The 220,621-nt window shown below is 61.9% G+C and carries 228 protein-coding genes, 2 tRNA genes and 1 riboswitch (1 of these 231 cut by a window edge); of the genes, 101 read left to right on the plus strand and 129 right to left on the minus strand.

The window, feature by feature from the left end:
• Positions 1–246 precede the first annotated feature (246 nt).
• The gene (locus tag ACNOHI_RS06365; protein WP_420473828.1) at positions 247–1,473 is read right to left on the minus strand and encodes an HD-GYP domain-containing protein; all 1,227 of its coding nucleotides are present in this window, start codon (positions 1,471–1,473) and stop codon (positions 247–249) included.
• Here ACNOHI_RS06365 and ACNOHI_RS06370 point away from each other — a divergent pair.
• The 4 genes from ACNOHI_RS06370 to ACNOHI_RS06385 all read left to right on the plus strand — a co-directional run bounded on the left by ACNOHI_RS06370 (position 1,441) and on the right by ACNOHI_RS06385 (position 5,298).
• On the plus strand, positions 1,441–3,066 hold the full coding sequence (locus ACNOHI_RS06370) for a tetratricopeptide repeat protein (protein WP_420473829.1): 1,626 nt from the start codon (positions 1,441–1,443) through the stop codon (positions 3,064–3,066). The genes ACNOHI_RS06365 and ACNOHI_RS06370 overlap by 33 nt on opposite strands.
• Positions 3,067–3,068: 2 nt before the next feature.
• Positions 3,069–3,677: a sensor histidine kinase gene (locus ACNOHI_RS06375; protein ID WP_420473830.1), complete on the plus strand. Its 609-nt coding sequence runs from the start codon at positions 3,069–3,071 to the stop codon at positions 3,675–3,677.
• An 83-nt stretch (positions 3,678–3,760) separates the two neighbouring features.
• The gene (locus ACNOHI_RS06380; protein ID WP_420473831.1) at positions 3,761–5,041 is read left to right on the plus strand and encodes an EAL and HDOD domain-containing protein; all 1,281 of its coding nucleotides are present in this window, start codon (positions 3,761–3,763) and stop codon (positions 5,039–5,041) included.
• 50 nt (positions 5,042–5,091) lie between these two features.
• Positions 5,092–5,298 (plus strand): hypothetical protein, encoded by a 207-nt coding sequence (locus ACNOHI_RS06385; RefSeq protein ID WP_420473832.1) that lies wholly within the window; start codon positions 5,092–5,094, stop codon positions 5,296–5,298.
• A 4-nt stretch (positions 5,299–5,302) separates the two neighbouring features.
• On the opposite strand, the gene ACNOHI_RS06390 is transcribed toward ACNOHI_RS06385, so the two are convergent.
• From ACNOHI_RS06390 to ACNOHI_RS06405, 4 genes are all read right to left on the minus strand, one after another.
• Positions 5,303–5,863, minus strand: a complete 561-nt coding sequence (locus ACNOHI_RS06390) for a DNA-3-methyladenine glycosylase (RefSeq protein WP_420473833.1) — start codon at positions 5,861–5,863, stop codon at positions 5,303–5,305.
• Positions 5,863–9,165, minus strand: a complete 3,303-nt coding sequence (locus ACNOHI_RS06395) for a carboxyl transferase domain-containing protein (RefSeq protein WP_420473834.1) — start codon at positions 9,163–9,165, stop codon at positions 5,863–5,865. Before ACNOHI_RS06395 ends, ACNOHI_RS06390 begins: the two co-directional genes overlap by 1 nt.
• A 98-nt stretch (positions 9,166–9,263) precedes the next feature.
• The gene (locus ACNOHI_RS06400; protein ID WP_420473835.1) at positions 9,264–9,785 is read right to left on the minus strand and encodes a CHRD domain-containing protein; all 522 of its coding nucleotides are present in this window, start codon (positions 9,783–9,785) and stop codon (positions 9,264–9,266) included.
• Between the two features lie 150 nt (positions 9,786–9,935).
• Positions 9,936–10,196, minus strand: coding sequence for a hypothetical protein (locus tag ACNOHI_RS06405; RefSeq protein WP_420473836.1), 261 nt, complete (start codon positions 10,194–10,196; stop codon positions 9,936–9,938).
• Between ACNOHI_RS06405 and ACNOHI_RS06410 the strand changes: the two genes are divergently transcribed.
• Positions 10,180–11,472: a family 1 glycosylhydrolase gene (locus ACNOHI_RS06410; RefSeq protein ID WP_420473837.1), complete on the plus strand. Its 1,293-nt coding sequence runs from the start codon at positions 10,180–10,182 to the stop codon at positions 11,470–11,472. The genes ACNOHI_RS06405 and ACNOHI_RS06410 overlap by 17 nt on opposite strands.
• 6 nt (positions 11,473–11,478) lie before the next feature.
• On the opposite strand, the gene ACNOHI_RS06415 is transcribed toward ACNOHI_RS06410, so the two are convergent.
• The 5 genes from ACNOHI_RS06415 to ACNOHI_RS06435 form a co-directional block, all read right to left on the minus strand.
• Entirely contained in the window at positions 11,479–12,600 is a 1,122-nt protein-coding gene (locus ACNOHI_RS06415; protein ID WP_420473838.1) for an acyl-CoA dehydrogenase family protein, read from the minus strand.
• A gap of 9 nt (positions 12,601–12,609) precedes the next feature.
• Positions 12,610–13,806 (minus strand): acyl-CoA dehydrogenase family protein, encoded by a 1,197-nt coding sequence (locus ACNOHI_RS06420; protein ID WP_420473839.1) that lies wholly within the window; start codon positions 13,804–13,806, stop codon positions 12,610–12,612.
• Between the two features lie 111 nt (positions 13,807–13,917).
• Entirely contained in the window at positions 13,918–15,096 is a 1,179-nt protein-coding gene (locus ACNOHI_RS06425; RefSeq protein ID WP_420473840.1) for an acyl-CoA dehydrogenase, read from the minus strand.
• A gap of 13 nt (positions 15,097–15,109) precedes the next feature.
• On the minus strand, positions 15,110–16,315 hold the full coding sequence (locus ACNOHI_RS06430; RefSeq protein ID WP_420473841.1) for a 3-oxoadipyl-CoA thiolase: 1,206 nt from the start codon (positions 16,313–16,315) through the stop codon (positions 15,110–15,112).
• Positions 16,316–16,318: 3 nt separating this feature from the next.
• Positions 16,319–17,860, minus strand: coding sequence for a 3-hydroxyacyl-CoA dehydrogenase (locus ACNOHI_RS06435; protein WP_420473842.1), 1,542 nt, complete (start codon positions 17,858–17,860; stop codon positions 16,319–16,321).
• Between the two features lie 167 nt (positions 17,861–18,027).
• On the opposite strand from ACNOHI_RS06435, the gene ACNOHI_RS06440 reads away from it, so the two are divergent.
• The 4 genes from ACNOHI_RS06440 to phbB all read left to right on the plus strand — a co-directional run bounded on the left by ACNOHI_RS06440 (position 18,028) and on the right by phbB (position 22,977).
• The gene (locus ACNOHI_RS06440; RefSeq protein ID WP_420473843.1) at positions 18,028–18,843 is read left to right on the plus strand and encodes an IclR family transcriptional regulator; all 816 of its coding nucleotides are present in this window, start codon (positions 18,028–18,030) and stop codon (positions 18,841–18,843) included.
• A gap of 148 nt (positions 18,844–18,991) precedes the next feature.
• Complete coding sequence (locus tag ACNOHI_RS06445; RefSeq protein WP_420473844.1) at positions 18,992–20,662, plus strand: methyl-accepting chemotaxis protein; 1,671 nt, start codon at positions 18,992–18,994, stop codon at positions 20,660–20,662.
• 325 nt (positions 20,663–20,987) lie between these two features.
• Entirely contained in the window at positions 20,988–22,163 is a 1,176-nt protein-coding gene (locus tag ACNOHI_RS06450) for an acetyl-CoA C-acetyltransferase (protein ID WP_420473845.1), read from the plus strand.
• A gap of 73 nt (positions 22,164–22,236) precedes the next feature.
• Positions 22,237–22,977, plus strand: a complete 741-nt coding sequence (gene phbB / locus ACNOHI_RS06455; RefSeq protein ID WP_420473846.1) for an acetoacetyl-CoA reductase — start codon at positions 22,237–22,239, stop codon at positions 22,975–22,977.
• Between the two features lie 147 nt (positions 22,978–23,124).
• On the opposite strand, the gene ACNOHI_RS06460 is transcribed toward phbB, so the two are convergent.
• Positions 23,125–23,784 carry a DsbA family protein gene (locus ACNOHI_RS06460; RefSeq protein ID WP_420473847.1) on the minus strand — a complete coding sequence of 220 codons (660 nt, stop codon included), beginning with the start codon at positions 23,782–23,784 and terminating at the stop codon, positions 23,125–23,127.
• A 247-nt stretch (positions 23,785–24,031) separates the two neighbouring features.
• Between ACNOHI_RS06460 and ACNOHI_RS06465 the strand changes: the two genes are divergently transcribed.
• Positions 24,032–24,742 carry a hypothetical protein gene (locus ACNOHI_RS06465; protein ID WP_420473848.1) on the plus strand — a complete coding sequence of 237 codons (711 nt, stop codon included), beginning with the start codon at positions 24,032–24,034 and terminating at the stop codon, positions 24,740–24,742.
• A 13-nt stretch (positions 24,743–24,755) separates the two neighbouring features.
• On the opposite strand, the gene ACNOHI_RS06470 is transcribed toward ACNOHI_RS06465, so the two are convergent.
• Positions 24,756–25,766 carry a hypothetical protein gene (locus ACNOHI_RS06470; RefSeq protein WP_420473849.1) on the minus strand — a complete coding sequence of 337 codons (1,011 nt, stop codon included), beginning with the start codon at positions 25,764–25,766 and terminating at the stop codon, positions 24,756–24,758.
• Between the two features lie 323 nt (positions 25,767–26,089).
• Here ACNOHI_RS06470 and phaP point away from each other — a divergent pair, with 323 nt between their 5' ends.
• Entirely contained in the window at positions 26,090–26,638 is a 549-nt protein-coding gene (gene phaP / locus ACNOHI_RS06475; RefSeq protein WP_420473850.1) for a TIGR01841 family phasin, read from the plus strand.
• Positions 26,639–26,682: 44 nt separating this feature from the next.
• Here phaP and ACNOHI_RS06480 read toward each other — a convergent pair whose 3' ends face one another.
• Positions 26,683–27,234 (minus strand): carboxymuconolactone decarboxylase family protein, encoded by a 552-nt coding sequence (locus ACNOHI_RS06480; protein ID WP_420473851.1) that lies wholly within the window; start codon positions 27,232–27,234, stop codon positions 26,683–26,685.
• A 94-nt stretch (positions 27,235–27,328) separates the two neighbouring features.
• Here ACNOHI_RS06480 and ACNOHI_RS06485 point away from each other — a divergent pair, with 94 nt between their 5' ends.
• Entirely contained in the window at positions 27,329–27,679 is a 351-nt protein-coding gene (locus tag ACNOHI_RS06485; protein ID WP_420473852.1) for a winged helix-turn-helix transcriptional regulator, read from the plus strand.
• On the opposite strand, the gene ACNOHI_RS06490 is transcribed toward ACNOHI_RS06485, so the two are convergent.
• The 7 genes from ACNOHI_RS06490 to ACNOHI_RS06520 form a co-directional block, all read right to left on the minus strand.
• Complete coding sequence (locus tag ACNOHI_RS06490; RefSeq protein WP_420473853.1) at positions 27,667–28,944, minus strand: exonuclease domain-containing protein; 1,278 nt, start codon at positions 28,942–28,944, stop codon at positions 27,667–27,669. The two genes, ACNOHI_RS06485 and ACNOHI_RS06490, sit on opposite strands and share 13 nt — an antisense overlap.
• A gap of 16 nt (positions 28,945–28,960) precedes the next feature.
• Positions 28,961–29,176: an RNA-binding S4 domain-containing protein gene (locus ACNOHI_RS06495; protein WP_420473854.1), complete on the minus strand. Its 216-nt coding sequence runs from the start codon at positions 29,174–29,176 to the stop codon at positions 28,961–28,963.
• Position 29,177: 1 nt separating this feature from the next.
• Positions 29,178–29,453 carry a hypothetical protein gene (locus ACNOHI_RS06500; protein ID WP_420473855.1) on the minus strand — a complete coding sequence of 92 codons (276 nt, stop codon included), beginning with the start codon at positions 29,451–29,453 and terminating at the stop codon, positions 29,178–29,180.
• Between the two features lie 40 nt (positions 29,454–29,493).
• A complete protein-coding gene (locus tag ACNOHI_RS06505; protein ID WP_420473856.1) occupies positions 29,494–30,354 on the minus strand; it encodes a neutral zinc metallopeptidase in 861 nt (286 codons plus the stop codon).
• A 97-nt stretch (positions 30,355–30,451) separates the two neighbouring features.
• Positions 30,452–31,816: a tRNA 5-hydroxyuridine modification protein YegQ gene (gene yegQ, locus ACNOHI_RS06510; RefSeq protein WP_420473857.1), complete on the minus strand. Its 1,365-nt coding sequence runs from the start codon at positions 31,814–31,816 to the stop codon at positions 30,452–30,454.
• 82 nt (positions 31,817–31,898) lie between these two features.
• A complete protein-coding gene (locus tag ACNOHI_RS06515; protein WP_420473858.1) occupies positions 31,899–32,873 on the minus strand; it encodes a GGDEF domain-containing protein in 975 nt (324 codons plus the stop codon).
• Positions 32,873–33,283 carry a SirB2 family protein gene (locus ACNOHI_RS06520; protein ID WP_420473859.1) on the minus strand — a complete coding sequence of 137 codons (411 nt, stop codon included), beginning with the start codon at positions 33,281–33,283 and terminating at the stop codon, positions 32,873–32,875. The genes ACNOHI_RS06515 and ACNOHI_RS06520 overlap by 1 nt, the downstream gene beginning before the upstream one ends.
• Positions 33,284–33,510: 227 nt before the next feature.
• On the opposite strand from ACNOHI_RS06520, the gene ACNOHI_RS06525 reads away from it, so the two are divergent.
• The gene (locus ACNOHI_RS06525; RefSeq protein ID WP_420473860.1) at positions 33,511–33,762 is read left to right on the plus strand and encodes a hypothetical protein; all 252 of its coding nucleotides are present in this window, start codon (positions 33,511–33,513) and stop codon (positions 33,760–33,762) included.
• 101 nt (positions 33,763–33,863) lie between these two features.
• Here the strand turns inward: ACNOHI_RS06525 and ACNOHI_RS06530 are convergent, their stop codons facing one another.
• From ACNOHI_RS06530 to ACNOHI_RS06545, 4 genes are read right to left on the minus strand one after another with little or no spacing between them, the layout of a single operon-like run.
• Positions 33,864–34,478, minus strand: a complete 615-nt coding sequence (locus ACNOHI_RS06530) for an alpha-ketoglutarate-dependent dioxygenase AlkB family protein (protein WP_420473861.1) — start codon at positions 34,476–34,478, stop codon at positions 33,864–33,866.
• A 12-nt stretch (positions 34,479–34,490) separates the two neighbouring features.
• Complete coding sequence (locus ACNOHI_RS06535; RefSeq protein ID WP_420473862.1) at positions 34,491–34,712, minus strand: DUF1653 domain-containing protein; 222 nt, start codon at positions 34,710–34,712, stop codon at positions 34,491–34,493.
• Positions 34,709–35,131 (minus strand): PaaI family thioesterase, encoded by a 423-nt coding sequence (locus tag ACNOHI_RS06540; RefSeq protein WP_420473863.1) that lies wholly within the window; start codon positions 35,129–35,131, stop codon positions 34,709–34,711. The genes ACNOHI_RS06535 and ACNOHI_RS06540 overlap by 4 nt, the downstream gene beginning before the upstream one ends.
• A 33-nt stretch (positions 35,132–35,164) precedes the next feature.
• Positions 35,165–35,599: a MarR family winged helix-turn-helix transcriptional regulator gene (locus ACNOHI_RS06545; protein WP_420473864.1), complete on the minus strand. Its 435-nt coding sequence runs from the start codon at positions 35,597–35,599 to the stop codon at positions 35,165–35,167.
• 143 nt (positions 35,600–35,742) lie between these two features.
• On the opposite strand from ACNOHI_RS06545, the gene ACNOHI_RS06550 reads away from it, so the two are divergent.
• Positions 35,743–36,807: an alpha/beta fold hydrolase gene (locus ACNOHI_RS06550; protein WP_420473865.1), complete on the plus strand. Its 1,065-nt coding sequence runs from the start codon at positions 35,743–35,745 to the stop codon at positions 36,805–36,807.
• Here ACNOHI_RS06550 and ACNOHI_RS06555 read toward each other — a convergent pair.
• Positions 36,804–37,718 (minus strand): helix-turn-helix domain-containing protein, encoded by a 915-nt coding sequence (locus tag ACNOHI_RS06555; protein ID WP_420473866.1) that lies wholly within the window; start codon positions 37,716–37,718, stop codon positions 36,804–36,806. The two genes, ACNOHI_RS06550 and ACNOHI_RS06555, sit on opposite strands and share 4 nt — an antisense overlap.
• Before the next feature lie 196 nt (positions 37,719–37,914).
• Here ACNOHI_RS06555 and ACNOHI_RS06560 point away from each other — a divergent pair, with 196 nt between their 5' ends.
• Positions 37,915–38,805: a DMT family transporter gene (locus tag ACNOHI_RS06560; RefSeq protein ID WP_420473867.1), complete on the plus strand. Its 891-nt coding sequence runs from the start codon at positions 37,915–37,917 to the stop codon at positions 38,803–38,805.
• Here the strand turns inward: ACNOHI_RS06560 and ACNOHI_RS06565 are convergent.
• Positions 38,802–39,428, minus strand: a complete 627-nt coding sequence (locus ACNOHI_RS06565; protein ID WP_420473868.1) for a general secretion pathway protein GspB — start codon at positions 39,426–39,428, stop codon at positions 38,802–38,804. The genes ACNOHI_RS06560 and ACNOHI_RS06565 overlap by 4 nt on opposite strands.
• Before the next feature lie 3 nt (positions 39,429–39,431).
• Entirely contained in the window at positions 39,432–41,114 is a 1,683-nt protein-coding gene (locus ACNOHI_RS06570; protein WP_420473869.1) for an AAA family ATPase, read from the minus strand.
• 135 nt (positions 41,115–41,249) lie between these two features.
• On the opposite strand from ACNOHI_RS06570, the gene ACNOHI_RS06575 reads away from it, so the two are divergent.
• Positions 41,250–41,777 carry a DUF3617 domain-containing protein gene (locus tag ACNOHI_RS06575; protein WP_420473870.1) on the plus strand — a complete coding sequence of 176 codons (528 nt, stop codon included), beginning with the start codon at positions 41,250–41,252 and terminating at the stop codon, positions 41,775–41,777.
• Positions 41,778–41,784: 7 nt separating this feature from the next.
• Positions 41,785–42,111 carry a hypothetical protein gene (locus ACNOHI_RS06580; protein ID WP_420473871.1) on the plus strand — a complete coding sequence of 109 codons (327 nt, stop codon included), beginning with the start codon at positions 41,785–41,787 and terminating at the stop codon, positions 42,109–42,111.
• Here the strand turns inward: ACNOHI_RS06580 and ACNOHI_RS06585 are convergent.
• Positions 42,108–43,322 (minus strand): CHRD domain-containing protein, encoded by a 1,215-nt coding sequence (locus ACNOHI_RS06585; protein WP_420473872.1) that lies wholly within the window; start codon positions 43,320–43,322, stop codon positions 42,108–42,110. The two genes, ACNOHI_RS06580 and ACNOHI_RS06585, sit on opposite strands and share 4 nt — an antisense overlap.
• 132 nt (positions 43,323–43,454) lie before the next feature.
• Positions 43,455–44,333: a LysR substrate-binding domain-containing protein gene (locus ACNOHI_RS06590; protein WP_420473873.1), complete on the minus strand. Its 879-nt coding sequence runs from the start codon at positions 44,331–44,333 to the stop codon at positions 43,455–43,457.
• A 64-nt stretch (positions 44,334–44,397) separates the two neighbouring features.
• Here ACNOHI_RS06590 and ACNOHI_RS06595 point away from each other — a divergent pair, with 64 nt between their 5' ends.
• Together ACNOHI_RS06595 and ACNOHI_RS06600 are read left to right on the plus strand one after the other, a co-directional pair.
• The gene (locus tag ACNOHI_RS06595; protein WP_420473874.1) at positions 44,398–45,570 is read left to right on the plus strand and encodes a YbfB/YjiJ family MFS transporter; all 1,173 of its coding nucleotides are present in this window, start codon (positions 44,398–44,400) and stop codon (positions 45,568–45,570) included.
• A 20-nt stretch (positions 45,571–45,590) separates the two neighbouring features.
• Positions 45,591–46,202, plus strand: a complete 612-nt coding sequence (locus tag ACNOHI_RS06600; protein WP_420473875.1) for a carboxymuconolactone decarboxylase family protein — start codon at positions 45,591–45,593, stop codon at positions 46,200–46,202.
• Here ACNOHI_RS06600 and ACNOHI_RS06605 read toward each other — a convergent pair.
• Positions 46,174–46,842, minus strand: coding sequence for a hypothetical protein (locus ACNOHI_RS06605; RefSeq protein WP_420473876.1), 669 nt, complete (start codon positions 46,840–46,842; stop codon positions 46,174–46,176). The two genes, ACNOHI_RS06600 and ACNOHI_RS06605, sit on opposite strands and share 29 nt — an antisense overlap.
• 174 nt (positions 46,843–47,016) lie before the next feature.
• On the opposite strand from ACNOHI_RS06605, the gene ACNOHI_RS06610 reads away from it, so the two are divergent.
• Positions 47,017–47,379, plus strand: coding sequence for a hypothetical protein (locus ACNOHI_RS06610; RefSeq protein ID WP_420473877.1), 363 nt, complete (start codon positions 47,017–47,019; stop codon positions 47,377–47,379).
• Positions 47,380–47,819: 440 nt separating this feature from the next.
• Positions 47,820–49,052, plus strand: a complete 1,233-nt coding sequence (locus ACNOHI_RS06615) for a malic enzyme-like NAD(P)-binding protein (protein WP_420473878.1) — start codon at positions 47,820–47,822, stop codon at positions 49,050–49,052.
• 10 nt (positions 49,053–49,062) lie between these two features.
• Here ACNOHI_RS06615 and ACNOHI_RS06620 read toward each other — a convergent pair whose 3' ends face one another.
• The 5 genes from ACNOHI_RS06620 to ACNOHI_RS06640 form a co-directional block, all read right to left on the minus strand.
• On the minus strand, positions 49,063–51,285 hold the full coding sequence (locus ACNOHI_RS06620) for an EAL domain-containing protein (protein ID WP_420473879.1): 2,223 nt from the start codon (positions 51,283–51,285) through the stop codon (positions 49,063–49,065).
• A 277-nt stretch (positions 51,286–51,562) separates the two neighbouring features.
• Positions 51,563–52,720, minus strand: a complete 1,158-nt coding sequence (locus tag ACNOHI_RS06625; RefSeq protein ID WP_420473880.1) for a diguanylate cyclase — start codon at positions 52,718–52,720, stop codon at positions 51,563–51,565.
• Positions 52,721–52,784: 64 nt separating this feature from the next.
• Positions 52,785–53,765 carry a tripartite tricarboxylate transporter substrate binding protein gene (locus tag ACNOHI_RS06630; protein ID WP_420473881.1) on the minus strand — a complete coding sequence of 327 codons (981 nt, stop codon included), beginning with the start codon at positions 53,763–53,765 and terminating at the stop codon, positions 52,785–52,787.
• 135 nt (positions 53,766–53,900) lie between these two features.
• A complete protein-coding gene (locus tag ACNOHI_RS06635; protein WP_420473882.1) occupies positions 53,901–54,521 on the minus strand; it encodes a class I SAM-dependent methyltransferase in 621 nt (206 codons plus the stop codon).
• A 109-nt stretch (positions 54,522–54,630) separates the two neighbouring features.
• Positions 54,631–55,482 (minus strand): SMP-30/gluconolactonase/LRE family protein, encoded by an 852-nt coding sequence (locus ACNOHI_RS06640; protein ID WP_420473883.1) that lies wholly within the window; start codon positions 55,480–55,482, stop codon positions 54,631–54,633.
• 232 nt (positions 55,483–55,714) lie between these two features.
• Here ACNOHI_RS06640 and ACNOHI_RS06645 point away from each other — a divergent pair, with 232 nt between their 5' ends.
• From ACNOHI_RS06645 to ACNOHI_RS06660, 4 genes are all read left to right on the plus strand, one after another.
• Complete coding sequence (locus ACNOHI_RS06645; RefSeq protein WP_420473884.1) at positions 55,715–56,875, plus strand: ATP-grasp domain-containing protein; 1,161 nt, start codon at positions 55,715–55,717, stop codon at positions 56,873–56,875.
• Positions 56,876–56,991: 116 nt separating this feature from the next.
• Positions 56,992–58,137 (plus strand): HD-GYP domain-containing protein, encoded by a 1,146-nt coding sequence (locus ACNOHI_RS06650; protein WP_420473885.1) that lies wholly within the window; start codon positions 56,992–56,994, stop codon positions 58,135–58,137.
• An 86-nt stretch (positions 58,138–58,223) separates the two neighbouring features.
• The gene (locus ACNOHI_RS06655; RefSeq protein WP_420473886.1) at positions 58,224–58,625 is read left to right on the plus strand and encodes a nuclear transport factor 2 family protein; all 402 of its coding nucleotides are present in this window, start codon (positions 58,224–58,226) and stop codon (positions 58,623–58,625) included.
• A gap of 75 nt (positions 58,626–58,700) precedes the next feature.
• Positions 58,701–58,880, plus strand: coding sequence for a hypothetical protein (locus ACNOHI_RS06660; protein WP_420473887.1), 180 nt, complete (start codon positions 58,701–58,703; stop codon positions 58,878–58,880).
• 32 nt (positions 58,881–58,912) lie between these two features.
• On the opposite strand, the gene ACNOHI_RS06665 is transcribed toward ACNOHI_RS06660, so the two are convergent.
• Positions 58,913–59,095, minus strand: a complete 183-nt coding sequence (locus tag ACNOHI_RS06665; RefSeq protein WP_420473888.1) for a hypothetical protein — start codon at positions 59,093–59,095, stop codon at positions 58,913–58,915.
• Between the two features lie 213 nt (positions 59,096–59,308).
• Between ACNOHI_RS06665 and ACNOHI_RS06670 the strand changes: the two genes are divergently transcribed.
• The 4 genes from ACNOHI_RS06670 (at position 59,309) to ACNOHI_RS06685 (ending at position 62,291) form a co-directional block, all read left to right on the plus strand.
• Entirely contained in the window at positions 59,309–60,499 is a 1,191-nt protein-coding gene (locus ACNOHI_RS06670; RefSeq protein WP_420473889.1) for an acetyl-CoA C-acyltransferase family protein, read from the plus strand.
• Between the two features lie 611 nt (positions 60,500–61,110).
• Complete coding sequence (locus ACNOHI_RS06675; protein ID WP_420473890.1) at positions 61,111–61,335, plus strand: hypothetical protein; 225 nt, start codon at positions 61,111–61,113, stop codon at positions 61,333–61,335.
• Positions 61,336–61,339: 4 nt separating this feature from the next.
• Positions 61,340–61,942 carry a hypothetical protein gene (locus ACNOHI_RS06680; protein ID WP_420473891.1) on the plus strand — a complete coding sequence of 201 codons (603 nt, stop codon included), beginning with the start codon at positions 61,340–61,342 and terminating at the stop codon, positions 61,940–61,942.
• A gap of 151 nt (positions 61,943–62,093) precedes the next feature.
• Positions 62,094–62,291, plus strand: coding sequence for a hypothetical protein (locus tag ACNOHI_RS06685; protein WP_420473892.1), 198 nt, complete (start codon positions 62,094–62,096; stop codon positions 62,289–62,291).
• Positions 62,292–62,299: 8 nt separating this feature from the next.
• On the opposite strand, the gene ACNOHI_RS06690 is transcribed toward ACNOHI_RS06685, so the two are convergent.
• The 3 genes from ACNOHI_RS06690 to ACNOHI_RS06700 all read right to left on the minus strand — a co-directional run bounded on the left by ACNOHI_RS06690 (position 62,300) and on the right by ACNOHI_RS06700 (position 63,865).
• Positions 62,300–62,701, minus strand: a complete 402-nt coding sequence (locus tag ACNOHI_RS06690; RefSeq protein WP_420473893.1) for a polyhydroxyalkanoate granule-associated phasin — start codon at positions 62,699–62,701, stop codon at positions 62,300–62,302.
• A 182-nt stretch (positions 62,702–62,883) separates the two neighbouring features.
• Positions 62,884–63,564 (minus strand): glutathione S-transferase family protein, encoded by a 681-nt coding sequence (locus tag ACNOHI_RS06695; RefSeq protein WP_420473894.1) that lies wholly within the window; start codon positions 63,562–63,564, stop codon positions 62,884–62,886.
• A 64-nt stretch (positions 63,565–63,628) separates the two neighbouring features.
• Complete coding sequence (locus ACNOHI_RS06700; protein WP_420473895.1) at positions 63,629–63,865, minus strand: hypothetical protein; 237 nt, start codon at positions 63,863–63,865, stop codon at positions 63,629–63,631.
• A gap of 145 nt (positions 63,866–64,010) precedes the next feature.
• On the opposite strand from ACNOHI_RS06700, the gene ACNOHI_RS06705 reads away from it, so the two are divergent.
• Together ACNOHI_RS06705 and ACNOHI_RS06710 are read left to right on the plus strand one after the other, a co-directional pair.
• Entirely contained in the window at positions 64,011–64,691 is a 681-nt protein-coding gene (locus ACNOHI_RS06705; RefSeq protein WP_420473896.1) for a dienelactone hydrolase family protein, read from the plus strand.
• 127 nt (positions 64,692–64,818) lie between these two features.
• Entirely contained in the window at positions 64,819–65,778 is a 960-nt protein-coding gene (locus ACNOHI_RS06710; protein ID WP_420473897.1) for a chemotaxis protein, read from the plus strand.
• Here ACNOHI_RS06710 and folE read toward each other — a convergent pair whose 3' ends face one another.
• On the minus strand, positions 65,779–66,378 hold the full coding sequence (folE, locus tag ACNOHI_RS06715) for a GTP cyclohydrolase I FolE (protein WP_420473898.1): 600 nt from the start codon (positions 66,376–66,378) through the stop codon (positions 65,779–65,781).
• 2 nt (positions 66,379–66,380) lie between these two features.
• Entirely contained in the window at positions 66,381–67,106 is a 726-nt protein-coding gene (locus ACNOHI_RS06720; RefSeq protein ID WP_420473899.1) for an RNA polymerase sigma factor, read from the minus strand.
• 158 nt (positions 67,107–67,264) lie between these two features.
• Here ACNOHI_RS06720 and ACNOHI_RS06725 point away from each other — a divergent pair, with 158 nt between their 5' ends.
• The 4 genes from ACNOHI_RS06725 to ACNOHI_RS06740 all read left to right on the plus strand — a co-directional run bounded on the left by ACNOHI_RS06725 (position 67,265) and on the right by ACNOHI_RS06740 (position 70,128).
• Positions 67,265–67,684: a VOC family protein gene (locus ACNOHI_RS06725; protein ID WP_420473900.1), complete on the plus strand. Its 420-nt coding sequence runs from the start codon at positions 67,265–67,267 to the stop codon at positions 67,682–67,684.
• Between the two features lie 63 nt (positions 67,685–67,747).
• Complete coding sequence (locus tag ACNOHI_RS06730; RefSeq protein WP_420473901.1) at positions 67,748–69,004, plus strand: hypothetical protein; 1,257 nt, start codon at positions 67,748–67,750, stop codon at positions 69,002–69,004.
• A gap of 92 nt (positions 69,005–69,096) precedes the next feature.
• Positions 69,097–69,621 (plus strand): hypothetical protein, encoded by a 525-nt coding sequence (locus tag ACNOHI_RS06735; protein ID WP_420473902.1) that lies wholly within the window; start codon positions 69,097–69,099, stop codon positions 69,619–69,621.
• 21 nt (positions 69,622–69,642) lie between these two features.
• The gene (locus ACNOHI_RS06740; RefSeq protein WP_420473903.1) at positions 69,643–70,128 is read left to right on the plus strand and encodes an AAC(3)-I family aminoglycoside N-acetyltransferase; all 486 of its coding nucleotides are present in this window, start codon (positions 69,643–69,645) and stop codon (positions 70,126–70,128) included.
• 4 nt (positions 70,129–70,132) lie between these two features.
• Here ACNOHI_RS06740 and ACNOHI_RS06745 read toward each other — a convergent pair whose 3' ends face one another.
• Positions 70,133–70,606 (minus strand): SRPBCC family protein, encoded by a 474-nt coding sequence (locus ACNOHI_RS06745; protein ID WP_420473904.1) that lies wholly within the window; start codon positions 70,604–70,606, stop codon positions 70,133–70,135.
• Between the two features lie 188 nt (positions 70,607–70,794).
• On the opposite strand from ACNOHI_RS06745, the gene ACNOHI_RS06750 reads away from it, so the two are divergent.
• Both ACNOHI_RS06750 and ACNOHI_RS06755 read left to right on the plus strand, forming a co-directional pair.
• A complete protein-coding gene (locus tag ACNOHI_RS06750; RefSeq protein WP_420473905.1) occupies positions 70,795–71,337 on the plus strand; it encodes a M15 family metallopeptidase in 543 nt (180 codons plus the stop codon).
• The gene (locus ACNOHI_RS06755) at positions 71,334–71,915 is read left to right on the plus strand and encodes a restriction endonuclease (protein ID WP_420473906.1); all 582 of its coding nucleotides are present in this window, start codon (positions 71,334–71,336) and stop codon (positions 71,913–71,915) included. The genes ACNOHI_RS06750 and ACNOHI_RS06755 overlap by 4 nt, the downstream gene beginning before the upstream one ends.
• Here ACNOHI_RS06755 and ACNOHI_RS06760 read toward each other — a convergent pair whose 3' ends face one another.
• Positions 71,916–72,479, minus strand: a complete 564-nt coding sequence (locus tag ACNOHI_RS06760; RefSeq protein WP_420473907.1) for a hypothetical protein — start codon at positions 72,477–72,479, stop codon at positions 71,916–71,918.
• 222 nt (positions 72,480–72,701) lie between these two features.
• Here ACNOHI_RS06760 and ACNOHI_RS06765 point away from each other — a divergent pair, with 222 nt between their 5' ends.
• Entirely contained in the window at positions 72,702–73,253 is a 552-nt protein-coding gene (locus tag ACNOHI_RS06765; protein WP_420473908.1) for a hypothetical protein, read from the plus strand.
• 141 nt (positions 73,254–73,394) lie between these two features.
• On the opposite strand, the gene ACNOHI_RS06770 is transcribed toward ACNOHI_RS06765, so the two are convergent.
• Complete coding sequence (locus ACNOHI_RS06770; RefSeq protein WP_420473909.1) at positions 73,395–74,300, minus strand: LysR substrate-binding domain-containing protein; 906 nt, start codon at positions 74,298–74,300, stop codon at positions 73,395–73,397.
• A gap of 185 nt (positions 74,301–74,485) precedes the next feature.
• On the opposite strand from ACNOHI_RS06770, the gene ACNOHI_RS06775 reads away from it, so the two are divergent.
• From ACNOHI_RS06775 to ACNOHI_RS06785, 3 genes are all read left to right on the plus strand, one after another.
• Positions 74,486–74,851 (plus strand): DUF2917 domain-containing protein, encoded by a 366-nt coding sequence (locus ACNOHI_RS06775; RefSeq protein WP_420473910.1) that lies wholly within the window; start codon positions 74,486–74,488, stop codon positions 74,849–74,851.
• Between the two features lie 85 nt (positions 74,852–74,936).
• Positions 74,937–76,001 carry an HDOD domain-containing protein gene (locus ACNOHI_RS06780; protein ID WP_420473911.1) on the plus strand — a complete coding sequence of 355 codons (1,065 nt, stop codon included), beginning with the start codon at positions 74,937–74,939 and terminating at the stop codon, positions 75,999–76,001.
• A 104-nt stretch (positions 76,002–76,105) separates the two neighbouring features.
• Positions 76,106–76,318 (plus strand): hypothetical protein, encoded by a 213-nt coding sequence (locus ACNOHI_RS06785; protein ID WP_420473912.1) that lies wholly within the window; start codon positions 76,106–76,108, stop codon positions 76,316–76,318.
• Here ACNOHI_RS06785 and ACNOHI_RS06790 read toward each other — a convergent pair.
• Complete coding sequence (locus ACNOHI_RS06790; protein ID WP_420473913.1) at positions 76,312–76,845, minus strand: lipase secretion chaperone; 534 nt, start codon at positions 76,843–76,845, stop codon at positions 76,312–76,314. The genes ACNOHI_RS06785 and ACNOHI_RS06790 overlap by 7 nt on opposite strands.
• 25 nt (positions 76,846–76,870) lie before the next feature.
• Positions 76,871–78,232, minus strand: a complete 1,362-nt coding sequence (locus ACNOHI_RS06795; RefSeq protein WP_420473914.1) for an esterase/lipase family protein — start codon at positions 78,230–78,232, stop codon at positions 76,871–76,873.
• Positions 78,233–78,686: 454 nt separating this feature from the next.
• Between ACNOHI_RS06795 and ACNOHI_RS06800 the strand changes: the two genes are divergently transcribed.
• Together ACNOHI_RS06800 and ACNOHI_RS06805 are read left to right on the plus strand one after the other, a co-directional pair.
• A complete protein-coding gene (locus ACNOHI_RS06800) occupies positions 78,687–78,941 on the plus strand; it encodes a hypothetical protein (protein ID WP_420473915.1) in 255 nt (84 codons plus the stop codon).
• 194 nt (positions 78,942–79,135) lie between these two features.
• Positions 79,136–79,483: a hypothetical protein gene (locus ACNOHI_RS06805; protein ID WP_420473916.1), complete on the plus strand. Its 348-nt coding sequence runs from the start codon at positions 79,136–79,138 to the stop codon at positions 79,481–79,483.
• A gap of 35 nt (positions 79,484–79,518) precedes the next feature.
• Here the strand turns inward: ACNOHI_RS06805 and ACNOHI_RS06810 are convergent, their stop codons facing one another.
• Positions 79,519–81,396: a glycosyltransferase family 2 protein gene (locus tag ACNOHI_RS06810; RefSeq protein ID WP_420473917.1), complete on the minus strand. Its 1,878-nt coding sequence runs from the start codon at positions 81,394–81,396 to the stop codon at positions 79,519–79,521.
• A 192-nt stretch (positions 81,397–81,588) separates the two neighbouring features.
• On the opposite strand from ACNOHI_RS06810, the gene clsB reads away from it, so the two are divergent.
• Positions 81,589–82,818 (plus strand): cardiolipin synthase ClsB, encoded by a 1,230-nt coding sequence (clsB, locus tag ACNOHI_RS06815; protein WP_420473918.1) that lies wholly within the window; start codon positions 81,589–81,591, stop codon positions 82,816–82,818.
• Positions 82,815–83,810 carry a lysylphosphatidylglycerol synthase domain-containing protein gene (locus ACNOHI_RS06820; RefSeq protein WP_420473919.1) on the plus strand — a complete coding sequence of 332 codons (996 nt, stop codon included), beginning with the start codon at positions 82,815–82,817 and terminating at the stop codon, positions 83,808–83,810. Before clsB ends, ACNOHI_RS06820 begins: the two co-directional genes overlap by 4 nt.
• A gap of 266 nt (positions 83,811–84,076) precedes the next feature.
• Here the strand turns inward: ACNOHI_RS06820 and ACNOHI_RS06825 are convergent, their stop codons facing one another.
• The gene (locus ACNOHI_RS06825) at positions 84,077–84,547 is read right to left on the minus strand and encodes a hypothetical protein (RefSeq protein WP_420473920.1); all 471 of its coding nucleotides are present in this window, start codon (positions 84,545–84,547) and stop codon (positions 84,077–84,079) included.
• Positions 84,548–84,622: 75 nt separating this feature from the next.
• On the opposite strand from ACNOHI_RS06825, the gene ACNOHI_RS06830 reads away from it, so the two are divergent.
• The 3 genes from ACNOHI_RS06830 to ACNOHI_RS06840 all read left to right on the plus strand — a co-directional run bounded on the left by ACNOHI_RS06830 (position 84,623) and on the right by ACNOHI_RS06840 (position 87,132).
• Complete coding sequence (locus tag ACNOHI_RS06830; protein WP_420473921.1) at positions 84,623–84,901, plus strand: hypothetical protein; 279 nt, start codon at positions 84,623–84,625, stop codon at positions 84,899–84,901.
• An 18-nt stretch (positions 84,902–84,919) separates the two neighbouring features.
• Positions 84,920–86,233, plus strand: coding sequence for a cytochrome P450 (locus tag ACNOHI_RS06835; protein WP_420473922.1), 1,314 nt, complete (start codon positions 84,920–84,922; stop codon positions 86,231–86,233).
• Positions 86,234–86,316: 83 nt separating this feature from the next.
• Positions 86,317–87,132: an FRG domain-containing protein gene (locus tag ACNOHI_RS06840; protein WP_420473923.1), complete on the plus strand. Its 816-nt coding sequence runs from the start codon at positions 86,317–86,319 to the stop codon at positions 87,130–87,132.
• 2 nt (positions 87,133–87,134) lie between these two features.
• Here the strand turns inward: ACNOHI_RS06840 and ACNOHI_RS06845 are convergent, their stop codons facing one another.
• The gene (locus tag ACNOHI_RS06845; RefSeq protein ID WP_420473924.1) at positions 87,135–87,881 is read right to left on the minus strand and encodes a dienelactone hydrolase family protein; all 747 of its coding nucleotides are present in this window, start codon (positions 87,879–87,881) and stop codon (positions 87,135–87,137) included.
• Positions 87,882–88,005: 124 nt separating this feature from the next.
• The gene (locus ACNOHI_RS06850) at positions 88,006–88,206 is read right to left on the minus strand and encodes a hypothetical protein (RefSeq protein WP_420473925.1); all 201 of its coding nucleotides are present in this window, start codon (positions 88,204–88,206) and stop codon (positions 88,006–88,008) included.
• A 74-nt stretch (positions 88,207–88,280) separates the two neighbouring features.
• Between ACNOHI_RS06850 and ACNOHI_RS06855 the strand changes: the two genes are divergently transcribed.
• Both ACNOHI_RS06855 and ACNOHI_RS06860 read left to right on the plus strand, forming a co-directional pair.
• Complete coding sequence (locus tag ACNOHI_RS06855; protein WP_420473926.1) at positions 88,281–88,586, plus strand: hypothetical protein; 306 nt, start codon at positions 88,281–88,283, stop codon at positions 88,584–88,586.
• 105 nt (positions 88,587–88,691) lie between these two features.
• A complete protein-coding gene (locus tag ACNOHI_RS06860) occupies positions 88,692–88,973 on the plus strand; it encodes a DUF4242 domain-containing protein (RefSeq protein WP_420473927.1) in 282 nt (93 codons plus the stop codon).
• 15 nt (positions 88,974–88,988) lie between these two features.
• Here ACNOHI_RS06860 and ACNOHI_RS06865 read toward each other — a convergent pair whose 3' ends face one another.
• Positions 88,989–89,339, minus strand: a complete 351-nt coding sequence (locus ACNOHI_RS06865; protein WP_420473928.1) for a HopJ type III effector protein — start codon at positions 89,337–89,339, stop codon at positions 88,989–88,991.
• Between the two features lie 112 nt (positions 89,340–89,451).
• Here ACNOHI_RS06865 and ACNOHI_RS06870 point away from each other — a divergent pair, with 112 nt between their 5' ends.
• The 3 genes from ACNOHI_RS06870 (at position 89,452) to ACNOHI_RS06880 (ending at position 91,560) form a co-directional block, all read left to right on the plus strand.
• Entirely contained in the window at positions 89,452–90,099 is a 648-nt protein-coding gene (locus ACNOHI_RS06870; protein ID WP_420473929.1) for a DsbA family oxidoreductase, read from the plus strand.
• A 175-nt stretch (positions 90,100–90,274) separates the two neighbouring features.
• Positions 90,275–90,808 carry a hypothetical protein gene (locus tag ACNOHI_RS06875; protein ID WP_420473930.1) on the plus strand — a complete coding sequence of 178 codons (534 nt, stop codon included), beginning with the start codon at positions 90,275–90,277 and terminating at the stop codon, positions 90,806–90,808.
• Between the two features lie 71 nt (positions 90,809–90,879).
• Positions 90,880–91,560, plus strand: a complete 681-nt coding sequence (locus ACNOHI_RS06880; protein WP_420473931.1) for a UdgX family uracil-DNA binding protein — start codon at positions 90,880–90,882, stop codon at positions 91,558–91,560.
• 202 nt (positions 91,561–91,762) lie between these two features.
• Here ACNOHI_RS06880 and ACNOHI_RS06885 read toward each other — a convergent pair whose 3' ends face one another.
• Positions 91,763–92,593: an HDOD domain-containing protein gene (locus ACNOHI_RS06885; protein WP_420473932.1), complete on the minus strand. Its 831-nt coding sequence runs from the start codon at positions 92,591–92,593 to the stop codon at positions 91,763–91,765.
• A 142-nt stretch (positions 92,594–92,735) separates the two neighbouring features.
• On the opposite strand from ACNOHI_RS06885, the gene ACNOHI_RS06890 reads away from it, so the two are divergent.
• Positions 92,736–93,176 (plus strand): hypothetical protein, encoded by a 441-nt coding sequence (locus tag ACNOHI_RS06890; RefSeq protein WP_420473933.1) that lies wholly within the window; start codon positions 92,736–92,738, stop codon positions 93,174–93,176.
• Here the strand turns inward: ACNOHI_RS06890 and ACNOHI_RS06895 are convergent.
• The 7 genes from ACNOHI_RS06895 to ACNOHI_RS06925 all read right to left on the minus strand — a co-directional run bounded on the left by ACNOHI_RS06895 (position 93,173) and on the right by ACNOHI_RS06925 (position 98,913).
• The gene (locus ACNOHI_RS06895; protein ID WP_420473934.1) at positions 93,173–94,066 is read right to left on the minus strand and encodes an RNA polymerase sigma-70 factor; all 894 of its coding nucleotides are present in this window, start codon (positions 94,064–94,066) and stop codon (positions 93,173–93,175) included. The two genes, ACNOHI_RS06890 and ACNOHI_RS06895, sit on opposite strands and share 4 nt — an antisense overlap.
• 37 nt (positions 94,067–94,103) lie before the next feature.
• Positions 94,104–94,568: a carboxymuconolactone decarboxylase family protein gene (locus tag ACNOHI_RS06900; protein WP_420473935.1), complete on the minus strand. Its 465-nt coding sequence runs from the start codon at positions 94,566–94,568 to the stop codon at positions 94,104–94,106.
• A gap of 205 nt (positions 94,569–94,773) precedes the next feature.
• Positions 94,774–95,055 carry a KTSC domain-containing protein gene (locus ACNOHI_RS06905; RefSeq protein WP_420473936.1) on the minus strand — a complete coding sequence of 94 codons (282 nt, stop codon included), beginning with the start codon at positions 95,053–95,055 and terminating at the stop codon, positions 94,774–94,776.
• Between the two features lie 32 nt (positions 95,056–95,087).
• Positions 95,088–95,318 (minus strand): hypothetical protein, encoded by a 231-nt coding sequence (locus ACNOHI_RS06910; RefSeq protein WP_420473937.1) that lies wholly within the window; start codon positions 95,316–95,318, stop codon positions 95,088–95,090.
• An 18-nt stretch (positions 95,319–95,336) separates the two neighbouring features.
• A complete protein-coding gene (locus ACNOHI_RS06915) occupies positions 95,337–96,041 on the minus strand; it encodes an alpha/beta fold hydrolase (RefSeq protein WP_420473938.1) in 705 nt (234 codons plus the stop codon).
• A 51-nt stretch (positions 96,042–96,092) separates the two neighbouring features.
• Positions 96,093–96,458, minus strand: a complete 366-nt coding sequence (locus ACNOHI_RS06920; protein WP_420473939.1) for a response regulator — start codon at positions 96,456–96,458, stop codon at positions 96,093–96,095.
• Position 96,459: 1 nt separating this feature from the next.
• Positions 96,460–98,913, minus strand: coding sequence for a response regulator (locus ACNOHI_RS06925; protein ID WP_420473940.1), 2,454 nt, complete (start codon positions 98,911–98,913; stop codon positions 96,460–96,462).
• A 179-nt stretch (positions 98,914–99,092) separates the two neighbouring features.
• Here ACNOHI_RS06925 and kefC point away from each other — a divergent pair, with 179 nt between their 5' ends.
• A complete protein-coding gene (gene kefC / locus ACNOHI_RS06930; RefSeq protein WP_420473941.1) occupies positions 99,093–100,865 on the plus strand; it encodes a glutathione-regulated potassium-efflux system protein KefC in 1,773 nt (590 codons plus the stop codon).
• Here kefC and ACNOHI_RS06935 read toward each other — a convergent pair.
• Both ACNOHI_RS06935 and asd read right to left on the minus strand, forming a co-directional pair.
• Positions 100,862–101,281 carry a secondary thiamine-phosphate synthase enzyme YjbQ gene (locus ACNOHI_RS06935; protein ID WP_420473942.1) on the minus strand — a complete coding sequence of 140 codons (420 nt, stop codon included), beginning with the start codon at positions 101,279–101,281 and terminating at the stop codon, positions 100,862–100,864. The genes kefC and ACNOHI_RS06935 overlap by 4 nt on opposite strands.
• A gap of 7 nt (positions 101,282–101,288) precedes the next feature.
• Positions 101,289–102,128 (minus strand): archaetidylserine decarboxylase, encoded by an 840-nt coding sequence (gene asd, locus ACNOHI_RS06940; RefSeq protein WP_420473943.1) that lies wholly within the window; start codon positions 102,126–102,128, stop codon positions 101,289–101,291.
• Positions 102,129–102,203: 75 nt separating this feature from the next.
• Here asd and ACNOHI_RS06945 point away from each other — a divergent pair, with 75 nt between their 5' ends.
• The gene (locus tag ACNOHI_RS06945; protein ID WP_420473944.1) at positions 102,204–102,761 is read left to right on the plus strand and encodes a histidine phosphatase family protein; all 558 of its coding nucleotides are present in this window, start codon (positions 102,204–102,206) and stop codon (positions 102,759–102,761) included.
• Here ACNOHI_RS06945 and ACNOHI_RS06950 read toward each other — a convergent pair.
• From ACNOHI_RS06950 to ACNOHI_RS06960, 3 genes are all read right to left on the minus strand, one after another.
• Entirely contained in the window at positions 102,758–103,108 is a 351-nt protein-coding gene (locus ACNOHI_RS06950) for a hypothetical protein (protein ID WP_420473945.1), read from the minus strand. The genes ACNOHI_RS06945 and ACNOHI_RS06950 overlap by 4 nt on opposite strands.
• A gap of 100 nt (positions 103,109–103,208) precedes the next feature.
• Positions 103,209–103,661, minus strand: coding sequence for a c-type cytochrome (locus ACNOHI_RS06955; RefSeq protein WP_420473946.1), 453 nt, complete (start codon positions 103,659–103,661; stop codon positions 103,209–103,211).
• A 6-nt stretch (positions 103,662–103,667) separates the two neighbouring features.
• Positions 103,668–104,876, minus strand: coding sequence for a DUF2863 family protein (locus ACNOHI_RS06960; protein WP_420473947.1), 1,209 nt, complete (start codon positions 104,874–104,876; stop codon positions 103,668–103,670).
• A gap of 196 nt (positions 104,877–105,072) precedes the next feature.
• Between ACNOHI_RS06960 and ACNOHI_RS06965 the strand changes: the two genes are divergently transcribed.
• Positions 105,073–105,750 (plus strand): peroxiredoxin, encoded by a 678-nt coding sequence (locus tag ACNOHI_RS06965; RefSeq protein WP_420473948.1) that lies wholly within the window; start codon positions 105,073–105,075, stop codon positions 105,748–105,750.
• Between the two features lie 6 nt (positions 105,751–105,756).
• Here ACNOHI_RS06965 and ACNOHI_RS06970 read toward each other — a convergent pair whose 3' ends face one another.
• Both ACNOHI_RS06970 and ACNOHI_RS06975 read right to left on the minus strand, forming a co-directional pair.
• A complete protein-coding gene (locus ACNOHI_RS06970; RefSeq protein ID WP_420473949.1) occupies positions 105,757–106,554 on the minus strand; it encodes a 2-keto-4-pentenoate hydratase in 798 nt (265 codons plus the stop codon).
• A gap of 38 nt (positions 106,555–106,592) precedes the next feature.
• Positions 106,593–106,841, minus strand: a complete 249-nt coding sequence (locus ACNOHI_RS06975; RefSeq protein WP_420473950.1) for a hypothetical protein — start codon at positions 106,839–106,841, stop codon at positions 106,593–106,595.
• Positions 106,842–107,072: 231 nt separating this feature from the next.
• Between ACNOHI_RS06975 and ACNOHI_RS06980 the strand changes: the two genes are divergently transcribed.
• Both ACNOHI_RS06980 and ACNOHI_RS06985 read left to right on the plus strand, forming a co-directional pair.
• Positions 107,073–109,502, plus strand: coding sequence for a penicillin-binding protein 1A (locus tag ACNOHI_RS06980; protein ID WP_420474348.1), 2,430 nt, complete (start codon positions 107,073–107,075; stop codon positions 109,500–109,502).
• Positions 109,503–109,539: 37 nt separating this feature from the next.
• A tRNA-Arg gene (locus ACNOHI_RS06985) sits at positions 109,540–109,616 on the plus strand.
• 101 nt (positions 109,617–109,717) lie between these two features.
• On the opposite strand, the gene ACNOHI_RS06990 is transcribed toward ACNOHI_RS06985, so the two are convergent.
• The 9 genes from ACNOHI_RS06990 to ACNOHI_RS07030 all read right to left on the minus strand — a co-directional run bounded on the left by ACNOHI_RS06990 (position 109,718) and on the right by ACNOHI_RS07030 (position 118,683).
• Positions 109,718–110,650: an ACP S-malonyltransferase gene (locus ACNOHI_RS06990; RefSeq protein WP_420473951.1), complete on the minus strand. Its 933-nt coding sequence runs from the start codon at positions 110,648–110,650 to the stop codon at positions 109,718–109,720.
• 13 nt (positions 110,651–110,663) lie between these two features.
• Positions 110,664–111,596 (minus strand): triphosphoribosyl-dephospho-CoA synthase MdcB, encoded by a 933-nt coding sequence (gene mdcB / locus ACNOHI_RS06995; RefSeq protein WP_420473952.1) that lies wholly within the window; start codon positions 111,594–111,596, stop codon positions 110,664–110,666.
• The gene (mdcG, locus tag ACNOHI_RS07000) at positions 111,581–112,261 is read right to left on the minus strand and encodes a malonate decarboxylase holo-[acyl-carrier-protein] synthase (protein WP_420473953.1); all 681 of its coding nucleotides are present in this window, start codon (positions 112,259–112,261) and stop codon (positions 111,581–111,583) included. Before mdcG ends, mdcB begins: the two co-directional genes overlap by 16 nt.
• Positions 112,245–112,961: a biotin-independent malonate decarboxylase subunit gamma gene (gene mdcE / locus ACNOHI_RS07005; protein ID WP_420473954.1), complete on the minus strand. Its 717-nt coding sequence runs from the start codon at positions 112,959–112,961 to the stop codon at positions 112,245–112,247. The genes mdcG and mdcE overlap by 17 nt, the downstream gene beginning before the upstream one ends.
• A 2-nt stretch (positions 112,962–112,963) precedes the next feature.
• The gene (locus ACNOHI_RS07010; protein WP_420473955.1) at positions 112,964–113,866 is read right to left on the minus strand and encodes a biotin-independent malonate decarboxylase subunit beta; all 903 of its coding nucleotides are present in this window, start codon (positions 113,864–113,866) and stop codon (positions 112,964–112,966) included.
• Positions 113,863–114,177 (minus strand): malonate decarboxylase acyl carrier protein, encoded by a 315-nt coding sequence (gene mdcC, locus ACNOHI_RS07015; protein ID WP_420473956.1) that lies wholly within the window; start codon positions 114,175–114,177, stop codon positions 113,863–113,865. The genes ACNOHI_RS07010 and mdcC overlap by 4 nt, the downstream gene beginning before the upstream one ends.
• A gap of 7 nt (positions 114,178–114,184) precedes the next feature.
• A complete protein-coding gene (gene mdcA / locus ACNOHI_RS07020) occupies positions 114,185–115,852 on the minus strand; it encodes a malonate decarboxylase subunit alpha (protein WP_420473957.1) in 1,668 nt (555 codons plus the stop codon).
• Positions 115,853–115,959: 107 nt separating this feature from the next.
• Entirely contained in the window at positions 115,960–117,402 is a 1,443-nt protein-coding gene (locus ACNOHI_RS07025) for an SLC13 family permease (RefSeq protein ID WP_420473958.1), read from the minus strand.
• 366 nt (positions 117,403–117,768) lie between these two features.
• Positions 117,769–118,683: a LysR family transcriptional regulator gene (locus ACNOHI_RS07030; protein ID WP_420473959.1), complete on the minus strand. Its 915-nt coding sequence runs from the start codon at positions 118,681–118,683 to the stop codon at positions 117,769–117,771.
• 758 nt (positions 118,684–119,441) lie between these two features.
• Here ACNOHI_RS07030 and ACNOHI_RS07035 point away from each other — a divergent pair.
• Together ACNOHI_RS07035 and ACNOHI_RS07040 are read left to right on the plus strand one after the other, a co-directional pair.
• Positions 119,442–120,008 (plus strand): hypothetical protein, encoded by a 567-nt coding sequence (locus tag ACNOHI_RS07035; protein WP_420473960.1) that lies wholly within the window; start codon positions 119,442–119,444, stop codon positions 120,006–120,008.
• Positions 120,009–120,102: 94 nt separating this feature from the next.
• Positions 120,103–120,633, plus strand: a complete 531-nt coding sequence (locus tag ACNOHI_RS07040) for a hypothetical protein (RefSeq protein ID WP_420473961.1) — start codon at positions 120,103–120,105, stop codon at positions 120,631–120,633.
• 79 nt (positions 120,634–120,712) lie between these two features.
• On the opposite strand, the gene ACNOHI_RS07045 is transcribed toward ACNOHI_RS07040, so the two are convergent.
• Positions 120,713–121,456, minus strand: a complete 744-nt coding sequence (locus ACNOHI_RS07045) for a sterol desaturase family protein (protein ID WP_420473962.1) — start codon at positions 121,454–121,456, stop codon at positions 120,713–120,715.
• 218 nt (positions 121,457–121,674) lie between these two features.
• On the opposite strand from ACNOHI_RS07045, the gene ACNOHI_RS07050 reads away from it, so the two are divergent.
• The 4 genes from ACNOHI_RS07050 (at position 121,675) to ACNOHI_RS07065 (ending at position 124,827) form a co-directional block, all read left to right on the plus strand.
• On the plus strand, positions 121,675–122,100 hold the full coding sequence (locus tag ACNOHI_RS07050) for a CopG family transcriptional regulator (RefSeq protein ID WP_420473963.1): 426 nt from the start codon (positions 121,675–121,677) through the stop codon (positions 122,098–122,100).
• An 18-nt stretch (positions 122,101–122,118) separates the two neighbouring features.
• On the plus strand, positions 122,119–123,315 hold the full coding sequence (locus tag ACNOHI_RS07055) for an alpha/beta hydrolase family esterase (RefSeq protein ID WP_420473964.1): 1,197 nt from the start codon (positions 122,119–122,121) through the stop codon (positions 123,313–123,315).
• 26 nt (positions 123,316–123,341) lie between these two features.
• Positions 123,342–123,785, plus strand: coding sequence for a hypothetical protein (locus tag ACNOHI_RS07060; RefSeq protein WP_420473965.1), 444 nt, complete (start codon positions 123,342–123,344; stop codon positions 123,783–123,785).
• 226 nt (positions 123,786–124,011) lie between these two features.
• Positions 124,012–124,827 (plus strand): class I SAM-dependent methyltransferase, encoded by an 816-nt coding sequence (locus tag ACNOHI_RS07065; protein WP_420473966.1) that lies wholly within the window; start codon positions 124,012–124,014, stop codon positions 124,825–124,827.
• On the opposite strand, the gene ACNOHI_RS07070 is transcribed toward ACNOHI_RS07065, so the two are convergent.
• The 4 genes from ACNOHI_RS07070 to ACNOHI_RS07085 all read right to left on the minus strand — a co-directional run bounded on the left by ACNOHI_RS07070 (position 124,822) and on the right by ACNOHI_RS07085 (position 127,456).
• A complete protein-coding gene (locus ACNOHI_RS07070) occupies positions 124,822–125,661 on the minus strand; it encodes a dienelactone hydrolase family protein (protein WP_420473967.1) in 840 nt (279 codons plus the stop codon). The two genes, ACNOHI_RS07065 and ACNOHI_RS07070, sit on opposite strands and share 6 nt — an antisense overlap.
• Before the next feature lie 163 nt (positions 125,662–125,824).
• On the minus strand, positions 125,825–126,097 hold the full coding sequence (locus tag ACNOHI_RS07075; RefSeq protein ID WP_420473968.1) for a hypothetical protein: 273 nt from the start codon (positions 126,095–126,097) through the stop codon (positions 125,825–125,827).
• 55 nt (positions 126,098–126,152) lie between these two features.
• A complete protein-coding gene (locus tag ACNOHI_RS07080; protein WP_420473969.1) occupies positions 126,153–126,758 on the minus strand; it encodes a hypothetical protein in 606 nt (201 codons plus the stop codon).
• A 74-nt stretch (positions 126,759–126,832) separates the two neighbouring features.
• A complete protein-coding gene (locus tag ACNOHI_RS07085) occupies positions 126,833–127,456 on the minus strand; it encodes a LysE family translocator (RefSeq protein WP_420473970.1) in 624 nt (207 codons plus the stop codon).
• 92 nt (positions 127,457–127,548) lie between these two features.
• Between ACNOHI_RS07085 and ACNOHI_RS07090 the strand changes: the two genes are divergently transcribed.
• Positions 127,549–127,992, plus strand: a complete 444-nt coding sequence (locus ACNOHI_RS07090) for an Lrp/AsnC family transcriptional regulator (RefSeq protein WP_420473971.1) — start codon at positions 127,549–127,551, stop codon at positions 127,990–127,992.
• Between the two features lie 89 nt (positions 127,993–128,081).
• Here ACNOHI_RS07090 and ACNOHI_RS07095 read toward each other — a convergent pair whose 3' ends face one another.
• The 5 genes from ACNOHI_RS07095 to ACNOHI_RS07115 form a co-directional block, all read right to left on the minus strand.
• Positions 128,082–128,453 (minus strand): hypothetical protein, encoded by a 372-nt coding sequence (locus tag ACNOHI_RS07095; protein WP_420473972.1) that lies wholly within the window; start codon positions 128,451–128,453, stop codon positions 128,082–128,084.
• A gap of 49 nt (positions 128,454–128,502) precedes the next feature.
• Positions 128,503–128,751 (minus strand): hypothetical protein, encoded by a 249-nt coding sequence (locus ACNOHI_RS07100; protein WP_420473973.1) that lies wholly within the window; start codon positions 128,749–128,751, stop codon positions 128,503–128,505.
• 84 nt (positions 128,752–128,835) lie between these two features.
• Positions 128,836–131,112: a putative bifunctional diguanylate cyclase/phosphodiesterase gene (locus tag ACNOHI_RS07105; protein ID WP_420473974.1), complete on the minus strand. Its 2,277-nt coding sequence runs from the start codon at positions 131,110–131,112 to the stop codon at positions 128,836–128,838.
• Between the two features lie 149 nt (positions 131,113–131,261).
• Positions 131,262–132,059 carry a type IV pili methyl-accepting chemotaxis transducer N-terminal domain-containing protein gene (locus ACNOHI_RS07110; protein ID WP_420473975.1) on the minus strand — a complete coding sequence of 266 codons (798 nt, stop codon included), beginning with the start codon at positions 132,057–132,059 and terminating at the stop codon, positions 131,262–131,264.
• A complete protein-coding gene (locus ACNOHI_RS07115; RefSeq protein WP_420473976.1) occupies positions 132,056–132,310 on the minus strand; it encodes a hypothetical protein in 255 nt (84 codons plus the stop codon). Before ACNOHI_RS07115 ends, ACNOHI_RS07110 begins: the two co-directional genes overlap by 4 nt.
• A 23-nt stretch (positions 132,311–132,333) precedes the next feature.
• On the opposite strand from ACNOHI_RS07115, the gene ACNOHI_RS07120 reads away from it, so the two are divergent.
• The 3 genes from ACNOHI_RS07120 to ACNOHI_RS07130 all read left to right on the plus strand — a co-directional run bounded on the left by ACNOHI_RS07120 (position 132,334) and on the right by ACNOHI_RS07130 (position 134,222).
• On the plus strand, positions 132,334–132,726 hold the full coding sequence (locus tag ACNOHI_RS07120) for a PA2779 family protein (RefSeq protein ID WP_420473977.1): 393 nt from the start codon (positions 132,334–132,336) through the stop codon (positions 132,724–132,726).
• Positions 132,727–132,750: 24 nt separating this feature from the next.
• Positions 132,751–133,695: a PA2778 family cysteine peptidase gene (locus ACNOHI_RS07125; protein WP_420473978.1), complete on the plus strand. Its 945-nt coding sequence runs from the start codon at positions 132,751–132,753 to the stop codon at positions 133,693–133,695.
• A 101-nt stretch (positions 133,696–133,796) separates the two neighbouring features.
• Complete coding sequence (locus ACNOHI_RS07130) at positions 133,797–134,222, plus strand: hypothetical protein (RefSeq protein WP_420473979.1); 426 nt, start codon at positions 133,797–133,799, stop codon at positions 134,220–134,222.
• A 41-nt stretch (positions 134,223–134,263) separates the two neighbouring features.
• On the opposite strand, the gene ACNOHI_RS07135 is transcribed toward ACNOHI_RS07130, so the two are convergent.
• The 12 genes from ACNOHI_RS07135 to ACNOHI_RS07190 all read right to left on the minus strand — a co-directional run bounded on the left by ACNOHI_RS07135 (position 134,264) and on the right by ACNOHI_RS07190 (position 144,503).
• Positions 134,264–134,340: transfer RNA gene (locus ACNOHI_RS07135), tRNA-Met, on the minus strand.
• A 63-nt stretch (positions 134,341–134,403) separates the two neighbouring features.
• Entirely contained in the window at positions 134,404–134,643 is a 240-nt protein-coding gene (locus ACNOHI_RS07140) for a hypothetical protein (RefSeq protein ID WP_420473980.1), read from the minus strand.
• A 68-nt stretch (positions 134,644–134,711) separates the two neighbouring features.
• Positions 134,712–134,942, minus strand: coding sequence for an oxidoreductase-like domain-containing protein (locus ACNOHI_RS07145; protein WP_420473981.1), 231 nt, complete (start codon positions 134,940–134,942; stop codon positions 134,712–134,714).
• Between the two features lie 31 nt (positions 134,943–134,973).
• Complete coding sequence (locus ACNOHI_RS07150; protein ID WP_420473982.1) at positions 134,974–136,089, minus strand: M48 family metallopeptidase; 1,116 nt, start codon at positions 136,087–136,089, stop codon at positions 134,974–134,976.
• Between the two features lie 16 nt (positions 136,090–136,105).
• Positions 136,106–136,555 carry a dUTP diphosphatase gene (gene dut, locus ACNOHI_RS07155; RefSeq protein WP_420473983.1) on the minus strand — a complete coding sequence of 150 codons (450 nt, stop codon included), beginning with the start codon at positions 136,553–136,555 and terminating at the stop codon, positions 136,106–136,108.
• A gap of 60 nt (positions 136,556–136,615) precedes the next feature.
• A complete protein-coding gene (coaBC, locus tag ACNOHI_RS07160) occupies positions 136,616–137,806 on the minus strand; it encodes a bifunctional phosphopantothenoylcysteine decarboxylase/phosphopantothenate--cysteine ligase CoaBC (RefSeq protein WP_420473984.1) in 1,191 nt (396 codons plus the stop codon).
• A gap of 41 nt (positions 137,807–137,847) precedes the next feature.
• The gene (lspA, locus tag ACNOHI_RS07165) at positions 137,848–138,357 is read right to left on the minus strand and encodes a signal peptidase II (protein ID WP_420473985.1); all 510 of its coding nucleotides are present in this window, start codon (positions 138,355–138,357) and stop codon (positions 137,848–137,850) included.
• Positions 138,358–138,422: 65 nt separating this feature from the next.
• The gene (gene ileS / locus ACNOHI_RS07170) at positions 138,423–141,272 is read right to left on the minus strand and encodes an isoleucine--tRNA ligase (RefSeq protein ID WP_420473986.1); all 2,850 of its coding nucleotides are present in this window, start codon (positions 141,270–141,272) and stop codon (positions 138,423–138,425) included.
• Positions 141,273–141,330: 58 nt separating this feature from the next.
• Positions 141,331–142,308 carry a bifunctional riboflavin kinase/FAD synthetase gene (locus tag ACNOHI_RS07175; protein WP_420473987.1) on the minus strand — a complete coding sequence of 326 codons (978 nt, stop codon included), beginning with the start codon at positions 142,306–142,308 and terminating at the stop codon, positions 141,331–141,333.
• Between the two features lie 80 nt (positions 142,309–142,388).
• A complete protein-coding gene (locus tag ACNOHI_RS07180; RefSeq protein ID WP_420473988.1) occupies positions 142,389–143,219 on the minus strand; it encodes a zinc-dependent peptidase in 831 nt (276 codons plus the stop codon).
• A gap of 37 nt (positions 143,220–143,256) precedes the next feature.
• Positions 143,257–143,676, minus strand: a complete 420-nt coding sequence (locus tag ACNOHI_RS07185) for a YidB family protein (protein WP_420473989.1) — start codon at positions 143,674–143,676, stop codon at positions 143,257–143,259.
• A 101-nt stretch (positions 143,677–143,777) separates the two neighbouring features.
• Positions 143,778–144,503, minus strand: a complete 726-nt coding sequence (locus ACNOHI_RS07190; RefSeq protein ID WP_420473990.1) for a 16S rRNA (uracil(1498)-N(3))-methyltransferase — start codon at positions 144,501–144,503, stop codon at positions 143,778–143,780.
• Positions 144,504–144,751: 248 nt separating this feature from the next.
• Between ACNOHI_RS07190 and tkt the strand changes: the two genes are divergently transcribed.
• Both tkt and gap read left to right on the plus strand, forming a co-directional pair.
• Positions 144,752–146,746 (plus strand): transketolase, encoded by a 1,995-nt coding sequence (gene tkt / locus ACNOHI_RS07195; protein ID WP_420473991.1) that lies wholly within the window; start codon positions 144,752–144,754, stop codon positions 146,744–146,746.
• Positions 146,747–146,767: 21 nt separating this feature from the next.
• On the plus strand, positions 146,768–147,778 hold the full coding sequence (gene gap, locus ACNOHI_RS07200) for a type I glyceraldehyde-3-phosphate dehydrogenase (RefSeq protein ID WP_420473992.1): 1,011 nt from the start codon (positions 146,768–146,770) through the stop codon (positions 147,776–147,778).
• Positions 147,779–147,849: 71 nt separating this feature from the next.
• Here gap and ACNOHI_RS07205 read toward each other — a convergent pair whose 3' ends face one another.
• The 3 genes from ACNOHI_RS07205 to glnE form a co-directional block, all read right to left on the minus strand.
• Positions 147,850–151,053, minus strand: coding sequence for an EAL domain-containing protein (locus tag ACNOHI_RS07205; RefSeq protein WP_420473993.1), 3,204 nt, complete (start codon positions 151,051–151,053; stop codon positions 147,850–147,852).
• A gap of 38 nt (positions 151,054–151,091) precedes the next feature.
• The gene (locus ACNOHI_RS07210) at positions 151,092–151,286 is read right to left on the minus strand and encodes a hypothetical protein (protein WP_420473994.1); all 195 of its coding nucleotides are present in this window, start codon (positions 151,284–151,286) and stop codon (positions 151,092–151,094) included.
• Between the two features lie 135 nt (positions 151,287–151,421).
• Positions 151,422–154,157, minus strand: coding sequence for a bifunctional [glutamate--ammonia ligase]-adenylyl-L-tyrosine phosphorylase/[glutamate--ammonia-ligase] adenylyltransferase (glnE, locus tag ACNOHI_RS07215; RefSeq protein WP_420473995.1), 2,736 nt, complete (start codon positions 154,155–154,157; stop codon positions 151,422–151,424).
• 152 nt (positions 154,158–154,309) lie between these two features.
• Here glnE and ACNOHI_RS07220 point away from each other — a divergent pair, with 152 nt between their 5' ends.
• The 4 genes from ACNOHI_RS07220 to aroG all read left to right on the plus strand — a co-directional run bounded on the left by ACNOHI_RS07220 (position 154,310) and on the right by aroG (position 162,238).
• On the plus strand, positions 154,310–158,491 hold the full coding sequence (locus tag ACNOHI_RS07220; RefSeq protein ID WP_420473996.1) for a YhdP family protein: 4,182 nt from the start codon (positions 154,310–154,312) through the stop codon (positions 158,489–158,491).
• Positions 158,492–158,499: 8 nt separating this feature from the next.
• Positions 158,500–159,309 (plus strand): carbon-nitrogen hydrolase family protein, encoded by an 810-nt coding sequence (locus ACNOHI_RS07225; RefSeq protein ID WP_420473997.1) that lies wholly within the window; start codon positions 158,500–158,502, stop codon positions 159,307–159,309.
• Between the two features lie 122 nt (positions 159,310–159,431).
• Positions 159,432–160,892, plus strand: coding sequence for a metalloprotease TldD (gene tldD / locus ACNOHI_RS07230; protein WP_420473998.1), 1,461 nt, complete (start codon positions 159,432–159,434; stop codon positions 160,890–160,892).
• Positions 160,893–161,176: 284 nt separating this feature from the next.
• Complete coding sequence (aroG, locus tag ACNOHI_RS07235; protein ID WP_420473999.1) at positions 161,177–162,238, plus strand: 3-deoxy-7-phosphoheptulonate synthase AroG; 1,062 nt, start codon at positions 161,177–161,179, stop codon at positions 162,236–162,238.
• Between the two features lie 54 nt (positions 162,239–162,292).
• Here the strand turns inward: aroG and ACNOHI_RS07240 are convergent, their stop codons facing one another.
• Together ACNOHI_RS07240 and ACNOHI_RS07245 are read right to left on the minus strand one after the other, a co-directional pair.
• Complete coding sequence (locus ACNOHI_RS07240; RefSeq protein WP_420474000.1) at positions 162,293–162,925, minus strand: retropepsin-like aspartic protease family protein; 633 nt, start codon at positions 162,923–162,925, stop codon at positions 162,293–162,295.
• A gap of 14 nt (positions 162,926–162,939) precedes the next feature.
• Positions 162,940–163,425, minus strand: a complete 486-nt coding sequence (locus ACNOHI_RS07245; RefSeq protein WP_420474001.1) for a YajQ family cyclic di-GMP-binding protein — start codon at positions 163,423–163,425, stop codon at positions 162,940–162,942.
• 144 nt (positions 163,426–163,569) lie between these two features.
• On the opposite strand from ACNOHI_RS07245, the gene murB reads away from it, so the two are divergent.
• Positions 163,570–164,598, plus strand: coding sequence for a UDP-N-acetylmuramate dehydrogenase (gene murB, locus ACNOHI_RS07250; protein WP_420474002.1), 1,029 nt, complete (start codon positions 163,570–163,572; stop codon positions 164,596–164,598).
• A 68-nt stretch (positions 164,599–164,666) separates the two neighbouring features.
• On the opposite strand, the gene ACNOHI_RS07255 is transcribed toward murB, so the two are convergent.
• From ACNOHI_RS07255 to ACNOHI_RS07280, 6 genes are all read right to left on the minus strand, one after another.
• Positions 164,667–164,987 (minus strand): pyrimidine/purine nucleoside phosphorylase, encoded by a 321-nt coding sequence (locus tag ACNOHI_RS07255; RefSeq protein ID WP_420474003.1) that lies wholly within the window; start codon positions 164,985–164,987, stop codon positions 164,667–164,669.
• 24 nt (positions 164,988–165,011) lie between these two features.
• Positions 165,012–166,349: an argininosuccinate synthase gene (gene argG, locus ACNOHI_RS07260; protein ID WP_420474004.1), complete on the minus strand. Its 1,338-nt coding sequence runs from the start codon at positions 166,347–166,349 to the stop codon at positions 165,012–165,014.
• A gap of 39 nt (positions 166,350–166,388) precedes the next feature.
• Complete coding sequence (argF, locus tag ACNOHI_RS07265) at positions 166,389–167,303, minus strand: ornithine carbamoyltransferase (protein WP_420474005.1); 915 nt, start codon at positions 167,301–167,303, stop codon at positions 166,389–166,391.
• Positions 167,304–167,421: 118 nt separating this feature from the next.
• Positions 167,422–168,312: a ribosome small subunit-dependent GTPase A gene (gene rsgA / locus ACNOHI_RS07270; protein ID WP_420474006.1), complete on the minus strand. Its 891-nt coding sequence runs from the start codon at positions 168,310–168,312 to the stop codon at positions 167,422–167,424.
• Positions 168,313–168,315: 3 nt separating this feature from the next.
• Positions 168,316–168,666, minus strand: coding sequence for a 4a-hydroxytetrahydrobiopterin dehydratase (locus tag ACNOHI_RS07275; RefSeq protein WP_420474007.1), 351 nt, complete (start codon positions 168,664–168,666; stop codon positions 168,316–168,318).
• Positions 168,667–168,688: 22 nt separating this feature from the next.
• The gene (locus ACNOHI_RS07280) at positions 168,689–169,948 is read right to left on the minus strand and encodes a M48 family metallopeptidase (RefSeq protein WP_420474008.1); all 1,260 of its coding nucleotides are present in this window, start codon (positions 169,946–169,948) and stop codon (positions 168,689–168,691) included.
• 43 nt (positions 169,949–169,991) lie between these two features.
• Here ACNOHI_RS07280 and orn point away from each other — a divergent pair, with 43 nt between their 5' ends.
• From orn to ACNOHI_RS07300, 4 genes are all read left to right on the plus strand, one after another.
• Positions 169,992–170,579 (plus strand): oligoribonuclease, encoded by a 588-nt coding sequence (gene orn / locus ACNOHI_RS07285; RefSeq protein ID WP_420474009.1) that lies wholly within the window; start codon positions 169,992–169,994, stop codon positions 170,577–170,579.
• Between the two features lie 57 nt (positions 170,580–170,636).
• A complete protein-coding gene (locus ACNOHI_RS07290) occupies positions 170,637–172,307 on the plus strand; it encodes a peptide chain release factor 3 (protein ID WP_420474010.1) in 1,671 nt (556 codons plus the stop codon).
• 294 nt (positions 172,308–172,601) lie between these two features.
• Positions 172,602–173,177 (plus strand): hypothetical protein, encoded by a 576-nt coding sequence (locus ACNOHI_RS07295; protein WP_420474011.1) that lies wholly within the window; start codon positions 172,602–172,604, stop codon positions 173,175–173,177.
• A gap of 83 nt (positions 173,178–173,260) precedes the next feature.
• Positions 173,261–174,607, plus strand: a complete 1,347-nt coding sequence (locus ACNOHI_RS07300) for a TAXI family TRAP transporter solute-binding subunit (protein WP_420474012.1) — start codon at positions 173,261–173,263, stop codon at positions 174,605–174,607.
• Here the strand turns inward: ACNOHI_RS07300 and ACNOHI_RS07305 are convergent.
• Positions 174,587–175,039 (minus strand): rhodanese-like domain-containing protein, encoded by a 453-nt coding sequence (locus ACNOHI_RS07305; RefSeq protein WP_420474013.1) that lies wholly within the window; start codon positions 175,037–175,039, stop codon positions 174,587–174,589. The two genes, ACNOHI_RS07300 and ACNOHI_RS07305, sit on opposite strands and share 21 nt — an antisense overlap.
• A 398-nt stretch (positions 175,040–175,437) precedes the next feature.
• Here ACNOHI_RS07305 and glnA point away from each other — a divergent pair, with 398 nt between their 5' ends.
• The 4 genes from glnA (at position 175,438) to ntrC (ending at position 180,290) form a co-directional block, all read left to right on the plus strand.
• Positions 175,438–176,853 carry a type I glutamate--ammonia ligase gene (gene glnA, locus ACNOHI_RS07310; protein WP_420474014.1) on the plus strand — a complete coding sequence of 472 codons (1,416 nt, stop codon included), beginning with the start codon at positions 175,438–175,440 and terminating at the stop codon, positions 176,851–176,853.
• Positions 176,854–177,027: 174 nt separating this feature from the next.
• Positions 177,028–177,522: a DUF4124 domain-containing protein gene (locus ACNOHI_RS07315; RefSeq protein WP_420474015.1), complete on the plus strand. Its 495-nt coding sequence runs from the start codon at positions 177,028–177,030 to the stop codon at positions 177,520–177,522.
• A gap of 63 nt (positions 177,523–177,585) precedes the next feature.
• Positions 177,586–178,659, plus strand: coding sequence for a nitrogen regulation protein NR(II) (glnL, locus tag ACNOHI_RS07320; protein ID WP_420474016.1), 1,074 nt, complete (start codon positions 177,586–177,588; stop codon positions 178,657–178,659).
• A 56-nt stretch (positions 178,660–178,715) separates the two neighbouring features.
• On the plus strand, positions 178,716–180,290 hold the full coding sequence (gene ntrC / locus ACNOHI_RS07325) for a nitrogen regulation protein NR(I) (protein WP_420474017.1): 1,575 nt from the start codon (positions 178,716–178,718) through the stop codon (positions 180,288–180,290).
• Positions 180,291–180,494: 204 nt separating this feature from the next.
• Here the strand turns inward: ntrC and ACNOHI_RS07330 are convergent, their stop codons facing one another.
• A complete protein-coding gene (locus ACNOHI_RS07330; protein ID WP_420474018.1) occupies positions 180,495–181,493 on the minus strand; it encodes a hypothetical protein in 999 nt (332 codons plus the stop codon).
• Between ACNOHI_RS07330 and cls the strand changes: the two genes are divergently transcribed.
• Positions 181,486–182,712 carry a cardiolipin synthase gene (gene cls, locus ACNOHI_RS07335; protein WP_420474019.1) on the plus strand — a complete coding sequence of 409 codons (1,227 nt, stop codon included), beginning with the start codon at positions 181,486–181,488 and terminating at the stop codon, positions 182,710–182,712. The genes ACNOHI_RS07330 and cls overlap by 8 nt on opposite strands.
• Position 182,713: 1 nt before the next feature.
• Here the strand turns inward: cls and ACNOHI_RS07340 are convergent, their stop codons facing one another.
• Entirely contained in the window at positions 182,714–182,899 is a 186-nt protein-coding gene (locus tag ACNOHI_RS07340) for a DUF1289 domain-containing protein (RefSeq protein WP_420474020.1), read from the minus strand.
• Positions 182,900–182,937: 38 nt separating this feature from the next.
• Between ACNOHI_RS07340 and ACNOHI_RS07345 the strand changes: the two genes are divergently transcribed.
• Positions 182,938–183,579, plus strand: coding sequence for a glutathione S-transferase family protein (locus tag ACNOHI_RS07345; RefSeq protein WP_420474021.1), 642 nt, complete (start codon positions 182,938–182,940; stop codon positions 183,577–183,579).
• Positions 183,580–183,721: 142 nt separating this feature from the next.
• On the opposite strand, the gene prpR is transcribed toward ACNOHI_RS07345, so the two are convergent.
• Positions 183,722–185,326: a propionate catabolism operon regulatory protein PrpR gene (gene prpR, locus ACNOHI_RS07350; RefSeq protein ID WP_420474022.1), complete on the minus strand. Its 1,605-nt coding sequence runs from the start codon at positions 185,324–185,326 to the stop codon at positions 183,722–183,724.
• Between the two features lie 213 nt (positions 185,327–185,539).
• On the opposite strand from prpR, the gene prpB reads away from it, so the two are divergent.
• From prpB to ACNOHI_RS07375, 5 genes are all read left to right on the plus strand, one after another.
• Complete coding sequence (gene prpB, locus ACNOHI_RS07355; protein WP_420474023.1) at positions 185,540–186,430, plus strand: methylisocitrate lyase; 891 nt, start codon at positions 185,540–185,542, stop codon at positions 186,428–186,430.
• Between the two features lie 18 nt (positions 186,431–186,448).
• Positions 186,449–187,603 carry a bifunctional 2-methylcitrate synthase/citrate synthase gene (gene prpC / locus ACNOHI_RS07360; protein ID WP_420474024.1) on the plus strand — a complete coding sequence of 385 codons (1,155 nt, stop codon included), beginning with the start codon at positions 186,449–186,451 and terminating at the stop codon, positions 187,601–187,603.
• A 64-nt stretch (positions 187,604–187,667) separates the two neighbouring features.
• On the plus strand, positions 187,668–190,268 hold the full coding sequence (acnD, locus tag ACNOHI_RS07365; RefSeq protein ID WP_420474025.1) for a Fe/S-dependent 2-methylisocitrate dehydratase AcnD: 2,601 nt from the start codon (positions 187,668–187,670) through the stop codon (positions 190,266–190,268).
• 141 nt (positions 190,269–190,409) lie between these two features.
• Positions 190,410–191,597, plus strand: a complete 1,188-nt coding sequence (gene prpF / locus ACNOHI_RS07370) for a 2-methylaconitate cis-trans isomerase PrpF (RefSeq protein ID WP_420474026.1) — start codon at positions 190,410–190,412, stop codon at positions 191,595–191,597.
• Positions 191,598–191,773: 176 nt separating this feature from the next.
• The gene (locus tag ACNOHI_RS07375; RefSeq protein ID WP_420474027.1) at positions 191,774–193,660 is read left to right on the plus strand and encodes a propionate--CoA ligase; all 1,887 of its coding nucleotides are present in this window, start codon (positions 191,774–191,776) and stop codon (positions 193,658–193,660) included.
• 77 nt (positions 193,661–193,737) lie between these two features.
• Here ACNOHI_RS07375 and ACNOHI_RS07380 read toward each other — a convergent pair whose 3' ends face one another.
• The 6 genes from ACNOHI_RS07380 to ACNOHI_RS07405 form a co-directional block, all read right to left on the minus strand.
• Positions 193,738–195,432, minus strand: a complete 1,695-nt coding sequence (locus ACNOHI_RS07380) for an AMP-binding protein (protein WP_420474028.1) — start codon at positions 195,430–195,432, stop codon at positions 193,738–193,740.
• A 183-nt stretch (positions 195,433–195,615) separates the two neighbouring features.
• The gene (xth, locus tag ACNOHI_RS07385; RefSeq protein ID WP_420474029.1) at positions 195,616–196,386 is read right to left on the minus strand and encodes an exodeoxyribonuclease III; all 771 of its coding nucleotides are present in this window, start codon (positions 196,384–196,386) and stop codon (positions 195,616–195,618) included.
• A gap of 70 nt (positions 196,387–196,456) precedes the next feature.
• Positions 196,457–196,789 carry an HPF/RaiA family ribosome-associated protein gene (locus ACNOHI_RS07390; protein WP_420474030.1) on the minus strand — a complete coding sequence of 111 codons (333 nt, stop codon included), beginning with the start codon at positions 196,787–196,789 and terminating at the stop codon, positions 196,457–196,459.
• Positions 196,790–196,900: 111 nt separating this feature from the next.
• Entirely contained in the window at positions 196,901–197,641 is a 741-nt protein-coding gene (locus tag ACNOHI_RS07395) for a phosphatase PAP2 family protein (protein WP_420474031.1), read from the minus strand.
• Positions 197,642–197,702: 61 nt separating this feature from the next.
• Positions 197,703–199,214 (minus strand): CoA-acylating methylmalonate-semialdehyde dehydrogenase, encoded by a 1,512-nt coding sequence (locus ACNOHI_RS07400; RefSeq protein WP_420474032.1) that lies wholly within the window; start codon positions 199,212–199,214, stop codon positions 197,703–197,705.
• An 18-nt stretch (positions 199,215–199,232) separates the two neighbouring features.
• The gene (locus ACNOHI_RS07405) at positions 199,233–200,558 is read right to left on the minus strand and encodes an aspartate aminotransferase family protein (RefSeq protein ID WP_420474033.1); all 1,326 of its coding nucleotides are present in this window, start codon (positions 200,556–200,558) and stop codon (positions 199,233–199,235) included.
• A gap of 96 nt (positions 200,559–200,654) precedes the next feature.
• On the opposite strand from ACNOHI_RS07405, the gene ACNOHI_RS07410 reads away from it, so the two are divergent.
• Positions 200,655–201,599 (plus strand): LysR family transcriptional regulator, encoded by a 945-nt coding sequence (locus ACNOHI_RS07410; RefSeq protein ID WP_420474034.1) that lies wholly within the window; start codon positions 200,655–200,657, stop codon positions 201,597–201,599.
• A 43-nt stretch (positions 201,600–201,642) separates the two neighbouring features.
• Here the strand turns inward: ACNOHI_RS07410 and ACNOHI_RS07415 are convergent, their stop codons facing one another.
• Positions 201,643–203,151, minus strand: a complete 1,509-nt coding sequence (locus ACNOHI_RS07415; RefSeq protein ID WP_420474035.1) for a leucyl aminopeptidase — start codon at positions 203,149–203,151, stop codon at positions 201,643–201,645.
• Positions 203,152–203,192: 41 nt separating this feature from the next.
• Here ACNOHI_RS07415 and lptF point away from each other — a divergent pair, with 41 nt between their 5' ends.
• The 3 genes from lptF to ACNOHI_RS07430 are packed head-to-tail and all read left to right on the plus strand — an operon-like array spanning position 203,193 to position 205,827.
• Positions 203,193–204,326, plus strand: a complete 1,134-nt coding sequence (gene lptF, locus ACNOHI_RS07420; RefSeq protein ID WP_420474036.1) for an LPS export ABC transporter permease LptF — start codon at positions 203,193–203,195, stop codon at positions 204,324–204,326.
• The gene (gene lptG, locus ACNOHI_RS07425; protein ID WP_420474037.1) at positions 204,323–205,450 is read left to right on the plus strand and encodes an LPS export ABC transporter permease LptG; all 1,128 of its coding nucleotides are present in this window, start codon (positions 204,323–204,325) and stop codon (positions 205,448–205,450) included. Before lptF ends, lptG begins: the two co-directional genes overlap by 4 nt.
• An 8-nt stretch (positions 205,451–205,458) precedes the next feature.
• Positions 205,459–205,827: a sirohydrochlorin chelatase gene (locus ACNOHI_RS07430; protein WP_420474038.1), complete on the plus strand. Its 369-nt coding sequence runs from the start codon at positions 205,459–205,461 to the stop codon at positions 205,825–205,827.
• Positions 205,828–205,829: 2 nt separating this feature from the next.
• On the opposite strand, the gene cobA is transcribed toward ACNOHI_RS07430, so the two are convergent.
• From cobA to ACNOHI_RS07465, 7 genes are read right to left on the minus strand one after another with little or no spacing between them, the layout of a single operon-like run.
• Positions 205,830–206,558 (minus strand): uroporphyrinogen-III C-methyltransferase, encoded by a 729-nt coding sequence (gene cobA, locus ACNOHI_RS07435; RefSeq protein ID WP_420474039.1) that lies wholly within the window; start codon positions 206,556–206,558, stop codon positions 205,830–205,832.
• 8 nt (positions 206,559–206,566) lie between these two features.
• Positions 206,567–207,889, minus strand: a complete 1,323-nt coding sequence (locus ACNOHI_RS07440; RefSeq protein WP_420474040.1) for a sulfate adenylyltransferase subunit 1 — start codon at positions 207,887–207,889, stop codon at positions 206,567–206,569.
• On the minus strand, positions 207,889–208,830 hold the full coding sequence (cysD, locus tag ACNOHI_RS07445; RefSeq protein WP_420474041.1) for a sulfate adenylyltransferase subunit CysD: 942 nt from the start codon (positions 208,828–208,830) through the stop codon (positions 207,889–207,891). Before cysD ends, ACNOHI_RS07440 begins: the two co-directional genes overlap by 1 nt.
• A gap of 3 nt (positions 208,831–208,833) precedes the next feature.
• The gene (locus tag ACNOHI_RS07450; RefSeq protein ID WP_420474042.1) at positions 208,834–209,553 is read right to left on the minus strand and encodes a phosphoadenylyl-sulfate reductase; all 720 of its coding nucleotides are present in this window, start codon (positions 209,551–209,553) and stop codon (positions 208,834–208,836) included.
• A complete protein-coding gene (locus ACNOHI_RS07455; RefSeq protein ID WP_420474043.1) occupies positions 209,550–210,074 on the minus strand; it encodes a DUF934 domain-containing protein in 525 nt (174 codons plus the stop codon). The genes ACNOHI_RS07450 and ACNOHI_RS07455 overlap by 4 nt, the downstream gene beginning before the upstream one ends.
• On the minus strand, positions 210,067–211,761 hold the full coding sequence (locus tag ACNOHI_RS07460) for a nitrite/sulfite reductase (RefSeq protein WP_420474044.1): 1,695 nt from the start codon (positions 211,759–211,761) through the stop codon (positions 210,067–210,069). The genes ACNOHI_RS07455 and ACNOHI_RS07460 overlap by 8 nt, the downstream gene beginning before the upstream one ends.
• Before the next feature lie 15 nt (positions 211,762–211,776).
• The gene (locus ACNOHI_RS07465) at positions 211,777–212,550 is read right to left on the minus strand and encodes a sulfite exporter TauE/SafE family protein (RefSeq protein ID WP_420474045.1); all 774 of its coding nucleotides are present in this window, start codon (positions 212,548–212,550) and stop codon (positions 211,777–211,779) included.
• Positions 212,551–212,686: 136 nt separating this feature from the next.
• Between ACNOHI_RS07465 and ACNOHI_RS07470 the strand changes: the two genes are divergently transcribed.
• From ACNOHI_RS07470 to ACNOHI_RS07480, 3 genes are all read left to right on the plus strand, one after another.
• Positions 212,687–213,628 carry a CysB family HTH-type transcriptional regulator gene (locus ACNOHI_RS07470; protein WP_420474046.1) on the plus strand — a complete coding sequence of 314 codons (942 nt, stop codon included), beginning with the start codon at positions 212,687–212,689 and terminating at the stop codon, positions 213,626–213,628.
• The gene (locus ACNOHI_RS07475) at positions 213,625–214,419 is read left to right on the plus strand and encodes an HAD family hydrolase (RefSeq protein WP_420474047.1); all 795 of its coding nucleotides are present in this window, start codon (positions 213,625–213,627) and stop codon (positions 214,417–214,419) included. Before ACNOHI_RS07470 ends, ACNOHI_RS07475 begins: the two co-directional genes overlap by 4 nt.
• A 31-nt stretch (positions 214,420–214,450) precedes the next feature.
• Positions 214,451–214,629, plus strand: a riboswitch (yybP-ykoY riboswitch).
• Positions 214,630–214,634: 5 nt separating this feature from the next.
• Positions 214,635–215,204, plus strand: coding sequence for a TMEM165/GDT1 family protein (locus tag ACNOHI_RS07480; protein ID WP_420474048.1), 570 nt, complete (start codon positions 214,635–214,637; stop codon positions 215,202–215,204).
• Here the strand turns inward: ACNOHI_RS07480 and ACNOHI_RS07485 are convergent.
• Positions 215,201–216,052: an IclR family transcriptional regulator gene (locus tag ACNOHI_RS07485; RefSeq protein ID WP_420474049.1), complete on the minus strand. Its 852-nt coding sequence runs from the start codon at positions 216,050–216,052 to the stop codon at positions 215,201–215,203. The two genes, ACNOHI_RS07480 and ACNOHI_RS07485, sit on opposite strands and share 4 nt — an antisense overlap.
• A 100-nt stretch (positions 216,053–216,152) precedes the next feature.
• Between ACNOHI_RS07485 and ACNOHI_RS07490 the strand changes: the two genes are divergently transcribed.
• From ACNOHI_RS07490 to ACNOHI_RS07500, 3 genes are read left to right on the plus strand one after another with little or no spacing between them, the layout of a single operon-like run.
• Complete coding sequence (locus ACNOHI_RS07490) at positions 216,153–217,151, plus strand: fumarylacetoacetate hydrolase family protein (RefSeq protein ID WP_420474050.1); 999 nt, start codon at positions 216,153–216,155, stop codon at positions 217,149–217,151.
• Positions 217,152–217,171: 20 nt separating this feature from the next.
• Positions 217,172–217,735 (plus strand): VOC family protein, encoded by a 564-nt coding sequence (locus ACNOHI_RS07495; RefSeq protein WP_420474051.1) that lies wholly within the window; start codon positions 217,172–217,174, stop codon positions 217,733–217,735.
• A gap of 6 nt (positions 217,736–217,741) precedes the next feature.
• The gene (locus tag ACNOHI_RS07500) at positions 217,742–218,128 is read left to right on the plus strand and encodes a nuclear transport factor 2 family protein (RefSeq protein WP_420474052.1); all 387 of its coding nucleotides are present in this window, start codon (positions 217,742–217,744) and stop codon (positions 218,126–218,128) included.
• A gap of 66 nt (positions 218,129–218,194) precedes the next feature.
• Here the strand turns inward: ACNOHI_RS07500 and ACNOHI_RS07505 are convergent, their stop codons facing one another.
• The gene (locus ACNOHI_RS07505) at positions 218,195–220,024 is read right to left on the minus strand and encodes a chemotaxis protein CheA (RefSeq protein ID WP_420474053.1); all 1,830 of its coding nucleotides are present in this window, start codon (positions 220,022–220,024) and stop codon (positions 218,195–218,197) included.
• Positions 220,024–220,621, minus strand: the 3' portion of a protein-coding gene (locus ACNOHI_RS07510; protein WP_420474054.1) for a protein phosphatase CheZ. 185 nt of this gene lie beyond the right edge of the window; only the last 598 of its 783 coding nucleotides appear in the window; its start codon lies beyond the right edge, outside the window; it ends in the stop codon at positions 220,024–220,026. Before ACNOHI_RS07510 ends, ACNOHI_RS07505 begins: the two co-directional genes overlap by 1 nt.

Here is a 220,621-nt window from a genome sequence, read left to right on the forward strand (position 1 = left end):
CTTCTCGTCCATCGGTTTGACATCCTTCCAAGGCATGGCTCTCTCCAGCAATGAAGATAGCCATAGGGTAAAAAACTGTTACCCATGTGCTTGAATTAATGTGTTACCGATCAGAGTAAACCGTACCGGTCGCTTTTCTTTGCTTACTTTCTTTGGCGAAGCAAAGAAAGTGAGTGGCCCGCCGGGGCCGGACCCGGCAAGCATCCACGGAGCGACCACAGAATCGGGTCACCGAAGAAAAGAACACTAAGCCCGAGCATCCTCTCCCCAAACCTGCCACATCCGAAACCGCACCCCCGCCTGCTCCCCACTCAACATCTCCCGCACGCCAAACCCGGCAACCCCGGTATCACGCCGCAAAGGCGCCGCCAGCAATACCCCATCCACACCAACCAGCACCTGCACGGCAGGCGCAGTCGAATCACTCCCTTTCCCCGCCACGACCCCAATCTCCCCGCTGGCCAGCCGCACAACCGCCCCGGTCGGATACATCCCCGCCACGCGAATAAAGCAGGCAGTGAGCATCGGATCCACAATCTGGTGATCCGCCAGCAAAATGTCGCGCAGGGCTTCAATCGGCAGCAGCGAGCGCCGGTAGCTGCGCGAGGAAACCCGCGCGCAGTAGCGGTCGGCGAGGGCGATGATCTTGACGTTGAGCGGAATGTCGTCGCCGGAACGCCCGAACGGATAACCGCTGCCGTCTTCGTTCTCATGGTGCAGCAGCACGCAATCCAGCCATTCCTCGTCCGTGATGCCTGCGCGCCGGAGAATATCGACCCCCTCCTGGGGGTGCGCATGGATGGCGGCGAGTTCGTCGTTGGAGATCGCGTTGAGACGGCCCTGCAACTGCTCGTGCTTGTGCAGCATGCCGATGTTCATCGTCAGCGCGCCGGCGACGATGGCCAGGATCTGGTGCGGCAGCTTGTCGAGCGCGCGAGCGACCAGCATGGCGACCACGGCCGTGTCGATGCAGTGGCGGACCGCATAGCTGCCTTCGTCCTGGTTATGCAGGATGGCGGCGAGGGCAATGTCCGGACCGTCCTCGACGGCGGCGATCAGCTTGCCGGCGACGTCGAGGAAACGCGCTTGGGCATCGGCTTCGCGGTCGACGTTGAACAGCAAATACTCCAGCGCGCGCTGCGCTTCGTTGATGCGCCGCAGGACGGGCTGGCGGGAGGGAGGGGCGACGGTTGTTTCGTCGGGCATCTCGATCGGGCGCTGCTCCATGGTTTTCCTTTCTGGGCGCATTGTCAAAACGGAAATGGCTACCGCCGACACTGCTGGATCGGGGAGAAATCCTTGCACCCCATTGTAGGGGCGCGTTGGAAGGATTTCATCAATTTGTTGAAATTGAGAAATTTTTGCGAAGAACGTTGTTTCCATCAAGCAATTTCTGGCGCGATGGCGGTATGATGAAACCGTTTTCATCATCAGCAAGCCATGGCGACCATCATCAACCAGCGTCTGGCCCACCTGCGCTCGCTCGTCGTCGACGACATGGCGACGATGCGGCAGAACATCCGGACCCAGCTAGGCCAACTCGGCATCCCCCACGTCGACCAGGCTTCCACGCCGGACGAAGCGATCAGCTGCATCCGCAGGAATGCCTATGACGTCATCATCTGCGACTACAACCTGAACCGGGAAACCAACGGCCAGCAGATGCTGGAGTTCCTGCGCGCGCAGAACATCCTGCCGGCTTCCACCATGTTCATCATGGTGACGGCCGAGACCAGCTATGACCTGGTCGCGAGCGCCGCCGAATTCCAGCCCGATGCCTACATGGTCAAGCCGCTCACCGGCGGCAAGCTGCTGGAGCGGATCGAACGGCTGCTCGACAAGCAGAACGCGCTGCGCCAGATCGTCGGCCGGCTCAATCTGAAGGACATCGCCGGCGCCGTGGCCGAATGCGACCGCGCCTTGCAGGCGCAGCCGAAGTGGGCGGTGGACATCGTCAAGATCAAGGCCAATGCGCTGCTCGAACTGGGCAAGCCGGAAGAGGCGCGTGCCGTGTACGAATCCGCGCTGAAGCTGCGCGATGACCTGGTGTGGGCACGTTACGGCGTTGCCCGCTGCCACTTTGCCGCCGGTCAGCTGGAAGAGGCGAAGGCCGTCGCGCAACAGGTCCTGGAAGGCAATGCGCAGTACGTCGTCGCGTATGACCTTCTCGCCAGGGTGGCCGAGGCGCAGGGCAACGAACAAGAGGCGCTGGAGGCGCTCAACCGCTCCTATGAAGTGATCCCATCGGCGCGGCGCAGCCGCATGGTGGGCGACGTCGCCTATCGTACGGGGGACCTGGAGCAGGCGCGCACCGCCTTCGACCGGGCGGTAAAGCATACCAAGGGCTCGCTCACGGCGCAGCCGTCCGACCTGCTGTCCCTGGCGCAGGTGCATGTGGATGCCGGTGACGCGCAGGAGGCCTTGCAGGTCCTGTCGACCGCGCCGAAGCATTACGTCGAATCGGACGCCTTTGCCGCCACGCAGGCCGCGGTGCAGGCGCAGGCGCACATCAAGATGGGCGACCTGGAATCCGCGCAGCATGCATTCGAGCGCGCCAAAGGCCTGGCGGATGCAACGCGGGCCGACGGCGCGGCATTGGCCCTTGCCAAAGCGGCATTTTCGATCGGGCGCGAGGACGAAGGCGCGGCGATCCTTTCGAGGGCAGTGCGGGCGGACCACGAAAACACGCGCCTCGTTTCCCTGGCCCGCAAAGTCCTCAAGGACAGCGGCAAGGAAGAATTGGCGGCCGAGGTGGTCGACCGCGCGCTCGACCAGGTCAATGCGATCGTCGCCGAAGCCAGCGCGCTGATGCGCAAGGCGCAGTTCGACGAGTCGTTGCAGAAGCTCGAGGAAGCCCTCGAGGGCATGCCCGAAAACACCGGCGTGCTGCTCGCCGCGGCGCAGCTGCACCTGCTGTGGATGAGCCAGAAGGGTTTGAACCTTGACTACGTGGCGCGGGTGAACAATTACCTCGCCAAGCTGGATGTCCTCATTCCCGGGAACGAACGGGTCGCGAAGATGTACCGCTTCATGCGCGAGACTTTGAGCCGCGCGAGCAAGGGATAGGCATGGACACCGAGCTGACGGCAGCCGTCGTACACGACATCAAGAATGCCCTCGGCGTCCTTGAAGGCATGCTGGCGGGACTGGTTCAGGAGCCGACGCGCGAGCAGGCCGTCTCGGCGCAGGACATGTGCACGTCGTTGCGCGAGCGGCTGATTGGTTTCCTGACGCTGTACAAGGCATCCTCCCAGGGACTGGTCGCGCGCATCGATGCCGTCAACCCCGAGGATTTCCTGAACGCCGTCGTGCGTGACAATCCGTCCGGCAGGGCGGAGCTGAAGGTGACGGTGAATACGCAGGATATGCCTGTACTCGGTTTTTTCGACGAAAACCTGGTCGGACTGGCAATGGCCGCGGCATTGCAAAACGCGACCCGCTTTGCGCGCTCGGCCATCGAACTTGGTTGCGTGACGGAGGCGTCGGGCGAGCTGGTGTTTTCCGTGCGCGACGACGGGCCGGGACTGGGCGCGCAGGAAAACAAGCCGTCCACGGGTTTGGGCACGGCCCTCTGCGCGGCCATCGCGCAGGCCCATCAAAAAGGCGGCCGCCACGGCACGGTTTCACTGCAGGATCATCAGCAAGGCGGCGCCCTGTTCACCTTGCGCCTGCCCTGATGCTGCACTGCACATATCGCACTGCTCAAGCTTTCCCGTAATCTTGTCGATATACAACATACGGACAAGATGCGAGGACAGCCATGAGTATCAGCGTAACCTTCAATAGTGCGCACAGGATACTGCTCGCCTCCGACTTTTTCATGGCACGGCGCCCCGTGCTGGACAGGGAGCAGCACCTCGTTGCGCATGAGCTGATGTTCTTCAGCGATGACCGCCCGGCACCCGACGTGAGCGATACCGCCGAACAGCCGGCTTCCACAACAGTCATCGGCGACGTCTACCAGCACGGCATGGGACGCGTGATCGGCGATCTGATGGGCATCCTGTACGTCGATCCGCAAACGATCATGAGCAACGTCTTCGATTTCCTGCCGCCGGAGAAGCTGGTACTGGAAATCGCCGAGGTCCACGAGGTCACGCCCGCGCTCCTCGAACGTCTTGCCGAACTGAACCAGAAGGGATTCCACTTCGCGCTGGTGGACAACGGGGGCGCGGTCGACCTGTCCGGGCTGCTGCCCTTCGTCGAAGGCGTGCGGATCGACGTGACGGGGAAGAGCGAATCCGACCTTGCACGCCTCTGCGCCGCGTACGCACCGCTGGGAAAACAGCTGCTGGCCGAAAAGGTGGACACGCACGAACAGTTTCAAACGTGCCACAAGCTCGGCTTCGACTATTTCCAGGGCTATTACTTCACGCTGCCCGTGTTCGCCGAGGGCCGGAAGCTCGCGCCTTCCAATCTCGCCATCACGTCGGTGCTGGCGCTGATCGTCTCCGATGCGGACAACTCCGTCATCGAAGACAGGATCAAGGGCAATGTCTCGCTCGGCCTGAACCTGCTGCGGCTGGCGAACACCCCCGCCTTCAGCACGCATCGCATCGACTCCCTCCGGCAGGCGCTGATGGTGCTTGGCCGTAACCAGCTTCAGCGCTGGCTGCAGGTGATGCTGTATGCCGACAATGGCGCCCATGGCGGTATCTCCATGCCCCTGCTTGACCTCGCCACCACGCGCGGACGGCTGATGGAGTTGCTGGCGCAGAAACTCAAGCCGGGCAACCGCGGCATCGCCGATACCAGCTTCACCGTCGGCATCATGTCGCTCATGGATTCCCTCTTCGGTATGCCGATGGAAAAAATCCTGGAACAGATTCCGGTCGTGGAGGAAGTCAGCGACGCCCTGCTGCACCGCCAGGGCTACTACGGACAGCTGCTGCGCCTGGTCGAGTACACCGAATGGCATGCGAAAGTCGACGCGCCGTTGCTGCAGGCAATCGGCGAGCTGCGCCTGACCCACAACGACATCTATCTCCTGCAACTGGCCGCTTTCGAGTGGAGCGACCACGTCACGCGCAGCATGCGGTAGAACTAAATCCTTCGACGGACATCCTAGGCTCAACACAAGGAGTGTCGGCCATGGGAAACAATTCATCCGGAGTGCAGCGCGCGAACGAGGAATCGGACAAGCGCCGTGAAGAGGCAAGGAAGCAGGGTCTTGCCGAGCAGAATGTGACCGGCGCATCGCCGCCGGAACTCGACGATATCGACGAAGAGTCCGAAACGACCGGCTTTGCCGGACACCGGGTGCCCCAGTCGCCAGGCAATATCGCCTCAAGGCGCTGAGGGCTCACTTCTTCGAAATGAAGGCATTGCCCTGCACGTAGAACCGCAGCGGCGCATCGGCCCACTCACCCGCATAGGCGACACCGATGCGAGGGCGCACGGCAATTGCGAACGCTTCCTCCCGTGCCGGTGCGGCGACATGGAAATCATCGCTCAGCATGTCGTGTCCGTTCAGCCGGCGGTCGATACCCAGCGCCCGGCAGAGCAGGCCCGGGCCTTTGGTATTGCCTTCGACATTCATCACCGGCTCCACCGCACGGATCAGCACCGCCGAGCCGTTGCCTTCCGGTTCGGTGACGATGTTCATGCAGTGGTGCATGCCGTAGATCAGGTACACGTAAGCATAGCCGGGCGGTCCGTACATGACGGCAGTCCGCGGCGTCACGCCCTTCGACGAATGCGCCGCAAGGTCGTGCGCGCCGAGGTAGGCTTCCACCTCGACAATGCGCGCGCGCCGTTCCACCCCGCCATCGACATGCACGAGATGCTTGCCGAGCAGGTCGCGCGCGACTTCCTCTGTCGGGCGCAGGTAGAAGCTGCGGGGCAGCCTGTTGCGCTCGCTCATTACCAGGTATCGATGCAGGGACGCTTCTTGCCGTTGCGTGGCATGGCCGGCGGTGCCGACCGCAGGCCGCGCATGACCCAATGCCGCGTCTCGACCGGATCGATGACATCGTCGATCTCGAGGAAGGATGCCATGTTGATGGCTTTGCCCTTCTGGTAGGACTCCGCCACCATCTTGTTGAAGGCCTCGGCTCGTTGGGCCGGGTCCTCGATGGCTTCCAGCTCCTTGCGGTAGCCGAGCCGCACCGCGCCTTCCAGTCCCATCGCGCCGAATTCGCCGCTTGGCCAGGCAACGGTAAAGAAGGGTGCGTGGAAGCTGCCGCCCGCCATCGCCTGCGCGCCAAGTCCGTAACCCTTGCGCAGCACGACGGTGAAGAATGGAACGCTGATACTGCCCGCCGTCACGAACATGCGCGAGACGTGCCGCACCATCGCGGTCTTTTCTGCATCGGGGCCGACCATGAAGCCGGGCGTGTCGCACAGCGACAGGATGGGCAGGTCGAAGGCGTCGCAGAGCTGCATGAAGCGCGCGGCCTTGTCCGCCGCGTCGGCATCGATTGCGCCGCCGAGATGCAGGGGATTGTTGGCCATCAGCCCAAAGGGCCGGCCCTCGATCCGGATCAGTGCCGTGATGATGCCGGTACCGAAGCTGCGGCGCAGTTCAAGCACGGAATCCTTGTCAGCAAGCGTGTCGACGACCGCGCGCACGTCGTAGGAGCGGAGCCGGTTCTCGGGCACGAGACGGCGCAGTTCACGCTGGTCCGCACACTCCCATTGCGTGACCGGACCCTGGAAGTAGGCGAGGTAGCGCTTCGCCGCGCGCACCGCTTCTTCTTCATCCTTCACCACGATGTCGATTACGCCGTTCGGCGCTTGCATGCTGACCGGGCCTACCTGTTCCGGTTCGAACACGCCCAGCCCGCCGCCCTCGATCATTGCCGGACCACCCATGCCGATGGTCGCATTCTCCGTCGCGATGATGACATCGCAGCAGCCGAGGAAGGCCGCGTTGCCGGCGAAGCAGCGGCCCGAGACGATCCCCACGCGCGGCACCAGGCCGCTCAGCCTGGCGAAGTTGATGAAGGACATGACATCGAGCCCGGCAACCAGCATCGCGTCCGTATCGCCGGGTCGTCCGCCGCCGCCTTCGGCGAAGATGACGACGGGCAGCTTCCATTGCTCGGCGAGCTGGAACATGCGGTCGGTCTTCTTGTGGTTCATCATGCCCTGCGTGCCGGCGAAGACGGTGTAGTCGTAGGCCAGCACCATGCAGCGGGACTTGCTGTCGTCGAACAAGGTGCCGTTGACGCTGCCGATCCCGGCCATGAGGCCGTCGGCGGGGCTGATGCGGATCAGTTCTTCTTCCGAACGGCGTCGACGCTGCGCGGCGATGGCCAGCGCGCCATATTCGATGAAGCTGTCCGCGTCGCACAGGTCGGCCACGTTTTCGCGCGCGGTGCGCTGGCCGGTCTTGCGGCGTTTGGCGACGGCGTCGGGTCGCGCCGCATCAAGCCCGATCTCGTGGCGTTGCAAGGTTTCGGCGAGATCCGGACGGATCGCGTCGAGGTCGACGCCCTCCGTCATTTCGGCCTCCAGCGCATCGACGTCCGCGGGTTCAACGTGGATAAGCGGATGGTCGCGGAAGATGACGTCGCCCTGTCGCACATCGATCGTCCTGACGATGCCGCCGATGGGGGAGGCGACCACATGCTCCATCTTCATGGCCTCGATGACGGCAAGCTGGCGCCCGGCATTCACGAGGTCGCCTTCCTTGACATCGATGGAGACGACCGAGCCCTGCATGGGAGCACGCACGGGAACGCTTCCCTCCGGCGTCTCGCGCGCGACGGCGCGTTCGTCAACGGTGTGCGCCGCTGTATCCGGATACAGCTTCTGGTGGGCGCCGCTTTCTGGTTCCACCAACGCCGCGATGTGCTCTTCGACGAAGCGCGTATGCACGCGGTTGGCGACCACGTCGGGACGGGTCAACAGGTTCTGCAGCAGTCCGATGTTGGTGTCCACGCCTTCGATCCGGAATTCGCAGAGGGCGCGGTAGGCATGCGCGATGGCGTCGGGATAGCGGCCGGAAGAGGTGGACGCGATCAGCTTGGCCAGAAGGGAATCGAAGTTCGGATTGGTGACGTAGCCGGTGTAGCCGTAGGTGTCGACGCGGACGCCCGGGCCGAAGGGCAGGTCGAATGCGGTCAGGTGTCCGCCCGAAGGCTGGGTGTTTCCGTCCGCATCCATCGTCTCCATGTTGATGCGCAACTGGACGGCAAATCCGCGCGATGCGGGAACTTCTTGCTGGGTCAATCCGATCTGCGCCAGCGAGGCGCCGCCTGCCAGGTGCAATTGCGCCTTGACCAGGTCGACGCCGGTGATTTCCTCGGTCACGGTGTGCTCGACCTGCAGGCGCGGATTGGCTTCAATGAAATAGAAGCCGGCGCGGTCCGTATGGTCGGTTGCATCCACCAGGAATTCAAAGGTGCCCAGGCTGCTGTAGCGCACGTCCTGCGCGAGGCGGACGGCCGCATCGATGATGCGCTTCTGCACGGGATGCGGAAGGGTGGGGCTGGGGGCGACCTCGATCAGTTTCTGGTTGCGGCGCTGCAAGGTGCATTCGCGCTCCCACAGGTGCGTCACGTTGCCGCTGCCGTCGCCGATGACCTGAACCTCGATGTGCCGCGCGCTGGAGACCAGCTTTTCAACGTACACCTCGCCACTCCCGAACGCGGCCCGGGCTTCCGACCTGCAGCGCGCATAGGCCTCGGGCAACGCCTCGGCGTGGTGAACGGCGCGCATGCCGCGACCACCGCCGCCGGCGATGGCTTTGATCATCATCGGTGCGCCGTCCAGGGAGGCGAGGAACGCAGTTGCCTCCTCCAGGCTCGTTGCCCGGTTGATGCCGGGAATGACCGGAATGCCGTGTTGTTCCGCACGTTCGCGGGCACGCACCTTGTCACCGAACAGGTCGAGCACTTCCGGCCGCGGTCCGACAAAGACCAGTCCTTCCTCCGCGCATCGGCGCGCGAAGGCCGCATTCTCGCTCAGGAATCCGTAGCCCGGATGAATGGCATCGCAGTCTGCCGCCTTGGCTGTCGCCACGATTTGCGCGATATCGAGATAGGCCGCCGCGCCGGTTCCCTTGAGACCGCGGCGCTCGTCCATCCGGCGCACATGCAGCGAGGCGGCATCGTCCTCGGAATACACGGCGACCGCGTGGATGCCGAGTTCGGCCGCGGCGCGGGCAATGCGAATGGCGATTTCGCCGCGGTTGGCGATCAGCAGGCGGGTGACGGCCATGGGAGTCCTTGTCTCGTGGTTTCTAATCGTTCTGGTGCCGGCTGTTTTAGCACGTGCGTACGATTATTGTCCACGATTTTGGACTCCGGTATCGCCGGTCACTCCTCGGGGATCTGCCCTCGAATCTCGCCGTTCGGGAATGCCGCGCTGTGCACGTTGATGTAATAGCGCTCATTCAGCAGCGCGGTCATCTGGGCTTCGGTCAACTGTCCGCTCACCGTCCAGACACCGCTTCCCGGTAACGTTTCCCGCATGGGAAATACCACCGGTCCGGTATCGGTTGCCGCGCCTTCGTGAATATGCGCAGCGGTTCCGACGATACCCGTGGTCGTCGCCGTTGCCGTGAATTGCTGCGTGGTCGGGTGAATGGTGACGACTGCTCTGCCCAAGGCCGTGCTGTTGGTCGGCGGAACTTCCTTCGCGCCGGACAGTTCCAGGTTGATCGTCAGCGGGGCGATGTTCGTCCCCGATGGCGTTGCTCCGCTTGCGGTAGGCGTGGTCGCGGCCGGCGCGGCGTCGACGGGGGCTGGATCGCTGTCCCCGCCGCAGGCAGCCAGCGAGGCCAGCACCGCAGCCGACACGAGACGGATGAACGACGAGCGCGAGTGTGTGGATCCCATATCAGCACCTCTTCTATGTGCAACAGCATGATCCTTCCCTGAGGCTCGCCGCCGGCAGTGGCGGCCGGCGTCGACTTTCGCCGCGCGGCATGGGCGACAGCGTATTCTGGGACGACTGACGAAAAAGCGTGCCTGTCCAAAGCAAGGGTGTTACAGGTAGATTAGCCAGACCTCCTGTGCGGCCAATGATTTTTGCCAAATCTTTACACCAAAACCGCAACCAAGAGTGTGCGTACTCGCGCGTGGCGCCCGGATCACCGGAACCATTTCCCCACGGCGTCCGCCAAACAGGCATGTCCTGGCGCTTGCTTTGAGCCGGTCATGTTGACCGTTGTTACGTTTCCCGCGGTCGGCGATTGATTCATCCTTCCCTTGTTGCTGCGCCAGAAAAACCATGTCGCCCGGCTTCATCTTTGCCACAGGCATCGAGAACAGCATTCCGACGATCGCGGGCGGCCGCGTGCGTATGGATGAGATGGAGAAATGCGGACATTACGATCTCTGGCGCGAGGATTTCGACCTGGTGCAGCAACTCGGCATCAGCTTCCTGCGCTACGGTCCGCCGTTGCATACGACGCTGATCGGACCGGAACGCTACGACTGGAGCTTTGCGGACGAAACCTTCAACGACCTGCGCTCGCGCGACATCGTCCCCATCGTCGACCTTTGTCACTTCGGCCTGCCGGACTGGCTCGGCAATTTCCAGAATCCAGACTTCCCGGCGATTTTCGCCGGCTATGCCAGGGTCTTTGCCCAGCGCTATCCTTGGGTGCAGCTCTATACGCCGGTGAACGAAATGTTCATCTGCGCCCTGTTTTCCGCCTTGTACGGCTGGTGGAACGAGCAGCTGCGCGACGACCGCGCGTTTGTCACCGCGCTCAAGCACCTGGTCAAGGCGAATGTGCTGGCGATGCGTTGCATCCTTGACGTGCGACCTGATGCCTTGTTCATCCAGAGCGAATCCACCGAATACTTCCATGCCGAAAACCCGGCGGCCATCCGTCCGGCCGAGCTCGCCAACGCGCGTCGCTTCCTGTCGCTGGATCTCAACTATGGCAGGCGCGTCGATTCCGAAATGTATGAGTATCTGATGGACAACGGCATGACCCGCGCCGAGTATCGCTTCTTCATGCACAACAACCTGCGTCACCACTGCATCATGGGCAATGATTACTACGTGACCAACGAGCACCTCGTGCACGCGGACGGCAGCATGGAAGCCTCGGGCGAGATCTTCGGTTACGCCGTGATTACGCGCCAGTACTATGACCGGTTCCGCCTGCCGGTCATGCACACTGAAACCAATCTGATGGCGGGAAAGCGCGGCGATGAAGCGACGCGCTGGCTACGCAAGGAGTGGGCGAATGTACTGCGCGTGCGGAATGACGGCGTGCCGGTGGTGGGATTCACCTGGTACTCGCTCACGGACCAGGTCGACTGGGACAGCGCGCTGCGGGAGAACAACGGCTGCGTCAATCCGCTCGGACTGTTCGACCTGAACCGCAATATCCGGCCGGTTGGAGAAACCTATTGCCGGCTGATCCGGGAATGGCGGCAGGTGCTGCCGACGCAAAGCGTCTGCTTGCAGCTGCCGATTGTCATGCCAAGCGAGGCCAACAAGGACTGGGCCGTGCGGCAGCGCGAACAGGCCTACCGCACGCCACACCGGAACGACACCGCGGAATAGGCAAGCTCACGCCAGTTGCGCGGCGTACGCCTCGAGATGCGTGTCCGTACTGCCGAACTGCAATTCGATCGCCATGAGCCGCTTGAAGTAATGGCTCACGTCCAGCTCGTCGGTCACGCCCATCCCCCCGTGCAACTGGACCGCCTGCTGGCCGACGAAGCGGCATGCCTGGCCGATGACGACCTTGGCCGCCGAGAGCGCCTTGCCGCGTACCGACGGATCCGGATCGTCGCAGCGCACCGCCGCCAGATAGCTCATCGATCGCGCCTGCTCGATGTGCAGCACCATGTCCGCCATGCGGTGCTGCAAGGCCTGGAACTTGCCGATCGGCTGGCCGAACTGCTTGCGGTTGCGTGCATATTCGACGGTGGCGGCGAGCAGTCTGTCGAGCGCGCCCACAGCTTCCGCGCAGACGGCGGCGAGACCGACATCCAGCACTTCGGCAAGCCGGGACTCCGCGTCGCCGTCCAGCAGGGCATTGGCCGGAACGAATGCCTGGTTGAACCACACTTCGCTTGCCGGAATGCCGTCCACCGTCTTGAACGGCACGAGGCGCACGCCCGCAACGTCGCGCGGCACGAGGAAAACACCAATGGCGTCAGACTGTGCGATACGCGCCGTCACGACCAGCACGTCCGCCGACGCGCCGTGCACGACCACGCTCTTGTGGCCGGTAATAACGTAGCCGTTGCCGACCGGCCAGGCGCGTGATTCGATTGCCATGCGGTCGAAGCGCGATGCATGCTCATCATGGGCAAGGGCCGCGATCTTTTCGCCGGCGGCCAGGGCCGGAAGGAGCTCGCCGCGCTGCACGTCGTTGCCCATCAACGCAATCGCTTTCGTCGACAGTACCGCGCTCGCCAGATAGGGCTCCAGCAGCAGGCCTTCGCCTATGGCGTTCATGACGAGCATGGTGTCGACAGGAGAACCGCCAAGTCCGCCATCGGCTTCCGGCACGTTGATCGACAGCAGGCCGATGTCAGCCAGCGCCTGCCATGCCTCACGGCTGAAACCGTCCGCCGATTTTTCGCGGATTTTCTGGCGTGCCTCGAAGTTGTAATCCTTGGATACGAAGCGCCTCGTGGTATCGAGGAGCATTTGCTGTTCTTCGGTAAACGTAAAGTCCATCGTGTGCTCCTACAGGCCGAGGATCATCTGCGAGATGATGTTCTTTTGAATTTCGTTGGAACCGCCGTAGATCGACAGTTTGCGCATGTTCAGATAGTTGGGTCCGAGCGGTACCGAATAGAACGGCCCCACCGGATCGCCCTGGTAACCCGCCGCCATCGCTTCGCGGCGCAGCTGCAGCGCATAGGGTCCCGCGACCTGCACCAGCAGTTCGGTGATGGCCTGCTGGATTTCCGTTCCCTTGATCTTGAGGATCGACGCCTCGGGGCCGGGCGCGCGCCGCTCCGCTTCGGCGGCAAGCACGCGCAGGTTGGTGATTTCCAGCGCGGTCAGGTCGATCTCGACCTGGGCGATGCGTGTAGCGAACAACGGGTCCTTGATCAGCGGCTTGCCGTTCTTGGTCTCGATGGACGCAAGCCGCTTCAGGCGGGACAACTCGCGTTTGGCGATGCCGATGCCGGCGATGTTGGTCCGCTCATGTCCGAGCAGGAACTTGGCATAGGTCCAGCCGGCGTTCTCCTCGCCGACGAGATTTTCGACCGGCACCTCGACGTTTTCCAGCCAGACTTCATTGACTTCATGCGCGCCATCCATCGTGATGATCGGCCGCACCGTCACGCCCGGACTGCGCATGTCGATCAGCAGGAAGGAAATGCCGCGCTGCGGCTTGGCTTCCGGATCGGTGCGCACGAGGCAGAAGATCCAGTCGGCATATTGCGCCTGCGTAGTCCATGTCTTCTGGCCGTTGACGATGTAGCGGTCGCCGTCACGTACCGCACGTGTCTTGACCGAGGCGAGGTCTGAGCCCGAGCCGGGTTCGGAGTAGCCCTGGCACCACCATTCGTCCGCCGACAGGATTTTCGGCAGGAAGCGGTCCTGCTGCTTCGGCGAGCCGTATTGCATGAGGACCGGCGCAACCATCTTCAAACCGAAGGGGATGGCGCGCGGAGCGCCCGCTGCGGCGCATTCTTCCTCGAAGATGTATTGCTGTACCGTGCTCCAGCCCGTGCCGCCAAAATCCTTCTTCCAGGCCGCACCGCCCCAGCCCTTGGCGTGCAGGATCTTTTGCCAGCGCACATAGTCGTCGCGGCCGAGGATCAGGCCGTTGATGACTTTGTGCCGGATGTCGGCGGGGAGGGAGGCGGCGACGAAGTCGCGGACTTCCTGGCGGAACGCGAGTTCTTCGGGAGTGAAGTTCAGGTTCATGAAGGGTCTCTGGTGTGGTGCGTGTCAGTGGTTGTCTTTGTGTTCGGTTGCGCTTGCGAGCGGGAGATGCGTTGTTAATTTCGTTTCACTTCTCCCCGTCATTCCCGCGCCTCAAAACGCCGCAATCCCCGTCTGTTCGCGCCCAAGAATCAGCGCATGAATGTCGTGCGTCCCTTCATAGGTGTTCACCACTTCCAGGTTCACCATATGCCGGATCACGCCGAACTCGTCCGAAATGCCATTCCCGCCCAGCATGTCGCGCGCCATGCGTGCCACGTCCAGTGCCTTGCCGCAGGAATTGCGCTTCATGATGGAGGTGATGGCGACAGCAGCCGTGCCTTCATCCTTCATGCGGCCGAGGCGCAGGCAACCTTGCAGACCGAGCGTGATTTCGGTCTGCATGTCGGCGAGCTTTTTCTGGATCAGCTGGTTCGCGGCAAGTGGCCGGCCAAACTGCTTGCGGTCGAGCACATACTGGCGCGCGATGTGCCAGCAGGATTCCGCCGCGCCAAGTGCGCCCCAGGCAATGCCGTAGCGCGCCGAGTTCAGGCAGGTAAAGGGGCCCTTCAAACCGCGCACGTCGGGGAAGGCATTCTCGTTCGGGCAGAACACCTCATCCATCACGATCTCGCCGGTGATTGATGCGCGCAGGCCGAACTTGCCGTGGATGGCCGGAGCGGACAAACCCTTCATCCCCTTCTCGAGGATGAAGCCGCGAATGTCGCCTTCGTCGTCTTTGGCCCACACGACAAACACGTCGGCGATCGGTGAGTTCGAGATCCACATCTTGCTACCGCTGATCTTGAAGCCACCTTCCACCTTCTTCGCTCGCGTCACCATCGAACCGGGATCGGAACCATGGTTCGGTTCGGTCAGGCCGAAGCAGCCGATCCATTCGCCCTTGGCGAGTTTCGGCAGGTACTTGTGCTTTTGCTGCTCGGTACCGAATTCAAAGATCGGCACCATGACCAGCGAGGACTGCACGCTCATCATCGAGCGGTAGCCGGAATCGACACGCTCCACTTCGCGCGCAATCAGGCCGTAGCTGACGTAGTTCAGGCCGGGCCCGCCATACTGTTCGGGAATGGTCGGGCCAAGTAGACCGAGTTCGCCCATCTCGCGGAAGATCGCGGGATCGGTCTTTTCGTGCCGGAAGGCTTCCAGCACGCGCGGTTGCAGGCGTTCCTGGCAGTACGCGTTCGCCGCGTCACGCACCATACGCTCTTCGTTTGTCAGCTGCTGTTCGAGCAGCAGCGGATCGTCCCAGTGGAATTGCACCTTCTGTTTCATCTTGTCTCCGGTCTTATTGTGTGCGTTCAATCACGACGGCGAGGCCCTGGCCGACGCCGATGCACAGGCTGACGACGGCATAGCGGCCGTTACGGCGGGCCAGCTCGCGGCTGGCCGTCAGGGCGAGGCGCGCGCCGGAGGCTCCAAGCGGATGGCCAAGCGCGATCGCGCCGCCGTTCGGGTTGACGCGTGTGTCCTTGAAATCGATGTCGAGCAGCTTCAGGCAGCCGAGCACCTGGCTGGCGAAGGCTTCGTTGATCTCGATGATGTCCATGTCCTTGAGTGACAGGCCGGCGCGGGCGAGGGCCTTCCGGATGGCGTACACGGGGCCGAGGCCCATGACGCGCGGCTCGACGCCGGCTACCGCTGCGGACAGGATGCGCACCATCGGCGCTTTGCCAACCTTCTCTCCGGCGGCACGGCCGCCGATCAGCAACGCGGCTGCGCCGTCATTGATGCCGGAGGCGTTGCCTGCGGTGACGACACCGCCTTCAAAGAGCGGCTTGAGCTTTTCCAGGGAAGCGGCGGTTGTTTCGGGACGCGGATGCTCATCCTTGTCGACGACATTTGGAGGCGTCTTGCGACCGGTAGGAACACTGATCGGGTGGATTTCGCCGGCAAAGAATCCGTCCTGCAGAGCGGCGTGGTATTTCATCTGCGATGCCAGGGCGAACGCGTCCGCCTGCTCGCGCGTGACGCCGCATTCCTGCGCCACGTTGTCGCCGGTTTCCGGCATGGTATCGGCGCCATACTGCGCGGTCACCTTGGGATTGGGGAAACGCGCGCCGATGGTGGTGTCGAAGACCTTGAAGTCGCGCGAGAAGGCCGATTCCGACTTGGCCATGACGAAGGGCGCGCGGCTCATGCTTTCCACGCCGCCGGCAATGAACAGGTCACCTTCGCCGCAGGTCACGGCGCGGGCGGCATCCATCACGGCCGCCAGGCCGCTGGCGCAGAGACGGTTGACGGTCTGGCCGGCAACCGTGACGGGCAGGCCGGCGGCGAGAAGGGCGTTGCGCGCGATGTTGCGCGCGTCTTCACCCGCCTGGTTGGTGTCGCCGAGGATCACGTCTTCGATCTGTTCCGGCTTCCACGGATTGCGTGCGACGACGGCGCGCATGACTTCCGCGACGAGGTCGTCCGGACGGACCGGGGACAGCGCGCCGGCATGGCGGCCGAAGGGGGTACGCAGGCCGTCGTAGATATAAGCGTCGAGCATGGATCAGATCTCCTTGTGATGTAGCGAAAGGCCGAGCATCGCGCGGCGCTGCAGCCAGGGGCTGGGCCGGTAGCGGGTGTCTCCGGTCTGGTGTTCGAGGTTCTTGAGGATGGCCAGCACAGTCGCTGCGCCGACTTGGTCGCCCCAGGCCAGCGGGCCGATGGGGTAGCCGAGGCCGAGCACGACCGCGCGGTCGATGTCCTGCGGATCGGCGATCTGCTGCTGAGCGATTTCGCAGGCGATGTTGACGATGTGGGCGACGACGCGCTGCGTCACCAGTCCGGCGCTGTCGCGGATGACGCTGACAGGGATGCCGGTGGCACCGAACAGGCCGCAGGCCATGGCGAGGGTTTCCGCGCCGGTCGCCGGATTCGTCATCACCACGCGGCGGCGGGTGAGGTCGAGCAGGCTTTCGACGGCAACGGTTCTCGTTGCATCCAGGTTTTCGCGCACGCAGCAGGTGGTGGCGTCCTCCCCGAGCGGCGTGACGATGCACAGTGCGCGGTCGCTGGGTCGCGCGCCGGATTCGACCTGCACGCCGGCAGCGGCGACGAGGACGGAAATGCGCTCGGCCAGCTCAGGCCGCTCCTGGCTCAGCCAGACGCTTTCCGGACGCTGGCTCGCCTGGACGGGTTCCGCGATGGCTTCTTTCTTTCCGTCCGCGCCGTAGCGGTAGAAGCCGTGGCCGACCTTGCGGCCGAGTGCACCGGCGGCGAGCATCTGGCGCGTCAGCACCTGCGGACGGAAACGCGGCTCTTCGTAATACTGGCGGTAGATCGATTCCATCACCGGATGCGACACATCCAGCCCGGTCAGGTCGAGCAGTTCGCAGGGGCCGAGGCGGAAGCCGGCCGTGTCGCGCAGGATAGCGTCCAGGGCCGGCACGCTGCAGATGCCTTCGTTCAGCAGCCGCAGACCCTCGGTGCCGTAGCCGCGCCCAGCATGGTTGACGATGAAGCCGGGCGTGTCCTTGGCGAGGACGGCCGTGTGGCCCCATTGCCTGCCCAGCGCGAGGAGAGTGTCGGTGACGTCGGGCCGGGTCATGAAGCCGCCAATGACTTCGACGATCTTCATCAGCGGCACCGGGTTGAAGAAGTGGAAGCCGGCGACGCGCTCGGGATGCTGCAGGCCTGCCGCGATGGCGGTGACGGAAAGCGACGAGGTATTCGACGCGAGGATGGCCTCGGCATCGACGATGCCCTCCAGCGTGGCGAAGAGCGACTTCTTCGCCGCGAGGTCCTCGACAATCGCCTCGACCACCACGTGGCAGGGTCGGAGCGCGTCCAGTCCCGTGCAGGCAATCATCCTGCCGCCCGCCGCGTCCGCCGCGGCAGCATCGAGCTTGCCTTTCTCGACCAGCTTGCCGAAGGTCGCAAGCAGTTCTTCGCGTGCTGCCTGCGCGGCGCCCTCGCGGCTGTCCGCCATATATACCGTCGCGCCGGCCAAGGCGGCGATCTGGACGATGCCGCGTCCCATGACGCCGCAGCCGATGACGCCCACATTCAGTTCCTTAGCGCCCGGGGGCGGTGGAAATCCGTTTTGCATCCTCACTCTCCAACTCGTTTTAATTCTGCACAGTGGAATTAAATGCTCTAAAATGGAATTGTGGTCATTTCAAAAGCCGGTGTCAAGCGTCGTCCGCAAGCAAGAGGACTCGCAAGGGATGCCGGGTTTGTCGGATAATCCCGCAGTCGAATCAAGAGAGCAGTCACATGGCGCAGGAACATTACGAAGACCAGGAAGATTCCGTTTCCGAGGCGAAGCAGTCCAATGCAAAGGAAGACCGGCATTTCGTCACCGCCCTCGCGCGCGGCCTGGATGTGCTGTCCTGTTTCCGATCGGGCGAGAAGACGCTGGGCAACCAGGAGCTCGCCGAGCGGACCAAATTGCCCAAATCCACCATTTCGCGCCTGACCTACACCCTGACCAAGCTGGGCTATCTCGATTACGACGACCATATCGGCAAGTACCGGCTCGGCACCGCCAGCCTGGCGCTGGGCAGCGCGATGCTCTCCAAGCTCGACATCCGGCAGTACGCCCGTCCCTACATGCAGGAGCTCGCCGATTTTTCGCGGGCGACGGTCTCGCTCGGCATGCGCGACCGCCTCAGCATGATCTATATAGAGAACTGCCGCAGCGAGGCGGCACTCACTCTGCGGCTCGACGTGGGCGCGCGCATCCCGATCGCGCAGACTGCCATGGGCCGTGCCTACCTTGCGGAAACGACGCCCGCCGAGCGCAACGACATCCTCGACCACGTGCGCGAACAGGATGAAACCAAGTGGCCCTCCGTCCGCGACGGCGTCATGCGCTCCATCGAGGAATATTCGACACTCGGTTGCTGCACCTCGTTCGGCGACTGGCAGCCCGACGTGAACGCCATTGCCGTCGCATTCCGCCCGGCCAACGGCGGGGCCATCCTCAGCATCAATTGCGGCGGTCCGGCCTTCAACCTCGCACCGGATTTCCTTCTCGGCGAAGTGAAGCCTCGCTTGCTCACGCTTGTCGACCGGCTGCAGCGCGGCTGATCTCGTCCGGAACTGTTTCCTGCGCCGAACAATTGTCGGCGCTGGGCCCGTTTTTTCACGCAATCTCCTGCCACGGCACTGCTAGAGTCCATTCTCGCGCGGCAAATCTTGCCGTCGGACAACAAACACACAGCATCTGGGAGACCGCATGAAGCTTCGCAGCCTGCGTATCGGTACGCGCCTTGCCATCGGATTCGGAATCATCCTCGCGATGCTGGTCATCGCCCTCGGTGCGGACAGTGTGGTCAGCGCCCGCAACCGCGACGCGATGATCGCAGGGCTGGAGAACAGCAATGCCAAGAGTGCGCTCGCCGGCGACATCAAGGGTGCCCTGCTCGAAGGCGGCATCGCCATGCGCAACATCGGTCTTCAATCCGACCTCGGTGCCATGAAGAAGGAAGAGCAGAAGGTCATGGCCCTGCGCAAGCGTTTCTCCGACGCGCGCGACAAACTGACCGCCCTCGGCCTCGACGATACCGAAAAGAAGATCCTCGCCGACCTGAGCCGCCTGGAGCTGGAAACCGATGCGCCCTTCAAGGAGGCGATCCGCCTGGTCACGGCCTTCAACAGCGAAGATGCGATCAAGCTGATCACGACCAGGATCGACCCCCTCAACCAGCAGGCGCTGGCGGAAATCAACAAGCTGGTCGATATCCAGCAGGCGACGTCGCACCGCGTGCTGGACAGCACGGTGGCGTCCGGCAGGCAATTGATGATCATGCTGTTTGTCATCGGTACGGTCGCCGTGGCCATCGGCGGCGCCTTCGCATGGATGCTGGCGCGCAGCATCATTCTGCCGCTGCAGGATGCGGTGCTGGTAGCCCGGCGCGTGGCGGCGGGCGAACTCGCGTCGCGGGTGGACGTGACCGGCTCCGACGAAATCAGCCAGCTGCTGCAAGCGCTGCAGGAGATGAACGGCAGCCTGCAAAAAATTGTCGGCGAAGTGCGCACCGGTACCGATTCGATTTCTGTCGCTTCGCGTGAAATCGCGTCCGGCAATGCGGACCTGTCCTCACGCACGGAAATGCAGGCAAGCGCCCTGCAGGAAACGGCCAATTCCATGGGGCAATTGACGAATATCGTCAAACAGAATGCGGGAAGCGCGCGCGAGGCCAACCAGCTCGTCATCTCCGCGTCCGGCATCGCCGCAAAGGGGGGCGAAGTCGTCGGTCAGGTGGTCGGCACCATGGGGTCGATCAAGGATAGTTCGCGCAAGATCGTCGACATCATTGGCGTCATCGATGGCATTGCCTTCCAGACGAATATCCTGGCGCTCAACGCCGCCGTCGAAGCCGCACGTGCCGGCGAGCAGGGTCGCGGTTTCGCGGTCGTGGCGGCCGAAGTGCGCAGCCTGGCCCAACGCTCGGCCGGCGCCGCGAAGGAGATCAAGCAGCTGATCAGCGATTCGGTGGAGAAGGTCGATACCGGCGGTAGGCTGGTCGACCAGGCCGGCAGGACGATGGACGACATCGTGCATGCGGTGACGCAGGTCGCCGACCTCATGCGCGAAATCACCGCCGCCAGCGAAGAGCAAAGCGCCGACATCGAAGAGGTCAACCGCGCCATCACACAGATGGACGAGATGACCCAGCAGAACGCGGCGCTGGTCGAGCAGGCCGCGGCCGCCGCGCAGAGCATGCAGGACCAGGCATCCGTGCTTGAGAAGGCTGTCGCGGTATTCAAGGTCGACGCCGCTGGCGCACCTGTCGCCGGGGCTGACGTCGTGTCGCTCGTGCCGCAGCCTATCCTGCGCAGGCTTCCCGTTGCAGTCGCGCAGGGCAAAGCCTTGCCTCTCGCGTCAAGCGCGGCACACGGATAAAGTTGCCGTACGGCACAACTTCTCTCCGGGCTTCATCGGGCTCTCATCCCGCGTGAAAATTATGCAGGCCTTGCGCCTGCATTTTCATTTCCGCTGGGCGTGCTTCTTGCTATAGTGGCCATAGACCCGGCACGCATTCCCCTACCATTTCGAGAACCTGCGTTCACACTTTGGCCTCTCTGAACGCATTGAGTAAGATCAAACGAAACTCAAGGGGGCGGCGCTATCATGAACGGCCTTTCAGCTTGGCTTGTCCAAGCTCATTACGCCATGCAGATGCCAGACAGGCGTGCTGTATTTTTGTTGTCCTCAAGGGAGATTTGAAATGAATGAAGTCGTCATCGTCGCAGCTGGCCGCACTGCTGTAGGCAAGTTCGGTGGGTCGCTGGGCAAGATCGCTGCGGCAGACCTGGGTGCGCACGTAATCAAGAACCTGGTCGCCAAGACCGGCATCGCCCCGGAACTGATCAGCGAAGTGATCCTCGGTCAGGTGCTGACCGCCGGCGTGGGCCAGAATCCGGCACGCCAGGCAGTGATCAAGGCAGGCCTGCCCGACATGGTGCCTGCGATGACGATCAACAAGGTTTGCGGCAGCGGCCTCAAGGCGACGCACCTCGCAGCGCAATCCATCCTCTGCGGCGACGCCGAGATCGTGATCGCCGGCGGCCAGGAAAACATGAGCGCCTCCCCGCACGTGCTGAACAACTCCCGTGACGGCTTCCGCATGGGCGACGCCAAGCTGGTCGACACCATGATCGTCGACGGCCTGTGGGACGTCTACAACCAGTACCACATGGGCATCACCGCCGAGAACGTCGCGAAGAAGTACGGCGTCTCCCGCCAGGAGCAGGACGAGTTCGCCGTCGCCTCGCAGAACAAGGCAGAAGCCGCGCAGAAGGCCGGCAAGTTCAAGGACGAGATCATCCCCCTCGAAATTCCGTCCAAGAAGGGCGCGATCGTGTTCGACACCGACGAGTTCATCAAGCCGGGCGTCACCATTGATTCCCTGTCCGGCCTGAAGCCGGCATTCGCCAAGGACGGCACCGTCACCGCGGGTAACGCTTCCGGCATCAACGACGGCGCCGCTGCCGTGATCATGATGTCCGCCAAGAAGGCAGACCAGCTCGGCCTGAAGCCGCTGGCCCGCATCAAGGCCTACTCCTCCGCAGGCGTCGACCCGACCATCATGGGCATGGGCCCGGTCCCCGCATCGCAGCTCTGCCTGAAGAAGGCCGGCTGGACGCACCAGGACGTCGACCTGATGGAAATCAACGAAGCCTTCGCAGCGCAGGCAATCGGCGTCAACAAGGAAATGGGCTGGGACACCAGCAAGATCAACGTCAATGGCGGCGCAATCGCTATCGGCCACCCGATCGGCGCGTCCGGCTGCCGCATCCTGGTGACGCTGATCCACGAAATGATCCGTCGTGATGCGAAGCGCGGCCTCGCCAGCCTGTGCATCGGCGGCGGCATGGGTGTTGCGCTGGCAATCGAGCGTTAATAAGAAATACGGCTGCCCGCAAGGGCAGCTGCTGGGGAAGTTTCAACCAATCTTCAATAAGAGAGAATAGAACATGGCACGAGTTGCATTGATTACTGGCGGTATGGGCGGTCTGGGGGAAGCGATCTGCATCAAGATGGCGGCACTCGGTTACCAGGTAGTGACGACGTACTCGCCGGGTAATACCAAGGCGGCGGAGTGGCTTGAATCGATGGAAAAGCAGGGCTTCAAGTTCCGCGCCTATCCGTGCGACGTGGCCGACTTTGAATCCGCACAGAAGTGCATCAAGCAGATCGCCGATGAAATCGGCCCGGTCGACGTCCTGGTCAATAATGCCGGTATCACCCGTGACATGACCTTCAAGAAGATGGACAAGGCCAACTGGGATGCGGTCATGAAGACCAACCTGGATTCCGTCTTCAACATGACCAAGCCGGTATGCGACGGCATGAGCGACCGTGGCTGGGGCCGCATCATCAACATCTCCTCCGTGAACGGCCAGAAGGGCGCATTCGGCCAGACCAACTACTCGGCCGCCAAGGCCGGCATGCACGGCTTCACCAAGGCGCTGGCGCTGGAAGTCGCGCGCAAGGGTGTGACGGTCAATACCATCTCCCCGGGTTACATCGGCACCAAGATGGTCATGGCGATCCCGACGGAAGTGCTGGAAAGCAAGATCATTCCCCAGATCCCGATGGGCCGCCTGGGCAAGCCGGAAGAAGTCGCAGGCCTGGTTGCCTACCTGGCTTCGGATGAAGCTGCCTTCCTGACTGGCGCCAACATCGCCATCAACGGCGGCCAGCACATGTACTGATGCAAGGAAGATCGCCCGCGGGCGATCCCGAAATGGCGCAGACGACCGCACGGTTTCTGCGCCATTTTTTTTGCGTCGCCCTATGCCAGTGCAAAAACAAACGGGGCCTTCAGGGCCCCGTTGTGTTGCCGACGGCAGGAATAACGCTCAGGCCGGTTTGGCGTTCGCGTCCTTGCCCTCTTCAACCAGTTCCAGCAGCAGCTCGATGAGCCGTGGCATCGCAACATAACCCGTCGTCACCAGATCCAGTTCCGTGCCGCGTTCCAGCACGAGCGTCGGGAAACCCTTGAGCTCCCATTTTTCGGTGAGCAGGAAATCGTCGTTGGTTCCCTTGACCGCAATGTCCGAGTTCCAGGTGGCAAGGAAGGTCGCCTCATCGACCGGATAACCTTCCTCCGCGAGTGCCTTGCACGCAATGGAAGCGAGGACTTCAGGCTGCGTCGTATCCTTGCCCTCGGAGAAGAACATCCGCTGGATTTCATGGAACACGTACAGGCTGGCCTGCGGCGCAAGCTTGCGCGCAGCGACGACCGCCCGGCACGCGGGTTCGGTGTCGTAGGCAAAGTTTTCCTTGGACAGGATGTCAAGGTTGAACGGCAGTCCGGTTTCCCGCGCCACCTGTTCCCACTGCGCCTTCAGTTCCGCGCGGCGCTCCGGCGAAACCACATTCTTGTTGTAGGGCCGCAAGCCGCCGACCACCACATCCACCGGCAATCCCGGAACGCCTTCCAGCAGCGCGGCGAGCTCCGGGCCGAAGCCGTAGGACCATGCGCACATCGGGTCAGCTATGTAAATCAGCCTCGACATAGTTTTTCTCTCTTGAGTTTGGTTGTTGGGCAAGAATAGCAAGCCTCGATGTTATCCCGCAGCCGACCGCCGGCGAGCACCGAGCAACCGTCGATTTACAGGCCATTTCTCGGGATGCCGCGCAATTGCCTGAACTTATCAACCGCGAATTGCTCTATCCGCGGTGACATCTTGATATGCCCCCTGTTCTTTTGCAGGCCGGGTTATACACTGAGAACATTGGTTCATCCCGTTTTCGGAGAGTTCTATGCGGAGCGACTACTTCCAGAAATTTGGTTCAGGAGACGACGAGGCGTTCGAGAAGCAGCGCAGGGATGCGATGCGAACGATAGAAGGGCACGGCAAGCGCGACGCCGCCGAACTGGCCGAGATGAAGGAAGGCGAACGCGCCAAGTGGCTGCTCTGGAACCTGCATGAAAACCTGGAAGAGTTCCGCAAGCTGGAGCCCACGCTGATCGGCCAGGTCATGTGCACGCAGCTCACGGTCACCGACGGCCTGTCGATGGCCACCGAAAAGGTCGGGATGGAAAAGAAGATCGAGCTCAACTGCCGCTGGCATTTGCGGCTGGCCTATTCCACCTACAAGAACGAAGAGGCCTACCTGATCGGTGACGGTTTGGTGGATCTGTCCGTCTCCAATACGCTGCCGTCGCATCCGCCGCTGCAGAAAAACCAGAAGGGTTACCTCGACTCCGACAGCTCGCTGTATCCCAACCAGCTTTACCTGTACGGCTGGGTGACCGAGCCGGTTTGGGAAGAGATCAAGCAGCACCTCTACCAGCCCACCCCCAACTGCCACACCGACCTGGTCCTGCGGGACAACTGCCTGTTCCCGGTGAAGACCGGCTTCAGCTTTGTCGCCGGCCCGCCCGGATCCGTAGGCATCACCAATGTCGAGTTCCGCGTGTCGTCGCACTCGATGGAGCGCCGGCAGAATCGGCGCGCCGAAACGCTCTGACGCAAGCGCGCTTTCACGCCGCCGGAAGGAACCGCCCCTGCAGCAGCAGGACGACCGTCCTCAGCACGAGGAAGGCAATCGCCGCACTTGCCGCCAGCAGGGCCGCGACACCAATCCATAGCGGCCAGCCGCCGCGATGTACCGCTTCGAGCACGACACTGGCCAGGGCCGCGAGCGGGAAGGAGAACGACCAGAAGCCGATGGAGAAGGGGACATTGCGCCACCAGTGGTAACGGGCCATCACGCCGACGAAGGGGGCGATGCAGACGCCCAGTCCGATCATCAGCACCTCGGCCGGCAGTTGCGGCCAGATCACCGCGGCCGTCAGCGTGGCGATGGCGGGCGGCGCGAGCTCAACGCCGATCGTGGGTCGCAGCGGTTCCGGCATCGGACCTTCGAAGAGCTTGCTGAGGATGCGTGCCTCCAGCAGTGCCCAGCCGGATAGTCCCGTCCCGAACAGCATGGCGGCCCATCCGGATAGGCCGAGCGTGGCCAGGGTCATGCCGCCCACGAGCGCACCGCCGACGACCGGCAGGTAGAGCGCTGGCGTGATGGCATTGGCGGGCATTTGCCCGGTCGCCAGCGTCGCTACCACACGCAGGGCGATCAGCACGTGCAGGCCCAGCGCCGCGAGCGCGAGAACGAGCCAAACGCCCTGTGTCGGCTGCTGGAACTGAATGACGGCGAGGAGGACGGACAAGGGGAGCAGCGCCTGAAGCGATCCCTTTACGGGGTGGTGGTATTCGCCCTTGACGGCTTGCGGATGCCGCTTGCACTTGAGCGCATACAGGATGAGCGATGTGATCCAGATGGCCGCCACCGGCCAGATCAGGACCGAAGCGACGCTGGCTGCGATATTCCATCCGAAGGCGGCGGCCCGACGCCATGCGCCGACCAGTCCGAACAAGCCAACCGAGATCGCAAAGATACCGGCAGGCAGCCGCGCCAGCCATGATGAACCCTGCGGGTTCTGGTTCGTGCCGAAGAGGTAGTACAAGCGCGCGCGTGGATTCTCGTTATCCATCTGTCTTTTTCCTCAATCGATCCCGGACGCCGGAGTCGTTCCCGTGCACGCCTCCTGGTCGGACAATATGAATTTCATATTAGCCCGAATTTGCCTGCTTGGCTGGAAAAGCAGGCAAGGGTGCCGTGATGGACCAAGCATGGTTCTTGATCGGGAATAGGAAGTTTTTCATTTTGTTACGGCCTTTGCGCTTTTTTTCTGCGACGCACAAATCAAGGCTTGAACTCATCGCTCGGCATCTCTAAAATAGTCGATGTTGCTTCGCAACAAATTTGGCAAGACTTTTTGTCACCGCCGCCCGAATTCCGTTTTTTGGAGATGCCATGTTCCCGATTCAAGACCAGATTTCCGTAGCAACCAAGGCCAACCTCGAAGCCAACCTCGCGTTGGTCAGCTCGCTGACCAACAAGACGCTTGAAAGCGTTGAAAAGCTGATCAGCCTGAACCTGACCGCTGCGCGTTCTTCGATGGAAGAGACCCAGGCTGCTACCCGCCAGATCCTGGCCGCGAAGGACCCGCAGGAATTCTTCTCCCTCTTTGCCGCCCAGGCAAAGCCGAACCTCGAAAAGGTCGTTGCCTACGGCGGCCACCTGACCACCATCGCCAACAGCACCCAGGCTGAATTCACCAAGGCCGCCGAGTCGCAGATGGCGCAGTTCAGCCGCAAGGTCTCCGAACTCGTGGAAGAAGCATCGCAGAAGGCGCCGGGCGCGGACGGCGTGTTCGCAATCTTCAAGAACGCCATGGGCAATGCGACCAGCACCTACGAGCAGTTCACCAAGACCGCCAAGCAGGCGGCTGAAGCCATGAACGCCAGCGTCAACGGCACCGTGACCCAGTTCGCACAGGCTGCGACGGCACAAACCAAGTAAGCATCCGGCTGGAAGAAAAGGCGGGCCCATGCGGCCCGCTTTTTTTATGCCTTGGCGAAGCGCGCCGCGTACGGTTCGGGCGCCAGGCGGCACGCGTTGACCATGATTGAAATGGTTCGGTAGTAGCCGGCGAGGGCGATCAATTCGAGCAATTGCTCGTCGCTGAAAACTTCTGTCAGTGCGCTCCACAAGACGTCTGACAACGAAGCCTTGTCGTGCAGTTCGTCGGCCATCCGCAGTACGAGATGGTCACGTGCACTCCAGCAATCCGTTCCGGCGTCATTCACCGATGCCGCGATTTGCGTTTCCGTCAATTCCGCCTTCTGTGCAAAGAAGGTTACGTGTACTCCCCATTCATACTCTGCGCCGCACCGTGCGCACGTGCGCAGGATCATCAGTTCGCGGTCGCGAAATGTAATCGCGCCTTTGTCCAGCAGGCTGCCGGCAAACATGCGCTGCAGGACGCGCGGATTGCGCGCCATGGTGCGGAACAGGGTGAGCGGCTCGACACCCCGTGGCATGATGCGACCGAATGCTTCGGCGATTGACGGTTCATAGGGCGGCTGCGCGGGGGAGATGCGTGGTTCGGTCATCATCTTGCTCCTTGATGTCATTGGGATTGGCATCCTTCTGGACCGGATGCTACGTTTACTGTAGCATATTGCTACTTTATCTGTAGCGGAGAACATTATGGCTTTGCCGAAACCGGGAATGCCGGTCAGGGGATCGAAAACAGGCCGGCCGATCATGGCCCTGCTCGACCTGCTGGGACGCCGATGGGTATTGCGCATCCTCTGGGAGCTGCGCGATGTTCCGCTGACGTTTCGTGAACTGCGCGAACGCTGCGACGCCATGTCGCCTACCGTGCTCAACCAGCGCTTGCGCGAGCTGCGCGATGCGGAGATCGTGGTGCTGGAAGAACCGTCGGGCTATGCGTTGAGCAAGCAGGGCAGGCAGTTATTGGAGGCGCTGATGCCGTTGCAGCGCTGGTCGGAACAATGGCAGAAGAAGCTGGCGGCGAAGGTGGATCAGGACAGCTGACGGACTTCCACCTTCCCTTGCGCGATGGCGCGCGAGAGGATGCGGTAGGTATCGAACTCGAATGAGGCGTGTCCACGTTGGTCGGGCAGGGCACCGCTGTCGAACCAGTGCCAGTTGTCGACGAGATACCGGTCGTCGCGGCCGTCGTCACCCTGTTCGACGATGACGACCGGCCCGTCATAGGGCCAGTTCACCAGGGGCAGTGACGAAAGCGCGCGTTGCAGGCGCTCGCTGTCGAGCGTCCTGGCCCCCATGTAAATTCCATTCTTCTCACCCAGCGCCGCCAGGGCCATTTCCGCTTTCTGCCTGGAAGTGAACACGCCATAGCATGGCGCTCCGGTTGCAAAGCCGGGCTCGTCGGCAAAGACCAGCCCAGGCTTTCCATCGACGATGCGCCATGCGCATACGTCCTCTTCGGTCGGCCTGCCGATGCTTGACGGTGGCTGCAACTGTCGCATCAGGCGCGCTTCAAGCAGCTGTGCGCCGATATCGCCGGCCGTTTCAAACCATTCGAACCGGCGCGCTTCCTTCGCCAGGTCCGCATCCTTCTTCGACGGCTGCTCGCCGTGGAAATGGGCCAGGACGCGCTGGCGAAGCTGAGCAGCGCGTGCGATATAAAGCGCCTTGTCCTCGGCGCCATAGAAGACGTACACGCCCGGCGTATCCGGCAGGTCGTCGAACATGTCCGGATCGAGATGGACCGGCAGGTTGGGCCGCTGCAGCAACTGGCGCGCGATCTCCCTCAGCCTGTCGCCGGCGATGGTCCGTTCGAGCAGCTGCCAGTATTGCCACAGGACTTCGGCGTCGCCCAGCGCGCGGTGCCGCGCCTCGGTCGTCAGTCCGTGACGCTCGACCAGCGCATCGAGGCCGTGGCTGATGATGTCGGGGAAGAGCTTGCGCGAGAGCTTGAGCGTGCACAGCACTTCGCAGCGGAAGGTCTTGCCCAGGCGTTTGAATTCATTGCGCAGGAAACCGTAGTCGAAGCGCGCATTGTGCGCGATGAACAGGCCGCCCTGCAGGCGCCGCAGCAGCTCCTCCTGGACTTCCGCAAAGACGGGCGCGTCCTTCACCATCTCGTCCGAGATGCCGGTGAGTCCGACGATGAAAGGAGGAATCGGTACCTGCGGATTCACCAGCACGGACCATCGCCGCACCCCATCCTTGCCGGCTTCGACGATGCCGATCTCGGTGATGCGGTCGGTCATCGGATTCGGCCCGGTGGTTTCCAGGTCGATGAAGATCAGTTTGCCATATTGCTCGATCATGGCAGGACGCGAGTCCTTATTCCTGCACGCGGATGCGGATGTCGCCGATCGTGACGGTCTGGCCGTTGCGGATCTTGGCAGTCTTGCGCAGCTCCTGCTTGCCGTCCACCGATACCTCGCCGGCGGCGACGATGGCCTTGCCCGCGCCGCCGCTGTCGCAGATGCCGACCAGCTTGAGCAGTTGGTTCAGTTCGACGTATTCGCCATCCAGTTCGAATTTGACGTTTTGCATGTCAGGCTCCCAGGGTTTGTGTCGCCTTGTCCAGCCATACGGACAGGTTGGCCTGCAGGTCTTCCTGGCTGAAGGAGCAGCTTTCCTCGGTGAACAGACTGCCGGCCTCCATGCGGCCGAGCAGGTCTTCCATCACCTGGCCGTAGCGCTGCGGCAGCGCGGAGACCAGGGCGGATTGCGCGCGCCACGCCTGGCAGAAAGCCTGGATGGTGATGCGCTTGTGCTGCAGGTCGTCAAGCGAAGTCCGAAGAGTCTGGAGGGCGAGCGTGTGGGGCATGGATAGGCGGGGTTGAATTGAATGCCTGCATTGTATCGGATCAGAGCTGCCGCGCCTCGAAGGTATTGCAGTCAGTGACCTGTCCGCTCTTGATCCCGGTGGTGAACCAGCGCACACGCTGCGCGGAAGTGCCGTGCGTGAACGAATCGGGAATCACCTCGCCCTGCGACTGCCGCTGTAGCGCATCGTCACCGATGGCGCTGGCGGCATTGAGAGCCGCCTCGACGTCGCCCGATTCCAGGATGCTGCGCGCGCGGTCGGCATGATGCGCCCAAACCCCCGCGAAGCAATCGGCCTGCAATTCCAGCCGTACCGACAGCGCATTTCCCTGCGCCTGGGACATGCGGCGGCGCGCCCCGTCGACCTTGTCGGAAATGCCCATCAGGTGCTGCACGTGGTGCCCGACTTCATGCGCGATCACATACGCCTGGGCGAATTCGCCCGACACCTTGAAGCGTTGCTGCATCAGGCGGTAGAAGCTGAGATCGATGTAGATTTTCTGGTCGCCGGGGCAATAGAAGGGGCCGGATGCAGATTGCCCGGTGCCGCAGGCCGTCGGCGTGCTGCCGGAAAACAGGACCAGCTTCGGACGCGCGTAGGACGCGCCCTGCGAACGGAAGAGTTCCGTCCAGGTGTCTTCGGTATCAGCCAGCACCGTGGAGACAAACTTCGCCATCTGGTCCGTTTCCGGCGGACGCTGCGCCGGCACTTCCTGCACCGACGAGGGCATGCCGCCGCCAGTGAGGATGTTCAGGATGGTCGTCGGGCTGACGCCAAGGAAATATGACGCGACGAGCGCAACGACAACGGTTCCCAGGCCAACCGACCTGCCACCGAATCCTCCGCCGGCGCCGCGGCGGTCTTCCACGTTATCGCTTTCGCGATTGCCTTCCCATCTCATGTCGCACCTCCGGAGTTTTTCGAAGAGGGAAAGCAATAAGCATACGCGCCCCGGACACGGGGCGCATAGCGGGGAGGGTAATCAGCGAGGGAAAAACTTACAGCAGGCGTGCAAGCAATGCCTTCTCGAAGCGCGCGTCCAGGGGAATGCGGACACGGTGCCCGCTGCCGGCGGCAACGGTGAGTGGCGTGCCGTCTTCGGCAAGCATCTGCTCGAGGGTGACAACTTCGTTGCCGCCCGGATGGATCACTTCGATGCGGTCGCCGACGGAGAATCGGTTCTTTACTTCCACTTCGGCCCATCCATTCCGCACGGATTGCACGTCGCCAACATAGTGGCTGCGATGTACTTCGGAAACGCCGCTCATGTAATTCTGGTATTCCTGCGTGTGATGGCGCTGGTAGAAGCCGTCGGTGTAGCCACGGTTCGCCAGGCCTTGCAGTTCGCCAAGAAGCTGCGTGTTGAACGGACGCCCGGCCACCGCGTCGTCGATCGCGCGGCGATAAACCTGGGCGGTGCGCGCAACGTAGTAGAGCGACTTGGTACGGCCTTCGATCTTCAGCGAATCGACGCCGATCTTCACCAGGCGCTCGATGTGCTCGACCGCGCGCAAGTCCTTTGAATTCATGATGTAGGTGCCGTGCTCATCCTCGAGGACGGGCATCAATTGTCCCGGACGTCCCGCTTCCTCGATCAGGTAGGGGCGGTCGGCCAGCGGATGGCGCGGTGCGTCGCCGAGCGCGGAGAAGGACTGGTTGGCCTCTTCCAGCGCCTGCTGGTAGTTGAACTTGATCGTCTCGACCGGCACGCGCGCGATGTCGCCGGAGGCGTCTTCCGACGCGTTCATCACCTTGTAATCCCAGCGGCAGGAGTTCGTGCAGGTGCCCTGGTTGGCGTCGCGGTGGTTGAAGTAGCCGGACAGCAGGCAGCGGCCGGAATAGGCGATGCACAGTGCGCCGTGCACGAAGACTTCCAGTTCCATGTCGGGGCACTGCTGGCGGATCTCTTCGATCTCGTCGAGCGAGAGTTCGCGCGACAGGATCACGCGCGTCAGGCCCATGCGCTGCCAGAACTTGACGTCCGCCCAGTTGACCGCGTTCGCCTGCACCGACAGGTGGACCGGCACGTCCGGCCATTTATCGCGCACCATCATGATCAGTCCGGGATCGGCCATGATCAGCGCGTCCGGCTTCATCGCGATCACCGGCTCCATGTCGCGCAGGTAGGTCTTCAACTTGGCGTTGTGGGCAAAGATGTTGCTGGCGACGAAGAACAGCTTGTTGCGTGCGTGCGCCTCGCTGATACCCGTCGCCAGCGCGTCCAGCGTCGAGAATTCGTTGTTGCGCGCGCGCAGGCTGTAGCGCGGCTGTCCTGCGTAGACCGCATCGGCGCCGTAGTCGAAGGCGGTGTGCATCTTGGCGAGGGAGCCGGCGGGGAGCAGGAGTTCGGGAGAGCGGGACATGGCGGATCGTGCGGTGGGTGCAGAACCCGCCATTATACTGAACGCTCCTCCGATAACCGGGGATGTTGCCTGTCTGGCAAAGCTATAAAGCCACGCGGTTGCGGCCGTCTTCCTTTGCCCGGTACAAGGCCGCGTCGGCGGCCGAAATCAGCGCTTCCGCATTCTGGTCCGGCTCCAGCGTGGCTACGCCGAAAGACGCGGTGATGTGCGGCAGCGGCCGGTGCATTTCGCTGAAGACGACGGCCTGCCGCAGGCGTTCGCACAGGCGCTGTGCGACCATGAGCGCGCTGGTTTGCTGTGTGTTGGGAAGGAGCACGATGAGCTCTTCGCCGCCAAACCGCGCGGCAAAGTCGGTCGGACGCAGTCCTGCGCCGATCACCTTCGCCGCCACCTGCAAGGCGTGATCGCCGGATACGTGGCCGTGCTGGTCGTTGAACTGCTTGAAGTGGTCCAGGTCCATCATGACGATCGACAGCGGGCTGTTCACGATATGCGCGCTGTCGATCATGCGCGGCAGATTGTCATTGAGCCAGGCGCGGTTTTGCAGCCCGGTGAGGCCATCGACCATGGATAGCTGGCGATAGAATTCGCCAACCTTCTGGCGGCGGCGCAACTGGGCATTGGCCGCGCGCACGCGGAAGGACAGCAGGCGCAGCAGGTTGCGGGCGACATTGTTCGACTCGTCGACCAGTTTCCAGAGGATGTCCGCCTCGATCACCAGCACATCCGATTCGACGCGCGCCGTGATCTGCTCCGACGAGGCTTCTTCGTCCAGTACCGACAGCTCGCCAACGCACTCCCCGGGAAGGACCTTCGTTGCCGCGCCGTCGAGACGTGCGTCGCGCGTGTCGACGTGGGTGACGTCCAGCGCGCCGCGCAGGACGATGAACAATCGTCCGCCCTTGTGCGACCAGTCCTGCATGGCCTTGTGCGCACCGATGCGGACGACCGGGCAGTTGGCGAGCAGCGTCGCTATCAGGTCGTTCGAGGCGCCCTGGAAAAGCTGGATATCGGCAATGCTGTAAGTCGATGCGCCGAAGGTGGTGATCTGTTCCACTATGCGACCTGCTTGGTGAGCGCCAGCTTGATGATGTAGCCGAAGATCAGCAGCGCGGTGATGAAAGCGCCGGCACGGATGCCCTTGGTCTTGCCGCGCCTGAGTGCGACCGCACCGACGACGATGTAGGCGATGACGGCGATCACCTTGGCGGTGAGCCATGGCACGACGAAGGGATATTGCGCGCTCCACACCACCATGGTCAGCGCGCTGGCGAGCAGTATCGTATCGATGATATGGGAGCTGCGGTCCAGCAGGGTCTTCGGCGCGGGAACGCCGTCCGCACGCCGCAGCATGAGGACGCCGCGAATGAGGAAGAGGGCGCCGCTCAGCGCGGCAAAGCTCATGTGAAGGTGTTTCAGCGCGAGATAACTCATTGTCGTGGGCAGCAGCCGCTTGCCAAATGCCAAAAAATCCTTCGCATTCTATCAACGTCTGCCTGAAGTCTGCCCCTGACGAGAGAAAAACGGACAGAAACCGACATGACGAAGGCCGCAACTTTCCCGCTTGCATTGAGATAGGGAAATTCCAATATTCACGAGTCGAATGTCAGTTATCCGAAATCGCAATTGGAATAATATCTGGCCCGTACCTACACTGTGTCCATGCAAGAATTTTTTATTGAGAGGAATGAATCATGGCAACCCTGACAATCGCAACCCCGGCCGCTGGTACCGTCGGTTCGAGCTATGCACAGAACGTCGGCCGTGCCGCGCGTGCACTGCTGGCTGCGTTGTTCACCGTCACCCCGCGCGTTGAGCAGCCGGCGACCGTTCGCAAGGCTACCGCAGACTCGTCCCTGATGCGCCTGTACCGCATGTCCGGCTCCGACTCCGTGATGCCGAACCTGGCACAGGAACTGGACATGATCGCCAAGCGCCAGGCGTAAGTTTTACCCGTCGTCTTGCCACCCAGTGAGCGACGCTCCAGAAGCAAGTGGTTTAGGCACTGTTTGCTTCCCGTAAATTAGCGGCCCTCGGGCCGCTTTTTTTATTGCCTGATTGTCCTGAACGTCAGGTTGATGCGCGGTCCGCGCGCAGCGCGTTCCTTCATCACGGCATGCTGCCAGCAATGCTGGGTTTTGCCTGCCATCAGGAGCAGGCTGCCGTCGGTGAGGTCGAGGAGCAAGGGTTTCAAGTCCTTGCGCGTCCGGTGGCGGAGGCGGAAAGTGCGTTGCTCCCCCAGCGAGAGCGAAGCGATGACCGGGCAGCTTCCCAGTTCCGGTTCGGCGTCGCTGTGCCATCCCACGCTGTCGTTCTCGTCACGGTACAGGTTGAGGAGGACACTGTTGAAGCGGCTGTCCGTCGCCGCTTCCACGTCCGTCTTGATGCGCCGGAGTGTCTCAGTCCAGGGATGTGGGGCCAGTACGACACCGGAGTAGGAATACCCGCTGCCCGGATCGCCGTACCATGCCGACAATCTTGGCTGGAGGTGTTGCTTTCCCCACAGCGTGATCGTCTCCTGTTGCCACGGCGTCTCATCCAGCAAGCGCTGCATGAAGGTGTGCGACTCCGGTTTGCGATAAAAGCCCGTCAATACACGCAGGTCGGCATCGAGGGCAGGGATTGTTTCCCACTCGCCGGGGGTGTCGAACAGGGTGTCCATCCTTGTTTCCAGTCAGCCGATCTTGCGGAAGCGCGGCATCTGCCTGCCGTCCACCCTGACAGACTCGAAGAACATCGTCGCGTTCCGGTGCACGAGCTGCGGCCAGTCGGTTTCGTACAGCGGGCGGTAGACCACGCAGACTTCGTTTGTTTCTGTATTGCGCGACAGGCCGAGGACGAAATATTTCTTGCCCTTGTAGTGCTCATAGATGCCGGGGCTGATGTCGGTCATCATGCGCGCGGATACAGGATCATCTGGGTGCAGCGGAAGGTCGCCATCAGCTTGCCGGTATCGCGATGCTTCACCAGCGCATCCCACACCTGGGTGTTGCGCCCGCCGTGCACCAGTTTCGCCTCGCACTCGATGATGCCTTCGCGGGCCGTGCCGAGGAAGTTGCTCTTCAGTTCGATGGTGGTGAAGCTCGTCGCGCCTTCCGGCAGGTTTGCGATGCAGCCGTATCCGCAACTCGTGTCCGCCAGCGTGACGACGGTGCCGGCATGCAGGTAGCCGTTCGGTGCGAGGTGGTGCTTCTGCACGGAGAGCTCGGTCTGAAGGACGTTCTTGTCCACGCTGTTGACCTTAATTCCGAGCAATTCGGGCAGGTAGCCGGTGCCGCGCTGGTTGAAGGATTCGGCGTCGAGTGTATGTCCCATGCAGTGTCCTTGTTGTTTGAAGAAGGGCCCGGATCAGTCGACGGCCTCGGTCGATTTCTGGACCAGTTGGAATACGGACTGGGTAAGCTCGTCGAGGTCGACGCCGCTCATCTTTTCCGCGAATTCTTTCTGCGCGCTTTTCCATAGCGGGACCGCCTCCTGCAGGCGCGCCTGGCCTTCGCCCGTCAGCGCCCAGTGCCGCTCGCGCTTGTCTTCGCCGGGCGTCGATGCGATCCATTTGCTGTCGTGGATGATCTTGAGCGTGCGCGTGAGCGTCGTGCTGTCCATCACCAGCGCCTCGGCCATCTCGCCGGTCGTCAGGCCGGGGAAGCGCGAGAGCAGGCGCAGGATGCTGAACTGGGTAATTTTCACGCCGGACGGCTTGAGCGCCTTGTCATACATCTGCGTGACAACACGCGAGGCCTGGCGGATAGACCCGCAGTAACAAGGGAGCTTGAGGGGTTTCACGGGAACTCGGCAAATAGGTGTGGCTTCAATATATATGCATATACATTTACCTGTCAAATTGCGCTAACTTGTGGAAACAACATTGAACTTCCCGCGGACCGTGTGCTTCCAACAACTCCACTCAATTGCAGGAGGAATAAGACATGCGCTATGCGACCCGAGAAGAAATGCGATATGACACAAGGCAATCCCAGGTGCGTGCCCGCAACAGGCCTCGCCGCAATACCACTCTGCTAGCTGCGGGCGCCGCACTCGCCGCCGCAGCCTACGTCGTCCGCCAGCGCACGCGTGAAGTCGAGAGCGACAACCCGCCAGCCGGAAAGTTTGTGGAAGTCGATGGCATCCGCCTGCACTATGTCGAGCGCGGATCCGGTCAACCCGTCGTCCTGTTGCATGGCGACGGAAGCATGGTCCAGGATTTCGAAATCAGCGGGCTGATCGACCTGGCCGCGAAAAACTACCGTGTCATTGCCTTCGACCGCCCGGGCTACGGCTACAGCGACCGTCCGCGTACCACCATCTGGACGCCGCAGGCACAGGCAACGCTGCTGCATCACGCACTGGACCAGATCGGCGTGTCTCAACCGATCGTCGTGGGCCACTCCTGGGGATCGCAGGTGGCAGTCGCCCTGGGACTCGATTACCCCGACGATGTCAAGAGCCTGGTACTCATCTCCGGTTACTACTATCCGACGCCGCGCCTCGACGTGCCGCTGCTGTCGCCGCCGGCGATACCGGTGATCGGCGACCTGTTGCGATATACCGTTTCACCGCTGATCGGCCGCATGATCTGGCCGATGATGAAGAAGCGCATCTTTGCGCCGGCGGAAGTGCCGCACAAGTTCGACGCACGTTTTCCCGTGTGGATGACGCTGCGTCCTTCATCGCTGCGCGCATCCGCGGCAGAGACCGCGTTGATGATTCCGGCCGCGTTCGCCCTGCGGCAGCGTTACCATGAACTGACCATGCCGGTCGTAATCATGGCCGGCGATGGCGACGCTCACGTGAACAGCAGCGTCCAGTCCGAACAACTGCACCGGGAGCTGCCCCACAGTACCTACCATGTCACGCACGGGGCTGGCCACATGCTGCATCATTTCGCTCCCGACGAAGTCATGAGCGCGATCGACCAGGCAGCGACAGCGCTGGGCGCCGAGCGGCGCGGTGAGCACAGGCATATCTTCCCCGCGCCTGCACAGGCGATTTAATGTGAAATGATCTGGCGATACTGTCGGGGCGAAACGCCGACCGACGCGCGGAAGCGATGGCTGAAGTGGCTCAGGTCGGCGTAGCCGCAGGCGTCTGCCACCAGCTGCAGCGGCAGGCCGGTTGCCTTCAGCAGTTGCCGCGCGCGGTCGAGGCGCCGCTCGGCGATCCAGGCATGCGGCGGCATGCCGAAGGAGATGCGGAACATGCGCGCGAAGTGGTACTCGGACAATCCCGCTATGTCGGCGAGCGTGCCGAGCGTGATGTTTCCATCAAGATGGGCGTCGATGTATTCCGCCAGCCGCCGCCGCACGCCGGGCGCGACACCGCCTTTCATGGACGTGCTGTGCAGCGCCCTTGACTGCGAGCGCAGCAGGTGGCTGAGGGTTTCGTGCACGGTTTCGTTTGCGCGCAGCAGGTCGTCAGGGCCGTTCCACGACACCCGTTCAAGCGACGCGCACAGATGCGCAATCTGCGCGTGTTCGAAGTAGGTGCGATCGGCAAGCGTCAGCTCGCGCGGTTCGCGGTCGAGCTCCTGGATCGCGCGGCGCGTGAAATGCTCGGGCAGGAAATACACATGCAGGAAGCGCAGGCGGTCGCGCACGACCCAGCGTGATTCGTGGTCGTCGGGGAGGGTGCAAAGGCGTCCGGGACTGCCGTACATGCCGGGCAGTTCATTCCGTTCGGTGCGATAGCCGCCGCCTAGATAATACGAAAGGGTATGGTGGCCGGGGCGGATGTAGGCTGTCTCTTCTTCCGTCGTCTGTCGATGCCAGATGGCGATCGCAAGATCGTCGCCCAGCCAGGCAAAACGCTCCAGCTCCGCATTTGTGCCGCGCAGCGTATTGAACACGGCGTGCGAGATGCGCGTGGGCGGTGTTTCGGGAGCGTAAAGTCGGGGGCGGTCGGACATGACTGCGCAAGGTCGATTTTCAGGAGTGCACTTTATCATTTCCCGCCGATCGCTGCGGGCGGCTGGCTGGCGTGATCGAAAAATGCGCAAGAACAGACAAGTTTGGAGCGTTAACAGGGAGGATTCCGCAAATCCGGACAAGTCGTCCCGGGCCGAAGGCGTAATCATGGCGCCATCTAACTCCGCAGGACGCCACATGAACACTTTCCTTTACACGCTGACCGTCCTCATCTGGGGCTCCACCTGGATTGCCATCAAATGGCAGCTCGGCGTCGTCCCGGCGCCGGTATCCATCGCCTATCGATTCTGGATCGCGGCAGTCGTCCTGCTCCTGGTGCTGGCTGCCATGCGCAAGCCGGTGATGCCGCCGTCGCGCGCGTGGCGCTACCTGCTGGCGCAAGGCGTAGCGCTGTTCTGCTGCAATTTCCTGTGCTTCTATTACGCCAGCCAATGGGTGCCGAGCGGACTGGTCGCTGTCGTGTTCTCGACTGCGCCGTTGTGGAACGCTGTCAACGGCCGGATCTTCCTCGGCAGGGCCCTGCAGCCGCAGGTCGTCGTCGGCGCCTTGCTCGGGCTGGCTGGGATCGCGATGCTGTTCCTGCCGCAAATGCGCGGACATTGGGGCGACGGCGCAATGCTGCAGGGGCTCGGCCTCGCACTCCTGGGAACGCTGTTCTTCTCAACCGGGAACCTGCTCTCCAGCCGCATGCAGGCCATCGGCCTGACGCCATGGCTCACCAATACCTGGGCGATGTTCATCGGCGCCAGCGTGCTCACGCTCATCGGGATCCTGCTCGGGATGCCCTTTGAGATCGAACCGACCGCACGCTACATCGGCTCGCTGCTCTACCTCGCGATTCCGGGATCGGTGATCGGCTTTACCGCCTACCTGCTGCTGGTGGGAAGGATGGGGCCGGACAAGGCCGCGTATTGCACGGTGCTGTTCCCGGTGGTGGCGCTGACAATCTCGACGGTGTTCGAAGGCTACCAGTGGAATGCGCTGGCCTTCGCCGGGCTCGCCTGCGTGCTGGCTGGGAACCTGCTGGCATTCCTGCCGGTGCGGCCGCGTCTGCGCGTCGCGGCCTAATATCCCCGGCGGTAACGGTAACCCTTGTAGTTGAGGACCATCCCCGACGCCGTCATCTTCTCCAGCACGAGGCCGGGCGCGGCTTCGTCGCCTTCATGCAGCAGGCGGTTGTTGACCAGCACGGAGCGGTCCGCCTTGTTGCCGGAGTAGATGTAGCCGCCCACGGCAAGGGACGGAATTTCACGCTGGATCTGGACGGGAAGGTCCTGCAGCGAACCGACCGCCGGTTCCGGTGCGGGCGCCTTGGCCGTCTTCGGTTCCTCGGGCGGTGGAGGGCGCTTCTTTTCCGCGGCCTTCTTCGGAGCTGGCTTTTCCTTCGGCTTTTCCGGCTCGGCGACCGCCGGTTCGGGTTCGGCAGGCGGTACCACTGCGGCGACCGGGGCCGGGACCGGCGCAGGCGCAGGCGGCAACGGTTGCGGCGGTGCGTTGCTGCTCACCGAGAACCATGCGGCACACGCCAGTGTCACCGCCAGTGCCGCCAGCGCGGCCACGGGCAGGGGACGGCGCCAGGGAGGCGGCGTCTTCGATTTCGTTGCAAGCGGCGGTAGCAGCGGAGCCGCCTTGTGGACCGCGCCGTTGCGTTCGGCTTCTGCTTTCTTCAGCGCTTCGAGGATGTAGGACACGCGTTACTCCCCTGACGTGCGTTCAACGAGGCGCGGCTCGTCGACGCCGGCTGCCCGGTTGATATGCATGGCCGTGACCGGGCCGATCACACCGTCCACGAACAGGCCGTGCGCCTGCTGGAAGTGCTTCACCTGCTTGAGCGTTTTCGGCGCGAAGGGCTGGTTGGGGCCGGGTGCGCTGCCTCCGCTGAGTTTGGCGAGTTCGCTCGCGAACCAGTCGACGGCCGGACCGCGGTCGCCGGTTTCCACCGTGTTCTCGAATCCGTCCGGTGCGCGCCAGAGCGTGATGAATTCACCGCGAAAGAAGCGGGCAAGCGACACCAGTCCCAGCTCCTGCCGCGCATCTCCTGCACGCAGGCGGGCGGCGTTGTCGGAAAGCGCGGTCAGCATTACGTAGAAGGGGCGATTGCCCTGGTCGTAGAGTTTGAGCATCGCCGGCCGGTCGAGCTGGCGCAATTCGGCGATGCCGCCGCTGCTTCGATGGCAGTGGATATGCTGTGTGCGAGCGGACTCGCAGGGATTTTGTTCTGCCAGTGACAGGCCCCACAGCTTGCCGAGCTGGCGAATGGCATCCGCTTCATCGCGCAGCGCGTTCCGCGACGCGCCCGTTTTCTCCACAAGAACGCCCTGTGCGGGTTCTGGTGCCGGTTTGGCGGTAACGGTATCCGGTGCGCGGTCTTCATTCATGCGGACCGCGGGCGCCGTGTCAGCAGCAACAGCCTGGGTGGAAGGCGCGGCCGCGACAGTCCACTTCGTACGCACCGACTTCAGCCAGCCGCCGTCATTCAGCATCCACGCGGTGGCGACGAGAGCCATGCCGGTAACGAGCGACACGATCGAGGGCCACACCCGTATTGCCTTGGGCTCCGCCTGCTGATGGATGAACAGTTCGCCGGCGGCCTCCTCCACCGTTTCGCGATCGACCTCATGCGTTCCCTTCGCATAGGCGCCGAGCAGCGCACGGTCGCAGAGCAGGTTGATCCTGCGCGGGATGCCGGCGCTCAGACGATGGATATGCTTCATCAGCGGCTGCTGGAAAGGCGACGCCGTGGTCAGGCCGGCCGTGGCCATCCGGTGCTGGACGTAGCTCGCCGTTTCATCTTCCGACAAGGCCGTCAGGTGATAGTGCGCGATGACCCGCTGCGCGAGCTGTTCGAGTTCCGGGCGCGCGAGCATGGCGCGCAATTCCGGCTGGCCGATCAGGATGATCTGCAACAGCTTGCGCTCATTCGTTTCGAGGTTGGTCAGCAGGCGCAGCTGCTCCAGCACGTCGGCCGACAGGTTCTGCGCCTCGTCGATGACGAGCACGCTGTTGCGGCCGTCCGCGTGGGCGCCGAGCAGGAAGCGGTTGAGCGCGTCGATGTAATCCTTCACGCCGGCGGCGGGTTTGTCGAGCGGGACGTGGAATTCTTCGCACACCGATTGCAGCAGTTCGGCGACGGTCAGCTTGGGATTGAAGATGTAGGCGACGCTGCAGTTGGCCGGCACCTGCTCGAGGAAGCAGCGGCAGATGGTGGTCTTGCCCGTGCCGATGTCGCCGGTCAGCAGCACGATGCCGCCGCCCGCATCCACGCCGTACAGCAGGTGCGCCAGCGCCTCGCGGTGACGCTCGCTCATGAACAGGTAACGCGGGTCGGGCGAGATCGAAAACGGGGCCTGTGCCAGCCGGAAGAATTTGGTGTACATGGCGACGCATTATGAATCGTGGGCCAAGGCTACCACAAGTGCCCGCGAGGCAATCTGAGCGGCAACAAGGCGGCTTTCGGTCCCTGCTAGAATGACTCGTCGCATTCCCTCAACCCGCATTGCCCAGGAGACTCCATGCGCAAGACCGCCATTCCGCTGCTGCTGTTTTCGATGCTGTCCGCTTCCGCATTCGCCGCGAACCAGATGAAGCCCGGCTTGTGGGAAATGACGATGAAATCCGACGCGATGAAGAACATGCCGAAGATTACTCCCGAGCAAATGGAACAGATGCGCAAGATGGGCATGAACGTGCCGCAGATCCAGGACGGCGCGATGGTCCACAAGGTCTGCATCACGAAGGATATGACGGACAGCAAGTTGCCGCCCGGCGCCGAAAAGAACGAGATGGGCTGCGAGACGAAGAACATGCAGCAGAGCGGCAGCAGCTACAGCGCCGATGTGGTGTGCAACAGCGCGCAGATGAAGGGCGAAGGCAAGGTCAAGGGTTCGTTTTCCGGCGATACCGCGTTCAGCTCCACCTACGATTTCAAGGGCATGATGCATGGCCAGCCGGTCAACCAGCGCCACGAGAACAGCGGCAAATGGCTGAGCGCCGATTGCGGCAAGGTGCCGCCGGCGGGCGGCATGATGCCGAAGAAGTGATTCCCCCATGGCGCGCCGCTGGCACTACAACGTCTACGTGGTCGAGCTGTCGAAAGACGTGTTGTACGAGGCGCGCTTCAGGAAGGCCAATCCGGACTACGTGACGGGCAAGCCCTGCGTCTACGTGGGGATGACGGGCATCGACCCGGACGTGCGCTTCGACAAGCACAAGGCAGGCATCCAGTCGAACCGCTTCGTGAAGGACTTCGGATTGCGCCTGCTGCCCGAACTCTATGCCATGTACAACCCCATGCCGTACGACGGCGCGCGCGACATGGAGGTTGAACTGGCGATCGGACTAAGGGAAGCCGGCTACGGCGTGTGGCAGGCCTAGAAGGCGAGTCCGGCGGAGGCGCCCGCGCCGGTGGTCGTCATGCCTGTTCCTGTAGACCCCGTGCCTGTCAGGCCGGTACCAGTCGTACCCGTCAATCCCGAGCCCGTCGTCCCGATTCCTGTCGTGCCCGTCAGCCCCGAATCGGAAATCCCGGTACCCGTCAAGCCCGACCCCGTAATTCCCGTCGTTCCCCCTGCCGGCGTGCTCGTTGCACCCGTGCGGCCCGCCGCGCCCGTGATGAATTCAAGCGAGATGGTTTGCGGCAGGATTTGCCCGCGGATTTCCCCGTTCGGGAATGCCGTGCTGTGCACGTTGAAGTAAAGGTTCCCGGCCAGCAATGCGTTGAATTGCGACTCGGTAAGGACAGTGTTCGCGGTCCATATGCCGCTTCCGGTCACCGATTCAGCGAGCGGAATGATGATGGGGCCGCTCACTCCTGGCGCGGCTTCATGGATATGCGCAGCCGTGCCCGTCAGGCCCGAAGTGGTCACGCCTGCAGTGAGCTGACGGTTGACGGGGTTGACGAGGACGGTCCCCGAGCCCAGCGCTGCGCTTACCGTCGGCGGCACTTCCTGCGATCCGCGCAATGCCGAGAGGAAGTTCGCGGTGGACGTGACGAAAGGATTGAGTCCGGCGCTCGTGACGGTCGTGCCTGTATTGGCGCCGGTGGTGATGGCAGTCACCGGCGTGGTGCCCGGCTGCTGGGACAGGATCTGTCCGCGGATCTCGCCTTCCGAGAAGTTGGTGCTGCGCACGTTGAAATAGAAATCGCCGGCACGGAAGGCATTGAATTGCGCCTCGGTCAGCACCGCGCGCGCCGTCCAGATCCCGCTGCCACGCGAGGTTTCGGTCATCGGAAAAACAACCGGGCCATTCAGGCCCGCCTGTGCCTGCTGGATATTCGCCTCGGTGCCGGCGATGCCGGTCGTCGTCAGCGTCGCCGTCATCAGCCGCGTGGCGGCCTGGATCACCACCGTGCCGGAAGCGGTCGCACTGCTGGCGCGCTGCGGCACTTCCTGTGCGCCCGTCAGCGTTGCCGCAAAGGCGTCGGCCAGTTCGGAGACGGCGGCTTGTGTCGAGGCCGGCGTCAGACCGTTGGCAGAGGAGGACGTGGCGCCGCTGCTGCCGCCGCCTCCACCGCAGGCTGCGAGGAGCGTCCCGGCAAGCACAGCGAGCCACATGCGGTTCAATCCGATGGGAATGAATTTCATGATCGAATCTCCTGTCTTGGGTTGGGGCGGCAGGACAGGGGAGGGATGCAGCGTTCATGCCAGCAGGGGCATGCCGCAGTCGGGGAGGGAAGGCCGCTGCCTGCGTAAGAAATACGCAGGCAAAGGAAAAAACTACCGTGCGCGGTTCTGTTTCTGCAGCTCGTCGCGCAGCGAGTCGAGCGCCACCGACTGATGCCCGGCACGCCAGACGAGGAAGGTCTTCGCCCTGGCGACACGTTCCGGCAAGGGATAGGCGGCAACTTCGTCTTCCGCGTGGACGACCGCGAGCACCGAGCGCGGCACGATAGCGATGCCTGAGCCGGCGGCGACGCAGGCCACGATGGCATGGTAGGACCCCAGCTCCAGCACGCGGTCCGGCACGACCGAGGACATTCCCAGCCAGTCCTCCAGGATACGACGGTAGGAGCAGCCCGTGGTGAAGGCGATCAGCGTGTGCTTGCGCAAGTCCTTCGGTGTTTTTACGGGCGGTGCGTTGCGGGGCGTGATCAGCACCAGTTCCTCGCGGAAGGCTTCCTGCATTTCAAGGTCGGTCGCGGTGAAGGGCTCGGCGACGAACGCCGCCTCGACCTCGAAACGGTGCACCCGCCCGATCAGTGCGCCCGACGTGCCCGTCACCAGTTCGATCTGGACTTCGGGATAATGCTGGTGATAACGCGACAGCAGCGGCGGCAGGCGCGCCGCGGCGGTGCTTTCCATGGTGCCGATGCGCAAGGTGCCGCGCGGCGTGCCCTTGCGCAGCGAGGCTTCGGCCTCGGACGCCAGGCGCAGCAGCCGGTCGGCGTAGGACAGGAGCTGGGTTCCCTCCGGCGACAGCACCAGCTTGCCGCCCTGGCGCTGGAACAGTTTCACACCGAGCCGGTCTTCCAGGTTCTTGACGCGGGTCGTGATGTTGGATTGGACGCGGTTCAGCTGGCTGGCGGCCTTGGTGATGCCGCCGTAGTCCACGACCGCCTTGAAAATGTGCAGGGAATCCAGGTCGATGTTTCTCATTTTGAGAACCTCCTTTCTCCATTATTCATTTTTCAGAATGGGTTGGTCAAGGTAGACTGCTTTCATGATCGAACAATCTTCCCCCTCCGCCGCCGTGCGCGCTGAAGCCGGCCCGATCGCCAAGGCGCTTGCCGGTCTCGCCGCGCTGGCTGTGGCCATGGGCATCGGCCGCTTCGCCTTCACGCCCATCCTGCCCATGATGCTGCAGGATGCCGGGCTCTCGATTGCCTCCGGCGGCCTGCTCGCATCGGCCAACTATGTCGGTTACCTGCTTGGGGCGCTGAGCGCCATGGTGGTGAAGATCCGGCCCGAGCACGCGATCCGCGGCGGCCTGCTCGCCATTGCCGCCGTGACATTTGCCATGGGTTGGCCGCTGCCCTTTTCCGCCTGGCTCGTCTTGCGCATGCTGGCAGGCGTAGCGAGCGCCTGGGTGCTGATCTCGGTCTCCGCGTGGTGCATGGAATCGTTGGCGCGTTACCGTCGGCCTTTCCTCAACAGCCTCGTGTTTGCTGGCGTCGGCACGGGCATCGCGACCGCCGGGCTGATGTGCCTCTCGCTGATCAGCGTCGACGCGCATTCGCCGCAGGCCTGGGTATCCATGGGCCTGTTGTCTTTGGCGGTCACGCTAGTCGTGTGGCGCTTCTTCCGCACATCTTCCACTGTCGCCTCGGCAAAAGCGGGGCAAGGGCGCTACCGCTGGAATGCCGATGCCGTGCGGCTTGTACTCTGCTACGGCGTGTTCGGTTTCGGCTACATCATTCCCGCAACCTTCCTCCCGGTCATGGCGAAGAATGCGCTGCAGGGTTCGGCGCTCTTCGGATGGTCCTGGCCGGTGTTCGGCATGGCCGCCGCGCTGTCCACGCTGTGCGTCGCCTTCCTTGTCGGACGCATGGGCAACCGCCGCGTGTGGCAGGTCAGCCATTTCGTAATGGCCGCGGGCGTCGTGCTGCCGGTCCTCCTGCCGGGCCTGCTGTCCGTCTTCGTGGCCGCCCTGTGCGTTGGCGGCACCTTCATGGTCATTACGCTGGCCGCGCTGCAAGAGGGCAAGCGGATTGCGGGCAGCAGCGCGACCGTGCTGATCGCCGCCATGACCTCGGCGTTCGCGGCAGGGCAGATTATCGGACCGCTGACCGTCTCCGCGGGGAGCGGCAACGGCAGCTTTTCCTCGGCACTTGTGATCGCGGCGGTACTGCTGGCCGGCAGCGCCTTGATGCTCGGGCGCGGACAACACAAATAACTGGAAAGAAAGGAAGCGACATGAGCGACGCAACGACAAAACTCGACCCCACCAACTGCATGCCCGGTCCCGAACGCATGCCCGCGCTTGCGATGGATGCGATGGACGATGCCCAGAAAGCCGCGGCGCAGGAGCTCATCAACGGACCGCGCGGTGCGGTGTTCGGTCCCTTCATTCCGCTCATGCGCAGCCCCGAGCTGATGAACCGCCTGCAGAAGGTCGGCGAATACATCCGCTACCACAGCGCGCTCGACACGCGGATCAATGAATGGGTGATGCTGATCGTGTCGCGCCACTGGACGCAGCAGTTCGAGTGGTGCATGCATTATCCGCTGGCGCTCAAGGCCGGCATGAAGCAGGAAATCCTCGACGCTCTCGCGGAAGGACGCCGTCCCAAAGGCATGGCGGAAGACGAAGAAATTGCCTATGACCTGTGCGACGAGCTGACGCGCACGCACGGCGTGTCGGACGATACCTACCAGCGTGCGGTGGCATGCTTCGGCGAGCGGGGCGTCGTGGACATGGTCGGGCTGGTCGGCTACTTCACCACCGTATCGATGGTGATGAACGTGGCCCGCACACCGCCGCAGAAGGAGACGACGGTTACGCCGCTGTCGCCGTTCCCGCGTTGACTGTTGACCGCCGGCTCGCCCACCACGCGGCAACGGTGAGGGCGAGATAGGCGGCGAGCAGTTGCAACGCCACGGCGGACGGCTCCGCCGGCTGTTTCATGAGGCTGAACACTTGGAGGCCGGTCATGGCCACTGCCAGAACCAGGTAACGGCGGCGGTTTTCGCCCGCCACGCAGAGGCAGGCGAGCACGCTTCCCCACAGCAGGGCGAGTTCCAGCAGGAGCGCAAACGTCCGGTAATTCCACCATCCCAGGCCCACCTTCATGCTGTCGAACCACAGCGGCAGGTCGGGCACATGCACCAGCAGGTCCAGCATCCAGTGCGCGGCAACCGTCACCCCGATGGCTAGCGCACAGCGCGTCCTCTGCGCAATCCCCGGCGTGCATGCCCAGAAAAGCAGCGCCGCGCCAACCGACCAAAGTACCGCCGAGGACAGGCTGTGCGTATACGGCATGAAATACAGGTCCAGGCCGTTGGAGCGGGTGAAATCGGGAATGACGCGCAACTTCTCGACCCCGAGCAGCACCAGTCCGCCCCAGAACAGGTCGATGAGCTGGCAGGTCACGAAAAACACGGGTAGCGGAACGGCGGGCGCAACCCGCTTGGCGAGGAAGGCTGCGGAGTAGTGGCCGACGAACATCGTTCCTCCTAAAAAGTTGCTATTTCGCAATATTACTCAGGACTGGCGACTCAGGCGAGGGAAAAATTGAGATTCGGCAATAGTCCGGTACGGCAATATTTATGGCATATTCCTGAGCATAAATCGTGGCCGGGCAAGGACCGGGCCGCGGCAACTGGAGAGGAAGAGGGCGTTATGTTATTTCTGAAGAGTACGTCGGCACCGATCGCACCCGGTGTCTTTGCAGTCGATGTAGCGGCCAAGCCGCCGGGCAAGACCTTCATGGTGTATGTCGCCGTGGACGCCGTCGAGACGCCCTCCGGTTTCATCCAGGCAGTCGAGGGGCTCGGTTTCAAGCAGGTGTTCACGAAGCCTTACACCCATCACGACGGCAAGAAGATCGTCGACATCCATTTCCAGAAGGCCGGCACCGACATCTTTGAAGGCTGGACCGCCGCCGAAAAGGAATCCAACCTGCAGCGACTGGACGAAGTCCTCGCCGGCTACAACATCAAGATCACCCCGCGCGTCATGTCCCTGGCGGAAGCCTTCCGCTGATAAGTGTTGTCCGTAATACCATCCCGGTAGCCATCGGATTATGCTAGTCTTACGCCTCCCTGCGGCAGGGCCCGAAATCTACGGGACCGCGGCGGGGTGACGTGTTTGCTCCTTCCTCTTTATCAACGGGGGAAACCGGAACGCACCTGGCTTAAGCAGCCACGCGCGCGCCGCACACGACGGAGAGAACACCTGCACGAGTGACCCCTGTGCATCGTCCGGAAGCCGGACAGTTCTACCCCGCCCGACGCCTGGAGGCGTTCGATAAATCACAACGAGACAGCCATTGCTGCGCCCAACGGACGGCGCGGCAGGCATTTGCCATAGAGTCCGCTCGACAACCGAGGTGCGCCGTACGATCCGCGCCGGGCCGCTGCATGCCGCACGCGGTTGTCGAACGGACTCTTCCGGATCAACCAAAAACAGAAAGCAATACGACGATGACCACGCTGGAACAACAAGCCCTCGAATACCATGCCGCTGGACAGCGCGGCAAGATCGCCATCTCGGTGACCAAGCCGGTCGCCAGCCAGAACGACCTGTCGCTGGCGTACTCGCCGGGCGTCGCCGTGCCCTGCGTCGAAATCAACAAGGATCCCGCCAAGGCGTACGAATACACCGCGAAAGGCAACCTCGTGGGCGTCATCACCAACGGGACGGCAGTGCTTGGCCTCGGCGATATCGGCGCACTTGCGGGAAAACCGGTGATGGAAGGCAAGGCTGTGCTGTTCAAGAAATTCGCCGGCATCGACGCCTTCGATATCGAGATCGACGAGACCGATCCGGACAAGCTGGTGGACATCATCGCCGCGCTGCATCCCACCTTCGGCGGCATCAACCTCGAGGACATCAAGGCGCCGGAGTGTTTCACCGTCGAGCGCAAGCTGCGCGAGCGGCTGTCGATCCCGGTATTTCATGACGACCAGCACGGCACCGCTATCGTCGTCGGCTCCGGCTTCCTCAATGCGCTCCACCTGACCGGACGCGACATTTCGCTCGTCAAGGTGGTGTGCTCCGGCGCGGGCGCGGCGGCGCTGGCCTGCCTCGACATGCTGGTCGACCTCGGCGTGCGCCGCGAGAACGTGTATGTGTGCGACAGCCGAGGCGTGCTGACCACGCAGCGCGACCTGACCGGTGAAAAGCGCGCCTGGGCGCAGAATACGGATGCGAAGACCCTGTCGGATGTCATTGGCATGGCGGATGTGTTCCTCGGCCTCTCCGGTCCCGGCCTGCTCAAGCAGGAAGACGTGAAGAAGATGGCGGCGAAGCCGATCGTGTTCGCGCTGGCCAATCCCGAGCCGGAGTTGCGTCCGGAACGGGTGCTCGAAGTTGCGCCGGATGCGATCGTCGCCACCGGCCGCTCCGACTATCCGAACCAGATCAACAACGCCCTGTGCTTTCCCTACCTGTTCCGCGCCGCCCTCGACAGCGCCGCAACGAACATCAACCAGGCGATGAAACGCGCCTGCGTCGTCGCACTTGCGGCGATGGCGCGAACCGACGACCGCTTCAGCGCGAAATACATCGTGCCGACGCTGCTCGACGAGCGCCTGCTGACGGGCGTCACGCCGAAGATCGCCGCGGCCGCGCATGAAAGTGGCGTGGCGCGCAAGGTACTCGACCCCAAGGCCTACACCGAACAGCTCGAAGCGCTGGCGCGTACCTTGCTGTAAAAGGCATCGCTCAACAAGCGACGACCCGGCGCTCCATCCCGCGGGAGAGGCGCTGGACGTCGTCCTCGTATTTTTCAAATGCCTCGTTGATGACGGCGCAGAGCTCGTTGGCATCCCAGGGCTTGTTGAGGAACTTATACACCGCGCCGATATTGATGGCGTTGGTGACGGCGTCGACATCGGCGTATCCGGACAAGATCATCCGCACCGTCGCCGGATACATGTTGCGGATACGCGCAAAGAATTCGACGCCGGTCATTTCGGACATGCGCTGGTCGCTGAGGATCACGCCGATCTCGTGCATGGCCATCATGTCAAAGGCATCAAGCGCACTTTTTGCCGTCAGGATCCGGCAACCCGTCCGCCGCAATATCCGCTCCAGCGCAGACAGCACGTGCGGCTCGTCGTCGATGAGCAGAATGGTGCGGTTGACCTGGCGCCGCCCCAGTTTTTCCATCGGCAGCGCGCGGCTCTCCCGCAGCAGCACCGTGCAGTGCTCCACCGGCAGCGGCGCGCTGAAGTAAAAGCCCTGCATCTCGTCGCAGCCATGGTCGGCGAGCAGCGCCAGCTGCGTCACGCTCTCCACACCTTCCGCCGTCACCTTCAGGTGCAGACTGTGCGCCATTGAAATGACCGCATTCGAAATCGCCAGGTCTTCCGGATTGCGCACGATGTCCTGCACGAAGCTCTGGTCCAGTTTGATGATGTCCACCGGGAACTGCTTCAGGTAGTTGAGATTGGAGTAGCCGGTGCCAAAATCGTCGATGCTGATGCGCACGCCCATCTGCCTGAGTTCACGCAGTACCCGGATGCTGGCCTCGGGATCCTGCATGGACAGGGATTCCGTGATTTCCAGTTCGAGGCGAGAAGCCTCGACCGGTGTCTCGCGCAGAACACGCGCAAGCAGCGTCGTGAAATCCTTCTGCAGGAACTGGGATGCCGAAATGTTGACCGAGATCGGCAGGTCCGCCACGCCGGCTTTCTGCCACGCCGCCTGCTGCCGGCAGCTTTGCCGCAGTACCCATTCGCCGATCCGATGAATCAGGCCGAGTTCCTCCGCGAGCGGCACGAAACGGCGCGGCTCGATCTGGCCGAGTTCCGGATGGTTCCAGCGGATCAGCGCTTCCAATGCCGTCACCTTGCCGCTCGAAAGGTCCACGCGCGGCTGGTAGTGCAGCTCGAACTCGTCGTGTTCCAGCGCTCGGCGCAATCCCGTTTCCATCGCCAGCCGCTCGTTGATGCGGGAATGCAGCTCTTCGGTGTAGAACTGGAAATTGTCGCGGCCGAGTTCCTTGGCACGGTACATCGCGGTGTCCGCGTTCTTGATCAGCGTCTCGGCATCCTGGCCATCCTGCGGATACACCGCAAAGCCGATGCTGCAGGTCACGGTCATTTCGCGGCCTGCGATGACCATCGGTTCCGATATGCTGCTCAGCACGCGCTGCGTGGCGTGATAGGTGATGTCCTCGTTCGCCTGGTCGTACAGCACGAGCACGAACTCATCCCCGCCAAGCCGCGCCACGGTGTCGGAATCGCGCACACAGGCCGACAGGCGCTCGGCAACGATCTTCAGCAGCTGGTCGCCGGCGTCGTGGCCCAAGGTGTCGTTGATGTGCTTGAACTTGTCGAGGTCAAGGAAGGCGACAGCCACCATGCGTTGGTAGCGCTGCGCATAGCTGATCGCCTGGCGCAGGCGATCGGTCAGCAGGTTTCGGTTGGGCAGTCCGGTCAGCGCATCGTGCGTCGCCTGGTGCTGCAATGCTTCCTGCTCCTGGCGGCGCGCGGTGACATCCACGATCTCGCCCACGAAATGGGTGACCCGGCCGGTGACATCGCGCACGGGCGAAATCGACAGCTCGTTCCAGAATAAGGTGCCATCCTTTCGGTAGTTGCGCAGCACGACATGGACCTTGCGCTCTTCCTTCAATGCGGCGCGCAGCAGCTCCAGTTCCGGCTGGTCGTGATCTTCGGCCTGCAGGAAGCGGCAGTTGCGGCCGATCGCCTCATCCGCGGAATAGCCGGTGAGGCGGACGAAGGCAGGGTTCACGTAACGGATAGCGTAGCCGTCATGCGCCGCCCCGGTAACCATGATCGGATTCTCGTTCGACTCAATCGCACGGCTTGCAAGGTGCAGCGATCCAAGCCGTGACGCTACCGCGACCATGCCGCCCGAGGCCTGCCATTCCGCCCATACGTTGCGGATACCGGCAAGCCATTTGAAGGACGGAATCATGCCAGTCAGCCGTCAGCAGAAAGGGGCGCCCGGGCGGTGGAGGTCCGCTTCGAACAAGCGGAAAGGATGAATGGATGGGGGCGCGATTCCCGGCATGATTGTCTCCTCGCTGTCCGGCCTGTTTGCCTGACAGACGGTCAGGCGGCTCTTGGTATGCGTTTGTGTGACTGGACGTCAACCATATTGATGTACATCAATTCAATTCATCATATATGTTGAACGGCAATACTGCGAGGAAAGAGTGACAACGCCATCGCGTTGCATTTTTTTCAATGGGCTAGTCGTCGCCGCTGACGACGCGATTGCGCCCGGTCTGCTTGGCGTGGTACATGCGCTGGTCGGCCAGGTCGACCAGCTTCTTCCATTCGTCCGTGCCATCCGCGTGGCGTTCGGCGATGCCGATGCTCGCCGTAACCGGCGTATCGTCCGGACGCCGGCCCAGGCCCACGTTGCGCAGGCGCTGGACAGCGGCCTCCGCCTGCTGCAGGTCGGTATTCGGCATGATGAGGACGAACTCCTCGCCGCCCCAGCGCGCAAGCGTATCGCCGCGCCGGAGATTGGCGCCGACCGTCGCCGTCATCACCGAAAGCACCTTGTCGCCCGCTTCATGGCCGTACTTGTCATTGATCGACTTGAAATGGTCGATATCGAAGAACGCAACGGCCATCGGTGCCTCGTGGCGTGTCGCGTTGTTGAACTGGAGCTCCATCACTTCCTCGCCGCTGCGGCGCGAGAACACGCCGGTCAGCGGGTCGCGGATCGCCTGGCGCACCAGCACCAGCATGAAAGCCAGCTGGCTTGTGCCGGCCAGCGTGGACACGCCGGTGATCAGGACCAGCAGCCAGAATGCGCCGGCGAACGACGGCCAATCCATGGCCGACCAGCGCAGGTAGCCGGAGATGCCCTGCGCCAGCAGGATGGGGCTCGAGATCATCAGGCTTTCCAGCAGCGTCAGCGGAAAAATCGACAGGCCCGCCAGCAGCACGAAAGGCAGGAAGGCATAGCCCGCACCGATGGCGGCCGACATGCCGGTCAGCTGGTAAGTCGTCAGCATGTTGTGCGACGCGACGTAGAACACGGTCGGAATCAGGAACAGCAGCGCCATCGCCCGGTAGGCATCAAACAGGTTGCCCGTCGGCCGGTAGTACACCAGCAGGCCGGCGAAGGCGGCTGTCGCGGCAAAGCGCATCATCGCCAGGTTCATCCAGAGCGGAAACGGAAAGACGACAAAGTCGACCGCGCTCCACAGCGGCGTGAGCACGGCGAACAGGAATGCGAACAGCCGGACGCGGTTGACGATGACCGTGGCGCGGCGGCGCGTGACGAGGGGAAGATGGCGGCGCGGCCAGACCAGCCACGCCATTTCGGATTCCTTCAGTTCTCCCGGCATCAAGCCGGTGAGGCGGCGCCAGATCGCGTGGCTGAGACGGTTCATTGATGGTGTCGTCGAGATGGGATGGCGCGCATTATCCCATGGCGCGCCCCCATCGCGAACGCGCTCAGCTCGTCTTTGCCAGGCCGAGACTTTCGATCGTTTCCTTCTCTTCGCGGTAGGTATCCTGCGCAAACTTGGTGTACGCTGCGCTATCCATCCAGATCACCGGCTGGTCGAACTTGTCGAGGGTGGCCTGGACCGACGGATCGTCGAGCGTCTTGCGCAGGGCATCCTGGATGCGCGTGACGAGCGCGGGATCCATGCCTTTCGGGGCGCCGATGCCGAAGGGCGAATCGGATACGGTCTGGTAGCCGAGCTCGAGCAGGGTCGGAACATTGGGCCAGCGCTTGGTGCGCTTGCTGCCGTAAGTGGCAAGCAGGCGCGCACGACCGGCTTCAACGGCGGATGCCCAGCCGGTCGCGTCGCTGTGCGCCATCACGTGGCCGCCCAGCAGCGCCTGCATGCCGTCCGCATTGCCCTTGAACGGCACGTGCATCAGCTTGATGCCGGCGCGTTTCGCGAATTGTTCGACGACGAGGTGCGGCGTGGTTCCCGTTCCGGTGGAGCCGTAGGAGAAGGTTTCCGGATTCGCCTTCGCGTAGTCGACGAGGTCCTTGATGCTCTTGATCGGCGAATCGGAGCGCACCACCATGCCGAAAGTGTAGCCGGTGAGGCAGGCGATATAAGTCAGGTCCTTCATCGGGTCGAAGGCAACTTTCTGCATATGCGGAATGCGGAAGATGCCAAGCGGCAGTTGCGACAGCGTATAGCCGTCGGGCTGCGCACGGGTCAGTTCGACCGCGCCCAGGATGCCGCCTGCGCCCGGCTTGTTGTCGAGCACGACAGTGCCTCCGAGGCTCTTGGACAGGCTCTCCGCGAAGGCGCGCATGACGATGTCGGTCGAGCCGCCTGCCGGCCACGGGCAGATCAGGCGGACGGGACGCGAGGGATAGGATTGCTGTGCAAATGCGGGAAGGGCGATGGTGGCGCTTGCGGCCGCGGCGGACTTCAGGAAATCGCGGCGGGTAAAACGATGATGTCTCATGCGTAGTCTCCTTTATCGTTTTGTCGGGCAGTGCCGGCTTGTCGAGTGAACGGGACGGACGGCTGCCTGTCCATATGCTACTGGAAAACGAACAGCCGTGCGGAAATTTTGGGGCGAAGGGGACGAGGAAAGGAGTCAGGTATTGCGGATGGTGACGAGGCGTGACAGGCCGAACAGGTTCACCTTCCTCACCGAAAGGATTTCCCAGTCGTATTTCAGGATCTGCTCGTCATAGCAGAAGTCGGAACGGAATCCGATCCGCTTCGACAGCGGGCGCACCGCGCTTTCCAGGAACCACCAGAAGCGGCTGCCGCTGAAATGGTTGAGGACCAGGATGGTGCCGTTCTTTCTGCAGACACGGCGAATTTCGTTCACCAGCCGTTCCGGATTCGGCGTCACCGACAGCACGTACGGAATGGCGACGCAATCAAAGCATCCGTCGGGAAAGTCCATCGCTTCAGCGTTCATCGCCGCCAGATGAATGCTGCGTCCCGGCAGGTTCTCCGCACGTTCCCGCGCGATCTCAAGCATCTCCTTCGAAATATCGATGCCCACCACGGAGGCACTGTCCGGATAGCGTTCCAGGGTCAGGCCGGTGCCGACGCCGACTTCCAGGATCGACGTAGGGCGTATACCGCAGACCGCTTCCGTCAGGGCGCGCCGTCCGGGTTCGAGGACGGCACCGAAGAGACGATCATAGAGCGGCGCATAGAAGCGGTAGGTATCGACTACATTATCAACGGTGATGGGATTCATACATGCAGTGCGGAAAGTCGGGTTGTCAAATTCATATGTAAGACCTTTGGACCGCAGAAAGTTCATTGCGGATCCGGATTCCTCTTCCCGCGGGTAACGAAGGCGCCGGTTAAGGCAGCCCCGCGCCACTGCACTCGACGCGTCGCGCAAGTAGGCGCCCGTTACGCTCGGCAAGCGCGCGCGGCGCCTTCGACACCTTTCCCGTCACCATGTACAGCGTGCGCCGGTCAGCCCCGCCCAGCGCGCACGCGATTGCCTGACCTTCGACGGCGATCCGTTCCGACACCTGTCCGCCTTCATGCACGCGAAGGAACTCAGAGGTTGGTGGCGATGCCACCCACACCGCACCCTCATTATCGAGACAGATGCCGTCCGGCGATGCTTCACTCAGGTCCGCCCATTGCCGTCGTCCGCCCAGCGTTCCATCCGGCGCGATATCGAAGGCCGTCAAACGCTTGCCAAAGGTTTCCGCCACAATCAGCGTGCTGCCATCGGGCGTGATCACACAGCCATTGGGGAAAAGCAGGTTGTCCGCCACGACGCGCGCTCGTCCGTCGGGTTCCACCATGACGAGGACGGTCGGCCGTGGCGCTTCCCTGTTGAGCATGTCGAACCCGAAATTGCCGACATAGGCGCGACCCCGTCGATCCACCACCATGTCGTTGCAGAGAGCAGACGTGAAGGCGTCGAGCTTGGCATGCGTGACGAGCTGCCCGTCTTCCATGCGCAACACGCGGCGCTCCTCCATGGAAACGACAAGCAGGCGGCCATCGGGCAGCCACCCCAGCCCGGATGGCTGGCCCGGTACTTCGGCGACCGTTTCGAGTACACCGTCATCGGCGATGCGGTGGACCTTGTGCGTATAGAAATCGGAAAACCAGAGTGCGCCGTCATGCCAGCGCGGCGCTTCGGGGAATGCGAGTCCCTCTGCAATGAGGATAGTGTCGTTGTCGTTTTTCATGCAAGCCTCCCGGGTCAATTGTAGGCGGTGCAGCGTCTCCTTGCATGAGCGAACGCAGACCGGATTCGTCCCCGCATGACACACCGATGAATCGCTTCTTTTCCCTATGGAACACCTTCCGGAACCGGCGCTGTGCTTTGCAGGCCTCGCACCCGGGCGATTGCGCCTGCTCAAGATATCTTCGAGGGAATGAGCCCATCCTCCTCGCGTAGGAAGGATACAGGGAGAACAAGTGATCAACTTCATCGTCACGGGCAACTGCAGGCGCGTGGTTTCCGCCGTTTTGCTTGCCATCCGCAGCTTTACCGATGCCAAGTGCATCGTCGTCGGGGGCGCTTCGACGCGCAGCTTGCGCTGGTCCGGCTTGTGCAAGCGTCAGGTAACCGTCGATATCGATGGGGGCGGCGACTCGGCTTTTGTCGACATCGTGCATCGCGTGGCCGATGCCAATCCGCATGTCATCCTGATTCCCGCCGATTGCGATGCGATCCGTCTCGCCAATCGCGTGCGCGCCAGCCTGAAGGTCAAGACCACACCGATCCCGGCACTGCCGACACTGGACATGTTCGACAACAAGTGGACCTTCCATCAGTTCTGTTCCGGGCTTGGCCTGCCGGTGCCGGAAACCATGCATTTTGTCTCGAAGGATGCGATGGATTTCCATGCGATCGTGTCCGCGATCGGATTGCCTTTTGTCGTCAAGCCGCTTGATCGTGCCGGCTCCACTGGTGTGTGCGTGGTGCGCAGCGCGGAAGACTTCGATGCAGCGATCATGGCCAACACGACCTACGACTACGGCCCACTGATTGCGCAGCGCTTCATACGCGGCGATGACGTCGATGTGAGTTTTCTCTCTCTGGACGGGAGAATGTCCGCGCTCGCGGTGCAACGCGCCAGCGGCTCGCGCATCGTGTTCCAGCACAATCCGTCGCTCGAAGCCATGGCAATCGTGCTCTCCGATGCGAGCGGCTTCCATGGCGTCATGCATGTGGATGCACGCGTCGAAGAGGGAACGGGGAAGGTGTGGCTGATCGAATCGAATCCCCGCTTCTGGGCATCGCTGCCGGCATCGGTCTGGTGCGGCCTGAATTTTGTCGCGGAAAGCCTGATGCCTCCGCCGAAGGGCGCAGCCATGCGGGCCCTGGTGGCGGGCAGCGCCAGCATACGCCATCCCCTCGTGCGGCCGTCTGCGTGGCAGGGCATGCTGGCTGACCGGGGCAGGCGCGGACGGCTTTTGCGTGCCATGGCCTTCGATCCTCCCGCGCTCGGCGAATTCGCCCGTGAATTACCGGCCACCGCCCTGCGCCTTGCCCGTACCCGTGTTCCGCTCAAGGCATGGCCGGGTAAGGCGTCCGTGGTGAAACTGCCCGGATTTAGAGGAAACGCTCTATAAACGGCTGTATTCCTCATCTTTGGTCACCATTTGTTGTCCGTCGTCACCGAATCTGGATACACTGCCCAAAAAAAGTGCGCCGGCGTTGCCGACGCCACAAAGCCAAAGGGGCAGGGATGGAGCAGAGACGTATCACCATGTCGGACATCGTGGTAGGGAAGCCCTTGCCATGGGATGTCTACGATTCCAACAACAAGCTGCTGTTGCGCAAGGGGCATGTCGTCCAGCGCGAACAGCAGGTCGAGACGCTCATCGTGCGCGGCTTGTTCGTGACAGCGAAGCGGGATGGCGCGGCATCCGCCCAGGGTGCCGCCGCGACCGCCCGGCATACCGAACGGCCGTCCGCGCTGCGGCTGATCAACCTGGCGACGAAGCGGCTGGAGCGGCTGCTGTTCAACCTGCATAGCGAATCCGAACTGCATCCCAAGATCGTCGAAGTCATCGCGGCCATCAAGTTCGCCGTGGACACCAACCCCGACGTTGCGCTCGCATGCATCCTGATGAACCAGGACGCCGGAAGCTATCCCGTACGGCACAGCGTCGACTGCGCCATCGTTTCCCTCATCGTGGCGCGCGCCATGAACAAACCGGCGCATGAAGTGCAGGACATCATGGCCGCGGCGCTGCTGATGAATGTCGGTATGTTGCGGCACCATGAAGAGCTCCATCATCGCGAGGCGCCGCTCTCGGACGAAGAGCACGGCGTGATCCGCAGCCATCCGGAAGAAAGCGTCAGCCTGCTGCGCGGTGCGGGTGTCGTCGACGAGAACGTGCTGAGCTACGTCCTCCTGCACCACGAGAATGAAGACGGCAGCGGCTATCCCTTTGGCAAAGGCAGCGCCGATATCCCCGAGAATGCGAAGATCATCGCCATGGCGGACCGATACTGCGCGCGGGTATCCTCGCGCCTCTATCGCAAATCCATGCTGCCCAACGCGGCGCTGCGCGACATCCTGCTGACGGAAAAGAAAAACATCCAGCCCATGCTCGCCGCCTGCTTCATTCGCGAACTGGGAACGTATCCTACCGGCACATTCGTCCGCCTGGTCAACGGCGAAGTGGGGGTGGTGACCGGACGCGGCAGCAGCACCACGACGCCCATCGTGCATGCGCTCGTCGGTCCCCGCGGAGCACCCCTGTCCTTCCCCATCCGACGTGAGACGCACAAGGAACTGCATGCCATCCGGGAAGTGCTGCACGAGTCCCAAGCGGGCGTCCGCGTCAGCATGCAGCAGCTGTGGGGCGCTGAAGCCAGCCTGTAACGTCTTTGATCTCCCGCAATCGCGGGTGCGGTCCCTATCCTATGGTGTAACGCAAGGGAGCACTTGCGAATGCGAAGGAGCAGACCATGAACGAACAGGAAAACACGCGGGTTGTGATGCAGGCTTTCGACCGCTTCAAGAACGGTGACATCCCCGGTTTGATGAACCTCTTTTCCGACGACATCGAATGGATACTGGACCGTTCGGAGCTCGTGCCGTTCACCGGTGCGCGCCACGGCAAGTCCGAGGTCGGCCAGTTCTTCTCCGAAATGGGCGCGGCCCAGCATCCGCTGCAATTCGAGCCGCAGGAATTCATTGCGCAAGGCGACAAGGTGGTGGCCCTGGGGCATTACACATGGACGATCAAGCAGACCGACCGGATTTTCGAAAGCGACTGGGCGGAAGTGTTCACGGTGCGTGATGGCAAGATCACGCGCTTCAGGGAATACACGGATACCGCTGCGGCCGACCGTGCCTACAAGGTTTGATGCGAGGAGGGATTTTTTCCGACTAGCGGCATGTCTACTGTCCCCGTGGTCTTATTTGCAATAGCGAGGTGACAGATGGATAACACCAAACCCCCGGCCAAGCGCCTGGACAAGACGGAAGCCGATGTGAAGTCGGTCGATGGCCGTTCCGGCCAGGGCAACAAGAGCAGCCATGACGCGAAGAGCCACGTCAAGGCCGGTTCCAATACCGGCGCGGGCGGCGGCAAGAAACAGGAAAGGCATCAAGGGCATTGAAAGAAGGGCGGGACGCTCCCGCCCGCTGCCCGCTACTTCTTCAGCTGGCGCATCAGCTCCTCGGTCACTTCCACGATCGACATCTCGCGCGCATCGGGTCGTATGACCTTGCGGCCCTCGACCTCCGGCATCGACACTTGCTTGCCTGTCAGCCTTTTCATCAGTCTCACGAACACGACTTCCTCGTCCGGGAGTTTGCCCTCTTGTGCATCCATACCGCCTCCAAAGAGAGCTTAGTTTCGCAGGATCAACATTGGTTCCCGTGCGGAAACAGGATTTCTGTTCCAGCGTTCAGATTAGCAATAAAGTGTGCCTCCGCGCCGTACTTCTACGGTAGTGCGATTGTCCCGAAGTTGACAGAAAATACCTGGTTAGCGGCGTAAGATCGCAGACGGAATGCACATACCCACCAACCAAGGAAAAGAGAGATGGCAAATACTAGAGACGTGGTCATCGTCGGTGCAGCGCGCACCGCAATCGGCACCTTCGGCGGCACGCTGAAGGATTTCACCGCCTGCGACCTCGGGGCAATTGCGGTCAAGGAAGCCTTCGCGCGCGCCAAGATCGATCCGGCACAGGCTGGCCAGATTGTCATGGGTAACGTCATCCACTGCGAGCCGCGCGACATGTACGTGTCCCGCGTGGTCGGCCTCAACGCCGGCATGGCCAAGGAATCCGCTGCGCTCACGTTGAACCGCCTCTGCGGTTCTGGCCTGCAGGCCATCGTCACCGCGGCCAATGCGATCCAGCTGGGCGATACCGACATCGCCGTCGGCGGCGGCGTCGAAACCATGAGCCGTGCCCCTTATACCGCGCAGGCTGCGCGCTGGGGCCAGCGCATGGGCGATTTCAAGATGATCGACATGATGGTCGGTGCGCTGTCCGATCCGTTCGGCGCGGGCCACATGGGCATCACCGCCGAGAACGTGGCCGCCCAATACGGCATCTCGCGCGAGGAGCAGGATGAGTTCGCGCTGAACAGCCAGCAGAAGGCGGTGGCAGCCATCGCCGCCGGTCATTTCAAGTCGCAGATCGTGCCGGTCGAGGTGCAGGGCCGCAAGGGCACTGTCGTGTTCGACACCGACGAGCATCCGAAGGCCGACGCCACACTCGAAGGCCTGGCCAAGCTCAAGCCGGCATTCAAGAAGGAAGCGGGTACCGTCACCGCCGGCAATGCATCCGGCCTGAATGACGGCGCCGCTGCCTGCGTGCTGATGGAGGCGGGCGCCGCAGCGCGTGCCGGACTGCAGCCGTTGGCGCGCCTGGTGTCCTATGCAGTGGCCGGTGTCGACCCGTCCGTCATGGGAACCGGCCCGATCCCCGCCGTGCAGCTCGCCCTCAAGCGTGCCGGACTGAGCCTGAACGACATGGACGTGATCGAATCGAACGAAGCCTTCGCCGCGCAATCCCTGGGCGTGTGCCGCGGCCTCGACCTCGATCCGGCACGCACCAACCCGAACGGCGGCGCCATCGCACTGGGCCATCCGCTCGGTGCAAGCGGCGCGATCATCACAATCAAGTGCCTGTACGAACTGATCCGCACCGGCAAGCGTTACGGCCTGATCACCATGTGCATTGGTGGTGGCCAGGGCATCGCGGCCGTGATCGAACGCGTGTAATCTCCTCACCGCGCCAGTAGAAAGCCTGTGCCCCGGCACAGGCTTTTTTTATGCAATCGGCTGTCCTCGCGCGACCCGGAGCGGCTTGCAATGACAAGCAGGCGGTTGTCGTGGTTGTCTCAACAATTCTCGATGTCGTGTAGGTGAATCGACTACCTAGAGTGTGGGATTGTAAGTAACTGCTAGTTATCGTCTAATCGTTTCTTTTCGGGGGCAGTATGAAAGCGAAACGGGCGGGATACGCGCAGTACCGCATGCTCATGGCCGCGGAGCGGATGCGGAGAGCGACGGACGAGCACTGGTTGAGCGCCGTTCGATGGGCGACCGCCTGGGGCCTGGCAAGCCGAAAAGAGGAAATGTTTCCTGAAGGTTGGCCGATCAAGAGGCGAACTGGAAACGCCTGATTGCAGTCCGCCGTGCACATGCAACAGGGCTGGTCCTGGCGCCGTCCCTGCGTGGCATTCGTGACCTGTTGCGCCAAGCGCAAGTCCTGTTCCTCGCAAGTCATTCCGACGTTCTGTCGGGGATTGTCTGTATGGCGTGGGCTGTTGTGAATCGATACAATCCAGCGCTTTTGCCCGCCAGGGCAACAGAGTCATCAGGAACACGTTATGTTCAAGACAGCCGCATCGCGTTCTCTCGACCGCGATACGGTCCGCCGGCTGGCAGAGGAAGCGGGCTGTAATCCATTATTGTTGCAAGAACCGAATTGCACGCTGAACTGGCTGGACGCGTTTGCCGCCAGCATCGAGGCCAGGGTCAGGGAAGAAACCCTTGAGGCAGTCGATGAGGCGCTGGCCGAAGGCGTCGCAATTGCAATGGAATTGAAGGAATGAAGCAGTGACCGTCATTTTTGTTTTCGGATCGAACCTGGCTGGCAAACATATGCAGGGCTCTGCCTTGACCGCCAAGAAATTCCACGGCGCCGTCGAGGGCCAGGGAGAGGGGCTGCAGGGCAGTTCCTACGCCATCCCCGTCAGGGACCAAGACATGAAGCCGCTGCCTCTCTGGCACATCGCGCGCAGCGTCAATCACTTGCGTGAGCTTGCGCAGTCGCGGTCCGATCTGCAATTTCGCGTTGCGGCGATCGGCTGTGAGGACGAAACCTTCTCTGCCGAAGAGATTGCGGCGCTGTTCAAGAACATGCCGCCGCAATTTGACTTGCCCTACGTGTTCCTGACCGTGTACGCCGGGTTATCCAACCCGCTGCATCAGACGCGAGAAGTGCGCGCGCAGAACGCGGCGGTCGAGGTCATCGACGGATTGCTGGAACGGTTTGCGCACAGCAAGGACAAGTCCGAAGCCCTCTTGATGGCGATGATGGTTTCCCTGCAGTCCGTACGTGAAATCGAGGGCGACGAGTTCGTGTCGCAATGGCTGATGGCTGCGCTCAAGGACACGATGGGAAGCAGGCTCAACGACGCGCTTGTCGTTCCCGCATAACAGCGCAGGCGGGGACGCAATCCCAGCGTTGGGATGGCCGCAGGAGCGCAAGGCAGGAAAATGTTGAGAAACATCAACTCTCCCTCCATCTGCGTAAAACGGCATGATGCGCAGTGTTACTCTTCGTCAACCAACTCTCCAGGGGATGGACATGCTGGTTGACCTCAGTCCCGAGATGCTACAACTCGTCGCGAACGCACAGAACACGCAAGGGTTCATGCGAGAGAAGCTGCTGCGGATCGCAGACGACTTTGCCGAGGCATTTCCCGATCCCAATCCGAAGCCGGTTGCCGTGATCAATCTCGCGCGCTGGCTTAGCCCTCACCCGGAACTCCCCTTGGACTCGTAGGAACCGTTTCAACGCTTGCTCCGAGAAAGGCGTTTTGCGTTGGCCACAGCCTTCTTGTGGACGGGGGAGAGGCCGGCGCTCATGACTGTATTGGCCGCGTTCGACAACGCTGCAATAGTCGTCCCTGTGGACGCAGTCCCTTTTGTGGCCAATCCCATCGCTGCCGATGCGCAGGCAGCGGCCAGCTCATACTGAACCGTGACAGCCGCTGTCCACATGCTTGCCCAGGACTGATAGAAGGCGACAACCTTCTCGTTGCCCATACGGGAAAACTCGGCCTGGTCGCGCGCCGAGAAGCTTGTCCGCGCCATACGTGAAGTACGGTGCATGACCACTTGCGGCGCAGCAAAGGCGAGTTCCGTTAATTGTCTGCCGAGTTGCTGCGTATTTACCTTTTTGCGCACAGTCATTGGGAAAGAAGTCGCGGTTTTGGAAATCAGGAAGACGGCCTGCTACGTTGTTTGGTTCCTGTGATTGCCCGGGCGGGACGATGAACCCCACAGAACGCTGTCTTGAAACCTCCCGGCTGCTCCAAGCAGAGCTGCGAGTGGCGTAGGCTGGGATGTAATCCCAGCCTACGGAGCCGGCCGGTTCATCGACCGGCCAATGGCGCGGGTACTGGCGAAACGCCTTGTGTTTCGGCTGCGTGCGTCTGCGCATCAAGAGCACGCTTGAAGCCGTCGCGCTGCTTCAGTCTTTCCCAATACTCCCGCACCGCCGGTGGAAACTGTTCCTGCAGCCCAAGATACTCACCCAGCATCAACGCATAGCCGACTGAAATGTCGGCAGCGGTAAACCGTGCTGCGCACAGGAACGCGTTGCCTGGCAATGCGGCATCGACGGCACGCAGACGCGCCAGGAACCAGCGCTGGTAGTCCTCGGCTGCCTGCGGCAGGCGGCGTTCCTCCGGCTCCATGTGCCGATAACGAAGCACGAGGGTCTGCGGGAAAGTCAGTGTCGCTTCGCCGTAATGCACCCAGTTCAGCCAGGCGCCGTAATCGGTCTCGTCGCGCGTGACCTCCAGCGGGGACGGACCATATTTCGATACCAGGTACTGCGAGATCGCGGCCGATTCCGTCATCTTCACATCGCCGTCGAAGAAGGCCGGCACCGTGCCGAGTGGATTGACCGACAGGTACTCGCGCATGTGCACGCGGGGAGGGAAGGGCAGCATCTTCAGTTCGTAATCGACGCCCTCGCGCATGCCCAGCTCCTCCATCGTCCAGAGGGGGCGGAATGAGCGGGCGCTGACGCAGTGGAAAAGGGTGATCATGAGTGGTCCGTATGCGGCAAAAAAATAGCCACCGGACGGTGGCTATGAGTGAATTCGTCAGGCATCAGATGCCGAGCATTTTCTTGGCTTCGCCGAGCGCCTTCATCGACTCGGCATGCTTGCCTTCCTTGTGGAATTTTTCGCCGTCGGCGCGCAGTGCCTTGATCTTGGCCATGTTCTCGGCACTGATGCCGCTGGCGGAACTCATCTTGGCATCGATGGCCTTCATCTCGTTCGGGCAATTGTTCGCGCTGGCGAGGGCGGATACGGACAACAACAGGACAGCCAGAATCGTCTTCATCGCAGTCTCCTTGTTGGGATGGGATGGATAAGTTAGCAGCATTTCCGCGCTTTTGCACGGCTGCTTCCGTTCAATGGGGAGCGCGTCAATACGCGATTCGACAGCACCGCTATACTCGATGGCCTTGATAGTGAAAGGGCAATCGATGGCACGCAATGGAAAGATGATTTCGATGACGATGGGCGACGGCGCGGCAATCGGCGTCTACCACGTGGAACCTGCAGGCCGTCGACGCGGCGGCCTCGTCCTCATCCAGGAAATTTTCGGCGTCACCGACCATATCCGCGATGAATGCGACCGCTACGCCGCGGACGGCTATGAAGTCCTCGCGCCGGCACTTTTCGACCGCGAGGCGCCCGGACTGCAGGCAAGTTACTCGCCAGAGGACGTACAGGCAGCGTTGCGCGTGGCGCGCGAACTGCATCCTTTCGAGCAGTCGGTCGCCGATGTGCAGACCTGCATCGACCTTCTGAAAGACAAGGGCCCCGTCTTCATCACCGGGTACTGCTACGGCGGTTCAGTTACCTGGGCCGCGGCGTCCCGGTGCACCGGTCTCGCTGCGGCATCCGGCTACTACGGGAGCATGATTCCGAAAATGGCGGACGAAACGCCGCGCTGCCCGACCATCCTGCACTTCGGCAAGCAGGACAAGAGCATTCCCCTGAAGGGCGTCGAGGCGGTCCGGGCGAAACATCCCGGCGTCGAGGTCCACGTGTATGACGCGGGGCACGGTTTCAACTCCGACCGGCGCAGCGATTTCAATGACGAATGTGCAACATTGGCACGCGCCCGCACGCTCGCGTTGTTCCATTCCAACGGCGGCTGACCCGGCTACCGGAACGCCGTGCTTCGGCACGTAAAAAATTGAGGAATTCCTTGAATTCCTGCATTGTCGCGCCCGGACTGACCTGTTACCCTCAGGGAATTCTTGAAGACCAGCAGGGGCAACAGTCATGGACGCAGTACAGAAGGATATCGACGAGCGCAGTAACCTGACCAGCTCGAACAAGTTCGAAATGCTGTTGTTCCGCCTCGGCGGCGACGCCAATGGCGAGCGCTCTGAGCTGTTCGGCATCAACGTGTTCAAGATCCGCGAGATCGTCGCCATGCCGGAAATCACCGGCATCGCCGGATCGCGTCCGCACATGCTGGGCGTGGTCAACCTGCGCGGCCAGATCATCCCCGTACTCGACCTGCCCGCCATCGTGGGCTGCGTTCCCAAGACCGGCCTCAACATTCTGCTGGTCACCGAATTTGCACGCACCACCCAGGGCTTCGCGGTGGAAGCGGTGGAAGACATCGTGCGCCTCGACTGGAGCCAGGTGCTTTCCGCCGAGAACACGGCAGCCGGTCACACGGTCACCAGCATCGCGCGCCTCGACGGCAATGTCGAAGGCTCCCGCCTGGCGCAGGTGCTCGATGTGGAAACCATCCTGCGCGACATGGGTGCGCCCGGCGAGCAGGATGTGGATCCGGAAGAAATCGGCGACAAGGTCGTCCTCAAGCCGGGCACCGTGGTGCTCGCGGCCGACGATTCCGTCGTGGCGCGCTCGTTGATCGAGCAGGGCCTGGAAGCGATGGGCGTGCCCTTCATCATGACGAAGACCGGCAAGGAAGCCTGGGAGCGCCTGCAGGCAATTGCCGCCTCCGCCGAAGCGGAGGGCAAGACCGTACAGGACAGGATTGCGCTGGTGCTGTCCGACCTGGAAATGCCCGAGATGGACGGCTTCACCCTGACCCGGAACATCAAGCAGAGCCAGAAGTTCGCCTCGATCCCGGTGGTCATCCATTCCTCGCTGTCCGGCACGACCAACGAGGAGCACGTGCGCAGCGTGGGCGCGAATGCCTACGTGGCCAAGTTCAACGCGGAAGACCTCGCCGCCACCCTGCGCAAGGCCTTGGCAGGCAAGTAATCAACTCTTCTCCCGGGCCAGCGCAAGAAACTCGCTGCGCAGCCCGAGATTGGTCCGCATCTCTCCCAGCAGGGCGGAGGTCACCGTTTCCTCTCCCGGTGTCTGTATGCCGCGGCTTTCCATGCACATGTGACGGCAGCGGATCACGACGCCGACCGACAGCGGCTGCACGTGCTCCATCAGCGCTTCGGCCACCTGGATGGTCAGCCTCTCCTGCACCTGCAACCGCTTGGCGAAGCAGTCGACCAGGCGCGTGAGCTTCGACAGGCCCACGATCTTTCCATTCGGCGTGTAGCCGATGGTCGCCGTCCCGAAAAAGGGCGCGAGATGGTGTTCGCAGTGGCTGTAGACCGGGATCCCGCGCACCAGGATCAATTCATTGACCTGCTCGGCACCATCTTCAAAGACCTTGAGGATGTCGGCGGGATTGGAGGCATAACCGGAGGTCCAGTGCGCCCAGGCCTTTTCCACCCGCTTGGGCGTATCGTGCAGCCCCTGGCGAGACGGGTCTTCGCCGAGGTGCTTCAGCAGGCGGCGCCAGTCGCTTTCGGTGAACTGGTCGTCGTCAATCTCGCGCAGCAAGTTGGTCCTGGCATGCATGATTATTCGTCTCCCTGTTGATTGTCCCGCGGCGCCACCTGTCCGAAGGATGCAATGCGCTCCAGTGTACCGGCAACGATGCGATCGCATCGTGCGCCGTCAAATCCGAAGGCGCCATCCAGCGCATGATCGAACTCGCGCGACAGGGATTCACGCAGCATGCTGCGCGCGCGGAAAAAGCGGCTGCGCACGGTGGCTTCCGGAATGCCGAGACTGGCTGCGGTTTCCTCCACCGTGAGTTCCTCCACGCCGCGCAGCATGAACACGGTGCGGAACGCTTCCGGCAACGCATCGATCTTCTGTTCCAGCAGACGGCGGGCGTCGGCACGCATTGCCGCGCTCTCGGGCTGTTCCGTATGATTGTTATCCATGTCTTGCTCCGGCGCTTCCGGGAAATCGTCGTCGCCCACGAGCTGGATGATCTCGGCGCGGCGGCTGCTCTTGCGCGAACGCGCGATGGCTTCGTTGACCACGATGCGCGTCAGCCAGGTGGACAGGCTCGACTCGCCCCGGTACTTGTCGATATTCCGGTAGGCGAGGAGATAGGCGTCCTGGAGCGCATCCTCCGCTTCGGCGTCATCCCTGATGATGCTGCGCGCGGTACGGTAGAGGGCGCGGTTGTGGCGGCGCATGAGCAGTTCGAAGGCGGTGGCATCGCCGGTGGAAACGAGATGCGCGAGTTGGACGTCGGACAATGCGGTGGCGGGTGTGAGGGCTGGCTGGGGCATGGGATTCATCGGTATCGGTTGTTCTTGCCGGATTAGATGATTGCAAAGTCTGCCACGTTCCGGGAGGCGCCATGGAAAGCAGGCAATCTCGTCGCCGGCGCGCTGCGCAATTGCAAGTATTGCAATTAAACTGTATGAACGCTATATGGGGATCGTCTATGAATCCGCACATCACCATCCTGACCCTCGGGGTCGACGACCTGGAGCGCGCTGTCGCGTTCTACCGCGACGGCCTCGGTTTTCCCACGAAGGGCATCATCGGGAACGAGTTCGAGAACGGCGCCGTGGCCTTCTTCGATCTTCAGCAAGGCCTCAAGCTGGCGCTATGGCCGCGCAAGAGCCTGGCATCGGACAGCGGCGTTGCGCTGCACCCGCCCAGCCCAACGGAAATATCGCTCGGCCACAACGTCTCGTCTCCCGACGAAGTGGACGCCAGCATGACGCGTGCCGGCCACGCGGGCGCGACTATCGTGAAACCGGCGCAGCCAACCTTCTACGGCGGATATGCGGGGTATTTCCAGGACCCGGACGGCCACTTGTGGGAAGTTGCGTTCAATCCGGGCCTGGCCGCCTTGTAGGCCCAATTCGGTTCTTTCTGGCAGAATCCTCGGAAAGAGACAACACACAAGGGAGAATCAATAATGAAGAACGCCATGCGCGCCGCAGTCACACTTTGCGCGGCAGCCGCCGCTGTGTCGGCCCATTCACAAACCCGCGGCCCGGCCGCCCAGTACTGGATCGACCTTTCCACCAGCAACTTCTCGATACCCGGCATGCCGGAAGAGGGCGGCGCCGCCGGCCTGCTTGGCGGTCTCATGGGCGGAAACAGTTTCGGCGGTTCCATGGGCATGGGCGCCCGCGGCAAGGTCATGGATACCGAGCTCTACGTGCGCGCCCATCCTTCCGGTATCGAAGGCACGCATGCGATTCCTTCCGCGATGAACATGGGGCCATCCCTGCTGCTCGTCCCGAACCGCCCGCAGCCGGCGGAGCGCGGCACGACGACGCGCGACGAGACGCCTGACCGCGCCGAGAAACCCAAGGGCCGCATCCTGCTTTACTGGGGCTGCGGCGACAGCATTCGTCCTGGCCAGCCGAAGGTGCTGGATTTCGCGAAACAGGACTACGCCGAATTCGCGCAGTTCTTTTCCAGCCATGGCGGCGGAAGCAAGGGTGTGCAAGGGCGTCCGGGCCATTCCCTGTGGCCGAACGAGCGCGACAACAAGCGCGTACCGGACAACGCGTCGCTGGAAGGCGAACATGCGGTGAGCGGAAATGGCGTCCCGCCGACCCTCAAGTTCGCCGTCGGTCCCGCCTATGATTTTTTGCCGAAGGTGCAGCTGAAGACGCGCGGCGCGCCGAAGGATAGCGTGCAGGTCGAATGGAACGGAATGCAGAACGCCAAGGGCTACTTCCTGCACGCACAGGGTGCGGCCGATGGGCCGGGCGGTGCGAAGGACATGATTTTCTGGAGTTCGAGCGAAAAGCCCGACAACGGCTGGTCGCTGATGACCTACCAGTCACCGGCGCAGATCACGAAGCTGTTGCAGCAGAAGGTCATCCTGCAGCCGACGGTCGTGAATTGCATCGTGCCGAAGGGTATCTTCGACAAGGCCGAGGGCGCGATGCTGAACATGATCGCCTACGGCAACGAGCTCAACGTCTCGCATCCGCCGCGTCCGGAGAAAGCGCCGGCGAACTGGCAGCCGGATTGGACGGCGCGCGTGCGCATCAAGTCGACCGGGATGGCGATGCTGGGGATGGAGGATTCGCGTGAAGCGCAACGCGGAGGAAACATTAGCCCCGCGAATGAATCCGCGGACAATGCCGCGCCGGCGTCGATACAGGACGTGGTGCCGAATCCGGTCAAGTTGCTGAAAGGGCTCTTCGGTAACTAGGAATGACGTGGCAGGGAAAGGGCAGTGCCGTCGGAGCCTGCCCTTTTTCCTATCCTGACCCTGCGCGGCAATATTGAACAGATACGCAAATCATGCCCACCATCTTTCCATGTCTGCTTCCCAATGATGCGCTCCTCATGCGCTATGCGTACGACGGGTCCTATACGGATTGCTTCTGCATGGATGTTCCCCACACCATTTCCTTGGCCGAGTATGCGGCGGCGTTCTACACAACCCCGCTGTTCAAGGTCGAGAGGGTTATCCTTGCACTTGTCGTGCGCGCGCCTTCCACGGATGAAGGCGCGCGGGAGCTCGCATTCGGCCAGTCTTCGCGTTTCGCCATCTGGCGCGTCGAAGGCAGGACGGAAAACCAGTTGATGTTGTGCGACGTCTTCGGGCGCACGAGATCATGGCTCATGGTGTTCCCTGGTGCGGGCGGCCCCGGCACGACCCGCCTTTTCTTTGGTTCAGCCGTGAGGCCGAAGTCCCGGCCATTGAATGGAAAGGCACGGTTTGGTTTTGCCTTCCATGCGCTCCATGGATTTCACCAGCTTTATTCAAGGGCCCTGTTGCGAGCGGCCCGGTCCCGGCTCGCTTCGCTGGCGGCATGTTCGTAATACCCGGATCCAGGGGGATCGATGTCAGTTCCTGCGCCATTCATCATCCATCAGCTTTCATCGACAGATGCCCATTTGATGGAGGGAATGCTGACAATGTTCGGCGAGGCGTTCGCCGACGTCGAAACGTACGGCAAAGCCAGACCGGGCAAGGCCTACTTTGAACGCCTGCTTGGCAGCGATTATTTCATCGGACTCGTCGCACTCAAGAACGGCATCGTCGAAGGAGGACTCGCTGCGTACGAGTTACGCAAGTTCGAACAGGAGCGCAGCGAAATCTACATTTACGACCTCGCAGTCGCAGATGGGCACCGCCGCGAGGGGATCGCGACGGCGTTGATCCAGGAACTGAAGCAGATCGCCCGGGCTCGCGGCGCATACGTCATTTTCGTTCAGGCGGACTTCGGTGACGAACCTGCCATTGCGTTGTACACCAGGCTTGGTGTCCGCGAAGACGTCCTGCACTTCGACATCGCCGTTCCCCCGGACGAGGGCGGGGCGGGGTAGGTGATCAGATTCCGGGGCGCGGCTGACCCTGCTGTACGTTCCCGCGCCATGCGCCGGTTGCCTGTCCCCGCGATTCGAGGAATTCCTTGAACCGCTCCAGGTCGCCTTCCACACGATGCGAGAACACGCCGATGGCATCGCCCACGTTCTCGGTCACGCCTTCCGGGTCATAGTCCATCCGCACCATGACGCGCGTCGTATTGGCGTCGATGGCGTCGAAGGTCACGACGCCCGCGTTGAGCGCGCCGGTCGTGCTGCGCCAGGCAATGCGCTGGTCGGGGATCTGCTCGGTGATTTCCGCCTGCCATTCCTTGCGCTTGCCGGCGACGTTGGCGCACCAATGCAGGTGCGTGTCGTCGAGTTGCCGGACTTCTTCGATGCCTTCCATGAATTTCGGGAAGTCTTCGAACTGGGTCCACTGGTTGTACGCGGTGGAAACAGGAACATTCACTTCGATCGATTTTTCGACGGTGGACATGTTTTCCTCCTGCCAATTTCTGTCACGGATTGATGAAAGGCTGTCAAGGCCGCGGGTGATCAATTAGACATTTCGCATGCAGAAAATTCCGGTTGGGCCGGCAAGGTTTATGGCGAGTACGAATATTCACCTGCGCACGCAGGCCCCGCCGCTATAATCGCCGTGCACTCTTCTTTTCCGTCTTACCCATGCTTCCTCACGAAAAAGACAACAACCTCGCGCTGCTGCTTGCGTCGCTCGGCATCTCCGATGCGCTGCTCGCGCGCAAGGCCTTGCCCTACCATCCCGATGCGCGTGCACTCGCGCTCGCCGAAACCGCTTCCAACGGACGCCAGCATTTCATGATCCCGGCGGCCGCCGAGGCATGGCAGGCAATGAAGGCGGAAGCGTACAAGGACGGCATCGTTCTCGAAATCGTCTCCGCCTTTCGCGACCTCGAAGAGCAGGCGCAGATCATCCGCGACAAACAGGCGCGCGGCATGGACATGGAAGCAATCCTGACGCTAAGTGCGCCGCCCGGCTACAGCGAGCACCATACCGGCCGTGCCGTGGATATCAACACGCCCGGCTGCGAGGAAAGGGAAGAGCCGTTCGAACATACGGACGCCTTCCGCTGGCTGACCGCCCATGCGTCCCGCTTCGGATTCGCGCTGTCCTACCCGCGCGGGAATGCGCTCGGGTTCATCTACGAACCGTGGCACTGGTTCTATCAGCCGGGAGCACAGGCATGAAGCTGAAAATGTCGGAAAACTCCCTGTTCGCGATCCTGCTGCGCAAGCCGTGGTGGATCAGCATCCTGATTGCATGCGTCGTGTCGCTGGCGGCGAGCATGCTGTTCCCGCGCGCCTATGCCGCGTACGGCGTCTCCGCCGGTTTCCCGTTCTTCGTCATCGGCATCATCGCGGCCGTGAGGCAATGGCGCGCACCCGGCGCGGCGCTGGTTGCACACACGCTCGAGTCGGTGTCGGCGATGTCATGGCGGGATTTCGCCGATGCGCTTGAAGCGGCTTATCGTCGCGACGGCTATGAGGTCAAACGCCGCAACGGCGGCGCCGACTTCGAGATTGCGAAGGATGGCCGCAAGGCGGTCGTCAGCGGCAAACGCTGGAAAGCAGCGAACACCGGCATGGAGCCGCTGCGTGAACTGGTGTCCGCCGCCGAGTCCTGCGGCGCGCATGACAGGTTGTACATCACGGTCGGCCCGCTGAGCGAAAACGCACGCCGCTATGCGGACGAGCAGGGCATCCGGGTGCTGCGCGAGACGGCGCTGGCGGAACTGCTCAGGGGCATGGTGCGGTCGAAGGGCTGATCAACGTCCTTCCCGCAGCGCGTCGCGTTCGGCGATCGACTTCTTCAACACGTTTTCCGCCACCGCGACTTCCTCGGCCAGCCTTTTCTGGCGGGCGTGATAATCATCGCTCAGGCGCGTGCCCCCCGAGGCGGTGCCGACACGTTCTCCCGGCAAGGGTTCGGCGCCGGCTTCCATGCGCTTGCGCGCATCCTCCAGCAGCATTTCGGCGCGAATCACGTCGGCCTGGGCATCGTCCGCTGACCGCGGCTTGCCAGGCGGCGGAATGACACTGACGCGATCGACCGGCGTCGGGATGGTCCCCATCGGCGGTTCCGGCGGCTTGCCGGATACCGCCCCCGAGGGATTGCCCTTGGGCGGAGGATCGACGGTAATTGTTTCGTCGACTTTTGCGCCTTTCACCGGTTTGTCTGAGTAGATGACGCGTCCGTCGGGCGTCACCTGGCGGAGCACTTTCGTGGCGGGCTTGCCGATGGGTTCGGGGCGGGGGATTTCCTCGGCCGGCACGGCTGACGGCGCCAGGGCCAGGGCAATGGCGAGAATGCATGGGCGGGACGGGATCATGGCTTTCGCTCCTTTCGCACACCTTAGCAGGCAGGCGGGAACGGGCCCATGAGAATGAGCAAGGCGGCAACGTGCGGCGAAAGCGCGACAGATTCCTGTTCCAAGTCATTGTTTTCGCAGGAAATACTTCATTTCCTTTCGGAAATGTCGATAATGGGATTATCGAAGCGGGCATGTCTCCATTTGATGCCCGAACCGCGAACCCACGGTGACTGAATCGCCATGCCGAGTACGCTCTCCGCCATTGTCCTGGTTGTCGCATCGACTGCTGCCCTCGCGGCGGTGCCGTGCCGCGCGCTCGAGTCCGGCAGTGCGGCAAAGGCTGCCGCATCGAAGCGCGACATGCGCGACACCGGCAAAGCGCAGCACAAGGCCCGGAAGAGCGAGAAGGAAGCGCCGCGCCGGATCGTCACCTACAACCTGTTTCAGGATCCTGTTTTCAAGCTCAATGGCGCGCTGGCGGACAAACGCCAGCTTGGCATGCCGCCCGCATTTGATCGACACGGTCATAGCCGCCCCGGCCTCGCTGCCAAGGTGTCAGCGGCCCCCGTCAATGTCCCCGAGCTCAAGCTCCCCGAGCCGGAAAGCGCCGGCGTCGATTTCGGCTGCAGCGACAAACCCTTCCGCAACAGAGCGAAGACCCCTGAACTGACCGCGTGCTACAAGCACAGCGTGGATCGTTCCTGGAAGACGCAGACCTACCTTTCGCGCGAGTACACGACTGACGGCACGCAGAAGTGGGGCGGCGGCGTGGCCGTGCGCTATGCCTACTAGTCGATCATCCAGATGATGTCGATGAGTCATGGCGGATTTTTCCAGCGGGCGCCGTCTGCTTAATTTTTCAATTTCATTTTCCCCGTCGTTCCCGCGAAGTTGAGCCGAAGGTGCCCGCGCGCAGAATGCGTTGGCGTCGATCTACCCGGTTGTCCGCGCCTCCTGCACGATCCACTCACTGAACACCTTCACCTCCTCCCGCGGCGACTCCGTCGCCTGCACCAGCCAATAAGCGTGATCGTCGACGCCGATCTTCGCATTGCGCTGCGCGACGAGCCTTCCATCGTTCAGCATCGGCTGCACCAGCGCCCCCCTTCCCAACGCGACGCCGTGACCTTCTATGGCAGCCTGGACGACCTGATCGTACTGGTTGAAGTGCAGGTAGGCCTTCGGCTTGGCATGTGCGAATCCCTTCGCGCTCAGCCAGTCGGACCAGTGCAGCCAGGGCACATCGCCCTCTGACAGTTCGAGCAAAACTTGCTGGAGCAGCGCGTCCGGCGTCTTGAACGCCTTTGCCGCCACCGCCTTGCTGGCGACCGGCACCACCGCTTCGCCGAACAGGCGGATCGCCCCTCTCGGCGCACGCGACTCCTTGCAGTAGCGGATCGCGACGTCAATATCTTCCTGCGCCAGGTCCACCACGCGGTTGTTGGCGGCAACGCGGACGTCGATATGGGGATGCGTTGCCTGGAATGCGCCCAGGCGCGAAAGCAGCCACAGCGAGGTCACGCCGATGCTGGCCGTGATGGTGACCGGACGCACCCGGCCTTCTTCCTTCAGGGAATCGGCGTATTCGGCAAGGCGTCCCAGCCATGGAGAAGCGAGGTCGAACAGGCGCTTGCCGGCATCCGTGAGGGCGATCGCGCGATGCTTGCGGACGAAAAGGGGCGTACCGAGGTGTTCTTCGAGTGCCTGGACCTGCCTGCTGACCGCGGACTGGGTCAGGCAAAGGTCCTGCGCGGCGAGTGTGATGCTCATGCGCCGCGCCACGGCGACAAAACCGCGCAATGCATCAAGCGGAGGCAGGGATAACAGTTCGTTTTGCATGCGTTTTTCTCATGTGAGTCATGCGGAAATAGCGCTTGAGGCGAAAGCGTAATTACATAGACTGTGAATCATGCAGCGCCGGTGAACAAGATGCATGAAAAAAAGTCATGCATCAAGTATGCACCTCAACGGGGGTGCATGCAAAACGCCGGGGCATTCGTTGAAACGCTACGAGGAGAATTGACATGAGCATCGCCGCGAGGATGGACTTTACCGGGTTGACGTCAGGCTTTGCCGCGAGGGCAGCGGCGCCGGAACCGGTAGTCATGAAGCTCGAGCCATACCGTGCCGCGTCGCTTCACGCACGCGGCCCGGTCGCGGTGACCTGCCTGTCGGGCCAACTCTGGATCACGCTTCCTGGAGAACTGGAAGACATCGTCCTCCGGGCAGGGCAAAGCCGTGTTCTGAACACGCCGGTGCAGGACATTGTGTTGTCGACGGCGGGTGCGCGCTGTCCCGCGACGTTCGGCATCCGCAGCGTCGCGGAAACGGCGAAGCGCCGCATTTTCGGAGGCGGGCGGGCGTCGCCGTTCCGCGTGGAGTTCGACTAGGCAGACATCGACGGCAGGGCAATACCGTGCTTAAATCACGGCAAGTACGCGTTCACACGCGCTCGTCCACTCGCCCCCCACCGTCATGTTCAACTGGTTGCTCCGTCTCTTCTCCACCGCACCGCAAGCCAAACCCGCCCCAGCGCCTGCGCCGGCACAAGCAACGCCGGCACCCGCGCCGGCTCCCAAGGTGCAGAACATCGCCACGCACAGTGCCTTGTCCACCCAGCGCGACCAGGTGGACTTCGTGTTCGCCAGCTGGCTGTTCCAGTCGGAAGAGAACCCGGAGGTCTTCACCAACAAGAACGAGGATGGCATCCTTGCCGCGCTTGATGCGACGGTGAAGTCCGAGGAGTCGGGGGCGCACATGGTGCGCCGCATGCCGGGTGTCATCCCGCAGCTGCTGCAAAGCCTGCGCAACAGCGAGTTCTCGGGCGCCGAGCTGTCACGCACGATCTCGCATGACGTGGTGCTTGTGGCGGAAGTCCTGCGCCTGGTGAACAGCGCCGCCTACAATACTGGCGCGCCGATCACCAGCATCGACCACGCCATCCTCATCCTCGGCCAGAACGGCCTGCGCCAGCTGATTACCGGCGTGGCCTTCAAACCCATCATCAACCTCAACTCCGGCAGCTTTACCCGCATGGTGGCGCCCCGTCTGTGGGCGCAATCCGAACGCTGCGCGGCGGCCTGTGCGACCCTCGCGCGCAACGAGCCGGTCGATCCACTGGAAGCCTTTCTTGTCGGCCTGATCCACAACGTCGGCCTGACGGTATCGCTGCGCGTCATCGACAAGATTTCCGACGGGCGCCAGCCGGTCGGAACGCCCACCTTCTGCAATGCGCTCACCGCTTACGGGCGTACGCTGACGGCAAATATCGCGCGCGAATGGCATTTCCCTGACGCGGTCGTCACCGCAATCGGCGAACAGGACGACAAGAACATCGGGCGCAATCTTTCGCCGCTGGGGCGCGTGCTCATGATGGCCGACCATCTTTCCAAGATCGACACGCTGTCACGCCAGAACCGCTTCGACACGGCAGCCCCGCATGTGCTCGACGACCTGACCGACAAGGAAATCGATTGCCTGCAACGACTTGCCGCAGACGAGGAGCGCGACTGGACGGCAATCACCATGTCGCGTCAGTAAGATTTCATTCCACCATTGATCGATGTCTAGTTGCTGTCAACGCCGCTGAACTGTTCTGCTGATTCGTGGACACACTTGGTCGATATCAACCAAGGAGGTAGCCGATGAATCAAGGCCAGGTGTGGAAGAAAATTTCCGATACGTACCAGCAATGGGACCAGGACAGGAGCGCGTTGATGGCGATTGACGACCTGTCGGAGCGTCTCCCTGACATCGATCCCGAACTGATCGTCCGCACACTGGAGGAAGCCGCAAGGGAGGGAAGGGCGGATACCTCGGATGAAGGGTCTTCGTTTCGCCTCGTTCCCAATCACTGAGGCATGCCGGTCAGTGGCGCCGGGGCTGGTTCGTAAGCGGCCAGCCGTCCCTGTTCTTCAGCGGTGAACAATCGGTCTCTTAGCGCCTGCAGCGTGGCCGGGTCTGCCGCGCTTGCCTGGCGCTGGGCCAAATAGGTGGCGACGCGCTGTTGCCAGAGGGCTTCTTCCTGGTCGAGGCGCGCAAGGGTCGCTGCGCTTTCCGCGCCCATTGCCGCCGCGCGCGCCCGGTACACCTCGTCCTCGCTTGCACCTTGCGCGCGCATCCTGCGCACGGCTGCCTCGGTCTGAAAGGCATTCCCGGCCTGCACGGCGGCAGGTTCAGGCTGGGGCAATTCGACAGTCACAACGGGCGGGCTTGATTCGCGCGCCGGCTGGTTCCCGGCATCCGCGGGAAGGGCACGCACGAAGGAGAACAGATCCGGAGAGGCCGCCTGCTGTGCCGGTTCATCCTCCCCATTACGCAGGAAGATGGCAAAGCCAATGGCCGCCGTTACGCCAAGCCAGAGCAAGGGCTGTCGAATCTGCATTGTCTCCCCTCCGTGCGATCAATCATCAAAGTCCGTAGATGATTCCCGACAGGTAGTTAAACACCGGATAGATCGTGGCCGCCGGCAGCAGCCAGCCGATCACGTCGAAATGATCCCACTGGTTATAGTAACCGAGATAGTTCCAGGTGCCGCGCACCGGCGCGCCGGTCGTGTGATTGCGCACAGGTTGTCCTGCCGGGGAACGCATGCTCACCGTGTTGACCACGCCGTCGTTCGGGAACCAGCGGCTGTCGATCAGCACGCGGCTCGGATCACTCTGCGTGTAAGAACCCATGCCGCGCACGAGGATGGAGGGCACCACCCATTCACCCGCGGTCGGCTTGAGGAAGAAGATCATGTCGTCGCGCGCATACTGGTAGCTGCTGCTCTGGAAGGGCGCGACGATGCGGTCGGTGCCGTTGCAGCAGAAGCTGCCGGTTTCTGTTGCCTTGCTGCCGACCGAGAAGTAGTACACGTTGGGCGAGGTCTTCACCCACCCGTTGAGCTGCTTCGCGCCGTCGGGGCTCAGGTCCCATTGCGCGGAATCCTGGTTGGCGATCGACCAGAAGGGAGCGCCCTTCGTGCGCTCGATGAAGTCGGAGAAGCGCTCCGACGGTCCCTGCGCCAGGCCGTATTGCTCCAGCTTGAAGTTGTAGACGGGGTTGCCGCTGCCGCCCAGCCCTGCGACCTCCACGATCTTGCCGGCCCACTCGGCCACATTCGGCACGTAGTTGAGCACGACATTGCGCAGCGTGGTGCCGTCGTGCGGCGTCGCGATGGTCGTGGCGCTCTTCACCCAGCCGGTCTTGCCGCCGGTGTAGAGCGCACCGCCGCCTTCATTGCCGTTTGGTGAACCATTCTCCAGCAACTGGATCAGCGTGCGCACCGTCTGGCCGCCCTGGCTGTGCGCCACGAAGTGCACCGGATGCGCCGCATCCCAAGCCGGGTACAGCGCCAGCGGATAGTTGTTCGGATTGTTGTTCGGATCGGCGGCCCAGCATTTGCCTGCGGGTTTCTGAATCTTGCCGAATGCCGCGAACTGCGCCGTGCGCGCCGCGCCGTAATCCACGCAGCCGCCCTTGATCTGGTAATACAACTCGACGGCGCGGTCCCAGTTCGAGCTGACCGGGCCCACGACGGCCGTCATCACCTTGTGCGTGCCGTTGTACGTCTTCATGTGCGCTTCGATGTCGTTGAAACCGCCCCAATATTTGAAGCCGGTTCCCTGCATCTCGTTCGGCCCGAAGCCGAGGAACCCGTGCACCAGGATCACCGGATCGTTGTTGGCCGCCAGTGCGTGGCCGCTTCCTGCCAGTGCCGAAAGCGCAAGCGTCGCGCGTGCAAGCACTCTTCCCAATCGTCGTACAACCGTACCGAAAATTGCCATGGTGTCTCCTTTGTCTGCGTGAATTGGCGTGAGTGGTCCGGACCCTATGGCTGGGCCTTGTTCGGATGGGTGGTGGCAGGCGAGGGGGATGCCTCGCCCTTTCTCCGGAGAGTCGGTGTCGCGCCTAAAGGCGCATGCGGAAGAGGCGTGCGGTGGTCATGTTGTCTCCTGCAGTGTCGTTTTATTGGCCGGCGTGTCGATGCGCCGCCGGTTCATATAGTGTGTCGTACATGGACACTGCCGGACCGGGAACGATCTGTCCTTGCATTAACATCGCAAGCCAAGAAGTTGACCTTGGAAGCCACGCATGACAATGAGCAATCCCGGCCGCCTTCCTTGCATTCACCCGGGCGGCTTCTACACTTCAAATCGCAGCACGCACGGCAGGCCAAAGCGATGAAAAGACACAGGGGGGATCGCCGATTGCCTGCCTCCAAGAAGAATGAAAGGAAGCATGATGCGCACCCCCTTCATAATGCTCGCCGTTGCGGCCGGCCTGGCTGCCTGCGGCACCCCGGAACAAGTGGCCTACAAGGCCGACCCCGTCCTGGCGATGTCGGAAGAATACGGTCCCCCATGCGAAAAGAGCGGCCATGTGCGTGGCAGTGAGGCGTGGCGCGGCTGCGTCGTGCAAACCAGCCGCAGGGACGACCTCGCACGGCAAAGCCTCTTTTACGACCGCTACATGCAGTGGTACTGGACGCGCTGAGTGCCTGAAAGGCCTTACGTTGTTTCCTTGTGGTGCTTGTCGTTTCGGTCATGTCTCCGCTCCTCATTATTCATCAGGCGAATAACTGGATATCGGCAACGGAAATTGGATTCCGGAAAACCCTGCGGCAATAATGAAGCATCGAATTCCATGTCGCGCCGCACAACGGCAAGACGTATCCACAAGGAAACATCATGTTCAACAAAGCCGAACAAGACCTTTCCCTGCCTGATCGGCAGGTGCGTTATTCCGTCGCCGTCCGCATCGGGATGGTTCTGCTGGCGTTCTTCAGCGCCGCCTGGTACCTGTTGCAGTGGACGCTGACCACCGAGCCGCGCTTCATGGTTGAAGGCATCACGCGCCAGTTCGTCATGCTTGAAGCGTTCGCCTGTGCCGCTGTCGCCGGTGTCGCCTTCGTGCTGATGGTTGCCAACGGCATTGGCTGGGTGACGACTGCTATCCGGATGCGCCGCGAGCAGAAGGGCAGCGCACGCACGTTGGCCGTCAAACGTTCCGTACAGCGCGTCGGCGCCTACGTCTGATCCTTTCTGCGGCGAGGAAGCCTCTCCTCGCCGTTTCAGCTTGACTGTGCCGCGCTTCCGCCGCGAAGCGACTTGCGCGATCCCGACCCGATCACTTCGCGAAAAAACGCCACCAGCGCCGGCACATGGTGGTCAAAGGTGAACAGGTGCCGCTGCTCCCAGACCCGTTCCCGCACACGCCGCATCTCTTCCGCATCCTTCAATCTTGCCGCCAGGTCGCTGATCGAACGGTAGAACACGCCCGTCCCCAGTTTCCTCGCCAGCGCCTGCGCAGCCACGATCGACCCTTCGTTCTCAGGCTGGATCATCGGTAACCCGGCCGCTGCCAGCGTACTCAGGCGCGCGGGATAATTGAGGTCGTCCCAGATCGCACGGCGGATCTCGCCGCCGTTCATGCTGCGGAAGGCATGCAGCCAGCCGGCGTCGTAACGCGAAAATTCTTCCGTCCAGCGAGACTGGTCCACATTCGGATGCAAGTGCAGGAAGCCCGGCGCCAGTCTGTTCGTCGTCTCGATCCAGTCAAGCCACTGCCCCTGCGTATACTCGCCATAGAAGTGCAGGTGGATGCGATGCGCGGCAAGCTCGGCCACGACTTCCGGATGCAATCCGATCGGCCGCCCCGGCGAGACGGTATGAATGTCGCCATCCGTTTCCGACAGCAGCGGTGTGCGTGACGCGCCGAACCAGTCACGTTTCGGCAGGTCGCCGTCCAGCACATGCGTCAACTTGTCGGCGCACAGGCCGGGCACAATCGTGTCGAACCAGTCGCGCATTTCAGGACTGCAAAAGATCTGCCCCTCCGCCTGCCGATGCAGGTCGATCAGCTGCGGCCAGCTTCCTTTTTCCATGCAGATGAAGGGGCCTTCCTTGAAGTGCCAGACGAAGGGAATGCCGCGCGTGGCCGCCATCACGTCGTGGGCAAAAGGCACGGCCTGCCAGTTGAGCAGACCGTAGATGATGTCGGGGCGGACGCGGCGGATTGCTTCGCGCCAATGATCGCGCGGCAGGTCCTCGACATGGCCGAAGGGCAATGGTCCCACCGTGTTGTACCAGTGGGGATCGCGCATCCAGAGGCCATACAGCTTGTGGCCCTGCTCCTCCAGTGCAAGCACGCGGTCGGCGTTGTAGGCGAGTTCGCCGACGAGGAGGATCTTGAGCCCGCCTCGCGCGCGTGGCGTCGCGCGGCGCTCGCGCATCGCCCGGTACTGTTCCACTTCGTCGATGGCATGCCCCACCGTGCTGTGGAAGCGAAGCGGGACCGCAACGCGGTAGTGCGACCGGAAGGTATTGATGCCGCCCGACGATTCGCGCATGATCTTGTGCCGCTGACGCGGATGGTCGACCCATTCGCAGGTCACTGCCCCTGTTTGCAGGAAGGCTCCCTGCTCGCGCAATGTCGACCAGTAAAGCCGCTCCAGGTCGTCCGTCTCCAATGCGTCGCGCTCGACCCAGCGATGCGCATTCCTGCGGTGCATGCATTGGACGAGCTGCAGCGGATAGCCCGCAATCTGCCCGTCCGCATGCCGGTTGTAGTGGTGACGCACGCCGGAAAAGGCGAGTGCCGCCTGCTCGTCCGCGTCGAGGCAGGCCTTCAGAGTCGACAGGTGGTCGCGGTAGTACACATCGTCGCCTGGCAGATAGGCCAATAGCGCGGCGCGCGCATGCGACATCGCTTCGTTGATGGCGTGTCCGAGTCCCGTGTTGTTTTCAAGGCGGTAATAATGAATTCGCGTATCGCTCAGGTAGGCGGAGATGATTTCAGCCGTCCCATCGCGCGAGCCGTCGTCGACGATGATCGCCTCCCAGTCGGTCAGGCTCTGCGCCTGCAGGCTGTCAAGCGCACGGGCGATGAAACACGCCTGTTCGAACGTCGGCATCAGCACGCTGACCGACGGCAGCATGGTTTGGGGCATGGCGATCCTTGTTGAAGTCATCCTTGGATCGTAGGGAAACAAGGCAATCCCAATCTTGATTTGACGCGACACTTTCACGTCTGCATCCCCTGCGCGCAATTGATTCCGCTCAATGGAATATCCAGCGCGATTCCCTGTCTATTCATTAAAGCGATATTGAATCCGGCCAACTGCCTGACTAAAGGAATCCGAGTGAGCCAGCCATGGATTAGCGGAAACAGATTTTCTCTACTCGAGAACGGCGAGCAGTTCTACCCGCGTGTCTTCGAAGCGATTGCGGGGGCACAGCGCGAAGTACTGCTGGAAACCTTCATCCTGTATGAGGACAAGGTCGGCAAGGCATTGCACGCGGCGCTGCTCGAGGCGGCGCGGCGCGGCGCCCAGGTCGATGTGACCGTGGATGCATTCGGCTCGCCCGACCTGTCGGTGGAATTCGTGTCTTCGCTGACCTCGGCCGGCGTACGCATGCATGTGTTCGATCCCGCGCCGCGCGTGTTTGCGCGCGTCAATTATTTCAGGCGCATGCATCGCAAGCTGGTCGTCGTGGACGGCAAGCGCGCCTTCGTCGGCGGCATCAATTACTCCGCCGACCATCTCGCCGACTACGGCCCGGAAGCCAAGCAGGACTATGCCGTCGAAGCGGAAGGCCCGATCGTTGCGCATATCCGCAGCTTCATGCTGTCGGCGATTGCCGAGGGCAGGACCGGCAGGCGCTGGTTCACCTGGCGGCGCGCGCATCCTTCGGTGGAAATGCTGCCGCCCGCCGGGGACGCGGACGCACAGTTCGTGTGGCGCGACAACCGGGACCACAAGAACGATATCGAGCGCCAGTACCGCCTTGCCATCCGCCTCGCGCGCAAGCGCGTCGTGATCGCCAATGCCTATTTCTTTCCCGGCTATGCCTTCCTGCGCGAGCTGCGCAAGGCGGCGCGGCGCGGCGTGGAAGTCTCCCTCATCCTGCAGGGCAATCCCGACATGCCGATCGTGCAGACGGCCGCCGCCATGCTGTACCACCACCTGCTGAACGGCGGCGTGCAGATCTACGAATATTGCGAACGCCCCCTGCACGGGAAGATTGCCGTGGTGGATGACGAATGGGCGACTGTGGGATCGAGCAACCTTGACCCGCTGAGCCTTTCGCTCAACCTGGAAGCCAATGTGATGATCCGCGACCGCGCGTTCGCGCGTGTTGTCGGCGACAGCCTGCAACGGCTGATGCGCCATAGCTGCAACCGGGTGGAAGCGTCCAAGCTGGCCGAATCACCGACATGGCGCAAGCTGCGGAGCTTTTTCCTGTTCCATGTCCTGCGCCGCTATCCCTACTGGGCAGGACGCTTGCCCGCGCATGCGCCAAGGCTGGCGCCATTACTGCCGACGGAGGTCGCCGCGACCGACACCGTCGACAAGCAGGCATTCCCATGAGTGCGCAGCAGCATACGGAGATCGCGGGGCGACGCGGTGAAAAAGGGAAGGGCGTGACGCGTCACGCCTGGTGGCCATGGACAAAGCGGGTGTTGACGGTGCTGTTCTTCGCTGCAATCGGCTACCTGCTCTATACGCAGGCGCGGGAAGTCGAATGGGATGAGGTCTGGACGTCGATTCGCCGCCGGCCCGCCGGGACCATGCTGGCTGCCATGGCATTCGCTGCCGCCAGCTATGCGACCTACAGCTGCTTCGATCTCTTCGGAAGGTACGTCACGCGACATGGACTTGCCGTGCCGAAGGTCATGACCGTCAATTTCGTCAGCTATGCATTCAACCTCAACATGGGAGCGCTGGTAGGCGGCGTCGCCTTCCGCTACCGGCTGTATTCCCGCTTCGGCCTCGACACGGCGACCACGACGCGCGTGGTCGCGATGAGCATGCTGACGAATTGGCTGGGCTATTTGCTTCTCGCGGGACTGGCATTCCTCTGGGCGCCGCCAGAGCCGCCACCGGACTGGAAGCTGGATGTCGGCGGGTTGCGTGTGCTCGGCGCGGCCCTGCTCGCGGCCGCGATCGCCTGGCTCCTGCTATGTGCTTTCTCGAGACGGAGGACATGGACGGTGCGCGGTCACGAGATCGAATTGCCTTCGCTGCGGCTCGCCTTGTTGCAGCTCGGCGTGTCGACATTCAACTGGCTGCTGATTGCCGCGACGGTGTACACGCTGCTCGAACACAAGATCATGTTCCCGACGGTGCTCGCGGTCATGCTGGTGGCGGCGGTCGCGGGCGTGATCACGCACGTGCCGGCGGGACTCGGGGTGCTCGAAACGGTATTCGTCGTGTTGCTCTCGCACCAGGTTCCGCGCAGCGAACTGCTTGCGGCGCTGCTGGCCTATCGCGGCATTTACTACCTGTTGCCGCTCGCGGTGGCGACCGTGGTCTACCTTGCTCTCGAGGTGCGGGCAAGAAGGGCTGGGAGGGTGTTATGAACTAGGGAAGGGGGCGCGCAGCCCCGAGAACCGGCCGAATGCAAGGCGCAGCGACGCGTCGTGGTGGTTCCACGGCAAGGAGCTGCAACACGGCAGGCGGCCGGCGCATATGGAAAATTCGGGGGCTGCCCTCCGGGTTCGGTCGAGAAGGGACGCATTGCGTTGTTGCGACGCTTGCTCAGACGCCCAGTCTGAGCGGCGCGCCGCGCCTAGCACTGCATCCCTTCTCGAACGAACGCGCCCCCTTCCCTAGTTCATAACACCCTCTAGGCATGCTCCTTGCAGAAAATCCTTTCGATGGATTTTTCAGGAGGAACCATGAAGAAGTTGATGTTGCTCGCTTCGCTGCTGCTGACGGCCGGTATTGCATCCGCGCAAACCGCGACGCCCTCGACCTCGGGAACAAGCGCGGGGACGCTGGGTTCAGGCAGTTCCGTGGAGCCGAACACGCCTTCCGCATCCGGCAGCGGCGGATCGACCGGCGATTCCAGTGCCGGCGCACCGTCCAGCAAGGGATCCGACTGTACTGGCGCAACTGCCGGCAGCAAGTCATCCAGGGGCGATTGTCCACCCACATCGGGCAGCAGCGCCGGGGGCAAGGGCCGCGGCGCTTCCGGCACGAGCCCCGGTACCAACCCGACTTCGCCCGGCAGCGGCTCGATGGGCAGCGGCTCGAGCGGGTCACCGAGCGGGCCGGGGATGGGCGGACCGACGACCGGAATCGGGCGCTGATCCATCCCTGAACTTTCCTGCGCGATAAGCATCGCACTTGCACGGCACGCGATGCCGTAATGATTCAAAGGAGAAACGTCATGTCGAACCTGAAGAGAAGTTCCAAAGAGGACGAAAAGCGGGACCCGAAGGAACCGTCCTCGCACGGCGACAACTCCGTGTCGCAGACACCAAAGGATGTCAGCTCGCGGGATGCCGCGTCCAAGGATGTCACCGCCCGCAAGGTCCACTCGGACGATCCGGATGAGAAGGAGCAGGAATTGCTCGACGATGCCGTTGAGCTGACCTTCCCGGCAAGCGACCCTGTCTCCGTGGCGGGAGGCGGTGTCACCCGCATCGACGTACCGAAGCAGCCGTAACGGACCGGCAGGTGCGGGATGGAGCCCTCGCCCAAGCCGTTCCCGCGCGACAGCAGCCCCGACGCCACGCTCGCGCTGCTGCGGGAAGGATATGGCTTCATTTCCAACCGCTGCAGACGCCTGCGATCGGACGTGTTCGAAACGCGCCTGATGCTGAGCCGTGTCACCTGCGCCATGGGAGAGGACGCGGCCGAGATGTTCTACCATCCCGGCCGCTTTACCCGCAAGCAGGCATTGCCGCCCACCGCGCTGATGCTGCTGCAGGACGTCGGCAGCGCCCAGGTGCTGGACGGTGACGCCCACCGGCATCGCAAGCGGATGCTCATGTCGCTCGTCGACGAGGATCGTGTGCGCGACCTGGTGGCCAACTTCGAAGATGCCTGGCAGGCGCGTATCCCTGCATGGACTGCCATGGAACAGGTGGTGCTGCACACGGAAGTCGAGCAGCTCCTGTGTGCCGCAGTGTGTCAGTGGGCCGGCGTCCCGCTGACGCCGGCCGCCGTGGAGCAGCGTGCCGGAGAATTTGCCGCCATGATCGACGGCGCCGGCGCGATCGGTCCGCGCAACTGGAGAGGTTTGTTGCTGAGGGTGCGCACGGAAGAGTGGGCGCGCAGCATCATTGAAGGCGTCCGGGCACAGCACATCGGCGTGCCCGAAGGTAGCCCTGCGCACATGATCGCAATGCATCGCGAGCCCGACGGCAGTTTGCTTGACAGCCAGTCCGCAGCGGTCGAACTCATCAATCTCCTGCGCCCCACGGTTGCGGTGGCGCGCTACATGACTTTTTCCGCGCTCGCCTTGCACCGTTTTCCGGAATGCCGTGACACGATCCGCGGCAATGGTGCGGACTGGCTCGAATGTTTCGTGCAGGAGGTGCGGCGCTTCTATCCGTTCTTTCCCTCCGTGGGCGGCCGCGCGCGCCATGCATTCGACTGGCGCGGCACGCATTTTCCCGCCGGCACCTGGGTCCTGCTCTACCTCTACGGGACCAACCACGACCAGCGCATATGGGGCGACCCGGAAGTTTTCCGCCCCGAGCGCTTCCGCAACTGGAACCGCAATGCTTACCGCTTCGTTCCGCAGGGCGGTGGTGAGGCGGCCACCGGTCATCGTTGCCCGGGCGAGCGCTTGACTGTAGCGCTGGCCATGACGGCGGCACGATTGTTGGCGACGGGCATGGACTACGACGTGCCGGACCAGGACTTGCGCATCGATATGGCGCGCATTCCTGCCATTCCCAAAAGCCGGTTTGTGATCGCCAACGTCACAAGGACAGGCGCATTCGATCAGGAATCACGCGTGCTGCGTGGTCGGGAACCACATATGCACTGAAGTGGGCAGGCATCGTGGCCGGACACGTAAATTTTCTCTGCAGCTTGTAAAAGTGGGATGTCGCGTGCAAGAGCGTCCATGGAATGCGACAGAAAGGAAAGCATGACGCCTTTCAACGCTTTGCACGCGCAATGGTGATGGCGATCACGGAAATTGCAATCGGATCGATCGGCGAACTGGCGCACGAAGTGAAGACACTGAGCGCCGAGGGGCAGCACTGGCTGTTCCGCGGGCAGGCGGACACGCGATGGGTACTGTCGCCCAGCGTCCATCGTGGCTACACGCCGCAACAGGAACGTTACCTGACGAACGAGTTCCGCGTTCGCGCGCGAAGCCGGTATTTCTCGTGCCCGCTGAGCAACGACTACCCGGGCTGGCTGGCACTCATGCAACATTACGGTTTGCCGACACGGCTGCTGGACTGGACCTACTCGCCACTGGTCGCCGCCTTTTTTGCCCTGCATCCCGATTACGTACCGCCATCCTGCGGTGCAGGGCGCGATGCCTGCATCTGGACAATGGATGCGCGCAAGCTCAACGAATCGCAGGGATTCGAACCGCTGATCTTTCCGCTCGATGCATCCTCGTACGAACCCTTGATCACGCCCGCCTTCAAGAACCGCAAGGAACTGAACACGGTGGGCGTGGCCATGGCCATCGAGCACGATCCGCGCATCCAGTTGCAGCAAGGGGCATTCACCATCCATTCGAGCCGCACGCCGATCGACCTGACGGACGGCGCCGGCCGGTGGCTGCGCAAGCTCGTCATCCCGGGCGTCGCCATTCCCGTCCTGTTCGACGAGCTGACGCTGCTGGGAATCAGAAAGTCTTCGTTGTTCCCTGACTTGTCCGCACTGACCTCTGAACTGCGGGCGATCCACTTGCCGCGCGGTTACTAGACTTATCCCGCGCGTTTCTCGCTCGTGGGCGCGTGCTTCTTCATGTGGCCCGTAGGTGCTTCCTCTTCCGGCGGATGCATGTGACGGATGAACCAACCCGAGGCCAGCGAAGCCACCTTGGCGAGCTTGCCGGGTTCTTCAAACAGATGTCCGGCATCGGGGATGAATTCAATCCGCTTTTCGCAGCCGAGCGCGGCAAAGGCAACCTGGTTCAGGTCGATGACCGCCACGTCGAGGCTGCCGACGATCAGCAGGGTCGGAGACAGGACTTTCTTCAGGACAGCTTCTCCCGCCAAGTCCGGTCGACCGCCGCGGGACACCACGGCAGCGATGTCGTCCGGTCGCGACGCCGCGACCTCCAATGCCGCGGCCGCGCCGGTACTGGCGCCGAACAGGCCAAGCGGAAGTGAGGAAACGCCGGGCGATTGCTGAAGCCAGTCGACGGCGGCGCCAAGGCGCTGCGTCAACAATGCAATGTCGAAGCGTACGTGCTGGTCGTCGTCTTCCGCTTGCGTGAGCAGATCCATGAGCAAGGTGCCGATGTGGGACTGACGCAGCGCAGCGGCGACGTAATTGTTGCGCGGGCTGAAGCGGCTGCTGCCGCTGCCATGCGCGAACAGGACAATGCCGACCGGGTCGGGGGGCACTTCGAGCATTCCTTCCACGAGCGCCGGCCCGCACTGTATCCGCACAAGTTCCGTATGCATTGCCAATGCCATCACGTTCTCCTTCGCGTTGCCGTCATTCACGCGTGACACTTCAGCGTTAGCAGGGTTTCGCCCGGATGGAATGTGTCTTTGTCAACTCGGCGAGGGGATGGAAGCTCTTTTGATGGATGTCAAACGCGTCATGCCAAAACGAACACCGCCGTCATCACGACGGCTTCGTCTGGTTGAGCACTGCGGGCCGCCACTCCTCGATCTCGTCGAACGGGCAGACGATGGGCGTGCCCGCACTGGTGTAGTAGAAGCACCAGCTGGCGACGCTCCAGCGCATTTCGCGCTCGCCGAATTTTGTCGTCACGATGCAGAGCTCGCCGTCCTTGAGCAGGGACAGTGCGTTGGAAGTCCTCATGTCCTGTCCTTTGTCCTTGAATTCCCCGAACTCTGATTATACTGTACAAAAATACAGTATCAATGGGAATCGCCATGGACACGGACATCGCCAAACTGGATGCGGTGGAAGCGCGCCTGCGGGAAGTCATCAAGCGCATCGTGCGGCGGCATGCCGCGTCGGGCAGGGCGCTAAGCTGGTCGTTGATGTTCGACATCGAGGAAGAAGCACTGGCGCTGCTGAACGCCGATCCAGCCCTGGATGCGCGCTTTGTCCGCATGATGATTGCGCCGCCGACGGCCGCGGCCCGCCCAGCGGAGGGGCCAGTAGACATGATGCACGTCGACGCCATGCGCACGGTCCTCTGGATGATCCAGGAAGCGTATTACCACGGGGCCTAAGCCTCTTTGCTCCTTGCGTTTGCTCAAGCGGCGCGCCTGTGCGCGGCCTATGGTGATTCGTGACGGGATACGCTGGGGCCCGTCCCTGCCAGCAAGGAGACAGCCATGCCCAAATACGTGATCGAACGAGAACTCCCTGATGCCGGAAAGCTGTCCGAGGAGGAATTGCGCAGCATTTCCGCCAAGTCCTGTGACGTCCTGCGCAATATGGGGCCGTCCATCCAGTGGCAGGAGAGCTATGTGACGGACAACAAGATCTACTGTGTCTACATCGCCGATTCGGAAGACCTCGTGCGGGAACATGCCAAGCGGGGCGGCTTCCCTGCCAACAGCATCTCGGCAGTGCGCAGCGTGATCGATCCGACGACGTCCGAAATGCGGGCATAGCACCCGCATCCGTTCTCAGCCCCGTTTGGCCGTCAGCGGCACGCTGTCGAACTTCACGCCGTCCCACCCGTGCTTCATGAAGTTGCGGATGTTCTGATGGTCCGTGCCCTGGGGATTCTTGAGCACGTCGTCGCGATAGTAGGCGCCGAAGCAGGCCAGCGTCTGCTCCTTCGACAGCTTGTTGAGCATCGCAAAGGCAAACAGCTTGCAGGAGCCGGAGTTCTGGCCGGCCTCGTTGCGCGCGTCGCCGTTGGTGAATGCCGCCGGCGTGAAATCGTATTCCTCGCCGATGACCGACATGGTGTCATCGAAGGCGATCGTTGCGGGACTGTCGTTCAGTTTCTTCAGGAATGCATCCAGGTTCATTGCTGCGGTCAGTAGAAGTTGATCGGGGCGTCAATGATAAAGCATCGCGATTCCCGGCAGCCGGATGCCCAAGGGAGTACACTGTGGACATTCTTGTCACAGGGGAGATGTCATGGCGCAACTGATGAAGATCGACTTTGTCTCTGACGTGTCGTGTCCCTGGTGCGCAATCGGATTGCACGCACTGGAAAGAGCGCTGGAGCGAATTGGCGATGATGTGGTTGCCGACGTCACATTCCAGCCCTTTGAACTGAATCCGCAGATGGTGCCGGAAGGCCAGGACATCAACGCGCACCTGTCCGAGAAATACGGCGCCACGCCCGAGCAGTCGCAGCAGACGCGCGACATGATCCGCGCACGCGGCGAAGACGTCGGCTTCGTCTTCAACATGGACAAGCGCGGCCGCATCTACAACACCTTCGATGCCCATCGCCTGCTGTTGTGGGCGGCGGAAGAAGGGCGGCAGCGTGAACTCAAGCATGCCTTGTTCAAGGCGTATTTCACGAATGGCGAGAACCCGGGATCGCACGATGTTCTTCTGCGGCTGGCAGGCGAGGTGGGCCTGGACACGGCGCGTGCAAAGGAGATCCTGAGCTCGGATGCCTATGTCGGGGAAACGCGCGAGCAGGAAAACTTCTTCCTCGAGCAGGGGATTCATTCAGTGCCGGCCGTCATCCTCAACGACCGCTACCTGATCTCCGGCGGACAGCCCGTGGACGTCTTCGAGCAGGCAATCAGGCAAGTGCTTGCGGAGGGCTGAACATGGACAAGGATGCCTTGGCCGCCGGCAAGCTTGATGGACGGCGCTACCAGGAAGTCTCTTGCATTCCTGATTGATCAAACCATTCCGGCTCAGGATGCGCGATAATTCGCCCCTGCCTCATGCAAATGGGGCAAGAGTCTGTACCCTGGCAACTTTATTAGAAGGCATTACTTTGGCAACCAGAAGCAAGCGCTGGAACGGCAACGTCGATTCCCTTTCAGTCGAATTCCTCAAGGACGTATTGGCCAAGATGGCCGACTACGGCGAGCGCGTCCAGTTTTCCCTCGTCACCGGCGGCCCCACGCCAAGTTACCAGGTCACGAATACCCTTGGCAAAGCGATGGCGTTCGACGGCAATCATCATTTGCTCAAGCCGGAAGGCCATGAATTTGCCGGCGCCAATGCCACCTCGGCCTACACGATCGAGCAGGTCAAGACCGCCGTCACCGGCATCGGACTCGGCGGACGCAGCAGTACCGCGTCACGCTCCCCGCGCGTTGCGCGCGCCAGCGGCGGCACCGGCACGCGTACCAGCGCCGCCAAACTGGAAGAGCAGTTTGCCGCGCAACGCTACGAGTATTACCGCAACAACCGTCAATCCCTGCCTGCCTCCATCTCGCAGCACACTGAAGAAATCACCCAGCTCATGAAGCAGGGCAAGTCCGTCGAAGACGCCTTCGGCGAAGTCCTGAAGAAGTATTTCTGAAGCGAAGCGTCGTGAACGATTTCGCAGGCCGGACATCACATTGATGTCGGCCTGCACACATCGCGACGCCCATGCCCGCACCACATCCACCCGCAGGAACAAAACGCGCGCCTCGCATCGCGAAGCAGGCGCCGCCGCGTGTCGCGCCCGAGAGCGGCGATCTCGATGACGTGCGCGAGGCTGCGCATGACTGCAAGGCCTGCCCGCTCTGGGCTAATGCCACGCAGACCGTTTTTGGAGAAGGCCCGGAGCATGCACGCATCATGCTGGTTGGCGAACAGCCGGGTGACCAGGAGGACCTTCAGGGCCATCCCTTCGTCGGCCCCGCCGGCCGTCTTCTGGACAAAGCGCTGGCGGAGGCGGGGATAGCCCGGGAACGCATCTACGTCACCAACGCCGTCAAGCATTTCAAGTGGGAACCGCGTGGCAAGCGCCGCCTGCACAAGAAGCCAGGCGAGGCCGAAGTCAGCGCATGCCACCAATGGCTGGAACGCGAACTCGAACTCGTGGCGCCTTCGCTTGTCGTCGCCATGGGTGCGACGGCGGCGCGTGCCCTGCTCGGACGGACGACGCCTGTCGAGGCGAACCGGGGGAGGGTGATGTCGCTGCATGCGGGCATGCAGGTGATGATCACCGTGCATCCTTCCTACCTGCTGCGTGTGCCGGACGCATTGCGCGACGAGGCGTACGCGCGCTTCGTAAAGGATCTGCGCGTCGCGTTGCCATTCCTGAAGGACGCGCATCGCCGATGAAGTGAAAAGGCCTCCGCATGCGGAGGCCTTTGAAATTGGTGCTGGTACTACTTTCCTCCCGCCAGCTCCGGTGGATGCAACCTGTTCTTTTGAAAACCTGGGTCTCACTCCGAGGGCTGCATGGGACCGAATCATACATTGAAAAATCAGCGCCGGTGTGACATTGCGTAACATCGTTGCTCAAATTTTCTCGCGTTATTGTTCAGGCATCGCGCGCATCTTCTTCACCCGCCTTCTTCAGGCCAAGCCGTACCTGCAGCGTTTCCTCATCGATGTTCATGAGCGTCGCGATGGCGCGGAAATCGTCCGGCAACGCGGGGTCGTCCCATCCATGCGCCGTATGGCGGGCGAGGTCGACCGCGAGCTTCACGTTCTTCACGCGGGGTCTTTCCCAGACGTCGTCCATCAGGGTGAGCAGCAGTTCCGGCAATTCCCACTTGCGGCAGACAAACGCTTGCAAATCATGCAAGGGGAAGCCGAGCACGGCGGACTGCGCATCGGCACTCCGCAAGGTGTGATCCGCTTTCTGCAGTGCCTGAATCTGCAGTGCCTGGTCAGGGGCGTGGCACCATAGCAGCATTTCAGCGAGGTCGTGCAGCAGGGCCGCGATGGCAACCTCCTCGCTGTTCAAGTCGCATCGCCAGGTCGCCCAGTCGAGCGCGAAGTGCGCCGCCCGCTGGGCGCGCCGGATTACCTGCAGCAGCCCGAGCAGCGCCTGCGGTTTCAGGTGGTCTTCGATGACATCGAGTTGCGCGAAGTGGTGGAAGAATGGCTCGACGCCCAGCATCATCACCGCGTGCTCGACGGTCGAGAGGTCCTGTAGCTGGCGGCGCCCGCGATGGGCAGCCGAAAAGCGCAGCACGCGGGCGGTCATCATCGGATCGTGAAGCACGATGCCGGCGATCTCCCGCACATTGATGCGGTCGATGCGCTCGCGTGCCGATGCGATGGCTTGTGCAGTGTGGCGAAGGACCGGCGGATCCCTGTCAGCCAGGAATGCGGTCCAGGAATCGATGCCCGATAACGCTGTCATGATGGCCGACCCGGAAGTTGCCTCTCGCCAGCTTATTGCACATCTGGCGCCGAAGCAAGCCGTTACTTCCTACCCGCGCTCGTGGGGATTTCAGCCGGATCGGCTATGATCCTGTTGCCCGTTCCGGAACCGCAACTGCCGCATGCCCAGCTACGCCACTCTCGATGCCATCGCCGATACCTATACACCGCTGCTGGCGCTGGCCTGCCTTGTCCTTCTGTTGCGTCCGCTGCGCGCATTGCAATGGCGCGTGCTTGGCATTCGGGCAGCCAGTCTCGCCGCCGGTGCATTCGTCGCGTACGGCCTGATGTTCATGGACAATCGGCTGGAGATCTGGCCGATCGCGCAGCTGGATTACAGTACCCACACCGCCGTGGCACTGGTGCTGGCGATCTTCCTGACCAGGTACTGGCCGGCGTCGCGATTGATCTGCTGGGTGTCACTGGGCGCTTACGGGCTGCTCATGCTGTACCAGCGATATCACAGCCTGGCCGACATCCTCTCTACGGCAGCGGTCGTCGCAGTGCTGTATCTGCGGGCAGAACTGTTCATCCATCGTCTTGCGCGGCGGGCGCAGGGTTAAGCAGCCGGATGCTGCGGCACGCCGGTCAACTTGTCCGGATTCCGAACCACGAACACGGCCGTGATCCGGCCGTCCTCGATATGAAAGGACTGGGCCGACTCGATTCGCCCATTCACATACCGCAGCAATCCGGGCTCGCCATTGATCCGCGCCATCTGGTAGTGCACCTGCCCTGGGTTCTGGTTCTCGAGCGACCAGAATACGCCGGCGATACGTCCCGCGCCGCGCAGTATGCGATGGAAGGACGGCATCTTGCCGCCGCCGTCGCTGACGAAGGTCACGTCCGGAGAGAGCAGGGCCTTCATTGCTTCCCGATCGCCGCGCGCGGCCGCCTGCATGAACGCGCCGAGGAGCGCCTTGTGCGCCTCGGGCGTCGACTGGAAACGGGGACGGCCGTCACGCACCTTTTCCTGGGCGCGGTGCGTCAGCTGGCGACAGGATGCTTCACTCTTGCCCAATAACGCGGCAATTTCAGCGTAGTCCTGGTCGAAAACCTGACGCAGCAGGAAGGCGGCGCGCTCATCCGCACTCAGGCGTTCCAGCGTCCAGAGCAGGGCGAGCGACACATCGCTGGCAAGCTCCGCCGCGGTCTCGGGCGTGTTCTCGTCCAGCTCGACCAGCGGCTCGGGCAGCCACCATCCGACATAGCTTTCGCGTTCCGCCTTTCGCTCGCGCAGCCGGTCGAGTGCGAGACGGGTGGTGACCGTCACCAGCCAGGCCTCCGCCGACTGCAAAGCGGCATGATCGGCGACCTGCCAACGCAGCCAGGCATCCTGCACCACGTCCTCGGCGTCCGCACGTGTGCCGAGCATCCGATATGCGATGGAAAACAGCCTTGCGCGCACGCCGGCAAACACGCCATCAGTGCCCAATTTGCCTTGTTCGTTCATCAGGCATCCTTTCGTCGGGTCTCCATGTGCGCCGCAATCACATGCCCGGTGCAGGAACTTCCGGAATCGGATTGCGCAGGCTCAGGTTCAGCATGTTCCAGCCTTTGATCGCCGCCACAGCATAGCCCAGTTCGACGATTTCGGTTTCGGAGAAAACCTCGCGCACCCGTGCAAACTCCGCGTCGCTGGCGTCGCTATGCGGCTGGTTGTTGACGATTTCCGCCCAGCGCAGCGCCGCGCGTTCCCGTTCGCTGAAGAAGGGGGCTTCGCGCCAAACAGCAACGGCATTGAGATGACGCTGATCCATGCCTTGGCGGATCAGGTCGCGCCAGTGCATGTCGACGCAGAAGCCGCATCCGTTGATCTGCGAAATGCGCAAGTTCACGAGCTCTACGAGCCGCTCGCCAAGCGAACTCTGCTTGACCGACATGGACAGGTTGAACAGGGCCTTGAGGTTGGCCGGAGCGTGCTTGTGCAGGGAAATCCGCGCGGAGTGTGACATGTCTATCCTTTCTGGAGATCAAGGACAGTGCCCAATGCGCCGTCCTTGATGACTAGACGCACGGCGCGCGGGTGTTGTGACAGGCTGGATGAAAAAAAAGGCGGGGAGTCGAATGTTGCAATAGTGTTATTGCGCTAATCGTGCTCGCCTCCGTTGTCCTTTTACTCCGCGCAGCGTCGATATTTGATAGGACGTCCCCTGAGTTTCAGGCGTTTTCATCCTCATCGGGCGCCTTGAAAAGATCCTTCAGCGCCTGCGATGGCCCCTTCGGCTGGACCCTGCCACGACGGCCCGCAAATTCTTCCTCGATGTTGTCGCGGTAGTAGCTCCATGCCGAACCCGTGGTGGAAAACTTCCGCCACACTTCGTACCCGACATTCGAATAATCGATCGCCGTGCCGTCGTCGAATTCGACCCGCAGGAGTCGCTCACGCTGGTCGTAGCCGATCGCGCGCAGCTTCCCGGCATTGATTTTTTTCATCTCCATGATCTACTCCTTTCGCATTCATCCTGGCACGATCAAGGCGAGATCCGCTTGAGCCGCTGGCCGTAAATTCCCCACATGGTCTCGACACCGTCGACGTTGCCGACAAGCGCCCAGCCCGTGCCGATCTTGCGTGCTTCGACGGGAATCCCCAGCTCGTTCCCGACCTGCTGGGCCCATTGCTTTGCCGCGCCTTGTCCCTTGAACAGTTCCTTGTCTTCGAACAGTACCGTGCCCTCAAATACCGGCTTGATGAAAATACTCATGCTGCGCTCCTTGATCGATCAATTTCCTGCCGCGGCAAGCAGCAGCCGCAGCAATGCTTCCGGCGCGCTGATCATGGCGTCGTGGCCGGTCGGGATTTCGTGTACCTGCCATCCAGGTTCCTTCCTGACGCGCTCGCGCATGGCGGCGATCGTGCCGAGAGCTGGCGAGGTGCAATCGATGAAGGTGCGGGGCAGGGCCGCGACGCGCGCCGCGTCGAATTGCAGCCGGTCGTCATAGACACCGCCGGGTTGGGGCGTTTGCCGGCGCGCTACCCAGGCTGCATCGGCGCCGGACAGCCCGAACAAGGCGGGGTCGGCCGGCGGGATGCTGCCTGTCGCCGCAATCGACTGCCGTCGCTGTTCCTGCGTCTGCGGCGGATGTCCGCTCGACCAGCTCTCGCCCGGGAGCGGCACGACGGCATCGAGGTAGACGAGACGCGCGATGCGTTCCGGCATGCGGTCGGCCAGTCCGGTGATGACGATCCCGCCATAGCTGTGGCCGACCACGACGGCTTGCGCCAATTCCTCCGCATCCATCACCGCGGCAACATCATCGATATGCGTCTTCAGGGCAATCCCCGGCGCAAGCTGGTGGGCGCGCTCGCCGGTTCCGGTCAGCGTGACAGGGAAGGCGCGATGTCCGGCCTGCCAAAGGCCGGGCAGAATTCTTTTCCAGCACCAGGCGCCGTGCCAGGCGCCATGCACGAGGACGAAATCGGCCATGGTTTCTCCTAGTTTCAGTTCATGATCTGACTGCCATGCACGCTCGGCAGTTCATTGCGCAAGCGCACGTTCAACGTGCATAAGAAGGGCCTTGTAATCGATCGGTTTGGCGATATAGCCGTCGCAGCCGGCCGCGCGGACGTGCTCCTCGTCTCCCCGCATCGCCATGGCCGTCAGGGCGATCACCGGAATGCGGCGCGTGTCCGGATCGGACTTCAACAGTCTGGTGGCTTCCAGACCGTCCATCCCCGGCAACTGCACATCCATCAGGATCAGGTCAGGCTGCTGTTCGCGCGCCGCGCGCAGGCCGGCTTCCGCATCAATGGCCTGAAGGACGTCATGCCCCCCCTTCTGCAGGATGAAGAGCACCAGTTTCATGTTGGCGGGATTGTCTTCCACCACGAGGATGCGCGCCATCTTATGCTGCCTTCGCGGGTAGCGCCCGCCGCACTTCGCCGATGAACCTGCCGTGATTGAATTCAGCCTTCTGCATGATTTCCTCCACGCGCCCGTTAAGCCGCAGGCGGTCCTCGGGAGCGATCTGTTTCGCCGTCACGATCACGACCGGAATTGCACGTGTGACCGGATCGTCCTTGAGCGCCTCCACCACGTCGAAGCCGTTCACCCCTGGCATCATCAGGTCGAGCACGATAAGGTCGGGGCGGCTGCTGCGCGCAAGATCGATGCCTTCCTGGCCGCCGTAGGCCGGCAGTACCTTGTAGCCGGCAGCATCGAGGTGCGTCCGGGTCAGTTCCACCGCCTTGCGGTCGTCGTCCACCACCAGCACGGTACGTTCGGGCTTGTCGGCCGCCGCGCGGAAGCCAAGGCCGTCCAGCGTCTGGATCAGGTCTGAGCGGCTGACCGGTTTTTGCAGGACGCGCGCGGCGCCCAGCGACAGGCCGCGGTTGCCGTCGGCGACGACCGAGAAGATGACCACCGGAACCGAACAAAGCTGCGGATCGCGCTTGAGCCGCTCCAGCATTTCCCATCCATCCATGCCGGGCAGCAGGATGTCGAGGACGATGACGTCGGGACGCTCGCGCGCCGCCACCTCCAGCCCGACTTCCGCCGTGCTGGTGCGTGCAAAACGGAATCCGCCATCCTCCAGCTGCACGCGCAGCAGGTTGGCAGCCATCTCGTCATCCTCAATGACGAGCGCGAGGGGCGCTGCCGCAACGTGTACCGGTCGCACTGCATGCGGCGTGGACGTCAACCGCTCTGCGGAAGCCGTATCGCCCATGTTCCATGGCAGCCAGACGGTAAAGGTGGAACCCTTCCCTGGCTCGCTCTGGAGCATCACGTCGCCACCATGCAGCTCTGCCATCCGCTTGAGGAGCGCCAGTCCCAGGCCGGTCCCGTCATGACGGCGCGACAGCACGCTCTCGACCTGGGAGAAGGGCTGGAACAGGCGAGCCTGATCCTCCGCGGAAATCCCGATGCCGCTGTCGGCGACCGAGAGCTCAAGGTAATGCGTGAAGCTGCTGTGCGGGAAACGCTCGCGCCCCACCTTGCGCGCCGTTACGCGGATAACGCCGCCCTCGGGCGTAAACTTCACCGCGTTTGACAGCAGGTTGTAGAGGATCTGGCGCGTCTTGCGGCCGTCAAGCCAGATCTCGTCCAGGTCCGGCGCGATATCGGCTGTCAGTTGCAGGCGATGCGACAGGGCGCGCTCCCGCATCACGTGCAGGCAATCGCGCACGAGCGCTTCAATGGAAGCCGGTCCCAGTTCCAGCATCATCTTGCCCGCCTCGACCTTCGACAGGTCGAGGATGTCGTTGATCAGTGCCAGCAAATGTCTGCCGCTTCCATGGATATCGGTGATGTATTCGGTCTGTTGCGGCTCCAGCGGCCCTGCCAATCCGTCCTTCAGCACCTCCGAAAAGCCGATGATGGCGTTGAGCGGCGTGCGCAGTTCGTGTGACATGTTGGCGAGGAAGTCGGATTTCATCCGGCTGGCCTCCTGCAGCTGGCGGTTTTTTTCCTCCAGCAGGCGGTTCGCCGATTCGAGGCTCGCGCCCATGCGCTCCAGCTCGCCGGCGCGGGCCCGTTCGCGGGCATTCGATTCCACGAGGCGCGTGTAGAGCACGCTGTTCTCCAGCAGCAGCATCGCCAGTACGAAAGTGGAAGCAAGCAATCCGTACGCTCTGCCGGCATAGAAGCCGAGATCGAAGCGTCCCTGGTTCAGCAGTGCCGACAGTGCGATATCGAACAGCCACGCGCACATCACGACCAGCAACCAGAGGTCGATCACCGAGCGCGTGCGCCGGCGCCACAGGAAAAAGAGGGCGAGCAGGCTGAACGCCCACGTGCTGGATACCACGACGATCATTGATGGCGTATATCGGTTACCGGTCATGATCGCCGGCAGCAGCGACTGCCCGGCGGTCACCAGTTGCACTGCAGCGATCACCAGCAGCAGGGCGAGGAAGACGCCGCCGCCGATAACGTTGCGGCTCCGCTTGTTCTCCGCAAGGGCGCTGTCGCCGGCCAGCGTGTAGGCAATCACAAACAGCGGGAAACCGGCATGCCACACCATGTACAGCCAGGCGGTGCTCTGCGGTCCGGCGCCGAGCAGGCCGGCGGGTGCAAACAAACCCGGGAACGTCAGCGCATGCGCGGTCGCGATGAACGCGGTGAACAGGTAGCCGGAGGCGAGGATGGCAAGGCTTTTCGAGCGCAGGATGCGAAACTGTCCGTAGAGAAGGATGGCAGTGATCAGGTCGCTGACGACCAGCGCGGACTGGTAGACAGGGATGAAGGCCGAAACCGGCGCGAGCTGGACTTTGGCAAACGGCGCCGCCGCGAGGAAGAAAGCAAGCGAGAGTGCGAAGGCGGCAAGTGCGAGGCGACGCTGGAGGCGGTCTGGCGCCATCGTCGCAAGAAAGGCTGGTGATTCTTGGAAATGAGCTTGCATCGTGAATGAAAAACCGAATGTAGGACACCGCCGGCGGCGGAACTGCGGGTTCATCATATATCGAATTTCCACGAGGTTGATACTTGAACATGCAATGGCTGATAAAGTAAGGTTGATTGCCTGTTAAGAGAACTTTCATGCACGACCTGCTGCTCACGCCCATCGTTTTTCTCCTGACCGCCGTCCTGCTCGTGCCGCTGGCCCAGCGGCTCGGCCTCGGCTCGGTCCTCGGCTACCTGATCGGCGGTTGCCTCATCGGCCCCTGGGGACTGGGGCTGGTCAAGAACGTCGAAATCACGAGCCATGTGGCCGAGATCGGCGTCGTGCTCATGCTCTTCCTGATCGGACTCGAGCTGCAGCCGAAGAAGCTGCTGGAAATGCGCACCATCGTCTTCGGCGGCGGAGCGCTGCAGATGGCCGTGTGCGGCATCGTGCTGGCGGCGGGTATCCATTTCTCCGGCCTGCCCCTGATTGCCGCGCTCGTGGCCGGACTCGCGCTGTCGCTGTCTTCCACCGCCATTGCCGTACAGAGCATGCAGGAAAGGCATCTCGACAACACGCCTGCGGGCAAGGTCGCATTTGCCATCCTGCTGTTCCAGGACATGGCGGCGATTCCCCTGCTGGTGATCGTGCCGCTGCTTGGAACGAAGGGCGGCGGTGGGGAGGGATTCGACTGGATGGTCGCGATCGCGGCCGTGGCGGCGGTTTACCTGCTCAACCGCTTTGCGATGCGCCCCATGCTGCGCCTGATTGCCCGCACGCGGCTGCGCGAGATATTCACGGCATTCGCACTATTGCTGGTGCTCGGCATCGCGCAACTGATGACGCTGGCGAGCCTGTCCATGGGCCTCGGCGCCTTCCTCGCCGGCGTCCTTCTCGCGCGCTCGGAATACCGCAAGGCGCTCGAGACCGACCTTGAGCCATTCAAGGGCTTGTTGCTGGGTCTGTTCTTCACGTCGGTCGGCATGTCGATGAACCTCGGCCTGCTTGCATCGGCGCCGCTCACCATTGCAGGCCTCACCGCCGGCTATGTCGTGCTGAAGATGGCGGCGCTTGGACTGCTCGCGCGCCTGCTGCCCGTGGCGCCGGTGCAGCGCTGGCCGTTCGCCGCGCTGCTCGCACAGGGCAGTGAATTCGCTTTCGTCGTCTTCGCCACCGCGCGCGATGCGCAAGTGCTGCCGGCGCCCTGGGACGATATGCTGCCGCTGGCCGTCGCGCTCTCGATGGCATTGACGCCGCTTGCCCTCGCAATGGGCAACTGGATCGGCAAGACCCTGCATGGTGTCCAGCAACGCGAGGCAGACGTCATCGAGCCCGATGGCGCGCGCGTGATCATTGCCGGGTTCGGCCGCGTGGGCCAGATCGTCGGCCGCATGCTGAATGCGTCGGGCATCAAGATTACCGTGCTCGACAATGACCCCGACCTGCTCGAAACGGTGCGCCGTTTCGGCTTCAAGGTGTATTACGGCGACGCCACGCGTCTCGACTTGCTGAAGGCCGCGGAAGCCGACAAGGCCATCCTGCTGGTGAACGCCATCGATGATGTCGACAGCAACCTGAAGCTGACCGATCTGGTCCGTTCGCATTTTCCCCACCTGCGGATGCTGTGCCGGGCACGCGATGTTACCCACGTGTTCGAGCTGAGAAGCAGGGGCGTGGACATGATCGAGCGGGAAACCTTCGAATCAGCGCTGCTGATCGCCGAAAAGGCCTTGCAGCAGATGGGCATGGACGCGCAGACGGCGAACCTGGCGAAGGACAAGTTCCGCAAGCACAACTATGAGACGCTGGATGCGCTGTTCCCGCATTTCGGCGATGAGACGAAGCGGGTGTCGATTGCGCAGGCCGCGCGCGAAGCGCTGGCACAGTCGTTCCAGCAGGATGGCATCAAGGTCAAGGATGAAAACTAGTCACCCAGTACGGTGACGACTACACGCCGGTGCTGCGGCTCCGTACGGTGCTCCCACAGGAAAATCCCCTGCCACGTCCCGAGCAGCATGCGTCCGCCACCCACGGGAACACTCAGGGCGGTATCCGTCAGCACGCTGCGGGCATGCGCGGCCATGTCGTCCGGCCCTTCGAGGTCGTGCCGGTAAGCGGGATCGCCGTCCGGTGCAAGCCGGCCGAGAATGGTCTCCAGGTCGCGGCGTACATCCGGGTCCGCATTCTCGGTGATGGTGAGCGAGCAACTGGTGTGCTGCACGAAGATGTGCACGATGCCGGTCTTTACGCCGGAATCGGTGACGACGCGCGCAACGGCGTCCGTGACGTTGCGGGTGCCGCGTCCCGTCGTGGAAAAATCAAGAATGGACTGGTGCGCCGTCATGCCGGACTCAGCCGGGCTTGCGGCCCATCGCTTCGCCCATGCGGATCGCGCGTTCGGCCAGCCACTGCGGATTGAAGGCGATTTCGCCCTTCGGGAAAAGCATCACCACGGTCGACCCGAGCAGGAATCGCCCCATCTCGGCGCCTTTCTTCAGCACGATGTCCTTGTCGTGGTACTGCCATTCGCGCACCGTGCCGCCGCGCGGCGGATTGACGACGCCATGCCAGACGGTCGCCATGCTGCCCACAATGGTCGCGCCAACCAGCACCAGCACAAACGGGCCGTGCGGCCCTTCGAACACGCACACCACGCGCTCGTTGCGCGCGAACAGGCCCGGTACGCCGCGCGCGGTTGTCGGGTTCACGGAAAACAGCGCGCCCGGCACATAAATCATGCGCAGCAGCTTGCCGTCGCAGGGCATGTGGATGCGGTGGTAGTCGCGCGGGCTGAGATAGAGGGTGGCGAAGCTGCCGTGGTCGAACTGCGCAGCCAGTGCGGCGTCGCCGCCGACCAGCGCCGCGGTTGTGTAGCGGTGCCCCTTGGCCTGGAAGATCTGGTCGTGCTCGATGGAGCCGAACTGGCTGATCGCGCCGTCGACCGGACAGATGAAATCGGCATCGGCCAGAGGGCGTGCACCTTCGCGCAGCGCGCGCGTGAAGAATTCATTGAAGCTCGGATAGCTCGCCAGGTCGGGGTTGAGCGCCTCTTCCATATTCACGCCATACTTCTTGGCGAACCAGCGGATCACATGTGGCGTCAATCCGCCGGACGAGGACGCAAAACGTCCGGCGAGCGCGGTGAGGGCCTGCTTCGGCAGGAGATATTGGTGCAATACGGAAAAACGCATGGAAGCGGGCTGCCTTGTAGGAAAGTGTTGGCCCGATTATAGCTTTACCAGGGCGGTTTTCCGGCAGGAGGTGATATGCGTCATGCGGGGATAAGTTTCATTCTCTGGGCGTTTTCCCTGGTCGCCTGGGCCGACGAGTCAGTGTGGAAACAGTTGCAGGCAGGCGGCTATGTCCTGCTCATGCGCCATGCGCAGACCGAACCGGGCACCGGCGATCCGCCGGGCTTTACCATCGGCGATTGCCGGACGCAGCGCAACCTGTCGCCTGAAGGCAGGGCGCAGGCACGGCGCACCGGCGAGGCCTTCCGGACGCGCGGCGTTGCATTGCGCGAGGTGCGCACGAGTGCATGGTGCCGCTGCGTCGACACGGCGACGCTCGCGTTTGACAATGCCGTCGTCTGGCCCGCGCTCAATTCCTTCTTCGGTGCGCCAGGAAGCAGGGAAGCGCAGACGGAGCAGGTCAAGGAAATCGTCCGCACGGTACAGCCGCCGCGCAACCTGATGCTGGTGACGCACCAGGTCAACATCACGGCGATGACCGGCGAGTTCATTGCTCCGGGCGAAATCTTCCTGGTCAGGTCACGCGGAAAGGACGGGCAACTGCAGGTCGTGGGACGCTTGAGGGTTCCCTAATCCGGAATCAAGGACGTCCACAGCTCCATGCGGTTCATCACCGCATTGCCGCAGTAGCCTTGCACGAGGCGCGGGCTTTCGAGATGCATCGTCGCTCGCATGACGTGGGCCTGCCACTCGGGTGTCGCGGTGAGCTGGGCCAGCTTCTCACCGCTGCCACGAATCAGGAAGAAGCCCAAAGGTCCTTCGCCGTTCGGCGTCAACAGGATGGGCTCGAACGCTTCCACGTCGCCATTTTTCTGCAGCTGCGTCAGGTAGCCAATGAATTCATTGAAGTGCGCGGCACCGATCTTTTCGCGTCCCGGCACGCTCTTTTTCCAGCTGAACATCAGGCAATTCCCACTCATGGTCATTCTCCTTCTTGATGAGTGAAGCGGCAGAACCAGTATAGGAATCGGCAAGGGGCGGGCATGCCGGACGTACGGCGGCTTGAGGTGGCTCAAGCCGCTACCGGCGCAGGCTGAGTTCTTTCTGCATCGCCAGCGCTTCCGGCGGCCACGTGCTCTTAATGTAGGCGAGCACGGCGGCGATGTCGGTGTCGGACAGCACATTGGCGTAAGCAGGCATGTCGCTCTGGTAGCCGTCAGGGGCGGTACGTCCGGGAACGAGGCTGTTTTTCACGATATCGACGAGCACCGCATCGGGATGATGCCAGGTATGTCCCGATCCATCATGCGGCGGGGCCGGCAGGCGGCCGTTGGGAAGCCGCTTGCGCCATTCGGGCTGGCCCTCCAGGTTCGCACCGTGGCAGGCGGCGCAGTGGGCGGCGTAGATGTTTTTACCCTTCGCCACCATCTCGGAATCAGAGGGATCGATGAAACCCGATTGTGGTTTGCTGAAGAAAAACATCGCCGTTGCGGCGATGCTTGCCACTCCGAGGGCGATCGCTTTGCGCTTCATCGTGCGCTAGCGCGGTGAGTACGGGCGCACGTTGGCCGCGACGCCTTCGGTGTCGAACTGACGGGTGACGTACAGCGCAGTCATCCCGATGCCCGCCAGCGCATCGCCCAGGTCGGCGACCGCAGCCTCCATTGTTTCGGTGCGGCCGAGCGGTTTGTCGATCGCGCCGATCTCCGCGTCGCCGTCCTTCGCCTGCACGCTGACGCGCAACACTGCGCCGTCATCCGCTTCCGTCGGGCCGATGACGGCCTTTACGCTGTCCGGCGCGGCGCCGTGCTCGTCCAGGACCTGCTGCACTTCCGACAGTACGCGCAACATGTCCAGTTCCGCGACCGCCGTCTCCTTGCCGCCGTGGAACAGGTCCTGGTACAGGAAGTCGACCTGCACCTCGCGTCCGTCCGTCACCAGGCAGCGTTGCAGCAAGGGCTGCGCTTGTTTCGACCAGGCGCGGAAACGTTCGGCGCGCGCCTCGAAATAACGGTCGGCCGCGGCTTCCTTCGCGGGGACGTGATAGAAGGCGTCGTCCATCGATTTCAGCGCGAAGCCGAGGAGGAAGCGCAGTTCCATTGCGCTGTCCTGCGGGGCGAACTGCGAAGGCGGCCAGCCGCGCATGCTGCGGGCGATGGCGTCGGCGGCAGTGCCCTTGCGGCGCGTCATCGCCTCGTACGCTTCCTGCACCATCTGGTTAAGCTGGCAGTAGCCGATATGCTCGATCTCGTCGAGGTGGTAGGCATGGCTGACCAGGACGACCTGCGCCTTGCGGCTTTCGAGCCCGCCTTCCTGGAAGCTGTCGCGCAGGGCGGCGAAGGCTTGTTCGTCCTGGAAATCCTGGTCGCTCTTCAATCCGCCCGTCGTATGCACGAAGAGCGGCACCACGAAGGCATTGATTTCCTGGTCCGGTCCGTTGTCATGGCGGAACAGGATGGTGCCCGACAGTTCCTCGACTTCCGCGCGCAGCACGCGGTAGGCGTCGCCGTCTTCGTCCCAGGTGCGCTCCAGCGCTTCGTCGAGCGCCTGCTCGCGCTGTTGCTGCAGGCACTTGCGGATCGTCCTGCGCAGCTCGGATTGCGCCTTTTGCAGCGCATCGGGCAGAACAGCGTAGACGCCGGATTCGCGCAGGTCGAGCGCGAACGTGACGAGGCGGTCGGAGAGAATGTCATCCCGCTCTTCGGCAGGGGCGGCTTTCGGGCCGGGAGTGTGTTTTGTCTTTTTCATGCTGGTATCGGAGCCGGGTGCCGGCGTATCGGTGCGTCTTGATGCAGGTCAAATCGCGCGAAGGGTGCGCTCCTATGCTGTCTGAGCACCTGCGCCCCTGAAGGAGGTCGCATTGTGACATGCAGCAACTGCTTTGCAAACCGGTGCGCACTCTCCTTTGCCGCGCCGCCATTCCATGATCATCGAAGGAGCGACCATGTCTTTACGCATTAATGATATCGCGCCCGACTTCAGCGCCATGACCACCCAGGGAGCCATCAAGTTTCACGATTGGATCGGCGATGGGTGGGCCATTCTGTTTTCCCACCCCAAGGATTTCACCCCGGTCTGCACGACGGAACTCGGCTATATGGCCAAGATCGAGCCGGAATTCACCAAACGCAACACCAAGCTGATCGGCTTGAGCGTCGATCCGGTCGACAGCCACCAGAAATGGCTCAAGGATATCGAGGAAACGCAGGGCACGCTGCCGAAATATCCGATCATTGCCGACAGCGACCTCGCCGTCTCGAAGATGTACAACATGCTGCCAGCGGACGAGCCGGGCACTTCCGAAGGACGCACGCCGGCGACCAATGCCACGGTGCGCTCGGTCTTCATGATCGGTCCCGACAAGCGCATCAAGCTGATGCTCACTTATCCGATGAGCACGGGGCGCAACTTCGACGAAATCCTGCGCGTGCTCGATTCCATCCAGCTCACCGCGACCACCAAGGTGGCCACGCCGGTCAACTGGAAGCCGGGCGAGGATGTGATCATTCCGCCGTCAGTCAGTGACGAGGAGGCGAAGTCGCTGTTCCCCGAAGGCTGGAATACGATCAAGCCCTACCTGCGCACCGTGAAACAGCCGCAGCGCCCGGGCGGGCAACAATAACGGGCTTTACTCGAGCGTCACGGACAGCGCGCCCAGCGGCGCGCTGAAGCGCGCTGTCCACGTCTCTTCGGGCTGGATGCTCCACGCATCGGTCCACGTCCCTGTCGTCACGACGTCCCCTGCCTGCAAGTCACCGGCATCCGGAAAGCGTCGCAACTCGACCAGGAAGTGCAGCAGCGCGCGCAGCGGCCCGTCCAGCACGTTTGCACCCCTGCCGCTTTCCACCACATTGTCCGCCTTGAGCAATTCCACCGTGGATTGCGCGAGGATGCGATCCAGTTCGGTTGCACTCGCAGCAAGTTCGCGCACCGGGAAGCGTCTGCCGACGAGCAGCCGGGCATGCAGCGAATTGTCGGCGACCGCATCGCCCGACGCGAATTTCCATCCGGGCAAGTGCGACTGCACGATTTCCAATCCCGGTGCGACCCAGTCGATCGCGTCGAACAGCGCGTCCAGGTCCGCGCCTTGTTTCGGTGTCGCCCTCATCCCGAAGACGGCTTCCGGCTCCACGCGCGGCTGGCAGGTATTCGCAATCGAGAGTGTGTCGTGCCCGTCGCAGAGTTGCAGCGTGGTGTTCCAGACTGTTCCCCAGATCGGGGCATAGACGTTGTAGCGTTCCCAGATCAGCCGGTTGGTGAAACCCACCTTGTAGCCTGCCGGACGCTCCCCGCGCGCGATGCGCATGCGGCGTACTTCCAGCGACTGCGCATAGGCAGCGGCGAGGTCGGAGCCGCCGACCTCGCCGGGGGCGTTCGGCCACAGGCATCCATGGTCAATGTGAGCGAGAAGCGCTTCCGGTGTCATCTGGGTTCTCCCTGCCGAAAACGGATATTGTAACTTTTTCAATTCGGCATGAACGCATAATGGATGAGGATGGCGCGTCTGCCGTAGATGACCGCGGTGGTCCGTTCGGTGCCTTCGCCGGAACGGACAATGCTCACCTCCAGGCAGTCGGGCATCCCTGGGGGCAGCGCGACGCACGCCTTCACCTGTCCGAATTGCGGCGCGGTGGAGGGCAATACCCATTCCCGTACGGGGCCGGCCTCTTCCACGGTTGGCGGAAAGCGTGGCGTGGTGGGAAATATGGACATGCGAACCCTCGACAAATGTGCCCCCGTGCACCACGGGCATGCCGTTTTGGCATCGCTTGTCCTCCTTCGTTCCGCTATTCCGGAGGACAACAAAGGTAAAATACTTCCCCTGCAGCAAGCGCGATTTCGTTGCGCGCCAGAATACAGGAAGCCACCTTGGAAGCAGAGAACACGCCGCGCGCACGCCTGCCGCGGATTCTTTCCCGCATCGCCGGATATTTCACATCAGTTATCGATGCCAACCTGGGTTGGCCCGCCAGGCTCAAGGCATTGACGAAGGCCGGCATGTCCAGCGCGGCGGTCGGCGTCGTGCTGCTGCTCGCGTACACGATCATCCTGATTCCGTTCACCCCCAGCATTTCCGACCTGCGCAAGGCCAAGGCGGAAACGCCGAGCGTCCTCCTGTCTGCCGACGGCAAGGAACTCGCTGTCTTCAAGCGCATGAACCGTGAATGGGTGGAACTGGACCGGATCTCCCCGCATGTCGTCAAAGCGCTGATCGCGACCGAAGACCACCGCTTCTACCAGCACTTCGGCATCGACCTCAAACGCACGGCCGGCGCCTTCCTGCGCACGCTGCAGGGTGACCCGGAAGGCGGCTCCACGCTCACCCAGCAGCTCGCCCGCAACCTCTATCCCGAAGAGATCGGCCGCAAACGCAGCATCAACCGCAAGCTCAAGGAACTGGTCACCGCGCTCAAGATCGAGGCGGTGTACTCGAAGAAGGAGATCCTGCTCACCTATCTCAACACGATGCCCTTCCTGTACAACGCCTTCGGCATCGAGATGGGCGCGCGCACCTACTTCGACAAATCCGCCGCCGACCTCAACGTGCTGGAAAGCGCCACCCTGGTCGGCATGCTCAAGGGCACCAGCTACTACAACCCGGTGCTGCGTCCGGAGCGCGCGCTGGAGCGCCGCAACGTCGTCCTCTCGCAAATGGCCAAGCGCGGTGTGCTGGCCAAGGCCGAATTCGAACGTCTCAAGACGCGCCCGATCCGCCTCGAGTTCGAACGCCAGCCGGAGCCGGTCGGCATGGCGCCGCACCTCGCGGTGCAGGTGCGCAAGTGGCTGATCGACTGGGCCGACCGCAACGACTACAACCTGTATTCCGACGGCCTGAAGGTCATCTCGACCATCGATTCGCGCATGCAGTCCTACGCGGAGCAGGCGGTCGACCGGCAATTGCGCAGGCTGCAAGGCGTGGCCGATGGCGAATGGGGCACGGGCGGGATGCGGCAGATGGCGGCGAGTGCCGCCATCAATCCGGCTGCGCGGCCCTTCGGTTATCTCTGGAAGACGCGGGCGGATCTAGTCGATGCCTTCGTGCGAGAATCCGTGCCCTATCGCCGCGCTGTCGACACGGGCACGCCGCCGGAACAGGCGCTGAAGCAGCTCAAGTCCAACGCTGCTTTTGTGATGCCGCTGCTTGCGGACAAGACGCGCCTGGAAACCGGCTTCCTTGCTGTCGATCCCACCAATGGCCATGTGAAGGCATGGGTCGGCAGCCGCGATTTCAGCATCGACCAGTACGACCACGTCGCCACCGCGCGCCGCCAGCCGGGCTCCACCTTCAAGCCCTTCGTCTATGGCGCGGCGCTGGAAAGAGGCATGTCACCCGACAAGCGCTTCGCCGACACCGAGGTGGAAATCAAGATGCCCGACGGCACAGTCTGGAAGCCGACCGACATGTCGGGTCCGAGCGGACGCGAGTTGAGCTTGCGCGAAGGCCTCGCGCAATCGAAGAACACCATTACGGCGCAGGTGATGCAGGAAGTCGGACCACGCCGCGTGGCGGACTTCGCGCGCAGGATGGGTGTGAACCAGAGCCCGCTCGAGCAGGTTCCCGCGCTCGCGCTAGGCACCAGTCCGGTCACGCTGCTGGAAATGGTATCGGCCTATGGCACCTTTGCCACTGGCGGCGAGGCGCGTAAACCCATCATGGTGAGCCGCATCCTCGACAAGGACGGCAAGGTGCTCGATACCTTCAGCAGCGGTGGCAAGCGCGTGCTGGACGAGGAAACCGCCTACGACCTGACCGGCATGCTGCGTGCCGTGATCGACCAGGGGACCGGTCGCGCGATCCGCTGGCAGGTCGGCGGGCGCGTCGATGTCGCCGGCAAGACCGGCACCACGCAGAACAACGCGGACGGCTGGTTCATTCTCATGCATCCCCAGCTCGTGGCCGGCGCGTGGGTCGGGTTCAACGATGCGCGCGTGACGATGCGCAGCAGCTACTGGGGGCAGGGTGCGCATACGGCCTTGCCGGTGGTCGGCGATTTCACGCGGCGGTCGCTGCAGGCAAAACTTATCGATGCCAATGCCCGATTCCCGAAACCGCCCGAGTCCTTCTTTGCATCGCTGGTGAACAAGGTGACCGGCTTCTTTGGCTGGAACGAGGAAGAACTCCCGCCACGGCCTGCCCCGCGCAAGACCGTACCTGCGCCACAACCGCGAGTACCGGATGACGTTCCCGATATCCGGCCGGACGAGATGGAACGCATTACGACCGAGGCGCTGGAAGCCGCGCAATCGATCCTGATCCAGGAGGAGGCGGGGCTCGCTACGGAGGGACGGCCTCTGGCGCCGGTCGAAGAGCGCAGCTTCGGAATCGCGCCGCCTCCACACATCGAAAGAAATGCCGCCGCGCAATCGAAGTGAGACATCTCAGGAAAAAGCTGCTACAATCCGCCCCCTTGCGGCTGTAGCTCAGCTGGATAGAGTACTTGGCTACGAACCAAGGGGTCGTGGGTTCGATTCCTGCCAGCCGCACCAAATTCGTACTGAAAAATGGGCTTGGAGAGCGATCTCCAGGCCCTTTTTCTTTGCATTGTGTCAAAACACTGCAATTGCGCTGGTTGCGGTTGCCGGCCTTTTCAATCGAAGTGCCGCCCGACCCAGCGCGCGACGCCCTCTGCAGAACGAAACTCGTCAATTGCACGACATTCGATATACGGATGCCGTTCGCGAAGCATTCGCGATAAAGCGGTTCCCGGCCCCAATTCCAATGCAATGGTAATGCCGGCTTCCGCGCAGGAATCCATGCAATCCTTCCACCGAATGGTATTGGCGATCTGGCTAGCGAGCGTTGCTTGAGCGTCTTCCACGCCGAATACCAATCGCCCCGATATTCCCGCCACGACAGGGAATACGGGGGGCGCGAACCGGTGCTGCCGCATTTCTGCCAGAAACCGGGACGCGGCAGCGTTCATGTAAGGGGTGTGCGAGGCCACTCCCACCGGTAACACACTGACGCGACATCCCATCGCCCGCAACTTTCCGCTCAAGATTTCGGCAGCTGCTTTGTCGCCACCAATAATTGCACTGTCGTCACCGGTTTCGATGGCAATGAACAAGGCATCGTCCGGCAGGAATGCACCGAGGCGAGCGGTGCTCATCCCGGATACGGCAACGAGCTGTTGTGGCGTCGCCTCGCTGGCGCATTCGTCCATCAGGCGGGCGCGGCAACCTGCCAGCGCTACTGCGGCACCCGCGTCAAGGGAGCCGGCTACTGCATAAGCAGACAATTCACCAATGCTGTAACCAGCGACGAGTGCGGGCGCGGGAACGAGGTCGCGGATCGCGTTCCATGTGCTTGCCGCGGACGCCACCATAAGCGGCTGGGCGAAACGATTCGCAAATAGCTGGGTGCCGTCATTCAAGACGACGTCAACTGGCATGCCAAGCTCGGATTCCAGCGGCGAGGAAGCGAGCCAGTCTCTCGTCTGCGCATCGCGATGGGCAAATTCGAACATGCGTGAGTGCTGTCCGCCTTGCCCGGGGCAGAGAATAGCCAGTCGTTTCAACATTCCAGGCCTCCGGTTATACGGGGCGCATCCACGTCGTCATCTTGTGAACCAGACAGGAGGCTGCGAGAAGATCGGCGGCACCGCCGGGGGAAATCTTCTTGTCCACAAAAGTGCGATGGCACTGCAGCGCGCGTTCCTTCCAATCACAAGCCGCCGTTCCCCCGCGTGCGAGGAACTCCCCGGAGGCGCGCTTCACAATATCCGCACCTTCGGCACCGGCCCTGTGATACACGTTGGTGTCGCTGATGTGCGCCATCAGTGAAAACAAGGCATTCACCCGAGCGTGTTCCCAGGACCCGCCCGCTGCAAGGGTGTTTCGCAGTGCAGGCAATGCGACCTCGAACACGGACGGCAGGCCCAGTGCGACCTCTTCCCGGGCTCCACTCGCCGAATAGGCTGCCGCAACCCGCAAACCGTGCGAGGTGTCTCCCTGTGGTGTGCAATGCATCGACAGAGCGCGTCCCCACTGGATCAGCAGGGTGGCGCGAATGGCTTCCGGCGTCGCGGCAATTCCGTTCGCCCGGCAGTAGCCGATGCTGGCGCATAGCATGCCGATGCAAAAAATGGCGCCACGGTGCGTGTTGATGCCGCCGGTCGCTTTCAACATCGACGCTTCGGCGGATATGCCGAACTGCTTCAGCTCACTGAACGGGGCGCCGTCCATGCCCGCACGCGTAATCCGGATAAAGTAATGGCGCAATGAGAACAGGCTGCGCATGAAGGTGCTTGCGTCCATGTCGGTGTGGCTGCCGTTGTCGACGGGTGAAACGAGGCCTGGCTTGGGGTAAAGCGTCAACTCGTCGTAAAGGCTATGAACAGCCCGCAAGCCGATATCGCGGCTCAAGGTCCGGTTGCGCTGCTCGGCGCGTCGCCGGGATACGTCATTCTGAACCTGTGGAAGCAGGATCCAGGGAGAAATGGGCGCAGTGTTCAGTGACTTGTGCATGGTTCATCTTCCAGGGTACACAGCAGGTCTTCCGTTTTCACCAGGCGTACTCGCCGGTTGTCTTTTGCGAGGACACGTGGATGTCCCGAAGCGGCGATAGCGGTCATCCATTCCTTCCACGCCACCGCCGAGCCGTCCGGAAAGATCACTTCGCCATCGAGCGGCAGCGCGCGGGCATGGCCGGCCATGAGTAACAAGCCGGCATGCAGTTCCGCGTGTGTTGCCGGCTGAAGCAGGAGATCAATATCGGAGGAGTGCGTGATATAACGCATGCCGGTGATCTCCTGAAGCGCCGCCGATCCGTAAACCCGGAAGCCAATGTTCTGGCGCCTGGCCTCTGCGCACAGGAATGCCAGCGCCGGCCGCCATGTTGACGGCATGGCGGCGACAACTTCATCGAGACGGAGCGGGGCGGAAATCCTGGAAACATGTGCCGATGGAATACGGAGCGGTATGCGTTTTTTTGTGCCGCTTGCATCCGGTGGAAGCGCTATGCCGGCACAGACGGTGCCGTCGTTCGCATCAGGCTCTGTCCGGCGCACGACGGCAGGATGCCGGGCACAGGCCCACGCCTGGATCGACGGTACGGCATCGTGTGGAGCCTGCTCCAGGACAGCCTGCCAGCCGTCGTCAGACAGCCAGACCAGGTTATGTCGCGGTAGCATGGGATTCTTTCATCACCGCGGTCGTGACGGCATGTGCGAGTTTCCGCCCGCCTCGCTCGGCGCCGAGAGATGCACGCAAGTCGCTCGTGTTCCCGTTCGCCAAAGCCTCTCTCAGATGTCGCGAAAGCGCATCGCGCCAAATGGCCTGGACGCCGCCCATCACGAAATAATTTTCCGCACCGGGAGCAAATACCGGATTCGATTTGGCCAGTTCCACAAGCCTTTCTTCAGGGACCTTGGTGATGCGTGCCATCGCCGGCAGGCCCATGACGCGGATCGTCGCGTCCGGGAGCGCATAGCACGCATCGGCCATCAAGCCGCTGGTGATGAAACCGCCGGAAAGCGCCTGGTCGTAAACCAGCCCGATGACCTTGTGACCGCGCTGTCGAGCCAGCTCAATACATTTGCCCAGATGCGCCATGTAGCTGTTGATCCCCAGCATCTCGTCGCGGTGGCGCAGCCGCTGTCCCTGGGTATCGACGAGGATGACGATGGCGCGTCGCGGATGACAACGGATTGTTTCCAGGATTTCCTTCGCTTGCGCAAGCGCGATTTCAACGCCGATTGGCGTATGTTCGGTTGTGCCGATCACGGCAACCGCATTTCCGTTGACTGTCGCTGTTCCCGACAGAAAGCAATCACGTTGCACGATGTCATGACCTTCCGGGAACAACTGCTCGGTGAGGGTTTTCCAATCCATGCTCATTCTCCAGTACGGACGATACGATGTTCCCCGACGCGATCGACGAAAGCATCAGGATCCAGCAGAGGCACAGCACCAGGCGCTTCGATACCCAGGCTGGTCCAGATATCCATCGGATCGACGACGTTACCGAACGCGTCCAGTCGATGGCTTAGCATCTCGTGCTCCCGTTCCAGGGCTTCCAGCGTCAGTTGCGTGCCGTTGCGCTGCCACTGTGCGATCTGCTGCACGGCGGCATCCCGAAAGCGGGAGAGGTCGTCCGCGACGATGGCCTGGCAATCGCCGATCAGGTAGCGATGCTTTCCGCCCGTCGTGCGCCAGACCAGCGCGCGGTCGCGCGAGTCGAACTCTTCGACGCCATTCGCGGTTTCGATGACCTCCGGTCCCGACATTGCCAGCCGGCCTTCTTCCGACATGACGACGGCGTTGGTGCAGCGCGCGACGATGCCCATGCCGCCGAAGCAGCCGTTGGAACCGCCGACCAGGGAGATGACAGGGATGCCCGCGGCACGGACATCGAGTACCGCACGCATGACTTCCGACACGGCAATCAGCCCGGCATTCGCTTCGTGAAGCCTGACTCCACCGGTCTCGAGCAGGAGGAGGACGGCTTCGGCCTCTTCCTTGATCGCGCGCTTGAGCAGGCCGACCAGCTTGGCGCCGTGCACTTCGCCCACGGCGCCGCCCATGAAGCCGCCTTCCTGGGCCGCCACGAATACCTTTTTGCCCTGCAGCCTGCCGCGGCCGATCACCACGCCATCGTCAAATGACACCGGCGCATCCAGCTGCTCCAGATGGGGGCTGACGATGCGGCGCGAAGGCGGCAAAAATTCCTCGAAACTGTTCGCATCCAGAAGGTGCTGCATGCGTTCGCGCGCATTCGATTCGACGTAGCTCGTCATGATTGGCCTTCCTGCATGGATTCCACGGCCTGGTCCAGCCGCAGGCTCACTACAGCCGGGGTGGCACCCATGTCGTTGATAGAGATGCGCGTATTCGCCAAGGGCCAGCGCGCATGAAAATCGGTCATCACTGCCTTCCAGATGTCGCCGAACCCGTGTGCCGCAGTCTTGACTTCGATCTCGCAGGCGCCGCCGAGGGTGGCCGGTTCGATCAGTACTTCCAGATTGCCCGAGCTGACGACGCCGACCAATTGCGGCGCCGTGCCGGCATCCTGCTGTCCGTTCTCGAAACGGAATGTCAAAGTTTCCATGGTTGTCCTACCAGTTCCTGAATCGTTTCGGCGGCTCGTACAGGCCGCCCGAGGCGCGCACCAGATCCTTCATGGTCTTGGCGGCGAGCAGGTCACGCGTCGCCTGGCGCTTGTCAATGCCAAGGTCTTCCGGGCGGCGGATGATGCCGCGGTCGCGCAGGTTCTCCACCGTGCGGCGATCACGCTGCAGGCCCACCGGTGTGTAGCCCGCCACGCCGCGGATCGCCTGCTCCCTTTCCTCCGCGGTGCGGCACAGCAACAGATTGGCGATGCCCTCCTCGGTCAGGATATGGGTGACGTCGTCGCCATAGATCATTACCGGCGGCAATGCCATGTTGGCCTGCTCGGCGAGCTGCCAGGCATCGAGCGTTTCGACGAAGGCAGGCTGCATGTGCTCGCGGAAGGTTTCGACCATCTGCACCACCAGTTTTTGCCCGCGCGGCATGCGGTTCGAATCGGCCTGCGCTTGCCGGCCGGCCTTCAGCCAGGCGGCGCTGGAGTGGCGGCGACCGCGCGCGTCTGAACCCATGTTCGGCGCACCGCCGAATCCGGAGATGCGGCCCAGCGTTGCGGTCGACGAGTTGCCGTACAGGTCGATCTGCAACGTTGAGCCAATGAACATGTCGCAAGCATAGTGGCCGGCCGCCTGGCAGAGGGCGCGGTTACTGCGCATGCTGCCGTCCGGTCCGACGAAGAACACGTCTGGACGCGCCCGGATGTAGTCCTCCATTCCCAGCTCGGATCCGAAGGAATGCACCGATTCCACGAAGCCCGCTTCAATCGCGGGGATCAGCGCCGGGTGGGGATTCAGTGCCCAGTGCCGCGCGATCTTGCCCTTCAGCCCGAGCGACTCGGCATAGGTCGGCAGGATGAGTTCGATGGCCGCGGTGTCGAAACCGATGCCGTGATTCAAGCTTTCGACCGAATATTCCGCATAGATGCCCTTGATCGCCATCATCGCCATCAGCACCTGGATTTCCGAGATCTGCGCCGGGTCGCGCGTGAAAAGCGGCTCGATATAGTTCGGCGTCGGCGCCTGCACGACAAAGTCGACCCAATCCGCCGGGACATCGACGCGCGGCACGGTGTCGACGATGCGGTTGACCTGCGCGATGACGATGCCGCTCTTGAACGCGGTCGCTTCAACGATGGCAGGTGTGTCCTCGGTATTGGGCCCGGTGTACAGGTTGCCCTGGCGGTCCGCCGCCTCGGCTGCAATCAGCGAGACGCGCGGCGTGAGGTCGACGAAGTAGCGGCCGAACAGTTCGAGATAGGTGTGGATCGCGCCGATATTGAGCTTGCCCGACATCGCCAGCTTCGCGAGGCGTCCCGCTTGCGGCCCCGAGAAGGAAAAGTCGAGCCGGGACGCGATGCCCTTGTCGAACACGTCAAGGTGTTCCGGCAGTGCCAGTACGGATTGCAGCATGTGCAGGTCATGCACGCGTGACGGATCGAGTCGAGTCAATGCCTTGGCGAGGAAATCCGCCTGCTTCTGGTTGTTCCCCTCCAGGCACACCCGGTCTCCATTCTCAAGCACCGCATGCAGCAAGTCGACGATCCTCTCTGAGGACACGATTTTCCCGGCAAGTGCCGGCCCGAGGGCCGTGCCGGCACGGCCCAGGCGTTCTGTCCGATTGCCTTGCTGCGTGTTCCAGATTTTTTCAGGTGCGCCCATGGCCATCCTCCACATGCTGCGCGGCGACCGGGATATGCCGGCCTCGATTGAACAGGTGTTTCATATTCATTACTGTCATCTCACATGAGCGTTACGAAGGCCAGCGGTCAAAGAACGACGAACAAGAACCAGACCACGAACGGGGACAGCAGTGTCACTGCTGCGCCATAAATCATCAGTTGGCGCAGGAAGACATCGCGGTCGATCCCTTGTGCATTCGCGAGGACCAATGCGCCATTGGTCGAGAAGGGGCTGACGTCGACAATCGTTGATGCGACCGCCATGGCTGCGATAAATCCGATGGCGTCCACGCCGGTTCCCTGCTGGAGGAAGGGGACGGCGAGCGGAATCAGGGAACCCAGGACGGCGGTTGACGATGCGAAGGCAGAGACGACTGCGCCGACGAAGCACAGGAGGAGGGCCGCCATTAGCGGCGAGGTCAGGCCGGCCACGCTGTGTCCCACAAAATCGATCGTGCCCATCTTTTGCATTACACCCACGTAGGTGCTGACGCCCACGATCAACATGATTTCCGGCCAGGAGACCTGGGTAATCGCACGCTTTTGCACGTTCGGCGCCATCATGGACAGGATGAAGCCGATCGTGATGGCGACGAACCCGATATCCAGCTTGAAGTACAGCGTCAGGACCGCGAGCGCAATCAGTCCAAGCACCGTCACCACCTGGTGCACGTCTGCGCCGTTGTACTGGAACATACCGCTGGCCGTGAAATCCTTGGGCGAGGGCGGGGTCTGTGCATTTCCCTTGCCATTGCTGGAAAGGACAGAATCTGCAGAACGGGCCATCGCACCCTTTTCTTCCGTCAGCGCTTCGCCTTCGGCATCGCCGTAGATCTGGACGCCTTGCGCCGGAACGGCATAGGCAGCGCCGAAGGGAGCAAAACTTGCGCCGCTGTTCGCACTCTTCTGAATAATCCGCGGCTGGCGCATCAGGCGCACGCCGCCCAGCGCAAAGAACAGTGCAACCGCCACGGCCAGGTTGACGCCCAGGCTGGCAAATGCTGTCGTCATTTCGCTCAGCGGCAGGCCGGCCTTCTCGACGATCTTGTTGGTAATGCCGCCGTAGATGCTGATGGGCGAGAAGCCGCCGCCTTGCGCCCCGTGGATGACCATGAGGCCCATCATCAGCGGGTTGATGCCGTACTTCGCTGCAAATCCGAGTGCAATCGGCGCAATGATGGCGACCGCGGCCGGGCTGACTGCGCCGACGGCAGTAAGGGCAGCGGCGATCCCGAACATGATCCACGGGATCGCGGCGATGCGTCCGCCCACGGCGCGTACAGCCAGCCGCACGAGCCAGTCGATGGTGCCGTTGTTCTGGGCCTGCGCAAACAGGAAGGTGATCCCGACCAGGGTCAGGAACAGGTCGGCGGGGAACCCCGCAAGAATCCCTTTCGCCTGCATGCCTGCGACCAGAGTGCCCACCAGGAAAGCACCAACAAAGGCAATGACGCCCATGTTGATCGGCAGGACAGTGGCGATGACGAACATGGCACACAGGGCAAGAATCGATATCAGATGAGGTGACACGGTTATCTCCTTCAACAGCCGTACGGGCGAGCCGTGCCGGCGCCACGCTGCGGTGGCTTAATCACTGGAAAAGTGCGGCATTGCGATGCCGCTGTGCAGGAAACGACGCTTGAGCTAAACGTCCAGGCGTATGTGGAGTGGTACGCCTTTGGGGCTTCGATGATGGATCTGGGATATTCGGGCGGTGATCATGGTTTGTCTCCTACGCAATGAATAGACCGTTCTGGCGGCCGACTGGTTGTTGTTATTTTTGTAGGAGTAAACGTACGCCCTCGGCGATGCCCGATCAATCGCAGGGACGCATGAACGTTTACGGTGAGCGGAACGATCCGCCAGTGGATTCAGGAGGCAGCGGGGAAAACGGACTTAGCCGGCGTTATGCCGGGACATCCGGCAGACAGCGCTGAGCGCGAGCAGGTTCGGATCGCGCTCGCGCACGCGAAGGAAACTGAGGCCAATGGTCTGGCGCATCGCAAAGGGGTACTTGAGGGGAATCAGTTTGATTTTTTCACCGAAAACATTCCGAACACGCCCTGGCAGAAGCGTGTAGCCCATGCCTGCGCTGACAAGGTTCATCAGGGAAAAAATGTCGCCCACCTGCATCACGACATTCGGCGTAATCCCCGCCTGGCGGAACGCTTCAAGAAAACCGTGGTGCGTGACGAATCCTTCTGCCAGGCTGACGAAATGTTCCTTCGCGCAGTCCCGCAAATCGACTTCCGTGCGCGCCGCGTAGGGGGACCCCGCTGGAGCCGCGAAGAAAATCTCGTCTTCAAAAAGGGGGACGGATTCAATTTCCGGTTCGGCCTCGGGAACGGCCATCAATACGGCGTCGATGGCGTTCTGTTTGAGCTTTTGCAGGAGATCCGCGTTCGAACCGAGTACGAGTTCGGTCTGCAGTTCGGGCTTGCGCATCTTCAGTCCGATAATGACTTCGGGTGCCGTCCTGGTCGTCAGGGAATAGAGCGAGCCGATCTTCAGATGATCCGAAGAATAGCCGGCGGCCCGTTGCGTGGCCCGTATCCCCTCCACCATCGTTTGGATGACTTCACGGGCGGCATCGGCAAGGACCAGGGCTGCATTGGTAGGGATCAGATTGCGGCCTTCGAGGTTGAACAGCTTGCATGACGTGCTTTCCTCCAGGGAGTGGAGCGCGCGATGGACGCTGACTGCGCTGATGTCCAGCTTTTCAGCCGCGGAAGTAAGGTTGCCGCCTTCCAGGTAGGCCAAAAGGACTTCAAGCTTGCGGAAGGTAATCTCTTCCTTGATCTGGCTGCGCATCGGTGACTCTTTCTTTCAAGACGCTGAAATGTGAGAGCAAGAAATCCTGTCTGGTCGAATCCCGTGACGCCGTTCGACCCATCCCTTGTTTTTCACGACTGATTCATCAATGACTGGTTGGCACTTTATCACGCCAGTAGATGAAGACGGACCACGCTCTTGCGTTCAATCACTGCATTGTCATGTGCTTGGCGAAAAATCCATTCACGTTGCCCATAAGTGATATTGCCAGTCCGAATTGGTTTTATCCCGCGCAAGACGGTATACCTAGAGGCTGGGCAAAAACAGGTGGAGTGACGCAATGCGCAAAATTATTATTTCTTTTTCGGACTTGTTGTTGGCTAACTCATTGAGCAGGGCAGAATGCATGATGAACTGCTACGTTCGGGAACAGAGCCAGGAAGAGTCTTATACGTCAAATGCAGGTGGATGGAATTAGGCATCGGCGAAACCCATCTGCCATGTGTTGCTGACTGTAGGCAAGGACAGCGACCTTAGAATCGAAGTCGATCACGGGCTGGAGGCATGCGCTTCCAGCCCGTTTACTTTTTTCGCTTCACTTGCCGCCTTTTCTCCCATGGTTCCGTGCAGACAGCTGATCTGCATCAGTCCGCATGCATGCTGACAATTTGTTACGACTTGGATAGAACTGCCTTTCGGATTGGCGACTCCATTGAGCACATCCTGCGCGTGCACTCTCTCCCGAGAGAAAGAATTGCTGCGCGGGGCACGTTGTTCAACAGAACAGGAGAAATCGAATGCGAAGAAATCACACCGGACTTTCCATCCTGGCCGCTGCGCTGCTGGCGGCTGCCTCCCTTAAGGTCCATGCGCAGAGCAGCACGACGCTCGGCACCGGCGGCAGCACCGCCGGCAACGGCACGTCCAGCACGACGCTGGGAACCGGCGGCAGCTCGGCCGGTTCGGGCGACTCTTCAGGCAGCTCAAGCACCCTCGGCACGGGCGGCAGCTCCGCAGGCAGCGGTTCCACCGGATCGACGGTAGGAACCGGTGGCAGCTCCGCTGGCACCGGCGGCTCCTCAGGCAGTTCCAGCACCCTTGGCACGGGCGGCAGTGCCGCAGGCAGTGGCTCCACCGGATCGACGGTAGGAACCGGTGGCAGTTCCGCAGGCACTGGGGATTCCTCCGGTAGCTCCAGCACCGTGGGCACCGGCGGCAGCGCCGCGGGAACCAGCGGATCGGGCGCCTCAACGGGCGCGAGCGCATCTGGCGCTCACGACATGGACAGCTCGCCCGGCAAGAAGCATCACAAGAACAAGAGCAAGGACTGCCCTCCGGGACTGGAGAAGCAGGGCCGCTGCTAAGACCTCCTAACACGTTCACTCACGTGCGCCCGATGCCCATCCCGACCGGGGAGGGCAGGGCCGCAAGTAAAAAAGCGACCAAGGAGAATCGATCATGAAACCGAAACTCAGACTGAGCCTGCTCGCCGGCATGGCAGCGGTTGCCGCTTCACTCGGCGTTCACGCGCAGACGACGAGCGGCACGAGCAGCACCGAAAGCAGCGGCTTCGCCGCGGGCCGTCACGCCGACGGCGGCACCGGCGTGCGCAAGGCGGAGAGCAGCACCACCACGAGCACGAGCGGCAGCACATCCGGCTCCACCGGCAGCAGCGCCAGCAGCTCCAGCACCATCGGCAGCGGCGGCAGTGCGACCGCGGGCAGCGGGGTTGGCGCGTCCAGCGTCGGCACCGGCGGCACATCGGCGGGTACGCAGGACAGCAGCGGCGGCACCGCCACCAGCTCGAGCGGCCCGGGCGCCAGTGCCAGTGCAAGCGGCCCGAGTGGCAGCAGCGCATCCGGGCCATCAGGAAGCACGACCGACCCGGCAAAGGGTGCATCGGGTTATGCGCGCGACAATGCGGGAACCGGAACGAAGGCGCACGGCAAGAGCGGCGCGCCGGGACAAAAGAAGAAGCAGGAAGAATAAAAAAATTGCGGCGTGCGCCGGCAGTGCGCGCCAGCCGTGGAAGAAGCCCCGCTGCGGAAGCGGGGCTTCGTCATTCTGGCTATTCCTCCTTTGCAGTGCGCTGCGGATGCTTGTGCACGTCCACAAATCGCAGCATTTCGCCCAGCCTCTCCTCATCCTCGGGAGCAAATCCGCACGTTGCCTTGAAGTCCTGCGGGTTCTCGTACGTCCCGAACAGCATGTCCCACCACACAATGTCGCCGTAGTTGTTGCGATGCCGCTTGTGCTGATGGTGGATACGGTGCATCTCCGGCCGCTGGAAGACATAACCGATCCAGCGCGGCGTTTTCACGCTCGTGTGATAGAAGAATTCTCCGATCGCGGTGCACAAGGTGTAGATCGCACCTGCGGCGGGAGACAGGCCGAGCAGCGTGTACACCAGCAGGCTGCCGATGATCGAATTCACGACCATTTCAACGGGATGCTTGTAGAAGGACGTGATGACTTCCAGCCGCTGCGGGCTGTGGTGGATCTGGTGGAAATGCGTCCAAAGGAAATCGCTCGTATGCCGCAAGCGATGCCACCAGTAGAACACGAAGGTCGCGATGAAGTAGGCAACGACACCGCCCGCCCAGTCCGGCAGGTGGCGTGACAGGTGGAACAGAGAATAGCTCGACAACCATTTTTCCCAGGTGATGCCGGCAAGCAGGACAACCGCAAGCTGCACCGCATTGATGGCCAACACACGAACGGGCCAGGTGGGTACGCGCGGGAGCGCCCAGCCGGGGCTTACGCGCTCGAGAATGAAGCAGGCGACAAAAGTCAGGATGATCCAGTGCAGCATGATGTCTCCTCCGAAGTTAGGGTGTGGAGGAGTGTAGGAAGCCGGCCCTGATTCGCTCCAGCAGCAACGCGGGCGTATCGGGATTCGCTACCCGCAGTAGTAAGGAGCCGCGGTAACTCATGTTCAATTGTTTTTGTGCCAAGGTCGCCGAAAAACCATCCAGGTGGATGGGAACTGGATGGTGGAGAGCTGGTCATATGCTGCAGGAGGATAAAAACATGGCACGCGAACCAGTAGCACAAGACACCCGGCTAAAAGTTGGCGATACGGAAAAGATCACCATCAACCTCGGGCCCGTAGACCTAGGACAAATCGACTTGCTGGTACAGGAAGGTTTCTATTCGAACCGGACCGACCTGATCCGCACCGCAATACGCAATCAGTTGCAATTGCATGGCGATGTCATCCGGCAAACCGTGGCGCGAAAAAGCCTCGTGCTCGGCCTGCAGCAGTATTCCCGCGCCGATCTGGAGGCGGTGCGCAGCGCTGGTCAGACCTTGCAGATACAGGTGCTGGGATTGGCCAGCATTGCTCCGGATGTCACACCCGAACTCGCGCTTGCCACGATCGACTCCATCACCGTGCTGGGTGCCCTGCACGCCAGCCCTGCCGTCAAGGCCGCATTGGCCGGGCGGATTCACTAACGATGTTGAAAGATGTCCATGAAAATCAATGACGGCTTCCTCGCGCAGATGCGCGAAGCCACCCAACTGCTGCAAACCGAAGGACCGATGGCGGCGACTGCTGCCATACAACGCGCGCTGCACGGTGCGTCGCCCGACGCCACATCGCCACAGCACGCTGACTGGACGGCGTTCCTGCCGCAGGCGCCGGCAATGCCGGACCTTAATCCTCAACAGACCGGCGCCGATGTTCTCGCACGATTCGCCAAGCTTGCACCCGGCGCATGGTCCGGTGCCGCCGCACGCCAGCGGGTCGAAGACGTCGAGGCCCATGAGGTCCCCGCGTCCAGCAACGCCCACGCTCCCAAGGGCCGCTTCATTGCAGGATCATTTACCAACAGCGCCGGTACACGCGCCTACAAGCTGTACATCCCGAGCGGATACAAGGACGAACCGCTACCGCTGGTTGTCATGCTGCACGGGTGCACGCAGAATCCCGACGATTTCGCGGCAGGTACGGGCATGAACAACGCCGCAGAAGAAGAGAATTGCTTCGTCGTCTATCCGGAACAGACGAAGAACGCCAACGGATCGCAATGCTGGAACTGGTTCCAGCCGGGCGACCAACGGCGTGATCACGGCGAACCGTCCATCCTTGCCGGTATCGCGCGCGACGTAGCGGGCAAATACAAGATCGACTCCAGCCGCGTCTATGTCGCCGGGTTGTCCGCGGGCGGCGCGATGGCAGTCGTGCTGGCTGCCACCTATCCTGAGGTATTCGCTGCTGTCGGCATTCACTCCGGGCTGCCGTATGCGGTTGCACACGATGTGCCCTCGGCCTTTGCCTCGATGAAGCGGCGCAAGCTGAAGCCTGGGGCGCAGCAGCCGGCGCCGCTCGGAAAGATGGTGCCCGCCATCGTCTTCCACGGGGATCGTGACGCGACAGTTGCACCACTCAACGGTGATCAGGCGCTGGCACAATGTGTCCCTATCGCAAGCGATCCAGGCACACGCGCCGACGTAAAGAAGGAGACGGCGCCTGGAGGGCGCAGCTATACGAAAACCGTCATCCATGATTCGCAGGGTCAGATCGTTGCGGAAAAATGGGTTGTGCATGGCGCAGCGCATGCATGGTCAGGTGGCAGCCGCAAGGGTTCATACACCGATCCCAAGGGCCCGGATGCCTCGCGTGAAATGCTGCGCTTCTTCCTTGCGCAACGGCGGCCCATTTCTTGAATGCCGATGTTCGTGTAGGCTAGGGCATGGACAACGACAATGTCATCCCGCTGAGCGGTCCGTTCCGCATCCATGATTCCATGGGGCGGACCTGGACGGTGCAATCCATCCGTATCTACGACGAGGGCTACGGGATCATCGATGTCTACGTCGACATGGAAGCATCCATGGAAGACGATCCTCTCCACAACGACCCGCTTGTGATCCGGCAGATCCTGTCGCGACTGCGCGCTCTCGGTTACGACGGTCCCGACTTCGGCCCGGGCGATGCCGGTTTGCAGGACGACAGGCTCATCGTCCTCGAGGCGCCCGAGGAATTCACCCGGTTTGCCGCAAGCAAGGGATGGAAGAACCTTGCCGAAGCGTATGCGGACGATGAACTCCCGGCCACGGTCGCAGGCGATGACCAGGTCGATCCCCTTGCCTTGGCAGCATTCGACGCATTGATGCGACGCCTCGCCGTCAAGTGACGCAACGGATGCCGTTCCGCCGGACTATTCTTGTCCGGCATTTTTTTACTCACTGAAACTTCCCTCATGCTGGAGGCGGATCAAGCATGCAGCGGAAAAGGCTTTGCTCCTGCAGTTGAATGTCTACTATCGAAGCGACCCGGCGTGAATTCACAGGGAGCTAGATTTCAAGCAGCGGCGTTGGCGGAAGGCGTGATCGAAAGCCGCGCTTGTTGAAGGAGACGATATGAGTGAACACACTGTGCAGCAACACAACCTGCGGCCAGCGGCGATCTGGAACAGCGGCGGCATGCAGTACGAAGCGATCAGCGAGACCATTGCCGATGCCATCGAGCACTGCGTGCTGCGGTTGAATCCGAGATCGGGCGAACATATTCTCGACCTGGCGACAGGTACCGGCTGGGGCGCCCGCCGGGTGGCGGCACGCGGCGCGCAGGTGACCGGTGTCGACCTCGGCGCCGATCTCATCGATGCCGCACGTTCGCGTGCGCAGGCAGAGCAGCTGAAGATCGATTTCCATGTGGGCGATGCGGAAGCGCTGCCCTTTGAAAACAAGACCTTCGATGGCGTAATCTCCACCTTCGGCATCATGTTCGTCAGCAAGCCGGAAGCAGCCGCGGTGGAGCTGTCCCGCATCTGCAAGCCGGGCGCGCGGATCGTGCTCGCCACCTGGCCCGCCGACGGGACGCTCGCAGGCCTGTTCAAGGTCATGAAAGCCTACATGCCCACGCCCGCGACACCGGCGCCGCCGTCCCCCTTTGAATGGGGAAGCCGAGAGCGCGTGCAGCAACTCCTCGGCCAGAGCTTCGACCTGCGCTTCGAAACCGGCACGACGGTCCTGCGGGCGCCGAGCGGGGAGACCGTATGGAATATTTTTGTTGCCGGCTACGGGCCCACGAAGGCGCTGGCGCAGGGACTCGACGCGCAACGTCTGGAAGGCTTGAAGCAGGACTTCATTGCGTACCATGAAGGATTCAAGTCGGAGCTGGGCGTGGCGATGCCGCGCGATTACCTTGTGACATTCGGCATCCGAAAATCATGACGCCTTGTTCGGTTGTCGGTTCGCAAGCCGCTGCCTGAAGAAGGCGAGGATTTCATCCCGCGCGGCGACCGTCGGCTGTCCCTCCTCATCGATCAGGTGGGCAGTGACGACGCTGTGCGGCGACCCGACAACCTGGGCAAAGAACGGCGCCGTCTCGCGATTGGCAGCGCTGTCGGGTAGCTCGCGCGCAATGAAGCGGTCGCCTAGTGCCTCCTGGTAGGCGGCGAAGCGTTGCGCGGTGCAGAACCGGTCCCCCTTGAACCGGTAGGCCATTACCGTTAGGTCTTCCCGGTCGAGCCGCTGCTTCACCGCCGCGAGTTCCTCGGGAGCCATCTCGATGCCGGCGGGATTATTGAGCGGTAGCGTGGGCTGCGAGAGGACGGGCGCCAGCATCGAGGGCTCCAGCATCATCGTGAGCGCGAAATTCCCGGTGAAGCACATGCCGATCGCACCCACGCCCGGCCCTCCGCATTCCTCATGTGCACGCCGGGCAAGTGCCCGCAGCCATACCGTCACCGGGCTCGACGCGTTGGCGGCAAAGGCGCGGAATTCCGCACTCACGCAGGCGCGCTTGAAGACGGCCATCCCTTCCTCCGCATCCGGTACCGCGCCGTCGCGCCCGAACAGCGATGGCATGTACACCGTGAATCCGGCATCCCGCACCCATCGGGCGAAGCGTGCAACGTGCGGACTGATCCCCGGCATTTCAGTCATTACGATCACGGCCGGACCGCTGCCGGCGACATGGACTTTCTTCGTCACATCGTTCAGCGTCATCTGGCGTCCCGCAAAGTCGTCGAGGGGATCGTCCTCATTCAGGTTTCGCTTCGTCATCAATCAGGCTCCTTGTTTGAAATGGATCGGCAGACTGCAACGCCAGTCTGGCCAAAGACCAGGAACCGGGAAATGGCCTGTTGCGACATTTTTCATGCCAAATCGGACAGGGTGATCCACAGTTGTCCGTTGTCGGCCCGGACGAGAGGAGCGAACGCGGGGATCAGCGCCGCCAGCCGCCGAAGCGGTGGGGCCGGAAGCCGTGGTGATGCCAGGGATGTCCTCCCCGGCCTCTCCAGAATTGAAGGTTGAAGCGGAAGTGGACGGGCGGCCATGCGTAAACCGGCGCGGGTGTTACATACGCGGGTGCTGTGGCGTAGGGATAGTCGTAGGCGGAGACCGGGGGATAGGCATCATAAGGCTGTTCATACGGAGCAACAACGGCACATCCGGAGAGTGCCGCCGCGAGAACAACCAGGACGAACAAGCGCTTCATGCTGGCCTCGATGCATGACATCCGTTGGACAGGCCTGCCGCCTGCGCGTTCGATCCTACTCCGCTTCCGGGGCGCCGCTGATGGCGTGACCGCCGTTGAACAACGCCGGTGGCCACCATCCGATCCCGGCCGTCACCTCGGAATCGAACTGCAGACGCGCCTGTGAGGGAGGATAGGCCTTGTTGTTGTAGGAGAACCCCGCGACTTCCAGCGTCCCGCCGTTCAAGGCCTCGCACTCCTTGTCCAGCGTGAAGGTCGATTCCACCGTACCCTCATCGCCGACCGTGCGCCTCGACTGACGCGCGTCGGCAAGCGGCATTGCCGTTCCCTGCCGCGTAATGACACGCGATTGCGCAAGCGCGTTATCCATGCCTTCCGGCATCCGTACGCGAAGGTAGGAAACCTTCCGGTGTGCAAACCCCGCTGGAAAGACAGGCGGCAAGGGGACGACATAGGAGGGCGACAGGGTGGCGATTCTCGACGGACATTTAAACTCGATCGAGACGGGCAGGTCGTTGTACGGCTTCAAAACCGCCTGTGCATTGTTGGCAGTCGCTTCTTCGTCATCGGTAAAAAATACGGCTTCCCTGGTGCCGGATGTCGTCATCGCGACACATCCGGTCAGCATGAGAGATAAGGCTGGAACGATACGCGGTCGCATGGTTGCACCTCCTGCAGGAATCGCATGAAAACCTGCATGAGCCGTGCCAGGAAAACGCTGAACCGCCGCCTCGATCAACTCCCGGAAAGCGTCAACAACTGATAGCCGGCGAACCCCGCCAGCAGCACCGCCGATCCGCGGCGAATCCAACGGAGATGCGCTGCACGCAACCGCTCCCGCAGTCGTCCGACCATTCCTACCAGCACGAACCACCACAGTGCCGATCCGAAGAACACGCCGGCAATCATCCATAGGGGCGAAGCGGTCGCCATACCGCCGGCCAGGGAGGAAAACACCGCGACGAATGACAGGATGGTCATGGGATTAGACATCGTCAGCAGGAAGGTGCCGCCGAAGGCGTGCCAGCCCTTTACCCCACCCTTGGCCGCAGCTGCGTGCTGCGGTTCCGCGGCGTTCCATGCGCTCCATGCCAGCCACAGAAGGAATACCGCGCCGCCCAGTGCAAGCACCGAGCGCGCATCGGTCAGCAGCGTAATCAGCGCCGTGACGCCGAGGGCGCCGATGGCGCCGTACATCGCATCGGCCGCCGCCGCGCCCAGCCCGGTCGCGAGGCCGACTCGCGGCCCGTAATCGAGCGTGCGCTGAATGCAAAGCAGACCAATCGGCCCGACTGGCGCGGCAATCGACAAGCCGATCAGCATCGACTTGAGGAAGAGGGGAACGAGTGAGGTATCCATACAGGAAAGTCTAGCTAGCCTGGTGGCGCCGTGGAATGTGCTTTTTCAGGCAAAATGGCTGAATCGCCTGAAAAGTGAAAGGAGATCCTGCAATGCACCCCGTGGACGATAAATCCTGGCGTATCCTCGCCGCCCTGCAGGAAGACGCCCGCGCCTCGCTCAAGACGCTGGCCGAACTGGCCGGACTGTCGGTGCCGGCCACCGCCGAGCGCATCAAGAAGATGGAGGACGCCGGCATCATCCGCGGTTACCACGCCGACATTGCGCCGGAAGCGCTGGGCTACATCATCAAGGCCGTGGTCGCTATCACCACCCAGCATCCCTACAAGCAGAAATTCATCGAGGTGCTGCGGGCCAAGCCGCAGGTGCTGGAATGCCTGCACGTCACCGGCGCGGATTCCTGCCTGTTCACGGTCGTGGCGAAGGATATGGCCGACCTGGAGCAGTTCCTCGCCAGCATCAACCAGTACGGCGAGACGCGGACGTCAATCGTGATGTCGTCGCAGATTCCGCACCGGGGAGTGCAGCGCTTCTGACGGACGTCGCCGGAAAGACGGGGCGTCGCCCGATGCCAGAGTGGCTCATCCGAAACGCGACGCTCGGAGAGGTCAATGGCAGCATTCGTCTATGCCGATTTATTCTCGCGTGCGTCAATATCGGCCAGCGACTCGCGCCCGCGTTCGGTCACATCGAACCCTTCTCCCACAGTGCGGGGGGCGATCAATCCCTTCCTGCTCAGGAAGGTCGCGACATCCGCCTCGATGGCTCCCGGCGCAGCGTAGGCTACGGCGCGCAGTCCGTCGATGCATCGTTGAAGAAACAAGGTCTGCTGCCCCTTCTCGGTGAGTACATACACGCCCCCTTTGGACGTGACGTACTTCAGTCCGACGAGACGCTTCGCGTTGCGCGCCACGCACGCACTTTCACGCTCGCCTTTTCGCAACCGGCGAATCTGCGCTAGTGCCTCGTATTCATCCTTCGTCAACTTGTCGTCCATGGCTTTTCCCTTGAAAGGTGCGCAGTGTATCAGGGGGCGGGGGTGCGCTCTATTTTTTGCGCTTTCCGGGATTGGGCTTGGATGCTGACGGAGGACGCGAGGCGCGAATCTGCGCGAACAGTGTCCTTGCGTCCTGCACCGCACGTTCCTGCGTGCGCATTGCCGGAATGTCGTCATGCAGCGTGAAGAAGTCCGCGGCCTGCGCTCGCATCACATGCTTGATCGCGGCGTCATCGCTCATGTCGTACATCTCGGTCAGGAGCGTGGTGACTTCGTCCAGGTATTGTTCGTAGGTCATTGGCATGGCGGGGCGGGCAGGGCAGGTGAAAGAGTGCGTACTATATCAGGCCCGAACCGGCGAAAAGGAGAGGGCAAGACGGCGTCAGGCCGGTATGGATGAACGGGACACCAGCAGGCGCTCGAACTGGTCCGGCGGCACCGGACGCGAGAACAGGAATCCCTGCCCGAAGTCGCAGCCCGCGTGCTGTAGCCAATCACACTGTTCCGGCGTTTCCACCCCTTCCGCGATCACCTTCAGGCCGAGCTTGTGTGCCATCACGATGATGGTTTCCGCAATGGTCCGGCTGGTGCTGTTGGGGGCGGTGCCGCGAATGAAGGACTGGTCGATCTTGAGATAGTCGACGTCGAACTTCTTCAGGTAGGCCATGGAGGAATAGCCGGTCCCGAAATCGTCGATCGCCACCTGGATGCCCGCATCGCGCATGCTGAGCAATTGTTCCGCGGTCGCCGACGAGGTGTTGAACAGCAGGCCCTCCGTGATCTCTACCGAGATGCTGTTCCATGCCAGGCCGAATTCGCTCAGGTGGCGGCCCCAGTTCAGCCCGCCCTTGCGCTGCATGAACTGCAGCGGCGATGCGTTGACGCTAACCTGGAATAGCGATCCTGTGAGCTCGGTCCATCGCTTCGACCACGCCGTCGCCTGCATGAATACCCAGTTGCCGATTTCATTGATCAGGCCGCTTTCCTCGGCCAGGCCGATAAACTCGGACGGTGGCAGCATGCCTTTGTAGGGATGGTGCCAGCGCAGCAGCGCTTCGCCTTTCATGATCCGCCCGCGCGCCAGTTCCACGACGGGCTGGAAGTACAACTGCAGTTCGTTGCGCGGCAAGGCATTGCGCAACTCGCCCATCATCGTGATGCGGTGCCATGCCTGCTCCTGCATCGACCGCGTGAAGAAATGGAACTGGTTGCGCCCGGCGTTCTTCGAGACGTACATCGCCTGGTCGGCATTGCGCACCAGGTGTTCCGGGTCTTCGCCGTCGTCGGGATACACCGTGATGCCGATGCTTCCGGATACATGAACGCGTTCCTGCCCGAGTTCGAACGGCCGTGCCAGCGCGTCCAGGATTTTCTGCGCGATGTCTTCGACGTGGGCGCGGCTTTCGAGGTCGATCAGGATCACCGTGAATTCGTCGCCGCCCAATCGCGCGACGGTATCGGCGGCACGCACGCAGGAGCGGATGCGGTTGGCGCATTCGCGCAGCAGTTTGTCGCCCGCATCGTGGCCGAGCAGGTCGTTGACTTCCTTGAATCGGTCGAGGTCGATGAACAGCAAGGCGACCGGCTTTCCGCTGCGCTTGGCGCTCTGCACTTCCTTGTCCAGCCGGTCGCGGAACAGGTTGCGGTTGGGCAGGCTGGTCAGTGAATCGAAATTGGCCCGGCGCAACGTCTCCTGCTCGGTCGAAATGTCGATGGTCGTGCCCACCATGCGGGTTGCCCAGCCTTTCTCGTCGCGACTGACAACGGCGCCGCGCGACAACAGCCACTTCCAGCTGCCATCCTTGCAGCGGACGCGGTATTCCGCCGAAATGAACGGAATGCGTCCTTGCAAGCAGGCCATGGTATTCGCCCGGATCCTCTCCTGGTCCTCAGGATGGGTAATGGCCAGCCAGTTTTCGAGCCGGTTGCCGATTTCGTTCTCGTCATAACCCAGCATGGCTCTGCCGCGTGCGGAAAACACGAAGCGGTTGGCCGGAATATCCCAGTCCCACACGCCATCCCCGGCGGCTTCCAGGGCAAGGTGGAAGCGCTCCTCGCTTGCATGCAGGGCGTTGCGCGCGTGCACCTCGTTCGTCACGTTATGGCCGAAGGCAAGGATGCCGGCGACTGATCCGTCCGCTGCAAATATCGGCTGGAAGATGAAATCAATGTAAGCCTCGACCAGCGGCGCGCCCGGGGAGGGCTGCAGACGCAACTTGTGTGCTTGTCCCGCATAAGGCTGTCCGGTGGCGTACACCTTGTCGAGCAGCTGGATCAGCGGGTGCCCGGCAGCATGAGGAAAGGCTTCGCGTACCGGAATGCCGATGATCTGGCGATGGCATACCACCTTGTAGAAGGGCTGGTTGACGATTTCAAAGATATGCGTCGGGCCGCGCGTGACGCAGATGCCACCGGGAGCCCGGTCGAACAGTTCCTGGATCGGGAGCAAGCGGGAATGACTGCTTTCGTCGCGAACATCTTTGTCTGTTGCGTTCGGAAATACTTCGAAAACGGAACGTCCGGCAATATCGTCGCGCAAGAGTGACCACGCCGCGAGGAAGGCGTCGGTTGCCCCGGTAATCGTCAAGTCCTCACCCAGCATCAACAATGATTTCGTCGATGCATTGAAGTCCGGAAGGTCGTTCGTGGCTGCAGTCATTTGCCGCCCCGTTCAGCGGTGCACGGGATGTCACCATTGGGTGCTGACTAGTGACCTATAGTTCCATGCCAAAACGGGCAACTTGATGATGAACACGTCGAGATCTGATGGTCGAGACTGTTCGGCTGATTCCCGAATCGGCACGAAGTCTATGCAAGTTTTTCGTAAAACCCGGTAATCCTGTCCATTTGCTCCAGAATGCGTTCGCTTGTGGTCGCGACATTGGTCGCCAATTGGCGCTTTATTGCGTCCGCACCGACACGGGCCGCGAGCGCGTTCTCGAAGAACACCCATTGCTGGCGTGCCAGTTCCAGTTCGCTCTTGATCTGCACGGTGTTGTTCGGCACGCCGGAAAGCACGTCCAGCGCCTCGACGAACTCCTTGCGTGCGACTTCCAGTTTGCCTTTCGCATCCGCCGGATCGATGTTCCAGTTGATGGCCTGGTAAAACTTCGCCATCCTTTGCGACAGCATGCGCTGCCTTCCGGACAAGTTGACCAGGCGTCCGGCGCTGCTCGGCGATGTCTTCTCCAACTGGACGGTAGCGGTATGCGCCAGCGTCAGGACTTCCTCGCTGGCCGTCATGACATAGGCCGCGTCCTTGGTATTCGGCGCGCGTCCGACCAGCACTTCCTTGTAACGCAACCAGACCTTTTCCAGCTCGCCCAGCGTTGCCTTGTTGTCCGGGGACGGCGCAAAAGCCTTCAGTTCGACCAGCTGACGGTCGAACATAGCCAGCGACGTATCGAGTATGGTGCGCGAGCGCTCGAGATCGATCGACTGGCCGATCTGCAGATAGCTCTTTGCCAGCCGCTGCGACAACATGCGCTGCCGTCCGGCCTTGTTGATGGCGTCATTCAGGTTGACGATCTGCGCCGATGCGCGCTGCGTTGCCATGCTCCCCACGCCGATGAGCAACGTGCCGATGACGAACTGCCTTCTCTTCATTTTTTCTCCGTACTAAATGCTTGCGGCCCCAGCCGCCACATGCTGGAAAAGCAATATTTATTCCAATTGGAAACAGCCAAGGTGCGCACCAAATTTGCTTGTCCCATCAGGCTACCGCCGCACCAGGCTTGGGCGCTATAGGCAATTGTGCCTACCTTTGTCGTTACATTTGTTACGGTTGTGTAAATCATTGCTTGGTCGAAAAACCATATACTTTGGATAACGTTACCGATGCCGTTTTTTCCTTGCATCCTCGCTACAGAAAGGAGTGGCCATGATTCAAAAACTCAAACAACTGTTCGTCTCCTTCGTGATCGTGTCGTTCACCTTCGTCGGCTTCACCCAGTCGGTCCAGGCCGCGATGGTCAGCACCGAGCAAGCCGCCGCCGCCCACACTTCCCAGCAGAACAGGGAAAGACTTGCCGCGGCGCTCGACCGTCCCGATGTAGCGGCACAGCTTGAAAAAATGGGTGTCGACAAGACCGAGGCACAAGCGCGCGTGGCGGCCATGAACGATGAAGAAGTGGCGGCCATGGCCGGGCGCATCGACAGCCTCCCGGCGGGCGGCGATATCCTCGGCGCGATCGTGTTTGTTTTCGTGCTGCTGCTGGTGACTGACATCCTGGGTCTGACCAAGGTGTACCCGTTCACCCGCTCGGTTCGTTAAGCACACGCGTCAATGCGACCCGGAATGACCAGCTGCCGGCATCGATGGATGCCGGCGGCGCTCATTTTTCTGACGGTCTTGTTGACCGGATGCGCAACGCACACCCGCGCCCTGCTGCAGGACAGCGCGTCCCGCTTGCCGCCACGCGCCGAGCTGTCGTCGACACCCTTCTTCCCGCAGGAGCGCTATCAGTGTGGACCGGCATCGCTGGCGATGTCGCTGGCGACGGCGGGCATCGATGTCACTCCCGATGTGTTGAAACCGCAGGTCTATGTGCCGCAACGCGAAGGCAGCCTGCAGCCTGAAATGCTCGCCGCGGCTCGCCGCAACGGTGCCGTCGCCGTGACCATTCCCCCCAGTCTCGATGCCTTGCTGGCTGAGTTGGCCGGGGGCAATCCGGTCCTGGTCCTGCAAAACCTCAGCCTTTCCTGGGCGCCGCTCTGGCACTACGCGGTGGCCATCGGCTATGACCTCGAGCAGCAGGAAATACTCCTGCGCTCCGGCACGACCGAGCGGCTGGCGATGTCGCTCTATACCTTCGACAAGACATGGGAGCGCGGCAACCGCTGGGGCATGGTCACGCTGCCGCCGGGCCGTTTGCCGTCTACTTCCTCGGAAGCCACGGTTGTTGATGCGCTGGTTGCTTTCGAAAAGACCGCCAACGCCCCCCGCGCGCGGCAGGCGTACGCATCCGCATTGGAGCGATGGCCGCATAACCTCGTCCTGCAACTGGGATTGGGGAACACGGCCTATGCCGCCGGCGACCGCAGGGCAGCCGCTGCTGCATTTCGCCAGGCCACGCAGGAACATCCGGAGAATGCACCGGCATTCATCAATCTCGCAACGGTGCTTCTCGAGCTCGGGGAAGTGAAACAGGCGCGCCAGGCAGCGGAAAATGCGCTCGCCCTTGGCGGCCCATGGCGTGAGGCGGCCGCCTCGACGCTGAAGGCCATCGAGCAGGCGAAATAGGATCGCTGGACATCTCCGCGTTCGCTCGTCCTCCGGCCGCATCAACCACGAACTTCCCGAACGTATAATTTTGCGCATTCGCATCAATACAAGGGAACGCAATGCCGCACCCCGAAACATCATCCCTCGCTCATGAATGGGCGACTCTGCAAAACAACTACGAGGACTATGAAAAGAACGCCCTGCTGATCAAGCTGGGCGGTGCGGTTTTGGTTGTCTGCAGCCTGGCGTCTGTGCTGGACGCAGCATTCGCTGTTGCGTTGTTGCTGGTGCTGTGGGTACAGGAAGGCATCCTCAGGACCGGCCAGTCGCGCCTCGGGGTCAGGATCCTGCGCATCGAGCAGTTGCTCAGGCAGGCCACGCCGCAGGTCGCCTATGCCTGCCAGCTGCATTCCGAATGGCAGGCAGCGCGTCCGGGAACCGGCGGACTGCTGGGGGAGTATGCGAAGAATATGCTGCGGCCCACCGTGGCGTTCCCGTATGCGGTGCTGATCCTGCTGCAGCTCGGATGGTCGGTGTTCCGCTAAAAACAAAAGGCCCGGTGCATGAACCGGGCCTTTTTCGTATTTGGTTGCGGGGACAGGATTTGAACCTGTGACCTTCGGGTTATGAGCCCGACGAGCTGCCAGACTGCTCCACCCCGCGTCTGAGGGGGCGAATTCTACCGGCACCGATTCCGAAAAGCAAGCAAAAACCGAAAACTCTTTTCTATCCAAGGGATTTCAGTGAGATTCCTTGCTCTGGCGTTCCTTCCAGATAGTCGTGGCCGGCATTCGTCAGGCGCCAGAAGCCACTTTCCGATTCGGCGATCCAACCCTTGTCGGACAGCAGGTGCAAATGATGGCGAATCACAGCCGGGTCCGTATTGAGGCGGTTGGCAATTCCTGTCGCGTTGAGCAGCGGTTCCGGCGCTTCCAGGAGCTTTCCAAGAATCGCTTCCATCAGCATTTGATCTCGCTTCATGGTGTTGAAAATGGCAAAAAGAGTGATGTTAGCGGAATTGCTCGGACACGCGCCTATTCCGTTGCAAGCAACATGCCCCGCACTTGCTTGCACCAATATCCGACTGCATGGAGATATCCCTCCCACACGCAACCATTGCAGCCGCGACCGCAGCAGCTTGTCGGCTCTTCCGGCGGCGCGCGAAAAGCGATCTTCTTGTGTGCCAGTCGTCCGCCAAGATCGGCAATCCATTGCCTGGCTTCGGAAGCATTGGCGGGGAGCGGGCTGATCGCTTCGGCAGTCATGGGATCAAGCGTGCATGGGAGCGGGGCAGCGTCACGGCAGCAACGGCTTCTTGCGTGCCTGTTTGGCGCGAATGTCCTTGATCGTCTTTTCCATCGCCGCAATACGATAGTTAATGGACGGATGCAGGGCGGTATAGCCGTTGAGGACGGTTGCGGGGACCTGGCTGGCCATGCGCTGCCAGAAGGGGATCGCCAGGTCGATGTCGTAGCCGGCGCGGGCGAGCATGTACAGAGACAACTTGTCCGCCATCGCGTCGAGGTCCTGGGGCATCGGACGCAAGCCGGCCATGCCGCTCATGGCGCTCATGTCAGGACGAATGCGCGTCAGGTTGTCGATGATCCCGCCGATCGTCGCACTGGTGCGCTGCTTGGTCGCATGGGAGAGGGCGTTGTGCGCCATTTCCTTGGCCAGCACAAAGGCCAGTTCGTCGTCAGTGCGCACCGCGTTGAGCATGCCGCGCGTGACAAGCACGCGATGTCCGTCCGAGTAGGCAATGACGTTTTCCGTATTGCCGAGTTCGATGCCAAATGCACACGCATAGGTCAGCGGGACGTTCAGCGCTACGCGTGATCCGTCGCGCAGCACGGTCATGGCAATACTGGAGCGTCCGCTCATCATCGGCGCAAGAATGGAGGCCGCATCCCGCTCCGCGGTTTCGCCCTTCGGCAGGTTCTTGTCCTCGACTGCCAGCAGTACGTCACCATGCCGCACCCCTGCGCGTGCCGCACCGCCACCGGCCAGCACCCCCATGACTTGCAGGCGATCGTCCAGACCGAGGGATTTCTGGGCGGCGCCAGTGAATTCGTTCGAGTAGGAATAGCGGTTCTTTGCGGTGAAACCGAGCAGGTTGCGCGCGTTCTTCTTGCACAGGTCAGTGTTGTTCACGAGGAGGGGGGCGGCCACCCGGTAGAGGCGATCCTGCAGTGACACCATGGCCTGCAGCGCCTGCTGCTCGGCACTCACGCTTGGTGCAGGTTGCGAGGGCGCTGGAGCCGGGCGTGAGGGTTCGGACGGGGGGAGGCCGTCGGAGGGCGGAGGCACTGGCGTGGCACAAGCTGCCATCAGCAGTGCGGCCGGCAGTAGCACACCCTTGCGCGCATCCTGCCGCGTCGCTGCAAGCAGTGCGTGTCGCAAAAAAGCCCGCATCCGTCCCCCCTCCATTTCAGTGCTTTCCCGTGCTGCCGAAACCGCCGGCGCCACGCTCGCTGCTGTCGAACTCCTCGACCACATTGAATCCGACCTGCAGCACGGGAACGATCACGAGCTGCGCCAGACGTTCCATGGGATTGAGCGTGAATTCGGACTGCCCGCGATTCCAGGTGGATACCATCAGCTGGCCCTGGTAATCCGAGTCGATCAGGCCGACCAGGTTCCCCAGCACGATGCCATGCTTGTGCCCCATGCCGCTGCGCGGCAGGATCATCGCGGCATACCCGGGATCGCCAATGTGGATCGCTAGACCGGTCGGTACCAGGTGGGTTTCACCCGGTTTGATGGTGAGCGGCGCGTCAATGCATGCGCGCAGGTCCAGCCCGGCACTGCCGGCGGTCGCGTAGGCCGGCATTTGCTCTTTCATGCGCGGGTCGAGGATTTTGACGTCGATATTCTTCATTGGCGTAAGGATAAAGTGGTGCACCCGCCGTGCCAGCCGGGCATTACAAAAAGATACAGATCAGAGGCGTGACGCGATTTCGGTGACGAGCTGCCGTGCCAGGTCCTGTTTGCCGGCACGGGGAAGGCGCTGGTTGCCCTTGTCGTCAAAGAGGACCAGTTCGTTTTCGTCCTTGCCAAACGTCTGGTGGCCGATGTTGCCGACCAGCAGGGGGATGCCTTTCTTCTTGCGCTTTTCTTCGCCGTATTGCAGCAGGTTCTCCGATTCCGCCGCGAAGCCTACGCAGTAGGGATGGGCGGGCAGTGCGGCCACGGACGCAAGGATATCGGGATTCTGTTCGAACTGCAGTTGGGGAACGTCGCCTGCACTGTTCTTCTTCAGCTTCTGCTCGCTGGCATTGGCGATGCGCCAGTCCGCGACGGCGGCGACCGCAATGAACACATCCTGGCCGTCGACGCGCGACATGACGACGTCGTGCATCTGTTGCGCCGTCTGGACGTTGATGCGATGGACGCCATAAGGCGTTTCCAGCGCCGTCGGCCCGGACACCAAACACACATCGGCACCTGCCTCGCGGGCCGCGCGTGCGATTGCGTAACCCATCTTGCCGGACGAAAGGTTGGTGATGCCGCGCACCGGGTCGATCGGCTCGAAGGTTGGTCCGGCGGTTACCAGGATGCGTTTGCCTGCCAGCCGCTTGGGCTGGAACGAGGCGATCACTTCCTCGAGCAGTTGTTCCGGTTCGAGCATGCGACCCATGCCGGTCTCGCCGCAGGCCTGGTCGCCGGCGTCGGGGCCAAGGACGGCGATTCCATCCGCCTTGATCTGGGCGAGGTTGCGCTGTGTCGCCGGGTTTTGCCACATCTCGACGTTCATGGCCGGGGCAATCATCAGCGGGACGGTCATCGGACGCGCGACGCACAGCGTCGACAGCAGGTCGTCGCAGGCGCCATGCGCCAGCTTGAACATGAAATCGGTGGAGCAGGGGGCAATCACGACGGCATCGGCGTCGCGGGTCAGGTCGATGTGCGCCATGTTGTTGCCGATGCGCGCATCCCACTGGTCGGTGAACACGGTACGGCCGGAGAGCGCCTGCATCGTCACGGGTGTGATGAACTGCGTTGCCGCCTGCGTCATGACGACCTGTACCGTCGCGCCTGCCTTGACCAGTCCCCGCGTGAGTTCGGCGACCTTGTAGCAGGCGATGCCTCCCGTCATTCCGAGGACGATTTTTTTTCCGGCGAGATCCATGGAGCCTCCTGTTGTTCTAGTGGTGCAGTTGCGTCCCGACGCTATTTTCCGACACGGCGCAGTTCATCCAGGATGAACAGTCCGGCGCCCCCGACGATCGCCATGTCAGCGACGTTGAAGGCGGGCCAATGCCATCTGCCGACATAGAAATCGAGGAAGTCGACCACGTAGCCGTACAGTACGCGATCGATCAAGTTTCCGATCGCGCCGCCGAGGATCAGCGCCAGCGCCCAGCAGAAAAGCCGCTGGCCGGCATGGCGCTTGAGCAGGTAGATGATGAATACCACCGCGGCGACCGCAATGCCGGTGAACAGATAGCGCTGCCACCCGGACTCGGCGGCGAGGAAACTGAACGCTGCTCCTTTGTTGTGGGCGCGAACGATATTGAAGAACGAGGTCACTGCCAGCGACTCGCCATAACTGAAGAGGCGCGTGATGGTGACCTTGGTGATCTGGTCGATCAGGACGATGATGATCGCAATGCCGAGCCACGGCGTCATGCTGGTGCTCGGGCTGGCGGAGAGGTTCTTGAAGCTCTTCTGTTTTGCCATGGGATCTCTGAAAGGAGTCATTCCCGCCGGGGCCTCAGCGGCCCCGCGGGAACGACAGGGGAGGATTAGGCAAACCGGCGTGCTTCGCCGTTGCCGAACAGGTTGCTCACACAGCGGCCGCAAATGCCGGGATGGTCGGCGTGCGTGCCGACGTCGGCGCGGTAATGCCAGCAGCGCTCGCACTTCTGCTGCGAGGACGGCGTGACGACGACGCCTTCCTCGGCTTCGCTTGCCACCTTCGTCACCTTGGCCTGCGAGGTGATGAAGACGAACTTGAGGTCGTCGCCGAGGCTGTCGAGCAGCGCGAACTTGTCGCCGCTGGCCTTGATGTCGACTTCAGCCTGGAGCGACGAGCCGATGCCACCGGCGACGCGTACTTCTTCCAGTTGCTTGGTCACCTCGGCCCGCAGTTCGCGGACTGCCGAGAACTTGTCGAGCAGGACGGCCGCGTCGGCGACTTCCGGCAGGGTGTAGTACACCTGCGTGAAGATGGTCTCGTCGCTTTCCGCATAGCCTTCCTTGCCGGCAAATACAGCCCATGCCTCTTCGGCGGTAAAGGAGAGCATCGGCGCCATCACGCGCAGCAGCGCATGGGTGATGTGCCAGATCGCGGTCTGCGCCGAGCGGCGCGCCTTGGACGTCGTGCCGCAGGTGTAGAGACGGTCCTTCAGGATGTCGAGGTAGAAGCCGCCCAGGTCCTCCGAGCAGTACATCTGCAGCTTGGCGACAACCGGATGGAATTCGAAGCCCTCGAAGTGCTGCAGGATTTCACCCTGCAGTTGCGCCATGCGGGCGATCGCGTAGCGGTCGATTTCGAACAGCTCGGCAACCGGTACCGCATCTTTCTTCGGATCGAAGTCGGAAGTATTCGCCAGCAGGAAGCGCAGCGTGTTGCGGATGCGGCGGTAGGATTCCACGACGCGCTTGAGGATCTCGTCGGAGATCGACAGTTCGCCGGAATAGTCCGTCGATGCGACCCACAGGCGCAGGATTTCCGCACCCAGCGAGTCGGACACCTTTTGCGGTGCGACGACGTTGCCCTTGGACTTGGACATCTTCTTGCCTTCGCCGTCCACGACGAAACCGTGGGTCAGCAGCGCCTTGTACGGCGGGCGGCCGTCGGTCATGGACGAGGTCAGCAGTGAGGAGTGGAACCAGCCGCGGTGCTGGTCCGATCCTTCCAGATACAGGTCGGCCGGGAAGTGGGACTCGTCCGCATGCGAGCCGCGCAGCACGGTCTGATGCGTGGAGCCGGAATCGAACCACACGTCCAGCGTGTCCTTGTTCTTCACGTACATCTCGGCGTCGGCGCCGAGCAAGTCCTTCGGGTCGAGTGCCTGCCAGGCTTCGATGCCGTTCTGTTCCACGAGCTTGGCGACGGCTTCAAGCAGTTCCGGCGTGCGCGGATGCAGCTCGCCGGTTTCCTTGTGCACGAAGAATGCCATCGGGACGCCCCACTGGCGCTGGCGCGACAGGGTCCAGTCCGGACGGTTGGCGATCATGCCGTGCAGGCGCGCCTTGCCCCAGGACGGGAAGAAGGCGGTGGCTTCCACGCCGGCCAGCGCGGTTTCGCGCAGGCTCTTGCCGCCATCCTTCGGCGCGACATCCATGCCGGCGAACCACTGCGAGGTCGCGCGGTAGATGATCGGCGACTTGTGGCGCCAGCAGTGCATGTAGCTGTGGTCGAACATGACCAGCTTGAACAGCGAGCCGACTTCCTCCAGCTTGGCGCAGATCGGCTTGGACGCTTCCCAGATCGTCATGCCGCCGAAGAAAGGCAGCCAGGAGGCGTACTTGCCGTCGCCCATGACCGGCTTCAGGATTTCGTCGTCGGTCATGCCGTGCGACTTGCAGGATACAAAGTCGTCCAGGCCGTAAGCCGGTGCCGAGTGCACGATGCCGGTACCGGTGTCGAGCGTGACGTAATTGCCGACGTAGATCGGCGAGAAGCGGTCGTAACCCTTGTCGGCATTCGCAAACGGATGCTTGAACTTGATCATCGACAGCGCTTCACCGCCACACGTGGCGATGATCTTGCCGTCCAGGCCGTAACGCTGCAGGCAGGAAGCCACCAGTTCTGCCGCAAGCAGCAGCAGGATGGTCTCGCCGTTGCGCTCGGTCTGCACCAGCGCATAGCGATGCTCCGGGTGCACGTTCAGCGCCTGGTTGGCGGGGATGGTCCACGGCGTCGTGGTCCAGATCACCGCATAGCCCTTGTCGGTCGGCAGCTTGTCAAGGCCGAAGGCGTGCGCAAGCTTGTCGTGTTCGGCAAACGGGAAGCCGACGTCGATGGCCGGATCACGCTTGTCCTGGTACTCCACTTCCGCTTCCGCCAGGGCGGAACCGCAGTCGAAGCACCAGTTCACCGGCTTCAGGCCGCGGTAGACGTAACCCTTGTCGAGGATCTTCCCGAGCACGCGGATCTCGTCGGCTTCGTTCCGGAATTCCATGGTCTTGTACGGACGATCCCAGTCACCAAGCACCCCGAGGCGGATGAAGTCCTTTTTCTGGCGCTCGATCTGCTCGCTGGCATAGGCGCGCGACTTGGCTTGCACTTCGGCCGTCGGCAGGTGCTTGCCGAACTGCTTTTCGATCTGGATTTCGATCGGCATGCCGTGGCAGTCCCAGCCGGGGATGTATTGCGCATCGAAGCCGGCCATGTTGCGGGCCTTGACGATCATGTCCTTGAGAATCTTGTTGACGGCGTGGCCGATGTGGATGTCGCCGTTCGCGTACGGCGGGCCATCGTGCAGGATCCACTTCGGACGTCCCTTGGACGCCTTGCGGATGCGCTGGTAGATCTTCTTTTCCTGCCATTCCTTGACCCACTTGGGTTCGCGCTTGGCGAGGTCGCCGCGCATCGGGAAGGGCGTGTCGATCAGGTTGACCGGGTACTTGTTTTTTTGCTCGGACATGATGGTTTCAGTCGTAAAAATCGGTTGGATCAAACAGCGGGCATGGTCTGTCTGATCGTCAAATTCGGTCGGTGGCGGAGACTGCCTGTGCTTCGCGTGCCTTGAAGTAGTCGCGTGCCTGTTGCGCGTCGCGGTCGATCGCCGCGGTCAGCGTCGGCAGGTCGATGTACTTTTCCTCGTCGCGCAGCTTTTTCAGGAATTCCACGCGGATCACCTTGCCGTAGCACTGTTCGTTGTAGTCGAACACATAGGTCTCGAGCAGCACGCGGCCCGCATCCTCGATGGTCGGCCGTACACCGAGGCTGGCGACCCCCGGCAGTGGTTCGTCCGCCAGTCCGTGCACCTGCACGACGAAGACGCCCGAAATCGCGGGTCGCTTGTGTGTCACCCGCAGGTTCATGGTCGGGAAGCCAATGGTGCGGCCAAGCTTCTTGCCGTGGGCGACGTGGCCGGAAATTGCGTAGGGGTGACCGAGCAGCTGCGCGGCGAGCGCGAAATTGCTGCCGGCAAGGGCTGCACGCACGGCGGAGGACGAGATGCGCGTGCCATCGTTCATGACGGTTGGCAGTGCCTCGACATGGAAGCCGTACTTCTTGCCCGCTTCGATCAGCGTGGCGACATTGCCGGCGCGTTTGGCGCCGTAACAGAAGTCTTCGCCTACCATCAGCCATTTCACGTGCAGGCCCTGCACCAGGACTTTTTCGACGAAGTCATCCGGCGACATGGACGCGAAATGGGCGTTGAAGTGCTCGACAATGACGCGGTCCACGCCGGCGTTTTCCAGGGACTGCAGCTTGTCGCGCAGGTTGGCGATGCGGGTGGGCGCTCTCGACAGGTCGCCGGCCATGCGCGCAAAGAATTCGCGCGGGTGCGGCTCGAAGGTCATGACGGCCGCTTCGACGCCGAGCCTGGTCGCGGCTTCGCGCACGCGCGCCAGCAGTGCCTGGTGGCCGCGATGCACGCCGTCGAAGTTGCCGATCGTGAGCGCACATGCCGCCCGTGATGCAGCGTTGGGAAGTCCGCGAAATACCTTCATGCAGGTCGATCCGAAAGGTTTACGGAAAACCCATGATTATAAATGCTTTCCGGGGCTTTTCTTTTCCGCAAGGAGCCGATCTACGTGCCGAGCGGGTCCTGCCGGTAATAGTGGGACAGCAGGCGGTAGACCTCGGGATAGTCTTCGGACAGCGGTTCGGGCAAGACGAAGAAGGCTTCCGAGGCAACGGCGAAGAATTCGGCGGGATGCCGCGCGGCGTAAGGATCGAGCGGCAAGTCGCCGAACAATTCGTCGTACAGCGCGGCATGCTCAGGCCGGTTGTCGTCGAAATCCTCGGGCAGCGCAGCGTCCCGTTCGTCCACGCGCCGGACGAAATCCTCGTAGGCACCGGAAAACACCTTTTTCCAGTGCCCCGAAGCGATGCCGCGATGAAAATCGGCCAGGAACGGCGGGCAACCGTTGGCCGCGCCGCGCGCCATGTCGATCTTGTGCGTGAATTCGTGGATGACGACGTTGTAGCCGGGGGCATCGCTTTCCTGTGCGTCTTCCCACGACAGGACGACGGCGCCGCCAGCATGCACCGCCTCGCCCGACGCGGGCTCATGCCATTCATGCACAATGCCGGCTTCATCCATCTCGCTCTGCGGAATCATGAAGGCCGACGGGTAGACAATGATGCCCGCCATGTCGTCGTACAGGTCGAGTGTCAGGTTGAGGACGGGGAGCGCTGCCTGGGCGGCGATCAGGACGGCTACTTCATCCGTCAGCGCGAAATCCGCCGCGCCGGTAAATGTCTTTCTGGCAAGAAGTTCTTCGCACAGGCCTTTCAGTTGCGCGCATTCGGCAGGCGTCAGACGGTCGAGAAATGGCAGCCGCTCCAGGCTGGCGGCCCACAGCGACGGGGGGATTTCGGGTTTTCGGCGGTTGAAGAGGTGTCGGAGCCATTGCATATCGCGCATTGTCGCGGATATCGCATCGGCTCGCCAATCAGTGATAGCGCCCGAGGAAATGATCGAGCAAGTTGCTCATGTTGCCAAGGCCTCCAGGAGGAACATGTCCCGCAGGCGTCAGCTTGTCGACGAGGTCCGGCAGCATGTCGCCAAGCTGGTTCGCGGCTTCCTGCTCCGTTAGTCCGGTTTCTTCGGAAATTTGCCGCAGCTGGCCCGCGTCGAGCACCTGCAGCATCTGGTCTCCCGACACAGGCACATTTTCACCGCCGCCGATCCAGGACTGGATGATATTGCCCAGTCCCGCCTGGTTGAACTGATGGACAAGGCCGTAAATGCCGCCGGCCTGCCCGTTGTTGGCCAGCAACGATAAAGCCGCTTGCATCAACTTCATTCGAGAATCCATCATCGGCAGGTGGTTGCCGCCGAGCATGTTGATTGCCTTGTCGAGAATTCCCATCCTGCCCCCCTGAATCCGGCCGGTAAAAGTCCTCACCATAGAAGAAACCGGGGGATGCCGGGAAGGAATCTGCGCAATCTTTGATCCGAATAGAACGAATCCTACATTTCCCCCCACACGGCATTAAGTGCGGCGAGGGCGGCGAGGGCGGCGGTTTCCGTGCGCAGGACACGCGGGCCGATGGAAAGAGGAAGCACGCCGCGCGCCACCGCGCTGCGCTCTTCCTGTTCGGAAAAGCCGCCTTCGGGACCGATCAGCAGGGCGACGGCCTGTGCGGGATGATGGCGCGCCCACTCGGAAAGGGGCTGCTGGGCGCGTGGTGACAGCATGATCCTTGTGTGCAGGTTCTGTTGCCCGATCCAATCGCTGAAGTCGACCGGCTCGCCGACATGGAGGAGGCGGTTGCGTCCGCTCTGCTCCGCAGCCGAGGCGGCGATGCTTCGCCAGTGCTCCAGCTTTTTCGCGGCACGTTCGGCATTCAGACGTACCACGCAGCGTTGCGCGGCAATCGGCTGGACGGCGCACGCGCCCAATTCCACTGCCTTTTCGATGATCCAGTCGATTTTCGACCCTTCAGGCAGCGCTTGTGCAATTGTCACGGAATAGGGGAGCTCGACTTCGCGCGGAGAGAAGGCCTTTACCTCGGCCGACGCACGCTTTTTCTCGACGGATGCCAACGTTGCCGTGAATTCGCCGCCGTCGCCGTTGAAGAGGGTGATCGATTCTCCGACCGGCAGGCGCAGGACGTGAATATGGTGGGCAATCGCTTCCGGCAACGTGATGAGCACGCCAATGGCGAGCGGGGCAGGGTAATAGAAACGCGGCATGATTCAGATGCCCCGCCCGGGCTGCGTTTCATCAATGACAATATTGTGTATTGCATGCAGGATAAGAAAATCCGATGTCAGCATGGCAAGCGGCGTGGGAGCCTCGATTTTCATGACGGGCAGTTGGCAAAAGGGAATCCCCCGATTGTAATTCCGGATGGATCAGTCTGGTAAAATAACGGGCTTTGCATCCTCCGGTTCCGTAGAAACGGGATCCGCTCCAAGACCCGCCACATACCTGATTTGACATGACTTCTTCTCTCCCCACCAGCAAGATGGCCAATGCGATTCGCGCACTGGCGATGGACGCCGTGCAGAAGGCGAACTCCGGCCACCCCGGCATGCCCATGGGCATGGCCGAGATCGCCGTCGCCCTGTGGGCAAAGCACTATCGCCACAACCCGGCGAATCCGCACTGGATCGACCGCGACCGCTTCGTCGTCTCCAATGGCCACGGTTCCATGCTGCACTACGCGCTGCTACACCTGAGCGGCTACGACCTGCCGATGGAAGAGATCAAGAACTTCCGCCAGCTGCATTCCAAGACCGCCGGTCACCCGGAAGTGCACATTACCCCTGGTGTGGAAACCACCACCGGCCCGCTCGGCCAGGGCATCACCAACGCTGTCGGCATGGCGCTCGCCGAGCGTCTGCTTGGCGCTGAATTCAACAAGCCCGGCTTCGACGTCGTCAACCACTACACCTACGTATTCCTTGGCGACGGCTGCCTGATGGAAGGTATTTCGCACGAAGCCTGCTCGTTCGCCGGCGCGCTGCGCCTGAACAAGCTGATCGCGCTGTACGACGACAACGGTATCTCCATCGACGGCCACGTCGAAGGCTGGTTCATCGACGACACGCCGAAGCGCTTCGAAGCCTACAACTGGAACGTGATCCGCAACGTGGACGGCCACGATGTCGCCGCCGTCGAGGCCGCCATTGCTGCCGCGAAGAAGTCTGACAAGCCGACCCTGATCTGCTGCAAGACCGTCATCGGCAAGGGCAGCCCGAACAAGGCCGGCACGCACGACGTGCACGGCGCCGCCCTGGGCGACAAGGAAATCGCCGCTACCCGCGAAGCAATCGGCTGGACGCACGCACCGTTCGAGATTCCCGCCGACGTCTACTCCGCGTGGGACGCCAAGTCCTCCGGTCAGAAACTGGAAAGCGAGTGGGACGCGCTGTTCAAGGCTTACGGTGAGCGCTATCCGCAGGAAGCGGGCGAGCTGCTGCGCCGCATGAAGGGCGAACTGCCGGGCAACTTCAACGAAGTGATCGATGCCTATGTGAACACCTGCGTCGAGAAGAAGGAAACCATCGCCACCCGCAAGGCGAGCCAGAATGCCATCCAGGCACTGGCTCCGGCGCTGTCCGAGTTCCTCGGTGGCTCCGCCGACCTGACCGGTTCCAACCTGACCAACTGGAAGGAATGTGTCGCTGTCCGTGCCGACAAGGCCGGTAACCACATCAACTACGGTGTGCGCGAATTCGGCATGAGCGCGATCATGAACGGTATTTCCCTGCACGGCGGCTACATCCCGTTCGGCGGCACCTTCCTGACCTTCTCCGACTACAGCCGCAACGCGCTGCGCATGGCGGCGCTGATGAAGACCCGCTCGATCTTCGTCTTTACCCACGATTCCATCGGCCTCGGCGAAGACGGCCCGACCCACCAGTCGGTCGAGCACGTGTCCAGCCTGCGCCTGATCCCCAACCTCGAAAACTGGCGTCCTTGCGACACGGTCGAATCGGCCATTGCATGGAAGCACGCCGTCGCCCGCCGCCACGGCCCGACCACGCTGATCTTCTCGCGCCAGAACCTGCCCTACGTCGAGCGCACGCCGGAACAGATCGTCGCCATCAACCGCGGCGGCTATGTACTGCGCGACGCGGAAGGCGCGAAGGCGATCCTTATCGCTACCGGTTCCGAGGTCGAACTGGCGCTCAAGTCCGCGGACGAACTGGCCAAGCAGGGCATCCCGGTGCGTGTCGTCTCGATGCCGAGCACCGACCTGTTCGACCGCCAGGATGCCGTCTACAAGGCCAGCGTTCTGACCAAGGGTGTGCCGCGCGTCGCCATCGAGGCTGGCGTCACTGATTTCTGGTACAAGTACGTCGGCCTGGAAGGTGCCGTCGTCGGTATCGACACCTTCGGCGAATCGGCGCCGGCGGGTGTGCTGTTCAAGCACTTCGGCTTTACGACGGATAACGTCGTCGCCAAGGTGAAATCGGTTTTGGCTTAATTACGTTCAGGAGAAAACCACATGACCATTCGCGTCGCAATCAACGGCTATGGCCGCATCGGCCGCAACATCCTTCGCGCGTTCTACGAAGGCGGCAAGAAGCAAGACATCCAGATCGTTGCCATCAACGACCTGGGCAATGCGCAATCGAACGCGCACCTGACCCGCTACGACACCGCCCACGGCAAGTTCCCGGGTACCGTTGAAGTCGACGGCGAATTCATGATCGTCAACGGCGACAAGATCAAGGTCTTCGCCCAGCGCGATCCGGCGCAGATTCCCTGGGGCGAGCTGAACGTCGACGTCGTGCTCGAGTGCACCGGCTTCTTCACCACGAAGGAAAAGGCTTCCGCACACCTGAAGGGCGGCGCGAAGAAGGTCATCATCTCCGCTCCGGGCGGCAAGGATGTGGACGCCACCGTTGTGTTCGGCGTGAACCAGGGCGTGCTGAAGGCGTCCGACGCCGTCATCTCCAACGCTTCCTGCACTACCAACTGCCTGGCACCGCTGGTCAAGCCGCTGCACGACAAGATCGGCGTTGAAACCGGCCTGATGACCACCGTCCACGCCTACACCAACGACCAGGTGCTGACCGACGTGATGCACGAAGACCTGCGCCGCGCACGTTCCGCGACCCAGTCCATGATCCCGACCAAGACCGGCGCCGCTGCTGCAGTCGGCCTGGTGCTGCCGGAACTGAACGGCAAGCTGGACGGCTACGCCATCCGCGTTCCGACCATCAACGTCTCCATCGTCGACCTGTCCTTCGTCGCCGCACGCGACACCACCGTCGATGAAGTCAACGCGATCATGAAGGATGCGGCCAACGGCGCACTGAAGGGCATCCTGACCTACAACACCGATCCGCTGGTCTCCGTGGACTTCAACCACAACCCGGCTTCGAGCAACTTCGACGCCACCCTGACCAAGGTCTCCGGCCGCCTGGTGAAGGTGTCCTCCTGGTACGACAACGAGTGGGGCTTCTCCAACCGTATGCTCGACACGACCGTTGCACTGATGAGCGCCAAGTAATCGGCACTCCGCAGCAAGTCAAGACGCCCCGCTTGCGGGGCGTTTTCTTTTTGCGGACTCCGGGAAGCTGTCTACCAACGCGGCCAGTCCGCAATAATCGCCTCCGCCGCGATCTTGTCGACTGGCGGGGAGAAGTAGAATCCCTGCGCGTACTCCACATCCAGCTTGCGCAACTGCGCGAGATGGGACACGGTTTCGACGCCTTCCGCGATGATGTCCATGTTCAGCGTGTGGGCGAGCGTGACGATGGTTTGCACGATGTCGGCTTCACGCCGGCTTTCATCCATGCGCCGGATGAAGGAGGCATCGATCTTCAGCGTGTTGACCGGGAACCGGTGCAGGTAGGACAGCGACGAATACCCGGTGCCGAAATCGTCCATCAGCAGCTTGATGCCCTTGTCGCGAAGCTTGACCAGGACCGCCGCGGCTTCTTCGACGTGTTCCATGATGACGGTTTCAGTCACTTCCAGCTTCAGGTTGCTGGTGCAGAGTCCGGTTTCGTCCAGCACCTGTTCGATCTGCTGCATGAGGTTGGGTTGCACGAACTGGCGTCCGGCCAGATTGACACTCATTTGCAGCGGCGGATACTCCGGGAACTTCATCTGCCAGGCCCGCATCTGCTGACAGGCTTCGCGCAGTACCCAGCGGCCGATATGCACAATGAGGCCGGTCTCTTCCGTGATGTGGATAAACTCATTGGGCAGGACCAGCGAGCCGTCCGGACGGCGCATCCGGACCAGGGCTTCAAAGCCCGACAGCCGCCCCGTGTCGAGCGCAATGATCGGCTGGTAGTGGACCTCGAACTCGCGACCCTTGAGCACGGCTTGCCGCAGTTTGGTCTCCATGTCCAGCAGGGCGATTGCACGCACGCGCAGGTTGGTCTCGAACACCTCGGTGCGCGCGCCGCCGCGCGCCACCGCGCGATGGTTCGCGGTTTCCGCGTCGCGCAGGAGGTCGGCGGGATCGGTATAGCCCGGCTTTGCGAGCGCGATGCCGATGCTCGCGGTCGTGAATACCTCGTAGGTTTCCAACGTATAAGCGCTGATCAACGCGCCTTGCAGTTGTTCAGCGAAGCGTTCCGCCTCGGCGGCATCGTGGACATTGTTGACGACAATCGCAAAGCTGTCGCCATCAAGATGCCCGACGCTGTCGCCCAGTCGCAGGCCATCGCCGAGCCGACGCGATACGTTGATGAGCAGCTGGTCGCCGACTTGCCGGCCGAGACTGTCGGTGATGACGCGGAAGCGGTCCAGTGTGAGGAAGAGCACCGCGAAGCCGTAATCGTTGCTCGTCCGGGCGTGTTCAAGGGCATCGTTAAGCTTGTCCAGCATCAGCGCGCGGTTCGGCAGGCCGGTGAGGCTGTCGCGCAGAGGTTCTTTCTCGATCACGGAGGCGATCATGATGCGCGCGGATGCGGCGCCGATGACCCGCGCCAGTTGCGCTTCGGACATACTGACGAGTTCCGCGTCCGCTTCTCGCGGCCACTTCAGGCCCTGCCGTTTCGCATAATCGGAAAAGGTCGCCTCCGCACGTGCCGGCCCGAGAAAGCGGGACAGGACCGCATGCAGCTCGGGCAGCGAGCCGCGCGCGCGCCAGACCTGTTCGGGGGCGCCGCGCTCATGCTTGAATACGTCGACGAACAGTGCCGCCTGGGTCTGCTCAATCGCGGTCTGGCCGCTCAAGACGGACACCCCGATGAAGGCGCCGACGTTGGCCACCATGCTCCAAACCAGCGCGTGCGTGATCTCGTCGAGGCCGTCCAATCCGAAGAGCTGGAGCGGGCGCAGTAACTCAATGCCGAACGGTCCGTGGGAAAGCAGTTCCACGGGCAGCCAGCCGGAACGCACGAACGCCGGAATCATGAGCGTATACATCCATAGCAGGAAGCCCGCGCCAAGCCCGGCAAACGCCCCCGGGCGGGTCGCGCCCTTCCAGTAGATGCCCCCGAGCACGGCGGGTGCAAACTGGGCGACCGCGGCGAAGGAGATGAGGCCGATGGACACCAGGGCGTAGGCCTCGCTGGCGAAACGGTAATAGGCATATCCCATCAGCATGCCGAGGATGATGGTGACGCGCCGGATGCCGAGCAGCAGGCCCGACAGGTCTTTCCGCTCCGTCAACTTGAGCTGCCGGATGCGCAGCAGGGCCGGCATGACCAGGTCGTTGCATACCATGGTTGACAGCGCGATCGATTCGACAATCACCATGCCGGTTGCCGCCGAAAAGCCGCCGATGAAGACGAACAGGGCCAGTGCGGGATTGTCTTGTGACAGGGGCAAGGTCAGGACAAAGGTGTCGGGATTGACGCCGCCTCCGGCGAAGTGAAGCATGCCGCCGAAGGCGATCGGCAGTACAAAAATGTTGAACAGCAGCAGATAAAGAGGAAACAGCCAGATCGCCTTGCCCAGGTGTGCTTCGTCGACGTTTTCCACGACCGCCACCTGGAACTGGCGGGGCAGGAAGATGATGGCCAGCATGGAAATCAATGCCACGGAAAACAGCGATGCCCAGCTATGGTAGACGTCGATCCGGTCGTTGCCGATTGTGAATGCCGCCTTTGCCTGGGGAAGCTGTTCCGCCTTGCCGAAGAGGTCGGACAATCCGTCATACATGCCCCAAGTGACGAATACGCCGACGCACAGGAAGGCAACGATCTTCACCAGTGACTCGAAAGCGATGGCCGCAACCATGCCTTCGTGGCGCTCGGCCGCATCGATGTGCCGGGTGCCGAAGACGACAGTGAATGCGGCGAGGATTATGGCGACGTAGAACGCCGTGTCCTCCCACACGGGAAGCGGTTGCGACGAAACGGGTACGACGAGGTCGGGGTAGTTCACCAGGACATTGAAACTGGCGGAGATCGCCTTGAGCTGGAGGGAAATGTAGGGCGTGACGCCGACCACGGCGATGGTCGTCACGAGCCCCGCGAGCAGGCCGCTCTTCCCGTAGCGGGAAGAAACGAAGTCAGCCAGCGAGGTGATGTGATTGTCCTTGGCGATACGGATGATCTTGCGCAGCACCAGCCATCCCACCGTCATCATGATGGTCGGCCCGAGGTAGACCGGAAGGAAGCCGATGCCGCTGCCCGCCGCGCGACCGACGCTGCCGTAGAAGGTCCAGGCGGTTGCGTAGACTGCCAGCGACAGGGAATAGACGTACGGATTGGAAATGATGCTCTTGCCGGAGGCCGCCGCCCGGTCCCCGTAGTACGCGACCCCGAACAGCAGGCCGAGATAGGCAAAGGCGACGACGACGATGAGTGCGCCGGGAATCATTCAGCCACCACCCATGCAGAAAGGATGGCCGCCATGGCTCACCTCTTTTCCGCGACGAACGCGAGCAGGGCGATCAGCCCCGCCCAGGCGCCGAAGACATACACGTACAACAGGGGAACACCCAGCACCGTCTCAGACTTGTTGAACAACGCCAGCAGCGGATAGTTGAACAACAGGTTGCCGAGGAGGAACAAGGCAACCATCCGTTGCCCCTTCACATTTGGCTTGTTCATGCAGCACTCCCGGTTCCCGGCATCGATAGGGATGCCGGGTCCTCCCACGCATTGTGCTCCAATCAAGATAGTATTTTTAGCAAGAAATGCAACTCGACTGGGAGCGAAAGTACCGAGTGTGAATATCCATATGTATCAGCCGGTTACGCCCTCGACCAGCGTGGCCGTCCAAAGCGCCTTGACCTGCTCCACCTGCGTGGCGACGCGCTCCATGTCGACGCGCGCGCGGTCGCTGCCCTGCAGCCGGATCTGGTGCTGCAGCTTGCGGAACATCCGGTAGGCGTCGGCGACGGCGTTCGCGAGGGGGGCGTCGATCAGGCCCAGATCGCCGCACAGCTTCAGCAGCGCGATATTGCCGATGTCGGCGGTCAATTGCGGGAAACGCGATGCATGCAGCAGGACGAGATACTGGACGATGAATTCGATGTCGATCATTCCGCCGGTATCGTGCTTCAGGTCAAACTGCGTCGAGCGGTTCGGATGGGCATCGTGCATTTTTTTGCGCATCGCGCACACTTCCGTGCGCAGCGTGCCTTCCTCGCGCGTCTGGCGCAGCACCGATTCGCGGATCGCTTCGAAGCGGGCTCCGATAGCGGCGTCGCCCGCGCAGAAACGCGCACGGGTCAAGGCTTGATGTTCCCAGACCCAGGCCGACGTGGCCTGGTATTTTTCGAACGCGGCGAGCCGTGACACAAGCAGGCCGCTCGCGCCGTCCGGGCGCAGCGCGATATCGATGTCGAACAGGATGCCGGCCGGCGTGTGGCTCGTCATCCAGGTGATGAAACGTTGCGCCAGTTTCGCATACAGCCCAGGCGCTTCCTGGTCCTCGTCGTCGTACAGGAAGATCACATCCAGGTCGGACGCATAACCGAGTTCCTTGCCGCCCAGCTTGCCGTAAGCGACAACTGCGAACTTCGGCGTCTCGCGATGCCGGCTGTGGATGGTTTGCCAGACAGCCCTGATTGTGGCATCGACGAGGATGTCGGCCAGCGCGGACAGGTGGTCGGCGAGGCGCTCGACGGTCAGCGTGCCTTCGAGATCCTGCGCCAGCAGGCGGAACAGCTGGGCGTGGTGCAGGTCGCGCAGCACGTTCATCTGATGTTCCGTGTCGCCGTTGGCCGCGTCGAGCTGGCGCTGGACTTCGCCGGCAAACGCGGTCCAGTCCGGCGCCGCATTCAGTGTGCGGTCTTCGAGCAGTTCATCGAGCAGGATCGGATGGCGCGTCAGGTACTTTGCTGCCCAGTCGCTCGCGCTCATCGTCCGGATGACGCGGCCGAGGGTATGTGGATACTCGGTCAACAGCGCAAGATAGGCGGCACGGCGCGCGATGGCTTCGAAGAAATCCAGCAGGCGTCCCAGCGTTGCCTTGCGCGCATCGGTCAGCTCGGCAATCTGCGGCAAGGCAGCATTGACGAGTGCCTGCAGTTTTCCGCGGCTGGCATCGGGCAGCGAGGCCAGCTTGGGCGATTGCCAGGTGGCGAGCAGGCGCTGTGCCGCGGCGGGCACGTCGTCAAAACCCAGCGACGACAGCCGTGCTTCAATCGCCTCGTGTCCATCATCATGCGACAGGGCGGTTTGCGCTGGCGATTCAGCCGCCGCCGGCTGCGCCTGGCCATTGCGCTTGTCGCTGAACATGGCGTCGAATTGCGCGGCGACGACTGCGCGGTGCGCGTCGAGTTCTTCCAGCATTGCTTCGACATCGGTAAAGCCCATCATCTTTGCGATCGTCAGACGGTCGTCCGGATTGGCGGGGAGGGTGTGCGTTTGCGCATCGTCGAGATATTGCAGGCGGTGTTCGAGGTTGCGCAGGAAGGTGTAGGCCTCCAGCAGTTGCGACACCTCGTCGGCCGTCAGCAGGTTTTTCTCGACCAGGGTCGCAAGTGTTTTGCGCGTCGAGCGGTCGCGCAGCGACACGTCGCGGCCGCCGCGGATCAGCTGGAACACTTGCGCGAGGAACTCCACTTCGCGGATCCCGCCCCGGCCGAGCTTGACGTTGTTGGTACGGCCCGGATGGCGCGCTTCCTGGCGCTGGACCTCGGCGCGGATCTGCGCATGCATGTTGCGCAACGCCTCGATGGCGCCAAAATCCAGGTAGCGGCGGTATACGAAGGGCCGGACAATCTGTTCCAGGATGGCGATATCGGAGGGACGTCCTGTCATCGCGCGCGCTTTGACCCAGGCGTAGCGTTCCCATTCCCGTCCCTGCACGATCAGGTATTCCTCCACCATTCCAAAGCTCGCCGCCAGCGGACCCGATGCGCCATTCGGCCGCAAGGCCATGTCGACCCGGAAGGTAAAGCCGTCCTCGGTGATCTCCGACAGCGCGGCGATCAGCTTCTTGCCGAGGCGGACAAAGAATTCGTGGTTGGACAACGGGCGCTGTTCCGGACTTGTTGTCTGCGTGTCACCGTTTTCCGGATAGACGAAGATCAGGTCGATGTCGGAAGAGACATTCAGCTCATGGCCGCCCAGCTTGCCCATGCCGAGGACGATCAGTTCCTGCGGCTCGCCGGATTCGTTGCCGATCGGCGTACCGTGCGCCTCGATCATCTCCGCGTTGAGGGCGGCTAGGTGCGTCTGCACCGCAAAGTCCGCAAATTCGCTGATGGTTCGCAGGACTTCGTCCAGGTCGGCATTGCCGCGCAAGTCACGGTCGATCAAGTGGCACACCACGAGATTGCGCAGCCTGCGCATGGCGCGCTGGAGCGGCATGCCGGCCTCTGTTTCTTTTTGTAACAGGCGGGCAAAATCGACAGGCGTCATGGATAATTCGGCAAGTTCCGCCGCCATGCCCGCGCGCGCCGGGTCTGCATTCAGCCAGCGAGCGTAGAACCGCGATGCAATGTTACTGGTCAAATAGGATTGGGTCACAATATCAAGGGGAGTGTCGATGGGGGAGTCTTTGCGGGCGCAGCGTCGCCTGATTGTCCCCGCTCGCGTTTCCAAGCTGAGGATATCCGTGCGAACATGATGGTTTTCGCAATATCAGTTCGGCCCTATTTTACGCTGCCTGTTTTCATTTGATGTCCATTGCCAAACTCATTCCGCACAAGATTGCCGCCGGTGCAGTCGCCGCCTGGTACGCAACGCTGGAATGTTATCGAATCGCCAATGCAGCAACCTTCAAGGTCCTGGGTGCGCTGTTCAAGCTTGCCATCCTTGTCTACTTCATCTTCTGCACGCTGGTGCTCGGCCTGCGTTATGTCGTCCTGCCCAACATCCACAGCTACAAACCCGACGTGGAAAACATGGCAAGCCGCGTCATTGGCAGCCGGGTCACGATCGGCGACATCCAGGCGGCATGGTCGGGACTGCGTCCGCGTCTGACGCTGGATAAAGTCGTTATTCATGACAAGTCCGGGCATGCGGCGCTGACACTGCCAAGCGTTTCCGCCACCTTGTCCTGGCTGACGCTCGCGGTCGGCGATCTGCGCCTCCAGCAGCTGGAAATCAGCCGGCCGGACATGGACGTGCGGCGCGATGCGGATGGCAAGCTGTATGTGGCCGGCATCTTTGTTGACCTTGGCAAGGGGGGCGACGGCAAAGGGGCGGACTGGGTGCTGTCCCAGCGCGAGATCGTGATCCGCGGGGGCAGGCTGCGCTGGAACGATGAAAAGCGCGCCGCACCGGAGCTCGTTCTCGACAACGTGGATTTCGTCCTGCACAACCAGTGGCGTCGCCATCGCTTCGCGCTGAAGGCAACGCCGCCCGCCGACTTCGCTGCGCCACTCGATGTGCGCGCATCGTTCGAGCATCCCCATTTTGTGGACCGGATCTCGGACGTCGCGAAGTGGAAGGGCGAAATGTACGCCGACCTGCGCGATACCGACCTCACTGTCTGGCGTGCCTATGTCGATTACCCGATCGACCTGCAGCGCGGGAAAGGTTCCGTGCGCGCCTGGCTCATGCTCGATCGCGCCAGGGTGGCTGATTTCACCGCCGATCTTACCTTGTCCAATGTCTCCGCCCGCTTGCGCAAGGACCTCGACGCGTTGAACCTGACAGACGTCAGCGGACGCATCTCGGTGCGCGAAGAGTTCAATCCCGCCGATGAGGACAGCCCGCCTTCCTTCGGCGAGAACGGACATGCGATCTCGCTGGCCGAGTTCACCTTGCAGACCGACGACGGCCTGTTCCTGCCGCGCACCACCATCAGCGAAAGTTATGCGCCTGCCAAGGCAGGGCGGCCGGCGAAGACCGAAATCCGCGCTCGCCTGCTCGACCTCGAGACCATTGCCAATTTTGCGGAACGCCTGCCGCTCCCCGCTGAACAGCGCGAAATGCTTGCCGACTTTGCGCCGCGCGGGGTGTTGAAGGATTTCTCCGCACAATGGTTCGGAGCCTATCCCAATATCTCCGCTTACAACGTCAAGGGGCAGTTCGCCGGTTTGTCGCTCAAACCGCAAGCCGCCCGGCAGGCTCGGCTGAAAACGGCCACCACGCCTGCGCAGGCAGCGGTGCCGGCCATTCCCGGTTTCGAAAACCTGACGGGTCGCATCGACGCCAACGACCGCGGCGGCGCGTTCAGCCTTGCTTCGAGCAAGCTGATATTGCAACTTCCTGGTTACTTCGACGAACCGGCCATGCCGTTCGAAGCATTGAACATGCAGGCAACCTGGGCTTTCCAGGAAAACGACCAGTTGCTGCTGGACGTGCAGAAAATGGATTTCGTGCACGAAGATCTCGCGGGTGTGTTCTCCGGCAAGCACTTGATGCCCTTGAACCGCAAGCAGGGCAGCTCCCAGGGAACGATCGACGTCAGCGGAAAGCTCAACCGGCTGGAGTTGCAGAAAGTGGAACGCTACCTGCCGAAACAGACGCCGCAGACACTGCGCGATTGGCTGACCGCAGCGCTGGCTGGCGGCGCCGTCAAGGACGTGAAACTTCGGCTGAAAGGGGAGTTGTCGCAATTCCCGTATCACGCGCAACACGACAGGGCGAAGGGTGAATTCAGCATCGTCGGCAAGATTGAAGACGGCAAGCTGAACTATGCTCCCGGGATGCACGCCAAGGATGGCAAGTCACCGGCATGGCCAATCATCGACCAGATCAACGGCACCATTGCCTTTGATCGCGCGCGCATGGAAATCCATGCGGACAGCGCACGGACTTCCGGAACCACCTTGTCGCGCGTGAAAGTTGTCATTCCCGACCTGGCCGACCATGATGCGGTACTCGATGTGGATGGCGAGGCAGCGGGGCCGCTGCAGAACTTTGTCCGCTTTACACAGGACAGCCCGGTGGCGGAATGGATAGGCCACTTCACGGACGAAACCAAGTCCAGCGGCAATGCAAAACTGCAGTTGAAACTGCTGTTGCCCTTGCATCGCATGCCCGAGTCCAAGGTACTCGGTAATCTGCACTTCACTGGCAATACGGTCACGCTGCGCAACATCATGCCGCCGCTGACCGGCGCGAACGGGAAGCTGGAATTCAACGAAAAGGGATTCACCATCGGCGCCATCAAGTCGAGCTTCCTCGGCGGCCCTGTCACGATATCCGGTGGCACGCAACGCGACGGCACGATCCTCGTCAAGGCCGATGGCAGCCTGACAGCCGATGGCGTGCGCAAGGTCTACGCGACACCGGTGACGCAGCGTTCCTCGGAGCGTATTACGGGAAGCACGCGCTACACCACCGTGGTTCGCGTGCGCAATGGACAACCCGAAATCACCGTGGAGTCGAACCTCGCCGGCATCGCGCTGGACTTCCCCGCGCCTCTGCGCAAGGCAGCCAGCGAAAGCATGCCGCTCAAGTTCGAGCTTACCGGATTGCAAAACGGTGACAGCACCGTCCTGCGCGACGAAATGAAGCTTTCCCTCGGTTCGTCAATCACGGCGCGCTACGAGCGACAGAAGGCCAACGACAAGGACGCGGAATGGAAAGTCGTTCGCGGCGGCATCGGCGTCAATGTGCCGGTGCCCATGCCGGACAACGGCGTGATCGCCAACGTCAGCATGAAGTCGCTCGACATCGACGCCTGGCGGCGCGCGATGAGCTCGGTCGTCGCGCCAGGCAGGCCGGGGGAGACGGGCAAGCAGCCGGATGCGCTTTCCATCACGCAGTACATCGAACCGGAAGTGCTGGCCGCGCGCGCAACCGAGCTGGTCATTATGGACCGCAAGCTCGATAACGTGGTGGTGGGTGCCTCGCACCAGAAAGGCGTCTGGCAGGCCAACATCGATTCCGAGCAGGCGTCTGGTTACATCACTTGGGTCGAGTCGCGCACGGGGCAGGGCCTCGGCCGCGTGACCGCGCGGCTTGCATCGCTGGTTATTCCGAAATCCGCTGCGACCGACGTGACCGATCTGCTGGAAGGGAAGAGCGCGACCACGCAGATGCCGGCGGTCGATATCGTCGCCGAGAATTTTGAACTCTTCGGCAAGAAGTTCGGCCAGCTCGAACTTGCCGCGTTCAATGCGCGCGGCTTCTCCGGGCGCGAATGGCGGATCAGCAAGCTTGCCATTATCAATGCCGACGCCGAGTTGAAGGCAACCGGAAAATGGACTTCACGCGACGGGGAAAACCTTTCCAGTCTCGACTACACGCTCAACATTGCCGACGCCGGCAAATTGCTCGACCGTTTTGGCTTTGCCAATGTGCTGCGCGGCGGCAAGGGCAAGATGGAAGGCGAGGTCAGCTGGAAGGGCTTGCCGTTCTCGCTCGACATTCCCACGCTGAACGGTCACCTGAATCTTGACCTGGCGAGCGGGCAGTTCCTGAAGGTCGATCCGTCGGCGGCCAAGTTGCTTGGCGTGCTCAGCCTGCAGTCGCTGCCGCGCCGCCTCGTGCTCGATTTCCGCGACGTATTCTCGGAAGGTTTCGCATTCGATGGCGTGACCGCCACGGCGAACATTGCCAACGGCGTGGCCAAGACAGACAACTTCAAGATGCGCGGCGTGGCTGCAACCGTCCTCATGGACGGCACCGCGGATATTGCGAAGGAAGCGCAAAACCTGCATGTCGTCGTCATCCCCGAAATCAATGTGGGTGCGGCGTCGGTGGTGTATGGCCTGGCGGTGAACCCAGTGATCGGCGTGGGCACCTTCCTTGCGCAACTCTTCCTGCGCGACCCGCTGATGAAAGCATTCACCTTCGAATACCAGGTCACTGGACCCTGGAAAGATCCGGTGGTCACCAAGCTGGTTCGCCAGCCGCAAAGCCCGACCGGTGCGTCGGAAAATGGCATCAGGAACAATAGTTGAGGGATGACATGAGCGCAGAACCTGTAAAGATCGCCGCGGTACAAATGGTCTCCACGCCGATCGTGGAGGAAAATTTCGCGGCGGCGCGCAGGCTTGTCGCCGATGCTGCCCGGCAGGGCGCGCAGTTCGTCCTGTTGCCGGAGTACTGGCCGATCATGGGAATGAAGGAATCGGACAAGCTTGCGCACGCCGAACAGGGCGAGGCCGGACCGATCCAGGCGTGCATGTCCGACATGGCGCGCGAGAACGGCGTATGGCTGATCGGCGGCACCTTGCCTATGGCGGCCGACGAGCCGGACAAGGTACTCAATACGACACTTGTCTACAACCCGCAAGGCGAATGCGTCGTGCGTTACGACAAGATCCACCTGTTCAGCTTCACCAAGGGCGAGGAGTCCTACGATGAAGCGCGGACGATTGTGCACGGAAAGCGTGTCGGCACATTCGATGCACCGATTGGCCGGGTCGGTCTTTCCGTCTGTTACGACCTGCGCTTCCCCGAACTCTACCGGGCGATGGGCGAGTGCTCCCTCATCGTGGTGCCCGCCGCATTCACGTACACGACCGGGCGCGCGCACTGGGAAATCCTGTTGCGCGCCCGGGCCATCGAGAATCAATGCTACGTGCTGGCCGCAGCGCAGGGTGGGCATCACCCGAATGGTCGCCGCACATGGGGCCACAGCATGCTGGTCGATCCCTGGGGCGATATCAAGGCCGTGCTGCCGGAGGGTGAGGGCGTCGTCGTTGGTGATTTCGATCCTTCACACCTGCTGCGCGTGCGCGAAAGCCTGCCAGCGTTGAAGCATCGAAAGCTTTAGGTTGAGCTGTTGCCCGCGAGTATCAATCCCGAAAATCAACGGGCACCTTGCGGATGTTCTACAATCTATCCATCCTTTGAACCCTTACCTCTCCGCGCCCCCTGCGCGCGCGGTCATACACCATGAATCTTTTCGAACCGAATCTCCAGACACTTGCCGCCGCGCGCGACATCCTGCTTTCCCCCTTCGGACTCGACGAATCGAAACTGAATAAAGCCATTGGCGAAATCTTCACGCACAAGGTGGATTACGCCGACCTGTACTTCCAGTTCACGCGTAATGAAGGCTGGAGCCTGGAAGAAGGCATCGTCAAGACGGGCAGCTTCTCGATCGACCAGGGGGTGGGGGTGCGCGCCGTGTCGGGCGACAAGACCGCATTTTCGTACTCCGATGAAATCTCCGAACGCGCGCTGCTCGAGGCCGCCGCGGCCACGCGCACTATCGCGCGCCAGGGCGCCGGCAAAGTGAAGGTGGCGTCGCAGATCCAGGCGGTCGGCGGACGTTCTCTCTACCTGCCGCACGACCCGCTCGCTTCGCTCGATGCAACCGAGAAAGTCAAGCTGCTTGAAAAGGTCGAGAAGATCGCGCGCGCGAAAGATCCGCGCGTGGTGCAGGTGATGGCCGGCCTCGCCGGCGAATACGACGTCGTCCTGGTCGTACGCAGCGACGGCGTCCTGGCTGCAGACATCCGCCCGCTGGTGCGCGTATCCGTCACCGTGATCGCCGAGCAGGACGGCCGGCGCGAAGTCGGTTCGAGCGGCGGCGGCGGCCGTTACGACTACAGCTATTTCAGTGACGACCTCCTCGAGAAATACGCAACGGAAGCTGTCGAATCGGCCATCGTCAACCTCGACGCGCGTCCCGCACCGGCAGGGCCCATGACGGTCGTCCTCGGCCCAGGCTGGCCCGGCGTGCTGCTGCATGAAGCGGTCGGCCACGGCCTTGAAGGCGATTTCAACCGCAAGGGTTCCAGCACCTTCTCCGGCCGCATCGGCGAACGTGTCGCGGCCAAGGGCGTCACCGTTGTGGATGACGGCACCATCGCCGACCGCCGCGGTTCGCTTAACATCGACGACGAAGGCAACCCGACACAGTGCACCACGTTGATCGAAGACGGCATCCTGAAGGGCTACATCCAGGACACGATGAACGCGCGCCTGATGAAGATGCAGGTCACTGGCAACGCGCGTCGCGAATCCTACGCCCATCTGCCGATGCCGCGCATGACCAATACCTACATGCTGGCCGGCGACAAGGATCCGCAGGAAATCATCGCGTCGGTGAAGAACGGCCTGTACGCCGTCAACTTCGGCGGCGGCCAGGTCGACATCACCAACGGCAAGTTCGTCTTCTCCGCCAGCGAGGCCTACATGATTGAGGACGGCAAGGTAACTTACCCTGTAAAGGGTGCAACCTTGATCGGCAACGGCCCCGAGGTGCTGAACCGTGTCTCTATGATCGGCAATGACATGCAGCTCGACAGCGGCATCGGCGTCTGCGGCAAGGAAGGGCAGAGCGTGCCGGTAGGCGTCGGCCAGCCGACGCTGCGGATTGACGGCATGACCGTGGGCGGAACCGCCTGATCGGTGCGTTGGCAAGGTCTGGGGGCGATTTGAAACGAATTTCCCCCAAAGCCTTGCCAAATCGGATGAATTACTGCACTATTAATCGAAATTTTCAGCAAAACCTCTGAAAAACATGACTTTCGCGCGCTTTTACTTTTATTTTTTCTTTAGCTTGTCCAGCCCAAAGGCGGTGGAAAAGCGGTAAGCGCACGAATAAAAGAGCCCGAACCGAATCCTGAAAAAACCGCCGAAATGGCGGTTTTTTCGTTTATACAGACTTGAACCCACATTGGAGAGACCACATGCAACGCACAGACGACTTGCGCATCCGGGAGATGAAGGAACTCGCGCCCCCGTCCCACCTGATCCGCGAATTTTCCTGCACCGAGAAGGCTTCCAATACGGTTGCCAATTCCCGCGTCGCCCTGCACCGCATCCTGCATGGCCAGGATGACCGCGTGATGGTGGTGATCGGCCCGTGCTCCATCCACGACACCAAGGCGGCAATGGACTATGCGCGCCGCCTGGTCGAGCAGCGCGAGCGCTTCAAGGATGACCTGGAAATCGTCATGCGCGTGTACTTCGAAAAGCCGCGTACCACGGTCGGCTGGAAGGGCCTGATCAACGATCCGTACATGGACAACAGCTTCCGCATCAACGATGGCCTGCGCATGGCCCGCGAGCTGCTCCTCAACATCAATGAGCTTGGCCTGCCCGCCGGCACCGAGTTCCTCGACGTGATCAGCCCGCAGTACGTCGCCGACCTCATCAGCTGGGGCGCGATCGGCGCGCGCACGACCGAATCGCAGGTGCATCGCGAACTCGCATCCGGCCTGTCCTGCCCGGTAGGCTTCAAGAACGGCACCGACGGCAATATCAAGATCGCCGTTGACGCCATCAAGGCCGCATCGCAGCCGCACCACTTCCTCTCCGTAACCAAGGGCGGCCACTCCGCGATCGTCTCGACCGGCGGCAACGAGGATTGCCACATCATCCTGCGCGGCGGCAAGGCACCGAACTATGATGCCGCCAGCGTGGAAGCCGCATGCAAGGATATCGCCGCGAACGGTCTCGCGTCCCGCCTCATGATCGACGCGTCGCACGCGAACAGCTCGAAGAAGCCGGAAAACCAGGTGCCGGTCTGCGCCGACATCGGCAAGCAGATCGCCGCCGGCGATACGCGCATCGTCGGCGTGATGGTGGAGTCGCACCTCGTCGGCGGTCGCCAGGATCTGGTGCCGGGTAAGGAGCTGACCTACGGCCAGTCGATTACCGACGGTTGCATCGACTGGGATGCGAGCGTGAAGGTGCTGGAAGGTCTTGCGGAAGCGGTTCGGCAGCGCCGTCTTGCGGATTCCGAGTAAGGCACAAATGAAAAACGGGAGCGATCTGCTCCCGTTTTTTCAGTCTTGCCGATTTTAATAGCGCTTGGTCAGCACCATCTGTACACCGTCCCGGCGCATTTCCGTCCGGTTGAGGAATGACATGCCGAGCAGGATGAACGGCAACCCTTGTTCCTGCACCATCGCGTCCACCTGGTTGATTTCGATATCGCCGACGCGCACCGTGTTCAGCTTGACCTTGTACGAGGGCGCGATGCCATTGGCAGTGTTGACGTAGCCGGGCGTGCCCTTCTTGTAGTCGATCCCGAGCCTGGTGGCTTCCGAGGCCGGGAGCGCGATCAAGGTCGCTCCCGTATCGAGCAGCATGCGCACGCTTCCGCCGTTGATCTGGCCATTCACCATATAGTGCCCCTGGCCGTCGGCCTGCAGCGTCACGCTCGCCTTGCCGCCGCTGGCCGGGCTGCGGTTCACATGTTCGCCGATGGCGATGGTCTGTCGCTTGCCGTTGCTTTCGATCGTCGCGCCCGATTCGTTTGCGGCGACGAGCTTGATTCCCTCGGCGATATTCGCGCCGACCGAATAGGTCTTCGGTGTCCCGCCGTCCACCACAAGCACGGCCTTGTTGGGAAAGAGTCCGACCACGCTGATGTCGGCCGCAGTGGCCGCACCGGCGGCGAACAGCATGATTGCGAGGGCAGGGAGGCGCATGGCGATGACTGTACTTAGTCGCGGAAGTTGTTGAATTCCAGGGGCAGCTCGGTCACTTCCTTGCGCAAGAGTGCCATCGTCGCCTGCAGGTCGTCGCGCTTGGCGCCCGACACGCGCACCGCATCGCCCTGGATGCTGGCCTGCACCTTGATCTTGCTTTCCTTGACGATCTTCACGATCTTCTTGGCGGTGTCGGACTCGATGCCGTTCTTGACCTTGATGACCTGCTTGACCTTGTCGCCGCCGATCTTCTCGATCTTGCCGAGGTCGAGGAAGCGCACGTCGACGCCGCGCTTGACCATTTTCCCGGTCAACACGTCGCGCACCTGATTCAGCTGGAATTCACTGTCGGCATAGGCGGTCAGGTCACGTTCCTTCTGTTCGACACGGGCGTCGCTGCCCTTGAAGTCGAAACGCGTGGTGATTTCCTTGTTCGACTGGTCGACAGCATTCTTGACTTCGACGATGTTGGCTTCGGATACGACGTCAAAAGATGGCATGGTGGTGTCTTTCTCAATTACTGTTGGTGGGAACCGGCCCGGTTGTGGTTGTTCTGGCAGGCCGCATTGCGAGTTAGTCAAGGCCGATTCTAGCCGACAAAAAAACGGGTGGCTAGACGGCGGCCTCTATATAATGCCTCGGCTATGGCTACCGTTCTTCCCGTTCAATATGACTTCCTGCTGAAGCGCTTCAATACTTTTGGTATTGAAGCCAAGGCGAAGGCTTATCTTCCTGTTACGTCGGCGGACATGTTGTCGCATGCCAAAAGCGACGACTTTCTCGCGCGATTGCCGCGCCTGGTGCTCGGCGGTGGCAGCAACCTGCTGCTGACCGAAGATTTCCCGGGCCTCGTACTGCACATGCAGATGACAGGCGTGCAGGTCACAGGCGAGGACGAAACCGCAGTGTATGTGAAGGCCGCTGCGGGCGAAAACTGGCATGGCTTCGTGCAATGGACACTGCAGCAGGGTTTTGGCGGACTTGAGAACCTGTCGCTCATCCCCGGCAATGTCGGCGCAGCACCGATCCAGAACATCGGAGCTTACGGTGTCGAACTGAAAGACTGCTTTCATTCGCTGACGGCGTTCGACTTCAATACCGGTAACGTGTTCACGCTTGATAACGCGGGCTGCCGCTTTGGCTATCGCGACAGCATCTTCAAGCACGAACTTCGTGAGAACGCCGCGATCCTCGACGTAACCTTTGCGCTGCCCAAAAACTGGCAAGCCAATACGCAGTACGGAGAGCTTGCACAGGAACTGGCGACACAAGGCATCTCCGCCCCGACGGCGCGCCAGGTCAGCGACGCAGTCATTGCCATCCGCACACGCAAGCTCCCCGACCCGGCAGTCGTTGGCAATGCGGGCAGTTTCTTCAAGAATCCGATCGTGACCAAAGCCGTGCGCGACGCGCTGCTGGAGCGACATCCGCAACTGGTGAGCTATCCGCAGGCAGACGGCAGCTACAAGCTGGCTGCGGGCTGGCTGATCGATCAATGCGGCTGGAAGGGCAAGACTCGCGGTGCGGCGGGCGTGTACGAGAAGCAGGCGCTGGTGCTGGTGAATCGCGGCGGGGCGACGGGGAAGGACATCGTCGGACTTGCGGTGGCCATCCAGGAAGATGTCATGGCGAAGTTTGGGGTGAAGCTGGAGCCGGAGCCGGTTTTCGTTTGACTCCAACTACCGTTGAAACAAAAAAGGCGATCAAACGATCGCCTTTTTTATTTGGTGCTTGGATCTGCTTATGCTGCGACGAAGTGGCAGACGTAATCCAGCGTTTCGGTCGTCTCGATGTCGAAGCTGGAATTGCCCGGCACGTTGAAGCTCTGGCCGCCTTCGTAGCTCTTCCATTCGGTTTCACCCTTCAAGCGGATGCGGCACTTGCCCGCATTCAGCTCCATGATTTCCGGCGCGCCGGTGTTGAAGGTCAGCGAGGACGGAAAGATCACGCCAATGGTTTTCTTGGTGCCGTCAGCGAACAGGACGGTGTGCGATACGCACTTGCCGTCGAAGTAGAGGTTGGCCTTCTTGACGACGGAAACGTTATCGAATTGAGTAGTCATGGTTGTTCGTGATGTTGTAAATGATTACTTGTCGCCATCCTTGGTCAGGCGCGGCAGTCCGACGGACGAACCGCCGCCGAGCAGGCCGGCCTTGCTGTAGATGCCAAGCTTGTCGCGCGTGTCGGTAATGTCGAGATTGCGCATGGTGAGCTGGCCGATTCGGTCCTGGGGCGTGAATGCGCCTTCGCCCTTTTCCATCGTCAGTCGTTCCGGCTGGTAGGTCAGGTTTGGCGAGTCCGTGTTGAGGATCGAGTAGTCGTTGCCGCGGCGCAGTTCCAGCGTGACTTCACCGGTGATCGCGCGCGCCACCCAGCGCTGCGAGGCTTCACGGAGCATGATGGCTTGCGGATCGAACCAGCGGCCCTGGTAGAGCAGGCGGCCAAGCTTGCGGCCGTTTTCGCGATACTGCTCGATCGTGTCTTCGTTGTGGATGCCGGTGACCAGGCGTTCGTAGGCGATGAACAGCAGCGCCAGGCCGGGGGCTTCGTAGATGCCGCGGCTCTTCGCCTCAATGATGCGGTTTTCGATCTGGTCGCTCATGCCGAGGCCGTGACGGCCGCCGATGCGGTTCGCTTCCATCATCAGGTCGACGGCATTGGCGAAGGTGATGCCGTTCAGGGCGACCGGACGGCCTTCCTCGAAGCGGACGGTCACCTCTTCCTTCTTGACTTCGACCTCGTCGCGCCAGAAGGCAACGCCCATGATCGGCTCGACGATCTTCATGCCGCTGTTCAGGTGCTCGAGGTCTTTCGCTTCGTGCGTCGCGCCGAGCATGTTGGAGTCGGTGGAGTAAGCCTTCTCGACCGACATCTTGTAGTCGAAGCCGGACTTGATCAGGAACTCCGACATTTCCTTGCGGCCGCCGAGTTCGCGGATGAAGGTGTCGTCCAGCCAGGGCTTGTAAATGCGCAGCGCCGGGTTCACCAGCAGGCCGTAGCGGTAGAAACGCTCGATGTCGTTGCCCTTGAACGTGCTGCCGTCGCCCCAGATGTCGACCTTGTCTTCCTGCATCGCGGCCACCAGCATCGTGCCGGTGACTGCACGGCCCAGCGGGGTCGTATTGAAGTAGGTGACCCCCGCGGTCGAAATGTGGAAAGCGCCGCTTTGCAGGGCGGCGATGCCTTCGGCGACCAGCTGCTCGCGGCAGTCGATCAGTCGAGCCTGTTCCGCGCCGTACTGCTTGGCCTTCTTCGGAATGGCGTCATAGTCGGGCTCGTCCGGCTGGCCGAGGTTCGCTGTGTACGCGTACGGGATCGCGCCTTTCTGACGCATCCAGTGCAGGGCTGCGCTGGTGTCGAGGCCGCCGGAAAAGGCGATGCCCACTTTCTGGTTGGCGGGAACGGACTGGAGAATGGTCGACATGATTTCTGCTTCGTTTGCTGGGATGGTAATGGGGCCTGGTCAGCTGAGCTTGCCCAGGACAAGGTATTCGAGCAAGGCCTTCTGGACATGCAGGCGGTTTTCCGCTTCATCCCAGACGACCGACTGCGGTCCATCGATGACTTCGGCGGCGACTTCCTCGCCGCGATGGGCGGGCAGGCAGTGCATGAACAGCGCATCGGCACGCGCGCGCTTCATCTTTTCGCCATCGACGATCCAGCCGGCAAAGGCCTTCAGACGAGCGGCGTTTTCTTCCTCGTAGCCCATGCTGGTCCATACGTCGGTGGTGACGAGGTCGGCATCGACGCAGGCGTCGGACGGGTTGGCGAAGACGGTGTAGTTCTTGTTGTCAGCAGCGACCAGTGAAGGATCGATCTCGTAGCGTTTCGGGGTCGACACGTTGACATGGAAACCGAACACCTGTGCCGCCTGCAGCCAGGAGTAGAGCATGTTGTTCGCATCGCCGATCCACGCTACCGTCTTGCCGGCAATGGAGCCGCGGTGCTCGATGTAGGTGAACACGTCGGCCAGCACCTGGCACGGATGGTGTTCGTTGGTCAGGCCATTGATGACCGGCACGCGGGAATTTTTCGCAAAACGGTCGATGATGTCCTGGCCGAAGGTGCGGATCATGATGATGTCGCACATGCGGGACATCACTTGCGCCGCATCCTCGACCGGCTCGCCGCGGCCGAGCTGGCTGTCGCGGGTATTCAGGTAGATCGCCGCGCCGCCGAGCTGGTGCATGCCGGCTTCGAAGGACAGGCGGGTACGCGTGGAGTTCTTTTCGAAGACCATCACCAGCGTGCGGTCGAGCAGCGGGTGATAGGTTTCGTAATTCTTGAATTTGCGCTTGATGATTCGGGTGCGTTCGATGACGTACTCGAATTCATCAAGCGTAAAGTCAGAAAACTGGAGGAAGTGTTTGATCGCCATAAATGAAAACGGCGGCCAGTGGCGCCTGCCGCCGTAGGGGTTGTAAGCCGTTCAATTATAAGGGATTTCTATCCCAAAAAGACAACAAAACGGGGTGCCGCGCGGCCTTTGCCTGACCTTAGTAAAGCTTTTGCGAGGATTCGTGCACGAGTTGCTGATAAAGCGCGTGGCGCATCGCTGAAATCTCGCCATTCTCAACCCCGCTGAGGACGGCGCAGCCGGGCTCGGTGAGGTGGTGACAGTTGTAAAATCGGCAATTTCCCAGGTGCGATGAAAATTCGCGGAATGCGCGTTCCAGCATGCCTTCGGTCAGGTGATACAGCCCGAATTCCTGGAACCCCGGGGAGTCGATGACGGACGTGTCATCGTCAATCATGAACAGGCGGGTGAAGGTCGTGGTGTGCTTGCCGGAATCGAGGGCTTCCGAAATCTCGCGCGTTGCCAGTTCGGCGTCCGGCACCAGGAGGTTGATGAGCGAGGATTTGCCCATCCCGGACTGGCCGATGAGGATGGTGGATTGGCCCCGGAGGAGCGGCTCGAGCACTGCGATTGTTTCTTCGGGCGACTTGCGTGCTGATACCTCATGGATCGGGTAGCCGAGTCCCGCGTACAAGGCAACGCGCTCGCGCGCCTTGGGGAGCGATTCGACGACGTCAGTCTTGTTCAGGATGATATGCGGATGTATTCCGCCGGCCTCGGCCGCAACTAGCGCGCGGGACACAAGATCATCGGAAAAACTTGGCTCAGTGGCAACGACGATGAACAACTGCGTCAGGTTCGCCGCCAGCAGCTTCGACTTGTACTGGTCCGAGCGGTAGAGCAGGGTCTTCCGATCCTCGATCTTCTCGATCACGCCCTGGTCGGCCGAGGTCTGTTTCAACTGCACGATATCGCCGACAGCGACATCGCTTTTCTTTCCCCGTGTCACGCAATGCAGGCGGGTGGCGCCGGCCTGCACCAGGTAGTGCCTGCCATGGGCGGCGATGACGGTCCCCTTGTCGACTCCCATCGTTTAGCGCGTCGCCTGCTGGAATATCGCGTCCACCTTGGCGGCGCAAATGAAGTCGTTCTCGGATATGCCGCCTTTGCCTCCATTGACCGAGTGCGTGTCGAACTTGACCACACAGCGGTTATAGGTCACGACCAGCTCGGGATGGTGGTCATCTGCATGGATGACCCATGCGATTGCATTTACGAAAGCCAGGGTTTCGTAGTAGTTCTTGAATACGAAAGTCTTCGCGATCTTCCCGTCCTGCAGCGCCCAGTTATCGACGGCGGCGAGGTGATCCTTGATCTCGGCATCGGTCAGTCCGGTGTCGAGATGACGGCCCTTTTTCTGGACCAGTTCGGCGGCGGTTACCATGGTTGTCCCCAATATCGTTTGTTTATCGTCCGGCAAGCAGATGCTGGATGCGCACGCTTGCCGGCGGATGCGAATCGTAGAAGGCGGAGTGCAGCGGGTCGGGCGTCAGCGTCGACGCGTTGTCTTCGTACAGCTTGACCAGTGCCGACACGAGGTCCTGCGCCTCGGTGTATTTCGCCGCGAAGGCGTCCGCTTCAAATTCATGCTTGCGCGAGGTCAGCGATACCAGCGGCGAGAACAGGAAGGTGAACACCGGCAGCACCAGCGTGAACAGGATCAGCGCCATGGCGTCGTTGTTGGTGAGCAGCATCGGGTCGACGCCGAGGCCGGTGAAGAACCACACTTGCGTCTTGAGATAGCCGAGCAGGGCGAGGAAGCCGAGCGACAACCCGAACATGACGGCGATGCGCTTGATCACATGCTTGAGCTTGAAGTGGCCGAGTTCATGTGCCAGCACCGCTTCGATCTCCTGCGGTCCGAGGCGGGCGAGGAGGGTGTCGAAGAAGACGATGCGCTTGGCGGCGCCGAAGCCGGAGAAGTACGCGTTGCCATGGGCGCTGCGCTTGGAGCCGTCCATCACGAACAAGCCCTTGGAGGCGAAACCGACGCGCTGCATGAGGCTTTCGATGCGCGACTTCAGGTTCTCGTCCTGCAAAGGGGTGAATTTGTTGAACAAGGGGGCGATCACGGTAGGGTAAAGCACGAGCATCAGGAGCTGGAATCCGCTCCATACGAACCATGCATACAGCCACCAGAGCTCGCCGGATTTCTCCATCAGGGTCAGGATGACCCAGACCAGCGGCACGCCGATGATGATGCCGATCGCGATGTTCTTGACCATGTCGCTGATGAAGAGCCCGAGCGTCATCTTGTTGAATCCGAAGCGCGCTTCGAGGACAAATTGCCGGTAGTAGTCAAACGGGAGTTCGATCAGTCCCGAAATGAATCCAAACGCCGCAATGAGTGCCAGCTGGTACAGCATGCCGGGGCCGGTCAGCTTGAAGAGCGTGACGGACAGCCATTGCAGGCCACCGAGCAGGGTGAAGCCGACAAGCACGGCGGCATTCACGAATAACATCAGCAGGCCGAGCTTGGTCTTCGCCACCGTGTAGTCCGCGGCTTTTTGGTGGGCATAGAGAGGGATTTTTTCGGCAAATTCAGGTGGAACCGCATTGCGGTGAGTAATCACATGGCGGATGTGCCGCGAACCCAGCCAGAAGCGGACGACGAGGGTAATAACCAGGAAACTGACGAACAATACCGAAAACGCAAGTGAAGACATGCCCTGCCTGTGAGAAAATGGCGGATTACCGAGGAAAACAATTATGTCACAAGCGACTGACTCCCAAGTCCCTGCGAACGCGCCTGCGCGACCGAACGAATTCAACCTTGTCTGGGTAGACATGGAAATGACCGGACTGGATCCGGACAATGACCGCATCATCGAGGTAGCGGTCGTCGTGACCGATTCTCAGCTCAATGTATTGGCCGAAGGTCCGGTGTTTGCAATTCATCAATCCGATGAAGTGCTGGACCGCATGGACGCATGGAACAAGGGGACGCACGGCCGCTCCGGTTTGATCGACAGGGTAAAGGCGTCGACCGTCAGCGAAGTGGATGCAGAAAAAGCACTCATCGACTTCCTGAAGCATTTTGTGCCCGCGGGCAAATCGCCGATGTGCGGCAACAGCATCTGCCAGGACCGCCGTTTCATGGCGCGCGGCATGCCCAAGCTGGAAGCGTTTTTCCATTATCGCAACCTTGACGTTTCGACATTGAAGGAACTCTGCAAGCGCTGGAAGCCGGACATCTCCACCGGTTTCAAGAAGCACCAGAAGCACACTGCGCTGGCCGACATCGTCGAGTCGATCGAGGAACTGCGCTACTACCGCGAACACTTCATCAAGCTCTGATTTGTTTCACCGTGCCGGCCGCCGCCTGGCGCGCCGGCACTTTTATTTTCTACAAGCATGACCTCCGACACCGACCTGCCGCCGTCCGAATCGCTCGACGCCGCTACCGAAAGCAACCGCAAGGTTCCCTCTGAATTGATCGCTCGCGAAGTGGGGCGACGCCGTACCTTCGGCATCATCTCCCACCCTGACGCCGGTAAAACGACGCTGACCGAAAAACTGCTGCTGTTTTCAGGCGCGATCCAGCTCGCCGGCACGGTGAAGGCGCGCAAGAGCGGCCGCCATGCGACCTCCGACTGGATGGAAATCGAAAAGCAGCGCGGCATTTCGGTGGCCAGCTCGGTAATGCAGTTCGAATATCGTGACCACGTTGTCAACCTGCTCGACACGCCGGGCCACCAGGACTTTTCGGAAGATACCTATCGCGTGCTGACCGCGGTCGACTCGGCGCTGATGGTGATCGACGCGGCAAAGGGCGTGGAAGAGCAGACCATCAAGCTGCTCAACGTTTGCCGCATGCGCGACACGCCCATCCTGACCTTCATGAACAAGCTGGACCGGGAGTGCCGCGATCCGCTGGAGCTGCTGGACGAAGTTGAATCCGTGCTGAAGATCCAGTGCGCGCCGGTGACCTGGCCGATCGGCATGGGCAAGAATTTCCGTGGTGTCTATCACTTGCTGCGAGACGAAATCCTGCTGTTCAAGGCCGGTTCCGAGCGTGCGGACCAGGAATTCGAGGTGGTGAAGGGCATCGACAACCCGCGCCTGGCGGAGATGTTCCCGCTCGAAATCGAGCAGCTGAAGATGGAAGTGGAGCTGGTGCACGGCGCGTCGCATCCGTTCGATCTCGACGAATTCCTCGCGGGCAAGCAGACGCCGGTGTTCTTCGGGTCCGCGATCAACAACTTCGGCGTGCGCGAGATTCTCAATGCGCTGCTCGACTGGGCACCGGCGCCGCGCCACCGCGACGCGACGGTCCGTGCCGTGGAGCCGACCGAAGAGCCGTTCTCCGGTTTCGTCTTCAAGATCCAGGCCAACATGGATCCGGCGCACCGTGATCGCATCGCCTTCCTGCGCGTCTGTTCCGGGCGCTTCGAGCGCGGCATGAAGATCAAGCACTTGCGTCTTGGCCGTGAGATCAAGGTGTCGAGCGTGGTGACCTTCATGGCTTCGAGCCGCGAACAGGTGGAAGAGGCGTACGCCGGCGACATCATCGGCCTGCCGAACCACGGCAACATGCAGATCGGCGACAGTTTTTCCGAAGGGGAACTGCTGCAGTTCACCGGCATTCCGTATTTCGCGCCGGACTTTTTCCGTTCGGTACGCATTCGCAACCCGCTCAAGATCAAGCAGTTGCACAAGGGCTTGCAGCAGCTGGGTGAAGAGGGGGCGGTGCAGGTGTTCAAGCCGGTCCATGGTGGCGACCTCATCCTTGGCGCGGTCGGCGTGCTGCAGTTCGAAGTCGTCGCCAGCCGCCTCCTGAACGAGTACGGCGTGGATGCCGTGTTCGAAGGAACAAGTATCAGCAGCGCACGCTGGATTTCCTGCGATGACAAGAAAGCGCTCGCCGACTTCGAAAAGTCCTCCGCCGGCGCCAACATCGCCTTCGACGCATCCGGCAACATGGCCTACCTGGCTACTTCGGGTGTCAACCTGAAGCTGACGCAGGAACGCTGGCCGCAGCTCACCTTCCATGCCACACGGGAACATGCCGCAAAACTGAACTGATCCCGCGCTTCCCCATCCAACGCCGGGCCCGCGCGCAGTTTGCGCCGGGCCTGGCGTTTTTGTTTCGACCATCCCGATGCATGTCGCCGACAAGCCGGAGTAAGAGGTATTTGTCTCCAAATTGGCTGCTGTTAGCTGCCATTTCCGGGGCTGTTTGCGGAAGCTCAATGGGCCGAAAAGGCCGCCGCCTATACTCTCCCAACGCGTTTTTTCAACCTCTTACTCTCCCCGTTTTTGTTGTGCAGCGATCTGAATTCCAGTTTGTTCACGCAGTTACAGAATCAAGGAGCAACAATGCTAACTGCCACCTATTCCCTGGTCGCCATTGCGGCTGAGCAAGACAAGACTCGCGCCATGCTCTCTCGTCTGCAGCAGTACCTCCAGGGTACCTGGAGGGGCTTGCAAAAGATTGACTTTACTTTTCTCGAAACGGCATTCGGCAAGCTGATGCAATTCGACAAGTATTTTGGCGCCCGAAAGTTGGAGCGCTATCTCGTTCCCGCCATGCGCACTGCCGGCCGGGAAGCGGAAAACCTCGTCGCAGAACTCGACGCGCTGAGCGCCAAGGGGGCGGGCATCCTCCGGTCGCTCGGCGAGCACTTGGCCGAAGCGTTTGAGGCGAGCGCCGGCAGGATCAACCAGATCTGTCACGCAATGGACTCGTACTGTGGAACGATGCTCGTACGCCTGGAACGGGAAGAGCGCGAACTCATTCCCATGGCGCGCCGCATCTTCTCGATTGAGGACTGGTTCACCATCGCCGCGCAATTTCTCTCCGAGGACGGCGATGCGGATGGCCGACATCGCCCGGTCGCTGTCCAGCGCGGCGCCTTTGTGAGCCGTCGCCCAGTCGTGTCTGCCCGCTCTTAACGCCAAGGGCACTTCTCCCGGCGCACTTGCGCGCCGTCACTTTTATTGGCATGGTGTGTTCCATGTTTTTTCGTGGAACACACATGCCGAAAATTCTCCGGTTCACGCGTCTTTCCCTCCGCGACCTGCTCGTCGCATCGGGCCCCGCGGTCATCGCGATTGTGGTGACCTGCGTACTGGCTTACTGGCTGGTGGATCCGTCGCCCCCGCGCCATGTCACGCTCTCTACCGGGCAGGAAAATAGCGCCTATGAAGCGATCGGCAGGAAATATGCGGCGATCCTTGCACGCAACGATATCCGTGTCGAATTGACGCCCTCGCTTGGTTCCAGCGAAAACCTGCTGCGTCTCAAGGACGAGGCTTCTCCCATCGACATTGCCTTTGTGCAGAGCGGATCAACGCGCACGGAAGAGTTGGAGGGGAGGGGGCTGGTCTCGCTCGGCAGCCTGTTCACCGAACCCGTGTGGCTGTTCCTGAAGGAGTCCCGCAATATCACGCGCCTGGCGCAGTTGAAAGGCCTGCGCATCAATGTCGGCCCCGAAGGTACCGGTGTGCCCAGCCTGTTCAAGCAAATCCTGTCTGCCAATGGCGTGGAAGCCGCGCAAATCAAGCTTGGCGCGTTGGAAAATACGCCGGCGACGGTCGAGCTGCTCGCGGGCCGCATCGACGGACTCGTCTTCAGTTCAGCCCCGGATGCACCGCTGATCCAGATGCTCCTGCAAACCCCCGGCATTCGCTTGTTCGACTTTGCGCAGGCCGAGGCGTACACGCGGCGGTTTCCCTTTCTCTCGCATGTCGTTCTCCCGCGCGGCATCGTCGATTTCGGGCGTGACCTGCCTTCGAAGGATGTCCACCTGATTGCGCCGACCGCAACGCTGGTCGCGCGTGAAGACCTGCATCCGGCGCTCGTCGATCTCTTTGTGCAGGCGGCCGCCGAGATCCACGGCGAGGCCGGCTGGTTTCACAAGAAAGGAGAATTCCCCACGGCGAATTACACCGAGGTGCCGGTGTCGAATGCGGCAGAAAAGTTTTACAAGAACGGCCCGCCGCTCCTGCAGCGCTACTTGCCGTTCTGGCTCGCCAATTTCTTCGAGCGCATGTGGGTGGTGATCGTGGCGCTCGGTGCCTTGATCCTGCCGCTGTCGCGCATCATCCCGCCGCTGTACGTCTGGAAGGTGCGCTCGCGGGTCTTCCGCTGGTACGGCCAGTTGCGTGCGGTCGAGCAGGCGATCGAGGATGTTCCGGCCGAGCGGCAGAAGGAGGTTTATCCGGAACAGCTTCAGCGGCTGAACGACATCGAGGAACGCGTCAACCGCATTTCGATTCCCCTGTCGTTCGCCGACGAGTTGTACGGACTGCGCAGCCACATCAATTTCGTGCGGCGGCGCGTCCAGTCGCTCATGCAGGCGTCAGGCGCCAATCCAGGGTAGACCCGCCTTGCACCAGCCGCCAACTGTCTTGCGGTGTCCATCGGCGTCCTTGTCGCCTTCAAAGCCTTCGAGGACATCGAAGCAGTTGGCATAGCCGTTCTCGGTCGCGAGCTTGGCGGCATGGCGCGAACGTACACCCGAGCGGCACAGAAAGAGCAATACGTTTTCTTTAGTGGCGACACGCGACAGCTCGTCGAGGAAGGACTGGTTTGGTGTGCCTCCCGGATAGGTGTTCCACTGGACCGCGACATGCTGCCCTTCGGGAATGGCGACCCGCCCAACCCAGTCGCGTTCGGCGTTGGTGCGGACGTCGACGAGAAGGACGTTCGGATCTTGTCGGACGAGGTTAAAGGCTTCCGTGGGGGTGACGGCACCAGCATACGGCAATTGCTTCTCTGCGCCGCGCTGCCGTGCGGTGGAAAGGATAGTCATGGGCGATCTCCGGAAAATTTGGCTTTTTTATATTTTATCCGCTTGATCGCCGAGCCATAGCGGCCAGCGTCTTAACGGCGCATAGCGCACAATTTTGGTGCTTTGCGCGCAGGAAAAGCACTAAAATGGTGCGCACGGCGAGTTGCGCACCTTTTTAGTGCTTTTTTGGGGCGTCAGTTCTCACGCCATTTGTATTTCAAAAGCGCACTATTTCCGCTAATTCGCACGCTTCATCGCGGTGCAGGCGAATTGTTTTTTCTCAAGATGGTGGCATGGAATCTGCTATCATTCCCGGCTGTGTTTCAAGTCGCACTTCGGCCTGTCGCAGGCGTATACAGTCGGCTCAAACCAACTCTAGTTATCCGAACCACATCCGCTCATACACTTAGGAGATTCGCATGGCAATGACGGCCGCAGACGTCTTGAAGATGGCGAAAGAAAACGAAGTCAAATTCGTTGATTTTCGCTTTGCTGACACCCGAGGCAAGGAACAGCACGTGACCGTGCCGGTTTCGCAGTTCGGCATGGACAAGTTCGAGTCCGGCCATGCGTTCGACGGTTCCTCGATCGCCGGCTGGAAGGGCATCGAAGCCTCCGACATGCTGCTGATGCCCGATCCGAACACCGCCAACATCGATCCCTTCATGGAAGAGACCACGATGTTCATGCAGTGCGACGTGATCGAACCGTCCGACGGCAAGGGTTACGACCGCGATCCGCGCTCCATCGCCAAGCGCGCTGAAGCCTACCTGAAGTCCTCCGGCCTGGGCGACACCGCCTACTTCGGTCCGGAACCCGAATTCTTCATCTTCGACAACGTTCGCTGGAAGATCGACATGTCCGGCTGCTTCGTCAAGATCGGCTCGGAAGAAGCATCCTGGTCCACCGGCAAGGAACTCGAAGGCGGCAACACCGGCCATCGTCCGACCGTCAAGGGCGGCTATTTCCCGGTTCCCCCGGTCGACAGCTTCCAGGACATGCGTTCCGAAATGTCCCTGATCCTCGAAGCAATGGGCATCCCGGTTGAAGTGCACCACCACGAAGTCGCTGGCGCAGGCCAGAACGAACTCGGCACCAAGTTCTCCACCCTGGTGCAGCGCGCTGACTGGACCCAGAACCTGAAGTACGTGATCTGGAACGTCGCTCACACCTACGGCAAGACCGCAACCTTCATGCCGAAGCCGCTGGTCGGCGACAACGGCTCCGGTATGCACGTTCACCAGTCCGTCTGGAAGGATGGCCAGAACCTGTTCGCAGGCGACGGCTATGCAGGCCTTTCCGACTTCGCGCTGTACTACATCGGCGGCATCATCAAGCACGCACGCGCGCTGAACGCGATCACCAACCCGGGCACCAACTCCTACAAGCGTCTGGTTCCTGGCTTCGAAGCACCGGTCAAGCTGGCGTACTCGGCAAAGAACCGTTCCGCATCGATCCGTATTCCGCACGTTGCGAACCCGAAGGGCCGCCGCGTCGAAGCACGCTTCCCGGATCCGCTGTCCAACCCGTACCTGTGCTTCTCCGCCCTGCTGATGGCAGGCCTGGACGGCGTGCAGAACAAGATCCACCCGGGCGAAGCAGCATCGAAGGACCTGTACCACCTGCCGCCGGAAGAAGATGCACTGATCCCGACCGTCTGCCATTCCCTGGACCAGGCGCTCGAGTACCTCGACAAGGACCGCGAGTTCCTGACCCGTGGCGGCGTGTTCAGCGACACCATGATCGACGCTTACATCGAACTGAAGATGCAGGAAGTCCAGCGCTTCCGCATGACGACCCACCCGGTCGAGTTCGACATGTACTACTCGCTGTAATCAGCTTTCCGCCGCAAGGCGACGCTGCTCAAGAGACGGGGAAAACTTCGGTTTTCCCCGTTTTTTTTGCTTGCGGAAACTGTTGCACGGATTTGCGATCCAAGCGGGAGTGTTTGTAAAGCATTGATTCTTATCCTAAACTAGTAAGCGCCCGCATAGTTTCTTGAAAGAAAGATGATTAATCAACAATTGACCGGATTGCTATTGCTGCTGGCGACGGCGGGTGCCGCGCAGGCGCAAAGCGAGGTCTACCTGTGCGTCGACGAGCATGGGAAGAGGGAATACAAGAACACTGGCCTGACGAAGGGCTGCAAGAAAGTCGACCTGCCTGGCATCACCATGATCCCGGCGCCGCCGAAAAAGGCGGCTGCGCAGACTGCAGCGGCAAAGCCGGCGGCAAGCACGCCGCAGGATTTCCCCAAGGTCGATAATGGCACTCAGAAGACCCGCGATAACGATCGCAAGCAGATCCTGCTCGACGAGATGAAGGCGGAAGAGCAGAAGCTGTCGAACCTGAAGAAGGATTACAACAACGGCGAGCCCGAGCGCCGCGGCGATGAACGCAACTACGCGAAGTACCAGGAGCGGGTTGCCGGGATGAAGGAAGACATCGACCGCACGGAAAAAAACATCGAAGCCCTGAAGCGCGAAATCGGTAACATAAAATAGGGTGGGTATGACGCTTGCATAAACAGGGCCGCGTGATGCGGCCCTTTTGATTTCTGGAATAACGTGAAAACATCGCCCCCCACATTCGACGGCCTGGACCTGCTGTCATCGGCAGTCGTCATCCTCGATGCGTCGAGCCGCATTACCTATGCCAATGCCGCCGCCGAGAACCTGCTCGAAAGTTCGTTCAAGGTCCTGTCGCACCAGAAGCTCGATACGCTTTTCCTCAATGGCGATCACCTCAACCAGATTTTCCAGGAAGCCGTCCAGCATCGATTCGCCGACAAGCGTCTCGACTTGTCGCTCGAACGTCCCAACCGCGAACCGCTGCATGTCCACGTGATCGTCACGGCGCTGGACAACCCCGACACGCCGGTCCTCATCGAGTTGCGCGAGAACGTACAGCAGCTCAAGCAGGACCGCGAGGAGCGCATGCTCGACCAGAGCCAGGCGAACAAGGAACTGATCCGCAACCTCGCGCACGAGATCAAGAACCCGCTCGGCGGCATCCGCGGGGCGGCACAGTTGCTGGAGCTCGAGTTGCCCGAGCGCCACCTGAAGGAATTGCGCGAGTACACCCAGGTCATCATCAAGGAAGCGGACCGCTTGCAGACGCTGGTGGACCGCCTGCTCGCGCCGCATCGCCGCCCGCACATCGTCGGAGACGTCAACATTCATGAAGTCTGCGAGCGCGTGCGCAGCCTCATCGTCGCCGAGTTCCCGACCGGTCTCACGATCAAGCGCGACTATGATCTCTCGGTGCCCGAATTCCGGGGCGACAAGGAGCAGCTGATCCAGGCAGTCCTCAACATTGCACACAACGCCGCGCAGGCGCTGGCCGACCAGATCAAGGCGGGCGATGCGGTCATCACCTTCCAGACGCGTGTCGCAAGACAGGTGACGCTCGCGAAGGTGCGTTACAGGCTGGCATTAGATTTGCATATCATCGACAATGGACCGGGCATCCCGCCCGACATCCGCGATCGCATTTTCTATCCGCTGGTGTCGGGAAAAGATGGTGGCAGCGGACTCGGGCTCACGCTTGCGCAAACGTTCGTGCAGCAGCACATGGGAGTGATCGAATGCGAGAGCCGGCCGGGATGCACGGACTTCAGGATTTTGATACCGCTGCCTTGACCACAAGATCGAGGACGGCTCAACCCAATGCCACACGCGCGGGATACTGAAAAAATATGAAGCCAATCTGGATTGTTGACGACGACGAATCGATTCGTTGGGTACTCGAAAAAGCCCTCGCCCGCGAAAACCTGGCCACCAAAAGCTTTTCCAATGCGCGCGAGGTCATGGATGCTCTGCAGACCAGCGTGCCGCAAGTCCTCGTGTCCGACATCCGCATGCCCGGGGAGTCCGGGCTGGAACTCCTGCAGACCGTCAAGACGAAGTATCCCGGCCTCCCGGTCATCGTGATTACGGCATTCTCCGATCTCGATTCGGCAGTCGCCGCGTTCCAGGGTGGTGCATTCGAATACCTCGCCAAGCCCTTCGATGTCGACAAGGCCGTCGAGCTGATCCGCCGTGCACTGGAAGAGAGCCTGCGCGAGTCGAGTGTCGAGGCGACTGCTGCCGATACGCCGGAGATCCTGGGACAGGCGCCGGCGATGCAGGATGTGTTCCGCGCCATCGGACGTCTCTCGCAGTCGAACGTCACCGTGCTGATTACCGGCGAATCCGGCTCCGGCAAGGAGCTCGTCGCACGCGCGCTGCACAAGCACAGTCCGCGCGCGACACAACCCTATATCGCGCTGAACACCGCAGCCATTCCGAAGGACCTGCTCGAATCCGAACTGTTCGGCCATGAGCGCGGCGCCTTCACGGGCGCGCAGGCGATGCGGCGCGGCCGCTTCGAGCAGGCCGAGAACGGCACGCTCTTCCTCGATGAAATCGGCGACATGCCTTTCGACCTGCAGACGCGATTGCTGCGCGTGCTGTCTGACGGACATTTCTATCGCGTGGGCGGACACCAGCCGCTCAAGGCGAATGTGCGCGTGATCGCCGCCACGCACCAGAACCTCGAACAGCGCGTGAAGGAAGGCCTGTTCCGCGAAGACTTGTATCACCGCCTCAACGTGATCCGCCTGCGCCTGCCCAGCTTGCGCGAGCGGCGCGAGGATATCCCGCTGCTGACGCGCCACTTCCTCGCCCAGAGCGCCAAGCAGCTCGGCGTGGAAGCCAAGCGTATGTCTGACGCCGCCATGCAATTCCTGGCGAGCCTCGACTTGCCTGGCAACGTCCGACAGCTTGAGAACCTGTGCAACTGGATTACGGTCATGGCGCCGGGGCAGACCGTGGAGATCAAGGATTTGCCGGCGGATCTGACGCATGGGCAGGAATTCGCGCCTCCCGCGGTCTCGTCGTTGTTGTCCCCGACACAGGCAGCTACGCAGTCGCCGGTGTTTGCGTCCCCTGCGGAATTGCCGTCTTCGGGTGTCCCTGTCAGTACCGGCATGTTCGCTCCGCCGGTGACCGCGTCGATGCCCTCTGCCCCGGTGTCGCCGATTCCGAATGGTTCTGCAGAAAAGGCCAGCTGGATCAGCCTGCTCGAATCTGAAGCGGCGCAAATGCTCGCCGCTGGACAGCCGGAGGTGATGGATGCGCTCGGCCGGCAGTTCGAATCGGCGCTGATCAAGACTGCCCTCAAGCATACGCATGGCCGAAAGAACGACGCTGCGGTTCGCCTCGGCATCGGCCGGAATACCATCACGCGCAAGATCCACGAACTTGGCATAGACGGCGCCAAGGACGAATGACACCAGAAGGGCCGGCGATTGACCGAAATGTTGTTCGGTTAAGGTCGCAAAATGAGTCATTCCGGCGAAAGCCGGAATCCAGCGTCGTTTGTCTATGCACTGAAAGACACTGGATCGCGACGTGGCCGCCGAGGCTTTCGTCGGGATGACGAGGGTTGAATCAGCTTCAGCGAACGTCATTACGGCGATTGACCGGACCTTGTTCTATGTCGTTGTGCCGGCGCGTCGCGCCAGTACGGAGACAATTGCAACGGCCGCCGCGCTTGCAAGTAAATGCTTGAGCGTGTGCCCGCTCATCACGCCCGTCATCGCCATCACACCATGGTCATGCAATTCGGCAGCCTTCGCCGTTGCATACAAAAGGATGGCTATTCCAAAGCCCGCACGTTCTGCGCCCGACGCTCCATGGATCCACTGCCATGCTGGAATCAGTACCAGCGGCAAGGCCTGCAGGAGCAGGTAAGGACGCAAGTCTCCACTCTGTTGCCACCAGAAGACACTCGCAATGGCAAGAATGCCGAGCAGCAGTACGTGGAGCGTTCCGTGCCTCGTCCTTGAGGTATCACCATGTACCCCTGCAAGCAGGCCGGCGCAGGCAAGGGCAATCGGAATCCTGTCCCAGAGCAGGCGGAAGTCATCCGGCTGCAGGTGGTAGTAAGTCGAGCCGGCCGCGGTGAGGACGAGCGCCGTCACGAAGAGAACATGCCCTGCCTGCCCTGGCGTGGCCGAACTTTTGCGCAGGGATAGCCAGCCCCAGACTCCGGCAAGCGCAAAGCCGATGTTCGAAAGTACGTCCAAGGCGTTCGGAAGAATCGCGAGCGCACGTGTGTCGGCAAAACAGTGATAGTCCTCCGGCTGCACGATGGGGCCGTGCAGCAGCATGAGGATGATGATGCTGGCTGTCAGGAAGTGTGGCAGGTGCCGCTTCATGTGGTCTCCTTGGAATAAAGGTGACAAGGAGCGTGCGCCGCTGCCGAACGGAAAGAAAGCCGCCATCGCCACGTGCTGCATAGGTACCGTTCCGGTATCGCGTGCCGATACGCGCACTCTGCACAAACCTTCAGCAAACGCAAAAAGCTTGGCCTGCGGGAAGCCTATGATGTGCTCACAATCAACTTTGTGTGCGGCACTGTTTGCGGTCGTGAAATTCCACTTCAAGCTCTTCCATGTTGTTCTGGCGATCGTCGCGACGATCGTGCTCACGCTCGTTGTCGTCAACCTTGCGGAAGGCGAAAGAAAGGTTGGAAGCAGGATCGACGCACTCTATGGCGTCACCGATCCGCAGTACCTGCGTTCGATGGGTGTCCTCCTCGGTCCGGCGATTACCGAAGGGAACAAGGTCGAACACCTGGAGAACGGCGACCGCATCTTCCCGGCGATGCTCGATGCCATCCGGTCGGCCAGGCACACCATCACATTCGAAACCTATATCTACTGGTCTGGCGAAGTGGGCAAAGCATTTGCCGAAGCCTTGGGCGAGCGCGCGCGTGCGGGCGTCAAGGTGCATGTCCTGCTCGACTGGGTCGGCAGCGCGAAGATGGAGGAACAACTGCTTGAAGAGATGCGCAAGGGCGGCGTGGAAGTCGAGCGCTACCACGAGCCGCACTGGTACAACTGGTCGCGATTGAACAATCGCACGCATCGCAAGATCCTCGTCGTCGACGGCAGGATCGGATTCACCGGTGGCGTGGGCATCGCCGACCAGTGGAGCGGCGACGCGCAGGACAAGCAGCACTGGCGCGATTCGCACTTCCGTGTCGAGGGACCGGTCGTGGCTGAATTCCAGGCCGTGTTCCTGGACAACTGGATGAAGGCCACTGGCCGCGTGCTGCATAGTGCGGAGTATTTTCCGAAGATCGATCGCGCGGGGAATACGCCGGCGCAGATGTTCAGCAGTTCGCCGACCGGCGGCAGCGAGAGCATGCACTTGATGTACCTGCTGTCGATTGCCTCGGCGCAGAAATCAATCCTGCTTGAGAGTTCCTACTTCGTTCCTGACGCATTGGCCATCGAGGCGCTTGTCGCCGCGGCGAAGCGCGGCGTCCGGGTGCGGATCATCACGCCGGGGGAGCACATCGACACGGAAATCGTCAGGCGCGCATCGCGTGCGCGATGGGGAAATCTGCTGGAGGCCGGCATAGAGATTCATGAATACAAGCCGACCATGTTCCACTGCAAGGTGATGGTCGTCGACGGCTTCCTGGTATCGACCGGCTCGACGAATTTCGACAACCGTTCCTTCCGGCTGAACGATGAAGCGAACCTGAATGTGTATGACGCCGACTTCGCGAAGCAGATGGCGGATGTATTTGAAAAGGATTTGACACGCGCGCATCGCATCACGCTCGAGGAATGGCAGAACCGGCCCTTCGGGGAAAAACTCATCGAGCACGCGTCTTCGCTGCTCGGCAAGCAGCTCTGAGTCAGGTATTGCGGCGCGGGTAACCTTCGGCGGTAATGCGCACCCAGACGCGCTCCTTTTCTTCCTCGGTCATGAATACCCAGTGCGCAACTTCCTCGACGGTACGGCCGCAGCCGCGGCAGACGTCATCAAAGGTGGTTGAGCAGACGGCAACACATGGCGTGTCGGGGCGGGAAGAATTTTGCATAATGGAGGCCTTCAAACCGACATTCTAGGCCAAAACACATGCTCAAGCTTTACTACTACCCCGGTAATGCGAACCTCGCACCGCACATGTTGCTGGAAGAGCTGGGCGTACCTTACGAGCTGGTGCTCGTCGACAGGACGAAGGATGCGCACCACAGCGCCCAGTACCTGAAACTGAACCCGAACGGCCGCATTCCCACGCTCGTCGACGGTGATCTTGTCCTGTTTGAAACGGCGGCGATCTGCCTGCACCTCGTTGACCAGAATCCCGACGCCGGCTTCGCCCCCGCTGTTGGCACGAACGAGCGCGCGCACTTCTACAAGTGGCTTGTGTATCTGACCAATACCCTGCAGGCGGAACTGATCACTTACTTCTATCCGGAGCGATTGGTGGATGAGGAATGCGCCGCGGCACAGGTCAAGGCGCATGCGGAGGCGCGCGTGGGCGGCATGCTGGACCTGCTGGATAAGACGCTTGCAGAAAGCGGTGGACCATTCCTGCTCGGGCAGCGCATCACGGCGGTGGATCCCTACCTGTTCATGCTGTCGCGCTGGACGCGCATGATGCACAACCCCGCGCGCAACAGGCCGCATCTGGGCGCCTTCCTGACGATGATGGTAGAGCGTCCGGCGATCAGACGTGCATTGGAGCAGGAAGGGTTGGGCGATCCGTTGTTTTAGCCTCGGCACGCCACATGCTGGCGGGCTCCTGCGCAAGAAATTTTCAAGCACCTCTCCCCGTCGTTCCCGCGAAGGCGGGAATCCAAAGGGAGGTGGATCGAAGAAACTCAGCATGGATTCCTGCATTCGCCTTCAAGTCATCCTATTGCACTTGGTTCAGCTTTCGCCACAGTGTCGTTCGGCTGATGCCCAGATACTTCGCCGCCGCTTCACGATTACCATTGAAGCGCTCCAGCACCTGCTGGATCGATTCCGACTGCGGTGCCGGCAGACGTTTCGCCGACGCTTCCGCCTTCGCCGCGCTTGCCAGTTCCGGCGCAACAGAAAGCACAAAGCTCGGCGACAGCGCCTGCAGCGGTTCCGCCGCAAGGAAGAGCGCGAGGCGTTCCATCAAATTGCGCAGCTCGCGCACATTGCCGGGCCACACATAGCTGGCCAGCATGGGCGCGCAGGCCAGGAGTTCCGCATGCAGGTTTGCATGCGGCCGGACGCCGAGTGAGGCGAGTGCATTCTTGAGTCCCCATTCCGCCAGCGCCACCAGATCGTCGGTGCGCTCGCGCAGCGGCGGCAGCGTCAGGCGCAGCACGCCGAGCCGGTAGAAGAGGTCGGCGCGAAAGCGGCCATCCCTCACGCGCTGGTCGAGGTCGCAATGCGTGGCGCTGATGATCCGCACATTGACCGGGACGGGGCGCGTGCCGCCCACACGCACCACCTCGCGTTCTTCCAGCACACGCAGCAGGCGCGTCTGCAACTGCAATGGCATTTCGCCGATTTCATCGAGGAACAGCGTGCCGCGATTGGCCGCTTCGAACAGGCCCGCATGTCCTCCGCGGCGCGAACCGGTGAATGCGCCTTCTTCATAGCCGAACAGTTCCGACTCCAATAGGGACTCCGCCACCGCGCCGCAGTTGATGGCGACGAAAGGTTGCCGCGCGCGCTGGCTTTCTCGATGAATGGCCTGTGCGGCCAGTTCCTTGCCCGTGCCCGTCTCGCCCTGGATCAGCACTGTCGCCGGCGATTTGGCGAACAGTTCGATGGAATGACGCACGGATTGCATGGCCGGGGATTCGCCACGCAGGTCGTTCAGGCCGTGCTTGGCGCGCAGCGTGTCGGCAACCGGTTGCGCCCGGCCGCGTCCCGATTCCAGCTGCGTGAAGCGCGCGATTTCCAGTGCATCCTCGAATGCCTGGCGGATGGATGCGGCCGAATAGACGAACACGCCTGCCAGTCCGGCTTCCTCCGCCAGGTCCGTAATCAGGCCCGCGCCGACGATGGCCTTGATGCCGGCGGATTTCAATTCGTTGATTTGCGCGCGCGCGTCTTCCTCGGTGACGTAGGTCCGCTGGGGGATCTCCATGTCGAAGGTCTTGAGGAACTCTGCCAGTTCCGGCATCGGCGTCTGGTACGTGATGAGGCCGATATGCGGCGTGATCTTGCGGGCGCGGGCGAGCGCCTGCATGACATCGAAGCCGCTGGCCTTGGCGATGACGACCGGCAACGACAGCCGGCTCTTCAGGTAGGCGGCGTTGGAGCCGGCGGAAATGACGGCGTCGCAGCGTTCGGTTTCCAGGCGTTCCCTGATGTGCCGAACGGCGTCTTCAAAACCGAGCTGGATGGGTTCGATCGACGCGCGGTCGTCGAACTCAAGTGTGATGTCGCGGAAGAGGTCGGACAGGCGCGAAATCGAGACCGTCCAGATGATCGGCTTATCCGGCAGGTCGGCGGCGGGGCGGGCAGGGAGTCTCATGTTTCATGAACGTTTCAATGTTTCAATTGTAACGTAAATTGAAACGGGTGAGGGGAATTGATGCAAGACAGGATTGATCGCAAGTGATTGAAATAAAAGGAATTTGTTTTGGTATGACTGACCCTTTCAACCTGGCTTACCGTGTGGCACACCGATTGCAATAAAGCCACCAGCTTCAATCGTTGCAACAGTTACCCACAACAAGGTGAAGACATGAGTCTCTATTCCGCAGGCGCCGCCTTCCGCAAGGCGGTCAAAGAAGAATCCCCGCTGCAGGTCGTGGGCGCAATCAATGCCAACCACGCGTTGCTGGCCAAGCGTGCGGGTTACCGCGCGATCTACCTGTCCGGCGGCGGCGTTGCCGCAGGTTCGCTGGGCTTGCCGGATCTCGGCATTTCCAACCTCGACGACGTGCTGACCGACGTACGCCGCATCACCGACGTGTGCGACCTGCCGCTGCTGGTCGACGTCGACACCGGTTTCGGCTCCTCCGCCTTCAACGTCGCCCGCACCGTCAAGTCGATGATCAAGTTCGGCGCTGCTGCGATCCACATCGAAGACCAGGTCGGCGCCAAGCGTTGCGGCCATCGCCCGAACAAGGAAATCGTCAGCAAGCAGGAAATGGTCGACCGCATCAAGGCCGCTGTCGATGCACGCACCGACGAGAACTTCGTGATCATGGCACGCACCGATGCGCTGGCCGTCGAAGGCCTGGAAGCGGCGCTCGACCGCGCTCAAGCCTGCGTCGAAGCCGGCGCCGACATGGTGTTCCCGGAAGCAATCACCCAGCTCGACATGTACAAGATCTTCGCCGATACGCTGAAGGTGCCGGTCCTGGCCAACATCACCGAGTTCGGCGCCACCCCGCTGTACACCGTCGAAGAGCTCAAGAGCGTCAACGTCGGCCTCGTGCTGTATCCGCTGTCCGCCTTCCGCGCAATGAACAAGGCCGCGGAAAACGTCTACACCGCGATCCGCCGTGACGGCTCGCAGAAGAACGTCGTCGACACCATGCAGACCCGCATGGAACTGTACGAGCGCATCAACTACCACGAATTCGAACAGAAGCTCGACGCGCTGTTCGCACAACAAAAAGCCAAGTAATTTTTCCAGGAGATTCTGATGAGTGACCAACAAGCTGCAGGCTTCAAGCCCAAGAAATCCGTTGCCCTGTCCGGCGTGACCGCAGGCAATACCGCACTGTGCACGGTCGGCCGTACCGGCAACGATCTTCACTATCGCGGCTACGACATCCTGGACGTCGCCGATACCTGCGAATTCGAGGAAATCGCCCACCTGCTGGTACACGGCAAGCTGCCTACCACCGCTGAACTGAAGGCCTACAAGGCCAAGCTGAAGGGCCTGCGCGGCCTGCCGTCGCAAGTGAAGGCTGTGCTGGAAGCGCTGCCGGCCGCCTCGCATCCGATGGACGTGATGCGTTCCGGCGTCTCCGCACTCGGCTGCGTGTTGCCCGAGAAGGATGACCACAACACCCCCGGTGCGCGCGACATCGCCGACAAGCTGATGGCCTCGCTCGGCTCCATGCTGCTGTACTGGTACCATTTCAGCCACAATGGCAAGCGCATCGACGTCGAGACCGACGACGACTCCATCGGCGGCCACTTCCTGCACCTGCTGCACGGCCAGAAGCCATCCGACCTGTGGGTCAAGGCGATGCACACCTCGCTGATCCTGTACGCAGAGCACGAGTTCAATGCGTCCACCTTCACCGGCCGCGTCATCGCCGGCACGGGCTCCGACATGTATTCCGCCATCACCGGCGCGATCGGCGCATTGCGCGGTCCGAAGCACGGCGGCGCGAATGAAGTCGCGTTCGAAATCCAGAAGCGCTACGACAACCCGGACGAAGCGGAAGCCGACATCCGCCGCCGCGTCGAGAACAAGGAAGTCGTGATCGGCTTCGGCCACCCGGTCTACACCGTGTCCGACCCGCGCAACAAGGTCATCAAGGAAGTGGCGCGCACGCTGTCTGACGACGCCGGCTCGATGAAGATGTTCGACATCGCCGAGCGCCTGGAAACCGTCATGTGGGAAATCAAGAAAATGTTCCCGAACCTCGACTGGTTCTCCGCCGTGTCCTATCACATGATGGGCGTGCCGACCGCGATGTTCACGCCGCTGTTCGTGATCGCGCGTACCTCGGGCTGGTCCGCGCACATCATCGAACAGCGCATCGACAACAAGATCATCCGCCCGAGCGCCAACTACGTCGGCCCGGAAGATCTGAAGTTCGTACACATCAAGGACCGCAAGTAAAAGGGCAGGCCGGCCGTCGTTAGACAGCCGGCTTTCATTCCTTCACTCACTGAATTCCGATCCCATGAATACCGCATACCGCAAACCCCTTCCGGGCACCAATCTGGACTACTTCGATGCGCGCGCTGCGGTCGAGGCCATCCAGCCGGGCGCCTGGGAAAAGCTGCCCTATACCTCTCGCGTGCATGCCGAAAACCTCGTGCGCCGCTGCGAGCCCTCCATCCTCACCGAATGCCTGAAGCAGATCATCGAGGTCAAGCGTGAGCGCGACTTCCCGTGGTTCCCGGCGCGCGTCGTCTGCCACGACATCCTCGGCCAGACCGCGCTGGTCGACCTCGCCGGCCTGCGTGACGCCATCGCCGACCAGGGCGGCGACCCGGCCAAGGTCAATCCCGTCGTGCCGGTGCAGCTGATCGTCGACCACTCGCTCGCCGTCGAGTGCGGCGGCTTCGATCCGCAAGCTTTCGAGAAGAACCGCGCGATCGAGGATCGCCGCAACGAAGACCGCTTCCACTTCATCGAATGGACCAAGGATGCGTTCAAGAACGTGGACGTGATCCCCGCCGGCAACGGCATCATGCACCAGATCAACCTGGAAAAGATGTCGCCGGTCATCCATGCCAAGGATGGCGTCGCCTTTCCCGACACCTGCGTGGGCACCGACAGCCACACGCCGCACGTCGATGCGCTGGGCGTGATCGCCGTCGGCGTCGGCGGCCTGGAAGCCGAAAACGTCATGCTCGGCCGCGCGTCCTGGATGCGCCTGCCGGAAATCGTCGGCGTTGAACTGACGGGCAAGCGCCAGCCGGGCATCACCGCCACCGACATCGTGCTCGCGCTCACCGAATTCCTGCGCAAGTCGAAGGTCGTCGGCTCCTACCTCGAGTTTTACGGCGAAGGTGCTTCGTCGCTGACCCTGGGCGACCGTGCAACGATTTCCAACATGGCCCCAGAATACGGCGCGACCGCGGCGATGTTCTCCATCGACCAGCAGACGCTGGAATACCTGACGCTGACCGGCCGCTCTCCGGAGCAGGTCAAGCTGGTCGAGACCTATGCGAAGGAAGCCGGACTGTGGTCCGACACGCTGAAGAACGCGGTCTATGAGCGCGTGCTGAAGTTCGACCTGTCCTCCGTGGTGCGCAACATGGCCGGCCCGTCGAATCCGCATGCACGCGTCGCGACGGCCGACCTCGCCGCCAAGGGCATCGCCGGCAAGTGGGAAGAAGTCCCGGGCCAGATGCCGGACGGTGCCGTGATCATCGCTGCGATCACCAGCTGCACCAACACCTCCAATCCGCGCAACGTGATTGCCGCCGCGCTGCTGGCGCGCAATGCGAATCGCATGGGCCTCACCCGCAAGCCGTGGGTAAAGACCTCGCTGGCGCCCGGCTCCAAGGCCGTGGAACTGTATCTCGACGAAGCCGGCCTGACGCAGGATCTCGAAAAGCTCGGCTTCGGCATCGTCGCCTTTGCCTGCACCACCTGCAACGGCATGTCCGGTGCCCTCGATCCGAAGATCCAGCAGGAGATCATCGACCGCGACCTGTACGCGACCGCCGTGCTGTCCGGCAACCGCAACTTCGACGGCCGCATCCATCCGTACGCGAAGCAGGCCTTCCTGGCCTCGCCGCCGCTGGTCGTCGCCTACGCGATTGCCGGTACGGTGCGTTTCGACATCGAACGCGATGCGTTCGGCACCGACGCGAACGGCAAGCCGATCACGCTGAAGGACCTCTGGCCGTCGGACGAAGAGATCGACGCCATCGTCAAGGCGTCGGTGAAGCCGGAGATGTTCAACAAGGTCTACATCCCGATGTTCGACCAGCGTGCGACGACCGCCACGTCGGTCAGCCCGCTGTACGACTGGCGTCCGCAGAGCACCTACATCCGCCGTCCGCCGTACTGGGAAGGCGCGCTGGCAGGCGAGCGCACGCTCAAGGGCATGCGCCCGCTGGCGGTCCTCGGCGACAACATCACCACCGACCACCTGTCGCCGTCCAACGCCATCCTGCCGGACAGCGCAGCGGGCGAGTATCTCGCCAAGATGGGCCTGCCGGAGGAAGACTTCAACTCCTACGCGACGCACCGCGGCGATCACCTCACCGCGCAGCGCGCAACCTTCGCCAATCCGACGCTGTTGAACGAGATGGTCACGGTCGACGGCAAGGTGAAGAAGGGTTCGCTGGCGCGCATCGAGCCGGAAGGCAAGGTCACGCGCATGTGGGAAGCCATCGAGACCTACATGGAGCGCAAGCAGCCGCTGATCATCATCGCCGGGGCGGATTACGGCCAGGGTTCCTCCCGTGACTGGGCGGCCAAGGGCGTGCGCCTCGCGGGCGTGGAAGCGATCGTGGCCGAAGGCTTCGAGCGTATCCACCGCACCAACCTGATCGGCATGGGCGTATTGCCGCTCGAGTTCAAGCCGGGCACCAACCGGCTGACGCTGAAGATCGACGGCACCGAAACCTTCGACGTGATCGGCGAGCGCAAGCCGCGCGCAGACCTCACGCTCGTGATCGTCCGCAAGAACGGTGAGCGCGTGGAAGTGCCGGTGACCTGCCGCCTCGATACGGCAGAGGAAGTGTCGATCTACGATGCGGGCGGCGTGCTGCAGCGGTTTGCGCAGGACTTCCTGGCTTCGTCGGAGTCGAAGGCGGCGTAAGCACCCTCTGTACGTTCCCTCCCCTTCAAGGGGAGGGCTAGGGTGGGGATGGGTTTCGGTAGCACATGAGAGAAACCCATCCCCCTCCCAACCTCCCCCTTGAAGGGGGAGGGGTGTTCTCTAGAACAGGAAACATATCCGATGCCCCACGCACCCCAAATCAAAATCCCCGCCACCTACATCCGTGGCGGCACCAGCAAAGGCGTATTCTTCCGCCTGCAGGATTTGCCCGAGCGCTGCCAGGTGCCGGGCAAGGCCCGCGACAACCTCTTCATGCGCGTGATCGGCAGCCCCGATCCGTACTCGGCGCACATCGACGGCATGGGCGGTGCGACGTCGTCCACCTCCAAATGCGTGATCCTCTCCAAGAGCGACGTGCCTGGTCACGACGTGAACTACCTCTATGGCCAGATTTCCATCGACAAGGCCTTTGTCGACTGGAGCGGCAACTGCGGCAACCTCTCCACGGCCGCCGGCTCGTTCGCGATTCATGCGGGCCTCGTCGATCCTTCGCGCATTCCCGAGAACGGCACCTGCGTGGTCCGCATCTGGCAGGCCAATATCAAGAAGACCATCATTGCCCACGTTCCCATCACCAATGGCCAGGTGCAGGAAACCGGTGACTTTGAACTGGACGGCGTGACCTTCCCTGCTGCGGAAATCGTGCTGGAGTTCATGAATCCGTCGGACGACGCGGAAGAGGGCGGCTCGATGTTCCCCACGGGTAACCTGGTGGACGACCTCGAGGTGCCCGGCATCGGCACGCTCAAGGCCACCATGATCAGCGCCGGCATCCCCACCGTGTTCGTGAATGCCGAAGAGATCGGCTACACCGGCACCGAGCTGCGCGAGCAGATCAACACCGATGCCGCCGCACTGGCGAAATTCGAAAAAATCCGCGTGGCCGGCGCCTTGCGCATGGGCCTCATCAAGACGCCGGAAGAAGCGGCAACCCGCCAGCACACGCCGAAGATCGCCTTTGTCGCAAAGCCGAAGGACTATGTGTCCTCCAGCGGCAAGACCGTGTCCGCCGGCGACGTCGACCTGCTGGTGCGTGCGCTCTCCATGGGCAAGCTGCACCACGCGATGATGGGGACGGCCGCCGTCGCCATCGGCACCGCCGCAGCCATTCCCGGCACGCTGGTCAACATCGCCGCCGGTGGCGGCGAGCGCAATGCCGTCCGCTTCGGCCATCCCTCCGGCACCTTGCGTGTCGGCGCGGAAGCGGCTAGGGTCGATGGCGAATGGTGCGTCACCAAGGCCATCATGAGCCGCAGTTCGCGCATCCTCATGGAAGGCTGGGTGCGCGTTCCCGGCGACGCATTCTAAGAGGCAATTGCCATGATGAAAGAAGCGCATCGGCACTCTCGTCGATGCGCTTTTTTTACGCAGTTTTCACTGCCACGTAAGTGCAGAGTAAGTCGTTCTGCGCATACTGACACACAATAAAAATCATTCCACGTGCAGGTCGTCATCGCACGCATCCAATCTGATTCGGGGGCATCATGAACTTCGCAGACTTCTACAAGAATTCCATCGAAAATCCCCAGGCCTTCTGGGACAACGAAGCCAAACTCATCGACTGGAAAGAGCCCTACAAGCAGGTGCTCGACTACAGCAAACCGCCTTTCACGAAATGGTTCGTCGGCGGCAAGACCAACCTCTGCCATAACGCAGTCGATCGCTGGGCGGAGAAGCAGGGCGACAAGCCGGCGCTGATCGCCATCTCCACCGAAACGAATACCGAGAAGGTGTACAGCTTCAAGGAACTTCAGTCGGAAGTGATGCGCACCGCGGCGATGATGCAGTCGCTCGGCGTCGGCAAGGGTGACCGCGTGCTGATCTACATGCCGATGATTGCCGAGGCTGCATTTGCGATGCTGGCCTGCGCGCGCATTGGCGCCGTGCACTCAGTGGTGTTCGGCGGCTTTGCCTCCAACAGCCTTGCCACCCGCATCGATGACGCGAAGCCGAAGCTCATCGTCTCCGCGGATGCGGGCTCGCGCGGCGGCAAGTCGGTTCCCTACAAGCCGCTGCTGGACGAAGCGATCAACCTGGCCGAACACAAGCCAGCCCATGTGCTGCTCGTCAACCGCGGCCTGGTGCCGATGGACCTCGTCGCCGGCCGCGATGTCGATTACTCGACGTTGCGCGAACAGAACCTCAAGGCCGAGGTGCCTGTCGAGTGGCTCGAGTCGAACGAGATGTCCTACATCCTCTACACCTCGGGCACCACGGGCAAGCCGAAGGGGGTGCAGCGTGACGTCGGCGGTTATGCCGTCGCACTGGCCGCGTCCATGAAGTACATCTTCTGCGGCAATCCGGGTGAGGCCTATTTCTCCACCTCCGACATCGGCTGGGTGGTCGGCCACTCGTACATCGTCTACGGTCCGCTGATCGCCGGCATGGCAACGATCATGTACGAAGGCCTGCCAATTCGCCCCGACGCTGGCATCTGGTGGAGCATCGTCGAGAAGTACAAGGTCACACGCATGTTCTCCGCACCGACCGCAGTGCGCGTGCTGAAGAAGCAGCCGCCGGAATTCATGAAGAAGTACGACCTGTCCTCACTGAAGGCGCTTTATCTTGCTGGTGAACCACTGGACGAGACGACCTCGGCGTGGATTTCCGGCGAGCTGGGCGTGCCCATCATCGACAACTACTGGCAGACCGAAACCGGCTGGCCGATCATGTCGGTTGCCAAGGCAGTGCAGGATACGCCGACGCGTCTCGGCAGCCCCGGTGTGCCGATGTACGGCTACAACGTGAAAGTGCTCAACGAATCGACCGGCGAGGTGTGCGGGCCGAATGAGAAGGGCGTGGTCGTCATCGACGGACCGCTGCCCCCTGGCTGCATGCAGACGGTCTATGGCGACGACGAGCGCTTCGTGAAGACCTATTGGTCGAACTTCAAGCAGCCGGTATATTCCACCTTTGACTGGGGCATTCGCGACGCTGACGGTTACTACTTCATCCTCGGCCGTACCGACGACGTGATCAACGTCGCCGGCCATCGCCTCGGCACGCGCGAGATCGAGGAAAGCATCTCCAGCCATCCGAATGTGTCGGAAGTCGCCGTGGTCGGCGTCGAAGACAAGTTGAAGGGGCAGGTCGCCGTCGCGTTTGCCATCCTGAAGAACGCCGACGCGGCTGCGACACCGGAAGCGAGGAAGGCACTCGAGGCGGAAGTGATGGCGGTGGTGGACAAGCAGTTGGGTGCGGTGGCGCGTCCCGCCCGCGTGCACTTCGTCAACCTGTTGCCCAAGACACGTTCCGGCAAGCTGCTGCGCCGTTCCATCCAGGCGATTTGCGAAGGCCGCGATCCTGGCGACCTTACGACCATTGAGGATCCGAACTCGCTGCAGCAGATCAAGACGGTTCTGTCTGCTTGATCGCTCGATAAAGGTCACGCTGTCGCGCGTGGCCTGCCCAAAACAACAAAGCCACCGAGAGGTGGCTTTGTTGTTTATCAGCCCTTCAGTTCAGGAAAGTCGTCCTCGAAATACTCGCGCTCTGCCTTTTCGCCTTTTGCGCGCAGCGAGGCTTCGTTGTTGCGAAGCTCGACGCGGCGGATCTTGCCCGAGATCGTCTTCGGCAAGTCGGCGAATTCGAGGCGGCGGATACGCTTGTAGGGCGCGAGGCCTGCGCGCAGGAAGGTGAAGATGTCCTTTGCCAGTTCGGCGCTCGGCACGTAGCCTTCCGCCAGCACGACGAAAGCCTTCGGTACCGCAAGACGGATCGGGTCGGGGCTGGGGACCACCGCTGCTTCCACGATCGCCGGATGCTCGATCAGGACGCTTTCCAGTTCGAACGGACTGATCCGGTAATCCGATGCCTTGAAGACATCGTCAGCGCGGCCGACGTAGGTGATGTAACCGTCCTCGTCGCGGCTGGCAACGTCGCCGGTGCGGTAGTAACCGTTGCGCGTAACTTCAGCCGTTTTTTCCGGGCTGTCCATGTAGCCGAGCATGAGACCCAACGGTGCGGGGGCCAGCTTGAGGGACACCTCGCCTTCGCTCGCTTCGCGATCGTCGGGATCGAGCAGGGCGACCCGGTAGCCGGGCAGGGGGCGGCCCATGGAACCGGGCTTGAGCCGTTGACCGGGCGTGTTGCCGATCTGCGCCGTGGTCTCGGTCTGGCCGAAGCCGTCGCGCAAGGTGAGTTCCCAGGCATTGCGTACCTGGTCGATGATCTCGGGATTGAGCGGCTCACCGGCGCCGATCACTTCACGCAGCTTCAGTCGTCCGCGATAGCTGCTCAGGTCTTCCTGGATCAGCATGCGCCACACAGTTGGCGGTGCGCACATCGTCGTCACCTGGCAGCGCTCCAGGACGCCAAGCATGGCCTTGGCATTGAAGCGTGCATAGTTGTAGATGAAGATGCAGGCGCCGGCGTTCCATGGCGCGAAGAAACAGCTCCATGCGTGCTTGGCCCAGCCGGGCGAGGAAATGTTCAAGTGCACGTCTCCCGGCTGCAGGCCGATCCAGTACATCGTCGACAGGTGGCCGACCGGATAGCTCTGGTGCGAATGCAGCACGAGCTTCGGTTTGGACGTCGTGCCGGAGGTGAAGTACAGCAGCAGCGGGTCGCTTGCCTTCGTCGGGCCGTCTGGCGTGAAGGTGTCGGAATGCGCGCTGTAATCGAAGGCGCGCCATCCCTCGGGCTGCGCACCGACACAGATGCGCGTGCAATGATCGGCAAGGCCGGCCAGTTTGTCGACGTGCGCTGCGCCGATGATCATGTGCTTGACGTTGCCGCGGTCGATGCGGTCGCGGAGATCTTCCTGCGACAGCAAGGTCGTCGCAGGAATCAGGACCGCCCCGAGCTTCATCGCTGCCAGCATGGTTTCCCATAGCGGTACTTCATTGCCGAGCATCATCAGGATGCGGTCGCCGCGCCGCACGCCGAGACTGCGCAGGTAATTGGCGGTGCGATTGGAGCGCGACGACAGTTCGGCAAAACTCAATTTCTGTTCGGAACCATCTTCGCCCAGAACCCACAGTGCGGGCTTGTCGTTGCCCTGCGCCATGGAGTCAAAGTAGTCGAGCGCCCAGTTGAATTCGGTAAGTGCCGGCCAGCGGAACTCGCCGTAGGCCGTGTCGTAGTCGGTGCGATGGTTCAGGAGGAAATTTCGTGCATGCAAGAATGCGTCGAGACCAGTCATGATGGGATCGCCGGAAAGGAGTGTAAAGATAATCGGGCAGCCGCTTGAACGGCGGCAGGCCCGGCGTCAAACCGACCGGAGGCATGCAGGAGACGAGGCGTCCGCCGTGCCGGTTGTGGTCGGGTCGAATGACTTTACTTTACGTATACGTCAACGTCTGTCATGCGGACGTCAATCGCACTCCTACGCCAGATCGATTGTCGCAACGACCGGGGTATGGTCGGATGGCTGTTCCCACTTGCGCGGCACCTTGTCGATCATACACTCGGTGCAATGCGAGGCCAGCGCCGGCGACAGCAGGATATGGTCGATGCGCAACCCCATATTCCGGCGGAAAGCCATCATCCGGTAGTCCCACCAGCTATACATTTTTTCCGGTTGCTCGAAGAGCCTGAATGCATCCTTGAATCCAAGGTCAAGCAGCCGTCTGAACTCCGCGCGCTCCGCATCCGACACCAGCACCTGGCCTTCCCAGGCTTTCGGATCATGTACGTCGCGATCTTCCGGTGCGATGTTGTAATCGCCCAGCAGCGCGAGGTTGTCGTGCGCCTTCATTTCATCGGCGAGCCAGCTGTGCAGCGCGTCGAGCCACCGCAGTTTGTACTGGTACTTGTCAGAGCCGACCGACTGCCCGTTCGGGATGTAGGCGCACACCACGCGCATGCCTTCAATGGTGGCGGCAATGATGCGTTGCTGTTCATCCTCGAAACGCGGGTTGTTGCGCACGATCTCGCTCATCGGATGCTTCGAAAGGATGGCGACACCGTTGTAGGTCTTCTGGCCGGTGAATGCGACCTGGTAGCCGGCCGCTTCGAGTTCCGCAATCGGAAACTTGTCGTCGGTAAGCTTGGTTTCCTGCAGGCAGAGAATATCGACGGGACTGTCGGACAGCCATTGCAGGACTTGCGGCAGGCGGACTTTGAGGGAGTTGACGTTCCAGGTGGCGAGCTTCATAAGGTCGTGTTCGGTTCGGTCTGCAGACCGGCATCATACCGCAACCTCGAAACTCGCCTTGCCGCCCTGGTTACTCGCCTTGCGGCATCTCACGTTGCACTTCGCGCTTGCGCGTCACAAGGCGCATAACGCGATACGCCGCGCGCTTGAAGGCGAAGTCAATCGCGTTGTACATGTCTTCCTGCACCTCGTGGATCACCACTTCCGGTCGTCCGGGGATGCTGACGCTGACCTGGCACATCATGTCGCGGCCGCCGCGCGGGCCGTTCAGGTCGCGCAAGCGGACGACAATACGGCCTATCCGGTTGCGCGTGCGCGCGAAGGCCAGGCGCAACCGGTGTTCCAGGTGCTCGCGCAGGGAAGGGGTGAGCGCAAATTCCTGGGCAACCATCTGCACGTCCATGGGGCATCTCCTTTCATCAAGATGGAGACACCAGTGTCGCCGATCGCGGCCTGCATAAAAACCTGAGAAAACGGGAGGAAGCTATCCGGAAAATGGAAGTATACAGCCATGCTAATGCGCCGCTTCGACTTTCCCGCGGCCTTGCAGCCACAGCATGACCAGCCATGTCACGAGCGCCCACCCGGCGCCGACGGCCCAGCCGGCAAGCACATCCGTGGGCCAGTGCACGCCGAGGTAAATCCGGCTGATGCCGACAATCATGGTCAACAGGCAGGCAGCGCCGAGCAGATAGACCTTGACGCGGATATCGCTTTCCGTCCGTGCGAGCAGCGCGCCCAGCGTCAGGTAGACGACGGCGGACAGCATCGCGTGCCCGCTGGGAAAACTTTGCGAATAGACGGCCATTGCGTGGGGCACGAGGTCGGGGCGAGGCCGGTCGAAACCCCACTTCAGCAGGTTGCTGAGGATGATGCCGCCGAGGACCGAAACGGCGACCATCCAGGCAGACCGGCGCCGGCCGCTCAACAACAAGAAGCCGACGACCAGCGCGGTGAATGTCGTCAGCACCGGAATGCCGCCGAGCGCAGTGAAGTCACGCATCACCCCTTCAAGCCAGGGCGGTCCGAGCGGATCGGAATGGTCTGCGGGATTGCGAAAGAAAAGCAGGACCTTTTGGTCGAAGGCAAGCGTGTCGCCCTCGGTCACGTCATCGGCGATCTCGACGAAGGCAAACACGGAGATTGCCGAAACGAAAGCGGCAAGGAGCGTGGACTTTTCTGCCGGCCTCACGCGCCTGAGGAGACCGGCCAGCTGGCGGAATGCGTCTGCCAGCCGGCCAAGGAGGAGTTGCATCGTTTTCCCTCGCGACAAGCTTGTTGTCCTTACTTGATCGTGCGAGGGAAAAACAGTTTCATCAGCGGCTGGACGGGAAGCTGAACATTGCGCGCCCCGGATCGTTGGAGGCCGGCCAGCGCTGTGTGATCGTCTTGCGCCGCGTGTAGAAGCGCACGGCGTCCGGCCCGTAGGCATTCAGGTCGCCGAAGAGCGAGCGCTTCCATCCACCGAAGGAGTGGTAGGCAACCGGCACCGGCAGCGGAACATTGACGCCCACCATGCCGACAAGGATGTTGTCGCAGAAGTAGCGGGCAGCCTCGCCATCTCGGGTGAAGATGCAGGTGCCGTTGCCGTACTCGTGGGCGTTGATCAGGGCCATTGCTTCTTCCAGCGAAGCAACACGTACCACGCCGAGCACCGGACCAAAGATTTCTTCCTGGTAGATGCGCATGCCGGGCTTCACGTTATCGAACAGGCAGGGGCCAAGGAAATAGCCGTTGTTGCGTTCGCCGTTCGCATCGCGCACGTCAAGCGTGCGGCCGTCGACCAGCAGCGTGGCGCCTTCGGCGACGCCGGTATCGACGTAGCCCTTCACCTTTTCGTAGTGCTCACGCGTGACGAGCGGGCCCATGTCGTTGCCCGTGTCGGTGCCGGGGCCGACTTTCATCTTGGCGATTTCTGCCTTCAGGCCGGCAATGACGGCCTCTGCCGTGGCGTCACCGACGGCCACCACGAGCGGCACCGCCATGCAGCGCTCGCCGCAGGAACCGAAGGCCGCGCCCATCAGCGCATTGACTGCGCTGCCGATGTCCGCGTCGGGCATGACGACGGCATGGTTCTTCGCGCCGCCCAGCGCCTGCACGCGCTTGCCGTGCGCCGTGCCGGTTGCATAGACATACTGCGCAATCGGCGTCGAGCCGACAAAGCTGACCGCCTGCACGCGCGGATCGGTAAGCAGGGTGTCCACGGCTTCCTTGTCGCCATTGACCACGTTCAGCACACCTGGAGGCAGTCCGGCTTCCAGCGCAAGTTCGGCGATTAGCACGGCGGCGGATGGATCACGTTCGGAAGGCTTCAGCACGAAGGTATTGCCGCAGGCGACAGCCATCGGCCACATCCATAGCGGCACCATGGCGGGGAAGTTGAACGGTGTGATGCCGGCCGTCACGCCCAACGGCTGGAATTCGCTCCACGAATCGATGGCGGGGCCGACGTTCTTGCTGTGTTCGCCCTTGAGGAGTTCCGGTGCGTAGCTCGCGTACTCGACATTCTCGATGCCGCGCTGCAATTCGCCCATCGCGTCGCTGAGGACCTTGCCGTGCTCCGCCGTGATCATGGCGCAGATCTTGTCCGCATTTTCTTCCAGCAGCTGCTTCAGGCGGCTCATGACACGTGCGCGCTTCAGCGGCGGCGTGTTGCGCCATGCGGGGTAGGCCTTTTCAGCGGACGCGATCGCTTCTTCGACCGTCGACTTGTCGGCGAGGCGCACCTTCTTGTCGGAGACGCCGGTGGCCGGGTTGAAGACAGGGGCAGTGCGCTCGCCGCGCGATACGTGTTCGCCGTGGATGTAGTGGCCGATGATGTTGCTCATGAATGATCCTTGTTCTTGTCAGGCGGTTTCGTTGATGGCTTCGCCGAGGGCGTTGATGAGTGAGTCGATTTCCTCGCGCGTGGCAATGAAAGGCGGCGCAAGCTGGATGGTGTCGCCGCCGTAGCGGACGTAGAAGCCTTTCTTCCAGCACTTCATCGCGATTTCATACGGGCGTTTTGCCGGCTCGCCCGGTGCGGCTGCGATCGTCAGGCCGGCGGCGAGGCCGTAGTTGCGGATGTCGACGACGTGCTTGCTGCCCTTGAGGCTGTGCACGGCATTCTCGAAATGCGGCGCCAGCTCGCGCACGCGCTGGATCATGTTTTCCTTCACCAGGATGTCGAGCGCTGCCAGGCCGACGGCGCAGGCGACCGGGTGGGCGGAGTAGGTATAACCGTGCGGGAATTCCAGCATGTATTCCGGACCGCCGGTCTGCATGAAGGTGTCGTAGATTTCCTTCTTCGCGATCACCGCGCCCAGAGGCTGCGCACCGTTCGTCACTTGCTTGGCGACGTTCATGATGTCCGGTGTGACGTCGAATGCTTCCGCACCGGTCATCGCGCCGCTGCGGCCGAAGCCCGTAATCACCTCATCGAAAATCAGCAGGATGTTGTTCTGCGTGCAGATCTCGCGCAGGCGCTTCAGGTAGCCCTTGGGCGGGATGATGACGCCCGCGGAGCCGGAGAAGGGCTCGACGATGACGGCGGCGATGTTGGAGGCGTCATGCAGGGCGATCAGGTTGAGCAGCTGATCGGCGAGTTCAGCGCCTTGTTCCGGCATGCCGCGCGAGAAGGCATTCTGCGGCAGCATGGTATGCGGCAGGTGGTCTGCCTCGACGCCTTGCCCGAAGGTCTTGCGGTTGCCGACGATGCCGCCGACGGAGATGCCGCCGAAGTTGACGCCGTGGTAGCCCTTTTCGCGGCCGATCAGGCGGGTCTTGCTGGCCTGTCCCTTGGCGCGCCAATAGGCCCGAGCCATTTTCAACGAGGTGTCGGCAGCTTCGGAGCCGGAGCCGGTGAAGAACACATAGTCGAGGCCGGCCGGAACGAGTTCCTTGATCCGGTTGGCCAGCTCGAAGGAGAGGGCATGTCCATGCTGGAATGCCGGCGAATAGTCGAGGGTATCCAGCTGCTTGCGCGCAGCCTCAGTGATTTCCTTGCGCCCATGGCCGAGCCCGCTGCACCAGAGTCCCGACAGGCCGTCGAAAATCCTGCGGCCGTCGCTGTCCGTGTAATAGGCACCAGAAGCGCTCGCGATCATGCGCGGCGATGCCTTGAAATTGCGGTTGCCCGTAAAGGGCATCCAGTGTGCTTCCAGCCACTCTGCGTTGGTGTTTGTATGACTCATGTCCGCTCCAATCCATCCTGTTGGTTTAACCGTCTTATTCTGAACCTGCGTGTTACTATCATAAATACTCAAATATCAATGTTTACTTGAAGATTTATGCAAGTGAAAAGACGCGCCATCCTCGGCCAGCTCAGCGATACCGATATGCGCCTGTTGCGGGTGTTCAAGAGTGTGGTCGATTGCGGCGGCATGGCGGCGGCCGAGCTGGAATTGAACATCAGCATTTCGACCATCAGCAAACATGTGAAGGACCTGGAAACGCGCCTCGGACTGACCTTGTGCCACCGTGGGCGCAGCGGCTTTTCCACGACAGCGGAAGGCGACCGGATCTACCAGGAAACGCAACGCGTGCTGGCGGCAACCGATGCGTTCATTCGCAGCGTGGACGACATCCACAGCAGGCTCGGCGGGCAACTCAATGTGGCGATTTTCGACAAGACGGCGAGCAATCCGGCGGCGCGGATCGGCGACGCCATTGCACTGTTCACCAAACAGGCGCCGGACGTGTCCCTGAACATGCACGTCGCGCCAATGAATACCATCGAGCGCGGCGTCATCGACGGGCAATTCCAGGTCGGCATCATTCCTGTGCACCGGAACTCTGCAAGCCTGCAGTACAACGAACTGTTCGGCGAAACCATGCTGCTTTACTGCGGCAGCAAGCACCCGTTATTCAAGGTGCGCAACGAGCAGCTGACGTGGAAGAGCCTCAACAGCTACCGTTTCGCCGGGCTCGGCTACCACTCCCCCAACATGGAAATCAGCCAGCGCGTCCGGCTCGCGCGGAAGGCAACCGGTTTCGACCAGGAGTCCATCGCGACGCTGATCCTGTCAGGCGATTTCCTCGGATTCCTGCCGGATCATTATGCGAAGAGTTTCGAGGCGGCCGGATTGATGAGCGCGGTCAAACCGTCACTTTTCCGGTATGAATGCAGCTTCGTGAGCGCGATCCGGCAGTCGCCGGCGCCGCAGCGGGTGACGCAGGTGTTCCATGACTGCCTGTTGCAGGCGCATGGAAAGATGCGGGAGCAGGGGATGTAAAGAAGCGCGGGCACGTGCGACGTGCCCGCAGCGTTGATGAGGCTTACTTGCCGTTCGCCCTGTTGATCAGGAAGGTGGTCAGCAGGGGCACCGGACGGCCGGTCGCGCCCTTCGCGGCGCCGCTCTTCCATGCCGTGCCGGCGATATCGAGATGCGCCCAGGTGTACTTCTTGGTGTACCGCTCCAGGAAGCACGCCGCCGTGATGCTACCGCCAGGCGGGCCGCCAATGTTGGCCATATCCGCGAAGTTGGACTTCAGCTGTTCCTGATAGGCGTCCTCGATGGGCATGCGCCAGGCAGTATCGCCGGTAGCCTTGCCCGCGGCGAGCAATTCCTCCGCCAGCGCATCGTGCGCTTCGTCATGACGCGTGAACAGGCCGGTATTGTGATGGCCGAGGGCGGTGACGCAGGCGCCGGTCAGCGTTGCGATGTCGACCACCACTGCCGGCTTGAAGCGCTCCACATACGTGAGCGCGTCACACAGGATCAGACGGCCTTCGGCATCGGTGTTCAGGATTTCGATGGTCTGGCCGGACATGGAGGTCACGACATCGCCCGGCTTGGACGCGCGGCCCGAAGGCATGTTTTCGCAGGTCGGGATGACGCCGACGACGTTCAGTTTGAGGCCGAGCTCCCCGAGCGCGCGGAAGGTGCCGAGCACCGAAGCCGCGCCGCACATGTCGTACTTCATCTCGTCCATGCTGGCGCTGGGCTTGATCGAAATGCCGCCGGTGTCGAAGGTAATGCCCTTGCCGACCAGCACGATCGGCGCATCCTTCGGTTTGCCGCCGTTGTACTTGATGACGATGAACTTCGGCGGCTCGTCGCTGCCCTTGGTCACTGACAGGAAGCTGCCCATCTTGAGCGCTTCGATCTGCTTGCGGTCGAGGACTTCAACGCCGAACTTGAAGTCCTTCGCCAGTTTCTTGGCCACGCCGGCAAGGTAGGTCGGCGTGCAGATGTTGGAAGGCAGGTTGCCGAGGTCCTTGGTCAGCGCGATGCCGTTCGCCACCGCGCTTGCCTGTGCGACGGCGGTCTTTGCTGCTGCAGCTGCGCCCGCGGACGTCAGGAAGGCGACCTTCTTCACGCCGCCTTTTTCGGGGTCCTTCTTGCTCTTGGTCTGGTCGAAGCGGTAGTTCGCATCGCGGATGGCGAGCACCGCGCCTCGCACGGCGCTGGATACGTCACGATTCTTGATTTCCTCAAAAGGGAAGGCAATCGCCCCGTCGCTCGCGCCGAGATTGGAAAACGCACGCGCGGCGGCCTGCGCCGCGGAGAGGAAATTCTTTTCAGATACGGAGGCGTCATTGCCGAGGCCGACCAGCAGTACGCGCTCGGCGGCAACGCCGTCCAGTCCACGCAGCAGCAGCGTGCTGCCCGCCTTGCCGGTAATGTCGCCGGATTTCAGCGCGGCGGTAACGGCACCCTTACGGTCCAGTTCCTTCGCGGCTGCAGTGAGTTTCTTGTCTTCAAATACGCCGACTGCGAGGCAGCCGGTTTTTACTGCCGCGAGGCCGGTTTTAGCCTCGATTGGTTTTATGCTAAAGTCCATAAGTCACTCCTTCTCCAGACGCAATTATAGTCTTCTATTCAATGATCTTTCAGCGCGCTCTCCGACGCGAATTGGTAAGTACCGCAGGCGCTGTCTTCACCACGCTTTTCACGATCACGATTACTGTCATGCTGATCAAGATCCTCGGCCAGGCGGCCGGAGGCAAGGTCGCATCGGCGGACGTGATCGCGCTCATCGGCTTTGCCGCCTTGCGCTACCTGCCGATCATCCTCATTCTGACATCCTTTATATCGGTCCTTGTTGTCGTAACGCGAAGTTATCAGGATTCGGAGATGGTAGTCTGGTTTGTATCCGGCCTTTCCCTGTCGCGCTGGATCAAGCCGGTCATGTCCTTTGGACTGCCTGTCATCGCCGTCGTGATTGCCCTGAGTTTCTTCGTCACGCCATGGGCTAACAGGCAAAGCGCCGAGTTCCGCGAACGTTTCCAGAAGCGCGAGGATATCGCGAAGGTGTCGCCGGGACGCTTCCAGGAATCTTCTTCGGCCGACCGCATCTTCTTCGTCGAAGCGGTCAGCGGCGATGCGACCAAGGTGCAGAACGTGTTCGTCAATACGGTCAAGGACGGACGCAACACGATCGTCGTCGCCAAGGAAGGTTCGATCGCCCTGGACGAAGGCGGCGACAAGTTCCTCGTGATGGACCAGGGGCGTCGCTATGATGGCATGAGCAACCAGGCGGATTTCCGGGTAATGGAATTCGAACGCTACGGCGTGCTGGTGGCACGCCAGTCCCAGGCACTGGTCGGCGATCAGTCGGCACGCTCCCTGACGACGCCGGAATTGCTTGCGAATATGAACAATTTCAATTCGGGGGAACTCCTCTGGCGTATTTCTCTCCCGTTGATGGGCCTGCTGCTCATGCTGCTGGCGATTCCCCTGAGTTTCGCGAATCCGCGCGGTGGCCGGTCGGGCAACCTGCTGATTGCGCTGCTGCTGTTCATCATCTACAGCAATATGGTGAGCGTGTTCCAGGCATCAGTGGTCCAGAAGCGTCTCGCCTTCGAAGCGGCGTGGTGGCCGCTGCATCTGGTGGCGGCAATTCTGATCGTCCTGCTTTTCTCGTGGCGGCTGTTCGTCAATAGTCCCTATCATCCGGCAACGATGTGGGGGGCGTTCAAGCGTGCCTGGCTGTTCAGGAAGGAGCGTGCGCAATGAGGGTGCTCGACCGCTATGTGTCCAGGGAGGTCGTCGGCGCCGTCGCCTTTGCACTTGTGGCCTTCCTAGCGCTGTTCGCTTTCTTCGACCTGATCAGTGAATTGCCGCAGGTCGGGCGCGGTGGCTATGCGTTGCAGCATGCTTTCCTTTACGTGCTGATGGGTTTGCCGGGTTATGTCTACGACCTGATGCCGATTGCTGCCCTGATCGGAACGATTTACGCGCTCGCCCAGCTTGCGGCAAGGTCCGAATTCACCATCATGCGTGCGTCCGGGCTGTCGACCGGGCGGGCCGGGTGGATGCTGGCCAAGGTCGGCATTGTCTTCGTGCTGATCACCTTCCTGTTCGGTGAAGTCATTGCGCCGGCAAGCAGCGAGATGGGGGAGCGGCTGAAACTGCAGGCGCAAGGCTCGACCGTGTCCAAGGAATTCCGCACCGGGCTGTGGACGAAGGATGTGATTCGCGCAAACGGCATCGAGGGAGAGCCGGTTGGGTCACGTTTCCTGAACGTGGCAGATGTCACGCCGGAAGGGCAATTGCAGGGCGTGAAAATGTACGAGTTCGACCGCGAGTTCCATTTGACCGCAATGGTGACCGCCGACCGGGCGGAATACAGGAACAACAACATTTGGCGCATGGCGAACGTGACGGAAACGGTATTTCCGCGCAACGCGACAGATATTTCCTCGGTCGTGACGACCAGGCAATTGCCGTCGCGCGACCTCGTTTCAGAAATCACGCCGGACATCCTCTCCGTGCTCTTTGCCGACCCCGACCGGATGTCTGCCTACGGCCTCGCAACCTATACCCGGCACCTCGCCGAAAACAAGCAGACCACCGAGCGGTACGAAATCGCCTTCTGGAAAAAGCTGTTCTATCCGCTCGCCGTGCTGGTGATGATGGCGCTGGCCCTGCCGTTTGCCTACCTGCACTTCCGCGCGGGCGGCGTCAGCCTGAAGATCTTCATCGGCATCATGATCGGCGTGAGCTTCCAGCTGCTCAACAGCCTGTTCTCGCACCTCGGCCTGCTCAATACCTGGCCGCCGCTCGCGACGGCCGTCTTGCCGAGTGCAACCTTCCTGCTGGTCGCCATAGCAGCATTGCTATGGGTGCAGAAACATTAGGAGGCATCATGGCGCAGCGTTCCCTCATCCTCTTTGCGCATGGCGCGCGCGATCCGCGCTGGAAGGAACCTTTCCTACGGCTGCAGCAACTGGCACAGGCGCAAGCGCCGGATGTGGCGGTATCGCTTGCCTTCCTGGAATTGATGGAGCCGCGCCTGCCTGAGCTCGTCAAGCAACTGGTGCAGGACGGATGTCGGGAAGTGACGGTTGTGCCGATTTTCTTCGGGCAGGGAGGGCATGTGCTGCGTGACCTGCCGGTCATGGTCGACCAGTTGAAGCAGGAATATCCCGATGTGTCGATCAACGCAGTTGCCGCGGTCGGCGAGAATGCCGACGTGTTGAACGCCATCGCGCGCTACTGCATCGATTCGATCTGAGCCTACTTGCGTGGTGCCAGCGCTTCGCCAAACATCACCAGCACCGGCCCATGGCAGTCCGCCAGGCCTTTCTCCAGTTCGCCCAGGTTGAATCGCAGGATGCGTTCATTGGCGCGGCTGCAATTTTCGATCACAAGCACGGGCAGGGTGGGGGCACGGCCTTGCGCGAGCAGCCGTTGCGCAGTCGTGATCGCCTCCCTTCCGCCCATGTACTGAATCAGCGTGTCACAGTCGGGGAGCGTGGTTTCCTCGGGATGTCCGGGGGCGGTGGCGGAGGTAAAGAATGCGACGCTGCGCGCGATGCCGCGCTTGGTCAACGGTTGCTTCGATGAGGCGGCGGCGGCAAGGGCGGCGGTGACGCCCGGCACGATTTCCACCTCGATACCTTCGGCTTCCAGCGCCCGCAATTCCTCGTCGGCGCGGCCGAACATCATCGGATCGCCGCCTTTCAGGCGCACGACCAGCTTGTATTTGCGCGCACACTCCACCAGCTTTTCGTTGATGACCGCCTGCGCCGTCGAACGCTGACCGGAACGCTTCCCCACCAGGATCTTCTCAGCCTGCGGGCAAAGCGCCAGCATTTCCTCGGTGACCAGAGCGTCGTGCAGCACGACGTCGGCTTGCGAAAGCAGCCGGGCGCCGCGGACCGTGATGAGGTCGGCGGCGCCCGGGCCGGCACCGAGCAGAATGACCTTGCCGGTCGTCTTCTGCGCGGTGGATGAGGACGTCATGCAGAGAATCAGGCGATGCGGATCATGCCCGCCGCAACCGTCTGATGCGTCACTTCATCGATCAGGATGAAGGAGCCGGTCGAACGGATCGCGTCGTAGGCATCCGCAGCCAGCGGCTGCTGGACGTTGATCGAGACGGTGGCGATGTCGTTGAGCTTCAGCGCATCGGCCGCACGACGTTCCTGGGTGTTGATGTCGAGCAGGGTGTCGATCTTCGTCACGCGTGCAGCGACCTGCTTGGTCGTGTGCTTGAGCCAGTACTTGCGGCGCATGTCGAGTGGCTCTTCGGACAGCCAGCAGACTTCTGCTGTCACCGTCTTGAGCAGCGTCGCGGGCTTGTCAGCCGCAACCAGCATGTCGCCGCGCGAAATGTCCAGGTACTCTTCCAGCAGGATCGTGACCGACTGGCCAACGGCGGCGGAGTCCAGCGAGCTGTCCAGCGTGACAATGTCCTTCACTGTCCCGATCTGTCCGCTCGGCTGTACCAGCAGCTTGTCGCCCTTCTTCACCTTGCCTGCTTCAATGCGACCCATGTAGCCGCGGAAGTCGTTGGCCTCATGGCCATTGTGGCGCGCGACGAGCTGCACCGGATAGCGGAAAGGCTCGTCGTGCGATTCGTCGTAAACGGACAGCGATTCCAGCAGTTCGATCAGCGTCGGGCCCTCGTACCACGACAGATTGTCGCCCTTGGTCACGACGTTGTCGCCGGCCAATGCGGACAGCGGGATGGCGCGCACGTCGTTCAGGCCGAGCTGCTTGGCGAACTTCTCATAGGCAGCGACGATACGATCATAGACAGTCTTGTCGTAATTGACGAGGTCCATCTTGTTCACCGCGACGATCACATGCTCGATGCGCAGCAGGTGGGCGATGGTCGAATGGCGCTTGGTCTGCGTCAGCAGTTCCACGCTACCGTCGTCGCCCAGCTTCACTTTGGATACGTCGACCAGGATGATGACGGCGTCGGCGGTCGATGCACCGGTCACCATGTTGCGGGTGTACTGCTCGTGGCCCGGTGTGTCGGCGATGATGAACTTGCGCTTCGGCGTCGCGAAATAGCGGTAGGCGACGTCAATCGTGATGCCTTGCTCGCGCTCGGCTTCCAAGCCATCGGTCAGCAGCGACAAGTCAACAGTATCACCGACGGTGCGCTTGTGTTTGGCGCGCGAAATCGCGTCGAGCTGGTCGGCGAAAATGCCCTTGCTGTCGAACAGCAGGCGGCCGATCAGCGTGCTCTTGCCGTCGTCGACGGAGCCGGCGGTGATGAAGCGCAGCAGCCCGCGCTCGGTGGCGTTGGTCGACAGGGCTTGTTCGGAAACGGCGGCGTTCATCAGAAATATCCTTCTTTCTTGCGTTTTTCCATCGAGGCTTCGGACGTCTGGTCGTCCATGCGGGTCGCGCCGCGCTCGGTAATCTGGGTAACAGCAGTTTCCGCGATGATCGCGTCGACATCAGCCGCGTCGGAGGCGACCGGGCAGGTGCAGGAGATGTCGCCGACCGTGCGGAAGCGCACGACGCGGGTCTCGATCGTTTCGCCTTCGCGCGCCGGCGTCAGGTCGGTCAGCGGAACCAGCAGGCCGCTGCGCGGAATCACCTGGCGCTCGTGTGCAAAGTAGATCGACGGCAGTGCCAGTTTTTCGCGGGCGATATACTGCCACACGTCGAGTTCCGTCCAGTTCGAAATCGGGAACACGCGCATGTTTTCACCCGGATGAACGCGGGTGTTATAGAGGTCCCAGAGTTCCGGACGCTGGGCCTTCGGATTCCACTGGCCAAACTCGTCTCGGAAGGAGAAGATGCGCTCTTTCGCGCGCGCCTTTTCTTCATCGCGGCGGGCGCCGCCGATGCAGGCGTCAAAACCGAATTCGGAAATCGTTTCCAGCAGCGTCACAGCCTGTGCGGCATTGCGCGAATCGGTCTGCGGATTGCGCAGGCGGACGGTGCCGCGCTTCATCGAATCCTCGACCGAACGCACGACCAGGCGTTCGCCCAGTTCCTTCGCGCGGCGGTCACGGAATTCGATCACCTCCGGGAAGTTGTGGCCGGTGTCGATGTGCACCAGCGGGAAGGGGAACTTGCCGGGACGGAAAGCCTTCTCGGCGATACGCAGCAGCACGACAGAGTCCTTGCCGCCCGAGAAGAGCAGGGCCGGGTTAGTGCACTCGGCGGCGACCTCGCGCATGATGTGGATTGCTTCCGACTCAAGCCAGTCCAGGTGGCGGTTGCTGGCGGCGTCCAGGAAGAGTTTTTCGACTGCTGTATTCGTATTCATGATTTATTGTGCTGCTACCGATTTGATTCGAACGAGCTTGCCATCGACGACGTGAAGGCCGCATTCCTTGGATTCGGGGTTTTCCCACCACCAGCGGCCGGCGCGAACGTCTTCGCCGGGCTGGATCGCGCGGGTACAGGGTTCGCAGCCGATGGATGGATAACCCTTGTCGTGCAGCGGGTTGTAGGGGACGTTGTTGCTACGGATGTAGTTCCACACGTCCTCTTCCGACCAGTCCGCCAGCGGGTTGAACTTCTGCATGCCGTGCGCCGGATCGTCTTCCTGCACGGCGAGCTCGGCGCGTGTGGTCGACTGGGCGCGGCGCTGGCCGGTAACCCAGGCCTTGTTGCCGGCGAGTGCACGGTTCAACGGCTCGACCTTCCGGATGCGGCAGCATTCCTTACGCATCTCGACGCTGTCGTAGAAGGCGTTCAGGCCGTTCTGCTGGACGTAGGCGTCGACGGCGGCCGTTTCCGGCTTGTAGAGCTTGACGTCGTAGCCATAGGTTTCCTTGATGCGATCCACCATGCCCAGTGTTTCCTTGTGCAGGCGGCCGGTCTCCAGCGTGAAAATGCCGATTGGCAGTTTGGCGCGCAGGATCAAGTCGGTCAGCACCATGTCCTCGGCGGCGAGGCTGGAAGCGAAAACCGCAGGCGAGAACTCGTCGGCGATGCGCTTGAGCGTCGCCTGCGTGTTCTCGACCAAGGTGTTGAGGTCGCTCATGCCTCGGCTCCCACGCCACGCTGCACGCGGCGGAACAGCGGGGATTTCTTGTCCCAGGAATTCGAATACACCTCGGAGAAGTCGGAGAGGCCCTTCACCGCGTCGTGGATGTCCTTGTCTTCGCGCACGGCGAAGGCATCGAAGCCCACGCGCTGCATGAGGAAGAGCTGGTCGCGCAATACGTCGCCGATGGCGCGCAGTTCGCCGGTATAGCCGTGACGGGCGCGCAGGTTGTAGGCGATCGAGTAGCCTCGGCCGTCCGCGAATTTCGGGAAATCGACGGCGACCAGCTTGAAGCGGCCGAGGTCGTCCTTCAGTTCTTCCGGGCGCTCGCTGCTGCCGATCCAGACACCGAGCTCGGCGCGGTTCTCCAGCGCGGCGCGCTGCTGCTGCCACACCTTCAGCGGCACGATTACCTTGCCGTCGGGCACGGCAACCGCGTCCGGCGTGTCTTCTTCGCCGAGGCGCAAAACGGTCCAGTCATCCGCGACGACGGCCTTGTTCTTGATGATGTTACGCATAGGCGTCTTCTCCAGCGGGATGTTCGATCTTGATCGGGGTGGCGTACACGAATTCCTTGAACGGCGTGACGCCGATGCGGCGCGCGGTCTCGATGAAACGCTCGTCTTCGGTACGCTCGCGCACGTACACCTGCAGGATGCGGTCGATCACTTCCGTCACCTGGTGGGCCGAGAACGACGGGCCGATGATTTTGCCGATGCTGGCCTCGCTACCCTGCGATCCGCCAATCGATACCTGGTACCACTCGCTGCCGTCCTTGTCGACGCCGAGGATGCCGATATGGCCGATGTGGTGATGGCCGCAGGAGTTGATGCAGCCGGAAATGTTCAGCTCGATGTCGCCGATGTCATGCTGGAAGTCGAGGTTGTCGAAGCGCTCTGCGATGTCCTGCGCGATTGGGATCGACTTGGCATTGGCCAGCGCGCAGAAGTCGCCGCCCGGGCAGCAGATCATGTCGGTGAGGAAGCCGATGTTCGGCGTGGTCAGTCCATGCTTCTTCGCTTCTTCCCAAATCGTGATGAGATCCGATTGCCTGACGTCGGCCAGCACCAGGTTCTGCTCGTGCGTGACGCGCAGTTCGCCGAAACTGTAGCGGTCGGCCAGGTCGGCCACGAATTCCATCTGGTCGGCCGTGATGTCGCCCGGCGGCACGCCGGTCTTCTTCAGCGACAGCACCACGGAGGCGTAACCCGGAACCTTGTGGCCCTTGACGTTCCGCTCGATCCACTTGGCAAAGGCCTTGTTTTCAGCCTTGAGTTGTTCCACCGCGGCGTCGGTCGCCGGCAGGGTTTCGTAAGCGGGGGCCGTGAAGTAGGCGGCGACGCGGTTCAGCTCTTCCACGGTCAGTGTGCTCGGGCCATCCTTCAGGTCTTGCCATTCCGCTTCCACCTGGCGTGCAAACTCTTCAATGCCGAGCGCCTTCACCAGGATCTTGATGCGGGCCTTATACATGTTGTCGCGGCGGCCGTACTGGTTGTACACGCGCAGGATGGCTTCGATGTAGCTCATCACGTGCTGCCACGGCAGGAAGGAGCGGATCTCGCTGCCCAGGATCGGGGTGCGTCCGAGGCCGCCGCCGACGAAGACCTGGAAGCCGATTTCGCCCTGTTCGTTCTTCGCGATGGACAGGCCGATGTCGTGCATCATGATCGCTGCGCGGTCTTCTTCCGCACCGTTGATGGCGATCTTGAACTTGCGCGGCAGGAAGGCGAATTCCGGATGGAAGGTGCTCCACTGGCGCAGGATTTCGCAGTAGGGGCGCGGATCGACGATCTCGTCGGGCGCAACGCCGGCGAACTGGTCGGAGGTGATGTTGCGCACGCAGTTGCCGGAGGTCTGGATCGCGTGCATTTCGACCGATGCCAGCTTGGCCAGGATGTCCGGTGTCTCTTCGACCTTGATCCAGTTGAACTGGATGTTCTGGCGCGTCGTGAAGTGTCCGTAGCCGCGGTCGTGTTCGCGCGCGATGTGGGCGAACATGCGCAGCTGGCGGGAGGCGAGCAGGCCGTAGGGAACCGCGATGCGCAGCATGTACGCATGGCGCTGGTAGTACAGGCCGTTCTGCAGGCGCAGCGGGCGGAATTCGTCTTCGCTCAGTTCATTCGCAAGGCGGCGGCGCACCTGGTCGGCGTATTGCGCCACGCGTTCCTTGACGATCTGATGATCATATTGGTCGTAACGATACATCTTCTTGTTCCAATCTTAAAAAACCATTTTTGCAGCGACGCCGGTCAGCGTCGTTGCCAGCAAGCCGCGCAGGATCTTTTCCGGGACCGCCTTGGCGGCGAGCGAGCCGATGGTGATGCCGGGCAGGGAGCCCAGCAGCAGGGCGGCGAGCAGCATCCAGTCGATCGAGCCGAGCCACCAGTGGCCGAAGGCGGCAATGGCGGTCAGGGGGACGGCGTAGGCGATATCGGTGCCGGCGATTTCCGCCGGGGACAGGCGAGGATACAGTAATACAAGTATGGTTGCACCAATTGCGCCCGCGCCGATCGAGGAGACGGTGACCAGCGTGCCGAGGACTGCGCCTACGACGATGGTGGCAACAGTCAGTTTAGTGCCTTGCAACTGTTTTTCAGGATGTTTGAGAACCCATTCCTGCATGCGGCCGCGGAAGAGCAATGCAACGACGGTCAGCAGTACGGAGAAGGCGATGGAATAACGGATGACCTGGCCGATGTGCTTGTCCAGGGCGCCGAAGTACTTGAGGGCGATGGTGGCAAGGACGGCGGCCGGCAGGGCGCCGAAGCAGAGGTGGCGCACGATGTCCCAATGTACCGTGCCGCGATGGCGATGCGCGATCGTGCCGGCTGCCTTGGTCGTGGAGGCGAAGGCCAGGTCCGTGCCGACGGCAACGGTGGGGGAGACGCCGAAGAGCAGCGTCAGCAGGGGCGTCATCAGCGAGCCGCCGCCGACGCCGGTCAGTCCAACCAGCAGGCCGACCGCGAATCCGGAAATAACATAAGTAAGAGTCATGTAACCTCGCGCAAATTAGCCTGAATCGTAATAAACTCATTCCTTATTCCAAACTACTTAGTATTTATTTGCTTATATGCCTAATCGGCATATGCAAACGTGGAAAAGTAGTGTTGGCAATTGCACAAGGGAAAAGATGAACCTCCATCAACTCCGCTTCGTCCGGGAAGCCGTCCGCCAGAACTTCAACCTGACGGAAGCCGCCAAGGCGCTGTATACCTCCCAACCCGGTGTTTCCAAGGCCATTATTGAACTGGAAGAAGAGCTGGGCGTGGATATCTTCACGCGCCACGGCAAGCGCATTCGCGGCCTGACCGAGCCGGGCAGGGCGGTCCTGCGTTCGGTCGAGCTGATCATGCAGGAGATCGACGGGCTGAAGCGGATCGGCAAGGAATTCGCCGCCCAGGACAGCGGCAGCTTTACGATTGCGACGACCCATACGCAGGCGCGCTATACCCTGCCCAAGGTAGTCCAGGCATTTACCCAGAAGTATCCGAAGGTCCGGTTGTCACTGTTGCAAGGAAACCCGCGCCAGATCGCGGAAATGGTTTCCAAGGACCAGGCCGACCTAGCCATTGCGACCGAGGCCATTTCCAACGCGGAAGGCTTGATTTCGTTGCCGTGCTACCAGTGGGAGCACGTCGTCGTGGTGCCGCACGAGCATCCTCTGCTCAAGTCCCGTGCGATTACGCTGGAGGAAATCGCTACCTATCCCCTGATTACCTATGACAGCGCTTTTGCCGGCCGTGCCAAGATCGACCATGCGTTCACGATCCGCGACCTGAAGCCGGACATTCTTCTGGAAGCGATCGACGCCGATGTCATCAAGACCTACGTCGAGCTGGGAATGGGGGTTGGCATCATCGCCGGGATGGCGTTCGATCCCGAGCGCGACAAGGGACTGGAGGCGATTTCCGTCGGGCATCTGTTCGGCACCAATGTGTCGCGGGTCGCCCTCAAGCAGGGTGCTTACCTGCGCAGCTATGTATACAGTTTCATCGAATTGCTGACGCCGACGCTGAATCGGAAGCTGATCGAGCAGATCATGAGCGGCGAAAAGGACAGCTACGAGCTATGAAGCCGCTGGCGCATTGGCCGGAAGAGGCGCGCCGGAGGATTGGCGGCGTACTCACCGATATCGATGACACGCTGACGACGCACGGCCGGATGCTGCCCGAAGTACTTTCAGCACTCGATCGGCTCCAGTCCGCCGGATTGCTCCTTGTTGCCGTCACCGGGCGCCCGACGTACTGGGCGATGCCCTTGTTGCGTTTGTGCGGATTCGACGCGGTGATCGCCGAAAATGGGGCAAGCGCGTTCTGGCTCGATGAGTCCGGAACGATGCGCTCCTGGTTTTATGCCGACGAAGCAACACGCATCGCGCATCGCCGGCAGCTTGAAGCCTTTGTGTCAGTGCTGCAACAACGCTTTCCCGGCATTTCGGTTGCCGATGATGCACCGCAGCGCGTTGGCGACCTCGCCTTCGACGTCGGCGAGAACATCCCTCCGCTATCCGCAGCCCAAGTAAGGGAAGTTCTTGAATTCATGCGCGCGCATGGCTTTCATGCCACGGCGAGCAGTATCCATGCGCATGCGTCCCTTGTGCCGTTCTGCAAGCAGGCGACGAGCGAGCGCATCCTTGCAGACGTCTTCGGCATTGACGACCCGACCGCGCGCGACGCGTTTGCTTTCATCGGCGATTCGGGAAATGATGCCCGCATGTTTGCCCACTATCCGCATGCGGTCGGTGTTGCCAATATTGCTTCTCATCTCGACCGCCTGGAAAAGCATCCCCCCTATGTCACCCCCTCGCCGTACAGTGCCGGCTTCGTGGAGTTTGCCGAAGCCATCCTCGCCGTCCATCCATAAATTTCTCCCTTGAAACATCTCTTCTGGGGTAAAATCGTGCCCGTCATTGGGGAGTAGCCTCCCTCCGATTTGCGAGAGGGGCTTGCGTCAACAGACTTGGCTTTACGGCCATGGCGCAAGCGACTCCAGGTTTGGCGAGACCTTTGACCATGCTGCCTCTGCTTGGGCCGGAGGGCGCGCATGGTCATCGGTATTCATCCGGCCCTGGAGCATTCATGGAATCATTCCTCTTATCGACCGGTATCGTTGCCCTGGCTGAAATGGGCGACAAGACGCAGCTGCTGTCCCTCCTCCTCGCTGCGAAATTCCGCCGGCCTCTTCCCATCATTATCGGCATTCTTGTTGCCACGCTGTTCAACCATGCCTTTGCCGGCGCGGTCGGCGGATGGATCACGACCTTCTTCGGTACGGATGTGCTGCGCTGGGTGCTCGGTTTGTCCTTCATTGCCATGGCCGTGTGGACGCTGATCCCGGACAAGATTGATGACGTGGAAGCAAAGCACGAACGCTTCGGCGTTTTTGTCACCACGGTCATTGCCTTTTTCATCGCAGAGATGGGCGACAAGACGCAGGTGGCGACGGTGGCGCTCGCCGCAAAATACTCCGCTTTCTACGCCGTGGTCGCCGGCACGACGCTGGGTATGATGATCGCGAACATTCCCGCTGTCCTGCTGGGCAACAAGATCATCGAGATGGTGTCGATGCGCCTGGTGCACGCCATTGCCGCGGTGATTTTCGCCGTGCTGGGCGTGCTGACGCTGCTCAATGTCGGCAGCCTGTTCTAATCCCTGAAACCAAGGCGCTGCGACAACTGCTCGGCGTGCGCCCTGGTTTGTTGCGCGATATGTCCGTTCCAGTCCTGGTCGACATGCGCGGCCGAGCCCACGACGGTAAGTGCGAATCGCATGCGCCTGTCGTGGTCGAAAACGGGAGCCGAGAACGCATTGAACCCGGCCAGCAGGCGCTCGGCGGTACGCGTTGCGCCGGCCGGGCGAACAGCGGACGGTTCAAGATGGCCGATCATGCGCGCCATGCCGTGTTCGCGCGTCTCGTCGAGCAGAGGCTGCAACTCCTTCTCCGACTGCGGCGCGTCGAGCTTTTCGCGGCGGTTCTGTGCCAGTTCGTTGTGCAGCAGTTCGCCCGTTTCGCCCTCCGGCAGATAGGCGGCAAAGCACAGGCCGCTGGCCGTGTAGGTCATCGGCATCACGCTGCCGATCTGCAGGTTGATCGTGACCGGACGCTTCGATTGCAACAAGCGAATATACGTCGGCCCGAAATTGCCCCAGATGGCGAGGGCCACCGTTTCACCGGTGGCCTCCCTCAGCGAGGCCAGCGTTTCATCGGCAAGTTTTACCGCGTCCAGACGTCCGAGTGCCACCAATCCCAGTTCCAGTGCCAGTCCGCCGAGGTCATACAGACCGGTGGATGCATCCTGCTCAATGAGCCCAACCCGGATCAGGCTCACGAGGTAGCGGTGCGCCTTCGCTGCCGGCATCCCGGCGCTGCGCGCAATCGCGGAAAGGGCCAAGGGGCCGGCGGAACGTGCGAGCGCCAGCAGCAAGGGGCCGGCAACTTCCACGGACTGGATTCCTTGACGTGCGTCCTGGGCGGAGATTTCGGCAGTTGATTTCATTTGCGGTTGATATTACGATATGGTGAATCGATTTAATAATACGTAATTTCCGGCAATCGTGAAAGACCTTTTGCCGGCTTTTCGAAGACAAGGATCCCGGATGAAACTTGCCACTCTCAAGGATGGAACTCGCGACGGCCAGCTGGCTGTCGTTTCGCGTGACCTGAAGACGGCGCATATCGCCGACGGCATTGCGCTTACATTGCAGCGTGCACTGGATGACTGGGGCTTCATTGCTCCGCAGCTCGAAGAGTTGTATGTGCAACTGAATGCCGGCAAGGCGCACCGTCCTTTCGACTTCGACCCGAAGCGCTGCATGGCGCCGCTGCCGCGTGCTTACCAGTGGGCGGACGGCTCCGCCTATGTGAACCATGTCGAGCTGGTGCGCAAGGCACGCAAGGCCGAGATGCCGGAATCCTTCTGGCATGACCCGCTGATGTACCAGGGCGGATCGGACGAGTTCATCGGGCCGACCGAGGACATCCTGCTGGAATCGGAAGACTGGGGCATCGATTTCGAGGGCGAGGTCGCCGTGATTACCGACGACGTGCCGATGGGCATGACAGCAGCGGCCGCCGCGTCCCACATCAAGCTGCTGATGCTGGTCAACGACGTCTCCCTGCGCAACCTGATTCCCGCTGAACTGGCGAAGGGTTTTGGTTTCTTCCAGTCGAAGCCGGCTTCCAGCTTTTCGCCGGTCGCGGTCACGCCAGATGAGCTTGGTGATGCCTGGCAGGACGGAAAGGTCCACCTGCCGTTGCGCGCTACCTGGAACGGCACCCTCGTCGGACAGCCGAACGCGGGCGTGGACATGGTGTTCAGCTTTCCGCAACTGATCGCCCACCTCACAAAGACGCGCGGCGCACGCGCGGGATCGATCATCGGCTCCGGCACGGTGTCCAACAAGGACGCGTCCAAGGGCTATACCTGCATCGCCGAAAAGCGGGCACTGGAAATGATTGCGGACGGTGAAGCAAAGACGCCGTTCATGAAATTCGGCGACACCATCAAGATCGACATGCTGGACGCCAACGGCAAATCGATTTTCGGCGCGATCAACCAGCAGGTCGCGCAGTACACGCCGCCAAAAGCGCGCTGAACCACAGTCAAGGAGCTGCCATGAGCACACTCGCCGCCACCCAGGTTGGACAAGCTGCCGCCATCCCTGCCGCCGTGCCGATCCACGGCCTGCATCATTTCGCTTACCGCTGCCGCGATGCGGAGGAGACCCGGCATTTCTACGAGGATATCCTCGGGCTGCCGCTGTTCCATTACATTCGCAAGGATGTCGTCCCGTCGACCGGCGAATACTGCCCGTACGTGCACATCTTCTTCCGCATGACCGATGGGTCCTGCATGGCGTTTTTCGATCTCGGCGACGATACGATTCCGGCGCCCTCGGCGAACACGCCGGCGTGGGTTAACCACATCGCCCTGCGCGTGGACACGGTGGAGCAGCTGGAGGCGATGAAGGCGCGGCTCGAGGCCAACGGCACCGACGTGCTCGGTGTCACCGACCACCGCATCTTCAAGTCGATCTATTTCTTCGATCCCAACGGCATTCGCCTCGAACTGTGCGCGCAGCTTGCGCCCGGCTCCCAAATGGCGGAAGAGCAGAAGGGGATCCACGAAAAGCTGGACGCGTGGACGAAGGAGAAGGCCGAACGCCTCGCGAAGAAGTAGCTTCCTATGACGACAAAAGAGCTTTGCGAGCAGTACCTGACTGCGCTGAACGAGGGCAAGCTCGAGCGCGTGCTCGCCCTGTTTGAGCCGGATGCGAGCGTTCTTTCGCCGCTGTACGGCAGGATGCCGGTAGCGCCGTTTTATGCCGGCCTGTTCGGCGACACGAACCGCTCTGAAACCACGTTCGTCAACATGTTCGAGTCGGCATCAGGTGCGGTAGCACTGCAGTTCCATTACCGTTGGACACTGAAGAACGGGCGCATGGTCGAATTCGACTGCGTCGATGTCTTTTCACTCAATGCCGACCGCTCGCGCTTCTCCAGCCTGACGATCATCTATGACACCGCACCCCTGCGCGAGGATTTCGACGCGGCAAGACGCCAATCCGCCTGAGCGGCGCAGGGAAAATCACGGGGAAGGGAAGCACCCCGGACGTGAATACGTCCGGGATCTCTTGCATCAGGCGGCGAGGAGCGATGTGGCCGCCGATTTGCAGCCGTCGAGCAGAAAGGCGAGGCTGATCACCAGCACCAGTTCGCCTTCTGCGGAGCGGGCCGTGCCGTTGACGCCGGACACGGACAAGGCGGTCAGCGGCTTGATCACCAGGTCGGCGGTACCGTCGACGGCTTCCACCGCGACAATGTACGGCTGGGGCGCGGCGATCACGATGCCAACCTTTTCCCTTGTGGGATCGTAACCGAGGACGCCGCCGAGCGAGCGAACCGCGAGCGGCCTGCCCTGGTCGCGCAGGACGGGAGAACCGCCAACCGATTCGAACTCTTCCGGCAATTCCACCACGCGTTCCACGACCGCCATCGGCAGGGCGAGGGCAGCACCGGCGGTGCGCACCAGCATGGTCGGCACGATGGACAGTTCGATTGGCAGGCGGATGGTGAACACCGTGCCCTTGCCCAGGTCGGACTCGATGCGGATCGCGCCGCGATGCTTTTCGACGGCCGTCTTCACCACGTCCATGCCAACGCCGCGGCCAGACACGCTGGATGCCACTTCCTTGGTCGAGAAGCCGGGCAGGAAGATCAGTTGCAGCGCTTCTTCCTTGCTCTGCGCCGCGTTGTCGCTGATCAGACCCTTGGCAATCGCCTTGCTGCGCAGCTTGTTCGGATCCATGCCCTTGCCGTCGTCCGATACCAGGATCATGACGCTGCTGCCTTCCTGCCATGCCTTGAGCAGGATGGTCGACTTGGCCGGCTTGTCGGTGCTCGCGCGTTCATCCGGCGTTTCAATGCCGTGGTCGAGCGAATTGCGGAGCATGTGCACCAGCGGGTCGTAGAGACTGTCGACGACCACGCGGTCCACTTCGGTTTCCGCACCTTCGATGACCAGTTCGACATCCTTGCCGAGATCCCTTGCGAGCTCGCGAACGAGGCGCGGGAATTTCTGGAATAGGCGGCCGACCGGTTGCATGCGGGTCGACAGGGTTGCGCGCTGGAGTTCCGTGGAGTAGCGCGATGCGCGGCTCAAGGTTTCCTGCAGCGTCGACATCAGCGCGGCGGCCTGACCGTCGAACTTGAACTGCGAAAGTTTCTCGAGCAGCACCGCGGCCTGATTCGCAGCCTGCACGGACTCGCCGGCGACTTCGAGCAGTGCATCGAGCTTGACCGCGTCAATGCGGATCGTGTCTTCCTTGACCTGGGTCGGAACGGCGCGGGCGCCTTCGTCAGCGGCCGGTTTCGGAATCGGCGTGACGCTGGCGGCTGCAACAGGTGCTGCCTGCGGCGCGGGCGCAGCCTGGGCCGGCTTTTCCGACAGCGTGCCCGCGGGGACTACTGCACGGTAAAGTGCTTCCCAGTCCAGTCCGTCGGCGCTGACGGTGCTTTCCACGACAGCCGGTGCCGGCGCGGCCTCAGCCTTCGCGGGCGCAGCCGCGACGACTGGCGCCGCTGCATTGCCTTCGATCGCCTGCGCCACGAGCGCTTCCAGCGAGGCGGGCATCGCCTGCAGGCTGTCCGGTGCGGCGCCATTGGCAAGCTGTTTCAACTGGTCGCCGACAAAGCCGCTCGCCTGCAGCCCGGCTTCAATCGCCGCCGGCGTCACGGGCACCTTGCCGGTGCGCAGCGCGTCGAACAGGTTTTCGGTCAAGTGGCAGGCCGACACGATTGCCGGCAGGTTCATGAAGCCTGCGCCACCCTTGATGGTGTGGAAGGAACGGAACAGCGCATTGAGCGTATCGCTGTCGTTCGGGTAACGCTCCAGCGAGAGCAGGTGCTCCTCCACGTTCGTCGCCAGGTCGAGCGCCTCGACGACGAATTCCTTGAGCATGTCGTCCATCAGAACCCCAGGTCGGCAAGCAGGCTGTCCACGTCGTCCTGCGCCATCGCGGCGCCCGGTGCGGACGGACCCTGCATCAGTTCAACGGGTTTGTTTTCGGCGATCGCCGCCTTGACTTCCGGCGGAGCGTTATCGCGCAGGAGTTGCGCGAGTTCGTTTTCCACACGGTTGGTGATATTGACGATTTTCTTGATCAACTGGCCGGTGATGTCCTGGAAGTCCTGGGCCATCATGATGTCCAGCAGGCGGGCCTTCTCGGCCTCGGTGGCTTCCATGACGACGGCGGCAAACTGTTTCGAGTCGCCTGCCAGCGCCTTGAATTCGTCGATGCTGAGCTTGCCGTCGAACAGCTGCGCCCAGCGGCTCTCCATGTCATGCGCCTTCTTGCCCAGGCTTTCCTGTTCCGGCATGCAGGTGTCGACCGCGTTGAGCACCTTGTTGGCCGCCTGCTCGGTCAGGCTGGCGACGTGGTTCAGGCGGCCCTGCGCATCGCTGATCTGGCTGGCGACGTCAGACAGCGAGCGGTCGTAGCCGAGTTCGCGCAAGGAGTCGTGGAGCATGCGGACGATGCCGCCGAGGCGTTCATACATCGGCTTG

It is taken from the genome of Noviherbaspirillum sp. ST9 (genome assembly GCF_048799745.1).
Classification (GTDB): domain Bacteria; phylum Pseudomonadota; class Gammaproteobacteria; order Burkholderiales; family Burkholderiaceae_D; genus Noviherbaspirillum.

Bases quoted from the DNA above. Each gene is read 5' to 3' on its own strand.
- ACNOHI_RS06425 (WP_420473840.1), bottom strand. From the start codon at position 15,096: ATGAAACAGAAGGTGCAATTCCACTGGGACGATCCGCTGCTGCTCGAA.
- asd (WP_420473943.1), bottom strand. From the start codon at position 102,128: ATGCGTTTTTCCGTATTGCACCAATATCTCCTGCCGAAGCAGGCCCTC.
- ACNOHI_RS06525 (WP_420473860.1), top strand. From the start codon at position 33,511: ATGGCAACCCTGACAATCGCAACCCCGGCCGCTGGTACCGTCGGTTCG.
- ACNOHI_RS06615 (WP_420473878.1), top strand. From the start codon at position 47,820: ATGACCACGCTGGAACAACAAGCCCTCGAATACCATGCCGCTGGACAG.
- xth (WP_420474029.1), bottom strand. From the start codon at position 196,386: ATGAAGCTCGCCACCTGGAACGTCAACTCCCTCAAAGTCCGCCTGCCG.
- ACNOHI_RS06890 (WP_420473933.1), top strand. From the start codon at position 92,736: ATGCCCAGCTACGCCACTCTCGATGCCATCGCCGATACCTATACACCG.
- folE (WP_420473898.1), bottom strand. From the start codon at position 66,378: ATGCATGCCAGGACCAACTTGCTGCGCGAGATTGACGACGACCAGTTC.
- ACNOHI_RS06960 (WP_420473947.1), bottom strand. From the start codon at position 104,876: ATGAAAAAGACAAAACACACTCCCGGCCCGAAAGCCGCCCCTGCCGAA.
- mdcC (WP_420473956.1), bottom strand. From the start codon at position 114,177: ATGGAAACTTTGACATTCCGTTTCGAGAACGGACAGCAGGATGCCGGC.
- ACNOHI_RS06850 (WP_420473925.1), bottom strand. From the start codon at position 88,206: ATGAGGACTTCCAACGCACTGTCCCTGCTCAAGGACGGCGAGCTCTGC.
- ACNOHI_RS06600 (WP_420473875.1), top strand. From the start codon at position 45,591: ATGAGCGACGCAACGACAAAACTCGACCCCACCAACTGCATGCCCGGT.
- ACNOHI_RS07090 (WP_420473971.1), top strand. From the start codon at position 127,549: ATGCACCCCGTGGACGATAAATCCTGGCGTATCCTCGCCGCCCTGCAG.
- ACNOHI_RS06775 (WP_420473910.1), top strand. From the start codon at position 74,486: ATGAGCATCGCCGCGAGGATGGACTTTACCGGGTTGACGTCAGGCTTT.
- ACNOHI_RS06465 (WP_420473848.1), top strand. From the start codon at position 24,032: ATGCGGAGCGACTACTTCCAGAAATTTGGTTCAGGAGACGACGAGGCG.
- ACNOHI_RS06760 (WP_420473907.1), bottom strand. From the start codon at position 72,479: ATGATCCCGTCCCGCCCATGCATTCTCGCCATTGCCCTGGCCCTGGCG.
- ACNOHI_RS06445 (WP_420473844.1), top strand. From the start codon at position 18,992: ATGAAGCTTCGCAGCCTGCGTATCGGTACGCGCCTTGCCATCGGATTC.
- ACNOHI_RS07110 (WP_420473975.1), bottom strand. From the start codon at position 132,059: ATGAAGAGAAGGCAGTTCGTCATCGGCACGTTGCTCATCGGCGTGGGG.
- prpB (WP_420474023.1), top strand. From the start codon at position 185,540: ATGAGTCTCTATTCCGCAGGCGCCGCCTTCCGCAAGGCGGTCAAAGAA.
- ACNOHI_RS06415 (WP_420473838.1), bottom strand. From the start codon at position 12,600: ATGGACTTTACGTTTACCGAAGAACAGCAAATGCTCCTCGATACCACG.
- ACNOHI_RS07290 (WP_420474010.1), top strand. From the start codon at position 170,637: ATGACCTCCGACACCGACCTGCCGCCGTCCGAATCGCTCGACGCCGCT.
- ACNOHI_RS06460 (WP_420473847.1), bottom strand. From the start codon at position 23,784: ATGTCGAGGCTGATTTACATAGCTGACCCGATGTGCGCATGGTCCTAC.
- ACNOHI_RS07455 (WP_420474043.1), bottom strand. From the start codon at position 210,074: ATGCGTAACATCATCAAGAACAAGGCCGTCGTCGCGGATGACTGGACC.
- lptG (WP_420474037.1), top strand. From the start codon at position 204,323: ATGAGGGTGCTCGACCGCTATGTGTCCAGGGAGGTCGTCGGCGCCGTC.
- ACNOHI_RS06880 (WP_420473931.1), top strand. From the start codon at position 90,880: ATGCCCGCACCACATCCACCCGCAGGAACAAAACGCGCGCCTCGCATC.
- ACNOHI_RS07390 (WP_420474030.1), bottom strand. From the start codon at position 196,789: ATGGACGTGCAGATGGTTGCCCAGGAATTTGCGCTCACCCCTTCCCTG.
- ACNOHI_RS06915 (WP_420473938.1), bottom strand. From the start codon at position 96,041: ATGGCCGATTTCGTCCTCGTGCATGGCGCCTGGCACGGCGCCTGGTGC.
- ACNOHI_RS06975 (WP_420473950.1), bottom strand. From the start codon at position 106,841: ATGTCCATATTTCCCACCACGCCACGCTTTCCGCCAACCGTGGAAGAG.
- ACNOHI_RS06745 (WP_420473904.1), bottom strand. From the start codon at position 70,606: ATGTCCACCGTCGAAAAATCGATCGAAGTGAATGTTCCTGTTTCCACC.
- ACNOHI_RS06495 (WP_420473854.1), bottom strand. From the start codon at position 29,176: ATGCAAAACGTCAAATTCGAACTGGATGGCGAATACGTCGAACTGAAC.
- ACNOHI_RS06390 (WP_420473833.1), bottom strand. From the start codon at position 5,863: ATGAGCGAGCGCAACAGGCTGCCCCGCAGCTTCTACCTGCGCCCGACA.
- lptF (WP_420474036.1), top strand. From the start codon at position 203,193: ATGATCTTTCAGCGCGCTCTCCGACGCGAATTGGTAAGTACCGCAGGC.
- ACNOHI_RS06430 (WP_420473841.1), bottom strand. From the start codon at position 16,315: ATGCTCGACGCTTATATCTACGACGGCCTGCGTACCCCCTTCGGCCGC.
- ACNOHI_RS07080 (WP_420473969.1), bottom strand. From the start codon at position 126,758: ATGCGACCGCGTATCGTTCCAGCCTTATCTCTCATGCTGACCGGATGT.
- ACNOHI_RS07375 (WP_420474027.1), top strand. From the start codon at position 191,774: ATGAACTTCGCAGACTTCTACAAGAATTCCATCGAAAATCCCCAGGCC.
- ACNOHI_RS07210 (WP_420473994.1), bottom strand. From the start codon at position 151,286: ATGAACAAGCCAAATGTGAAGGGGCAACGGATGGTTGCCTTGTTCCTC.
- ACNOHI_RS06395 (WP_420473834.1), bottom strand. From the start codon at position 9,165: ATGGCCGTCACCCGCCTGCTGATCGCCAACCGCGGCGAAATCGCCATT.
- ACNOHI_RS07300 (WP_420474012.1), top strand. From the start codon at position 173,261: ATGCCGAAAATTCTCCGGTTCACGCGTCTTTCCCTCCGCGACCTGCTC.
- ACNOHI_RS06780 (WP_420473911.1), top strand. From the start codon at position 74,937: ATGTTCAACTGGTTGCTCCGTCTCTTCTCCACCGCACCGCAAGCCAAA.
- ACNOHI_RS07395 (WP_420474031.1), bottom strand. From the start codon at position 197,641: ATGCAACTCCTCCTTGGCCGGCTGGCAGACGCATTCCGCCAGCTGGCC.
- ACNOHI_RS06675 (WP_420473890.1), top strand. From the start codon at position 61,111: ATGTTCAAGACAGCCGCATCGCGTTCTCTCGACCGCGATACGGTCCGC.
- ACNOHI_RS07100 (WP_420473973.1), bottom strand. From the start codon at position 128,751: ATGACCTACGAACAATACCTGGACGAAGTCACCACGCTCCTGACCGAG.
- ACNOHI_RS06770 (WP_420473909.1), bottom strand. From the start codon at position 74,300: ATGCAAAACGAACTGTTATCCCTGCCTCCGCTTGATGCATTGCGCGGT.
- ACNOHI_RS06410 (WP_420473837.1), top strand. From the start codon at position 10,180: ATGTCGCCCGGCTTCATCTTTGCCACAGGCATCGAGAACAGCATTCCG.
- ACNOHI_RS06765 (WP_420473908.1), top strand. From the start codon at position 72,702: ATGCCGAGTACGCTCTCCGCCATTGTCCTGGTTGTCGCATCGACTGCT.
- ACNOHI_RS07145 (WP_420473981.1), bottom strand. From the start codon at position 134,942: ATGACTGCCGAAGCGATCAGCCCGCTCCCCGCCAATGCTTCCGAAGCC.
- ACNOHI_RS07500 (WP_420474052.1), top strand. From the start codon at position 217,742: ATGACGACAAAAGAGCTTTGCGAGCAGTACCTGACTGCGCTGAACGAG.
- ACNOHI_RS06590 (WP_420473873.1), bottom strand. From the start codon at position 44,333: ATGAGAAACATCGACCTGGATTCCCTGCACATTTTCAAGGCGGTCGTG.
- ACNOHI_RS07120 (WP_420473977.1), top strand. From the start codon at position 132,334: ATGATTCAAAAACTCAAACAACTGTTCGTCTCCTTCGTGATCGTGTCG.
- ACNOHI_RS06450 (WP_420473845.1), top strand. From the start codon at position 20,988: ATGAATGAAGTCGTCATCGTCGCAGCTGGCCGCACTGCTGTAGGCAAG.
- ACNOHI_RS07415 (WP_420474035.1), bottom strand. From the start codon at position 203,151: ATGGACTTTAGCATAAAACCAATCGAGGCTAAAACCGGCCTCGCGGCA.
- argF (WP_420474005.1), bottom strand. From the start codon at position 167,303: ATGGCGATCAAACACTTCCTCCAGTTTTCTGACTTTACGCTTGATGAA.
- ACNOHI_RS06685 (WP_420473892.1), top strand. From the start codon at position 62,094: ATGCTGGTTGACCTCAGTCCCGAGATGCTACAACTCGTCGCGAACGCA.
- ACNOHI_RS06905 (WP_420473936.1), bottom strand. From the start codon at position 95,055: ATGGAGATGAAAAAAATCAATGCCGGGAAGCTGCGCGCGATCGGCTAC.
- ACNOHI_RS06730 (WP_420473901.1), top strand. From the start codon at position 67,748: ATGAAGAACGCCATGCGCGCCGCAGTCACACTTTGCGCGGCAGCCGCC.
- ACNOHI_RS07430 (WP_420474038.1), top strand. From the start codon at position 205,459: ATGGCGCAGCGTTCCCTCATCCTCTTTGCGCATGGCGCGCGCGATCCG.
- ACNOHI_RS07105 (WP_420473974.1), bottom strand. From the start codon at position 131,112: ATGACTGCAGCCACGAACGACCTTCCGGACTTCAATGCATCGACGAAA.
- prpR (WP_420474022.1), bottom strand. From the start codon at position 185,326: ATGAGACTCCCTGCCCGCCCCGCCGCCGACCTGCCGGATAAGCCGATC.
- ACNOHI_RS06865 (WP_420473928.1), bottom strand. From the start codon at position 89,339: ATGAACCTGGATGCATTCCTGAAGAAACTGAACGACAGTCCCGCAACG.
- ACNOHI_RS07340 (WP_420474020.1), bottom strand. From the start codon at position 182,899: ATGCAAAATTCTTCCCGCCCCGACACGCCATGTGTTGCCGTCTGCTCA.
- ACNOHI_RS06650 (WP_420473885.1), top strand. From the start codon at position 56,992: ATGGAGCAGAGACGTATCACCATGTCGGACATCGTGGTAGGGAAGCCC.
- mdcB (WP_420473952.1), bottom strand. From the start codon at position 111,596: ATGCACAAGTCACTGAACACTGCGCCCATTTCTCCCTGGATCCTGCTT.
- ACNOHI_RS07225 (WP_420473997.1), top strand. From the start codon at position 158,500: ATGAGCGCAGAACCTGTAAAGATCGCCGCGGTACAAATGGTCTCCACG.
- ACNOHI_RS06755 (WP_420473906.1), top strand. From the start codon at position 71,334: ATGAAGCTGAAAATGTCGGAAAACTCCCTGTTCGCGATCCTGCTGCGC.
- yegQ (WP_420473857.1), bottom strand. From the start codon at position 31,816: ATGTCCCGCTCTCCCGAACTCCTGCTCCCCGCCGGCTCCCTCGCCAAG.
- ACNOHI_RS06810 (WP_420473917.1), bottom strand. From the start codon at position 81,396: ATGCCCCAAACCATGCTGCCGTCGGTCAGCGTGCTGATGCCGACGTTC.
- ACNOHI_RS06735 (WP_420473902.1), top strand. From the start codon at position 69,097: ATGCCCACCATCTTTCCATGTCTGCTTCCCAATGATGCGCTCCTCATG.
- ACNOHI_RS07175 (WP_420473987.1), bottom strand. From the start codon at position 142,308: ATGAAGGTATTTCGCGGACTTCCCAACGCTGCATCACGGGCGGCATGT.
- ACNOHI_RS07125 (WP_420473978.1), top strand. From the start codon at position 132,751: ATGACCAGCTGCCGGCATCGATGGATGCCGGCGGCGCTCATTTTTCTG.
- ACNOHI_RS07275 (WP_420474007.1), bottom strand. From the start codon at position 168,666: ATGGTAACCGCCGCCGAACTGGTCCAGAAAAAGGGCCGTCATCTCGAC.
- ACNOHI_RS07055 (WP_420473964.1), top strand. From the start codon at position 122,119: ATGAAAATCAATGACGGCTTCCTCGCGCAGATGCGCGAAGCCACCCAA.
- ACNOHI_RS06700 (WP_420473895.1), bottom strand. From the start codon at position 63,865: ATGAAGACGATTCTGGCTGTCCTGTTGTTGTCCGTATCCGCCCTCGCC.
- phaP (WP_420473850.1), top strand. From the start codon at position 26,090: ATGTTCCCGATTCAAGACCAGATTTCCGTAGCAACCAAGGCCAACCTC.
- ACNOHI_RS06950 (WP_420473945.1), bottom strand. From the start codon at position 103,108: ATGAGTGGGAATTGCCTGATGTTCAGCTGGAAAAAGAGCGTGCCGGGA.
- ACNOHI_RS06690 (WP_420473893.1), bottom strand. From the start codon at position 62,701: ATGACTGTGCGCAAAAAGGTAAATACGCAGCAACTCGGCAGACAATTA.
- ACNOHI_RS06910 (WP_420473937.1), bottom strand. From the start codon at position 95,318: ATGAGTATTTTCATCAAGCCGGTATTTGAGGGCACGGTACTGTTCGAA.
- ACNOHI_RS07220 (WP_420473996.1), top strand. From the start codon at position 154,310: ATGTCCATTGCCAAACTCATTCCGCACAAGATTGCCGCCGGTGCAGTC.
- ACNOHI_RS07060 (WP_420473965.1), top strand. From the start codon at position 123,342: ATGGACAACGACAATGTCATCCCGCTGAGCGGTCCGTTCCGCATCCAT.
- rsgA (WP_420474006.1), bottom strand. From the start codon at position 168,312: ATGGGAGTCGACAAGGGGACCGTCATCGCCGCCCATGGCAGGCACTAC.
- ACNOHI_RS07075 (WP_420473968.1), bottom strand. From the start codon at position 126,097: ATGAAGCGCTTGTTCGTCCTGGTTGTTCTCGCGGCGGCACTCTCCGGA.
- ACNOHI_RS06535 (WP_420473862.1), bottom strand. From the start codon at position 34,712: ATGATGACCGACATCAGCCCCGGCATCTATGAGCACTACAAGGGCAAG.
- ACNOHI_RS06945 (WP_420473944.1), top strand. From the start codon at position 102,204: ATGCGTCATGCGGGGATAAGTTTCATTCTCTGGGCGTTTTCCCTGGTC.
- coaBC (WP_420473984.1), bottom strand. From the start codon at position 137,806: ATGGATCTCGCCGGAAAAAAAATCGTCCTCGGAATGACGGGAGGCATC.
- ACNOHI_RS06795 (WP_420473914.1), bottom strand. From the start codon at position 78,232: ATGGCAATTTTCGGTACGGTTGTACGACGATTGGGAAGAGTGCTTGCA.
- ACNOHI_RS06375 (WP_420473830.1), top strand. From the start codon at position 3,069: ATGGACACCGAGCTGACGGCAGCCGTCGTACACGACATCAAGAATGCC.
- ACNOHI_RS07085 (WP_420473970.1), bottom strand. From the start codon at position 127,456: ATGGATACCTCACTCGTTCCCCTCTTCCTCAAGTCGATGCTGATCGGC.
- ACNOHI_RS06800 (WP_420473915.1), top strand. From the start codon at position 78,687: ATGATGCGCACCCCCTTCATAATGCTCGCCGTTGCGGCCGGCCTGGCT.
- ACNOHI_RS07465 (WP_420474045.1), bottom strand. From the start codon at position 212,550: ATGACTCTTACTTATGTTATTTCCGGATTCGCGGTCGGCCTGCTGGTT.
- ACNOHI_RS07280 (WP_420474008.1), bottom strand. From the start codon at position 169,948: ATGTCTTCACTTGCGTTTTCGGTATTGTTCGTCAGTTTCCTGGTTATT.
- ACNOHI_RS07400 (WP_420474032.1), bottom strand. From the start codon at position 199,214: ATGAGCAACATCATCGGCCACTACATCCACGGCGAACACGTATCGCGC.
- ACNOHI_RS06670 (WP_420473889.1), top strand. From the start codon at position 59,309: ATGGCAAATACTAGAGACGTGGTCATCGTCGGTGCAGCGCGCACCGCA.
- ACNOHI_RS07315 (WP_420474015.1), top strand. From the start codon at position 177,028: ATGATTAATCAACAATTGACCGGATTGCTATTGCTGCTGGCGACGGCG.
- ACNOHI_RS07505 (WP_420474053.1), bottom strand. From the start codon at position 220,024: ATGGACGACATGCTCAAGGAATTCGTCGTCGAGGCGCTCGACCTGGCG.
- acnD (WP_420474025.1), top strand. From the start codon at position 187,668: ATGAATACCGCATACCGCAAACCCCTTCCGGGCACCAATCTGGACTAC.
- ACNOHI_RS06380 (WP_420473831.1), top strand. From the start codon at position 3,761: ATGAGTATCAGCGTAACCTTCAATAGTGCGCACAGGATACTGCTCGCC.
- ACNOHI_RS06505 (WP_420473856.1), bottom strand. From the start codon at position 30,354: ATGAGATGGGAAGGCAATCGCGAAAGCGATAACGTGGAAGACCGCCGC.
- ACNOHI_RS06400 (WP_420473835.1), bottom strand. From the start codon at position 9,785: ATGGGATCCACACACTCGCGCTCGTCGTTCATCCGTCTCGTGTCGGCT.
- ACNOHI_RS06855 (WP_420473926.1), top strand. From the start codon at position 88,281: ATGGACACGGACATCGCCAAACTGGATGCGGTGGAAGCGCGCCTGCGG.
- ACNOHI_RS06825 (WP_420473920.1), bottom strand. From the start codon at position 84,547: ATGGATCAGCGCCCGATTCCGGTCGTCGGTCCGCCCATCCCCGGCCCG.
- prpF (WP_420474026.1), top strand. From the start codon at position 190,410: ATGCCCCACGCACCCCAAATCAAAATCCCCGCCACCTACATCCGTGGC.
- ACNOHI_RS06550 (WP_420473865.1), top strand. From the start codon at position 35,743: ATGCGCTATGCGACCCGAGAAGAAATGCGATATGACACAAGGCAATCC.
- ACNOHI_RS07245 (WP_420474001.1), bottom strand. From the start codon at position 163,425: ATGCCATCTTTTGACGTCGTATCCGAAGCCAACATCGTCGAAGTCAAG.
- ACNOHI_RS07045 (WP_420473962.1), bottom strand. From the start codon at position 121,456: ATGCTGCACTGGATCATCCTGACTTTTGTCGCCTGCTTCATTCTCGAG.
- ACNOHI_RS06695 (WP_420473894.1), bottom strand. From the start codon at position 63,564: ATGATCACCCTTTTCCACTGCGTCAGCGCCCGCTCATTCCGCCCCCTC.
- ntrC (WP_420474017.1), top strand. From the start codon at position 178,716: ATGAAGCCAATCTGGATTGTTGACGACGACGAATCGATTCGTTGGGTA.
- ACNOHI_RS06655 (WP_420473886.1), top strand. From the start codon at position 58,224: ATGAACGAACAGGAAAACACGCGGGTTGTGATGCAGGCTTTCGACCGC.
- glnA (WP_420474014.1), top strand. From the start codon at position 175,438: ATGGCAATGACGGCCGCAGACGTCTTGAAGATGGCGAAAGAAAACGAA.
- ACNOHI_RS06640 (WP_420473883.1), bottom strand. From the start codon at position 55,482: ATGAAAAACGACAACGACACTATCCTCATTGCAGAGGGACTCGCATTC.
- ACNOHI_RS06895 (WP_420473934.1), bottom strand. From the start codon at position 94,066: ATGAACGAACAAGGCAAATTGGGCACTGATGGCGTGTTTGCCGGCGTG.
- ACNOHI_RS06710 (WP_420473897.1), top strand. From the start codon at position 64,819: ATGGACGCAGTACAGAAGGATATCGACGAGCGCAGTAACCTGACCAGC.
- ACNOHI_RS06470 (WP_420473849.1), bottom strand. From the start codon at position 25,766: ATGGATAACGAGAATCCACGCGCGCGCTTGTACTACCTCTTCGGCACG.
- ACNOHI_RS06595 (WP_420473874.1), top strand. From the start codon at position 44,398: ATGATCGAACAATCTTCCCCCTCCGCCGCCGTGCGCGCTGAAGCCGGC.
- ACNOHI_RS06725 (WP_420473900.1), top strand. From the start codon at position 67,265: ATGAATCCGCACATCACCATCCTGACCCTCGGGGTCGACGACCTGGAG.
- cobA (WP_420474039.1), bottom strand. From the start codon at position 206,558: ATGACGTCCTCATCCACCGCGCAGAAGACGACCGGCAAGGTCATTCTG.
- tldD (WP_420473998.1), top strand. From the start codon at position 159,432: ATGAATCTTTTCGAACCGAATCTCCAGACACTTGCCGCCGCGCGCGAC.
- ileS (WP_420473986.1), bottom strand. From the start codon at position 141,272: ATGTCCGAGCAAAAAAACAAGTACCCGGTCAACCTGATCGACACGCCC.
- ACNOHI_RS06785 (WP_420473912.1), top strand. From the start codon at position 76,106: ATGAATCAAGGCCAGGTGTGGAAGAAAATTTCCGATACGTACCAGCAA.
- ACNOHI_RS07030 (WP_420473959.1), bottom strand. From the start codon at position 118,683: ATGCGCAGCCAGATCAAGGAAGAGATTACCTTCCGCAAGCTTGAAGTC.
- ACNOHI_RS07450 (WP_420474042.1), bottom strand. From the start codon at position 209,553: ATGAGCGACCTCAACACCTTGGTCGAGAACACGCAGGCGACGCTCAAG.
- ACNOHI_RS07035 (WP_420473960.1), top strand. From the start codon at position 119,442: ATGCGAAGAAATCACACCGGACTTTCCATCCTGGCCGCTGCGCTGCTG.
- mdcA (WP_420473957.1), bottom strand. From the start codon at position 115,852: ATGGGCGCACCTGAAAAAATCTGGAACACGCAGCAAGGCAATCGGACA.
- ACNOHI_RS06490 (WP_420473853.1), bottom strand. From the start codon at position 28,944: ATGATCGAGCAATATGGCAAACTGATCTTCATCGACCTGGAAACCACC.
- ACNOHI_RS07010 (WP_420473955.1), bottom strand. From the start codon at position 113,866: ATGACGAGCTACGTCGAATCGAATGCGCGCGAACGCATGCAGCACCTT.
- ACNOHI_RS07065 (WP_420473966.1), top strand. From the start codon at position 124,012: ATGAGTGAACACACTGTGCAGCAACACAACCTGCGGCCAGCGGCGATC.
- ACNOHI_RS06750 (WP_420473905.1), top strand. From the start codon at position 70,795: ATGCTTCCTCACGAAAAAGACAACAACCTCGCGCTGCTGCTTGCGTCG.
- ACNOHI_RS06630 (WP_420473881.1), bottom strand. From the start codon at position 53,765: ATGAGACATCATCGTTTTACCCGCCGCGATTTCCTGAAGTCCGCCGCG.
- ACNOHI_RS06900 (WP_420473935.1), bottom strand. From the start codon at position 94,568: ATGTCACACTCCGCGCGGATTTCCCTGCACAAGCACGCTCCGGCCAAC.
- ACNOHI_RS06860 (WP_420473927.1), top strand. From the start codon at position 88,692: ATGCCCAAATACGTGATCGAACGAGAACTCCCTGATGCCGGAAAGCTG.
- ACNOHI_RS07405 (WP_420474033.1), bottom strand. From the start codon at position 200,558: ATGAGTCATACAAACACCAACGCAGAGTGGCTGGAAGCACACTGGATG.
- ACNOHI_RS06835 (WP_420473922.1), top strand. From the start codon at position 84,920: ATGGAGCCCTCGCCCAAGCCGTTCCCGCGCGACAGCAGCCCCGACGCC.
- ACNOHI_RS07130 (WP_420473979.1), top strand. From the start codon at position 133,797: ATGCCGCACCCCGAAACATCATCCCTCGCTCATGAATGGGCGACTCTG.
- ACNOHI_RS06585 (WP_420473872.1), bottom strand. From the start codon at position 43,322: ATGAAATTCATTCCCATCGGATTGAACCGCATGTGGCTCGCTGTGCTT.
- aroG (WP_420473999.1), top strand. From the start codon at position 161,177: ATGCAACGCACAGACGACTTGCGCATCCGGGAGATGAAGGAACTCGCG.
- ACNOHI_RS07040 (WP_420473961.1), top strand. From the start codon at position 120,103: ATGAAACCGAAACTCAGACTGAGCCTGCTCGCCGGCATGGCAGCGGTT.
- ACNOHI_RS07345 (WP_420474021.1), top strand. From the start codon at position 182,938: ATGCTCAAGCTTTACTACTACCCCGGTAATGCGAACCTCGCACCGCAC.
- orn (WP_420474009.1), top strand. From the start codon at position 169,992: ATGTCACAAGCGACTGACTCCCAAGTCCCTGCGAACGCGCCTGCGCGA.
- phbB (WP_420473846.1), top strand. From the start codon at position 22,237: ATGGCACGAGTTGCATTGATTACTGGCGGTATGGGCGGTCTGGGGGAA.
- ACNOHI_RS06620 (WP_420473879.1), bottom strand. From the start codon at position 51,285: ATGATTCCGTCCTTCAAATGGCTTGCCGGTATCCGCAACGTATGGGCG.
- ACNOHI_RS06420 (WP_420473839.1), bottom strand. From the start codon at position 13,806: ATGAACCTGAACTTCACTCCCGAAGAACTCGCGTTCCGCCAGGAAGTC.
- ACNOHI_RS06580 (WP_420473871.1), top strand. From the start codon at position 41,785: ATGGCGCGCCGCTGGCACTACAACGTCTACGTGGTCGAGCTGTCGAAA.
- ACNOHI_RS06610 (WP_420473877.1), top strand. From the start codon at position 47,017: ATGTTATTTCTGAAGAGTACGTCGGCACCGATCGCACCCGGTGTCTTT.
- ACNOHI_RS07440 (WP_420474040.1), bottom strand. From the start codon at position 207,889: ATGAACGCCGCCGTTTCCGAACAAGCCCTGTCGACCAACGCCACCGAG.
- ACNOHI_RS07150 (WP_420473982.1), bottom strand. From the start codon at position 136,089: ATGCGGGCTTTTTTGCGACACGCACTGCTTGCAGCGACGCGGCAGGAT.
- ACNOHI_RS06485 (WP_420473852.1), top strand. From the start codon at position 27,329: ATGGCTTTGCCGAAACCGGGAATGCCGGTCAGGGGATCGAAAACAGGC.
- ACNOHI_RS06790 (WP_420473913.1), bottom strand. From the start codon at position 76,845: ATGCAGATTCGACAGCCCTTGCTCTGGCTTGGCGTAACGGCGGCCATT.
- ACNOHI_RS06830 (WP_420473921.1), top strand. From the start codon at position 84,623: ATGTCGAACCTGAAGAGAAGTTCCAAAGAGGACGAAAAGCGGGACCCG.
- argG (WP_420474004.1), bottom strand. From the start codon at position 166,349: ATGTCGACCATTCTCCAGTCCGTTCCCGCCAACCAGAAAGTGGGCATC.
- ACNOHI_RS07485 (WP_420474049.1), bottom strand. From the start codon at position 216,052: ATGAAATCAACTGCCGAAATCTCCGCCCAGGACGCACGTCAAGGAATC.
- ACNOHI_RS06530 (WP_420473861.1), bottom strand. From the start codon at position 34,478: ATGGACACCCTGTTCGACACCCCCGGCGAGTGGGAAACAATCCCTGCC.
- ACNOHI_RS06820 (WP_420473919.1), top strand. From the start codon at position 82,815: ATGAGTGCGCAGCAGCATACGGAGATCGCGGGGCGACGCGGTGAAAAA.
- ACNOHI_RS07185 (WP_420473989.1), bottom strand. From the start codon at position 143,676: ATGGGAATTCTCGACAAGGCAATCAACATGCTCGGCGGCAACCACCTG.
- murB (WP_420474002.1), top strand. From the start codon at position 163,570: ATGGCTACCGTTCTTCCCGTTCAATATGACTTCCTGCTGAAGCGCTTC.
- ACNOHI_RS06625 (WP_420473880.1), bottom strand. From the start codon at position 52,720: ATGAACCGTCTCAGCCACGCGATCTGGCGCCGCCTCACCGGCTTGATG.
- ACNOHI_RS07115 (WP_420473976.1), bottom strand. From the start codon at position 132,310: ATGCAAGGAAAAAACGGCATCGGTAACGTTATCCAAAGTATATGGTTT.
- ACNOHI_RS07205 (WP_420473993.1), bottom strand. From the start codon at position 151,053: ATGATTCCCGGCGCACTCATCGTCGTCGTCGCCTTTGCCTATCTCGGC.
- ACNOHI_RS06935 (WP_420473942.1), bottom strand. From the start codon at position 101,281: ATGACGGCGCACCAGTCCATTCTTGATTTTTCCACGACGGGACGCGGC.
- ACNOHI_RS07240 (WP_420474000.1), bottom strand. From the start codon at position 162,925: ATGCGCCTCCCTGCCCTCGCAATCATGCTGTTCGCCGCCGGTGCGGCC.
- mdcG (WP_420473953.1), bottom strand. From the start codon at position 112,261: ATGCTACCGCGACATAACCTGGTCTGGCTGTCTGACGACGGCTGGCAG.
- gap (WP_420473992.1), top strand. From the start codon at position 146,768: ATGACCATTCGCGTCGCAATCAACGGCTATGGCCGCATCGGCCGCAAC.
- ACNOHI_RS06955 (WP_420473946.1), bottom strand. From the start codon at position 103,661: ATGAAGCGCAAAGCGATCGCCCTCGGAGTGGCAAGCATCGCCGCAACG.
- ACNOHI_RS07180 (WP_420473988.1), bottom strand. From the start codon at position 143,219: ATGCAATGGCTCCGACACCTCTTCAACCGCCGAAAACCCGAAATCCCC.
- ACNOHI_RS07470 (WP_420474046.1), top strand. From the start codon at position 212,687: ATGAACCTCCATCAACTCCGCTTCGTCCGGGAAGCCGTCCGCCAGAAC.
- ACNOHI_RS06840 (WP_420473923.1), top strand. From the start codon at position 86,317: ATGCGACAGAAAGGAAAGCATGACGCCTTTCAACGCTTTGCACGCGCA.
- ACNOHI_RS07475 (WP_420474047.1), top strand. From the start codon at position 213,625: ATGAAGCCGCTGGCGCATTGGCCGGAAGAGGCGCGCCGGAGGATTGGC.
- lspA (WP_420473985.1), bottom strand. From the start codon at position 138,357: ATGGCAAAACAGAAGAGCTTCAAGAACCTCTCCGCCAGCCCGAGCACC.
- ACNOHI_RS06480 (WP_420473851.1), bottom strand. From the start codon at position 27,234: ATGATGACCGAACCACGCATCTCCCCCGCGCAGCCGCCCTATGAACCG.
- ACNOHI_RS06440 (WP_420473843.1), top strand. From the start codon at position 18,028: ATGGCGCAGGAACATTACGAAGACCAGGAAGATTCCGTTTCCGAGGCG.
- ACNOHI_RS07095 (WP_420473972.1), bottom strand. From the start codon at position 128,453: ATGGACGACAAGTTGACGAAGGATGAATACGAGGCACTAGCGCAGATT.
- ACNOHI_RS07050 (WP_420473963.1), top strand. From the start codon at position 121,675: ATGGCACGCGAACCAGTAGCACAAGACACCCGGCTAAAAGTTGGCGAT.
- ACNOHI_RS06925 (WP_420473940.1), bottom strand. From the start codon at position 98,913: ATGGCGCCAGACCGCCTCCAGCGTCGCCTCGCACTTGCCGCCTTCGCA.
- ACNOHI_RS07305 (WP_420474013.1), bottom strand. From the start codon at position 175,039: ATGACTATCCTTTCCACCGCACGGCAGCGCGGCGCAGAGAAGCAATTG.
- ACNOHI_RS06970 (WP_420473949.1), bottom strand. From the start codon at position 106,554: ATGACACCGGAAGCGCTTCTCGCTCACATTGACCATGGATGCCTGTGG.
- ACNOHI_RS06920 (WP_420473939.1), bottom strand. From the start codon at position 96,458: ATGGCGCGCATCCTCGTGGTGGAAGACAATCCCGCCAACATGAAACTG.
- ACNOHI_RS07295 (WP_420474011.1), top strand. From the start codon at position 172,602: ATGCTAACTGCCACCTATTCCCTGGTCGCCATTGCGGCTGAGCAAGAC.
- cysD (WP_420474041.1), bottom strand. From the start codon at position 208,830: ATGAATACGAATACAGCAGTCGAAAAACTCTTCCTGGACGCCGCCAGC.
- tkt (WP_420473991.1), top strand. From the start codon at position 144,752: ATGACTTCTTCTCTCCCCACCAGCAAGATGGCCAATGCGATTCGCGCA.
- ACNOHI_RS06870 (WP_420473929.1), top strand. From the start codon at position 89,452: ATGGCGCAACTGATGAAGATCGACTTTGTCTCTGACGTGTCGTGTCCC.
- ACNOHI_RS06660 (WP_420473887.1), top strand. From the start codon at position 58,701: ATGGATAACACCAAACCCCCGGCCAAGCGCCTGGACAAGACGGAAGCC.
- ACNOHI_RS07380 (WP_420474028.1), bottom strand. From the start codon at position 195,432: ATGACTGGTCTCGACGCATTCTTGCATGCACGAAATTTCCTCCTGAAC.
- dut (WP_420473983.1), bottom strand. From the start codon at position 136,555: ATGAAGAATATCGACGTCAAAATCCTCGACCCGCGCATGAAAGAGCAA.
- ACNOHI_RS06370 (WP_420473829.1), top strand. From the start codon at position 1,441: ATGGCGACCATCATCAACCAGCGTCTGGCCCACCTGCGCTCGCTCGTC.
- ACNOHI_RS06555 (WP_420473866.1), bottom strand. From the start codon at position 37,718: ATGTCCGACCGCCCCCGACTTTACGCTCCCGAAACACCGCCCACGCGC.
- ACNOHI_RS06605 (WP_420473876.1), bottom strand. From the start codon at position 46,842: ATGTTCGTCGGCCACTACTCCGCAGCCTTCCTCGCCAAGCGGGTTGCG.
- ACNOHI_RS07190 (WP_420473990.1), bottom strand. From the start codon at position 144,503: ATGCCGCGTTTCTATTACCCTGCCCCGCTCGCCATTGGCGTGCTCATC.
- ACNOHI_RS06405 (WP_420473836.1), bottom strand. From the start codon at position 10,196: ATGAAGCCGGGCGACATGGTTTTTCTGGCGCAGCAACAAGGGAAGGAT.
- ACNOHI_RS07495 (WP_420474051.1), top strand. From the start codon at position 217,172: ATGAGCACACTCGCCGCCACCCAGGTTGGACAAGCTGCCGCCATCCCT.
- ACNOHI_RS07140 (WP_420473980.1), bottom strand. From the start codon at position 134,643: ATGCTGATGGAAGCGATTCTTGGAAAGCTCCTGGAAGCGCCGGAACCG.
- kefC (WP_420473941.1), top strand. From the start codon at position 99,093: ATGCACGACCTGCTGCTCACGCCCATCGTTTTTCTCCTGACCGCCGTC.
- ACNOHI_RS06540 (WP_420473863.1), bottom strand. From the start codon at position 35,131: ATGGGACATACACTCGACGCCGAATCCTTCAACCAGCGCGGCACCGGC.
- ACNOHI_RS07460 (WP_420474044.1), bottom strand. From the start codon at position 211,761: ATGTATCGTTACGACCAATATGATCATCAGATCGTCAAGGAACGCGTG.
- prpC (WP_420474024.1), top strand. From the start codon at position 186,449: ATGAGTGACCAACAAGCTGCAGGCTTCAAGCCCAAGAAATCCGTTGCC.
- ACNOHI_RS06805 (WP_420473916.1), top strand. From the start codon at position 79,136: ATGTTCAACAAAGCCGAACAAGACCTTTCCCTGCCTGATCGGCAGGTG.
- ACNOHI_RS07480 (WP_420474048.1), top strand. From the start codon at position 214,635: ATGGAATCATTCCTCTTATCGACCGGTATCGTTGCCCTGGCTGAAATG.
- ACNOHI_RS07255 (WP_420474003.1), bottom strand. From the start codon at position 164,987: ATGACTACTCAATTCGATAACGTTTCCGTCGTCAAGAAGGCCAACCTC.
- ACNOHI_RS06635 (WP_420473882.1), bottom strand. From the start codon at position 54,521: ATGAATCCCATCACCGTTGATAATGTAGTCGATACCTACCGCTTCTAT.
- ACNOHI_RS06385 (WP_420473832.1), top strand. From the start codon at position 5,092: ATGGGAAACAATTCATCCGGAGTGCAGCGCGCGAACGAGGAATCGGAC.
- ACNOHI_RS07410 (WP_420474034.1), top strand. From the start codon at position 200,655: ATGCAAGTGAAAAGACGCGCCATCCTCGGCCAGCTCAGCGATACCGAT.
- ACNOHI_RS06965 (WP_420473948.1), top strand. From the start codon at position 105,073: ATGTCTTTACGCATTAATGATATCGCGCCCGACTTCAGCGCCATGACC.
- ACNOHI_RS06720 (WP_420473899.1), bottom strand. From the start codon at position 67,106: ATGCCCCAGCCAGCCCTCACACCCGCCACCGCATTGTCCGACGTCCAA.
- ACNOHI_RS06990 (WP_420473951.1), bottom strand. From the start codon at position 110,650: ATGTTGAAACGACTGGCTATTCTCTGCCCCGGGCAAGGCGGACAGCAC.
- ACNOHI_RS07490 (WP_420474050.1), top strand. From the start codon at position 216,153: ATGAAACTTGCCACTCTCAAGGATGGAACTCGCGACGGCCAGCTGGCT.
- ACNOHI_RS06740 (WP_420473903.1), top strand. From the start codon at position 69,643: ATGTCAGTTCCTGCGCCATTCATCATCCATCAGCTTTCATCGACAGAT.
- ACNOHI_RS06665 (WP_420473888.1), bottom strand. From the start codon at position 59,095: ATGGATGCACAAGAGGGCAAACTCCCGGACGAGGAAGTCGTGTTCGTG.
- mdcE (WP_420473954.1), bottom strand. From the start codon at position 112,961: ATGGATTGGAAAACCCTCACCGAGCAGTTGTTCCCGGAAGGTCATGAC.
- ACNOHI_RS06560 (WP_420473867.1), top strand. From the start codon at position 37,915: ATGAACACTTTCCTTTACACGCTGACCGTCCTCATCTGGGGCTCCACC.
- ACNOHI_RS06500 (WP_420473855.1), bottom strand. From the start codon at position 29,453: ATGCCCCACACGCTCGCCCTCCAGACTCTTCGGACTTCGCTTGACGAC.
- ACNOHI_RS06570 (WP_420473869.1), bottom strand. From the start codon at position 41,114: ATGTACACCAAATTCTTCCGGCTGGCACAGGCCCCGTTTTCGATCTCG.
- ACNOHI_RS06435 (WP_420473842.1), bottom strand. From the start codon at position 17,860: ATGCAAAACGGATTTCCACCGCCCCCGGGCGCTAAGGAACTGAATGTG.
- ACNOHI_RS07070 (WP_420473967.1), bottom strand. From the start codon at position 125,661: ATGACGAAGCGAAACCTGAATGAGGACGATCCCCTCGACGACTTTGCG.
- ACNOHI_RS06575 (WP_420473870.1), top strand. From the start codon at position 41,250: ATGCGCAAGACCGCCATTCCGCTGCTGCTGTTTTCGATGCTGTCCGCT.
- ACNOHI_RS06705 (WP_420473896.1), top strand. From the start codon at position 64,011: ATGGCACGCAATGGAAAGATGATTTCGATGACGATGGGCGACGGCGCG.
- ACNOHI_RS06885 (WP_420473932.1), bottom strand. From the start codon at position 92,593: ATGACAGCGTTATCGGGCATCGATTCCTGGACCGCATTCCTGGCTGAC.